Below are 230,686 nucleotides of genomic sequence, written 5' to 3' on the forward strand. Positions count from 1 at the left end.
ATAGTAAGGGTTTTTTGCTTTTTGTATATAATAATATAATGAGTTTTTTATTTGAATGTGGCTTTCATAACTCTGCCTCCCGTCTTATTTAATTGAAGATGCAATTGTTGGAGGCTATCAATACGCATTACGCCTTTCATGCTTTCATCATCACTATACACTGAATAAGTTTTATCTACTTTTCTTTTCCAATTTAGCTTGTGTATATGATAGCTTGGAATTGAATCTAATTTTGAATACTCACAATGATAGGATAATGCAATATGATCTTTTCTAATGTCTAGATAATCTTCACTTGTACACTTGTCTAATGTGATTGGTGGATCGTCATTGAATTGCAAATGAGTAATAGACCAAAATTTTATTATTGGATCTTCAGCAGGATAGTCACTACTTTTTTTACAACTCTGAAAACAGCAAATGCATAAAAGTAGTAACATCAACCTCATAACTAAAATCTAAAATAGTGTGATTTGCCCTTCATCATCAATTTCCAAATCTATATCATTTGGAGGGTCAGATTCAGTTGTTGGCTTTTCTTGAGCATCAGTTGTTTCTTCAGGCTTTTCTGCAGATAATTCTTGCTCATCTACAACTTCTATTTCTTCAGCAGGGACTTCTTTGGGAGCCTCATAAGGTATTGGATCCAATAAGTTTATTTGATTAACCTTATGTTTTGACAACTGATTCCCTAAAGCACTGATTCCTTTTATTGAAATAAACTCTTCAAGGTTTACTGTTGCATTATCTCTTCGATCTTTCCCTCTCTCCTTAGCATAAACAATTTCGGCTACAGGTTTCCAGTCTGTTGATACTATTTCTAGCTGACTTTCTGGGTGGTCTGATATAAATGATTCTTCTTTGCTTTCATTTTCAATAAGAAAGCGCTTCACATAATAGCGTTCTTTTTCGCCTTCAAAATAAACGGCAGAAATTGGCTTTTTTGGTACCCATTTTTCAAGAACAATCATATCATTGTCAAAATGTGTTGTTAATTCAGGAATAATAGTCTTAACGATACCAGATTGTTTGATTATAAGCAGTCTGTCTTCTCCTCTAAACTCACCTATTAATTCTCCTCTACCATCAACATTGAGGCGCTGAACTGTATCATCGAACCATATTTTGCGAGGTTTGAGAGTTGAAACGCCTTTTTCTTTGAGTTCTACACGTTTTATGGAATATTTTGTAACTAGATTTCCTTTAGAGCTTCGTCCCTTTATAAGGATATCTGCGAAATCTAAATCCCATTTTAATTTTTTAATACTTCCTACTTGACGTAATAGTATAGTCACTACTTCAGCTTCGCCATTAGGGTTTGCAGAAAAATGCCAGACGACAGAGCCTTTGTTGCCGTTGGTAAGATCATATTCTTTGTCCCTTGTAATTGCGGTTACTGCAAAACGTTTGATATAAGATGGTCCACCTTTTCCATCTCTATAAATCATATTGTAAATAGTACGTTTGTCTTTTTTCTTGAAGACTGCGACATGAATAATATTTTTGCCTACAAAAGTTTTTGAACCAACTTTTGTGATCATCATTTTTCCTTCTTTGGTGAATACAATGATATCATCGATATCACTACAGTCGCATACATATTCGTCTCTTCTTAAGGAAGTTCCAATAAATCCTTCTTCTCGATTGACATAAAGTTTAGTATTTCTAATAACTACTTTTGTTGCATCTACATCATCAAAAATTCTAATTTCTGTTTTGCGTTCTTTTCCTTGACCGTAATCTTTCTTCAGCCTTTGAAAGTATGCAATTGCATATTCAATAAGGTTAGCCAAATGATGCTTAATCTCAGCGATTTGCTCTTCTAGGGCTTCGATCTTTTGTTGAGCCTTGTCTATATCGAACTTAGAAATACGCTTAATTCTTATCTCAGTTAACCTTACAATATCCTCTTCGGTTACGGCTCGTTTAAGGTGCTTTGTGTGTGGTTTTAGGCCTTTGTCTATAGCTGAAATTACACCTTCCCAGGTTTCCTCTTCTTCTATATCGCGATAGATTCTATTCTCAATAAATATTCTTTCAAGGGAAGCGAAATGCCATTGTTCTTCTAGCTCACTCAGCTTTATTTCTAATTCACTTTTTAATAGTTGAACTGTGTTATCCGTAGAGCGTCTTAAGATTTCGGATACTCCAATAAATATTGGTTTATTATCTTCTATGACACAGGCTAAGGGCGAAATGGAACTCTCGCAATTAGTGAATGCATAGAGTGCATCTATAGTTTTATCTGGAGAAATTCCAGAAGGGAGGTGTACTAATATTTCTACTTCTGCAGCAGTATTGTCTTCAATCTTCTTAATCTTTATTTTGCCTTTATCATTGGCTTTTAGAATTGAATCGATTAAAGATGATGTTGTGGTTGCAAAAGGGATTTCGGTAATTACTAAAGTATTCTTATTGAGTTGCGAAATCTTAGCCCTAACTCTAACTTTTCCGCCTCTGTTACCATCATTATAGTTAGTGAAATCAGCAATACCAGCAGTAGGAAAATCGGGAACTAACTTGAATCTTTTACCTTGTAAATGTTTTATAGAAGCATCTATAAGTTCAATAAAATTGTGCGGTAGTATTTTCGTTGACAGTCCGACAGCAATACCTTCAGCACCTTGCGCTAATAATAACGGAAACATTACTGGAAGGTTGATTGGCTCTTTTCGACGTCCATCATAGGATGCTTGCCACTCCGTAATTTTTGGGTTATAGACTACATCTAGAGCAAACTTAGATAATCGCGCTTCAATGTACCTAGATGCAGCAGCACTATCGCCTGTGAGTATATTTCCCCAGTTACCTTGGGTGTCTATCAATATATCTTTTTGACCAATTTGTACCATAGCATCAGCAATACTTGCATCTCCATGAGGATGGTATTGCATGGTATGCCCAACAATATTGGCTACTTTATTATATCTACCATCATCTAAATCTTTCATGGAATGCATGATACGACGTTGAACAGGTTTAAAACCGTCTTCAATCGCAGGTACTGCACGCTCTAAGATTACGTAGGATGCATAATCCAAGAACCAATCCTTATACATCCCAGTGACCTTGGTTATGGTTTCTTGATTTTCGTTATTGTTATTGATGTCGTCCGATTCTTCAATCATTGATTTCTAACTTTAATTTTCGGTTGTACTTTATCATTTTGCTTAACGACTGCTTGATGTATTTTCGTTTTTTTCTACTTACCAAAGTGACGTTGAAAACTTCTTTGATGTTTCTTCCTTTTGTAGTTTGAATGTAAAGTACTAGTGTTTTATAAATTATATAATTATTGAACTTAAAGGCTCTAAGATCTTCTTTTGCAAATTCTATCTGATGTTCTCTATAATTGAAATGATCCGCCAATAATAATCCTCTGTTTAGTATCACAACTTTTACGCCATCACTATCATACTCAAAATATCTAGAGATCCAATGTACCACAGCAAATACAACTATAAAGCCCAATAGAATAATTAAAAAGGTAAGAACTGGGTTAGTGGTTAATTTACTAAAAGCACTAAACACTGTCGCTAACAAAATGGCTAAGACAATCAGTATGAAGTATACCGATATAATTACATTTTTTGCCTTACCATTATTGGTTCTCATTATTTTTCCTCCTCAACTATATCTAATTCAACTTTCAAGTTATTGATAATGAATTCTTGTCTATCTGGTGTGTTTTTTCCCATGTAGAATTTCAATAACTCTTCTACCGTCATTTCTTTATCCATCATTACTGGGTCTAGACGAATATCGTCACCAATGAAATGTTTAAATTCATCTGGTGAAATTTCACCAAGACCTTTAAATCGTGTTATTTCTGGTTTTGGTTTCAGTTTTTCAATAGCATTAATTCGTTCTTGCTCTGAATAGCAATAGATTGTTTCTTTTTTATTTCTAACTCTAAACAATGGTGTTTGTAAAATGTATAGGTGTCCTTCTTTTATTAATTCTGGAAAGAATTGTAAAAAGAATGTAATTAACAGCAAACGAATATGCATTCCATCTACATCGGCATCCGTTGCAATCACAATATTATTATAGCGTAAGTCTTCTAAGGACTCTTCGATATTTAATGCTGCTTGGAGCAGATTGAATTCTTCATTTTCATAAACAATCTTCTTACTCATTCCATAGGAGTTGAGCGGTTTACCACGAAGGCTAAATACCGCTTGAGTATTCACATCTCTAGATTTTGTGATACTTCCAGAAGCCGAATCTCCCTCAGTAATAAATAGGGTAGATTCTAAACGTCTGTCTTTCTTTAGATCACCTAAATGTACACGGCAATCTCTTAGTTTCTTATTATGAAGACTTGCCTTTTTGGCACGTTCTCTTGCTAGTTTTCGAATTCCAGAAAGTTCTTTACGCTCACGTTCTGCCTGAAGTATTTTTCGCTGAATTTTTTCTGCATGTTCTGGATTTTTATGCAAGAAATTATCAAGATATGTTTTTACAAAGTCATTGACATAAGTCCTCACAGTAGGCAAACCTCCACCCATTTCTGTAGAACCTAATTTAGTTTTGGTCTGACTTTCAAAAACAGGTTCCATAACTTTTATTGAAATGGCGGCAACTACTGATTTTCTTATATCTGAAGCATCATAGTTTTTGCCATAGTACTCTCGTATAGTTTTCACTAAAGCCTCTCTAAAAGCAGCTAAGTGTGTACCACCTTGTGTAGTGTTCTGACCATTTACGAACGAATGATACTCTTCGGAATATTGTGTTTTGTGATGTGTAAGGGCTAACTCAATATCGTCACCTTTGAGATGAATAATAGGGTAGAGCTTATCATTATCGTTGATATTTTCTTCTAATAGATCTTTAAGCCCATTTTCACTAAAATACTTTTCACCATTAAAGACTATGGTTAAACCAGGATTTAGGTATACATAGTTTTTGAGCATTTTAGAGACATACTCGTTTCTATACTTATACTTTTTAAAGATAGTATCATCTGGCACAAAAGACACTTTGGTTCCTTTTCTACGAGATGTATCATCAAGTAATTCTTGGTTTTTCAGTTCTCCAAGTTCAAACTCTGCAGAGGCGGATTTTCCATCTCTGGTAGATTCTACCCTAAAATATGTCGATAATGCGTTTACAGCTTTAGTACCAACTCCATTAAGCCCTACAGATTTCTTAAAGGCTCTAGAATCGTACTTTCCACCTGTATTCATCTTTGACACTACATCGACAACCTTACCCAATGGAATACCACGACCATAATCGCGAACTATGACCTTATTACCTTGGATAGAGATTTCTATGGTTTTACCAGCTCCCATGACATATTCGTCGATGGAATTGTCGAGAACTTCTTTGAGTAAGATATAGATACCATCATCGGGAGATGAACCATCTCCGAGCTTTCCAATGTACATTCCTGGACGCATTCTAATATGCTCTTTCCAGTCTAGTGAGCGTATGTTATCTTCAGTATAATTAGATTGTTGAGACATAGGATACAAAAAATTGCATAAGTAGCTAATATAGTATTTAGAGGCAAAAAATGAAACCTAGAAACACTAAGGTTATTAACAATGTTTTAAAGGGTTTTCTGTCTAAAAAGACTAGAGAATACAAGGTAAAAACTTCAAATGCTAAAATCTAATTTTTAGTAAGTTTTTCTGCTTCTTTTTTTAGAAATTCATTTCTTGTTTTTAGCAGATTTATCATGTAGCGTTTTAAGAAAATTTTGTTTGCTATTTTACCTAGAAGCCCTAGAGGAGACTCGAAGGAAAATTTATCCCTTATTATAGTATAATCACCTTCCTTTTGAAAGTGATGTTCATGTCTGAAGGACTTGAATACACCAGAAACCATTTCATCTACAAAATAATTTGGTGCGTCGTATTCGGTTATCTTTGAAGTTAATCGTTGTTTTATTCCGAAGTGGATAGCTTCCCATGTAACCGTTTCTCCAAGTTCTATTAATCCTGAAGTTTTACCTGAAACTGCTTTTTCTTTAGAGTGTTGAAGGGATTGGGTATGGAAGTCAATATTTCTAGCTAAATCAAAACAAATTTTGATATCAGCCATGACTTTCATTTCTAGATGAATTTCCTCCATCGTTTATTTACACATTAAAAAGGAAGTGCATTACATCGCCGTCTTTAACAATGTAATTTTTTCCTTCAACGCGCATTTTTCCTGCTTCTTTTACTTTGGCTTCGCTACCATAAGACGTATAATCATCGTAGCTAATTACTTCGGCTCTAATAAAGCCTTTTTCAAAATCTGTGTGAATTACACCAGCTGCTTGAGGCGCAGTAGCACCTACATTTACTGTCCAAGCTCTTACTTCTTTTTTACCGGCTGTGAAATAAGTTTGTTGATTAAGGAGCTTATATGCTGAACGGATTAGCTTGGCAGAGCCTGGTTCATCCAATCCTATATCTTGTAAGAACATTTGGCGCTCTTCATAATCATCTAGTTCATTGATGTCAGCTTCTGTACCTACAGCTAAAACAAGAACTTCTGCATTCTCAGTAGAAACGGCTTCGCGAACTTGTTCAACATAAGCATTGCCAGAAACAGCAGAGCCTTCATCAACATTACAAACATACATTACAGGTTTGTCCGTGATAAGTTGAAGTGGCTTTATGTAGTCGATATAATCATTTTCGTCAAACTCTAAAGCTCTCACAGATGTACCAGCTTCTAAAGCGACTTTAATTTTAGTTAAGACATCAAACTCTTTTTGTGCTTCTTTGTTTCCAGTCTTGGCAGCTCTACCAATCTTATCTGCTTTTTTCTCTACAGATTCCAGGTCTTTTAATTGAAGTTCAATATCTATGGTTTCTTTATCTCTAATTGGGTCTACACTACCATCGACATGAACAATATTATCATTGTCAAAACAGCGTAAAACGTGTAGTATAGCATCCGTTTCTCTAATGTTAGCTAAAAACTGATTACCTAAGCCTTCACCTTTACTAGCACCTTTCACTAGACCAGCTATATCAACAATTTCTACAGTTGCTGGAATAACACGTTCTGGATCAACAAGTTCTTCTAGTTTTTCTAATCGTTGATCGGGTACATTGATGACACCAATGTTTGGCTCAATAGTACAAAATGGAAAGTTAGCACTTTGCGCTTTTGCATTAGAGAGACAATTAAATAAGGTCGATTTTCCAACGTTTGGTAATCCTACAATTCCAGCTTTCATAAGTTATGATTTTGCGACTGCAAATGTAGGGAATTAGTTATTTAGATAGTACTCCTTATTTATAATATCTTAAGATATTTCTTGTAACTTTTTTAGGTTAGCTGAAGACCTTTCCAAACCACGTTCCCAACTTGGCCACCAAATGGGTTGAGAGAAGGCAATAGTTTCAATTATAATATCAAATCCTAAGGTTCCGATAGAGTAGTCATCAATTAAATCAATAATCTTTATTGAGGCAATCATTTTATCAGAGCCAAATTCATCTGTTCGAAGCATTCTTATAAACTCTACTTCAAACTCATAATCATTGTACTTGACTTTATACCTCGTATCAGTTTGAATACAGTCCCATTTTAGAATACCTTCTTTAGTAAGTCGTTTTACTTCTTCTAGTTTTTTGATTTTTAGTTCGTGTATAGAATAGTCTACCATGTTAATTCAAGGGTTAGTTAGTAGTAAGGATTAATTGATGACTAAATTAAGAGTTAATGGTTTATAAATCAATACGTAGGTTTACGTATATGCCTAAACAAAAAAATCCCAAGCTTCTTGCTTGGGATTTTGTATTGTAAATTATAATGTCAATTAATCTTCAGGATGCATAAAGCGTTGTTTGCCAAGTAAAACTTCTTCAGTTTCAACATTGTCTTCATCTGGTACACAACAATCTACAGGACAGACAGCAGCACATTGAGGTTCTTCATGAAATCCTTTACACTCTGTACACTTGTCTGGAACTATATAATAGATTTCGTCACTCACAGGTTCTTGTGTGTCGTCAGCATTTACAGCCTTACCATTGGGTAATACGATATCACCAATAAGACTTGTGCCATCCGAGTAGCGCCAATCATCTGCGCCTTCATAAATTGCTGTATTTGGGCATTCTGGCTCACATGCTCCACAGTTAATACATTCATCAGTTATTATGATAGCCATAGCAATTTTGTTTTTTATCTTTGCGACTGCAAAAATAACGCCAAAACCAGTTATACGCAAGCCAAGCATGGAATTACAACAACGAATTAACGCTTTTGTAAAATTAGGACAGTTTTTAGAGCAGTTTTCAACAGATTCTCCAAAAAGAAATGATAATGTTGAACATAATGATGTTTTTTTTGATGGATTTAAGCATCAATTAAAATTAGCACAGGAACATAATGGTTGGTTTACAAAGTCAAATCTTGAGTTTGCAATAAGAGGTTGGGTGAATTTGCTAACAGAAGAAAAACTTTCTGAATGGTTAGATTCTTACAAGTTCACTAACAAAGAAAAAAAGCTAGTTGCCATAATCATGGCTGGGAATATCCCAATGGTTGGTTTTCATGATTTTCTGTCAGTACTAATATCTGGTCATAATGTTCTAGTTAAGCAATCTTCAAACGACAAGCATATAGTTCCGTTTTTAGCTAAGTACTTGGAATATGTTGAACCAGAGTTTAAAGGATGCATTCAATTTACAGAAGAAAAATTAGAAGGGTTTGATGCTGTGATTGCTACTGGAAGTAATAACACTGCTCGTTATTTTGAATATTATTTTAAAGATAAGCCTTCAATAATTCGAAAGAATAGAAATTCTGTGGCAGTGCTCACGGGAAATGAAAGTGAAGATGATTTAAAACAATTGTCTGAAGATGTCTTTAGATATTATGGATTGGGTTGTCGTAGTGTTTCAAAATTATTTGTTCCAAAGGACTATGATTTTGATGCATTTTTTAAAGCTCTGTATCATTGGCATCCAGTAATTGAAGAGGCTAAATACGCAAATAATTACGATTATAATAAAGCTGTGTATTTAATGAGTGAATTTGATATGCTAGAAAACGGGTTTTTGATGATTAAAGAAGATAGTAGTTATGCTTCACCAATAGCAACAGTATTTTACGAATACTATAATGACTTAGATAGCTTGAAGTTGAAGTTGCAACAAGATTCAGATCAGATTCAATGTATTGTTGCTAATAATTTGGTGGATAGCGAAATCCCTTTCGGAAAAACCCAAACCCCAGAACTTACAGACTATGCAGATGGTGTTGATACAATTGAATTTTTGTTAAAAATATAGTTGAAAAATTATAGTTTTCATAACACCTAATCTACTAGAAATTATCACCTTTGCATTTGAAAAAAATATAGTTAATCATGGTTAAGAAACACAACTTTAGCGCAGGTCCATGCATTTTGCCAAAAGAAGTCATGCAAAAAGCTTCAGAGGCAGTTATCGATTTTGATAATGGATTATCGTTGCTAGAGATTTCCCACAGAAGTAAGCCCTTTGTTGATGTCATGGAGAAGGCTAGAAGTCTAGCGTTAGAATTGCTTGGATTAGAAGGTAAAGGATACAAAGCATTGTTCTTACAAGGCGGTGCAAGTACTCAATTTTTAATGGTTGCATTGAACCTATTAGAAAAGCGAGCAGGATATTTGAATACAGGTACATGGAGCTCTAAAGCGATCAAAGAAGCAAAAATATATGATGACATATATGAAGTAGCTACTTCTGAAAATGCAGGCTTTAATTATATCCCAAAAGGATATGACATCCCTGAAGATTACGATTATTTCCACTGTACGTCCAATAACACCATATTTGGAACTCAGATGAAATCTTTTCCAGATTCACCGATTCCTATGGTGTGTGACATGAGTAGCGATATTTTTTCGAGAAGTTTAGACTTTTCAAAATTTGATATCATATATGCAGGAGCACAAAAAAACATGGGGCCGGCAGGAACAACTTTAGTAGTAGTTAAAGAAGATGTTCTTGGAAAAGTATCTCGTAAGATTCCATCGATGATGGACTATAAAGTACACATTAGTAAAAGTAGTATGTTCAATACACCTCCAGTATTTGCTGTTTATACATCTATGCTTACGATGGAATGGCTTAAGAAGCTAGGAGGAATAAAGGCTATTGAGGAAATCAATGAAAAGAAAGCTCGACTTATATATTCTGAAATAGATTTAAATCCACTATTCAAAGGGTATTCAGTAAAAGAAGACCGATCCAATATGAATGCAACATTTACCTTAGCTAACGGAGATCTAAAAGAAACTTTTGACGCTATGTGGAAGGAAGCTGGAATAAATGGACTTAATGGGCACAGAAGTGTAGGTGGTTATAGAGCGTCAATGTATAATGCGTTATCACTAGATAGCGTAAAAGCATTGGTAGAAGTAATGAGTGAATTAGAAAGAAAAGCATAACAAGAATTAATGAAAGTATTAGCAAACGACGGTGTATCTCAAAGTGGTATTAATGCTTTAGAACAAGCAGGGTTTGAGGTATTAACAACAACTGTAGCACAAGAGCAGTTAGAAAACTATATCAATGAAAACAACATTGATGTATTATTGGTGAGAAGTGCTACAAAAGTGAGAAAAGATATTATTGATGGATGCCCAGACCTTAAAATCATTGGACGTGGTGGCGTAGGTATGGATAATATCGATGTAGACTATGCAAGAGATAAAGGGAAACATGTTATTAATACACCTGCGGCTTCATCGAGCTCTGTTGCAGAGTTGGTATTTGCGCACTTATATGGCGGTGTTCGTTTCTTGCATGATGCCAATAGAAATATGCCTCTAGACGGAGACACAAAATTCAAAGCGTTAAAAAAGAACTACGCTAAAGGTGTAGAGCTTAGAGGAAAAACGTTAGGAGTTATTGGTTTTGGTCGTATTGGTCAGGAAGTAGCTAAAATTGCCTTAGGTATTGGTATGAAAGTTATTGCTAGCGATATGTTTGTAGAAAAAGCAGATATAAAACTAGAGTTTTTTGATGGACAAAGTGTAGACTTTGGTATCGAAACACAACCAATGGATGCTATTTTAAAAGAATCAGATTTCATAACACTACATGTACCAGCACAGAAAGATTATGTGATAGGAAAGAAAGAGATGGAAACTATGAAAGAAGGTGTAGGTCTAATTAATGCTGCTCGTGGTGGTGTTATAGATGAGGTTGCGCTGATTGACGCTTTAGATTCTGGAAAGATTGCTTTTGCAGGTCTAGATGTTTTTGAAAACGAACCAGCTCCAGCGATTAAAGTCTTAATGAATGGTAGAGTATCATTGACACCTCATATTGGAGCTGCAACGAATGAAGCACAGGATAGAATTGGAACTGAATTGGCATCCCAAATCATAAGTATTCTTAAATCGTAATTCAATTTTTGGTCTTAAATGTGACCAAAATGATAATATAGAGTCCTAATATATGTTAGGACTTTTTTTGTACCTTGAAAACACTAAACTTATAACCCTTTTTATTCAAACTATTATGTCAGGAATTTTAGACTTATTAAACAGCGATTTAGGAAAGACAATTATCAGTGGAGTAGCTGGATCCACTGGACAAGACACTAATAAAACTAGTGGATTGTTGACTATGGCTATGCCAGTACTCATGAAAGCTATGGAGAGAAATGCTTCAACACCAGAAGGTGCAGAAGGATTGTATGGTGCATTAAACAAGCACGATGGAAGTATTTTAGATAACCTTGGAGATCTTTTCAATGGAGGTGTAAACAAAGAAGTTGTGGATGATGGGGGGAAAATTCTTGGACACGTATTGGGAAGTAGACAACTAGGCGTAGAGAAAGTATTGAGTGAAAAATCTGGAATGGATCTAGGATCAGTTGCTAATATTCTAAAAGTAGCCGCACCGATCCTAATGGGAGTTCTTGGAAAACAAAGCAGACAACAAAATGTTAGTCAAGCTTCAGATATGTCTAGCGTTTTAGGTGGTTTGCTTGGCGGTAACTCAACACAAAGAGAACAAGGATTTTTAGAGAAAATCTTAGACGCAGATGGAGATGGTAGCGTTATTGATGATGTTGCAGGAATGGTGCTTGGAGGAGGCAAGAAGAAGAGTGGTGGACTTGGAGGATTACTCGGAGGACTATTTGGAGGTAATAGATAATAGAAAATCTCAATAGATGAAGGCCAGGTAGAACCTGGCCTTTTTTGTTAAATCCAATTTAAAACCCTCAATTTACGGTCCAATTTTTGTAACTTTAAATCAAAATGATTGGTTATGAGAGCGTTATTGGTAATAATGATAATTGGCTGTTTTGCATTTAGTTGCAAAGCAAACTATAATGGAAAAAGTAATGCTGATGAGATTGCTAATGCTGAAAAGTTTAGCGATACAGTAAAAATTGCTGGAGAAGAAACAGAATACGAAATTATAATTGTAGAGCCTGGGTTTAATGCTTGGTTGCGATCTACAGCAAGGCAAGAAGGATATTATTCTCAAAATTTTTTAGAAACCAGGAACAGACAATATGTACTCTTTTGGAACCAGCGTGTTCTACAACCCAATAGGTTTGATCCAAACTTGTACTGCTTGCAAATAGATTATGACTCAACTATAGATTATGGCTATGATGTCAACTATAAGCTGTATAACTATTTCGTCTATTTTCAGCTAAAATATAAACAGCAGCTTGGAACTTGGATTCCTAGAATTTAGCGTATCTTTGCATCGCTAAATCTTACTATGGAAAAATTAAAAGAGCGCTGGGGAATATCTTCCAACTTTCAAATCATCATGATTCTTATTGTTTTTGCTGTTACAGGATCATCTTCGGTGTATGTAACCAAACCAGTTTTAGGTTTTTTTGGAATAGTAAAAGAGAACTTTGATTATACTTTTTTTTATTACGTTCTTAAAATTTTGTTAGTATTCCCAATTTACCAAGTATTATTGGTTTTCTTTGGCTGGATTTTTGGCCAATTCCAATTTTTTTGGAATTTTGAAAAAAAGATGCTCAGCAGAATGGGCTTTAAAAGATTTTTTAAATAAGTGAAGACAATCTTTTTGAACATATTCAAAAACTTTATAGCACTATCTTTAACGATAGCTGTTGCATTGCCTTCATTTGTTAAATTGTCCCATACTTTCAATCATCACACGCACGAAGTTTGTGAAGGCGATAGTTCACTTCATTTTCATAAACTAGATGTAGATTGTGAATTCTATAAATTCAAACTCAATAATAATTATGAGGTTATTGATTTAGATATTGAAATTTTCACCATAGAAATTTTTGATACTAATTTAATTTCGCACAAATCTTTCCTAAAAAATAAAATTCGGCTAAATCGCTTTCAGAGAGGACCTCCTTTCTCTTTTGCTTGATTAAGTAATTGACAAATACACGAACTTTATTTAGAATTATATGGGCAAACGAATTTGCCTAATTGTAATGTTGCATTCATGTATCATGTTTGCTCAAGACTGCAATTATAGACTTACCGGAACTATTGAAGATTTTCACGATGGTACACCAATCGTTGGAGCTACTATCTATATGAAAAATCTTGATACCTATACAACATCAAATATTGATGGTTATTTCTCTATTGATGATTTGTGTAAAGGAAAACTAATTCTTGAAATCTCTCACATAGGTTGTGAAACTAAATTGTTAGAGATTGATGTTACTGGTGATATGGTGCGTATTATAAAGCTAGAACATCATATTGAAGAATTAGGTGAAGTGAAGGTAAATGGCAAAGGACAACTTAAGCAAACTGCAACAGGGCAGGAGTCTAAAATAAAGAGTGAAGTTCTAAGTAATTACAGTGCATTAACATTGGGTGATGTGGTTAAGGAGATTTCAGGAGTGCAATCTCTTAACACGGGTAATGTTATTACGAAACCTATCATCAATGGTTTGCACAGTAGTAGAGTTGCCATTATCAATAATGGTGTACGATTACAAGATCAAGATTGGGGAATAGAGCATGCTCCAAATTTAGATATAAATGCATCTAGTTCTATCTCGGTAATAAAAGGGTCGAGTGCACTAGCACTCTCAGGAGATGCTATTGGTGGTGTTGTAGTTCTTAACCCAAAGCGTGCAATAAGAAAAGATAGCTTATATGGTCAAACCACTTTGAATGGACAAAGTAATGGTAGAGGCGGTTCGGTTTCTACTAAGTTAGGTAAGTCTTTCAAGTCTGGTTGGTATGTCGACGGTATAGCTACATATAAACGCCTTGGTGATTTTGAAGCACCAGATTATGTACTGTCCAATAGTGGTACCGAATTTAGATCTTTTAGTATAAATGGTGGATTCTCGAGTTTTGAAAAGGGATTTAATGCTTTTTATAGTGTTGTAGATAATACTATAGGCATATTATCAGCTTCTCACCTGGGAAGTATTCAAGACTTGGTAAATGCCATCAATAGCGATCGCCCTTTAATCATAAGAGATTTTACTTATGATATTTTGGCGCCAAGGCAAGAAATTACACATCATATGGCAAAGGCTGAATTCTATAAACGATTTTCATCCTTTGGTAAAATTACACTCAACTATAACTATCAAAATAATCAAAGATTTGAGTTTGATAGACGTAGAGGAGATGATAGAGATAAAGCGGCTGTGGATTTAAAGTTGCAAACTCATAATTTAAGACTAGATGTGCAATTAGATAAAACCATTAAGTGGATATCAAATTTTGGAGTCAGTTTAGGTTACCAGGACAATTTTGCTAACCCCGAAACAGGAGTTAGACGATTAATACCAGATTATGAAAGGTATGATTTTGGTATTTACGGATTGTTAAAACACCAATTAAATGATAATTGGCTTTTAGATGCTGGAGTGCGCTATGATTTCAATAGAATAGATGCTAAGAAATTTTACTTAACCAGTAGATGGGAAGAACGCGGCTATGATGAAGATTTTAGTGATATAATTATTGAAGATTTTGGAACACAATTGTTGACCAATCCTCAATTTAATTATCATAATATATCGGCTTCTTTAGGAGCAAAGTATGATTGGAATGAGTCAAACAGTGTGTTATTTAATGCTTCTATTTCGAGTAGAGCACCAAATCCATCCGAATTATTCAGTGATGGATTACATCACTCTGCTGCTCGATTTGAGCTAGGTGACCTCAGGTTTGACCAAGAAAGATCATACAGATTGGGTGTTTCATACAAATATGATGTTGAAGCAACTCAGCTTTTAATAGAAGGATTTATTAATAGGATTAATGGTTTTCTATACCTAGAGCCAATTGGAACCAATGAGACTACTAGGGGACCTTTCCCTGAGTGGGCTTATATGCAAACCAATGCTCTAATGTATGGTGTGGACTTCACGTTTAGCCATACTTTTAATGAATCGTTCTCATATACTAATAAATCAAGCATCCTTTTTGGTAGAGATACACAATTAGAGCGACCATTAATCGATATACCACCAGCAAGAACAGAAAATAGCATTAGGTTTTCTAAAGTATCTTGGAATGATTTTAGCGCAGGTATTACTAGTGAACTTGTGGCTAAACAAAATAATTTTCCGAACAATGACTTTGAAGCCTTTTTACCTTTAGAGGGAGAAAATGTTCTTGTTGAAATTAGTGAAACCCCAGATGCATACCACCTTCTTCATTTTGATGCGCAAATGAAATTTAGTTTCAGTAAACGTTTAGGGATGAAGGTTAGGCTAGGAATCGATAATATATTAGATACTAGTTATAGAAATTTATTAAACAGACAGCGATTTTTTGCTGATGAATTAGGAAGAAATGTGAATTTACAAATACAGTTAAACTATTAAACTCAAAAAAAGATGAAAACTTTTAAATTAATTTTTGGATTATTTTTAATTATCGGATTACACTCATGTTCAAATGATGATGACAATCCACCACCAGTAAACGAAGAAGAAGTAATTACAACGATGACAATTACTTTAACACCTCAAGGAGGTGGTACTGCTATTACCATGAGAACTCAAGACCTTGATGGTGATGGACCTAATGCTCCTGTAGTAACAGTATCTGGTGCATTAGCAACCAATACAGTTTACAATGGAAGTATTGAGTTGTTAAACGAATTAGAAAACCCTGCTGAAGATATTACTGAAGAAGTAGAGGAAGAAGATGATGAGCACCAATTTTTCTTTAGCTTAACAGGAACCAATGCAACAACTATGTATGCAGACATGGATGGAGATGGTAACCCAGTTGGTTTGGCATTTACTTTAACAACTACTGATGCAGGAGCTAACTCAATTACAGTTACTCTAAGACATGAGCCTGCTAAAGATGCAGCTGGTGTAAGTGACGGAGATATTACCAATGCAGGAGGAGAAACGGATATTGAAGAGACATTTAACTTTGTTGTTGGTGTTTAATTCATAGATATCTTAAAGAAATAAAAAGGAGCGATAGTAATCGCTCCTTTTTATTTATAAGTAAATCATATTCGTTAATTTTGAACAATGGATTTTATAAAGACAACCGAATCAGAATCTCACTATTCCAACTTGGAACAAATGAGCATTTCTGAGTTACTTCAAAATATTAATACTGAAGATAAAACAGTTCCAAATGCAGTTGAAAATGCTTTACCTCAAATACATGGTTTGGTTGAACAAGTAGTTGCCAAATTAAAACAAGGAGGGCGACTGTTTTATATCGGAGCAGGAACTAGCGGAAGATTGGGTATTGTTGATGCTAGTGAATGTCCACCTACCTTTGGAGTGTCACACGATTTGGTTATTGGCTTAATAGCAGGGGGTGATTCTGCGATTAGAAAAGCAGTAGAATTTGCTGAAGATTCAAAAGAGCAAGGTTGGAGCGATCTTCAAGAGTATAAAATTTCTGAAGAAGATGTAGTTGTCGGTATTGCTGCTTCTGGTACAACGCCTTATGTTATTGGTGCATTGGAACAATGTAATGCCAACAACATTGTTACGGGATGTATTACCTGTAATCAAAATAGTCCATTAGCGCTGACTGCTAAGTTTCCTATTGAAGTTGTTGTTGGTCCGGAGTTTGTCACCGGAAGTTCTCGCATGAAAGCAGGAACTGCTCAAAAGTTAGTACTCAATATGATTACTACAGCCACGATGATACAGCTTGGCAGAGTGAAAGGAAATAAGATGGTCGATATGCAATTGAGTAATAATAAACTTGTAGAAAGAGGTATTAAGATGATTATGGATGAAATTAATATAGGAAGTGAGGAAGCAAAGCAACTCTTAGATACTCATAAAAGTGTACGATCTGCAATACAAGCATACAATGGAAACAAATAGGACAGACAAAGAAATATTGGTTAAAGGAATAAAACTTATGGCTTTAACCGCATTACTAATGTTTCTTGGCCCTACATTACTTTACATAGGTTTAGGAAATGAAGAATCTTCACTTTATATGGTTACTGTAATTGTCGGAGGACTTCTGTGTGTAGGAGCTATTTATTGTGGTTTTAAAGGCATTAAAACCGTAATGAAAAGCATGTTTAAGTAAGCTTATCTTCTTAATGTAAAATTACTATTAAACTGCCTACCATCTTCTAAGGTTACAGAGAACCAGTAGTCATCACTCGGCATGGCCCTGCCATTGTAAGTTCCATCCCAACCAGCACCCAGAGGGTCTAGTTTGGCCAATATTTTTCCATACCGTGTAAAGATGAGTATCAATGAGTTTGGCTGAAACTGCTCAGAGATGCCTTTGACCTGCCAGAAATCGTTGACATCGTCATCATTTGGCGTAAAGAACTTCGGGAACCCAATTACCGAAACGATCTGGCTAACGATGCCACAATCGTTCTTGTCCCTTACGAAGACCTCATGGAAGCCAATGGAGACATTCTCAAAGATGTTACTATCCTGGTAAGGTCCAAAGCTGTTGTCGAGCGCATACTCATAATCACCCTCGCCACTGACCAGTGCGGTAATGGTATTGTTCTCTGAGGCATCGGTGACCTGTATCTCTTCAATGGTCGCAATGTTAGAAGGCACTACATTGATGACACGCTGCTTGGAACACCCATCGGTATTGGTAACTGTAACCGAATAACTACCAGCCTGATTGACCTGTATCTCAGAGGTGGTTGCACCAGTGGACCACTGATAGAAATAATTGTTGGGCAGGTCATCTATGACACCACCAGTCAGGGTTATGGTCTGTGGGAAGTCATTGAGACAGTACAGGATGTCTTCCTGGGTTTCAATATTGGGCAGCTCGTGCACAACCAGGTCAATGGCACTGATGCCATAACAAGACCCAAGGAACTCGGCACGAACATAGATCGTTTGGTTGTAAGGTATGGTATTCTCAAACCCATTGACATCGATAGGATTGACCTCGAGGAGCGCATCTAGGTACTCAAAATAGAAGGCAAGCTCCAGGTTGGTCGGTAGTCCATCGATAATAGGATCGAAGGCCTGCGTAAGGTCAAAGGCATAGATACCATCCTCATTGCCATCATCATCACAGGCTTCCATGGATGTATCTGGCAGGGAAGTGGTACTGATGTCTAGAGTAATGACCGCCATGTCGGAACACCCAGAGGCATTGTCCGTGACAAGGGCATAGACGGTCTGTGGGTTTTCGAAGTTTGCAAAATTGCTACCATCGATGGCGTCCACGTTGTTGCTGGCATCATCGAGGGAGAGGAAATAGGTTACAGTGACCGCAGAAGGGTCATCAGTGATATCGGCAAGATTGTTATCGATGTTGAATCGTGTGAATCCATCTGCAATACCATCATCATCGCATTGGAAAATAGTAATGTCGTTGGTAAGCGGAGGAGGGTTGGCATTCAACTCAAACGAAGCTAAACTAATACAACCAGGATCATTGACATCTTCAACTCTTACAAAAACCTCTAAAGGCGTCGGAATAGTGTTGTAATACATTAATGGTAAAGCAGCCACATTATTTAATGCATCATCTTGACTCAAATGATATGATATATCATAGTTAGGTGCATTTATAATTCCGTTAGTAATTTCACCTGTTTTTATGTCTAAATCAAAAGTAGTTTGTGCATTAAAGGCATCTCCATCTATAGAATCATCACATAATTCAAAAGAAGAAGGTAGGTTTATTTCTGGTCCAGGAGTGATATTTAGTGTAAGTTCTTCAACAATAAAACAACCGCTATTAAAATTAAAAATTCGTGTATATACTACCTGAGGACTTGCTGTATTATCAAAAATATAACCAAGAGGATTAAGATTCAAATTGGCATCACTTTCAGTAGAATGATAAGTAACAAGTATATCAGTTTGTGTTCCTATAATATCTTGTGTAATTGGATTAAGATCAAATTCGGTGATACCATCATCAAACGGGAATTCTGTATCACATTCTTCAACACTTAGATCTAAAGTAGGTACTTGACTTTCTGGGCTTTCAGGAAAACTAGCAGTACCAACCCATTCAAGAGAAAAAGGACTATTACCTATAGGTCTATCTATAACAATAAAATAGCTTTCTCCAGCAAGTACATCCAAATACCTTACAAAACTATTTCCATCAGGTCCTGGGCCTTCAAAGAAATCAGTTTCGGCTAAGCTCATACCAGTTAAATTATTACCTTGGTTAGCAGCCTGTGGATTGGTAGTTGAGCAGCGTATAGATTGCCCTAAATTATCACAAGTTACATTTGGACCAAAAACGAAAAAATCATAATCTTCAGTAATAGCATTACTATCGGGAGTTAGAGTAAAACCTAGCGTCCCTGGATTCTCAATAATTACTTGTAGCCATATACTATTATTTTCTTGGCTACCGCAATTAGCTCCTTGAGGTAACTCTGCAGTACCAACTCCAGAAACATCTACGTTAATTTCCGAGTTTCCACAAACAAGAACTGCAAAATCACAATCATTGGGTTGTTGCGAATAAACAATTGCATTCGCAAAAAGGATTATACAAAAAAGGTTAAAGATTGATAGCTTCATAATGTATTATCGTCTTAGGGCAAAATGGCTATTAAACTGCCTACCATCTTCTAGAGTTACAGAGAACCAGTAGTCATCACTCGGCATGGCCCTGCCATTGTAAGTTCCATCCCAACCAGCACCCAGAGGGTCTAGTTTGGCCAATATTTTTCCATACCGTGTAAAGATGAGTATCAATGAGTTTGGCTGAAACTGCTCAGAGATGCCTTTGACCTGCCAGAAATCGTTGACATCGTCATCATTTGGCGTAAAGAACTTCGGGAACCCAATTACCGAAACGATCTGGCTAACGATGCCACAATCGTTCTTGTCCCTTACGAAGACCTCATGGAAGCCAATGGAGACATTCTCAAAGATGTTACTATCCTGGTAAGGTCCAAAGCTGTTGTCGAGCGCATACTCATAATCACCCTCGCCACTGACCAGTGCGGTAATGGTATTGTTCTCTGAGGCATCGGTGACCTGTATCTCTTCAATGGTCGCAATGTTAGAAGGCACTACATTGATGACACGCTGCTTGGAACACCCATCGGTATTGGTAACTGTAACCGAATAACTACCAGCCTGATTGACCTGTATCTCAGAGGTGGTTGCACCAGTGGACCACTGATAGAAATAATTGTTGGGCAGGTCATCTATGACACCACCAGTCAGGGTTATGGTCTGTGGGAAGTCATTGAGACAGTACAGGATGTCTTCCTGGGTTTCAATATTGGGCAGCTCGTGCACAACCAGGTCAATGGCACTGATGCCATAACAAGACCCAAGGAACTCGGCACGAACATAGATCGTTTGGTTGTAAGGTATGGTATTCTCAAACCCATTGACATCGATAGGATTGACCTCGAGGAGCGCATCTAGGTACTCAAAATAGAAGGCAAGCTCCAGGTTGGTCGGTAGTCCATCGATAATAGGATCGAAGGCCTGCGTAAGGTCAAAGGCATAGATACCATCCTCATTGCCATCATCATCACAGGCTTCCATGGATGTATCTGGCAGGGAAGTGGTACTGATGTCTAGAGTAATGACCGCCATGTCGGAACACCCAGAGGCATTGTCCGTGACAAGGGCATAGACGGTCTGTGGGTTTTCGAAGTTTGCAAAATTGCTACCATCGATGGCGTCCACGTTGTTGCTGGCATCATCGAGGGAGAGGAAATAGGTTACAGTGACCGCAGAAGGGTCATCAGTGATATCGGCAAGATTGTTATCGATGTTGAATCGTGTGAATCCATCTGCAATACCATCATCATCACATTGGAAAATAGTAATGTCGTTGGTAGATGGAGCAGGATTTATTGTAATGATAAATGATGCCGTTGAATAGCATATGGTACGAACATTATTTTCAATTCTCACAAAGATCTCTTCAGTAATAGGAGTGGTATTGGTATAATTTTCAGGTAAGGGATTATCATTATTATCTGCATCTTCCTGGCTTAAATGAAATGTAATGGTATATAAATCACCATCCTGATTTCCTAATATGTCTGAATAGAATTGCAAGAAATCTATTTCAGTAATACCATCTGTATTGTTTGATATATCTTCATCACAAACGATGACATCATTTAGGTTAACGATGTTTGGTGTTTTGAAGATTTCAATATTAAATGAGGTCATATCAAAACAATCACTATTACCCATATTATTGACTCTTACAAAAATTTCGACACTGAGGTTGGTAGTAAAAGGCCCTATGATTTCATTTTCATTATTATTAGCATCAGCAATGGAAGTGAAATAATGAACATCATAAACCAAAGGGTTCAAAGCACCTAAAATCTCTGCATCTTTTAGCGTAAGATCAAATGTTGTGGTAGTATTACATTCAATAATATCTACAGGCTCATTAGCAATAATAGGAACTTCAAAATATTCTACCAAAGCTTCTCCTTCTATAGGACATTCACCATTATTGGGTTCAATAAACACTTCATAGAATCCTGGTTCGTCTACGAATAATTGAAAAGTCGTTTCTGTAGTTAGTTCTTCTCCGTCTTTAGTCCAAATATAAGTAGCACCATTAATTTCTGTAGCTGTGAGTGTATAGTTTCCACCATTGCAAAGAAGTAATTCAGTGGTACTAATCCCATTTTGAATAATATCTATCTGCGTATTAAAAAGTGATTGAATAAAAGGAGGTAATCCTATACGGCTTAGATTTTGAAAATTGTTATTGACATCAACCAAGATACCATCATCAACATAATTTACTGCAGCACCGACTTCCTCTGGATTATTAATAACACCGAGGTGTGTTCCAGTCATCGTTGGGTTAGAAAAGTTCATTAACGCCCTGTAAATGCGTTTGTCTAATCCGAGTTGAAGCGCCCCTGCTGTAGTGCCACTAGAACCACTTATTATTTGTTGGCTAGCTGGAATATCGGCTGCTAACAAATCCCATTGTATTAATTGACCAGCTCCAGCTCCAGACTGACCTGAACCTGTAGTAGCATATACCTTTGTGTTTCCAGAAGAAAATTCCACACCATAAGGACTCGTATTTTGTTCTGGACCCAAAAGTTCTAATGAATTACTTACAACTCCAGTATCATTATTGAAATCGAAAAGATACACACCTCCTGAAGCATTTTCACCCAGAACTGTAGCAAATCCAAAATGAGCAGCAACTAGCTTGGTACCATCTGGTGAAGCTTTTAAGTAACCAAGTGCATTTCTTCTGTAACCTTCAACTGGTACTTCTGGTCCAACAGTAGAAACTACAGGATTTAGATCCACACCATTTTCGGTTACTTTGAAGGCGTAAAAACTATCTGTAAAGTGCGTAATCACCCAGAACGAATAACAGTCGTCTGCTTTTACAGCAGTAATTTTTTCTGAACATTTGAATTCAGATTCTAATTCATTATTCTCATCGTAAGTTATTAGAGGTACATTTTTTTCTATGGCATCCACATCACCTAAACCTCCTTCTAAATCAAGATCTACTAAAGAATACATCAAACCATTGTTGACTCCATCGCCATCAGATTCATTTGGAAAAGCAGAAGAATTACTATGATGGGGTTCGTCAACCGTAAAAAGATAATATTTAGTTGGATCTTGCGGTTTTGGTACAATTAATCCTGAAGAGGTACTACTATCATCACCTTTCAACTCTGTTCCAAAAGCCTCACTGGCATTTGGCATAGGTTGGTGGTTACTGTTCCAAATTGTACGCCCATCTGAATAAAATAAGAGATTGCCATCTACGTCTGAAATTGAAGTACAGCCTTCTAATGTGCTAAGTTGTCCATCAATAACGGCTGTAACTGTTCCGGCAGATACGTCGAATTGTAAGCCTGCATTTTGGCCAAAATACCAAAAAGAAGCTTCGTTTTGAGCAAACGAAGCTATGCCAATGAATAGCAGAAAAATTAACAATATCTTTTTCATAGACGATAGCCGAAAGCTATCAAAGATATTATAAATCTCGCTTTTTTAATAATCTATACGATAAAAAGACGAATAGTGCTGTCCAACCCAGAACGATAACTATTTCATGAAAATGCACTGCATAATCATATGCGATCTCTGCTTTATCAGGAAATTTGGTCATTACTATTCTCTGAAACGGCTGATCTATAAGCTTATACATAGATTCTAATGGCAAGTAGTTTTTTACTTGAAAGCCAATAGATGCACTATCTGTTTGCCATGCAACTAGACCAAATATGATCCATTCTACGATATATAAAATGAATAAAAATGCCAGTGCAAATGCAGAACGTTTCAACAACATACCAAAGAATAAACACAAACTGAAGAAACCAACTAGCTTTACAAAATAGGCTAATAAAAACTCTATCTCTCTAAAAATAATAGTTGCTTCTGTATAACTAGAATAATACAAACCTATCAAGAATGTGGCTAATCCTATGAGCACTGTTGCTGCTAAGGAGAAGAATATTATGGTATAAAACTTAGATAGTATAAACTCTTTTTTACTGAGACCATCAATGAGGTTTTGCTTTATAGTTTTATTACTGTACTCATTACCAATCATACTCACAACAACGATAGCAAAGAAGAACTTGAATTGTGATGCAAAGAATGTGGTAATGTGCCATATAATTGGGAAGTTGAAAATTCCTAATTCTCCCAATTCTAATGTGAAAAATCCAAAGAAATTAATCTTAATCGAGGATAACACAAGAACAGTGAATGGTAAAATAAACGAAACAAATATGAGTATTTTACTGGTTCTATTTTGAATAAGCTTTTGAAGCTCTATGTTTAATAAACGTAACATGTGATTGATTTTTTGATTGATTAGTTCTTGTCGGTTAATTGAAGGAATTGCTCTTCTAAACTTTCTTTACGTTTCACCAAATGAGAAAGCACAATGCCTTTTTCGAACATAAGCTTATTGAAAGCTGTAGCATCCATTGGTTCGTTAAGAAAGGCAGTAATAAGGTCTTCTTCTTCAGTAATATTACCAAACTTAGAGTTGGACTCTAAAAAGGCCTTTAACTGACTCGATTTTTCAGCTTTCAGTTCAAAGAATCCATGACTGCTAATCATTTCATCAACACGACCAGAATACAATTTCTCTCCTTTTCTAAGGACAACAACATGTGAACATACTTTTTCTACTTCATCCAATAGGTGAGAAGCTAAAAGTATTGTCGTTCCATCACTCGCTATTTGTTTAATCAATGATCTTATTTGGTGAATCCCTTGAGGATCGAGACCATTTGTTGGCTCATCAAGAATTAAGATTTCCGGATCATTCAAAAGAGCAGAAGCTATTGCTAAGCGTTGCTTCATACCTAGAGAGTAAGTCTTAAACTTACTGTCTTTTCTATCTAAAAGCCCAACAACTTCCAGCTTTTCATCAATCTTACTATAGTCTACACCTTTGATTTTACAAACTAGTTTTAAGTTTTGATATGCAGACATGTAAGGGTAGAAGTTTGGACGTTCTATAATCGCACCTACTTTTTTAAGAGCATCGTGTGTAGAAGTTTGTCCATCGAACCAGTGAAAATCGCCATGAGTTTTGTTGACAACATTTAGTACGACTCCTAGTGTGGTAGATTTACCACTACCATTTGGTCCGAGAATGCCATAGACGTTGCCTTTGTTAATAGTAAAAGAAAGATCCTTTACCGCTGTGAGATAACCAAACTTTTTAGTGAGGTTATTAATCGTGAGAATTGTCTCCAAAATGTATGTTTTTGATCGGTTATAAAGGTAAGACGAGGTGAAATAATTTTTGTTACAGACTGAATAAAAAAAAGCGTCTTTTGTATAGACGCTTTATGTTGAAGTGTATAATTTAATTCCAGTTTTCATCAAAGCCAAGCTCATCATAGGTGTCAATGTCCATATCTTCATCCATATCGTCGAAGCCTTCAGGGTCATCCGATTCAAATAGTTTTTCTGGAGCTTGCTCTGGTAATTGACCATGTACGAACATTAGGTTTGGATAATCAGCACCTTTGGCTTCATCAACAATTTCAGCCAACTCAACAAAGAAGGTCCACATATTTAAGAAATCGTAGACGTAGATTAGCTTTGTCTGCGCTTCGTGGACGATATCATTGATTTTGGTTTCGTTCATTAATCGCGTGGTGTCCGTTCCTTCACCAAGACCAAACATTGATATTTCTTCACCCTGATTCCATTCTTCATCACTTACATAGAAGGATGCCATTTCCATACCATCAAAACCAAAGGATTGTGTAATGATGTTGTGTAAGTCTTCCATTGTGTCTGTTTCTCTTATTTCGAGATCACGAAACACGTCGTCTTCTGTATCATTATCTAATATGACTCTAAATCTATATATCATTATTTGTGTTATTAAGCATCAATAGATTGTGGCTGCTTTCTAGATTCAAGATACAAATAAAATTGCACTCCAAAAAGCAATGCAGCAATCACTAAATGTAAAGGTTGAGATAAGAATGGGAAATCAAAATAATACATAGCAATCCCAGTAATAACCTCTAAACCAATGAATATTAATACCCAGTTTATTTTTTGATAACCAAGTTCTAACTTTTTATTTCTAAAGAATAAGAACAAATTCAAGACCAGTACGATGACTGAAAATGTTCTGTGTATATAAAATGAAAATGGTGGTGAACTAAGCCACTCAAGCTTTTCATAGCCCAATAGTTTTACCTGTTCATCTACAAATTGTCTTACTTGTGTTCCAAGTGCTACTTGTACCAGAGTAAGTAGAATTGTAACGATGAGAATACTATGAAACAACTTGTCATATGTTTTTGAGTTAGATTTTTCTCTAGAGGCATAGATGAGGTATAGCAGTAAGGCGACTATTATCAAAGCCATTACCATATGAATGGTTATTTTGTATGGTGCAAGATTAGAGTCCACAACAGTTTTCCCTAACCATGCCTGGAAGCCCATTCCTACTAGTGTGAATATAGACACAATGGTAAGCCATTTATTTTTTCGCCATAACCAAAAAGAAAGTATGGTAAAGATTAAAATTGGAATTCCAGATAATGCTCCAGTAAGCCTATTGATATATTCTATCCACGTATGTGTTGGATTGTATTTTGCATAATCGTGTTTAGAATAATGTGTCCAATCACTTTTACTGAATGCACTTGATGATTTAAAGTCTTCATCGGCTTTCCACAGAGAATCATTTTGTATAATGATGATACCCTTTTCGTAAGCTTTGTTTGGCTTGAATTTTATTTCTGATTCTTCAGAAGGAGGGATGTAATACCCAAAACATTTTGGCCAATCTGGACAACCCATTCCAGAACCAGTCATTCTTACGACTGCACCAGCTATGATAACCAGATACACTAGTATCAATGCTGTTTTTGATATGTTATGAAAGGTCTTCAAGTATTGATATTTAGTTGTTTCTTAAAGCAAAGGCTATTGGCGACACCAATATATTGCCCATAGTTTTCAATCTGAGTGTATCCATTTTTCTGATAAAAATTTACAGCTTCAAATTGACGTTTACCAGTTTCGAGAATACAAGCTCCATAACCAAGTTCTTTAGCCCATTGTTCTAATTCTATGATCACATTACGAGCAAATCCTTGTCCTCGATACTGAGGTAATGTATACATTCTTTTGATTTCTACTGAACCTTCATCAAAGGGTCGAAATGCACCACAAGCTACAGCCTCACTATTGCTGTAAATAACGATTACGTTTTGTAGCGTTTCAATAGAATTGTATTGGTTATAAAAATCGTGTTCGTCACCATCAGTAACTCTTAGGTAGGCATCTAGTTGCGCCACCAGATTTATGAAATCTTCATTTTTAGAGTTGGTACGAACTGTTTTCACTGTGTTATTCTTCAATAGTCAATCCTAAGGCCAATCCTTTTTTTCTCATAAGCTCTAAAGCTGCTTCGCGTTCGTTTGGGATTTCGCCTTCAAGAATCGCTTCTTTAATTGTTTCCTTAATAATGCCTATCTCTTTTGAAGGTTTTATGCTGAAGGTTTTCATGATGTCTTCACCACTAACTGGTGGTTGAAAATTGCGAATATGATCGCGCTCTTCAACTTCAACAATTTTTTGACGAACAACCTTGAAGTTATTATGGTACTTCTTAAAACGCTTAGGGTTCTTGGTTGTAATATCTGCTTCGCACAAGGTCATTAAATCTTCAACATAGTCACCAGCATCAAAAACCAATCGCCTTACAGCTGAGTCTGTAACAATATCTTGCGAAAGGACTATTGGTCTAGAACTCATCAGTACCATCTTCTGCACAAACTTCATCTTGTCATTCAAAGGCATTTTTAAACGCTTGAAGAGTCTATACACCATTTTTGAGCCTTCAAATTCATGACCATGGAATGTCCAGCCGACTTTTTTACTGAACTTTTTAGTTGGTGCTTTTCCAATATCATGCAGCAAAGCTGCCCAACGTAACCATAGATTGTCTGTGGTCTTAGCAATATTGTCCACAACTTCTAGCGTGTGATAAAAGTTGTCTTTATGCTTTTGACCTTCTACCTCTTCAACACCTTTGAGTGCAAGAAGCTCTGGCATTATATGATCTAACAATCCTGTTTTTTCAAGTAATAAGAAACCTATTGATGGTACATCGCTCGATAGGATTTTATTGAGCTCGGTAACGATACGTTCCTTGGTAATAATCTTTATACGATCCTTATTCTTCGCAATAGCATTTAGAGATTGTGTTTCGATGTTAAAGTTTAATTGCGTTGCAAACCGAATGGCGCGCATCATACGCAATGGATCATCAGAATACGTAATATCTGGATCTAAAGGTGTTCTAATTATTTTTTGATCCAAATCCTTTATGCCATCAAATGGATCTAGTAAATTGCCATAATGTGCTTTAGAAAGGTTTAGTGCCAGTGCATTAATGGTAAAGTCTCTTCTATTTTGATCATCTTCTAAAGTACCATTTTCTACAACTGGGTTTCTGCTATCTTCATTATAACTTTCTTTACGAGCACCAACAAATTCTATTTCAATATCGTCATGGCGAAGCATTGCTGTACCATAGGTTTTGAAGATTTGAACCTTTGGGTTTTCGGGTAGTAGTTCTGCAACTTTTTTGGCTAACTCAATACCACTTCCTACTGCAACGACATCAATATCTTTTGCAGCACCACGCTGTAAAATATGATCTCTAACAAAACCACCAATAACGTAGCTGTCTACATTGAGTTCTTGTGCAGCTTCAGAAATGACATTAAATATATTATGTTGTAATGCGTCTTTGTAATTCATTAAATACCAAATTGAAATTTGGGATTATGTTTCAGGGCTTATTGGCGAATCACTTTTACCATACCATCTCCACTCAACTTAATAATAGCGGACGGTTTGGTATTCTTTTTTTCGCTTTGCAAATTTACGACATAGTCTACGCCTTTTAAAATATCATCGCTTATTTCTTTGAACGATTTTGGAGTGGGTTCATTGGAGATATTTGCTGATGTTGATACTAGAGGGCGTCTGAGTCTTTTAATGAGATTATGGGCAAATCCAGACCGAACAACTCTTATTGCTAAGGTATTATCATTGGCGATGAGGTTTTCTGCAACGCCTTTGGGTCTATCGTAGATAATCGTAGTGGGTTTATTGGCGTATTTCAAGATGTCATAGGCGACCTCAGGAACATCTTCGACATAGTGTTGCAGCATTTTAAAATCGGAAACTAAACATATCATAGTCTTACTTTCCTCACGCTTTTTTAGCTCAAAGATGTTTTGGATACCTTCATAGTTTGTAGCATCACATCCAATTCCCCAAACAGTATCTGTAGGGTAGAGGATAGTGCCTCCTTTTTTGAGTATTGCTAATGCGTCTTGAATCTCCTTCTCCACAGGTTATGATTTTTTTCTTAGATAGAAAATTGCCTGATCACCTCTTCCTTCTTTATTTAGAGCTTTGGCTTTACTAGTATATTGACGCTTTAAAGATTTCCAGAGCTTCTTAACTTCTGGCTTACTTCGTTCACTTAGCGAGATATCTTGCTTGTATAATTCGCTTCCTGCAAATTGAAAATATGTTGAATCGTAGTCTACTTTGAAGAGTTCCAAATTGGTTTGACCTGCTAAGATATCTATGCTTTCTTTGGAATGTAAAAAGAAATGTCTCGGTGCATCAAGTTGTACCCAGAGTTCTCTGTAATGCTCCCAAGCATAAGATGAAACTGTAGGGATTCGCAGTATGCAAACACCATCTTCAGTTAATAAATCATAAATTTTTTCTAGATTTTCTTTAGGATCACTTAAATGCTCAAAGGCATGATGATACGTAATGAAATCCCATTTCCCTTCCATGGAAAAAACGTCTGCTGCTTTTATTTCCAGACCATTGTCGTATTGAATATCCTCAGCAAGGTAAGGATCACAACCTAATATATTTTTGAAGCCACTCATAGCTAAAGGATACAAGAAATGTTCTCCATTACCGCAACCTACATCCAGAATCTTACTTTCAGTATTAATGTTGAGTCCAGAAAAAATATCATACCCTTTAGTTCCGAATAAGCTTAAAAATAATTTTTGTAATCCGTTTTGCCTAAGTGCAGTATACTTATATCGCTTTAATGCTAAATTACCTTTTAGGCTTCTGAAAATTTTGCCATCGTATTTTGAAAAGCTATAGTAGTCATTAGGATAATAGTCGCCAATATTATTAGGGAATTCAACAATTTGAAGGCACTTGCAATTTGAGCATTGAAAATACTCAAACGTTTCTCTTTTACCATACATCATTTCTTTAGCTATGATGTTCCTAGTGTTTCCTTCAGAATTATTGCAAACTCTACAGTGTAACGAATTGTCAATTGTTTCTTTATGAGTCATTTGTACTATTGCTTATTTTTTAAGGATTGAGCTCTCATATTTGGATTCAAAAATAATGGAATTAGTTTCCATTTTTTGGGTTTAAAAAGCATTGAAACGATTAGATATAGCCTAATTATCAACGCATTAAAAAAACCATAATTCTTTCTAATTACATACAGATACGAGATAAAACTTTCTCTTACAATGGCCATAGATTTTTTTGTACTCGCTCCAACGATATGTTCAATTTTAGCCTCAGAAACCAACATGGTTTTGTAACCTGCATTGAGAAGCCTTTGGCATATATCCATTTCTTCAAAATAAAGAAAAATATTTGTGTCAAAGCCACCAACCAGATTAAACGCATCACTTCTAAAAAACATAAGCGCACCATTAACCCAATTTACTTCGAGAGGTGTCTCGTATTCTAGTTTGCGATTAGGATATTTCTTTGGATCACGCTTTTCAAGATGTCGTCTTCCGAATAGTAGTCGTCTAAGCCTTTTATTGTGATCGAACGAAGGAACAAACTTGCCATCTTCATCATAGTTTTGGGCTGTAATTACACCAACTTTAGGATTGGATTCCATAAAATTGAACAGCAAGCTCATGCAGTCATTCAAAAAGAAAGCATCACTATTGAGAAATAGCAAATATTTAGAAGATGCATAGGCAGCTCCAAACATATTGCCGCCACCAAATCCTGTATTGACTTTGCTTCTGTATAGCGACACATTTTCTCGCTTTGGTAATTGAGATTTTAAATCATTGTAATCATCGAGTTCAGAGGCATTGTCTACAACGATGATTTCATAAGAAACCGACGAAGCAGTTTTATTGATAACAGTCTCAATACACTTTAATGTATATGAAGCTGTGTTGTAGTTGATGATTATTACGGAAACGTCTTTCATTTAGTTTTTTACTTGTAAGACAGACTTATATACGTTTAAATACTCTCTCGCAGCATTTTCCCAATTATATGATTTTGCTCTTTGTATGTACCAATCTGTGTAAAACTCAATATTCGATTTTACTTTGCTCATGCCATCTTTAACAATGTTAGCCATATATTCTGGATCATAGTGATCCCAATAAAATGAATGCTCGCCTCCAATTTCGGGCAAAGAGGTATTATTAGACAAGAAAGCTGGCTTACCAAATGTCATGGCTTCAATTGGAGGAAAGCCAAAACCTTCACGTAATGATGGAAATACCAAAGCATCGCAATGCTTATATAAATATTGCTTTTCTAGATTATCTATTTTTCCAGTTAACATAACTCTATCATTCATCTGATATTCCACTACTGTATCTCTCAGTTTTTGAGCGTAAGCTGAAGTATTGTTTCCAGCGAGGACAAGATTATAATCTGGTAAATACCTAAGCATTTCAACAAGGCTCAAAAAGTTTTTTCGTTCAGTAAAGTCTCCTATGCTAAATAGATAGGGTTTAGTAATATTTATTTTTGAAGAGAAATCTTCTGTAATTGTAATTTCGTCTAAAGGGTTTCCATTATAGATGACATATTCGGGGACATCAGGAACGTCGAAATGTTTGTGCGTATCCTGTTTAGCGAATTCGGAAATATAGACAATAGCATCACTTCGGTTTAGTTTCTTTTGAAACCTTTGCTTTTCTTCTGCTTGTTTTTTGCTAGTGTTTTCTGTAGTAAAATGAACATCATGAACGGTGAGCACATAAGGAATATCATAGAATGGTTCTACTTTGATATTTTGGTTCATGCTATGCCATAGATCATATTTTTTCCTAATCCTAAAAGGCTTATGTCTTGTTATGGATTTGTACTTATTATATTGAAATGAATCACCAAACTCTTGCTTCGCCTCATCTATGCTTTTCACATTCAAAACGATATTAAGCTCATCTTCAGATATATTCTGCAGCGCTTTAATAAGCTTGTAATTAAACTGCCCAAAGCCTGAGAATCTGTTTTTTAAATTATGACTTTCAAGAAATACAGTTGGTTTCATTTAGTCAATGTTTCTGTATGTAATATTTAGTGTAGAGATTAATCGTGGGTAAAAGTAATCATTTTAAAGGAGTAAATGCGCCAGTTTTATTCTGAAGAAGAACAGATGTAATTCTTTAAACTGTATAATGTTGAATAGTTTTATTACTGATTGTATATTTGATTTTTCATAAGTAGTTTCCAACTAATAAAATTATAAGTGCCTTTAACTAAGCAAATACATAATGAGTTTAAGCAACAAGAAACTCAACTAGATAATATTATCACAAATTTTGATGTTGAAGGTGAACCATTTGGAAATCAGGATAGGAATTCTTTAAAACTTTTTAATCTTGAAGGATTAACGCTAAATGTGAAGTCGTTCAGGGTTCCAAATATATTCAATCAAATTGCTTATAGATTCCTTCGGAAAAGCAAAGCCCAACGCTCTTTCGAATATGCGGTAAGACTCACAGAATTAAGTATAGGAACACCTCAACCCATCGCATTTTATGAGTTTACTACTGCGTTTCTTTTTAAAAAGAGTTACTACATCAGTGAACAGCAAGATTGCGATATTACCTATAGAGAACTCACCTTTGATTTTGATTACCCAAATCATGAAGAAATCCTAAGAGCTTTCACGAGATTCACTTACAATCTTCATGAGAATAATGTCCTTTTTTTGGACCATTCACCAGGAAACACATTAATACAAAAAGTAGGCGACGCGTATCAGTTTTATTTAGTTGATCTTAATAGAATGGCTTTTAAAGAGCTAGATTTTGAAACTAGAATCAAGAATTTTTCACGATTAACGATACACAAGTCCATGGTTGAGATCATGAGTGATGAATATGCCAAATGCATTAACGTAGACTATAAAAAGGTTTTCAACTTAATGTGGCAAGAAACTGAAGCGTTTCAAGAGCGATTTCATAGAAAGAGGAGGTTGAAGAAGAAATTAAAGTTCTGGAAATCTAGCTAAGTATTCTTCTTTATTAGTTCTCTGAGTTTAGCATATTTGAGAAAGGTTAAGTTTCCTGTTTGATAACAAATCATAAATCCATTAAAACCGTCCAAAAACCCTAGTCTTAGAAAGTATGCTTTGAAAAAAGCCCAGAAAGGATTCCACAATATTTTCCACATAGGTGCTTTTTTACCCAACTCAAAATAAGATTGTGCGGAAATAGAAGAGAACAGCTCCATTTTGTTATTAAACTCCGAATAGGTCTGATATGGCCAATGCAAAATATCTCCATTCAAAAATCCAATAGGAGCTTTTGGATCATTGAGTTTTACGGTTTCATGTATTTTATGACCTCCCCATTGAGCTTTTTGTCGATTAAAAACTCTAAGCTTTTTGTTAGGGTACCAATCGGAATGTTTTATCCATTGACCGCATAAATTATTGAAACGGTTTGCAAAATACCCATCATGAGTCCAGTTGGACTTTAAGTCGAGTATTGATTTTTGAAGTGGTTCAGAAAGAGATTCATCACCATCTAATGAGACAATATAATCATGACTAGCATGTTTAAGGGCAAAGTTTTTTTGCTCTACATAACCAAGAAATTCCTGCTCAATGAATGTTACATTATAAGCTTCACAAATAGATTTTGTCTTATCTGTAGAGAATGAATCTACGACAACAATCTCGTCAACAACCTTAGATAGTGATTGCAAACAGGTTTCAATATACCTTTCTTCGTTAAAGGTGATTATCACACCAGACAGTTTGATCATTGTTAATTAAATGTAGATTTGGTAAAAATACTATTTTTGCGGTAATGAAAGCACCCGAAATTTCAGTAGTAATCAGTACTTATAATAGTCCTGAATGGTTGAAGAAAGTACTTTACAGTTACCAATTTCAAACATTTGCAGACTTTGAAGTTGTTATTGCGGATGATGGCTCTAACGAAGAAACGAAACAGCTAATCGACAAGTTTACTGCTCAAGTTGATTTCCCAGTAAAGCATGTGTGGCATGAAGATAATGGGTTTCAAAAGACTATTATTTTAAATAAAGCATTGGTTGAATGTGATGCTGACTACGTACTTTTTACTGATGGGGATTGTGTTGCTAGATATGATTTTTTACAAACTCATATCGATCATCGGGCTAAAGGGATCTTTTTGTCAGGAGGCTATTTTAAATTACCAATGTCTATTTCAAAGTTAATTACGAAGGAGGATATTGAAAAAAGACATTGTTTTGATATAGATTGGCTAAAAGCGAATGGCTTTAAATCATCTTTCAAGAATAATAAAATCACAGCTTCTGGTACGAAAGCAAAGTTGCTTAACTTTTTTACACCAACAAGAGCTTCTTGGAATGGGCATAATTCTTCTGGGTGGAAGGCAGATATCTTGGCAGTTAATGGCTTTGATGAGCGCATGCAGTATGGAGGAGAAGATAGAGAGTTGGGAGAACGTTTATTCAATCTTGGTATTAAGTCGAAGCAAATACGCTACAGTGCAATTTGTGTGCATTTAGACCATGCGAGAGGGTATGTGAAACCTGAAATGATACAGAAGAACCTTGCTATAAGGGCTACTACTAAAAAAGAGAAACGTGTTTGGACTGATTATGGCATAAAAAAAAGTGCCAAAAGTTAACTCAGAAAAGCAGACAATTTATCTTCAAATAGCTCTGGATTAAATTCCTTGTACAATGCTTCTGAGTTTTTCTTTAATTCTTTAAGGTGTGATACTGAGTTGTAATGTTCAGGTTTAAAATCATTTAAGTGTACAGAGATATGGTTACTACCATCATCAAACATATTCCACGCTTCTTTAATAATCCATGGTGAGAATATGGTAAATGTAGGAATGTTGAGCGCTTTAGCCATATTCACCGCACCACCTTCATTGCCAATTAAGGCATCACAATGAGATGTAATTGCCAAGAAATCTCTGAGATTTTTGCCAAAAACATCAAAGAATATGTGATCTTGAACATGCTTATCACACAATTCATAAATCGCTCTAGCATCTTCAGCTTGTTTAGGAATATAATTAAACAAAATTTGAGAATCTGGTTTAGTATCGACAGTAGTTTTCAATACGCTAGCCATGTACTCAAAAGGGTATGTTTTTGATGCGCCACTTCCTAAAACGCTAATCATATAAAGAGGCTTGCTCAAATTAATACCGTTGGTCGTTAGAAATGCTTTGGCATTATTCTTTTCCGAATCTGTTAAATAGATTTTTGGTTTGATAATCGTATCGTTCGATAAGCCCAAAGGTTCTAATAATTGTAGCCTGTTTTCTACAGCTAATCCTGCGTTTGTTTTGGGTTGCTTTGCTTCACGAAATGTATTTGTATATAGAAAGGCGGTATAGCTTTTATGTTTTGAAATTCTTTTTTTTGCTTTTGAAAAGAATGTCATCAAATTGCTCGAGGTTTTAGAATATACATCTATAACGACATCATACTTTTCTTTTTTGATATGCTTTAAAAAACTATAAAACTTCGATTTGCTTTTTTCAATATCTGGAGAAACAAAAAGGAATTGATCAATAAATGGGTTATTCTCTACAACAGGATAAGTGTGACTATTAATAACATAATGTAATTCAGCATTGTTGTACTTACTTTTTATAGCTTCAAAAAGAATACTACTAGTAAGCACATCGCCAATCATTTTTTGTTGTATGATCAATACCTTCATACTATACTGCTAAATCGTACTCGCGTAGAGCATCATTCAGCGAGGTCTTTTTATTTGTGCTTTCTTTTCGTTTACCAATAATAAGAGCACACGGGACATTATAGTCGCCAGCTGCAAAAGTTTTAGTATAACTACCCGGAATTACAACAGATCTTGCTGGTACGATTCCTTTCATTTCTACTGGTTTGTCTCCTGTAACATCAATAATTTTGGTTGAAGCAGTTAAGACTACGTTGGCACCAAGTACGGCTTCTTTCTCTACTCTAACGCCTTCCACAACAATACAACGCGACCCAATAAAGGCATTGTCTTCGATAATTACAGGAGCAGCTTGTAATGGTTCTAAAACACCGCCAATACCTACGCCACCAGATAAATGCACATCTTTACCAATTTGCGCACAACTACCTACTGTTGCCCAAGTATCTACCATAGTACCTTCGTCGACATAAGCACCAATATTAACATAGCTAGGCATCATAATAACACCTTTAGAAACATAAGAGCCATGTCTTGCGATGGCATGAGGTACTACTCTAATGCCTTTCTCGGCATAGCCTCTTTTTAACGGAATCTTGTCGTGGTATTCAAAGATGCCTACTTCCATACTTTCCATTTTCTGAATAGGAAAATACAAGACTACTGCTTTTTTAACCCATTCATTAACTTGCCAACCATTTTCAGTTGGTTCGGCAACTCTCAATTCTCCAGAGTCTAAACGATCTATGACTTGTCTTATACTATCTATGGTATTTTTATCCTGTAAAAGACTCCTATCGTCCCAGGCACGTTCTATGGTTTCTCTTAATTGCTCCATTAATATGACTTAATTTTTGACAAAGATAATTTTATTGAAGCTAATTTCAGATACTTTTTAAAGAAAGGATTTTACCAATATGTGACCTGTTAAAAAAACATGTGTCTTAATATACGATGAGATGATTTTACTATGCAAGAGAGTATAGATCATTGATTTATAGCTAATTTTTTTAACTCTTCTTTTATCCCCACAAAAGGAGAGTTTTTTTATGCAATTTTTAATCTATATGTGACCTATTAAAAAAAGGTGTGTCATAAGAGTAATTGATGATATGATTTTTTTTATTGAGGGTAAAATCATGGATTCTAATTAATAGCTAATTATTTTTTAAAACTCTTCTTGCTTGTCGAGAAGAGTTTTTTTTAGTGTTACATTTGCAATTAGTATGGCGAGATTACTAGCAATAGATTATGGAACAAAGCGTACAGGGATTGCAATTACTGATGAATTGCAAATCATTGCCTCTGGACTAAAGACTGTTGAAACAAAAGAGCTTATTGCTTTTCTAAAGGAATATACCAGTACGGAAGACGTTGAGGCTTTTGTATTAGGAGAGCCAAAACAATTGAATAACGAACCTTCGGAGAGTGAATTAGCAATAAAAGCTTTCCTAAAAGCTTTGGAGTATAACTTTCCCAAGATTCCAGTAATACGAGTAGACGAGCGATTTACTTCCAAAATGGCATTTCAAACTATGATCGATAGTGGGTTGTCTAAAAAACAACGCAGAAACAAAGCCCTGATTGATGAGATCAGTGCGACTATAATTTTACAAAGCTATCTCTATTCTAAATCCTCATAAGATTGTATTTTTGCACCCGAAAATGATTAATGTATGATTTTACCAATTGTTGCTTATGGCGATCCGGTTTTAAGAAAAAAAGCAAAGGATATTTCTGAAGATTATCCAAAGCTTTCGGACTTAATTGATAACATGTACGAAACCATGTATGGAGCTTATGGCGTTGGACTGGCTGCACCTCAAATAGGTTTGCCAATTCGTTTGTTCCTTGTAGATACATCTCCTTTTTCTGAAGATGAATCGTTGACAGATGAGGAGCAAGCTCAGTTGAAAGACTTTAAAAAGACCTTTATAAATGCTAAGATTCTGGAAGAAGATGGAGACGAATGGGCTTTTAATGAAGGTTGCTTAAGTATTCCTGATGTTAGGGAAGATGTCTTTAGAAAACCACATATAAAGATTCAATACCAAGATGAAAATTTTGAAACTCATGTTGAGGAATATGATGGTTTAATAGCGAGAGTTATTCAGCATGAATACGATCATATCGAAGGTGTTTTATTTACTGACAAACTATCTTCTTTCAAAAAGCGTTTGATAAAAAGTAAATTGGCTAATATTTCTAAAGGGAAAATTAATATCGATTATAGAATGCGTTTCCCTGCAATGAAAAAGAAACGTTAATATATCTCAATTTAATTTGTCAAAATTTTATATTTGCCCACTCTAAAAAACAACTATGAGTTTAGATAAAATTCTTTCAGTATCAGGTAAACCAGGACTTTTTAAGATTGTTGCTCAAACACGCACAGGTGCTGTTGTGGAGTCTCTAATCGATAAAAAGAGAATCACTGTTGGTGTTCACAGTAATGTGAGTATTCTGAGCGAAATTGCTATTTATACATTGACTGAAGAGGTGCCTTTACGAGAAGTATTAGGAAAAATAAAAACAAAGGAGAATGCTGAAAAAACTTCAATCAGCCATAAAGATGGTAAAGATGCATTAGAAGAATATTTCTTTGATGTTTTACCAGATTATGATGAAGATAGAGTTTATGCTTCTGATATAAAGAAGATTATTCAGTGGTATAATTTGCTTCACACTAATAACTTATTAGATATACTAGAAGAAGAAACTGTAAGTGCTGAAGAGGAAGAATAATAAGCATTAAAATGATAAAATATATAAAGCACTTCAATAGTTTTTTGAGGTGCTTTTTTAGTTGTAAATTAAACGACGAAACACGGTTACACAATGAGCGATAAAACAGATCAACTAAAAGCATTTGAGCGTTTACTAATCATTATGGATGAGTTGAGAGCGCAATGTCCATGGGATAAAAAGCAGACTATGGAATCCTTGAGACATCTTACTATTGAAGAAGTTTATGAGCTCGGCGATGCTATTTTGGATAGTGACTTAGATGAGGTCAAAAAAGAGCTGGGAGATGTTCTATTGCATATTGTATTCTACGCAAAGATTGGTAGTGAAACTAATGCTTTTGATATTGCTGATGTATGCCACAGTATTTGTGATAAGTTAGTGGAGCGGCATCCACACATTTATGGTGATGTGAAGGTAAATGACGAAGAAGATGTAAAACGAAATTGGGAACAATTAAAACTAAAAGAAGGTAAGAAGAGTGTGCTAGAAGGTGTTCCAAAGAGTTTGCCAGCCATGGTGAAAGCCAATAGAATACAAGACAAAGTTGCTGGTGTAGGTTTTGATTGGGAAGAACCAAATCAAGTATTTGAAAAGCTTCAGGAGGAACTCAGTGAATTGCAGGAAGAGGTCAATAAAAATGATAAGGATAGGATAGAGGCTGAGTTTGGTGATGTACTATTCTCTATGATTAATTATGCTCGCTTTTTGGATATAAATCCCGAGAATGCTTTAGAGCGTACCAATAAAAAGTTTATCAAAAGATTTCAATATTTAGAACAAAAATCTAAAGAAATTAATAAGACACTCAAAGACATGAGTCTTGCCGAAATGGATGTGTATTGGGATGAAGCCAAGAAACAATAATTTTTCTATTTCGACATCCAAATTAACACCTTCTATCGTATATAGAATAGTTAGAAACTTTTCTTAATAGTTTCATAATCATAAGTAGGTAATCTTAATTATATTTTAAGCGGTTATGATTAAGGTTAAAATTTAGTTTAGTTAGGAACAAACCCTATCAATTTGTTGATAGGGTTTGTTTGTTTTTAGTAGAGTTCTTTTATCTTTTTTAGCTTTTCTCGCCAAACCGATAAGTTGTCTCTGTGTTTTTTTATGTTGTTATGGACTTCCTTAACCAAAGGATTGTCATCATCTACATTAGAGAAAAACTGTAAGTTGTTTTCTAGCTGATTTATTTCAGAAGAAATTTCATCGATCTTTTTTCTAATGAAGTTTCGCTCGTTATCCAATGAGGCTGTATTGTCTGGATTACTGAGTGTTTCAAGCTTATTTTCAAACTTAATCATTTCAACCTTAGACTTATCCATCTTCAATTTATCAAACAAGCCATCTATGGTTTTGTAGAATTTGCCATCGATAAATCGCTTTTGGTAAGGTACTTTACCAATAGTCTTCCAATTAATAAGAGCTTCTTTTAATGCAGCAATATCGTCTTCTGGTTTTTTAGAAAATTTGAAATCCTTTAACTCAGTAAGCATGGCTTGCTTCTTATCGAAGTTATCATAGAATTCTTTATCAGCAGCTTTTCGTTCTGCATGAAGCCTGTCGAAATAGTGATTACAAGCATCTTTAAAACGTTTCCATATTTTGTCACTATCGCGTCGAGGTACATGTCCTATCTTTTTCCAGTCGCTTTGGATTTTCTTCATTAAAGGCGTTACAGTATCATAGTCTTCACTATTCTTGTTGTCTTCAGCGACTTTGATAAGATCCATTTTTTTCTGAAGGTTTTCGTACTGCTCTTTCTTTAACCCTTTGTAGAATGCATTCTTTTTTCTATTGAATCCTCTAACGGCTTCTTTGAACTTAGCCCAAGTGGCTTCATTAACTTTTAATGGTACTTTCCCTGCATTAAAGAAATCTTCTCTAAGAGACTCAACAGTTTTTATCTTCTTTTGCCAGCTTTGGTGAGAATTTCCATTGTCTCCAGTTACTGCATCTATAGACGCAATGATTTCTTCTTTTTTTACAAGATTCCCTTCATATGCTTTGTCAAGATCTGCATAATACGTTTGTCTCTTATCATGAATTATTTTTGTAGCAGCACTAAAGCGTTGCCAAATCTCTTCACGATGCTCCTTAGCTACAGGACCAAGTTCTTCTTTCCACATCTTATGAAGCACTTGCAGTTCTCTGAAGGATCTGTTTATGTTATCATCTTTAGCCAACTCTTCAGCACGGTCAATAATCTTAATCTTGTTTTCTAAGTTGTGCTTAAAGTCCATATCGCGGAGGTCGCGATTAAGGTGTAAGAAGTCGTAAAAACGTTCTACATGATGATGATAGCTATTCCAAGCATTATTGTATTTATCCCTAGGAATCGGACCTGCATTTCGCCATTTTTCCTGTAATTCTTTAAAATGCTTATAGGTCGTATTTATATTTTCTTCAACATTGAGTAAGCCTTTAATCTCTTCAATAATCTCTATACGATTTTGAAGATTGGCTTTCAACGTATTCTCTAAATCCTTGTAGTAAGACGAAATACTGTTGCGATAGTCTTTGTAAGCACTATTGAATCGCTTCTTCACGTCGCTAGAGTAGTAAAAATCTATTGGATTACCGCCTTTGCTAACAAACTCTTCTTTCTTTTCGTCAACTAAGGCACTGTATTTAGAATTGAATTCAGATTTAATTTGATTGACATGCGACTTTATAGTTTGAATTTTTTGGTGCTTGAGTAAGCTTTCAAATTCACTTGCCAATTGATCTAAGGACATGGCGTGGTAGTCCTTTTCTTCTAAGAGATGACGTTCAGCGTTAGATTCGTCTTCAGCATCTTCGGCATTAGAAGCATCAATTTCTTCTACATGATCTTCTATCGCTTCTTCTTTTACGTCTTCTTGTTCGGTTTCTGTACTCTCTTCAGGAGCTTCTTCTTTTACGTCTTCGATTTGCTCAGTAGCTTCAGATTCTATTGTAGCATCTAGAGTCTCATCATTTGGTGTGTTAGAATTTGCTTCTGTTACTTGAGTATCTTTTTCTTGTTTTCCATCTGCGTCTTGCAGGTTATCATTCTCGGACATAGTCAATCTATTTACTATCAGAAGCTAATATACTAACTCAATGTTTAAATACAAAAGGACTAAGCGTTAAAGGTAAAATTTATACCAAGTTCCAGATTTTCCAAGATTTTTCTGCCTGTAGTTCTAACATTCTCAAGCCATTCACTGTGGTTGCTCCTTTTATTTCTCCACAAAGCAAGAACTTAGTTTGGGATGGATTGTAAATTAAGTCATACAAAAGATGCTTCTCAGTGATACCATCGTAAGGAATATCTGGACAAGAATTTACATTTGGATGCGTCCCCAGAGGTGTACAATTAATGATAATTGAATATTCTGAAATGATGTCTATAGTAAGTTCATCATAGGTGTAGGTTACTGTTTCGTTAGCAGATCTTGAAACGTAATCGTAAGGAATTCTAAGTTTGTCCAATGCATAAGCTATCGCTTTAGACGCACCTCCAGTACCAAGTATCAAGGCTTTATCGTGATGTGATTCCAAGTAAGGTTTTATAGAATTCCTGAAACCATACCAATCCGTATTGTAGCCTTTTAATTTTCCCTTTTTTGAAATCACCACAGTATTAACAGCACCAATTTTTTTAGCTTTTTTACTAAGTGTATTGAGATAGGGAATAATAGCTTCTTTGTAGGGTATTGTTACATTTAGTCCTCTCAACCTGGGATTGGATTTAATTAACTTTGGAAACGCTTCAATAGAATCTATATCAAAGTTTTTATATGAAAACGGAAGATTTTCATTTTCAAACTTTGCCTTGAAATAAGTTTTTGAAAATGAATAAGAAATATTTTTACCTAGTAGTCCTAATTTAGACTTTTTGTGCTCTGGTGCGTTGCCCATACCATTCTAATCCAAGAACAATTAAAATTCCAATAATAATATACAAAATTGCCCAATATGTTTCTGGTTTCAATTCTGGCACATAGCGAACATAATTTTCAATGATTTCTTTACCTGTAGAATCCAGTAGAACCGAACCATCTTCAGCAACTTTGTATACTGTATTTTTCCATGGCCAAACAACTCCTAGAGAACCAATAATGAATCCTATTATTGTAGCCATGGTTATGCTTTTGTAATGTTTTAGTATGTAATTAAGAACATGAGAAAAGGTCACTAATCCGGTAACAGATCCTAAAGTGAAAACCCCAAGTACCTTAAGCATTCTCACACGCTCGCTATTATTTATAAAATCAAAATTTCCTTTAAAAATATCTGAAAATGTATCGTAGAGCGCATTTACTGAATCTACGAGTAGGAGTACATAGTTGCCTAGAAGTATTAATATAAATGATCCTGAAAATCCTGGTAAAGTCATTCCGGATACACTAATGATTCCACATATGAAAACAAACCAGAGATTATCGTTTTCCATTGCTGGGTCTAGGAAGCTAATGCTTACACCGATAACAACACCAACTAAAAGAGAAATTACAGTTCTATAGTTCCAATCTTTAAAGTCTTTATTGATGTAATAGATAGATCCTATAATCATTCCAAAAAACAAACTCCAGACATAAAGCTGATAATGCTCTAGAAGATAGTCTAGTATTTTTGAAACGCTGAAGTAGCTGACAATCATTCCGAAGAATAAAAGTCCTAAAAACCTACCGTTGATGTATCTAAAGAAACTTCGAAACCTCCAGTTGAAAAGTAATTTAAAGGCTTTGCCATTTACCCGTTGTAAGGAATAGATGAACTCTTCATAAAAACCTGCAACAAATGCGACTACACCACCTGAAACACCTGGAACTTTATTGGCAGCTCCCATTGCCAGACCTTTAATGACTAGGAAAAGTTTGTCTTTAAATGATCTTGTGGATTCCATTATGCACTTTCCTTTCCTTTTCCAAGATATTCTAGGATAAGAATACTAGCGATACCTAAAATCATTAAAACAATGGCAATAACTAATTGATTATCTCCTTCAAAAGAAAAAGGAGAGATGCTCTCTTCTACAAGTGGTACTTTTTCACCATGTGAATTGGTTCTCCAGCTCAACACATTTTTCCAAGGCCAAATTTTGTTCAAGGATCCAATCATAAATCCTGTAAGTGCTGCAAGCGTTAGGTTTTTATGATTCTTGAACATCCAATTAAGAATCTTTGAAAAAACTTTAATACCCACGATAGCACCAATAGCCAACATTGCGAATTTTAAAAGTGCGTCTTTCAGTAATTCAAAATTCATTGTAGAAACGCCTTCTCTCAGATTATTTACAGTATCAATCGCGGTACCGTAAGCACCTAAAATCAGGAGAATAAATGCTCCTGAAACACCTGGTAGAATCATGGCTATGATGGCAATAAAACCACAAAATAGCAAGTATAAAGAACTGTCTGGTGATGCAAATGGTTCGGCAGTTGTTATGAAATATGAGACTACTGATGTTAGGATAATAGCAATGCAGAGCTTAAAATCCCATTTTTTTATTTGCTTTCCTATAAACCAAATACTCGCCAAAACTAAACCAAAGAAGAAGGCCCAGAGTAAGATAGGTTCATTTGTCAATAGCCATTTTATAGCCTTAGCTAAGGACAATATACTTATCGCTACACCAGTGAAGAGGGCTAGTAGAAAAGTACCGTTTATAGATTTCCAGGCAGCTTTAAAACCTTCTTTACGCCAAGTTTTAAATACACCAAAATTTACACGGTCTATACTTTCTATAAGTTCTTCGTAAATACCTGAAATAAAAGCGATAGTACCACCAGAAACGCCTGGTACCACATCCGCAGCTCCCATGGCTAATCCTTTGAGGCTGATAATAAAATAGTCTAAAAAACGTCTTTGCATTGTCTATTTTGAGAAATAGAATGTAAAGGTATGCAAATTAGTTGGACGGATTTTTAGATTTAATTATAATATCTGTTAATGTTGTCCTATTTTTTAGCTTCGGAAATAACTCGTCGATGATAAAGCTGTATTCAGCATTCAAACAAAGTGCATTTTTTAAATGATATCGACCTTTATCTGTTTGTAATGTAGTGTAATACAATCCTGCTAATCGATATTCTATTTCAGCATTTTCTGGATAAAACTCCGCCGCTTGTAACAGACTATAGATTGCAGCTTCATATTCACCAAGTTTTATTAAGATGTCTGCTCTAGATAACCAAGTGTCTACTTCGTAGTTGCCTAATTCCAAAGAACGCTTATAACCATGTTCTGCTTCTTCGTAGAACATTAATCTGTGATTTATCTGCGCGTATAATTTCCAGTATACCACATTTTCACTATCAATATTTATGGCTTTGTTTATATAGAATAGAGCCTTTTGGTAGTTTTTCTTTTTGGTGTAAAACTTGGTAATTGCAATCCATGCCTTATCCAATAAAGGGTCTTCATGTACGGTCTTTGTAAAATATTGAAGTGCTAAATCAGATTGTCCAAGTTTTTCATGGCAGTGCCCTATACGCAACAGTGCAAAAGAAGTTGGCTCCTCGAGAGCTAATGTGATTTTATAATTCTCAATGGCTTCAGGATAGCGTTTTTGTTTTTCAAGAACCTTTCCTTTTTCTAAATATGCGCCAACGAATGTATCGTCAGAGATTATAGCAAAATCGAATGCTGCTAATGCTTTTTTGTAAGATTTAATAGCAAAGTACTGCTTGCCGAGTTGATGCCACGCAACTTCACAGTATGGATTCGAATCTAGATACCTGTTTAAGAAATTAATTGCATCCTCATTCTTATCCATAAAGTCGAAACAATAGATGATGTTATAAAGTGCAGAATAATCTGTAAGGTCTAACTCTAAACACTTAGTAAAATACGTTCTAGCATTATCAAATTCGTCTAAGAACAGGTGTTCCATGCCTATAAGCGAATATAGATCGGCATCATCTTCTGGAGTCCCACTAATTTCTAAAGCAATTTTCAAAGTTTGAATCGCTTGCTCGTGCTTATCCTGTTTAGACAAAACATTAGCCTTCTGAATATAGATTTCCTCATTAGAAGGTTCTAATTCATAAAGCTTGTCCAATAGTTGATCAGCATCATCAAACTTGCTTTCCAAAACATAGATCTCCACTAAAAACAGCTGTAGATTTACTGAACTAGGATGTTGCTCTAAAGCCATTTTTATAGCTTTTTTTGCTAATGCAATTTTTGCGTTTTCTAAGTAATGGTGGATGATGTTTTCAAATTCATTTGAATCGAAGAATAAGACATTGTTGGTCTTTAGCATGGATTCAAATCGGGTCAAAGAATAATTGTTGTGGTCGTCGTGTTGACTGTACTCCATAAGCGGTTATTAGGGTTTGCTAGAATAAATTTACAGTTCAAATAAAGACTTTGCAGAAATGAGGGTTATTGTTTTTAACAAAGTAATTAACAGGGAATTGATTTAAGGAATACTTTCGATTTAATAATTGATTTACAATAGTTTGGTGTGAATTATTTACACTGTTAATTCACATTTATTTTATTTAAAACTTTCAATATTTTATTACAACCTTCTATGATTTCTTCTTCAGAAATTGTAAGTGGAGGTGTAATTCGTACTGCTTTTGGTTCGAATAAGAGCCAAAATAGAATCAATCCTTCATCTTGGCAATCCAAAATAATTTGGTTGGTAACTTCTGCAGAAGGAGTCATCAAAGCGAGCATTAATCCACGACCTCTAATATCTTCGATTAAAGGATGAACGAGTGTTTCTCTAATTAATTGTTCTTTCTTTAAAGTACTTTCAATAAGATTTGATTCTGTTATTTCTTGTAGGGTTGCTAGTGCAGCAGAAGCAATCACTGGATGGCCTCCAAAAGTAGTAATATGTCCAAGCTTTGGATTATCTTTTAATGTAGACATCATTTCGTTTGAAGCTGTAAATGCACCAATTGGCATTCCTCCTCCCAGACCTTTACCAGTAACTAATATATCTGGTACACAATTGTAATGTTCAAAACCAAAAAGCTTACCAGTTCGTCCAAATCCAGGCTGAATTTCATCTAAAACTAGTAGTGCTCCAACCGTGTTGCAACGTTGTCTTACCTTTTCGAGATAACCATTTGTTGGTTCAATAAATCCTGCGCCACCTTGAATAGTTTCTAAAACTACGGCAGCGGTTTTAGAAGTAATGAGGTCAAGATTAGCTTCATTATTGAATTCAATAAATTTTACATCTGGAAGTAATGGTCTGAAAGGTTGTTTGCGCTCTTCATATCCCATAATACTCAAAGCGCCCATGGTGTTACCATGGTATGCGTGGTTGGCTGCAATGATTTCACTTCTGCCAGTAAAACGTCGTGCTAACTTTATTGCGCCATCAATAGCTTCAGTGCCAGAATTGGTGAGGTATGTTGTATCTAGTGGATCAGGTAAATGTGATGCCAGTAGCTTAGATAATTTTATAGCGTTTTCTTGTGCATACTCACCATAAACCATAACATGCAAATACTTATCTAACTGATCTTTTATGGCTTTAGTAACTCTGGGGTGTTTGTGCCCTAGACTGCAAGCAGAAACTCCAGCAACAAAATCTAAGTATGCTTTTCCTTTGGTGTCAAAAATGTATGACCCTTCGGCATGAGAAACTTCCATAGCCAATGGGTGAGGAGTGGTCTGAGCTTGATATTTTAAAAAATCGCCGAGCATAGTTTAGTTGTCAGAAGTTGAAGAAATAACAGGTTTCTTCTTGGTCTTTGCAGGCTTTAATGTTTGAGACTTCTTTTTAGCGTCTTTGGTCTTCTTTGGAATATTTCGAGCAGCTTTATTTTCTTTTTTAGAATCTTTGTCGGCAGCAGCATCGACACGTTTTATAAGATCATCATCGAAGAAATCTTCTTGCGGAACGTAATCTTCAAGACCTTTTATTACTGGTAGTTCTAGAGGTGGATCATCTTTAAATAAATCCTCCACACTCTTTGGACGTTCTTCATCTCGCCAATCAAATCCTCTGAATAGCCGTGCATTCTTAGGAAATTCTTCTTCAGGATATATATCGCCATCAATTTGTTGTAGTAAACGAATTTCTTCTATTTCGCTATTTACAATTTTTATGTTGATACTTCCAGATTTAGATTTATCGATGCCAACAAGTTCATTATTCTCATTTCTGGAGTAATATATCTTCTCAGCATTTTTGATGATATCTACATTGTAGAGCTCATTGTCTTTGAATAAACCAATAAGACGTTGGCCTTTAATTTGATTGAACCCATCGGAATCTCCTATTGTGTCTTTACTGATAAGGAAAGCATTTTGGAATACTTTGAGAGAATCTAGCTCTTCAGTTTTGACATCTGAGATGAGATGAATAGAGTCTCCAGTCATTTGATTGCCTAAATTCCAGAGTACTGGTTTTCGCTTGGCGCTAAAGGGATCACTAGTACCGAAGCGCTCAAGGTTTATTAATTGAGTAAGCCCTGTTTTATGATCTGCATGAATAGAATCGCACTTTCCGGCCAGATCACTTTTATACAATTTTACATTATAATATGCTCTAGTGATACGGTGTTCTGGTTTTCCTGTAACCATAAGGCGATCACCATGGATGTATACAGAATCATTCTCTTGTACTGTGATAGCAACTGCACGTTTGGTAATGAAAGCAGAGTCTTTTTCTCTAAAGATTTCTGCATAATGGCCTTTAATGACACTATTATTTATAGTGTCTGTAATCGTAATATTATTGGTGCCCGAAGCAAAGCCTCTGTTATTATCCACAAACATACTGTCACCTTCAAAAATGCGGCTATCGTACTCTATTCTGGAGTTTTTTACGGCATAGCCAACTTTGGTTTCCGTATCATAAAATCCTTTTTCGCAATAGGTTTTACTTTCTTCAGTCGTTATTGTTGAAGGGCCAAAAAGATAGGCATGACCAGTTTCAGAATAAAAATCTAAATAATTAGTATCTATAGTGTAATCTGGGTTTACAAGCTTAACATCATTTACAAACTGATATTTTGAAGCGCTCATGTAATACCGTCCAATTTGGCTGGTAATAGTGCCAGAACTATCTCTCACCACACGTCCACCACTTTTGTAATAGGCTTCCTGTCTGGTTCTATCAAAGTGGAGTGTATCTGTCGTAAGCGTAGATTTAGGTTCTTTCAAGATCACATCGCCACTTGCAAAAGCCAGTTGGGTTTTGCCACTATATTCTACATACTCAGCGGTCATGTTAATGCTGTCGCCTTGTTTCATATTCACATTGCTAAAGGCTTCTATAAAATCGTCTTTTTCATAATAGATAGCCTTGTCGCAGAACATATCTATGCCTTCGTGTATGAAATGAATTTGCTGTGAATTATCTCTAATAAATTCTCTAACACCATCTTTATTGGATACTGCAAAACCAGAATATTTAATAAAAATACGTTTAGGTTGCTGCGCAAAACCACTAAATTGGGTTAACACTAGGAAGGTGCCAAGAATGAGTATTTTGAATAACTTCAAATGACTTGAATTTTGTTCAAAAGTAACGATATTAATTAGTTTTAATTATTAATGAAAACAAAAAACGCACCAAATTTAGGTACGTTTTAAGAAACATTTGTCAATAAGTGATGTTAGTTGTTAAGCTATGCGATTTCTAACAACTTTTATTAATTACATAATCTAGATCTGCCAAAGCCTCCTTCGATACAAGATTTTGTAGGAAACCCATAGCTTTTGGCCCAATAGTCATAGCTTTCAGTTTCTTTTGAGTCAATTTTTTTTTGACTCTCAGTAAGATTATCTTTTTTGATGTCGCTTTTTGGGAAGGTAACAAATGAGGTTAAACATATAAAGGTTGAGTACATTAATAGCTTAGGGGCAAGCTTTGTCATAAATATTATCTATTCTTGTTTTATCATAAATTGTTTTTTTTTGATGGTTAGTCATTCTATGACAAAAAAGAATTACTTAGAAAAAGTAATGACAAGAATTGTAATAATAGCAAGATGTGTAAGCAAATTTATAGAAAAAATCTTACAAATAATAATGGTATATGTTAAATTTATACGAGAAAACTATTTTCTAACTATCGTTTGTTTTCTATCTGGACCAACAGATACAACAGTGATAGGAATCTCTAGTTCTTTCTCTAAAAATGCAATATAATCATTGAGTTCTTTTGGCATTTGAGATGCTTCAGTCATAGACGTTAAATCTTCTTTCCAACCTTTTAACTCTGTATATATTGGTGTTACATTTTCAGATTCAATATTGTAAGGTAAATGCGAAATGGTTTCACCTTTATAATTATAAGATGTACATACTTTCAAAGTATTAAAACCAGAAAGTACATCGCCTTTCATCATAATTAATTGTGTAACGCCATTAACAGCACATGCATACTTAAGTGCGACAAGATCTAGCCAACCACAACGACGTGCACGACCTGTCGTAGCACCAAATTCGTGACCAACTCGACCCATAGTTTCACCTACTTCGTCAAATAATTCTGTTGGGAATGGTCCGGAACCAACTCTAGTCGTGTAGGCTTTAAAGATGCCATATACTTCTCCAATTTTATTTGGAGCAATGCCTAAGCCTGTACAGGCTCCAGCAGCAGTGGTATTGGAAGAGGTTACAAACGGATAGGTTCCAAAATCAATATCGAGTAAAGAGCCTTGAGCACCTTCAGCAAGAATAGATTTTTCAGATTTTTGAGCTTTATGCAAATAATCTTCAGAATCAATAAATGTTAATGATTTCAAAGTTTCTATAGCTTCGAAAAACTCAGTTTCTAATTCTTCTAAATCATACTGAACATCTACATTATAGAATGCAATCATAGCTTCGTGCTTTTTAGCTAAAGCTCTATATTTTTTCTCCCAACCATCTAGTTCTATATCACCAACTCTTATACCGTTACGCCCAGTTTTGTCCATATATGTTGGACCAATACCTTTTAGTGTAGATCCTATTTTGGCCTTACCTTTAGAAGCTTCACTTGCAGCATCTAGCAGACGATGTGTTGGTAGAATAATGTGCGCTTTTCTAGAAATCAATAAAGATGATTTATAGTCCACGTTTTGTTCATCTAACTTATCTAACTCCTTTTTGAAGATCACAGGATCGATAACAACGCCATTACCCACAAGGTTTACGGTTTCATCATGAAAAATACCTGAAGGAATTGTATGTAATACGTGTTTTTTTCCGTTGAAAACAAGGGTGTGTCCTGCATTTGGACCTCCTTGAAAACGTGCAATAATGTCGTATTTGGAGGTGAGTACATCAACAATTTTTCCTTTGCCTTCGTCACCCCATTGTAAGCCGAGTAGTAAATCTACTGCCATAAGTTAGTTGGTTGATTTTTTGTTTCCGTAAAAGTAGAGCGAATGATTGTGGATCTCGATATCGAAAACTTCTTCAATAGTTTTTTTGATAGACTGTATTCTTGGATCGCAGAACTCGATAACTTCTCCCGTATCCGTTAGGATAACATGGTCGTGTTGTTTATCGAAAAATGATTTTTCATAGTGAGCCTGGTTTTGACCGAATTGATGTTTTCTAACCAATGCACAATCTAACAAGAGCTCTATGGTGTTGTACAATGTTGCACGACTTACACGATAGTTCTTGTTTTTCATTTTAATGTAGAGCGATTCAATGTCGAAATGGTCATCGTTTTCGTAAATCTCCTGAAGAATTGCATAACGCTCAGGAGTTTTTCTGTGACCATTTTCTTCTAAGAATTGTGTAAATACATTCTTTACAATTTCCTGATCTGTATCCTTATTTTTTTTGCTCATGATTCCGCCTGCAAATTTACACAATTTTTATACTCTAGTGACCTTATCGATACCATTAATTTTTTTGAGGTTATCCATAAGCTTTTTGAGCATGTTTTTATTCTTTACAACTACTGAAATTTTACCTGTGAACACACCATCATCACTCTGGAAACTTATGCTCTTCATATTCACGTGCATATTTGATGAAATGAGTTGTGTAATGTCATTTACCAAGCCCAAGTTATCGATTCCAGATAAGGTAATTTGTGATGTATATTCTTGTTGTGATGAATCGATCCATTTAGCTTGCATAATTCGATACGCATAGTTGGATTGTAGGCTCAATGCGTTGGGGCAATTCTTTTTATGAACTTTAATCCCCTCATTAATGGTTAAAAAACCAAATACCTCATCTCCTGGGATAGGATTGCAACAAGCCGATAATTTATAATCCAAACGCTCTTCCTCTTTGCCAAATACGAGCATATCGTACTTGGAAGTGATTTCATCCTTATCAACATCTTTAGGCGTTTCTGGCTTGCGAATTCTATTTTTTATAAAGCTTACAATAGCATTGCTTCTCGATGCAGCAAACTCTTTGAGCATAGTGTTATCGATAGTTCCAATACCAACTCTATAGAACAGGTCTAATGATGTACTGAGCTTAAAATAACTAACTAACTCATTAACCGTTTTTTCGTTTAGAGTAAGCTTAAGCTGTTTTAGTTTACGTCTGAGAATTTCCTTGCCATCTTCTGCAATGGCTTTATTTTCTTCTTTGAGAGAAGATTTAATCTTACTCCTTGCTCTGGCCGTTTTTGCATAATCTAACCAATTGGCATTTGGCTTAGCGTTTTCGGATGTTAAGATTTCCACACGGTCACCACTTTGTAATTCGTGACTTAGTGGCATTAATTTTCCATTGACCTTCGCACCTCTAGTATGCATACCAACTTCTGTGTGTATGCTAAAGGCAAAGTCTAGTGGTGTAGCACCTTTGGGTAGTTTTTTTAAGTCTCCTTTTGGGGAGAATACAAATATTTCTTTTGAATAGAGGTTTAGTTTGAATTGCTCTACGAAATCAACGGCATTAGTTTCATTGCTTTCTAATGCTTCTTGGAGCTTATCAACCCAAGTATCTAATGCATCATCTTCTTTTCCAGTAGTACCTTGCTTGTATTTGTAATGTGCTGCATATCCTTTTTCGGCGATTTCATTCATACGTTCACTACGAATCTGGACTTCTACCCATTTTCCTTGAGGACCAACTACAGTAATATGTAAAGCTTCATAACCTGTAGATTTTGGTGAAGATATCCAATCTCTAAGTCTTACAGGGTTTGGCGTAAAGTGATCTGTAACTATAGAATAGATTTTCCACGCCAGAAACTTTTCATTCTCTAAATCGGATTTGTAAATGATTCGTACAGCAAACTTATCATAGACTTCATCAAAGGACACACCTTGCTTTATCATCTTTCTACGGATAGAGAAAATGGATTTTGGTCTTCCTTTGATTTCATAGTTAAGACCTTCTTTATCCAAAGAGTCTTTGATAACTTTAGAAAAGTCTTTGATATACTTATCTTGCTCTTCTTTGCTATCCTTCATTTTTAGTAGGATATCAGTGTAGACTTCGGGTTCTGTATATTTTAATCCAAGGTCTTCAAGCTCTGTTTTTATATTATACAGACCGATTCTATGAGCAAGAGGTGCATAGATATATAGCGTCTCAGAAGCAATTTTTACTTGCTTATCTGGTCGCATAGAATCCATGGTTTGCATATTGTGCAAACGATCGGCAATTTTAATGATGATTACACGTACATCATCATTGAGTGTCAATAACATTTTGCGGAAATTCTCTGCTTGTATAGAGACATCTGCTTCTTTCTTTAAGGATGAAATTTTTGTGAGTCCATCTACAATTCTAGCCACAGTTTCACCAAACATTTGTTCTATATCGGAGATGGAATAGTCCTCATTATCTTCAACCACATCATGAAGCAGTGCCGCAGCAATAGAGGTTGCATCCAAGCCGATCTCTTGGGCTACAATTTTAGCCACAGCAATAGGGTGGAAGATGTAAGCTTCCCCAGATTTGCGGCGTTGATCTTTATGCGCATCTACGGCTACATCAAAGGCTTGACGAATCATTTTCTTGTCTTTTGCAGACAAGGTTTGATAACTTACTTTGAGTAGTTCTTTGTAGGCTTTTGCAATCGCAGCATTCTCTTTTTCAATATCCACTTCAGTCATATAACTAAAGTAGCAATAAGAATTTTAATAGGCAATAGAATTGCCCTAAATGCCAGAAAAGTATTTTGGTAAGGATTTTTCAGTAGTTTCTAGCTTGTTTTTTAAAGCTTGCTTATGATCTTCATCTGTTAAATAATACATATAGTTATGAATTAGATAAAAAATCATAATTCTATTTAAATCATCCAACTCGGAATCCATAATCATGTTAAGCGCTTTTTTTTCAAATTCTGCCTTGTTTTCAGTTTCAGACAGAGCTCTTCCAAGTCTTCCGATACTACTAAAATAGTGATTAGGATTATGGTTTTTAAACCTAAGAACAGTTCCTAATAATAAATCAATGACATTAATATTTAAAACTTCCAATTCTTTAATATAGGTCTTACGACCAGCCCATGCATAGCTTCCATCACTTACCCTATCAAATCTATCGTTCATGACATCCAAATGCGCTTTTAAAAATACTTCCCAATTAGTGGTTTCTGCTGATAGTAGTGCAATATCTAAGGCATGTAATCTAGGACTGGAATCTTGACTACACATCCCTATAACTTTTGTCCTTCGGAGTTTATCGAGTAACTTTTCTTTATCTGATAATGACATACTTTTATGATTTTTAGAGAGTTCAAAATAGTCATAGCCTTTATTTTCTAAGAGTTTTGTAGAAGTCGTATCTATCATGCAATCTGCATATTGGATCATTTCAGCATAAACATCCTTGAAAAGAGAGGATTTGAAATCTTCTAAAAGGTAAAACGCTTCTATTCTGTTCTTAGATTTTTCAATAATCCAATCTCCTTTTTTATAAGTTGTCGGAATATCAACATGGTCATCTAAATACAAGCTCCATTCATAATCATCTGTGACCGTTATTGATTGTACAACTGTCTGCTTCTCATCCTTGTAATTTGTCCTCTTGTGACTAGAAACCAGCACAGGTTTGCTAATTATAAGCTCAGGATATAATTTCTTTAACTCATCAGGGGAAGTACCATCCTTTAGGGCTTTGTAAACAACTCCGCTTCTCTTTTCTGATAATAGATGAATGGCTTTTGATTGAGGTTTTGAATAATAGGATTCAGTAAGCTCACAAGCTTTAAATTGTAAATTCAATGAATCTACTATAGATTGAAGTTTGCTTATAGTATGGCTATCATAAATTAAACCATTAGAGTATGTCTGGAATTCGCCTTGCTGCGCCTTGCTAAATAATGAAAAAGCTAAAAAAAATAGGAGGATGTTGATGGACTTCATAACTGTTCGTTTTAAAGAATAACTGTAACTGCCAGTAATCTATTGTGTTATGAAATTATAACCATCAAGTTTTATTCCAAAACCTTAATGAGTAAACTCATTCTCATTTGAAGTAAAAGCGCTAGTAGAATTAGTCAAATAGTCTGTAGAAGAGTACTATTAATTTTTCCATTTTATATTACAGCCAATACTAGGTTTTTGAAGCGCATCAATTGGGTTGCCTTTAAGCAAATTATCTATTGATGATCTGAGGTCTTTACCAGAAACTGGAATGCCATTACCAGGACGAGAATCATCGAGTTGACCTCGGTAAACTAGTTTTAATTCACTGTCAAAAAGATATAGGTCAGGAGTGCAAGCAGCATCATAAGCTTTGGCTACATTTTGCGTTTCGTCATATAAATATGGAAAAGGATAATTATTTTCCAAAGCATGTTTGGTCATGAGTTCAGGACCATCTTGAGGATAGTTAACGACATCGTTGCTAGAAATGGCAATAAATCCAATGCCTCTTTCTGAATACTGATTGGCAACATTTACTAACTCAGGATTTACATGAACCACGAAAGGGCAGTGGTTACAAATAAACATAACTACTGTACCGTTTTCGCCTTTGAGAGTATCTAGGGTTTTATGTGAATTTGAAGTCGTATCAAAGAGGTTGAAATCTGGTGCTTTTGTGCTTAGAGGAAGCATATTGGAAGGTGTTCTTGCCATTTTTTTTAGTGCTATGGTTTATTTGAGTTCCAAAAATAAAAAAACCTTCACAGACATGAAGGTTTAATAAAGGAACATTTATACTCATCTACTCCACTAGTTTAGGCTTAGGCTCCTTTTCTTTAATGCTCAGGTTTCACTAAATCGTCAAATCCATCGAGAAGATCATCTATTTTCTGCTGGATTTCGCTCAACAATTCTTGTAATTCGCGAGGTGATGTAAAACCGTGACTTCGGATTGACATAGTAGCATTTGGCGAATTAAACCATCCAGGGTAATCTTTTCTAATGCTTTCTAGTTCTTTTTTAATGGCATTTTTACATTTTTTGGAATCATTCAGTAATGCCTTAACCTCATTATATTGTGCTAAGGTATATGCCGAAGCATTTTCCTCCATATAATTTATGCGTTCTTCGAGTTCATTAATATTAGATTTGCACTCATTTATTTGATCAATGAGCTGCGACACACGTTCTTGAGAAGGTGGAGTATAGGTTTGAGCGAAATTTTGAAATGCAAATAAGAGGCATGCTAATAGTAATTGGTATTTAAATTTAAAAAGCTTTGTTGTCATAATTAAAAATGTTTAAAAACGAAAGGGGTGTTTGTAAAACCCCTTTCGTGCTAATTCTTAAAACTTTACAATCTCTACACGTCGATTTTTTGCCCAAGCCGCTTCATTGTCTGAGGTGTCAATAGGTCGTTCTTCTCCATAACCCACAATTCGTAGTCTTTTCTTATTGACTCCTTTGTTAATTATGTAGTGCATTACAGATTTTGCACGATTTTCCGACAATATCTGATTAGATTCTTTTGATCCATTAGAATCGGTATGCCCTTCAATTTGAATAGACACACCTGGATTGTCGTTCATCATACTTACGATTCTGTCTATTGCACTATATGAGGATGGTTTTATAAAATAAGAGTCGTTATCAAAAAGAATATCATAGAAAATAATTCGACCATCCGTCATTAATTTTTTATAGAGTGGTAAACCTTCATTGCCAATCGTTAAATAATCAATCATGGCTTTATTATTCATTGAAGCTAGTGCACTAACTTCGAGATGTGTAAACTCAGTTATCACTCTACCATTTGTTTTCTTTAAGCTTGGATTATTTATGAGCTGAACACCATCGTAAAACACTTTAAGTGTGCCACTATTAAACGATACCTGAACGGTTCTCCATCCAGGATAGGTCATTTTATTTGGCATTCTTGAGTATTCGGAGCTCGATCCGGCAGGTACTATACCATCACCACGAATGGTTATTTGGTAGGCACGATAAGGGTCATTAGAATTCATAAGATTAAGGGTGTAAGATTCATTGCCTTTACCATCGAAATGAAACAACCCTTCAATTTTAAAAGATTTACCTAAGTAGCTATCATAGGATATAGAAGGTTTCACTGAGCCACTCGTGTAAAACTGCATTACACCATGTTTTTTTCCATTAGTAACCATTTGCGTGTTCTGTATGGTTCCACTAATGTGAGTCCATTTGCTAGGAAATTCTCCTTCCTTCTCTAAATTAAAATCATCTGCAAAAATGATGTTGCCAGCTATGAAATTTTTCACAGGCTTTGCAACCACCTCTTCATTCGAGGACTTCTTTTTCTTTTTCTTTTTTTTCTTGCCGTCTATTTTTTCAGCAACTTTTTCAGCTTCTTTTTTAATGACATCACCAAGAGATTGACTGTAGGTCATTGAAGAAAAAAGTAACATGATAACCATGGAGCATAATTGGATGAGTTTCATTGTTTTCATTTGCTAATTATTTTAGATTAATATATCGCAAATGTCTGGTATAAAGGAATTTAAGTCAATCGCTCAAATGGGGTAAATGTGAAGTGAAATTTGTTTAAACTAGATGAGTTTTTGCTTTAGCGCTTTATGGATGGCTTCAGCTCTTGTATTAACATGAAGTTTGGAATAGATGTTTTTAATATGTGTTTTAACGGTATGTGGACTCAAAATCATCTCACTGGCCACTTCCTTGTAGTTAAGTCCTTTACTTAACATTTTTAAGACTTCCGTTTCTCTGTCAGAAAGCGGATTTTTTAGTGCTCTGAAAGAATTAATAATTCGTCTTGCAATATGACTACTCATTGGCGAACCTCCATTAAAAACTTCTTTGATATGGACCAATAAATCTGCTGGATTGGTGTCTTTAAGTAAATAACCAGAAGCACCAGCACACAGGGACTCAAATATGGAATCATCGTCAGATTGTACAGTCAGCATAATAATATCCAGGTCAGGACATTTTAGTTTTAGATAACGCGTTATATCGATTCCTGATTTACCTGGAAGATCTATGTCCATGAGCACAACATCAATACGCGAGTCGGCACTAATGGCGTTGATTGCTGCTTCACCATCTGGGAAGGAATGTTTACACGAAAAACCTTGTGAACCATCTATGATGAGCGTAAGTGTCTGACGAATTTCATTATCATCTTCTACAATAGCTATATGTATGGTTTCTTGGCTCATATAGTGTAAAGTTAAGCTTCTTTTTCTTTAAAATTATCCCTCATATGGGGTATTCTGTTTAATGTAATAGAAGTGCCATCCGAATTAGAGCTAATCTCTAATTCTGCACTGATTTTTTGAGCTCTGTTGTACATATTCTTTAAACCTCTACCTTGCGATACTTTGGACACATCAAATCCAATACCATCATCTTCGAGACTAAAATTTGAAAATGCTTTAGTGTAGGTAATTTTAAATTGCACAGTGCTACATTCAGAATATTTTGAGCAATTATTCATGGCCTCTTTAAAAATCATTAAGACCTGCTTTTTTGTTTGTGCATCCAAGAAGCTGTGAATACCTTCATCGAAATTTCCGTGAATACTAAAGTCTTTTTGCCCATTGTTAAATAGTTCTTCACCATAATCTTTTAGTCGTAGTACAATATCATACAGACTGTCTTTCTTAGGATCAATAATCCATAATAGATCTCTGAAACCGCCGGACAAATCCTTAATATTTTCTCTAATTTTTAGTAGCCACTCTTTCGGATCTTTTTGTTGGGCAATGTTGCGTTCAGCCAGAGTTAAGAATAAAGATATTTTAGTGACTTTAGAGCCTAGCTCGTCATGAAAGTCTGCTGTATTTTCCTGACGTAACAGCTCCCTTTCGTTTAAGAGTGCTTTTTCGAGTTTTAGTTGTTGTTTTAATTCGCTCATATGCTTACGGATGCGATACAAATAGATGAATCTAATCAAGCCAAGCATCATAAGCACATAGAGTATTTTCGCTAGTGTAGAATAGTAAAATGGTGGTTTTATTATAATGTCTATAGCTATTGGTTTATTGGACCATTGCCCAGAATGATTACTTCCATCTAGTAATATATGGTATGTTCCAGGATTTAGGTTATAATAAATTAATTCTGATCGATTACCGGTTTCTACCCAATCTGTAACTAATGGTGAAATCTTATGACGGTATTGATTTTCAGACGCATCACTAAGGTCTAATGCAGCGTATTCAATTTTAATTGAATTTTCTTTGTGAGATAAGGTGATGTCTTCATTGTAGTTGTTTACGAATATTGATTTAAAATCTGAGGTATTTTTATCTATAACTTCTATAGTATTAATAGCTAGGTTAAATGGTTGTTCAGTCTTTAAAGTATTATTTGTATTGTCATTAATAATACTAAGACCATTCCTACTACCTGCAAAAACAGTATTATCTTCATCTATGTACAGTGCATTTCTGTAGGTGATATTATCTGCTAAGCCGTTTCTTTTGGTATAATGTGTTATATCTTTTAGGCGCTCATTGTGTTGGTCGTATTTAGCCTTAATAATACCATTTGTCGTTGCAACCCAGAGATAGCCATTAGAATCCTCATCAATACCTAGGATATATTCTGAAGGCAAACCTTGATGTCTCCCTAACTGAACAAAACAATCCTTTGTAGGGTCATATAAATTCAATCCAGTTTGTGTGCCAATCCATAATCTTTGAGACCTATCTCTGAATACTCTTTTTATAGCATCATTACTCAAACTTTTGAAGTCCTTTTTATTACTCAAATAATTGGCAAATTTACCTTCATTCTCTTCAGAAATTATTTTACTCAAACCAAAAAAAGTTCCAATCCACTTATTGTTATCCTTGTCATTGGCTATTTCCATTGTGTAAGAGTTAACCAAGGTTGTATTATCCTTGGGATTCGATGCATACACTTTTATTGTGCTATTTTCTATGTCATTTTCGTCTAAAGTTAGCTTTACAAGACCAGCATAGTTCCCAATCCAAAATATGTTATCCTCCTCCTCATATATATCCTGACACCAATTATGTGGTAACCCATGCTTTGTAGTAAACCGTATAAATTTTCCTGGATTGGAATTTTGGTCAAGTTGAGTGACATTTAATCCATTTTCAGATCCTAACCATAATCTATTTTTACTATCAATGAGCATATACCGACTTAAATGAATGTCATCATTTTGTATTCTTAAATAGTTTTCTGGGCAGCTATTTTTAAGAAGATCGGATTTTTTAAATCGATACAAATCAAATGGTGTTGTTATCCAGAGATAACCTAGCTTATCTTCTTTAATCGCATAAATGCTAAAACCTTCTTCGAGACACTTAGGCAAATAACTTGGTGGAAATGTTTTTATATTATTATCTCTTCGTGTGAGCTTATACAAACCATTGGTGTTTGGTATCCAGATATTTTGCTGACTATCTTCGTAAACAGACATGGCATTGCCCGACATGTTCATAAAATGCCCTTCAGAGCCGATAACCTCTTCTTCTTTTAAAAACCCATTAGTTATACTGAATTTTTTAAACCTGTTTTTCCATGTAGCGATCCAGATATTACTTTCATGATCTACCATGGCGCTGTATATGTATTCTCTACCTAATGGAGAGCCATTTTCAGAATCGAAATAGCTAAAATGAATGTTATGATTTGCTTTTAATTCTGTCTTTAGTAAACCCAAGTTAGATTCTGCAATCATAAAGTCCTCATTATAATCTAAGATTCTAAATATGATGATATCATCTTTGTTTAAACGTGGCTCATAGGTGACTTTTAGTTCTGTATATTTAAAAAGATTTTCATCATTATTTATAAAAACTCTACCATTGTTGGTTGTAATCCAAATTTGGTTATTCTTGTGTTTTGATATACCACTAATAGGCTCTTCTGGAATATCTCCCAGTTCTACGTCTGTAATAAGAAAGGCTTGTTCATCATCGATAGCAAATAAGCCTTCATAAGTGGCTACCCAAATATGTCCATTGTCATCTTCTACAATACTTCGAATATAATCTTGACCTATTTTTTCTCCACTTTTGAGTTTAAAGTAATGTATGCTGTCTCCTTCTAAAACATGGAGTCCCTTCGGTGTACCAATCCATAGTTTCTTGTCCTGTGCAGAAAGTAATGCTGTTATTTTGTTATCTCTAAGTCCAGTAGTATCCTTTAAGCTTGAATAATAAGGTTGAAAGTGTTTTCCATCGAACTTAAAAAGACCATTGTTGCCCGCAACCCATAAATAACCATCATGGTCTTGAATTACATCTCTAACTATTCTCGATGGGAGGCCATTGTCATCAGCATATCTTGAAATGTTATAAACTTGGGCGTAGTTCGGTGTTATGACACCAATTGATAGAAGTAAGATAAATACAATGATCCAATTTTTCACCTTAAAAAATTTAATGTGTTATAAGTGGAGCAATGAATTCTTCATAAAAATAATCATTTAAATACGAAGTGCAAATACTGATTAATTCTTAAATTTAAAGCATGGAAGAAATGATATCATTTGAGGATTTTACTAAAGTAGATATAAGAGTAGGAACCATTATTGAGGTCAATGATTTTCCAAAAGCTCGAAATCCAGCCTACCAACTCACTATAGATTTTGGAGATTTAGGTATTAAGAAATCTTCTGCACAAATTACGACGCTTTATACCAAAGAACAATTACAGGATAGACAGATACTCGCCATCGTTAACTTTCCTAAAAAACAGATTGCCACCTTTATGAGTGAATGCTTGGTGCTTGGCGCTGTTAATGGTAAAGATGTTATTCTCCTCAACCCAGAACAAAGGGTGAAGAATGGTTCTCAGGTGAATTAATTACAACTGATTCCTAAAGAAAATCGCATTCATCAATAACTTATTGGTGCCATACCAAAAGGCTCTAAAATTAGTGTTATCAGTAAACACAACAACCTTACCTTTCTTCAAACGCTTGGCTTTATAAGGCACAGTCCCAGAAAGGCTATCGAGGTTTGGTTTAGAAATATAACCACTCAATAACGGTTTTTTCGTGTATTGAATCGGGTTATTATAACTCTGCTCGTCTGGCTCCATAAACAGGGTGTTGTTTCTAAAGAGCGAAATTGTATTGTTCTTATAACCAAAGTTTATGGGATGTGAGCGATCGATATTGGCTTCAAATATGGCACCTCCTATGACTTGAGCACCAGAAAAATCACCACGCTGTTCAAAGGTGATGTCTTTAGCAACGCGCTTATTTTTTTTCAATTCAAACTTTATAAATTCTTTTGATTTTAACCAATTTAGTGTGCTGCGGTAACCGATTAAAGTTCCTCCATCTTCCGTCCAAGTTTTAAGTGCTTTAATAACCTCCACGCTTAAGTTGCTAGAAGATGGCGCAATGATAACATTATAGCGACTCAAATCTATTCTAGAAACACGACTTACATCTAGCTTACTTACTGTAATATCGTAGCGTTGATCGAACAAGTGCCAAATTTCGCCAGCATCGTAACTTCTAACGCCACTACCAACCAAAACACCAATCTTTGGTAAGGTTAATGATCTAAATTGGTTACTACCCAAATCAATACCTTGTGTAAGTCCAGTGCTTACTCCATTAATATCTATAGCATTCTCTGTGGCTATATTATTTAAAAACTGATAAAGCTGATTAGTATCTAGCTTTTGGTTCTGAACAGGAATCAAGATTGTTCCGTAGTCATAATCTTTTCCTCCGAGGCTAAATTGACGCATTGCTACTTTAGCACGTAATCCTCTTTTTAGAATAGTATTCAACGCTCTAGGAGAATAATATTCGTGCCACTCCATAAGGTAAGCATAATTGCTTTTTGAACTTACTGAACCAGTCTTCATGTCTAGGTTGTCTATTTGGTTTCCAGCAATCGACGTAGAAACGCTTTCATCATAATCTAGACCGAATGCTAGAGGGAAAGTCCAAGCAGACACATCGTAAAACAGACTATCTTGAAACTTAGTGCGCTTTTCAAACATGGCGTTGATAAGCCTTGTGTTCTTTTGGTTTTTTGGTACGACATAGCTGTAGCCTTTTTTGTAACGTTTCCCTTTTAAGGAGACATCAGACTTTAACTCATGAATATTTATCTTGTGACGTTTTAGGATTTCAGCTAAATGATAAGCTTTAGCAGCATCTTTTTCGTCACCAAAAACTAATGCATTATTACCTTCTCTAGCAGCTTCTTGTCTAGCATTTTTAAAGAAATTGTGTTGGTACTCCAAAAGCTCTGTTCGCATGCCTTGTGCAGCTTCAAGAGTTGATAGTGCGGCAGTGAATTGGTTTCTAATGGTAAACGGGAAGGTGAGGATACCATTACTACTTTCTTGAATATGACCTCTAGAACTGGCTTGTTCAAACAAAATACCAATACTACCATTAATATCTGGGAATGTTGAACCTTTACCATAATAGAAATCATCAAAGCTTTCTTCAGTATAATACAGAGAACCAATCTTGTCAAAAGCCTTGGCGTGATATTGCGCAATGTCTTTGGTAAGTTTTTGATTGAGTTTCGGAGTCAAAGGATGTGTACGAGATGGAATACCTGGCTGAAAGAAAAACGTTGCATTGGTTCCCATTTCGTGATGATCGGTAAGTATGTTTGGTAACCAATCATGAAATGTCGCAACTCTAGCTCTAGACTCAGGCAATTGTACAGGTAACCAATCTCTGTTCATATCAAACCAATAGTGATTGGTTCTACCTCCTGGCCATACCTCGCTATATTCTCTATCGTTAGGGTCTGGATTAAGATTTTCATTTTTGTTTGTATTTGCCCAGTACGCAAAGCGTTGCAGACCATCTGGGTTCATACATGGGTCTAAAAGTATAACGGTATTATTTAGTAAGTTATTAATGTCGTTTCCTTCAGCTGCAGCTAAGTGATAAAGCAATACCAAAGCAGCATTAGTACCACTCGATTCATTACCATGAATTGAAAAGCCTTGATAGACAACAATAGGCCTATTAGTATCTAGCCCATCTGATTCTGTAGCATCGATATGTGCAGACTTTATAGTTTGAAGTTTTTGATGATTTGCAGGTGCGGTAATAGTTAATAATAATAGCAGTCTATCTTCGAAGGTTTCTCCTCTGTCTTCGATTGTAACTCTATCTGAAGCATTTGCAACAGCATACATATACTGAACAAGTTTGTCGTGTGTGATGTGCCACTCGCCAACATCGTGACCAATTACTGATTGAGGTGTTGGAATATTGCTGTTATAAGTTGTGTTTTTCGGCAGGAAATAATTGAGGTCATTCTGTGTATTGCCATATAGTGTTATAGAAATACAAAGAAGTATAAGTATGGTTCTCATAGAAATGTTAGTTAGTTTATAAAAATAAAAAAAACCGCTACTTAAGTAACGGTTTCTGCAAGCTTTTAACAATTTCTGACTTATATGTCTTCGAAATTGATATCAGTAAAGTTTTCTGTATTTGTTTCTTCAGTCAATTCACCATTGTTACTGAAGTCGTCTTTTTTGAAATCTTTTTGGTGACGTTCACTAATAACTTCATCTCCTTTTTCATCAAAAATGAAATCAGTTACTTCACCTAAAATAGATCTGAACTCATTGAAATCTTCTTTATATAAATAGATCTTGTGTTTCTTGTAGTGGAAAGAGCCATCATCGTTAGTGAATTTCTTGCTTTCAGTGATTGTTAGGTAATAATCACCAGCTTTAGTAGCTCTTACATCAAAAAAATAGGTGCGTCTTCCTGCTCTTAAAACCTTAGAGAAAATTTCTTCTTTGTCCATCATTCCGTTATCGCTCATTGATTTATTTTTTAATTTTTTCCTCACCAAAAATCTAAAAAAAAAGTATAGGAACCAACAATTTATGATATTTCTTTTTCGCTTAGCTGTTTTAGATATAGGTCTTTGTAGTAACCGTCTGTGTTGATGAGAGTTGTGTGAGTACCTTCTTGAATTATTTTTCCTTCGTCTAGGACAATTATCTTATCAGCATTCTTAGCTGATGAAATTCGGTGGCTCACAATAATCGTAGTTTTACCGGCTGAAACGCTTTCTAGGTTGTTTAATATCTTTTCCTCAGTTTCCGTATCAACCGCAGAAAGACAATCGTCAAACAGTAATATATCTGGTGATTTTATAATAGCTCGCGCTATAGAGATACGCTGTTTTTGCCCACCAGAAAGTGTGATGCCACGCTCGCCTAAAACGGTTTCATAACCTTCTTTGAAACCAATAATGTTGTCGTGGACATTGGCATTTTTAGCAGCGTCAATCACTTCTTCTTCAGTGGCATCTTCTTTTCCAAACTTAATATTATTTTTTATAGAATCTGAAAACAGAAAAGCATCCTGGGGCACATAGCCAATAGAGTCTCTTAATGTTTTTAGTTTTAGTTGTTCTATAACGAGGCCGTCTACAGTAATAAGACCATCGGTGACATCATACAGTCGCCCTATAAGTTCTAGTATAGTTGATTTTCCTGATCCTGTTTTTCCTAAAATCGCCACTGTTTTCCCTGCAGGAATATCAAAACTTACATTTTTTAAAGCTTCAATATTGGTGTCTGGATATGTGAAGGACACTTCATCAAAATTGATATGTCCCTTAATATTAAAATCAGTAGAAATTTCAGTGTCTTTTATCTCTGGCTCTTGTTTGAGGAAAGCATTAATACGTTTCTGCGAAGCTTCCGCTTCCTGTACCAATGAAGTTACCCAGCCTATGGCAGCAACTGGCCAAGTAAGCATATTTACGTAAATGATAAATTCTGCAATGGTACCAATATCTTCTATTTGCCCATTGATATACTGCATACCTCCAATATAAATCACCAATAGATTACTTGCTCCAATGAGTAAAATCATCAGAGGAAAGAAGAAGGCTTGAATCTTAGTTAGGTTAATATACTTTTGTCTCTGATCTCCAGATATTACTTGGAAAGAAGCATTAATATTTGGCTCTAGAGTGTATGCTTTTATTACCGAAATACCACTAAAAGCTTCTTGAGTATAAGCAGATAATTTTGATAGGTTTTCTTGTACTAAGGTACTTCGCCTGTGAATCGCTTTGCTCAAAAAGTATATCGATACTGATAATATTGGTAATGGCAGTATAGTATATAGTGTAAGTGTTGGCGCTTTGCTAACCATGTAGATCAATGCAACCACAAACAAAGTAATCATGTTTAGGGAATACATTATTGCAGGACCAAAATACATGCGGACTTTACTAACATCTTCAGTAATGCGGTTCATTAAGTCTCCTGTTCTGTTGGACTTGTAAAAGTTTAACGATAATCTTTGATATTGTTGATAGATTTCGTTTTTGAGATCGAACTCTACATATCTAGATACATTGATGATGGTTTGGCGCATTAAAAATGTAAAGAAACCAGCAACAATTGCAGCTCCAATGAGATATAGAATATTAAGTCCCAAATCAGCTTTGAAAGTGGAATAAGCTTCACCTTCTTCAATGCGTTTTGCAACAACATTTATGGAGCTTCCTATGAGTCTAGGTGTAAAGAGTGCAAATATCTTTGCAAGAATAGTAATCGTTATTCCTAAGAGCAGGCGATAACGATATTTAAAAAAATATTTATCGAGGTGACGTAATGCTTTCATTTAAAGATTTAGAACGGTAGAGTTATTAACAATATCTCATTTTAACAGCTATTTTTTTGAAATAACTCTATATATCACTTATTTTTGCACGCTGTTTTTAAGTATTTTTTAAAAACATCTCAATACGTAAATGTCATGATTTCAGATATAATGAACCCAAATGACCTTGTAAAAGTTGACCCTGTGTTTGGCCAAAATTCCTTCGATAACCACGAGCAAATCGTATTTTGCAACGACAAAGATACTGGTTTAAAAGCAATAATTGGTATCCACAATACAGTTTTAGGTCCAGCTCTTGGAGGTACAAGAATGTGGAACTATAATAGCGAGTGGGATGCTCTAAATGATGTCCTTAGATTGTCTAGAGGAATGACTTTCAAATCTGCTATTACAGGTCTAAACCTAGGAGGTGGTAAAGCCGTAATTATTGGCGATGCCAAAGCTCAAAAAACACCAGAATTGATGAAACGCTTTGGAGAATTTGTACATTCTCTAAGTGGTAAGTATATCACAGCGGAAGATGTGGGCATGGAGACTGCGGATATGGATCTGGTAAGAGAGGTTACGCCTTATGTCACAGGAATATCTGAAAGCAAAGGTGGGGCAGGAAATCCATCACCTATAACGGCTTATGGAGTCTTTATGGGGATGAAAGCTGCTGCGAAGCACAAATATGGATCGGATGTCTTAGAAGGTAAACGTGTATTAGTGCAAGGTATAGGTCATGTTGGTGAATCATTAGTAGAACATTTAACGCACGAAGGTGCCAATGTGATTATTGCAGATATCAACGAAGAACGTTTGTATGAAGTAAGCAAAAAGTATGATGCTACTATTTATACAGGAAATGATATTTACAGCGAAGATATGGATATCTACGCACCATGTGCTCTGGGAGCAACTATCAACGATGATACCATCTACAAGATAAAAGCAGACATCATTGCTGGAGCCGCCAATAACCAACTTGCTAAAGAAGATAAGCATGGAAGGTTGTTACAAGAAAGAGGCATTTTATATGCGCCAGATTTTTTAATTAATGCTGGAGGAATTATTAATGTTTATGCTGAGTTAGAAAATTACGGAAAGCAAGAGATTATCAGAAAAACTGAAAATATTTATAATACAACTTTAGAAATTTTTGAACGTGCTTATGGCAATGGCATTACTACAAATGATGCAGCTTTGGCAATTGCAAAGGAGCGAATAGAGACTCGCAAGCAAGAAAATTCGAAATAAGTTTACACGTATTTAATATTCAAAACATATTCTATTATCACAATAATAGTATTTTTGTAAGCGATTGTTAAAAGACAATCGCTTAATTTTTAATTAAAAACATAAAGTTCTTATACATGCTAAACAGAAGACATATTCGTATTAAAGTTATGCAAACTTTATATGCATTTAATGGAGGAGAAGGAGATAATTTCAAAGTTGAAGAAAAGTTCTTAATGAATAGTCTAGATAGTATGTATGATCTTTATTTATTGCTTCTTTCACTATTTATTGAGATTCACAAAAAAGCTGAAGATCGCCTAGATAAATCTCAGAAAAAACATTTAGCCACTGCAGAAGATAAAAACCCTAACAGGAAGTTTGTTAACAATCAATTATTGCTAGACATAAGGTCAAACGAGCCTCTCAGCAATGAGATTGAATCAAAAAAACTCAATTATTGGGATTTAGATTTTGAATATGTAGACATCCTGTTTAAAGCGATTACTGAAAGTGAAGTTTATTCAGATTATATGTCTGAAAGGGAATCTACTTTTGAAGAAGACAAGCACTTTCTTATAGATATCTTTAAGGAGGTTATAGCGCCGCATGAAAAGCTTTACGAATACTTTGAAGATAAAAAACTTACTTGGTTAGACGACTTGCCAATTGTTAACACAAGTATTCTGAAGTTATTCAGGAAGCTTAAACCCAACCCACCAGCATATTATTTCTTGCCAAAATTGTATAAAGATATAGAGGATAAAGACTTTGCTTCAGAGCTTTTCAGTAAAACCATTCTCAACCAAACAAAGTTTGATGAAGAAATCGCAGCAAAAACTACAAACTGGGACACTGAGCGTATCGCTAATCTAGATGCGGTAATGTTAAGAATGGCACTTTGTGAGTTTCAAAAATTCCCTTCAATCCCAGTTAAAGTTACAATTAACGAATATTTGGAGATCGCTAAAGAATACTCAACTCCAAAGAGTAGTATTTTTATAAATGGTGTTTTAGATAAAACTGTAAAAGAGTATAAAGAGAAGGGAAATTTGAATAAAATTGGAAGAGGTTTAATGTAGTAAACAAGCGTGTTTAGTAAACGTTAAGGGCTTAAATAAAATTTTTAAAGCTCAAAAATATTAGTACATTTACCACCTTAATGCAACAAATCAAAATATTTTAATTAAAAATCATAGCAATGAAAAAAGTAATTTTAGGATTATGTGCTTTATGTATGGTAGCATTTACATCTTGTAAAGATGATGCAGCTGCAAAAGTAAAAAGTGAAAATGTAGCAGAAGCTGCTAAGAGAGATGCGACTGCTGGTGACTTACCATCAATTCAGTTTGATAAAGTTGAGCACGACTTCGGAACTATTGAAAATGGTACTCCTGTAGAAACAGTATTTAAGTATACAAATACTGGTAAATCTATGTTAGTTGTTAGTAACATTAAGAGTACTTGTGGATGTACAGTACCTTCAAACTGGACTAAAGAAGTAGCTCCTGGTGAAACAGGTGAGTTCTCTGTGAAGTTCAATGGTAAAGGTAATGGTAACCAAGTTTCAAAAACAGTTACTTTAACTACAAATACTGAAAAAGGAACTGAGACTGTAAAAATTAAAGCGTTTGTAGAAAAAGATCCTAATGCTCCAGCTAAAAAAGCTAAGCCAGGAGCAGCTACAATTAAGCAAACAAACACAAAAACTGGCCACGAAGGTCATAACCACTAATCAGTCTTATTAATGGAAGGATTTGGGTCGTTATTACCATTTGTAGCAATGTTTGCTGTGGTGTACTTTTTTATGATAGCACCACAAATGAAACGTGCAAAGCAAGAAAAAAAGTTTGCTAGCGAGTTAAAACGAGGCGATAAAGTCATTACAAAAAGTGGAATGCATGGTAAAGTCGTTGATCTTAATGATAAAGACAATAGCTGTGTAATAGAAACTTTAGCAGGAAAGATAAAATTTGATCGCTCGGCAATTTCAATGGAAATGAGTCGTAAACTCAACGCTCCGGCAAAATAGTTTTCTAAACAGATAAAAAAGAAAAGCCTCGCAATTGCGAGGCTTTTTTTATTAACGTTGTTTACTTCTTCTCATTTGGCGATTACCTCCATAATGCTGATTAGGTATAGAAGTACGCTTCATTTGCTGTTTCATCATTTTTATTTGCTCTCCCATTATACCACGTTTATCTAGCTTTTCAGCTTCAGAGATTAACTTTTTAGCTTCCTGTGGTCTTCTCTTACTGAATGCAATTCCAGCTAAATTAAGTTTAGCCATAGCTAAATCATGATCCATAGAAAGTCCAAGACCTATTGCTTTCTTGAAAAACTTTTCAGCCTCATTCATATTAGTCTGAGACACCATGATACCATGAAGGTAATTGTAATACCCTTGTTGTTTTCTTACTAAAGCATTAGTAGGGTTTTTGATCTTATCTAGCCATTTTTTAGCACCATCAAAATCTTGCTTTCGTAGTCTTAAAAAAGCCAGTAAAATAAACTCGTTCTTGAAATATAAAAAAACGAATACTAACGATAAGAATATATACATAATACCATTACCTACATATCCTTCGGTAAATTGGTAAACCGCATAGGCAATGATAAGCCCAGCTATAACTAACTTTATATTTTTATTGAACATTTCTCTCTACTTTATATGTTACATCCGAAACTATAGTCGTTGGAACTTCCACACCACTCATTTGTTTTAATATTGAAATACCTTTTGCTGTAGATAAATTGTGCATCGATTTAATGAAACCAGTAGAAGGGTCAACCTTTACTTCTGTATCCATAGTTCCACTCAAATCCATAGTCACTGAATCCTCTTCACTTTTAAAAATAATATCGCTTTTAGCGTTGAGCTCAATGAGTTCTTTGCTAACACCAATCAAAGTCCAAACGTTAGAAGCGTTTAGGTCGCCTTTAAAGCTATTTTCCCAAGTGTCATTTACATTAACTGGTTTGTTAGGGTAAATGTATGTCATTTGCTCAAAACTTTCACCTAAGCTAGAGTCTCCAAACTCTTTTTCCATAGCGGCTTTCATCATTTCTTTAGTAAAGTCATCAAAATCACCAGCGCTAGAGACCATATTATCGATCAAAGATTTAGATCCTGTAACTTCCTTTACCTTACCATTCTTGTACATTTTCATAGTTAGAAAGGTCTTGGTAAGACCAGAAAATAGTTTTGCTTCGATATCATCTTCAGCTATAGAATCTTTAGTATTAATTGAGATAAGTTCTCCCATTATGCTAGAAGTAGATACCATTTTAAAGGAATCGAACTTAAAATCTATAGTGTATAAGCTATCTAAGTCCTCTTCAACCTTAAACGTATATGTGGCTTCAAGGATATTTGTGATATCGTGCTCCGTGCCGTTCATGTTTTGGGAGATATCTTGCTTCGCCTTCTGAAACACTTTAAATTGGTCGCCTTTTTGTAAATTATAGCCTAAATTTACTTGTGCATTTAGCATAAAAAAACCGCTCAATAAAAAGACGCAGAAGTATATTATTCTTTGAGAATTCATTCAATTTTATTTTGGGCTACAAAGAAACTAAAATTTTTAATAGAAATAATTTCAAAATTAGATTTGTCAAAGTAAAAACTTGTCGTATATTTGCACGCAGTTTTTGAGAGCCCAACTTTTAGAAACTCAAGTTTTCAAAATAAATCAAAAGAACAGATTAAAGAAGATATAAGACGATGAGCAAAAGAACATTTCAACCGTCAAAACGTAAGAGAAGAAATAAACACGGTTTCAGAGAGCGTATGGCTTCTGTAAACGGTAGAAAAGTACTTGCTCGTAGACGAGCTAAAGGAAGAAAGAAATTGTCTGTATCTTCTGAATCAAGACATAAAAAATAATGATTAACAATTGTTAATATTTTAAAGGTGTTACTTAGGTGTAACACCTTTTTTTGTATCTAATTCATACCTATTTTTGAACGCAAAATAATTACCAACAAATGCCAAAGAACAAAGACTTAAAATCTATCTTAATAATAGGCTCTGGACCTATTATCATCGGACAAGCATGCGAATTTGACTATTCTGGATCTCAAGCCCTTAGATCGTTGAGAGAAGATGGAATTGAAACGATATTGATCAATTCCAATCCTGCCACGATTATGACTGATCCAAAAATGGCAGACCATGTTTATTTGTTACCATTAACTACCAAGTCTATTATAAAAATTCTTAAGGATCATCCTCAAATAGATGCTGTATTACCAACAATGGGAGGTCAAACAGCTTTAAACTTATGTATCGAAGCCGATGAAAAAGGAATTTGGGATGATTTTGATGTCGAAATTATTGGTGTAGATATCGATGCAATCAATATCACTGAAGATAGAGAGCAATTTAGAAATCTTATGGATAAGATAGGCGTGCCAATGGCACCTCAAGCTACGGCAACATCTTATCTAAAAGGAAAAGAAATTGCACAAGAATTTGGTTTCCCATTATGTATTAGAGCATCATTTACGCTTGGAGGCGCAGGAGCTTCGATTGTTTATAATGAAGAAGAGTTTGAAGAATCTTTAACCAGAGGTCTAGAAATTTCTCCTATCCATGAAGTGATGATCGATAAAGCGATGATGGGTTGGAAGGAGTATGAGTTAGAGCTTTTACGAGATGCAAATGATAATGTGGTTATTATTTGTACTATCGAGAATATGGATCCAATGGGAATTCATACCGGAGATTCCATAACGATAGCTCCAGCAATGACACTATCCGATACGACACTTCAGCGTATGAGAGATATGGCAATACATATGATGCGAAGTATAGGAGATTTTGCAGGAGGTTGTAACGTGCAGTTTGCGGTTAGTCCAGATGAAGAAGAAGAAATCATTGCAATTGAAATTAATCCAAGGGTTTCAAGGTCATCAGCTTTAGCAAGTAAGGCTACAGGATATCCTATCGCAAAAATAGCAGCAAAGTTAGCAATAGGGTACACTCTAGATGAGTTGGATAACCAGATTACGAAGTCAACTTCAGCGTTATTTGAGCCAACATTAGATTATGTGGTTGTTAAAATACCACGTTGGAATTTTGATAAATTCGAAGGGTCAGATAGAACGCTTGGACTTCAAATGAAAGCTGTAGGTGAAGTGATGGCAATCGGAAGATCATTCCAAGAAGCACTTCACAAAGCAACCCAATCTCTTGAAATAAAGCGTAATGGCCTAGGTGCAGATGGAAAAGGCTATAAGGATTACGACCAAATCATTGAAAAGTTAACTAAAGCAAGTTGGGATCGGGTTTTTGTAATCTATGATGCGATTCAGATGGGAATTCCTTTGAGTAGAATCCATGAGATTACTAAGATAGATATGTGGTTCTTGAGACAGTATGAGGAATTATATCAATTAGAAAAAGAAATTTCAACATATACAATAGATTCAATAGACCGAGAATTACTATTGGAAGCTAAGCAAAAAGGTTATGGAGATCGACAGATTGCACATATGCTCGGATGTTTGGAGAGTCAGGTGTATAACAAACGCGATGAATTAAAGATCAATCGAGTTTACAAACTTGTAGACACTTGTGCAGCAGAGTTTAAAGCACAAACACCATATTACTATTCAACTTTCGAGAGCGAGATAGAAACTCCAGAAGGAGAACACTATGTAGATAATGAAAGTGTAGTTACTGATAAGAAAAAGATCATCGTATTAGGCTCAGGTCCAAACCGAATTGGACAAGGAATTGAGTTTGATTATTGCTGTGTACATGGTGTTTTAGCGGCATCTGAATGTGGTTATGAAACCATTATGATCAATTGTAATCCTGAAACTGTATCCACTGATTTTGATATTGCAGATAAACTATACTTTGAGCCAGTATTCTGGGAGCATATCTATGATATAATTAGGCATGAAAAACCAGAAGGTGTTATTGTGCAATTAGGAGGGCAAACAGCACTCAAATTGGCTGAGAAGTTAGATCGTTATGGTGTTAAGATTATAGGAACCACTTATCAGTCACTAGATTTAGCTGAAGATAGAGGTGCATTTTCTACACTTCTTAAAGATAATAACATCCCTTATCCTGAATTTGACACTGCCGAAACAGCAGATGAAGCATTAGCTGTAGCTGATAAATTAAATTTCCCAATCCTTGTAAGACCATCGTATGTACTTGGTGGTCAAGGAATGAAGATTGTGATCAATAAGCAAGAGTTAGAGGAGCATGTCGTTGACTTGCTGAGAAAAATACCTAATAATAAACTATTGTTAGACCATTATTTAGATGGAGCCATAGAAGCTGAAGCAGATGCTATTTGCGATGGGGAGAATGTTTATATCATAGGGATTATGGAGCACATAGAACCATGTGGTATTCACTCAGGAGATAGTAATGCAACATTGCCACCTTTCAATTTGGGGCCATTGGTGATGCAGCAAATAGAAGATCATACTAAGAAAATTGCTCTAGCTTTAAATACGGTTGGACTTATCAATATTCAGTTTGCAATTAAGGATGATAAAGTATATATCATTGAAGCGAATCCAAGAGCTTCGAGAACTGTGCCTTTTATAGCTAAGGCTTATGGTGAACCTTACGTAAACTACGCAACTAAGGTCATGTTAGGACATAAAACGCTTTCTGACTTTGATTTTAAACCACATTTAGATGGTTATGCGATTAAGCAACCAGTGTTCTCGTTTAATAAATTCCCTAATGTGAATAAGAAACTTGGACCAGAAATGAAGAGTACAGGTGAAAGTATCTTATTTATTGATAGTTTGAAGGAGGATGAGTTCTACGATTTGTACTCTAGACGTAAGATGTATTTGAGCAAATAGGCCATTTTTTCGACGTATGGTTCGATTTTTGTACATAAAAATTGTAATTTCGTTAATAGAACTAAATTTACTATGAAGAAAAAACTACCCCTTTTACTTATATCTTGCTTAATATCAGCGATTTCTTTTGCACAGATTTCTGTTGGGCAAACTAGTGATTTTGAAGATGGTACTACCCAAGGTTGGAGACATCAAAACTCTAATCCCAATGATCCCGTAAACATTACAACAGATGGCCCTGCAGGTACAGATGACAATTATGTTCAAAATACTAGTAGCGGAGCTAATGGAGCTGGTTCTAGATTTGCTATTATAAATACTGAAGCGGATTGGCTTGGTGATTATATAGCTGCTGGAGTTGTAGCCATCTCTTTCGATGTAAGAAACCCAGGTTCTTCCGATCTCTATTTAAGAGTTGCTGCAAATGGGGTATCTTTTGGACAATGGATTAGTACAAGCAACGCTGTCGTAATTCCTGCTGGTTCTGATTGGACATCGGTTACAATTAATATTCAAGCATCTGATATGGAAAAATCTCCTGGTGGTAATCCTGCATTAACTGTTGCCGATATTCTGAGTGATGTAGATCAAATTAGAATTGTTAGTAATGATGGTAGTGACCCAACAGCTTTTAGCTCGTATTTGCACAAAGGAGATCAGGTGGCATTGGAAGGGGATTTTGATAATATTACTGCTGATGATACTTTATCTGATGAAGATTTCTTTGTACAGGATGAAGGCTTTACTATTTCGCCGAATCCAGGAAAAAATGACTTAAACATTAGTTTGCCACAGTCATTAGAAAGTGCAATGATTAACGTGTATGACGTTTTAGGTAAAAGAGTATATACAGGGCAGATCAATAGCCTTAAGCCATCTATAGATGTTTCAAACTGGAATAGTGGTGTATACTTAGTTAGAGTTTCTAATGATAATGTAACGCATACCAAACGTTTTGTGAAGCAATAAGTTTAGATAAAAATATAAAACAAGAAGCGCCTTAATTAAGGCGCTTTTTTTATTGGTCTAAAGCTTTAAAGATTTGTTCATAAGGAGATTTCGTTTCAACTTAGCTCTTGGAGCTTTTGTTCTTGAAGCCAATTCAAGATACCAATCAAATCGTCTATCGACTTGTTTCTGTAGTTGATTTAGCATTGGTTTTAAATCAGCTTCATATGTGTCTAAAAGATTAGAGAATCTACCTTCGAGTTTTAAATATTCTTGAATTTTAATGGAAGGGATTTCAGAATCTAGTTGAAAAGACCTCACTTTTCTTGGGTCATTTCTGTAAAGAATCCATTGGCCAGAGTTTACAGCAGCTTCATGATATTGTTTAGGGTTTTTCATGTCAATACCGTGAGATTTACTGTGCGTATATGCAATAATAATCGAAGGGCCATCAAAGCTCTCAGCTTCAATAAAAGCTTTTAAGGTTTGCTCTTGATTTGCACCAATAGATACAGAAGCAACATATACATTGTCATAAGTCATGGCCAATCTACCTAGATCCTTTTTTTGCTTACGCTTTTTATTGAATGCGAATTTTGCGGAAGCTCCATATGGTGTTGCTTTAGAAGCTTGCCCACCAGTATTATCATATACTTCATTGTCTAGCACTAGGATGTTTATATTTTCCCCAGAAGCTATTGCGTGATCCAAGCCTCCATAACCAATATCATAAGCCCAACCATCTCCACCAATTATCCATACGCTCTTTTTAATTAAAGCATCAACGCAGTTATATAATTGCTGGGCTTCAATACTATTTAAGGTTTTTAGCTCATTTTTTAATAGCTCAACTCGTTTGGATTGTTGTTTAATCTCTAATTCAGTAGTTTGCTTAGTATTCAAAATGTCGTGAACTAAATCAAAATCTAATTGAGATAATAATTTCTCAAGGAGCAGTCTAGCCTGCTGTTCTTGTTGATTGAGAGATAACCTATAACCAAGACCAAATTCAGCATTATCCTCAAATAGAGAATTAGACCAAGCAGGACCTTTGCCTTCGCTGTTTTTTGACCAAGGCGTTGTAGGCAAAGCACCTCCAAAAATAGAACTTGCTCCTGTAGCATTTGCTACTAATAATCGATCACCATATAATTGTGAAACAAGTTTAAGGTAAGGTGCTTCACCACAACCTTCAACACCAATTGAATATTTAAATAAAGATTCTTGCAGCTGTTGTTGGCTTACTTTTGAAACATCTATAAGTTCTCTATCTAGCTCAGGGATTATGTCAAAATAATTCCAATTATCTTTTTCTTTTTGCGCTGCTTTTGCATTAGAGACCATTACCAAAGCTTTAGCAGGGCAAGCATCTACACAATTATTGCAGCCATTGCATTGATCTGGATTGTTTTGAATCGTATAGTTTAATAAGTCAAATTCTTCAGATTCAATATGCATAAAAGTATCTGGAGCCTCTGTTATATAATCGTCTTCGTAAGCTTTTATTCTTAAAGAGCCTTGTGGACAAGCCATACTACATGCGCCACATTGCGTGCATAAATCTGGATTCCATACAGGTAGCTCTTCAGCTTTCATATTATCGTTAAAACGAGAGGTATCCGTATTATATGTGCCATCCACAGGAAATAAACTCACAGGAGTTTCATTGCCTTTATTAGTAAGTAGTTGCCACAGTAGAGAATTGTCTTTCTCTAGTAAGGTCATCGAAGTAACTTGTTCTTTATTATAACCAACTGATGTGTCTACATGATAGATATAATCTCTCAAGTCTGAAATGATATCAGAAAACACTAGATTTTTAACTATTGCGAAAAAACTAGCATATAGTTTTGGAATGTTGAGTGTGCCAACTTGATATGCTTTCTGTAACTCATCAAAATTAATAATATAGAGTTCTATTTCTTTTTCAATGATCTCATATTGTGTATTTGCAGACAATGCTTGCCAAAATGCTTTGGATGTAAGTGAAGAATTAATTAAGACTTTGCCCTTAGTCTTTATGTTTTTTAAGAAGTCATCCGTTTTAATGAAGTCTGCATTTTCGCAAGCAATTAAGTCGGCATTATTGATAAGGTAAGGTGCTTGTATTGGTTGATTGTCGATGCGTAAATGTGTAATGCTCGATGTGTTCGATTTTTTATAGTTTATTTCGGTGTAGCCTTGTACAAAGGTGTTTTCATTCGTTCCGATAAGCTGCAATGTGTTGGCAAATCCTTTTGTATTGGTATTCGATTTTTTTTGATAAAATATAGCTTGAAATGCTTTCGATTCTAAAGAAATATCGGTTTCGATGACTAGACTCAAATTAGTAACATCATCCTTAATGCCAACAGTAAAGTTATGTTTTTGTGTTTCTGACTGAAGATTATCGAATATAGCTTTAACCATAGAAGGTGTAAATTCCTTAGAAGATAAACCGTAGCGACCACCAACAATTATTGGAGTTTTTTTGAAGTTTGAACTAACAGAATTTAACGATTGCAATACATCCAAGTATAAAGGCTCACCAGTAGAACCAGGCTCTTTAGTCCTGTCTAATACTGCTATTGATTTTACTGTATTTGGTAATGCTTCTAGTAAATGTTTAGTGCTGAATGGCCTGAATAAACGAACTTTTACTAAGCCTAATTTTTCGCCTTGACCGTTTAATTGATTGATTGTTGTTTCAATAGTTTCTGTGGACGAAGCCATAGAAATAATGATGTGTTCTGCTTCTGGGTGACCTATATATTCGAAAACTTTGTATTGACGACCTGTGAGTGCTGCAAAAGCATTCATTTTGTCTTGAACAATATCTACACAAGAATTGTAAAATGTGTTTTGCGCCTCTCTGCTTTGGAAAAACACATCAGGACCTTGTGAAGTACCTCTAATTACTGGTGCGTTTGGGTTTAAAGCGCGATTCCTGTGTGCTGTAATATCTTCCTCTGAAAGTAATGATTTAATAGTTGAATCCGAAATAGTTTCAATTTTGGCAGTTTCGTGAGAGGTTCTAAAACCATCAAAAAAATGCAAAAAAGGAATTCTTGATGATAATGTAGCTGCTTGAGCTATTAGAGCAAAATCATGAGCTTCCTGTACTGATGCGCTTCCAAACATTGCATAACCCGATTGACGTACAGCCATAATATCACTATGGTCTCCAAAAACAGATAAGGCATGTGTAGCGATACTTCTTGTGGCAACATGGATAACATTTGGAGTTAATTCTCCAGCGATCTTATACATATTAGGAAGCATTAAAAGCAAACCTTGAGATGCGGTGAATGTAGATGATAGGCTTCCAGTCTGTAGGGCGCCATGCATAGTGCCTGCAACTCCAGCTTCGCTTTGCATTTCATAAGCTGTAGGAACGGTGCCAAATATATTTACTTGTTGTTTAGCACTCCATTCTTCAACCAATTCGCTCATTTCAGAAGCTGGTGTAATGGGATATATTGGAAAGACCTCGTTGGTCTTGTATGCTATTTGAGCTACAGCTTGGTTAGCAGTAAGTATGTCGTATTTTGTTTTCATTGGTGGTGTTGAATAGAAAAAGAAAATGGCCGCTCCTTGGAGCAGCCACTTTTTTGACTGGCTTACTCCTTGATTATTTCAATTGAAATAGGAGTAGGGTTAGAAATCATGTCGAATACTGGAGAGAATCTCGCAAGATTTTCTAATTGCTCTGCAGTAGCATCTGATTTTACTTTTAGCTTGAAAGTGATACCATCAAATCCTTTGCGAACTTCTGGATCTAAGCCAAGGAAGCCTTGTAGGTCACAAGACCCTTCTAGATTGGAAGACGCACTTTCTATGTCAATTCCATTAGCAGCTGCATGATATGCCATGGCACCTGTTAAGCAAGATCCTAAAGCGTGTAAAACTACTTCGGCTGGTGTAGGTGCTAAATCTTCTCCTAGTAATACATTAGGATGGTCGCATTCCATTGTGAAGGTTTCTTCACGTGTTGTGTCTTCTTGGCATACACCATAAAAACTCTTAGCGCTAGAAACACAATGTCCTCCAGTAATCCAGTTGTTCTTAGTTCTAAATTTGAACTTTCCTAATTCTGGTTGTGCTTTTACATGCTCAATAGTTTCAACTAATTGATCTACGTTTACTCCGTTTTTTACATTTGCTGTTGTAATCATTGTTTTTAAAATTTAAAAGATTGATAATTTATTTTTTTGTTTGACTTGTATAATGCTATTGCCGTGCCAAAACATATAAAATATTGATAATCAATAATTTAAATATTAATCTTATTATTTTTAGAGCAACGTAAAATCGTTTATTAACGATATTTCGTATGGTAAGTAACGATATTTCGTTGAATTTAAACAGGTCTTTCGATACCAAGTGCCTTAATACGAGAAGCTAATGTTGTGGGAGGGAGTTGAAGTAATTCGGCAGCACCATTCTTACCAGAAATTTTCCAACGGGTTTGTTTCAGAGCTTTGAGAATATTATCTCGTTCTAGCTTGGTTAACTCTTTTGAAGTTAGAATTTTTGAATTAACTTTTTCAACTAGATCCGCTGAAGTAGAATTATCGGGTATGATACTACGCCAGTTGATTTTTCCCTTTTCAGAAATAATTATGGCGCGTTCAATTAGGTTTTGTAATTCACGGACATTCCCGGGCCAAGAGTAAGACATAAGTAAACTTTTATCCGAATCTGAAAGTGAAGCAACAGGTTTATTGAATTTTTTAGAGAACTGATCAATCATTTGCTCAGCAATTAATATAACGTCTAAGCCTCTATCTTTTAAGGGAGGGACACTAATCGGAAAAACATTCAAGCGGTAATATAAATCTTCTCTAAATTTATTTTCTTGAGAATGTTTCAGAAGATCCCTATGCGTAGCAGCTATGATACGTACATCAACCTTTATGGTTTCCGAACTACCAACAGGATCAAACTCTCCTTCTTGTATAACTCGTAGTAACTTTGGTTGTAACTCTAACGGCAATTCTCCAATTTCATCTAAGAAAATTGTGCCTTTATCTGCTATTAAGAATCTACCTTTTCTATCTGCAGTAGCACCAGTAAAGGCACCCTTCTTATGCCCAAATAACTCACTCTCTATCAAATTTGCAGGTATTGCACCACAATTGATACGTATAAGAGGTTTATCACTACGGTTGCTAGCTTTATGTATAGCTCTTGAAACCAATTCTTTTCCTGTGCCAGTTTCACCAGTTATCAGCACTGTAGCATCTGTTTCGGCAACTAGGTTTATTTGCTGTAAAACTAGTTTCATGCTCTCATTTTCTGCTACAATACCGTGATCGTTAGTAAGTTCTTTTATTTCTTCAGTAAGGTATTCGGTTTGCTTTGTTAGTAAGTTAATCTTATCCAAAGCCTCGAGCCGTTCTTCGATATTTCTAAGAATTAAAGTGTAGAATATATCTTCATCAGTGCCATATCTGCTTATGGTACCCTCATTTAAAGTCTCAGCTTCATTAGAGCCAATCACTTTCACGATTTCTGGCAAGTGGTTGTTGATTTGGCTATTGTCATCAGACATTACAATACCTTCAATGATTGAAGCGCTTGCGTCATCAAAAAAGAATAAAACATTTCGTTGAGCCACATCATCATTCTCCAGTAAAGCATTTGCAGAAGGATTGGTAAGAACAATCCTGAAGTTACTATCAAACATTATAATCGCATCCATAGCGCCTTCAATAAGACCTTTCATTTTAGAACTAGCCAATTCTAATGCCTTTTTAGAAGAAGTTAAACGCTCTTGAATATCATCTAATTCACGATGTCGCTTAATTAATAATGATAAGATACCTTGTGCTAAGCCTTGATCTTTGAACATTAAATCCATGAAATGCTTATGCTCAATTTTCAGCAATTCTAAAGGCTTTGTAGCTGTAATCGAAGCAGATCTTACATCATTATCTATTAAAGCATACTCGCCAAAACAATCTCCTTCACTAAGGTGGGTATAGATATGATCCTTATCATGGACCTTTACTTCGCCTTTTACAATGGCATACATAGCATCACCAGTATCACCTTTATGAAATACAACCTCATTTCTTCTATAAGACTTCTCTTGTGCAAACTGGCTGAGATGACTTAAGGATACTTTCGATACTTCAGAAAAAAAAGTAGAATTGGATAATATTGAGATAATTTTTTCTGAAGAAATTTTTGTCATTACTCTGAATATAGTCAACCTTATCAGTGTTAAAGATAATTAATATTACCATTTTTTGAGTAGTAAGAAAGTTTTATTCAAAGACATATTGGCTATAAATCACTAAATTAGTAGACATAAAGCTATTAATCAATAATGACCAGGGAACGTCAACTTGCAGCAATTATGTTTACAGACATAGAAGGCTATACAGCCTTGATGCAGCAAGATGAAGCTAAAGCTGTAGCGATTAGAACCCGGCTTAGAACTTCTTTTGAAGCTACCACAGAAGCCTTTAACGGTAGGATTATTCAATATTTTGGTGATGGAACTTTAAGTACATTCAGGAGTGCTGTTGATGCTGTTGAGTGCGCTATTGAGCTTCAAAAAGTATTCTTAACTGAACCCAAAATTCCCGTAAGAATAGGCATTCATGTTGGTGATATTATTTATTCTGAGGAAGATATTATTGGAGATGCGGTAAATGTTGCTGCAAGAATTGAATCTTGTGCTGTGCCAGGAAGTATTCTTATTTCTGATAAAGTACATGATCAAATTAGAAACCACACTCAGATAGATGTAAAATTCCTGGATGCTTATGAATTGAAAAATGTAGAAGGCGCAATGCCTCTGTTTGCAATTTCAAATGAAGGATTAGTGATTCCTAACCCTGAGGATATAAAAGGAAAGCTTAAAACAGTTCAAACGAATAATGATAAGATAAAATCATCGAAGCGCACGATTGCCATACTAAGTATTATAACATCTGTACTACTCATAGCTCTAGTGTATTTTCAGTTTATTAATAAACCCATTGAGATTGATGATTACTCAATAGCTGTACTACCATTCGATAATTTGAGCACCGATAATGACGCAGAGATTTTTAGGGATGGCATGACGGAAGATATCTTGACTCATTTGGCTAAGATTAAAGAATTGCATGTGATTTCTAGAACTTCAGTAATGCGTTATAAGGAGACAGAAAAGTCTATCAAGGAGATTGCGAAGGAACTGGGTGTGTCCTTAATTTTAGAAGGAAGTATTAGAAAGTATGGTGATAAGGTTAGAGTGACAGCTCAGCTTATTGATGCAAAATCCGATCAACATATTTGGGCAGAAAATTATGATAGAACACTCACAGACATTTTTAATATTCAATCTGAAGTATCCAAGAAAATTGTATCGGCTTTAGAGCTTAATTTAACATCTGTAGAGGAACAAGGCTTGGCAAATATTCCTACGCAGAATGTAGAAGCCTATAAGCTGTTTCTTGAAGGTAAAAGAGAAACAGATAAGCGAACTTCTGAAAGTATAACTAAAAGCATTGACTTGTATACCAAAGCTATTGAACTAGATTCAGCATATGCTGAAGCCTATGCAGAAATTGCCCATTCAATCTATTTAGAAACCTACTATTCAGGTAGAGATTATGTTGAAGCCGCTAAAACAGCCAATACGTATTTGGATAAAGCGGAAGAGATCGATCCTAATATTTCTCGGGTTTATTCAGTTAGAGGGTTGATATATAATATTGAAGGTAAATACGATGAGGCCTTAGCTGCTTTCGAAAAAGCAATTAGTTTGTCTCCAAATGATGTCACTGCAAGAAGTCAATTTGCGACATTCTATTTCTATTCTAGGCAATATGAAAAGCAACTAGAACAGGCAGAAATTGCATACAAGTTAGACCCGCTCTCATTCCCAGTAGTCAATGGCTATTCCACAGCGCTAGCTTTTAATCATAAATATGATGAAGCTGAAAAGGTGCTAGATATTGCCGCAGGATTGAGTGATGAGAATAGCAAGTTTGTATTAAATCGATCTTATTTCAGACTGTATATGGATCAACAAAAGTACAAGGAAGCTATAGAGCCATTAGAGCAAATTGTAAATAAGCAGAATGTTTTTAATCGCTTTTTAGGGTATTGCTATGTAAAGACAGGTGATACTCTTAAAGCGCTACAAACACTCGAGGTGATTAGAAAAAACGTTAATGAGTTTGAAAGGAATCACAATCTGGCAGTAGTACATTCTGCTCTAAAAAATACGGACAGTGTGCTTTTTTATCTAGATACGATAAGAAATAAGCATACAAGAGGGTTGCAACGAGAGCACACAGAATTCTTCACATACCTAAAAGACGATCCCAGATTTATTAAATTACTAGAAGATCATAACATAAAACAAAAAAAATAAAAACTGAATTTTGTTTTAAGCTTTTTATTTGGGTTATTATCGATTATTTATTGTAAATCAGTGAGATATGGTTAAGTTTAGTTGGCTATTAATCTCAATATACTTGCAATGCTTAGAGTTGTTTCCAGTCTAAAACTTAAGGCTATAATTCGACTAACTTTATACATTCTTACTTTTCTATTTATTAATTTAAGCTTCAGTCAATCTCCAATTTTTGAGCCTTCAATGACTATTACAGCGTTAGGAGATGTATCATCACCAAGCAATGAGGAGGTCGATTTAATTATAGATGGTTCAGTGTCTACAAAATTTTTGGATTTTGAATATAATGATGGAATGGGATTTACAGTAGACTTAGGAGGATCTAAACGAATCGCTTCGTCTATTACTATTACTACTGCCAATGATGTGCCAAATAGAGATCCACAAAACTTTACGATTTATGGTTCTAATAATGGAATTGATTTTGCAGAAATAGTCACTGACGCTATTCCTTGTGTTTCAGCAAGATTTAATGAGAGAACCTTTGATTTTACAAATACTGTGGCGTATGCATATTATCGAATTAACTTTGAGACTCAGTGTGGTTCAGCAAACAGTATTCAACTTTCGGAGGTACAGTTGTATTCTACTTTGCCAACTGGTTACAGTGCTGGTCTGGTGCAATCTGGATATACAGACATTATGGGAGTCATTTTTAATGATACAGGTACTAAGATGTTTGTATGGGAAAAAAGAGGACATATATATGTATCTAACTGGGATGGTAGTGAATATGTAAAACAAGCACAGCCCATATTGGATATTTCAGATGAAGTAGGAGACTGGAGAGATTTTGGTTTTTCAAGCTTTTGTTTAGACCCTGACTTTGATACTAATGGATTGATTTACATGTTCTATATGGTAGACCGAGAACATCTGATGGATTATGGGACTCCAGATTATGATCCAAATGATAATGATTATTTCGAAGCATCAATATCGAGGGTCACTAGATACCAAGTTGATTTAGCAAGTAATCCACTTACTGTAGATTACAATTCTAGATTTGTACTTCTAGGTGAATCTGTATCTACAGGCATTCCCTTACTTCATGAATCTCATGCTGGGGGAACCATACTTTTTGGAACAGATGGAACTTTATTAATTTCAACAGGAGATAACGCTAGTTATTTAACCGAAGACACGGGTGGTGTAGGTCATACATATTATGATCAAGCTATTGATGATGGTATTCTAAGAGATGAGGAAAATGTAGGGGCTTTTAGAAGTCAAATGATTACATCCATGTGTGGAAAAGTGTTAAGAATAGATCCTATTACTGGTGATGGATTGCCTTCAAATCCACATTATAATTCCGATAATCCCAGATCCGCTGAATCTAGAATGTGGGCTATGGGACTCCGTAACCCTTTTAGAATGTCAATAGAGCCAAATAGCGGTAGTACAAATCCAGATGATGGAAACCCTGGGATTTTGCACGTATCTGATGTAGGTTGGAATGTATGGGAAGACTTACACATTTTTGATAAAGCCGGATTGAATGGAGGTTGGCCTCTATTTGAAGGCCTTACAGTAAATAATGGATACTATGATAGTAATACAACAAACCCAGACGAAGGGAATGTACTTTTTAAAGATAATTGTTTACAACCAACATCCTTTACTGATAATGCAGATCCTTCGCTAAGACGATTTGTACACGATCGTCCCGAAATTGCGTGGAGGCATGGTGGTGCGAATCATACTAGAGTGCCATGGTTCAATGGTTCAGCTCCAACCGACCCTAGAGTTGGCAGTGCTGGCGCTCCAACTACGGGAATAGAATTTAATGGTAATGCTGCTGCAGGAGGTGTTTTTATTACTGGAAATGCTCTGGGAAGTAGTATGACTGGGAAGTATTTCTTTACAGACTATACTAGGAGCTGGATTCAGGTGGCAACCTTAACAGACGGGACTCAAAACTGGGTAAGCCACATTTCTAATTTAGCACCTACGGGATTTGGATCTGGTATAGTGCATATTAATCAAAATCCACTAGATGGATTTGTGTATTATGTCAACATATTTGATGGTACAGTACACAAAATTTCCTTTGTAGGACCAGAATGGATTGAAGAACCAATGGATTTGATTGTTGAATGTGACGGTTCTTCAAATCTGGAGGCATTACTTGCAGACTGGTTGTCATTACCTGATGGTACAGTTACTTGTGGAATGCCAACAATTACTAATAACAGTGATGGAAATATCGAATGTGGTGAGACAAAAATAGTAACCTTTACATTACTTGACGAATGTGGGAATCATATCGAGAAAACGGTAAGCTTTACTGCTGATGAAACCCTTAGTACATCTAATAATACTTTAGAAGCCATTAAAATATACCCGAACCCAACTAGAGATTCATTTATGCTCTCCGGAATACAAGATAAATTAGAGCTTCGCTTATTTTCTCTTAAGGGAGAATTATTACTTATGAAGCAGGTTGAAAATAATACTAAAATACCATTACAGTTATCTTCAGGTATATACATCATTCAAATTAACAGTGACCGTGAAGTTGAAACGCGTCGAATAATTATTAAATAAAGTTGTAACATTTTTATTCAGTTGACGTCCTATAAGCATGAAACAAGTTTATAGTACATCAATGCGTGAGGATAGACAACTTTTGTTGGTAACGCATCTTTGTCAATTATTAACCTTTATAACAGGTTTTGGAGGTCTTATAGTGCCATTGGTAATATGGGCTACTCAAAAAGATAAAGTGTTAGAAATGCACGAGCATGGTAAGGCCATTATTAATTTTCAGCTTAGCTTAATTATATATACAATTATTTGCATTCCACTAATACTAGCTTTTGGTTTAGGTATTTTAGGATTAATCGTATTGGGAGTTATCTCCTTAGTATTTCCTATTGTAAATGCTGTAAAAGCAAGTCAAGGTGAATTGCCATCGTATCCCTTATCTCTTAATTTTATTAGTTAGTTAGTTTTATTCCATGTTAATGGAGGTCTTAAAAAGAGATAATACAAAAACGCTCACGTTACTACGGTGAGCGTTTTTAATTTATATGGTATTGGAAGTTTTAGTTATTAAGCATCACAGGCATTACAAGCATTGTAACTTGTTCACCTTCATCCAGACTATCTACAGGAGTAAGAATTCCTGCTCTATTTGGTAAACTCATTTCTAATTGTACATCGTCAGCATTTAAGTTACTAAGCATTTCTGTCAAGAAACGAGAGTTGAATCCTATTTGGATATCGTCACCTTGGTAGTCACAACTTAGACGTTCTTCAGCCTTATTGCTGTAATCGATATCTTCAGCAGAAATATTTAACTCAGCACCAGCAATTTTCAGTCTGATTTGATGCGTGGTTTTATTTGAGAAAATAGATACACGACGCACAGAATTAAGGAACTGTGTACGTTGTATCGTTAGCTTGTTTGGATTCTCTTTTGGAATTACAGCTTCATAGTTAGGATATTTTCCATCTATCAAACGGCAAACGAGTTCAGAATTATCAAAAGTGAACTTCGCATTAGAATCATTGTATTCAATAGTAACATTATCTTCGCTTCCAGCAAGAATACCTTTCAACAAGTTTAAAGGCTTCTTAGGCATGATAAACTCTGCTACTTGGTCAGCTTTAACATCCTCTCTAGTATACTTCACAAGTTTGTGAGCATCTGTAGCCACAAAAGTTAGGCTTTCTGTTGAAAACTGAAAGAACACACCACTCATCACTGGTCGAAGATCATCATTACCAGCAGCAAAAATAGTTTTGCTAATCGCTGTTGCTAAGATGTCTCCCATTATTGTAGTTGTACTTGGATTTTCAAGCGCTACGGCTTTAGGGAATTCATTTGAGTCAGCGTACGCAAGAGCATACTTACCATGATTAGAGCTAATCTCTACAGTATTATTATCTTCAACAACGAAAGTCAATGGTTGCTCAGGAAATGTTTTTAAAGTGTCTAGCAATAATCTAGCAGGAAGCGCAATACTTCCGTTTTCATCACTTTCTACATCAATAGAACTAGACATTGTGGTTTCTAGATCGCTTGCCGAAATGGTTAATTTTGAATTATCCAATTCAAACAAGAAATTATCTAGAATTGGTAACGTATTAGAATTATTGATAACGCCTCCCAAAACTTGTAGCTGCTTTAAAAGTTGCGTGCTCGATACAATGAATTTCATCTATTATTCTGTCTTAAAATTGTCCTACAAATATATCTTAATAGTGTTGTTTAATAAAACAAACTTATTAACAACTTTTAAGCGTATTTTCTTTTTCTTAAATAGTTGAAAAGAATACCAAAAATAACCAAAATCAAAATAGGAAGTAAGGTGTTGATAAGCTGCCATGTTCCTTTCTCTTCTTGTGCCTTTTCATTGTTTAAGTAGGCTATAGCAACTTCTTTTGATCTTATGGACATAAGCCCAGTGTCATCCAGTAGATAGTTAATAGCGTTGATCAAAAATTCTTTATTGCCCAGAGTGTTTCCGGTCCAGCGATCAAAACCGAGTTCTTGAGGTTGGTTTCTAACAACATCATTTTTTATAATGTCACCATCTGCAATAACTATCAGCTTACAATCTGTGCATTCCTCGATGTAGTTTTCTGCTTCAAAAGGTCTGATTCTATTTTTATATGCTGAAGAAATTTCACCTTCAATTAAAACAGCCAAATTTTGAGGGCCAGAAGTATACGTATTTGGGTCTGGTTCTTCGGTTACGATATCTAAGCTTATGCTTTTAGGAACTCCTTGTAGTTTGGTTAATCTTGAACTTTGCAAAAGGATGGTCTTCTTAGCCTTATTCTTTAGAGTATCAATCTGACTAGCAAAATCGAACTTTACGAGTTCTATATTATTTGTAATCGAATGATTTGGATTACTTCCTGCTAATGGAGAATATGGCCATCTTAATGGTTGAAATTGTGCCTGACTACCTTCACCCATTGCCAACCAGATAGGCGCAGAATACATATCGTTTACAATAACAGGGTTGATACGTACACCATATTTAAAAAAGAAATCATTAAGATTTAAATCCCTTAGAATTGCAACTGAAGAATTCGAAGAATTTTGTAGGCTGTCTCTATCTATAACTACCGATTCTGTAAGCCATATGCTTTTTCCGCCGCTCATGGTATACTGATCTAATACTAGTTTTTCCTCTTCAGTAAAAGCTTCAGTAGGTTTTGCCGCAATGACAAGATCGTAAGTCTTTAAGAGTTTTAGTGTGCCATTAGGATTATTTGCAACACTATCTAATGTAAATGGTGCAATGTTATAATAAGGTCTTACTGATGTAATAAGATCGGCAATCTGTAAATCTTCTAGCTCGCCATTGCCTTTGAGTATGGCTATTTTCTTCTCTTTTGCCGCAGAAATTTTTCTAAACCCGTCTACAAAAGTGTATTCCAGATGTTGAATAGAATTAGTAATCTGCTCCTGCAATGTTGTGTTTAGACTTTTCTTTAGAAGTGGAATCTTAGTAATATTTCCTTGATAACTTGCAAAAGCCCACGGAAAGACCATCTCTTTAGAAACAGAATTATTAGTGGTTTCACTGCTGATGTAAGGTGTTAACCCGCTTTTGGTTAATTCTTCTACATTGCGATTTCGCGTATCTTCATCTTCTAAAGGATCGATATAGTTGATTTTGATAAGCTTATTTTGAAGTACAAACTCTTCAAGAAGTTGCTTGGTTTCTGAGCGTAAACGTCTAAAATCTGAAGATAAATTGCCTTCTAAGAATACATCAATAATTAGTGGAGACTCTAAGCTTTGTATAGTTTGCTTTGCAGATTCCGAAAGCGTGTATCGTTTATCCTGAGTAAGGTCGAATCGTTTGTAGACGTATTGTGATGCAATATTGATAAGGACCAATACAGCTATTGAAATGACGATATGTTTTATCAACGTATTTCTATTCATCTTCAAACACAATTTCTTCTTGATATTGTTCCAGCGCTACAGCCTTATTGTCTTCAAAAATTACAGTTAGGCATTCTTTATTTTCATTAAAAGCACCTGGAAGTAGTCCTAAACCATAATTCCACTTGTTATCATCATGGGCTTTAGCAGCTTCGTCCCAGCTCAGCCATTCAGCTTTGCCCAACAAACTGTCAATCTCTGTTTTAGATTTCCCAATAAGAAAATCGGTTTCCTTCATGTTTTTTATCATTTCATAGCGCAAACCAGGTTTAGCTTCCCATGCTTCGGCATTAAAACGCTTCTGATGATGAAAAGGCGTGATGATATTCAAAAATGGATAAAACATATAAAAATACACCAAAGGTGTAAGCACCAAGCTAATGAGAAACGTAAGCCATCTACGCTTGTCAATAGTTCTCACAAATAGGAATACCAAAACAAACACTAATATTAAAAAGACAACAAGAAGAGGCGTAATAATCATGTTATTGTTTTTGAATATTAAGTTTGGTTAGTATTATGAAAAAAGCAGAAATACTCAAGAAGTAAATTACATCTCTAGTATCCAAAACCCCTCTGCTCATACTGTTATAATGCGCATCCATTCCAAGTTGCTCTAAGTAAAGTGTATCTCCAAAGAGATTATAATTTGCAATGCCTTCAAACCCAAAATAGAAAAAGAAACAAATAAAAACGGCAATGATAAAAGCTACGATTTGGTTTTCAGAAAGTGTGGATGCAAATATCCCAATGGCAGTATAAGCCGTAATTAAAAATAATAAACCTAAGTACGACCCAATTGTGCTTCCTACATCTAAATTACCCACAGGATTACCAAGCTGCCAAATAGAATAGACATATAATAGTGTTGGAATTAAAGCCAACAACACTAAAACCAAAGCTCCAAAATACTTGCCTAGTACAATTTGTAAGTGAGAAACAGGCTGAGTTAATAATAGCTCTAAGGTACCTTGTTTCTTTTCATCCGAAAAACTACGCATCGTCACAGCCGGAACTAAGAATATTAATATCCATGGTGCAAGGAGGAAAAAGGCTGATAAGTCAGCAAACCCGTTATCCAAAATATTAAAGTTCCCTTTAAACACCCATAAGAATAAGCCATTCAAGACCAAAAACACTGCAATCACCAAATATCCTATTGGTGAGGCAAAGAAGGTGTTTATTTCTTTTTTTAGTATGGCTAGCATTGTTTAGGTGTTAGGGTAAAGGTCAAAGGTATTGGTTTTGTTCGTTTTTTAGTTAGTCATTATTGATCATTAATTCAGTGTAGTGATTTTATCTACACTCCAAGCTTCAGGTTTGGCATTAAACAAGGGTTTGGTTTTTGCCCAAACGGCCTTAAATAAATCCGAATGCCTATAGTTTTCTAAATCGTCTTCAGACCTCCAATAGCTGTATGTGAAAAAGATGTTGTCTTGTTGCTTAGCTCTATAGAGTTCTAAAAACTCACATCCTTCAAACGCTCTAATATTGTTTTTATTGGCCTCAAAGTTTTCAAGAAACGCATCTACATTGCTTGGCTCAAAGCTCATTTTTACGATTCTTACAAACATATTTAGGGTTTAAAGAAGTTAACGGTTATTGTATCTCTCATTTTCAACCCCATGAGACTAGACGCACTACCGACCGTCTCCATGTTACTTTTATACAAGGCAATCTCGAGATAATCAGATGAGTTAAACACTACCAAGCCTCGACCTTCATCATGGCGTTTATCTTCAGGAATATCAAAATTTATAATATCACTGTATTTGTTATGTATCGTTCTAAACTTATAATTCCTGGCAGAGATTTCATAAGGCCTAGTTTTCTGTATAGATTCAAAAAACTTACGCTTTATGTTCGTCACCACATTACCATAGTTGTCTATGTAAATAATATTCCCAATAATCTGGTTCTGCTCATCATTAACAAACGGGATGAGGTTTTTTATCGGTTTAATTTCTGTAATCACCTTGCCAATAACCTCAAGCGTTCCACCGCGAGCAATATGACAAGCTACCTTAACAAATACATCCAACACAGGAAAACTTGTTTCAATCTTATCATGGATATTAATCTCCACAATCTTTTCAGGAACAATCTCAGAACAAATCATGCTCATAATGCCATTATTGGCACAGACAAAATAATGATCGTCTAGCTTTACAGCGATGTGCTTGTTTTCCGGGCTTATTTCAGAATCGATTCCAATGATATGAATTGTCCCTTTCGGAAAGCTGCTGTATGCATTTTGGATGATATAAGCTGCTTCAGGAATACTAAAGGGAGATACCGAATGTGAAATATCAACAATTCTCACTTCGGGTAGTTCGCTGTAGATGGCGCCTTTTGTTGCGCCAGCAAAGTGATCTTTCTCTCCAAAATCAGTCGTTAGAGTAATGATTGCCATTAGCCGATTGTTGATATTTTTTGTTCTAAGCGGTTGTTATTTTCCGTAGATTTGTCTTGCACAAAACTAATAAAACGAAATCGATAATTTTAATAAATCAATCTAGCTTTTGAACGAACTTATCATAGAGCTTGAAGAAATTACTCCAAAAGAATTTTTCGGCGCACAAAACGTTAATATCGAACTCCTAAAAACCTATTTTCCTAAACTAAAAATTGTAGCCAGAGGCAATAAGATAAAAGCTTATGGTGATGAAGATCTCCTTGAAGAATTCGATACGAGGATGATGATGCTCATGAAGCATTTTGCCAAATACAATAAATTAGACGAAAATGTTATAGAGCGTGTGCTTACTAGCGCAAGTAGCGAGGACTATGCGACATCCGACAAAAGTGGAGAAGTCATTGTGCATGGCGTAGGAGGTAAGCTTATTAAAGCGCAAACAGCTAATCAACGCAAGTTGGTAGATGCTGTGAAGAAGAACGACATGGTATTTGCGATAGGTCCTGCAGGTACAGGAAAAACCTATACAGGAGTCGCCTTGGCAGTGCAAGCATTAAAACGCAAAGAAGTAAAACGTATCATCCTTACCCGTCCTGCTGTAGAAGCAGGTGAGAATCTAGGATTTTTACCAGGTGACCTGAAGGAAAAGTTAGATCCTTATATGCAACCACTTTACGATGCACTTCGTGATATGATTCCACATGAAAAACTGGAAACCTTTATCGAAAACGGAACTGTGCAAATTGCACCTTTAGCATTTATGCGTGGACGTACTTTGGATAATGCCTTTGTTATTTTGGACGAAGGGCAGAATACCACACATGCGCAGATGAAGATGTTCTTAACCAGAATGGGTAAAAACGCAAAGTTCCTACTTACAGGAGACCCTGGACAGATTGATCTTCCGCGACGCACTATTTCTGGGCTTAAGGAAGCATTACTTATTCTTAAAAACATTGAAGGTGTTGGTATTGTATTCTTGGATGATAAAGATGTGATTCGTCACAAACTTGTCAAGAAAGTTATTGCAGCATATAAGAGTATAGAGAATAGAGATTAGCAGAAAAGGCATTAGGAATTAGTATAATCTTATACGATCTGTTAACAAACTAATAAATCCTCGATTAAAAAAACGATTCAACAATAAATGAATACCATCACAGATACCAACTTTCAGTTTCCAAACCAAAAAAGTGTATACAAGGGCAAGGTAAGAGAGGTGTACAACATTAATGATGACCTATTGGTAATGATCGCCACAGACCGTCTAAGTGCATTCGATGTGGTAATGCCAAAGGGAATTCCTTATAAGGGACAGATTCTCAATCAAATTGCTACGAAAATGATGAAGGATACTGAAGATTTAGTGCCAAATTGGTTAATGGCTACGCCAGATCCAAACGTAGCGGTTGGTCATCAGTGCGAGCCTTTTAAAGTAGAGATGGTTATCCGCGGATATATGTCTGGACATGCTGCACGAGAATACAAAGCAGGTAAACGATTGCTTTGTGGTGTGTCAATGCCAGAAGGCATGAAAGAAAATGACAAGTTCCCAGAACCTATTATAACACCAGCAACTAAAGCCGAAAAAGGTGACCACGATGAAGACATCTCTAGGGAAGAAATTCTTAGCCGAGGTATAGTGTCCGAAGAAGATTATGTCGTGTTAGAAGATTATACGCGTAAGTTGTTTCAACGAGGTACAGAGATTGCTGCTAAGCGTGGATTAATCTTAGTAGATACCAAATATGAGTTTGGAAAAACCAAGGATGGTAGGATTGTGTTAATAGACGAAATCCATACGCCAGACTCTTCGCGTTATTTTTATGCAGAAGGCTATCAAGAACGACAAAATAGAGGAGAAGCACAGAAACAACTATCTAAAGAGTTTGTGCGTCAATGGTTAATAAGCAATGGTTTTCAAGGATTAGAAGGGCAAACAGTCCCGGAAATGTCCGAAGACTATATTACCTCTGTTAGCGACCGCTATATAGAACTCTACGAAAATATTACTGGAGAGTCTTTTGAAAAAGCAGATTTATCAAATATTCAACAGCGTATTGAGCAAAATGTTTTGGAGTATTTGAGTTAAGTGATTTAATTACTAACGATTGTTACTTACTTTACAGAGTTCTCTTCTATTTATGCGCTTTATTTTTTAGGTATAATATTAGAGAGAAGAGATTATTTACATACCACTAGTTTTTATTTTGTAATATTATTTTTATTTCCTTCATTTGGGCTTAACAATATAATGTCAGTATATGCTCAATAACCAAATTACTCATCTTAAAAGAATCATTTTTTTTACCCTGTTTTTTAGTGGGTTATTTTCTGTTTATGCCCAAAAAAATTCTCAAGTTTGGGAGTTATTACTCAATAATGAAAGAGAGAAGGCTCTGATGTTAGTAAATAAACTAAACACCACTGATGATATTGAAAATTTAATGTTGAAGAAGCTCATCCAAATGGATAATGGAATTATGCAGAGTGATTCAGATTTTATAAATGAGATTTCTAATTACCCTGATTATGAGAACTATTTATTTTCAAATTGGATGATGCCTTACTTTTTTAATGATTATATAGAGAACGGGTTCGATGAAAAAGGGTATTCATTGCCTCATTTAATTAATGCACCAAATGTAGCCAACACAACAGTTAAAAATGGGCTTTATTACTTGCAAGCCATAACCAAGAGACATCAAAGAAAGTGGAAAGATTATTTTCAAATTATAATGAATATTAATGCTATAAGAGATTGGGAATTTTGTGGTGTTTTTGAAAACTTAAATTCAAGTGGTATTGATATGCCCTATGCTCCTGAGAAGGAGGTAAGCAATAATGTTATATTTGATGCTCAAAGTAAAGGAGATGTAAAATGGTATAAGCATAATTCTAGCAAAGAAGCTTATAATTTTTATAGCAACCACTCTGAGTTCGGTTCAGGAGTGCATTATGCACAAACATTTATAGAGTCTCCAAAGGATCAGAGAATTCTATTAAGATTAGGGAAAAATGGGCTCATTAAAGTTTGGTTGAATGATGTGTTAGTAGTTGACCAAGATAATAAGTACATAACAGAATTAGATGCATATACTTATATGGTTAATCTTCGAAAAGGTGTTAATAGAATCCTTGTGAAATCTGCCACAGGAGGAGAAACACCTTATTTTATTATTCGTTTGGAAGATATGAATGGAAATCCACTTACCAACTACAAAACTTCTTTTGCAAATAGAAACTACTTAAAATGTAATGAGGAAGAAATCGATCCAGTATACATGCCTCATAGTGTAGAGGCTTTTTTTGAAAGTAAGTATAATGATGCAAGTAGCGATGTTAACCTTACTAAGTTTTGTTTATTTCTTGCCTACAAAAGAAATGGACGCTTAGACAAAGCTTTTGAGCTTTTGAATAATTGGGCTGATGAGTATCCAAAAAGCTCATTCATTAAATCTTGTTTAATTCAATGTTATACAGTATCAGGCGATGAAGATTCACTCAATAAACTTCAAGATAATATTATTCGATTAGATCCAGATTACTATATATCCTCTCTGTTAAAGTTTGAAAATTTTGATGATTTGCTAAGTCTCGATATTCAGAGTTATGAAAATGAACTTAATAAAATAGGTAATTCTATAGATTATAGTTATATAAAGACAGCGGCTGAGTTGATGATTTTATTACGTAAAAATGATAGACTGAAAATGAGGGAAAAACTAGATGAACTTATGGCGGACAAAACCATGCCAAGTAGTGTCAAGCCAATCTTTGCAGAGTTTTATTCAGATATGTTTAACGATGATAATGCGGCAATCAATGTGTTAGAGGCGATAAATAGTGCAGAATATGATTGGCAAGTCATTCAGTATTTAGTGCATTATTATAAGAAGCAAAATAGGATAGAAGAAGCAATAAATTTATATGTAAACGCATTGCAGCATATTGATAATGAAAACAATCTACATTATCAATTAATCAATCTTCTTCATGATGTAGGGCAGTTTGAGCGATCTCTACCATACATAAATATGGCATTAGAAAATTACCCCAATTCTTATTCGTTTACTAAATTCAAAGCTGAGGCTTATGTGCAATTAAACAAAAAACAAGAGGCTATAAAATTGTATGAAACTGCTCTAAAGAGGTCACCCTCAGATAAAAGCTTAAGATTTAAAATAAATGATTTAAAAGGAGCCAAAAATCCACTTAATGATTTTCATTTAGATAATGGCTATGATTATATTAACAAACATAGGAAGACTATTGGGCAGAATAATTATGGGATAAATATACTTCTAAATCAAACCGATATTTTGGCATACAAAGAAGGAGGGGGAGAATATAAGAAGACTTTAATTTATGAGATTACGTCTCAAAATGGCATTGATATATTTAAAGAATACAATTTAGGACTTTATGGAGATTATGTTATACATAAGTCTGAAATTGTAAAACCCAATGGAGATACTGTCCCTGCTGATCGCAAGGGAGCTAATTTGGTATTCGATGGTTTGGAGTTTGGCGATGTTATATATGTAGATTATGAAGCTAAGTATACAAAAGGAGGTAGATTTTATAATGATTATGTTCTCAATCATGGCTTTACGAGCTACCATCCATCAGTTAAGAATATTTATAGGCTCTTAACTCATGATAAACATGTTAATCAAACTGTTACTAATGGTAAGGTAGAATACAATAGTTATAAAAAAGGGGAAATATATGTTCATGAATGGTTTTTGAATAATACACCTTCAATACCTTTGTCAGAGGATTATATGCCACCTTTTACAGATGTGACTACAAAACTGCACGTAAGTTCGATTGAATCATGGGATCAAATAGCGGTTTGGTACTCAGATATAGTACGATATCAATTAAAAGAGGACCAAATTGTTAAAGAAGCATTTAAAACGATATTTCCTGATGGTTATAAACATCTGTCTGAAACTGAAAGGGCAAAAAAAATATATTATTATATCACAAATAATTTTAATTATAGCCATGTTAGTTTTAGGCAAAGTGGATTTGTCCCTCAAAAACCTTCAAAAACAATAAAAACCTTTTTAGGTGATTGTAAAGACTTTTCCTCTTTATATCTTGTCTTGGCAAGAAAAGCTGAATTAAAGACTAATTTGGTATTGATATTAACCTCTGAATATGGTAAGAATGATCTCGTGCTCCCAAGCTCAGACTTTAATCACTGCATAGTCAAAGTTAATATGGATAATGTAGAACAGTATTTGGAATTGACAGATAAATATCTACCGTTCAAATCCTTACCTATGAGCCTAAGAGAAGCTGTCGCTCTGGAAATCCCTTATGATAGTAAGGACAAAATTTCCACTGATTTGATCACACTCTATAATGAAGAAAGAAAAAAAGCAGAATTTGATAGCGAGTGTATTATAAATATGGGTGAGAATGTTGCAAACTTAGAATTGAACAGTAAAGTTTCGGGTCATTTAGCCTCTTATTATATAGAGATATTCAAAAATGAAAAAGAGAAATTACTTGAAGAAACTGTGCAGCAAGAGATTTCTAATAGGTCAAATCATAATATAAAGTTAGAAAGTATTTTAAGTTTTAATCATGATGAAGATAAAGGTGAGATTGATTTTAGAACAAGACTTACTGTTGATTTAAAAATTAATGAAGTAGGTGACATTTTTACTTTTATCGCTCCGTTGTTTCTTAATCCTTATAATGAGTCTATTATTCAGGATGAAGAGAGATCTTACCCAATCGATTATAAACAATATGAGAATTCTGATGCGTATAATGAAAGTGTAATTATTAAACTTGAGGAGGGCCAGAAATTTATTGACATACCCAACAATTTAGATTTTAATTTTAAGAATCATACCTTTTCGATAAAATATGAATTGAGGAAATTAAACGAATTAAAAATCTATATATATTCTACTGTGAATTCAGAATCTATATCTCCTAAAGAGTATTTAGAGTTCAAGGAATATGTGAGGAATGTGCTAAATACAAGAGAAGCATTAATTAAATTTAAAACCATATAGAGTAATCAAACAGTAACTTAATGTTAAGCTACTGTTTGATTTGGAAAAAGATTTTTTAGAGAATCTATAATCAGCGTATAATTAGATACTACCTCAAAATCACTTTTTGGGTTTTACGTTTAGTAGTGCTTGTCAACTCTACAATATAGATACCATCATCAAGTGTACTTACATTAATACTCTGTGTCATCGTTTGTGTTCTCAAATCACTTTCGACAACCATGCGTCCTTGAAGATCATATAGTTTGAAGCTTGTAGCTTCGGAAAGCAATCCATTTACCACAATCGTATTTTCAATATGATTTGTGTAGATGTTTAATGTTTCCAGCTCACCTTCAACTAGACTTAAAGCATCTTCTTCAAATCTTAAGAAGAAACGTCCTGTGCCATTCAAAGCCTCACTAGGTATTACTTGGTAAGCTTCTTCAGTTAGCAATGTAAAAGTATTGGTTTGAGTGTCTTCAAGATAAACATTTACAGTATTAGGTAATGTGGATTCAAGAATGTCAAAAGTCAATGTTTCATTTGCGTTTGCATTTACACCTAATGGTATAACAATGTTTGATAAATCATCACTGTGCAAAGCTTGTAACGCCAATGCAGAACCAGTATTGTTTTCTACTAAATGAGAATATAGAGCAAACGAAGGAGGTGTTTCATTCCAAATCGTTGCATCATAACCAGGATCGAGGCTTAATGACGCATTTTCATTAAAATAGAAATCAGTGCTATAGTTACTATTGTTGCTGCTAGCATTCAACTTTAAATATACTGGTGCTCCAGATCTGCCGACAATAAAGTCATCATCTGTTCCAGTAGTTCTCATGCTTGGCGTAAACGTTATGTTTCCGGAGTTTTCAGCCTGAATAAAGAATCCTTGACCAGGAGTAATTATAGTTGAAGCACTTATAGTGGCTAGATTATAGATTGTCCAGCCATCTGCAAATGTACCATCATAGCCGTAAATTCCGATAGCACTTTCATTGATTAAGCCTGAATTGATAAGATCGTTTAAGAAGTCTTGAACTTTGAGGTAGCTAGGGTATGGATTCCCAATAAGGTACCAGTCATTATTTGCAGAAGCGTCAACAGGAACACTAACAGTTCCAGTTTCTACAGTTCCTGTAAATGTATAAGTACTATTGTTAGTAGAACCAGTACGATATCCAACACCAGCAGTTAATGTACTAGCATCATTTGAAGGTGTGTAGTTTACAAATTCTTCTGAGTTGTTGTCGAAAGGCCCAAACAAGAATGCTTGATTGCCTCCAATTGTACCAGATAAGATATTTGGATTAGCTGCTCGGAAACTTCCAAAGTTTTGCCCAGTTAAAGGAGGGCTTAAAAGATCGTTATTTGCAGTTCCTGTGCCAGACCCTGCAGCAATATTTACATGGCGTTTGTACTCAACATCACCGACAATGGTTCCATCTAAGATTAAGCTAGAGTAACTTGTAGAGGTAGATTCTAGTATCATTCTAGAGCCAGTATTTAGAGTCACTCCGCTATTTACGGTCAGTCCAGCACCAGCATTTACAGTAATGGAGTTACAATCTGTGTTAGCGGTAATCGTCGCGTTACCAGCTTCGATAACAATATCATTTGCTAGCGTAGAAACACCATTTGGATCACTAGGTAGCCAGCCATTATTATAAGTATATGCAGTAGAAGGTAAGATGGTTATCGTATAATCTTCTATTTCTCCATCACCTGAACCTTCACATGGGCCTGCAACTTGTTCAAATCCAGGAGCAAAATACTCGCTATGTACTCGCATACGGGTATCTCCTAAATCAGCATCATTTGGAACAGTAATTGTTAATGGGCTATTTGAGGATGGTCCATCATCATCAAAAGTACTACCTAGATTATAGGCTTCATTAGCATCGTCGAAATCACCATCTCTATTCCAGTCTATCCAAACAAAACAAAACGTCTCAAAAGCACCATCCGTGTTGAGGTTGACAGTCAAATCTTCTGAAGCACCTCTTGTCATGCTCGTCGATTGTGCTGTAAAATCATCGTATCCAGAACCTTGACCAGTCGCATTGTTAATACTTCCAAAGTTTACAAGTGTAATGGAGGTTTCAAATGTTGTATCTCCTGTAACGCTACAGTAATCTGTATTAATGCTAATGGAAGTTCCAGAACTCCAGTTTGTACCTTTTCGTGTAAAAATGGTGAAGTGATATGTGCTTCCAATTCCAATGTTGGTAACAGTAGTGTTATTGTCTATTCCTTTGAATACAACATATTCATCGGTTACAATTTCTGTTCCGAAGCCAAATGAAGCATTGCCAATATAAGAAACACCATCTCCTGTAGGGACAACAGTAACTGCACTTCCATCTTTAGCTACGATAAGTACTTCATCATAACAAGTACCTAAAGCCCATTGTAAATCAACTGATCCATCGATGTAATTAGCTGTAAGATTGGTGACGTTATCTGGAGTAGAACAATTTGGTAATTCTGCAATAGAAACATCATCAATGTACCAGTTATCACCATCATTTTGTTCCATTACAAATGCTATGTAGACTACACCAGAATACGCAGATAAATCGATTACTTTTTCATTAAAAACGATTCCCATTTGAGTTTCGTCATAAGTCTCTAGCACTGTAAAACTTGAAATATCTGTGGCAGATGTTTGAGAAATTCTAACAGTATACTCAGTGCCATAGTCAAAAGAGAATTGCTCTCGTCCAAAGAAGCGTAATTGAGTAGGGTTAGTGCCTAAGTCTATGGCAGGTGTCACTAACCAATCTTCGGCATTACCTCCTGTAACAGCTTCAAACTCTACGAATGCAGATGTGGTTCCACTGTTTGCAAACGTTGTTGAAGATGTCCAATCATTAGTTGAGCCTAAATCGTTAGTACCTCTAAAACTTGTCCAGCAGTTAGGAGGGAAGAAGCCACTTTCAAAATCTTCTGAGAAAGGTAATGAGAATGTTGTACAGGGTGCAAAGCCTACAACTTCAATATTATCTAATCGTTGACGTTCGTTACCAGAACCATTTTCCATTCTTACCCTTAGCTCGAGGGTAGAACCGCTTAGTCCAGTTTGAGAAGCTACAAAGGGGTCGTAGTCATTAGAAACACTGCCATTAGTGGATGCTTCTGTCCAAGCTCCACCATCAATTCTGTATTCTATAGTCACTGTGTCTCCATTTTCGAGAGTATCGTTACCGAGTCCACCATTTTCAGAAATGTCCATTGAAAAATCAACACTTGTATAGGTTGAGATATCTATAGATGGTGAAAACCAAATGGCTTCACCATCTAAATCTCTACCTTCTAAGCGTTCACTACCAGCGACATTTACAACTTGGAACCAATCGTTGGTGTTTTGTAGATTGACATCATCGACATTAACAGACCAAGTGACGTCAGTAAGATCAATAGTAGGGCTGCTGCCTCCAGGGCCAATTGCGCCTTTACCGGCTTGTCCAGTAAAATCTTCAGAATAGATAGTAGTTTGGGAAAAAGAAAGAAATTGAAATAATAGCATTAGTGCTATCGAAAAGGTTTGTTTCATAGCATAGGTTTTTCTTTGTTAAAAATATCTTGGATATTTCCCTCACACCATAAGCAGAAGCACGTATTTAATCAGTGCTAGTACTTAGAGGAAAACATCACAACTTAGCAATCAATTAATAGTAATTTCTTGGTTCGAATAATTGTAAAAAACTTACAGAGTATCCTTACTTTGATTATATTACTTGAGACACAAATAAAAGAAAAAGTCACAGTATACTTAGAGTCAATCGATTAACTGTGGTTTTTTTCTTTAAAATTTAATCCGTAGTAATTTTCCTAACGCTATTAGACTGAATTTTGGAAAGAATGCCTTAATATTTATGTTCTGATTTTCAATTTTATTTTCCTTTCTATCTAGTTTTAGCTACTTCTTAAAGAACCGTTAATTAACATTAACTATCATTCCTTTAACATCATCCTAACAACTGATGCTTTCATTTGTCTCTAACTTTAAGACATAACCGATTAAATACTTTCAAACATGAAAACCATTACCAAAATGTTTTTAGGCTTGTCACTTCTACTATGTGTCAATGCCTATGCACAACTCAACACGCCTCGTGGTAGCCAAATGGCAACCGTATCACAGCGTGTAGGAACCACAGACATTAGCATTACGTATTCCAGGCCAAGCGTCAATGGACGAGCAATTTGGGGTAGTCTGGTGCCTTATGGATTAAACAATCTAGGCTTTGGAACCTCTACAGCAGCGCCTTGGAGAGCAGGTGCTAATGAGAACACGACAATTACTTTTACTGATGATGTTAAGGTAGAAGGGAAACCATTAAAGGCTGGAACTTATGGATTACACTTCGAAGTGAAAGCAGATAATACAGCTACATTAATTTTATCGAATGACAGTGATTCGTGGGGAAGTTATTTTTATGAGCCAGCTAACGATGCCTTAAAAGCTAATGTTGCCATGAAGGATGTTCCTCATAAAGAGCTCTTAACTTACGAGTTTAATACTGTTAATGCTAATTCTGCAGTAGCTTCACTTGTATGGGAAAAGAAAGAGATTCCATTCAATATTGAAGTAGATGTAGCTAACGTAGTGCTTACTGATATTAGAGCTAAATTAAAAGGACAACAGGGCTTTAACCGACAAAATTGGGAGCAAGCAGCAACTTTTGCTTTAAATAATGGAGGCGATCTTAATGAAGCCTTAGGCTGGGTAGATAGTGCAATAGCAGGGCAATTCTTTAGCCAGAAGACATTCAATAATTTAGCAATTAAAGCTCAAATTCTAAGTCAGTTAGGTAAAACAGATGAAGCTACAGCTGTTATGGATGAAGCTTTACCAATGGCTACGATTCTTCAAGTACATCAATATGGAAGAACTTTAATAGCTAACGGACAAGTGGATAAAGCTTTTGAAGTTTTTGAAATGAATGCTGAAAAGAATAAAGGACAATGGCCAGTACATTATGGAATGGCTAGAGCATATTCTGCAAAAGGAGATTACAAGGTTGCGTTAAAACATTTAGAGAAAGCTTTAGCTAATGCGCCAAATGATGCAAGTAGAGGTAGAGTGCAGGCAAACATTGATAAGCTTAAAAAAGGAGAGGATATAAATTAATCTAAAATATTCATCAGCAAAACACGTTCAGTTGTGTTTCGAAAGGTCTGGTTGTAGTTGGTGCCAGACCTTTTTTTATTGTAATTCGTTTAAGAAGTTGAGAACAACATTCCATTGTTTGGATGTGCTTCCTTCGACTCTGTCTTTTACTAGCATAGAAGAACCGTGTACTCCATTTTCGGCAACATAAGTCTTATGTCCAGAATCTTTAGCTAAACTGATTTGCTGAACGGAACGATCGCGTTGCATTTCACTTTTAGGTCTTAGTAATAAAAGCGGAAGCTTCAGTGTTTTAAAATAATTATCGGCTCTGCATTCTGCTAATTGATCTCCAGAAGCTGGCGAAAAGGCAAGTACACCATCTAATTTATTTGGATTGTTATTTGCAAGCTTCACAGCTAAAGATGCACTATAACTGCTTCCCCAGGCAATTCGTTTACCATTATAACCATTTTCAACAAGGTAATCTAACGTGGCTTCCATGTCTGGATATGCATCACAATAGTTATAACCTCGTTTTTCCAGACGCGCTACAGTTCTGTTGTGTCCACCATAGAAATAAGAACCGCCAACTCTTTGGTCTATTGAGAGTACATTATAACCTTCATTGTTTAATTTTGGAATGATGGTTTTGTACTCAGCTCTTGAGTTAGAACCACCTTGATGAAAGAGTAGTATTGTTGGAGATTTTTTGTCAATGGTATATAAATCTCCAAACACCTTGATGCTATCTTTTGTAACGATAGTGACTTCTTCATGCTTTATTTTATGATAAATCCTTTGATGTGTTAATGCCCAATTTTCACCATAGTCTGTAGATAGAAATGAAGAAAATTCAAATGTGCTTTCATCTTTGAACTCAAGCTTGTATTTAGATTGTAATCGTTTCTTTTGAATATCTCGATACCAATATAATGTCATTTTAGAGTCTTCAACTGTTCCATTTAATATTGAAAAACTACCATGTTCAGAATCTAATGCAGACATTTGAACACGACTAGAATCTGATCCCGTAATCACAACTTCGCGCGCATAGACTTTATTTCTATAAGTTCCTCTATATGATTCTTTAATGCCACAGCCTTCAATAGATTGAGTAATTGTTGAAGTACCGTAATTAGATTCGTAAACACCTGGAGAAGTCCTGTCTTTAGTAATTACACGCCAGTTACCCAGAGTTTTTTCTAGAAACGTATTAGCAGAATTTTCACAAGTATACTTTTCGTTGTTGCTTTGTGCAATGAGAGAAGTAGCAAACAAAATCATTATACAAGTAACCAATGGTTTTAGCGAAGATGAATGAGAAGATTTCATGATGGTTAATTTAGTTAGTACACTAAAGTTATAGGCAATATCTTTTCAAGGCACATGCTTTTAGAGAAGTTTAACAGAGAATGATGTTAAATATAACGGGTTAACTAATGTAGTTCCACATATTCTTGTACTTACTTAGTTGTTTGTAAGTATTGAGTATGGTTCTATTTTCGGGATAGGATAGGGAAGGATCTTTTTTTAGTAGCTGCTGCGCACAGTAACGAGCATGTTGTAAGATATCTTTATCTTTAACAATGTTGGCGATCTTAAGATTTAGAACACCGCTTTGTTGAGTGCCCATGATATCTCCAGGCCCTCTGAGTTTTAAATCAACTTCAGCGATTTCGAAACCATCATTAGATGACACCATAGTTTGCAAGCGGGTTTTACTATCGTTAGAGAGTTTATGGCTAGTCATAAGGATACAGTAACTCTGTTCTGCACCACGACCAACGCGACCACGTAACTGATGCAGCTGTGATAAACCAAAACGTTCAGCACTTTCAATAATCATTACGGAAGCATTTGGAACATTGACACCAACTTCTATAACTGTAGTAGCAACCATAATCTGTGTTTCGCCTTTTATGAAACGTTGCATTTCATAATCTTTGTCTTCGGATTTCATTTTTCCGTGAACAATGGAGATTTGGTATTCTGGTTGAGGAAAATCTCTAGAGATGCTTTCATAACCATCCATCAAATCTTTATAATCCATTTTTTCACTTTCCTGGATTAAAGGATAGACAATATAGATTTGTCTTCCTTTAGAAATTTCGTCCTTAATAAACCTAAAAACCTTGAGTCGATTATTGTCAAATCTATGGACCGTTTTTATCGGTTTTCTACCTGCTGGTAATTCATCAATTATAGAGATATCTAGGTCGCCATAAACAGACATTGCTAAGGTTCTTGGAATTGGTGTTGCGGTCATCACCAAGATGTGCGGAGGAGAGGTATTTTTTTTCCAAAGTTTGCTTCTTTGTGCTACTCCAAATCGATGTTGCTCATCAATAATTGCGAGCCCTAAATTTTTAAATTTTACCTTATCTTCGAGCAGGGCGTGAGTGCCAATTAGTATCTGAATTGCTCCATTTTCGAGATTTTCATGGATTTCTTTACGTTTTGAAGCTTTAGTTGAACCCGTAAGTAATTCTATTCTGATATTCAATAAATTAGATAACTCTAATAATCCATTATAGTGTTGAACTGACAAAATTTCAGTTGGGGCCATTAGACAGCATTGAAAATCGTTGTCAATCCCTATGAGCATTGACATGAAGGCAACTATGGTTTTTCCAGAGCCTACATCACCTTGCAAAAGTCGATTCATTTGAGCGTTGCTTCCAAAGTCGTGTCGAATTTCTTTCAAGACACGTTTCTGTGCATTGGTTAATTCGAATGGTAAATGGTGTTTGTAAAACGTATTGAAGTAGTCGCTTACTTTTTCAAAAACGAAACCTTTAATTTTAGATTTATGAATGATATTTTTCAGAATTAATTGCAATTGAATGTAAAATAATTCTTCAAATTTTAGTCGAAATTGTGCCTTAGAAAGTAGCTCGGAATTCTTAGGAAAATGAACATTAAAAAGTGCCTCAGATTTGGGGATTAATTTTTCAGAATTCAACAAATCTTCAGAAAGTGTTTCAGCAAATTTTCCTTTGGTTTCTAAAAAGAGATTTTGCATTATTTTGCTGATGACTCTATTGGTAATTCCTTTATTAGATAATTTTTCGGTGGAAGGATAAATGGCTTGCATAGCCGAACGCAAGTTTTTTTTATGTTCTTCTAGCAATTCTAACTCAGGATGCGGCATATTAAAAAGTCCGTTGTAGAGATTCACTCTACCAAAAATGACATAAGGCGTATTGAATTTCAAGCTGTCTTTGATCCACTTTTGACCACGAAACCAAACGAGTTCCATAAAACCACTTTCATCTTTAAATGTTGCCACTAGACGCTTTCCGCGCTTTTGAGCCACTACTTTTAGTGCAGTTATTTCGCCAACAATCTGTACTTCAGCATTTGTTTGCTGTAGCTGATTGATTTTATAGTACTGTGTTCTGTCGATATATCTATTGGGAAATAAATTGATGAGATCTTGATAAGTATGAATACCTAACTCCTTTCGCAACAGGTCTGCACGATTGGGACCAACGCCTTTGAGGTAGTCTATTGGTGTCTGAAGGTTAGTACTCATATTGTTAAATTGACAGAAGCTTAATAGTTTCTTTTGAAAATCACTAAATTGCGGATTGCTAATTTAAAACCAATTTATGAAACCGCTTATCAAAAATAGAATTGCTATTCTATTTGCCCTTTTTTCTTTCATTGTTTTTATCAACTGTAGTAGTGACAGTAATCCTGGACCAAGCCCAACACCATCTATTGCCATTACTGGATCTATAGCTCCTTTTGGAGAAGTAGATGCTCTAAGTCATTCGAGTTCTCAAAGCTTTCAGGTTTCTGGGAGTGACTTAACAGGAACCGTTACTGTAACTGCTAGTGATAACTTTCAAGTATCTCTAAATGATACGAGTTTTAGTGGAAATGTGTCAATATCTTCAAGTGATGTTAACTCTGGGAATACTACTGTTTATGTTAGGTTTTCACCTACTGCCGAAGCATTAGGATTTATAACAGGAACAGTTAGTATACAAAGTTCTGGAGCTACAACAGCAACATTAAATGTGAACGGTGTGGCATTGAGCATTGAGCCTGCAATACTTGTTAATAATAACAGTCTTAGTTTTGAAGATACTCAAGTTTCGAATACTTCAGCGTCTACAGCGATAACTGTTGACGGAAATAACCTCGAGTCTGGAATACAGATTGATGTTAGTGAAGGCTTTGAAATCTCTAGCGATGATATGGCTTTTAGTAATTCAATGAGTATTACTGCAGAAAACGCCAATGATGTCAATACAATTTATGTGAGATTCGCACCTACAACAGCAGCAGAAACTAATGGAACCATTACAATTCAAAGTAACGGAGCAGAGACTGTAGAGGTAGCCTTAAGTGGACTTGGTTTACCAATTATACATAATTACCAAACGTATGTTGATCAACCATTAGGCTTTGGTGGAGGATTTAACCAGTCTGCTGAGCAGACATTTACATTGCATTCCGATGTATCCAATATTGAGCAAATTAAGATGTACCTTCAAATAGATTGTCCTGGTACAGGTTGTGATGATTGGGATAGATATGCCAACATAATGATAAAAGATCCTGACTCTAATACTTGGTACGAGATTGGAAGATACATTACGCCTTACTGGGTTGGTACGCAACTCTTAGAGAGAGGTTTAGAGTTTGATGTTACTGATTTTAAATCATTACTCACAGGCAGTGTTGAAATCAGGATTTTTATTGAAAACTGGACAGCTAAAGCGGATTTAGTTTCTATAGATTTTGATTATATAGAAGGTGAGCCAGATTATCCATACTATGCAATTGCTGATGTAATGCAGTACAATGGTAACTCTCTGCAAGGAGTTCCTTATGGGGTTTCTCATGCTTTCGATTTGGATAGAACTGTTTCTATCCCTGCTAATGCTGAAAGCACTCATTTGAGAACTGTTATTTCTGGATGGGGACATGCAACACCGACAGATGCTGATGGAAGACCTTGCGCTGAATGGTGCTTTAGAACACACGATGTCATTATTAATGGTGGAAATATGTTTCAGCACAATATGGGGCCAATAGGTTGTGCTGCTAATCCGATAAGCAATCAAAACCCGGGTAACTGGCAACCTAATAGAGCTGGTTGGTGTCCTGGAATGGTGGTTCCTTATCGTATCGATGAGTTCTCTACATCTATGGCAGGAGGTAATTTTACCTTTGAATATGATTTTGAAGATTGGACTTCAGATGGTGGTAATGGCGATGCATACTATGCCATTTCTACATTTGTTGTCGTGAAGAGTAGCACACCAATTGATAAACCTACGGTGATGAATTAATTAAAATTTTTAGACTAACATACTATCTTGGCATCATTCTAGTTATCTTTAAACTATGATTCGATGCCTTTTTTTATGCCTGCTTTTTTGTGGCTTTCTTTCACAAGCTCAACAAGCTGAACACGTTGACTTTTTATCTGTTGATGCTGATCTTTTTTTTGGTCCAAATAAAGGCATGTTGAGTGGAAATGCGAAATACAAGCTGAAGATTTTAAAAGATATTGATTCGGTTTATATTGATAACAGAAATGACATAGAGCATTATGAGATTCATAATAGCAATATGGGATTTGGTCGTAGTAAAGGTGACCATATAATCTTTAAGAAACATGGTGGCTTTAAAAAAGATTCCATTTATAAGTTTAGTCTGGTTTACTTCTCTCATCCTAAAAAAGCAATCTATTTTGTTGATGACCAAATCTGGACTCAAGGACAAGGAAAATATACGAGTAATTGGTTGCCTAGTATAGATGATACGAATGACAAGATTGAATTTGATCTGAATATTACTTACGATAAAGATTATCAAGTTTTAGCGAATGGGAAGCTTGTTGATAAACAAGTAAATGATTCAACCGTAACTTGGCGTTATGATATGAAACACCCAATGCCGAGCTATTTAGTAGCTCTAGCAATTGGAAAATATGATAAGCAAGTTGAATATTCCGAAAGCGGCATTCCTTTAGAATATTACTACTATCCTGAAGATTCCCTAAAGGTTGAACCGACCTATCGTTATACAAAGCGTATGTTCGATTTTATGGAAAAGGAGATAGGCGTTCCATATCCTTGGCAAAATTATAAGCAAGTTCCAGTGAAAGACTTCTTGTATTCTGGGATGGAGAATACAAGTCTTACTATTTTTTCTGATGCTTATGTAGTAGACGATATTGGTTTTAATGATAAAAACTATGTCAATGTTAATGCACACGAATTGGCACATCAGTGGTTTGGAGATTTTGTCACGGCAAAGTCTGGCGAGCATCATTGGTTGCAAGAAGGCTTTGCAACCTACTATGCATTATTAGCCGAGCGCGATATTTTTGGAAACAAGCATTACATCTGGGAATTATATAAGACCGCCCAAGATTTGATGTTACAAGATCAAGCTGGTCAAGGGACTTCGTTGTTGAATCCAAAAGCCAGTAGCCTTACATTTTACCAAAGAGGTGCTTGGGTGCTACACATGCTCCGACAAATGATCGGTGACGATTACTTTAGAATTTCGGTTAAAAACTATTTAGAGGCTTACGCATTTGGTAATGCTACCACAGAAGATTTTATTAATGAAGTAGAAGCAGTCAGTGGTTACGACCTCTCAGCTTTTGTGAATACCTGGATTAAAGCTGAAACATTTCCTTATGATGAAGCTATGGAGCATTTGAAAGCCAAATCAACTTTTATACAAGAGTATTTGATGGTAGATTGCGAATTGAAGACTTCTAAGTGTGAGTATTATTTGAATTCTTGGGCTTCAGATGAAGCTAAAGCTAAAATTGTCAATCAGGTTCCTGAATTAGTTACAGAGGAAGTGTTCAAGAATAACCTGAAGGTAAGGCAAGCTATAGCTAAAAGCCTGAGAACAATTCCGGCTAAATTAAAAACGCCTTACGAAAACCTCTTGAATGATAATTCATACATGACGAAAGAAGCTGCACTAGCAAACCTTTGGGTGAATTTTCCAGAAGAGCGTTCCAAATATCTAGATCAAACCAAATCTGTAATTGGTTTTAATGATAGAAATGTAAGACAGTTGTGGTTGGTTTTAGCTTTAAATACAGAAGCATATCATGACGATTTGAAGCAATCTTACTATGATGAATTGGTGAGTTACACATCTTCAGATTTTGGTTTCGAAACGCGGCAATTAGCGTTTAGTTACCTCAATAGCATGAATGCCTTTAGTGCTGTGTCGCTTCAAAATTTAAAAGATGCCAGTACGCATCATAATTGGCGTTTCAAGAAGTTTGCTAAAGAGTTAATCGAAGTCCTTTCTCAAAATCCTGAGTATAAGAAAATATTAGAAACCAATTGATTTTAAAGGGTTTATTAGCGGATTGGCTAAGAAAGTTGTGCGTTTCTTTAACATTTACCATCTTTGAGTAATCCAAACACTATAAATAACCAACTATGCGTGCTTTAGTCATTTCGGGCGGAGGAAGCAAAGGTGCTTTTGCAGGAGGTGTGGCACAATACCTCATGGAAGACCTGGGAAGAGAGTACGATATGTTTTTGGGTACTTCAACAGGTAGTTTACTGATTCCGCATTTGGCTTGCAACGATATTCCTAAGTTGTATGAGATTTTTACTAATGTTCAACAGCACGATATTTTTAGTATTAGTCCATTTGTACAACGCAAAAAAGGAGATCGTGAGTTTGTGTCTATTGACTTTCTTAATTCGCTTTGGCAATTCATTCGTTTCAAGCGAACATTTGGAGAGAGTAAAGCCTTACGACGAAATATAAAACGTCAGTTTCTAAGAGAAGAATACGAAAAAATCAAGGCGACCAAAACCGAAGTGGTGGTCACGGTGTCCAATCTGTCTAAAAATAGTGTCGAGTATAAGTCGATAAATGATTGCACTTATGAAGAGTTTTGCGATTGGATATGGATTTCGTGTAATTATATTCCATTTATGTCTTTAGCTACGGTTGATGGTTACGAGTATGCTGATGGAGGTCTCGGTTGTGTGGTGCCTATTAGAGAAGCGATACAGCGAGGTGCCACAGAAATCGATGCAATTGTTCTGGAAGCTGAGAATCTCGAAAAACAAAAAGTATTGGGTAAGAACCCATTCTCATTAATGATTAATCTCTTTGGACATCTATTGAACCAGGTTGAACGTGGCGATATTACTATTGGGAAGTTGGCGGCAAAAACCAAAAATGCCAACCTCAATTTGTACTATACGCCAACCAGTCTTACTGAGAATTCATTGATATTCAGTAAACGATTAATGGTAAAATGGTGGCAACAAGGTTACGATCATGCTAAGCAAAAGCATAAGAGTGCTACTGAAGCCGATGAATAAATCAATTAACTTTCAATAAGATTCAACTTATTCATCTTCTCAATTAAATCACCTGTAATAGCAACAACGGCAGGCTTTGGAATATTATCACCATCAAAAGGCCATTTGCTTGTTGGGTTATTCAAATCAGTGGTACGTTCTCCAGGATGTTGAACACTTAAGAATAATGTTTTTCCGTCTGGTGAAAACCAAGGGCCTGTTAGTTCGGCATCTCTTGGTGCTGAGGCTACTCTAATGACTTTTCCGGCATCTTCTCCATATCTTGGGATCACAAACAGGCTATTGTTTTTAAATGGCATATAATACGGTTTATCTGGTCTATTCATAGAACTTCCAGATATGTCTGAGGTCATCCAGAGGTTTCCAGCTAAATCAAACGCTAAATTATCTGGGCAAGAGAATCCGTTTTCTTCGCCACCTGCTATGTAGGTTGAAGCTTTGAAAGTTAGTGCATCAAAGGCGCCATTGGTTTCTTCAATCTTTAGAATAGAACCGTGGTAATCGCCTTTTGGCTTGTTATTGGTCAATGTAACTAATATGTGACCAGTTATGGGGTCAATTTCAATATCTTCTGGACGGTTTAATTCTGTAGCACCTAGTAGTTCTGCAGCTTCTCTGACTCTAATAAGTACTTCAGTCTGGTCTTTAAATTTCTGTTTTAAAATAGGTTGCGTTTCCCAATCTAAAGAAAGCCATTTCCCATTGATGGTATCTGCAACATAAAGTGTCCCATCCTTCAGAGAGCCTGGTTTAGAAGAGATGAATTTATATAAGTATTCGTCGTTTTTATCATCTCCAGAGTAGGCGACAACGCGTTTATCATCTAGTTCGTATAAGGTACAGCATTCATGCGCAAACCTTCCAAGAGCTACATGTTTTTGAGCTTTGCCGCTTTTTGGATCTATTTCAACAACCCATCCATAATGCTCTGTAGGATAGTTATTAAAATGTTCCCAGCCGTGCCAACTTTTCTTATGTGTAGCTACGTTATTGCCATCATATTCTGTTTCACCGTAATAATCGTGGTAGTTCTCTTCGCAGGTCAAAAAAGTATTCCATGGTGTAATACCACCAGAACAATTGCTATGAGTTCCAATTACAGTGGTTTTACCTTTTATAGGACTATCCCAATTAAGTTCAATTGGTGTTTTTGCAGTTATACGCCTATTGTATGGATCATTTTCAACAACCTTCCATCTGCCATTTACTTCTTTAATTCTAACAATACTTCCACCAACATCATACATTTCTTTGTCGACCTGCTCTTTGGTTTTATTCAGCTCTGGGTTTTTGTATTTTCTATGATTGTAACCAGAAACATAAAGCGGATTAATAGATTCATGATTTACCCATAACAATCCATCTTTTGGATTGTTTTTATCTAATGGAATAAAGCAGGTAAAATCATTATTGAACCCAAAGGTATCTTTATCACTAATAGGATCTTGCCATTTTATGATAGTATGGTAATCTAAGCCTTTTGTGAGAAGTAAATCATCTTTATCGGATGCTGGTAGCGCTTCTAGAGTCAGTCTTCTTAATCTTTCTAGAACTTCCTTTGAAGTATTTTTGGTATCTATTGGTGTGGTTGTGCTGCCACAACTAATTAAAAAAGGAGGCATAACCATTGCACCCAAGCTAGCCTTCCCTAAAAAGGAAATGAATTTCCGACGACTGTACTCCATATTATTTTTAGTTCAAGTAATGTTTTTCAATGCAAATTAAATCAGAATAAATATTACTGAAAATATTTTTTTGCCTAAAATAAATTTTACCACTTATTCTAGGTAAATGGATTGGTAAATTATCTAATTCAAGTTGCAACTCTTTTATCTTATTGTTAAGATAATAAGAAAGAATGGAGAATTGACGATTGTCGGTTTGCCACAAGACTTCTGAGCGTTCTTTTTGTCTTGTAACTTCAGTATAAAATTTTTGTAAACCTCGGATATCAGAAAAAGATTGTCCTCCCAATGCATCCAAAATAATTTTGTTATCATCGGAAAGGACAAAATAAATTTTTCTGATGTTATGTTGAATAATCAGCTCTTTTATGTTCTCAATTGTCTCCGTGTCTGATATAAAAGAATTACCAAGAGACGTGTAAAAATAATTTTCATGCTTGAAAGTATCGTTAATAATGGACTCCAAGCAATCAGTTGGACATAAAAGAAAAAGAGCTTTATGCATTATACCACATCTTCTGGATTTGGAAATGGAAATGAAGAGTGGTGTACGTCGATTTTTAATTCACCCTCAATTAACTTGTAACCAAATGTATATTCAACTTTAGCCTCATCACCATTTAAATCTGTGAAATAATAATTGCCCATAGCAATGGCACGGTTTTCCTCTAAAATAAAGCCAGCATTCTCAAATCTAACTTTTGTCCAAGGCTGAATAGCGAAGCCTTTATCTTCTTTACAAGCTCTGTCGTCACCAGCAATAAAGTAAGATAATGCTTCAGGTTTAGTAGGTCTAAATTGTTCTATTGCACACTTGGTAGGTTTAAATAAAACTGGACCTGCTTCAAAGGCATAGCGTTGGCCAAGAAATTCACTTGCATAAGCTTCACATTCTGATCTTTGATCTTTTAACGAACCGATTTTTACTACGCCATTACCCCATTTGGTTTGTGCTTCTAATACGTTTTCTTTAGTAATCATTTTATTATAATTTAAAGTTAATCTTGTTGTTAATGCATATACGCTTTTTGAACTGGCCAGTTGTCTTCGTAGCCCTTTTCCCATTCTTGAGTTTCCAATTCCTTATCAGTAACTAAGCAATTATCTAACTCTTCTTTAATGAGTTGAACATCCATATCCTGACCAATAAAAACAATTTCATTTTTTCGGTCGCCAAAAGTGATATCCCAATCGTGTTCTATTACGTTTTGATTATTGATGAATGAGGGATACTGAAACCGTTCTTGAAATGGCATGCTTGCCCACCAAACGCCAGCGCTATCTGCGCGTAAGGATCCACCAGCCTGCCCCCAAATCAATGCTTGTTCTGGGCGTGATGCTATCCAGAATAAGCCTTTGCTGCGTATTACATTAATTGGGAATTTTTGCTGGATATAGTCTAGGAAACGAACAGGGTCAAACGGTCTCTTGTTTCGATACACAAACGAACTAATTCCATATTCTTCCGTTTCGGGTGTGTGTTCATCTTTATTGAGTTCTTCTATCCAGCCAGCACTTTGTTCGGCCTCTTCAAAATTGAACAAGCCAGTATGCAATATTTCTTTAGGACTGATTTTACTGAATGTCGATTCAATGATTTTTGCAGATGGATTTAATTTTTGAATAGTAGCGCGTAAAACTGCTAGATTTTCTTTTGTTACTAAATCCACCTTGTTTAAAATAATGACATTGGCAAACTCAATTTGATCGGTAAGTAGATTAACAATAGTACGATAGTCACCTTCCATGTCCGTTAAGTTTCTATCCATTAAAGTTTGCGGACTTCCAAAATCTTTAAAAAAGTTAAAGGCATCTACAACCGTAACCATAGTATCTACATAGCTAAATCGAGATAAATCAATACCATTTTCTTCATCTATAAATGAAAAGGTTTGTGCTACAGGAATAGGTTCGCTAATCCCTGTACTCTCAATTAGCAGATAGTCGAATCTGTTTTCTTTTGCCAGTCGTTCCACTTCTACCATTAAATCCTCACGCAGCGTACAGCAGATACAGCCATTGCTCATTTCTACTAATTTTTCTTCGGTACGAGAAAGCGTGTTTTCATTCTTAACCAATTCGGCATCTACGTTTACCTCACTCATATCATTGACAATAACAGCTACTTTTAAACCTTCTTTATTATGCAAAATATGATTAAGCAGGGTCGTTTTTCCTGCACCTAAGAAACCGCTTAGCACGGTTACAGGAAGTTTTTTATCAATCATTCTTCTACGTTTTGACTGTTAATAATGTTTAGAAATTCTCCTCTAGTTGTTTTATTTTCAAAGCTACCTCCATACTCTAAAGTTGTAGTGAAGCTGCTTTTATCTTTTATACCTCTTGAAGACACACAGAGGTGTTTTGCACTGATCATAACTATGACGTCTTCGGTTTCCAAGACATTTTGAAGGTCTTTGAGTATTTGTAGAGCAAGCCTTTCCTGTACTTGTGGTCGGTGCGCATAATAATGGACTAATCGATTTATCTTTGAAAGACCAATCACTTTGTTTTTAGGGATATAGGCAACATGCGCATATCCTATTATTGGTAAAAAATGGTGCTCACAAGCCGAATCTATAGTGATGTTTTGCTCCACAAGCATTTTTCTGTAACCATACTTGTTTTCAAAGGTTGAAAGTTTTGGCTTGTTGGATGGATTGAGGCCATAGAATAACTCTTTTACATACATTTTTGCCACTCGATATGGTGTTCCTGATAGGCTGTCATCAGATAGGTCCAATCCAAGTTCTATCATTATCTTTTCGAAATAGTGCTCAATATTTTTTATTTTCTCACTATCTGATTTATCAAAAGCATCAGGACGTAAAGGTGTCTCTACACTAGTGGCAACATGATTATCGCCTATTATTTCTATTTGTTCTTTATTCATGATTTGTACAGCAGTTATCAGTTTTGCATTGACAGAACTTTAAGTTGTAAAGGTGCAAGGCTACCAGTATTAAAGCTGCTACATATATTGTAGCTCCAGGTAGAGGAAGCCACTGTAGTTTTTCGTTTAGGATCACAACAAAAAGGAATGACCAACTAACCCATAATGCTACTTTCATTATCTCACTAGAAGTTGTTCTTGCTGAGTGATAAACCGCAAAAAATGAAATAGATAAGAATATATAATCTATCCATTGCCACCATATAGGAGCAGCTTCACTACAACTTGCAGAGCATGTTTGGGCTATAAATAGGAGTGGAGTGGCAATACAATGTAGTAAACACAAACCACTAGCCATTGCTCCTAAAGAGTCGGACCTTATAGCTAGTCTATTGGTCATAATTAATTTGATTGATGTAATCTAGATATTTCTCTTTATCAACTTTTATGTCATTGTAGATATCTGGAACCATAATTTGGATTTGGCGATCTACTGTAGTTTGGATTCTATCTCTATACTGTTGATAATTTTCATAATGTGTTTCAGCTTTCTTGTTCAGTTGATTCTGAAAATATGCAACAGGGTTGTACCAGTAAGTACTTTGAATAATAGCATTCTTGGCTTCACTCTCTTTTTGGATAAATCCTAAACTCTCTTTCATCAACTCATTAGTCAACGCCGAAATAGAACGGTTCATCGCCTTGGTATTTCGTAATGTGTCTTTTGCTAAAACAGTATTCTCGATTTTAGGAAACAAAGCATTTAGCTTTGATTGTACGATACTATCTGGCTCATCATACAAGTCTTGGGTTTTGTCTCTTTTTACATCAATATAGTCTACCATTAGATTGGTAGGTTTCTCGATGCTTACCCATTGATGTACCGTTGCAGGAATTATAAACGTGAATATGAGATAAACACCCACCATTTGGAGTGTATTGCTGAGTATGCTTTTTCCTCTTAGTAAAATGATGAAGTAAAAAATACCCCAAAACAATTGATAGAGAAATACAAGAATAACAATATTACCAAAGACGTTACTTTCATTTGCAAATACTCCTGTAAGTGTAGCTCCATAAACCAACAGTAGAATGATAGTAAGAAAGATGAGTATGAAATAAAATAAGACTCTATATAGTAACCAACTGTTTTTAGAGGCGCTCTGTACCAATATCAATTGTAAAAACCCCTGTTCACTTTCATAACTTTTTAGATTATAAATCAAAATCAGTAGAACGAGAGGTAATAAAAACAATATGACAAATGAAAAGTCTAATGTGCCAGTTTGTAAACGTTCTGGATTGGCAATTTCTTCAGCCATATCGGCATCATAAGGACTGCTGTTAAAAGTCACCTTTTTATAAAAACCATATTGCTCAGCTTGACCAATACTGTAGACCATTGCTGGCGATGGCTTTTTAAATTCATAGGTTGATGAGTACCAGACCGCCCAATAAGGTTCCCTCACATTAACCCATGGGCGATCTTTTGGTCCTACATTATTACTCTCGTAATATTCTATAACTTTTTGTTGATCAGTTTCAATCTTCTGATTGATCTTTTCTATTTCTAATTGTTGTTTTTTATACAAGCTTGCGCCATTATGCAAGCCATAGATACCTGCTAATACAAAGAGTAATAGCGCAATTACTTTGAATGGATTTCGTACGAAATGCTTGCCTTCATATAGAAATGTGTTTAACCCTTTCATACAATCCGTATTTTTTTTGCTGCTTGAGATAACAGAACTATGATTAATAATAACCAGAGTGTTATAATTACCAGGTCTAAGATGTAACTCGAGAAAACAGATTTCAATGCAATAGGTCGATAATTAAAATCAGCAACTGATTTAAAAAAAGCATTATCGGCTTTCCAGCTCCAGTCACCAGATTTGGAACCTCCGAAAGCATGCTTGTCATTGAGTATCTTCACCAAATCTCTCCTATAGTGCTCTACTTGCACCAAGAACTCTTGGTGGTGTAGATTATCATTTCCGGCGAAGCCCATGCTCGTATTTTGTAGAGCGATAAATGGATTGATTATTCCTCCAAGTTGAAAGTTTTTCTTTTGTTTGGTCTGTACTTTGCGAAGGTTTCCAAAATGCTTATCCCATACGATATTTCCATATTCTTCATCAGCTTGCATTCTAATGCCATCAAAGTTGATAGGAAGTTGAGAGACCGAATCGACACCGTATTCTCGCAAGACTTTTTCTTTTAACTCTTTCCCTCTTTCATCAGAAGGATTATGACCGTCAATTCCTTTTGAACGGTCTTCAGTCATAGCAGCTTTGAATTCTGCACGGCTTGGAAGTGGATGCCAGCTTTCTACTGAGCTCATTAATATATTGGGGATAAATATGGTCCAAAGAATCCATATAGCTAACATAGAAGTCAATGCTACTGTGGCATTTTGCCAGCGTACAGAAAAGAATATCGTTAAGCCACTTATAATGAAATAATATGCAGCATAGGACAAGAAGAACAAACTTGTTCTTAACAGTGTTTCAGAGTTTAAGCCTTCAAGATTGAGTAGGGCATAGGTTAAGATGACCAAAATAAGAAGGGCTAATCCATACAACCATACTGTTATGGTTTTTGCAATGATCAACGTATATGGTTTTGCTCCTTGGAGCACTAATAATTTTAATCGACCACTTTGTTTTTCGCTGCTAATGGAGTGAAATGCTAAAAAAATGAGCAATAATGGTACAATGAATTGTAGTAATAGTGAACTTTTTAGCTTACCAAACTTAGATATCATTAACATTTGTGAAGCTTCGGAATGCACAATTTCGTTTTGAACATGACCTTCAACACGCAGTACATTACCAGTGACACTATTCACACCCTCATCTAAACTACTCAATAAGTTACTGGGTTTAAATACATAAGTTCCGTAATGAGCTGCACTATGAGGATTCATCTTTTTGATGCCTTCCCATTGCGCTCTCACGTGGTCCTTTGCTGTGTTGTAGGCTTCTGTCTGTTGTTGCGTCTGCTTGTTCCCTAAGAAAAGGGAAGCCAACAATACCAGAGAAAAGCTCAAGCTAATCAAAAGCAAAGCTCTACTGCGGCGTAAATAATGGATTTCGTTTTTAATGATTGTCCACATAACTACATTTAGTTTTTCATAAACTCTAGATATAGTTGTTCAAGCTCATTGGCAGTGACTTCTTTAGATAGAAGTTCTTTCACCAAAACACCTTTTTTCAGAATTCCGATGCGATGGCAAACTTCTCTTACTCGGAAGATATCGTGAGATGCCATTAAGATTGCTGCACCTTCTTCAGCTAATTTTTTGAGTAACTCGGATAATTCGTTACTGGCAAGAGGGTCTAAACCACTGGCAGGTTCGTCCAAAAGAAACACTTCGGCTTTTTTTGCGTAGGCTATTGCGATTCCTACCTTTTGTCGCATACCTTTAGAATAATCAGATACTTTTTGATGATGAGCATTAGCTTGCAACCCGCATTTAGATAGAAAATCAGTAAGTTCACTCTTACTGTAGCTTAGACCAGACAACCGACTGAAATAATCTAAGTTTTCTAACCCTGTTAAGTAAGGATATAAGTTTACATTTTCTGGAATGAAGCCAATGAGTTTCCTAACTTCAGTTGTTTTAGAAGTAGCATTCATTCTATTAATACTAATTGTTCCAGAATCTGGGTTGATAAAGCCCAAAAGCATGTTAATCGTAGTAGATTTCCCTGCTCCATTGGCTCCTAGTAAACCTAAAATTTCTCCTTTTTCGACTTGCAAGCTTAGCTCTTGTATAGCAATGTTTCCCTTGAATGATTTGCTAACGTTTTCAATACTAATCATCAAAATTTAATTAATGCAACTGAGTTGCAAATATAATAAAGAATTTGCTAATGCAATAGAGTTGCGCTAATTTTGCACTTATGGGAATATCTAGAAAAACGAAATCCGTTAAGATTATACTTGACATATTTGAAAATAGCCCAAGCGCTTTATCAGTAGTACAATTGGTAGAAAATCTTAGTGAACATATGAATAAAACTACTGTTTACAGAATTCTTGACCGACTAGAGCAAGACGGTATTGTTCACTCTTTTTTAGGGAATAATGGATTAAAATGGTATGCAAAATGTTCGGATTGTACTTCTCATCATCATTCGGATATACACCCTCATTTTCAATGTAATGATTGTGGAAAGGTTGAATGCCTAACTATAGAGGTTAGTATTCCTAAAATACCAAATCGCGAGATTGAGGTATCCCAAATTTTGATTCAAGGGAAATGCGAAAACTGTTATAGTTAATTCGCTATATAAAATAAGCTATTAACACAGCGGCTATGATCGTTAGTAGTTTTGCGAAGTTGAATTTGTGCCCTTCACTACTTTCAAACAAAATAATCGTAGAAATATGTAAGAAGATACCAATGACTAATGCATTGATATACAATGTATAGTCAGAAAGTTGAGGGACTTCATTAGAAATCCAGGTGCCCAAAGGTGTCATTAAAGCAAAGACCAATAAGAAGGCTACCATTTGTGGCTTACTGAATTTAGATTCTAATAAATACCCTGCAATCAACATTGCTATCGGAACTTTATGAATAATTACACCGTAGACCATATCGTTATGCTGATGAATAGGAAAGCCTTCTAGTAAGCTATGGATACAAAGACTGATAAATAGTAGCCAGGGAAAGCGTCGATTTTCTTCATGGCCATGTAGGTGTCCATGCTCTGCGCCTTTAGATAAAGACTCAAGGAAAATCTGTAATACAATACCGCACATTATCAAAACACCTGTCCATTTGGTATTGAGATGGCCATACACTTCTGGTAATAATTCAAACAATGTGATAGCCAATAAAAATGCACCACTAAACGACAATAGTAGTTTGAAGTGCCTTGGGTTTTTATTCTTATTGAGCACTACAAGAAGTACACCTAAGGCTACGGCATATATAGGAAACAGAAACTTATTCAAAGATGTTTGTTATTTAAAAATTAAAATAAGACGCTCCGAAGTCTTGGCATCAAACTTACGCAATTTATAATCACCAAACACATCGATAAGTTCTACATTGGCTAGTTTGAATAATTTTTTGAAATCTTGAAGAGTGAAAGCTCGCACACGTTCCTGAAACTGATAGAATTCTCCTTCATGATGAAACGTAATGTCCTTTATGATGTAGCCATTTTCCAATCGACGTTTCTGCAGGAAGTCAATCCCATTAACAGTTTTTGTGTTTTCTGGAACGAGATTATCAATGACATATTCAGAATTCATAAAATCAATCACTCCAAAACCAGAAGGGTTCAAATCTTCTTTTATGGCTTTAATGGTGTTGAGATTGCTTTCATCCTTATCAAAATACCCAAAGCTGGTAAAGAGATTAAACACGGCATCAAACTGTCTATTGAAAGGCTTGCACATATCATGCACTTCAAAATGGAGCGTGTCATTTTCAAACTGCTTAGCGTGAGCAATACTATTTTCGGACAAATCGACTCCAGTGACATCAAACCCTAGAGTATTTAAGAACACGGAATGACGTCCTTTACCACAAGCTAAATCCAGAATAGTTGCTTTATTTGGTAGCTTTAGGTAGGCTGTAAGGTTGGACATAAATAGTTCGGCTTCGCTATGATCTCTATCCTTATACAGAATATGATAAAACGGTGTATCAAACCACGAAGCATACCAAGTCGATTGTTCTTTGAGCATAACCTATTTGTTACTGCAAAAATAACGCTATTTTTGCAACCGATTAGACGAGAGGAATGGACAATAATTTCAAGATGGTCGCTAAGACCTTGTATGGATTCGAAGATCTTTTAGCTAAAGAGCTACTGCAACTAGGTGCGCAAGACGTAAAAAAAGGCGTGCGTAATGTGAGCTTTGTTGGCGACAAAGGCTTTATGTATAAGGCTAATTTGGGATTGCGTACAGCTATTAAAATCTTGAAACCGATAAAAACCTTTCGTATATTCAATGAAAAGGACCTCTACAATAAAGTCTACAAGATCAATTGGGAAGAATATCTTAAGCCTGAGGGCTCTTTAGCAGTTGATGCTACAGTGCATTCGCAAATCTTTAAGCACTCTAAGTTTATCGCACTTAAGACCAAGGATGCTGTTGTAGATCGTTTTAGAGATAATACAGGAAACAGACCGAATGTAGATTTGCGCTTTCCAGACCTTAAGATCAATGTACATATCGATAAGCAGTTGTGTACGATTTCTTTGGATACGTCTGGTGAGTCCTTACATAGACGTGGCTATAAAACGGCTACGAACATTGCACCAATAAGTGAAGTGTTAGCCGCAGGTATGATTATGCTTACAGGTTGGGATGGACAAAGCGATTTTATTGACCCTATGTGTGGTAGTGGAACTATTTTGGCTGAAGCGGCTATGATAGCGTGTAACATTCCGCCGAACTTAATGCGTAAGGAGTTTGCTTTTGAGCGTTGGCAAGATTGGGATGTGGATCTGTTTGAAAAAATAGAGGAAAGTCTCCTTAAGAAAACCAGAGATTTCCATCATAAGATACTAGGTTACGATAAGTCGCCTTCTGCGGTTAGAAAAGCTAAGGAGAATGTAAAGAATGCACACTTGGATGAATTTATCTCAGTGAAGCATGAAGACTTCTTTAAAACCCAACGTGCAGGCACCGAGAAATTGCATATGGTCTTTAATCCACCGTATGGTGAACGCTTAGAACGCTTGAACGTCCCAGAGTTTTATGGACAAATAGGAACAACTTTAAAACATGGTTACCCAAATACCAATGCCTGGCTGATTACTTCTAATCTTGAAGCCTTAAAGCATGTTGGCTTACGACCTTCTCGAAAAATAAAACTCTTTAATGCTAAGCTGGAAAGTCGCTTGGTTAAGTACGAAATGTACGAAGGCAGTAAGAAGGCGAAGAAGCAATAAAGGGTTTGTCATTCAGCACTACTATGCGGAATCCATAAAAGAGTCAAAAGGATCCTGAATCAAGTTCAGGATGACAAAAGTTCTCGTTAAATACGAAATGTACGAAGGCAGTAAAAAGGCGAAGAAACAGTAGGTCTAAGAAGTAAGTGAAAATAAGCAATTGCTTATGCCCATTGCTATGTGAAGCTTATTTTTTGGTTTCAAATTTATTTAAGGTTTTTATAATTTTTTTCAATTTTTTATTTCTCAAGCTCAAACTGGGTTGTATGCCTAATAACTTTTCGAAAAAACTCACCTTAGTTTGAGAGCTATATTTAAATGCTTCAAAAACAGAATTTTCCCCACAATGAATAAAAGCAAATACATCTGCTAAATGTTCGGAATTAATTCTGATTTTTCTTATCCAAAAAACTGTTATGAATATAGATAATAGTGTAAACGAGTTCTGCATAATGCTTAATATCATTAAGGCCTTGGATTTTGAAAGATAGGATGACGTATTTGAATAATAAGAAAAATCTGAATTACCAGTAAATAAAGCACTTTTATGCACAGAAAGTTCGTTAGAAATAGATATAAGGTTAAATATTGATATTACTATAATAGCACAAAGTAAAATAAAAGTGATAGGAACCATTTTTTTTAAATAACCTGCCTGGTATGCCGCGATAAGTTTTAGGTGAGTAGTATCTTTTTGAAGAATATGCCCAAATTCATGTATAAGAATTGATTTTGCAATATCTTGATTTTTTCTATAGAATTTAACAAAACCTATGGGTATAATAAGAGTATTTTTATTTTTTCCTTTAAACACGCTCGGACCAATTGAAAAGTCCTTGGTGTTAATATAAATATTAATTGAATCAAGATTAAATCGAATACTTCTACGTATGCTCATGAATAGAAGGTCTAGAGAAAATGACTCCTTTTTGTTATACGGAATATTTGACTTTTTGTTTTCAATTTTGATTATAGATTTCCTAATCTCTGCTCGAACTAAAATAAAGAGAAGGGTAAGTCCAATAAGAAATGATATTAGGTAAATAACGCCTTCATCATTGTTTAAAAGCCCGTTAACTATTCCTATCAAGAACGCTATTACAGCGATTATAATATTAAGAATAAAAACTCCCTTAAAAATATTACTGCTTGCCTCATTCCGTGAGGCTTTCAATTCCCAATATTTAATAGCCTTTTTATTACTTTTTTTTAGATTTATCACTTGTAACAATTTCTAAAATTTCTTTCGAATATTTTGATGACATCTCTGAGGCTATTTCTTTTGAGACACCAATCTTTATTAAATCTTTTTTCCAAATATCTTCAATTTCCGTAATGTCTGGTTTTCTATCCTTTTTTATCTTCAAAAATTGAGCTAATAAATTCAAGAATTTAATTAGTAGCTCAGCGGACTTGAACATATTGTCTAAATCATCACCCCATTGAAATTGTCCTTTTTTTGAGTCTGTATTTAAATTGATTGTACCAGAACTATAAAATTCATCTAGATATGAATCTTGAATTAAAGAAAATTCAGGGAATTCATCTGGAAATAGTTCGAGCGCTATTTCGCTTGTTAGATTTCTAATTTGATTTTTATTCATTATCGATAGTATAAATATTTCATAATCTTTAATTAGCTCAACATCTCCAGCCAGCATAGTAGATTCAATGCCACACTACGATCTCGAATATGAGTAGTTGCGCGAGTTAGCACTTATCTTTACAAGTACACACCAAACTGAAAATCCGCAGAAATTTTCAGAAGTGATGGATTGAGCCTGTCGAAGGCTAGGCGAGAACAAGCAATTACTTATAGCCATTGTTATAAGGAGTTATTTTTCAGGTATTCTTTCTCTCAACTTAATAGCTCTTTCCTTAGTTTTTTCTCCATTAACTTCAGCCTTTTTGCTAAATTCAGTTATTAAGCTAGAATATTTTAATAATGTTGCTTTGTTAAGATGTGAAAGAGTTACCAAAGCATTATATATTCCATCTTTGTTTGATAAATTCTGTTCGCCAAAATCAATTATTGAAATTACTATTTCTTGGTCATTTTTCCATCCAGTCATTATTTCTTGGTAAGATGATAGCCGAATAGACTTATCTTCACTAAATAGTCCTTCTGCAAGCTTGTTTCTTTTATCTTTTAGAGTTTTATTGGCAAATTCCTTTAATTCTTGCTCTTCATCTGATTCAGATACTACTTTGACTAATTGAGGTCCTTCTTCAGGTAAAGCGATTAGTATCGATTGTATTGCTAGCTTTTTTCTTTTTGGACTATCACTTAAAAGAGCTTCAAAAAATGATGATACTAAATTAACCTGACCTACTTTCGAATTTGTGATTGAAACTTGTCTTTGGTGGTCAAATTGATTATTCTGTATTTCCATTTCTGCTTTATGTTGCATTACTGCAAAAATGTGTCCAGCATAGGCGATGGCAATAGGAATTAATATCCCAGAAAGTATTTTTAATTTATCCCAAATATCTTTTTTTTCCGTTCCCATTCCTTTATGTTTTAATTGCACCTAACGGTCTGTGTATGGTACGTATCCCGAAGAGTATACACTATATACCTTGTTGTATACTGTTATTGTTTTTGTTTTAATAGAGTAAATAGCCCTTTACTGTCAAATTCATAGTTAGACATCACTTTTCTGGTTTCTTCATTAGTATCAAATTCAGGGTCAGATAGAAGCATTACCACGTCCATCATACTTAAAGTCTCTAATTTCTCTAATTTTTCACCTATCAACATTAGTTTTCTACATAAGGGGCCGATTGAGGTACCCTCAGGAAAGAGAGGATCAATAGTAACTTTTGTGGTTGTCCCTGGCATTGTAGCAAATACAACCGGATTATTTGTCCGATATTCATTCATAAATCTTAATACAGAGGCTATATCTTTAAAGTTTTGTGTAGCTGTAGTGCTCAAATAATTTTCTAATACCGAAAACTTTTCTTCTTTGCCTTCATAACAAGCGTCAATTAAGCACATATATTGAATTCCAGATTCAGAAAACAAATCTGTAATTTCTCCCAAGTAAAGAAGTTCGCTACTCAACTTATCCAAGTCCAAAGCAAGTGGATCATTTGAAAGGTTTTTTGGTTTTTTGTTAAAATCCCCTGGAACAAGAAATTGATTCCAAGCGATTCCTTCAGAAATACCATGGCCACAATAGTAAAACAGCAACAAAGGATTTTTGGCTTTTGATTTTTTGGCTAATTTGATCATAGCTTTTATTTCTCGAACTATCATTGTTTTAGTCACAGGCTTACCTGCCTCAGACCGAAGCATACTTCCTTTTCCATTAGATTTATTTGAAAATAGTTCGTGAACATATCTGGAACTTCGTCTTGCACCATTAATATCATCAAATGACTCATATCCATCAGGTATGTTTTCTTTCTCATAATGTGCAGAAGCAACTGATAAATAATAGACATCAAATTCTTGAGCTCTTGTTATAAATGTTATTTGAATAAATAAAAGAAGAAGTATTATCTGTTTCATTCTTTTGGTTTTAACTCTTGCCATGTTTTATCTGAACTAATTCGACATGCCTTAGCAAGTTCATTTGCTTTATATTTTAGTTTTCTTTGACTGTTAGGATCCTCAGGAACAAAATCAATGATAGCATAATAAAAGTCTTTCATTGCTCTAGATACCGTTGAGTCTTCAACCATAATCATTTCTCCCCAATACAAGCCTCCAAACTTTTTAACATTTTCTTCAAACTCTTTATCATACGGATTCATAGCAATTAGTCCTGCATATCTACAGGCTTCTGTATATGTATTTAATTGTTTTTGCCAAATACTTCTCTTAAACTCCATATAATTTTCATGAGATTGACTGTGGAAATATTGAAATATGCCTATACTAATTGTTAATAGTGTTAGAAATGCACCAATTATCTTGACCCATAGGTCACCTACCTTGAGTTTAAATTCTTTTTGATTTGATTCAAGGTTGTCTTTAGGTATCTCTTCAGTACTTTCAGTCATCTATAAAATGCTTTAGTATAATATCCTCGCTTTCGTCAATTTTGTTATGCAAGGACTCCATAGTTCTTAATTTTGTTTCCAAATACTCACCTCTATTGAGCATTACAAGATAATATCGTTCATTATTGAATTTAATCCACCAATCATAAGGAGAATCTTTTTCTAATGAATATTGATATTCCTTTTCCTCCCAAGTGCCATTAACACACTCCTTAATAATTATTTTTTTTGATTTATAGAAGGTGTATGCTTTTCCCTTTTCGCAAGTGGTGTTTCCACCCATGTTGATATCATATTTAACAAAAAACCACAATTTGTAATGATTGCCTGATAAATGATTTAATACATCATTTTCACTATCAAATTGAGCAAAGCCTATGGTTGGGAGCAAACAGAGTAAAATGAAATAATTTTTCATGCTTCGGATTTTTATGTTTGTCTTCTTTTGTTTTGTTAATGACTTATAACGTTAGTACATATACACCCAATAAAAATTAGTAAGGATAACCCACAAAATAAGAAGTGATAACTTACCTTTTAAGTGGTTGTTGAATAACTTCAAATTGGAGGTTATACTGCACCTTGTTGTTAATTAGCTCAGTTTTTAAATACTCGTATTGCTAAGTTAGTGTTTAAGTGTTTAGAAATCAATACGTAAACCTACGTATTTTATGCTCCAGCAATCTGGTTAGAGTATTTAATGTCACCCAGTTGTACTACAGGTCTTCCGTCTATGCGGGAAACGATGCCAGCGACACCATAAAATTCTAATCCAGGTACTGTAGACGTATGATTTTCATCTACTTGGTTTTGGTAATACATAATTCCAAAAGACACACGGTTTAGGCCTAATGGTGTAGGAAGTAATCGAATTCGTTTACGGTTCCCCGTATCATCTTCATTGCCTGCAGAGCTTCCTTGGTTCCACCATTTGTTGTAGGTTTCATTATAGAAGTCGAGCTCTAAAAATTTCATCCAACCGTTGGTCGTCCATATTTGGGACTCTCTATGTTTTAGAGACCAATTATCGCCGATATGGTCTTGCTCTACTAGTAGTACCATAACGGTATCGAAGTGTTCAGAAACTCCAGTATAATCAAACTGAAGATTAATTTTTCCGGGGCGTTCTTTGCTAATTACAAAGTTTTGAATTGGTGATGACATGATATATGGTTTAAATATTGATAATAGCGTATTATACTGCGAGGGGATAGGTGTAAAGTTAATTTTTAAAACACTGAAAATCAATACGTAAACCTACGTAATTTTGAAGCTTTTATTTCTAAATCGTTGATTTTCAATTTGTTTTTGAGTACCTTTAGGTAATTAGCTATTTAGTAATCTAAAATCCTCTCTCATGGCACAAATCGAAGTCGGTAACGTAGAGTTTGTCGATAGACCAAACGGCGTTAAAAAATTGCAATTAAGCTTTGTGAAAATTAAGTTCATAGTCGATTGTCCCTGCGATAAAATCAGCGTGAAAGTATACACGCACGAGACCAGTACAGGCGGCTCTATTACAACGCCTTCGGGTACTGTTTCTAAAGGTGATATTACAGATCCACAAGGTGAATCCTGGACATGGCAGCCAGGTAGGGATGGTTGGCGAACTGATTCTGTAGATGCTAATCCAGAGTGGCATGGCTTTGAGTGCAAAGCTGTAGCCAACGGTAATGAAGTTACTATTATGGATAGTCCAGGTTTAGGTATTCCTCAAGGATCGCAAGCTCAGGGTTATAGTTATGCATATGAGTTCACTTGGAAGGTAGATTTACTCTGTGACGGACAAGTCATTGACCATGAATACTATCGTTTGTCATTTAAAGGCACTTCAGGACCAAATGGACTTGTTCCAGAAATGGTTGGTGGTGCCCAAGGGCAAGATGCCTTGGATGAAGTGAATGATAAAATGCGAGATGCAGGAACTTCTACATATCCTGTTGATGCTGAAGGGAAGCCTTGGTAAGATTAATACTTCTCTTTAAGTGTTTTGGTGTGATGCTCTACATGATATGCCGACCACATTACGACTTCTCGTACTGGCATTTTTCCCATGAGTGGATGTGGTAAGATGAGTGCGTCCAAATCTTTGTCTTTGTAACGCATGGTTTTAGCCTGAAGTTTCTTTTGTTCCACTTGTAAGCGTGTAAGAATATAATCTTTGTCCTTATAACGCGGTACTTTCATGTTTTGTGAGCCTTTATAAGTTTTGCCTTTGGCACCTTCTAAACGTTCCTGATAACGTTTTACCACAGCATCATAAGGTCTAACAGCTCTGTTGGCTTTACCAAATTTGTAGCGCAACAAAAACTTGGGCATGCTCATGGCAGCATTGAGCGGTTTTATGGATTGGAGTAGGTGTAGCGCGTGTTGCCCTGTAGTCCATTTACCTTTAGGACCAGATTCCCACTGGTCTACATCCTTAGATTCCAGAAGTTCTAATAAAGCCTGGTACTTTTCTTCGAGTAAGTCAGCAATAGCCTCTTTTTCCATAAGCGTTGATTTAGCTACGAAAAAGATAGGAAATTTCTATAAAACTGTAAAGTGCTATTCTTCTTTTGGTAGAGTAACCTTTTTGTCTTTCTTGTAGATAGGGATGAGGTAGGAGACATTGTACCCAAACCCAAACCCAAAACTTCCGCTGTCATAGGTCTTGTTGAACCCAGGAATGTATATGTTCTCAAAGTTATCGGGTTGGTCATCACTCACCAACATTTTGAGCTGAGCATTTACACCAACATAGAGGTTGTTGACTAACTCGGCTTTAAACCCAAAAATAACTTCGCCCCAAATTGCGGTAAGCCCACTAAATTCTTGTGGTCGATCTGGCGAGAATTGCCCAAAAACACCATTATTGACATCATAAATGGTAAAGTCGTTTAGCTCTTGCTTGAAGGTGCTGGCACCAACCCGAAGACCACCATAGATCATGTTTTCCATATTGAGCCAGTTGCGATAGAAATTGTAATCAACACCAGCTTTAAAATAACTTCCAGAAGTAGTAACATCCAAGAAGTCTGTCGTTGTGGTTTTTTCTTCTGTACCTAGTTCACCAGCCAAATACCAACGTTTCGTCAAACGGTAATCACCATTAATCTCAAATCCAGAATACTCATCATCTAAAGCAGTTCTAACAAGTTTGTATAGGTCACCGCCAATACGAAGCCCATAACTTTGTTTATAAACTATAGTATCGTTAGCCGCTGTATTATCTTGCGCAAAGCCAATGGTCGCACAACATAAAACCACTATTAGCTTAATGGAATATTGTAATGTGCGCTTCATTTTCATTGTCTATTGTGAAATTATCGATGTTAAATGATAGAATCCAGTTGTCGCCGTCGACATCTACATTAAATGCTGTTTGAGTATTAGGATCTAAATTGAATATGCTTCTAAATCCACAGGCTCTGGAAACATAAATGAATTCAGTAGTGTAGGTGATATTGATAATATCTGTATTCTCTTCGGTTTCACTTCCAGCATTCTTAATGAGTTTATAGCTTGTAGTAATTGGATCCGTTTCGGTCTCATCCTGAATTCGCAATGGTACCGAAATTGTATTCACCGTTGAACTTGTTAGAATAGAGGGAAGGTCATTTCCCATGTCATCTAGGGGAGTGACAGTAAGGGCAACTACATTTTTAGAATCTTCGGGAGAGGTTACATTATTGAAATTAATCACCAATTGTGGTGTTGTTAATGTACCTTCTGCACAAATATCATCGCGCTCGCAATTCGTAGAAGTGATAACTAGTAATAAAAGTAATATCTTATTTAGTTTGTTCATTCAGTGTATAAAATAGTTCTAATTGTTGATTTGTTTATTTGTCTTTGAGTTGATAATTACGTAACGCATTCAACATATTAGTTATTTTCTCTAATTTTTTGCGTAGCAAAATATAACTTTCTTCTGTAACAAAGTTTAGTTCTTTTGAAATTATTAGTTGATTTAACAATTCCATTGCAGAACTGAATGCTATTGTTGAAAAATGAGCTTTATCCCTTGCCGTTTTTCTTGAAGTTCCTTCAGCAAGATTAGATGCAATAGAGATGCTACTACGTCTCATTTGACTTGTTAAGCCAAATTTTTCTTCTTGCGGGAAACTATTGGTAATATTATAGATTTGTTTAACTAGTTTAGTGGATTCTTGCCAAACTTCTAATTTTTCAAAAGAAAATACTTTCATATACAACTTACAGATAAACTCACAACAAATAAACAGTGAATTACTTTTCAAAAAGTACTACAGTTTCTATATGCGCTGTATGCGGAAACTGATCGATTAAACTCATCTTTTTTAGCTTGTAACCTGCCAATGTTAGTTGCTCTGTGTCTCGTGCTTGAGTGGCTGGGTTACAAGATACATAAACCAAACGTTCTGCATTTAAGTTTATGATTTTTTTTAGCGTTTTTGGTGCAATACCAGCTCGAGCAGGATCGAGTATAATGGTTCTTATTTTGTTTTGATATTGCGGATGTTCGGTTAAGAACTTTCCAACATCGGCAGCATAAAACTCAAGACCTTCTATATTATTTCGCTTAGCATTTTCTTTAGCGTCCTCAATTGCAGAAGCTGCAATATCGACACCAATAATCTTAGTGTTATTTGCTTTTGAAGCTAGTATTTGCCCGATGGTTCCTGTGCCACAAAACAAATCCAATACGACAGTGTTGTCTACTGCGTCTTTGTTTTCTAAAGCATAATCGATGACTTTAGAATATAGTTTCTCAGCGCATTTCGGATTGGTTTGAAAGAAGCTTTTCATACTGATTTCAAAATTCAGTCCTAAGAGTTCTTCTACTATTTTATCGTCTCCATAAACAAGTTCTATAGAGCCAGTTGTGGCAATGGTTCTATCTCCAATTTCATCATTTATGGTGTGAAGGAATCCAGCAACACGATCGCCAAAAAGGTTGACTAAATAGTCCGCAAAATCCTTCAAACTAAATTTTGGTAAATCATACGATGTAGTCACCAAATTGAACAATAGTCTATTGGTTTTATAGGATTTACGTACCACAAAATAGCGAAAAAAACCTTCCTTACGTGGTGCGTGCCAAGGCGCCAAACCAGTTTGCTCACAATAGTTACGGATGTTTTTTAGATTTTGTTCAACTTCAGCATCAAATAATCCGCTATCTGTATCCAAGTTTTCAGCACACCACCAAGTACCTCGTTTTTTAAAACCTAGTGTAAAGGCATCAATGTCAGTTTTTGCAGCTCTATCATACCCAATAGCAGAAAACCCATATTCCATTTTGTTTCTATAATGGAAGGTGTTAGGTGAACTTACAAACTCATCAAAATAGTCTGAAATCGATTCTACTTTACCGATACGCTTAAAAAGTTCTAACGTACTATCAAGTTTATATTGATGCTGCTTTTCTATTGGTAGTTTTATGTAAGGTGCACCAGGAATATCCTGATAAGGCATATCTACTTCTGCTTCGGAATACTGTAATACATCTAACAACTTTGCCTCGGCATAGCGCTTACTCGATTTTTTTATTTGGGCTTTTACAGTTTGCCCCGGAATTGTATTGGGAACAAAAACCACAAACTCACCATGTTCATTTCTAATACGAGCAATACCTTTTCCACCAAAAGCATAATCTTCGATGACTAGCTCTATGATCTGTCCGCGTTTTACAAATTTGTTCCGTTCTCTACGAGGCATTTAGTATCGTGTTTTTTCACTCGTGCAAAAATAATAATAGCAGAGGATAATCAACTATCTTTAATGAGAATTCCGCTTTTATTGAAGCTGTAATTTGAACCTTTTATTTTTTTCTCGTCTTAAGAGTAAACGCTGTTTATAATGCCTGAATATGACCATTTATCTGATGCTGATCTTGTAGAGCACTACAAAGATGGAGATAAACTAGCATTGAATGTCTTGGTACAGCGCTGGCACAAAAAGCTTTGCTATAAGGCATTTTGGATTGTGAAAGACCAAGATATGGCTAAGGACATAGCACAGGATGGTTGGAATGTTATAATGAATAAGATTCACACTTTAAAAACATCACAGAATTTTGGTGCTTGGGCTGCACGCATTGTTTGCAATAAAGCTCTTGATATTGTAAGGCTAAAAAGTAAGTATCCTATGAGATCTCAAGAATTGCTTAAGGAAATTCCTGAAGCAGAGCCAGAAGATAATGATAGAACGCAATTAAAAAACGAATTATTGAAAGCCATTAAATCGTTGTCTACAGAGCATCAAGAGGTTTTGCGACTGTTTTATGTTGAAGCCTATTCGCTGAAAGAGATTAGTAAACAATTAGGTATTTCAACAGGAACTGTAAAATCGAGATTATTTCATTCGAGAGAAAAATTAAAAACACTATTAAAACATAAACATTATGAAAACTAATATGGAAGATATTGATAAGTTGATAAAAGAAACGTTGACGGAAGAGGAAACTAAATTCTACGATGAGCTAGATGAGCAAAACATGTTTCAAATGTTAGAAGGCTTATTTCAAGGAAAACTGAAATGGTTAATCATCATGATCAATGTAGTGATGGTATTTATGTTTGCATTCTTTGTGTATTGCGCTATTCAGTTTTTCAACACAGAAGATGTGAAAGAACTTATTAAATGGTCAGTTCTAGGCTTTTTTTGCTTAACATCAATAGGAATGCTAAAACTGTTCGCATGGATGCAAATGGATAAGAATGCTATTCTACGTGAAATAAAGCGTATCGAGATTCAGGTTTCGTCCTTATCGGGAAAATTGTAGTGATAACATTTTAAATCGCCATTTATATTTAGTAATTTGCAAGCCTCTAGGGATGATTTCTCTCCCACGCTGCTTTTTCGAGTGTCGCTAATGTAGTTCTACAAACGGCGCACAATCTTCGAAGGAATAAAGGTAGAGCAGGAATGGTTGTTTTATTAACTCTTTAAATTATTTTAAAATGGCTGTTTTAGACCAATTAACTTCGCAACAAGCGATCGATTTAGAAAACAAGTATGGTGCACACAACTATCATCCACTTCCAGTGGTATTGAGTAGAGGAGAAGGTGTCCATGTTTGGGATGTTGAAGGTAAGCAATATTACGATTTTCTGTCTGCTTACTCTGCTGTGAACCAAGGCCATTGTCATCCAAAAATTGTTGGAGCAATGACTACACAAGCTCAAAATTTAACCTTAACGTCAAGAGCATTTTACAACGACATGCTTGGACGCTATGAGAAATTTGCTTCAGAATATTTTGGGTTCGACAAATTATTACCAATGAATACTGGAGCAGAAGCTGTAGAAACAGCTTTAAAGCTTTGCAGAAAATGGGCCTATGAAGTCAAAGGTATTGATGAAAACGAAGCTGAAATTATAGTCTGTGAGAATAACTTTCATGGACGTACAACAACGATCATTTCGTTTTCTAACGATCCTGTAGCACGTGAGAACTTTGGGCCCTATACAAAGGGATTCATTAAGATTGAATACGATAATCTAGAAGCTTTAGAGAATACGTTAAAGAATAACGCTAACGTAGCTGGATTTATGGTCGAGCCTATTCAAGGTGAAGCCGGTGTTTATGTGCCTAGTGAAGGATATTTAACAAAAGCTAAAGCCTTGTGTGAGCAATACAATGTGTTGTTTATTGCTGATGAAGTACAAACAGGTATTGCAAGGACTGGTAAATTATTAGCAGTTGATCATGAAAATGTAAAACCAGATGTTTTAATTCTTGGTAAAGCCCTTTCTGGAGGTGCTTATCCTGTAAGTGCTGTAATGGCGAACGATAACATTATGAATGTAATCAAACCAGGAAATCATGGAAGCACTTTTGGTGGAAACCCAGTAGCTGCTGCTGTAGCTATTGCTGCATTAGAAGTTATTCGTGATGAAGAACTTGCAGATAATGCGCAAAGGCTAGGAGAACTTTTTAGAAGTGAATTAAACAAGTATATCGAGACTAGCAATATCGTGAATCTCGTAAGAGGTAAAGGATTGCTAAATGCAATTGTTATCAATGATACTGAAGATAGTGATACTGCGTGGAATATTTGTTTGAAACTTAGAGACAATGGTTTACTTGCTAAGCCAACTCACGGAAACATAATTCGTTTTGCACCACCATTGGTAATGAACGAAGAACAGATATTAGATTGTGTGTCAATAATCGTTAAGACACTTAAGGATTTTGAGTAAACCTCAATTTGCATAAAAAAGAAAAGCGACCAAATTGGTCGCTTTTTTTATTGTTAAGTAGGATATTTATAGACCTTGCATTTCTTGTGCTCTTTCCATCATTAATTCTGGATCTCCAAGTGCATCCCATCCAATCATTGAGATTACCCATAAGATATAGATCATGAATAATACACTTAGGATAAGACCAATAATTCCCATGATTCTTCCAGCTTTCACATTTTCATAACCAGAATAGTTTTCTGGAGCCTCTTTATATAGGTTAGTCGCTTTTTGTCCTAAAATAACTGCGACAATACCACAAATAAGTCCAGGAAGTCCATAACAACAGCATCCTACTATTGATAATATTCCCATGACTAAAATTAATGTTGAATTTGGTAGTGTTTGTTTTTCCATATCAGGTTGATTTAAATGTGTTTTATAATATAACTAGTTACAATAATAATAATATTTAAGATAAATAAGTTGAATAAAATTTTTGATCCGTTCTTAAACTTAAATTTTAAGTGCAAAACCAAAATAGTAAACATGATGATAATCGTGTAAATTGCTGGATACATTTTGAAGGCACCAACAAAATCACCTTGAAAGATTAAAGATAATGCTCTCTGTGTACCACAGCCCAAGCAATCAATGCCAAACATCTTTTTCCATAAACAGGGTAGCATATATTCTTCTGGTGACATCATAAGTTATCTGATGCACAAAAATAAGAAAGTAAAATACATTCTGCTACTTATGAGAAACTATGATTTTTTGAGTGAGTGTTGCATTATTCTCCAAACGAATAGAAGCTAAATATACACCCTCAGATAAATCGGAAGTAGAATAATTGTATGTATTATTGGAGCCAATATTGACTTTATTCCATAATTGTTTGCCAGCAATATCTATCAGCGAAACTGATTTTATAGATAATGCATTTGGATTGAGAATGGTAAGTTGAGCATTGGTATTGTCTTGAATAACCTTAAGCGTATCCAAAGTGCTTTCAACAATACTTAGTGTATCTTCTTGTATAAAAACAATTTCAAAACGATCTGTAAAAGTTCCTTCTTCTATATTGATATCATAATCCTGAGCTCTTAGATCTACATAAATGTCATTCTCTTTATCATGAATATAGATTGGTTGCGAATCAGCAAAATTTTGAACGTCAACTATCTTGAATCTGATAGATTGTTGTTCGTCAGCTTTGACTACTAAAGGAATTTTAAGAGCTTCATCAAATTGAAGCGCTTGTATAACAAATGGAGCATCATCCAAAATCCAATAAGCGTCAGAGTCTACACCTTCAGGGCTTCTGCCTTCAAGTCCATAATCAAAACCATCTGTAGCTGAATTGTGGAAGTTCATTAGTAACTGTCGAGATAGTGTCTCATTGAATGCTACGTTAATTCTAAAACGTCTGAAGTCTTCAGGAACTACATTAAATCCGTCTTCATCATAAGCGACAGTATTGTATTCTGCTTCACCAGAAGTTCTAAAGAAAAAACTATTACCTCCTGATTCAGTTTCATAAACACGCATGTCATTGGTAGTTCTCACTGTACCTGTAGACCCTACACTACCTTCAACCATAAATCCTTGACCAATTGGGATATAGCGCTCAGCAGTTTTTATACCTCCAGGACCAGGAAAAGCACCTACTTCCTGACCTTGATCATCATAGGTGGAAAATACTGCAGGCACAAAACTTTCAACTGTACCAGCTGCATTAATGGTATAGGTTGCATAACCTCCAATGTATGTATTTGTGTTGTGCGAAGACTGTCCTTGTTGTTGTTCCCAATATAATAGTGTGCCAGTAATGCTATTTTGATTTTGTGTATCGTGAATAAAATCTCTGGAATCTATTGCAGAAGGATAAGGATTACCAACCAAAGTCCATTGTGGGTCACCCGCAACTGGCGCAGAAACCGTATTGCTAATAGTACCATTATTTGGCTTTCCTCTAAAGTCGTATAACTGACTTCCTGTGGCGCCAGTACCAACACCTTTCATAGTAAACCCAAGCCCAGGCAATATATTACCTGTGTCACCAACATAGCTCCAATCACTATATTCATCGCTAGCTATAAAAGTCCATAACCAAGGACTCGCAATAGTTAGAGGCGATAGGCTACTGTCAAAACCACCAGCACCAGTAAAGGAAACATCGATACTAGAAATCAATCCTGTGGATTCGTCGATAAGTTCTACTCTAAAATCTTCATTACCACTAGAGGCTGAATTATTCCCTATCGGTGAACACCAATAGTTGTAAGTATATTGATTAACAGTGCCACTTTGCTGAACACTCAATTGCCCAATACCAGTGTTACCTACATTATTCTTTTGAATTAATTGCGCTTCATTCCTCAAATAGATTTTACTATCGGTATTATTTAAATTAATATCGTCTGTAACTGTAATGATCTGATCGTTTACAAACACGTAGGCAGAATTTTCCACATAGAGTTGTGCAAAGCTGGAAAGCGATAAGCTAAAGCAAATAATAAAAAGTAATCTAGTAGCCATAGGATTAATTAATCACATAAATTTAAGGATAAAACATATTAGGATTTTTTAATCGCCCAATAATCGATTAATTGTTATTTTTACCGTTTAAAAGCATGGATTTATCACGTTTACTAAATATTGTACTCATTGTAATAGGCGGACTAGTAGCGCTTTATGCTCAAGCTGAAGCAAAACAGAGTCCATATATACTGATCATAGGAATTGTATTTTTAATGATAGGCTTATATCGTATATCTCGAAACATACCGAGCAAGCAAAATGATTCTGAACCTCCAGCAGATGAACAATGAGAGCGTTCAAAGTTGGTGATAGGGTTTCGGTTATAGACGAGAATATCTCAGGTGTTGTATCTCGTATTGATGGCAATACAATTTATATTGAATCTGAAGATGGCTTTGAGTTTTCATACCAAGCGAATGATTTAGTTTTAGATAAGGCTTCAGATATATCTACTTCGATTTTTAGTCATGCTAATTCTGAACAAGTCATACAAGAAAAAGAAACTGATCGTAAACCAAAATCTAAAAAGTCCAAACCAAAAGAGCGTTCTAAGCCAAGTTTAGTGGTAGATCTTCATATTGAAAAATTAGTAGATTCTACCAGAAACATGACCAATTACGATATTATTACTTTACAGTTGGATACAGTAAGGCGACAATTGGAATTTGCGATGAGAAAACGCATCCAGAAAGTTGTATTTATTCATGGCGTAGGAGAAGGCGTCTTAAAAATGGAAATGGAAACCGTTCTTAGACGCTACGATAATCTAAAATACTACGATGCCGATTATCGAGAGTACGGTTATGGTGCTACCGAAGTTTATATTTTTCAGAATGTGAGAGACTAGTTAAAGATTGTAGCTTTCTCGATGGTCAATGATGTCCAGCCTGTTGTTCCAAAGTCAAACATATCATTCACGACAAACGCAAAGGTAACGTTAAGTAATTCAACAGAACTAGTAAAACTTCTTGTGATTTGATGAGTTCTAAATTCAGTTGCCGGAACAGATACTGAAACATTTGGGTTTAAGTAATCTGGACCAATCTCACTAGACGTAATATCGTTCGTAGGGTTATTGTCCGCCAAAATACTTTCCTCATCTCTTGTCAATACTCCATCATTATCATCATCTGTGTCTAAATAATCTGGCTGATCTTCACCATCAGTATTCAAAGGGTTAGTGAAAGGGTTGTTATCACCATCTTCATTAGTATCTTCATCTCTAGTCAATACATTGTCCCCATCATCATCTACATCCAAGTAGTTTGGTATACCATCATTATCAGTGTCTGTAGGGTTTGTAGCAGGGTTATTATCACCATCTTCATTAGCATCTTCATCTTGCCAAGGAATACCATCATTATCATCATCTGTTGCCGTTGTGGTAAACTCAACAGTACCACTAGTTACTTCTTCATCCGATATTATGGTAATATTACTTGGAATTTCATTACAGAATAAGTCGTCTCCGCTTATAGTTGTGGCATCATATCTGCGATAATTGAGAGTGTTAGTTTCGCTCAAACTTCTGATTTCAGTCATGGTTTCTGTATAATCCACTAAGTTCTCTCCGAAAGTTGTTAAGTCGGATTCAGTAAGTCCAGAAATAAAAACGGAAAGAGATTCAGAAGGGTCACTGGTGGTTTTGAATAATACCATTTCTCCACAAGTATCAAATGTATCATCAAAAGCAAACTCCACAGTAATAACATCACCATCATCACAACCAAATAGTAAAAAAGACAGGCAAAAAAGCCCAAGTAAATATCGCATCATTGCATTTTCATTTAAAGCAAAAATAAGAGAATTGTCAATTTAGAACGTGCCAAAAGCTTAATAATTTTATAGCGAATAGCTTTGAGTATAATTTGCCAACAAAATATTGCATCTTTGCACCATGAATAATGTGTATTTCGATAACGCTGCAACAACCAAAATGCGTGATGAGGTTATTGATGCCATGACAGATGTCATGAGGCTTCACTATGGTAATCCATCTTCTTCCCATAGTTTTGGACGCAGTTCTAGAGCTCTGATAGAACAATGTAGAATAAACATTGCTGCGCACTTCAATGTTTCGGCTTCCGAGATTTGCTTTACTTCTGGAGGCACAGAGGCAGATAATCTTATTCTACGAAGTGTTATCAGAGATTTGGGTTACAAGACAATCATTACATCCAAGATTGAACACCATGCGGTATTGCACACTGCTGAACTTTTGAGTAAGGAGTATGATGTGAATATCAAATTTGTTAATGTAAAACCAAATGGAGATATAGATCGCGATCATCTGGAAGTTTTACTTAAAGTAAGTGATAAGGCTATCGTTAGCTTGATGCATATCAATAATGAGATTGGAAACATCTTAGATATTGAAGATGTAGCGAAGCTTTGCAAAACCCATAACGCATTATTCCATAGTGATACGGTACAGTCCGTTGGTCATTATACTATGGATTTGCAACAAATCCCAATAGATTTTATGGTGGCTAGCGCACATAAATTTCATGGTCCAAAAGGCGTTGGATTTGCATTCATAAGAAAAGATTCAGGTATTAAGCCATCCATTATCGGAGGAGAGCAGGAGCGAGGCCTAAGAGCAGGTACAGAATCGTTGCATAATATTATTGGTCTAGATAAAGCATTGGCATTGGCTTATGGTTATCTAGATACTGAGAAAGCTTATATAAAGTCTATCAAGAGCTATTTTATTGAACAATTAAAGGAGTGTATTTCCAACGTTGGCTTCAATGGTAATTCTGGTGACATGGATAAGAGTACTTACACCTTAGTTAATGTTAGATTACCGCTTTCACCAGAGAAAGCTGCGATGTTGCAGTTTCAATTAGATTTAAAAGGCATTGCCTGTTCCAAGGGAAGTGCTTGTCAAAGCGGAAGTTCGCAAAAATCTCATGTCCTTTCTGAAATACTAAATGAGGAGGAACTCAATAAACCTTCGGTTCGCTTTTCCTTCAGTAAGTATAATACTAAAGACGATGTGGATTACGTTGTAGAGGTATTAAAATCTCTGAATTGAAAGCCAACCTCATCACTTTACTTTTTCTAGTTCTAATTTTTGGTTGTAAAAAAGACAACACAAAAGCTGAAAATACAATAATTGAAGCGCAGCAACCCGACTCCATTGTTGTTGAAAAACCCAAGCAAAAACAATTTAAAGCTGATAACGTAGGAGATACCCTAGATGTCCATAATGACGTGTATGTTATCTACAATGAGAGCGTGTCTAACACTTCTGGAAGGAATTTGTCTGCCGATGGTTATAACTTAGGCCTTAAATGGCAATGTGTAGAATTTGTAAAGCGCTATTATTACGAGCACCTAAATCATAAGATGCCTAACTCTTATGGTCATGCCAAGGACTTTTTTAATGCTAATGTTGCAGATGGGAATATAAATTCGGAGCGTAATCTGTTGCAGTTCACTAATGGCAGTTCTTCAAAACCAGAGCCAGATGACTTAATCATCTTTGGAGGTAATATTTTTAATTCCTATGGACATGTTGCAATTGTTTCTAAGGTCAATAAAGATGACATAGAAATCGTTCAACAAAATGTAGGTAATCGCTCTAGGGATGATATTGATTTAGAGTTTAAAAACGGCAAATGGTATCTCGATGATAGCGAAATACTTGGTTGGTTAAGGAAAAGATAATTCACTAAAACCTAGCTGACAATCTTACATTAAAAATTCTAGGGGATAAAAAGTTTGGTATTGCAAACTGACGCTTCGAATACACATCTCTAACCCAAGTATTAGTTATTGAGTTCTGATTGTTGAACATGTTATAGATTTCAAAGCCTAAAGAGAGTTCCTTAAAAGGTTGCTTCCATTTGGCACTATACGTCTTTTCTCTATCTACTAAAACATAAGAGATACCTAAATCGGCACGTCTATAATCGCGTAATCTAAGTTGAAAATCATAAGGGTCTGCATAACTCGGAGAACCACCTGGAACTCCTGTGTTATAAACTAGATTTAAATACATTTTTAGATCAGGAATGTTTGGTACATAATCCTGAAACAGAATACCAAACTTTAAACGCTGGTCTGTAGGTCTGGCTATGTAACCACGACCATCAATATTTTCTTCTGTTTTAAGATATCCAAAGCTAAACCAAGATTCTGTGCCAGGTACAAATTCACCATTTAGTCTTAAGTCTAAACCATAAGCATAGGCTTTGGCATTATTGCGTGCTCTATAACGAATACGAACGTTTTCTAAAGTATATGGATTAACATCCGTTTGGTTTTTGTAATACGCTTCAGAGATAAGCTTGAAAGGGCGATCCCAAATCTGGAAACTATACTCATTGCCGACTACAACATGAAACGATTGCTGAGCCTTTACATTTGGTTGTACAACACCAGATGAGTCTCTAAGCTCTCTATAGAAAGGTGGCTGATAATACAACCCACCAGCTACTCTAAACAACATATCTTGCTCCCAATCTGGTTTGATGGCAAATTGAGCTCTTGGGCTAAATACAGTTTGATTAGATGAAGTAACGCCATTTTCATTTGGTACTTCACTATCTACAGACCAATTGTGAACACGAACACCAGCATTATAGAATACTTCACTATTGCCTAGCATGCCTCTTTTGCTCCATTGCAAGTATGCTTGCAAACGATCAATAACCACGTTGTTAGTGGCTCTAACATTTTGAAATGCTGTCAGCGGACCTTCAAAAGGTTCATATGGTTGCTCATTAGGAAGTTCGAAATTTGGCGGACGTATTGAGAATCCAGCCGAATCAATAACTTCCCACTCTACGAGTCTATCTCTAATATCTTCGCGCGTGTACTTTACAGACCATTCTAGGGTGTTTTCATTGTTTTCATCATCTTCTAGTTGATAATCACCTTTGTGCTGAACTGTTGTGATTAATGCATCCAAATCGTTTCTAGCATGGGTCAATTGCGAACCAATACCTTCACTAAATTCAACTTCCCCTAAATTCTCATCACCAATGTTAGTATTGACTTCACCTAGCCTATATTGAGCAAGGATATCAAAATACTCTTCTTCTGTGGTGTGATAAGCTGAAGCGATAAGCTTTAAAGTAAGATTATCATTAACAAAATAATTTGCCTTTAGTGCACCCAACATGGTTTGGTACTGATCCTTTTCTTGGCCTTCATAAAAAACTAATAAGGCTATTGGCTCTTGAAGCGTTCCGAAGTTTGTTTGCCTATTTGTAGGTTGGAAATCGTATCTGTTAAGGGAAATATTTCCTAAGAAGTTTAAATGAAATTTATCTGAAAACTTATAGGTTAAATAGGTTTGTGCATCGGCAAATTCTGGAATTACGTTTCCTTCAGTTTCAAGATTGTTTAGTATTAAACTGTTGTTTCTATAACGTAGTCCAACAATACCTGAAAACTTAGAATCTTTTGAAACAGCTTCAGTAGCAATGCTTCCACCTAATAAACTGAGGTCAGCACGTACTCCAAAGCGAACAGGGTTCCTATATGTAATGTCTAATACAGAAGACATCTTATCGCCATACTTGGCTTGCCATCCACCAGCAGAGAAATCTACGTTTTGTACCAAATCAGTATTCACGAAACTCAAACCTTCTTGATTTCCAGACCTGATGAGGAATGGACGATAGACCTCAATTTCATTGACATAAACCAAGTTCTCATCAAAGTTTCCACCTCTTACAGAATATTGGGTACTCAATTCGTTAGAGATATTTACTCCAGGTAAAGTCTTCAGGATATTTTCTACACCAGGTTGAGCACCTTTAATGGTTCTTATGATTTCTGGAGAAATCGTCGTAACACCTTCAACAGCTTTCCTCTGATTCCCAGTAATGACTACTGTAGTAATCTGTTCAATGTTTTCATCCATTACTGGATTGAACTCATAATCCTGACCATTTTTCAAGTTTACAGTAATGACAACACGCTTATGCGATATGTGTGTGAACTCTATCGTAACATCAACATTTGCAGGGATTTTTAAAGTGTAGAATCCATTAACATTGGATGTTGTACCATCATTACCAGCCTTTATACTAACATCGGATATAGGTAGTTGATTTTGATCTAGGATAATTCCTTTTACTGTAGCCGATTGTGAATAGGCAAGGATTGGTAGTAGAAAAAAAAGAACTGATCTAAAAAAGAAGCGTTTCAAATGATTTTCGTTTTATTTTCTAAAAAAGGTTGCTTCAAATGTAGAACTATTTCCGACATTATCCGTAACAATTACTTTTAATTTGTTTTCTGTGTCCTTGAGAACATTATCACTAAAATTATGAATCAAAAGGTCTGTTTTGTAATCATACTCCATTAATATCCATTTTCCGTTTACTGTTGCTCTATAATTACTTATTCCAGAGTCTTCATCTTCAATCTTAAGTTTCAGTTGAGTATGTTTACTGATCCATTTTTTATCCTGAAAATTCACAGGCGTAATTTTCGGAGATTCCAAATCGGTTTCAAGAGTGTAAGTTCCAAGTGTTTTGGTCCGAGTGCTTAAGATGTCTCCTTTTTTGGTTGTGGACACATAACTCGGAGTTTTTCGAAACCCATAGAGTCTTGCGATATAGAGTTTGTCCTTATCGGCTACGTCATAGTTGCTTATATCATAACTAACGGTTAATCTCTTTTTGAGAGGAATAACATCTCTATGTAATATTAGCGTATCGCTACTCACAGCAAAATCAATGTGGAAATTATCATAAAAGGTTTGCTGAGGAATGTATACTGAAATATTTTCGTCTTGTAGCGTTGTTGTTTGGTCTGCATAAACATAGTGCAGACTGCGTATTTCATTTTGTATAGGTTTAGAAGGTTCTTTTTTCCCGAGTATAGGAATTGTCACCCAGCTTTCATTGCCTTTAAAATCGCGCAATCGTATCTTGTAGACCGATGAGGTGCTATCTTCTACCTTAATATATCCATTAGCTTCTACATCTTTATATAAGCTCAAAGGGTTGCCTTCTTCAACAAATAATTTTTGAATTCGAGACTTTTTCTCCTTGTAAATTTCATAATCAATTAGCCTATTGATATGCTTAGTTTCATCAAAACTGAAGCGTTTATAGTCTACTTCAAAGTTTTTATTGCCATTGAAAAAAGTCTGAATATTACTTAAGCCATTATAGTTTGGAGCCAAATCTTGTTGATCGTAGCTCACAACACCAAATCCAATATCACCATAGGCTTTAAGAGGTTCAACAGCATAACTTCCATTACTTTTTGTAATTAAGCGAAGTTCTTTCCTGTTCCTTGAATCATTTACATAAGAAGTATCATTCTTTGCATAGGCATAAATTCCAGTCACAAAGGGTTCTCGGGTATCCTTAATGTCTACACCAAAAAGCATTGGATTAATTGGACGCTCTGTATTGTCTCGTATTTCGTAATGTAAATGCGGACCTCCAGAACCTCCCGAATTACCAGAATATGCTATAATGTCTCCTTTATTGACCTTCAGTTCATTGGCTTGAGGAAACATCTCTATTTCGTAAGTCTCTTTTTGGTATTGCTGCTTTTTTACATAAGCTTCTATAGCTCCATCAAATTTTTTGAGATGGGCATATACTGTTGTGTATCCATTTGGGTGGGTAATGTATAGTGCTTTACCGTATCCATAATGTGAAATCTTTATTCTACTAACATACCCTTCTGCAGTGGCATACACCCTAAGACCTGTTTTTTGCTGAGTTTTGATATCTATCCCAGAATGAAAATGATTAGATCTCAGTTCACCAAATGTTCCAGATAAGACTAGAGTAATATCTAAGGGGTCTCCGAAGTAATCCTGAGGGTATTGCGCTTGGAGTATGCAGCATTGTAAGAGTAAGAGTAGAAGTATTAAGTTTTTCATTTGCGGCTAATAAAATACTAAAATATTAATTTGGAAATAATATACAAACGTTGAAAGAACAAACGGTCGTGTCTTTGATATTAACGGCAATATATATTTAGAAATCATCATTTTTTGAAATGCTCTTTGATATGTTTTTTTATTAATTTCTTGTAGTATCTTCTCAATTTGCGTTCAACCTTATGGTCTGGGATACTATCAGGAATATCTACACCATTTATCCAAATCGTTGTTTTATCGGAAGATATTTCTTGCAAAGCAAACCTTAAGTTTCTCAAGGTGTCTTTTTCTATAACTATGGTATCAATTTTATAGTATACGTGATCAGGGTTTTGTAGTGTTATTGTATCGCCCCAAATCATTCGTTCATTATCATTATATACTTGGTAACCATGTTTCGATAATTGGTATAGGACTTCACTTTTGTTCAGTTTGACTGTTTTTTTAATGCCATATAAGTGTAGTTTCCCACTTGAATGTGTGTAATAAAATCGATGTGGAGGAGAAGTAGCCATAAAGATTACTATCGCTGGTATTAAAACCGCAACAGGTTTAATCCATCCTAGTTGAATTCGTAATGAACCGAATTGATGAACTCTTTTAATAATAAAATAAGTCAGCGGTAACATACTGAGTGCTAACAAATCTGTATAATCTACAACTCTTGTTATCTGAATGGGTGTTATGCTATTGTATAGGTCGATGAATGACTGAGAATATTCAGATTTCCAAAAGATGAAGAAGATTCCGGTTACTATCAGATTGGTTTTTAGGGATTTTGGAAAAAAGAAGGTTATTAGCATCGGGAAGATGAGGATCCCGACAAAATCTGAAAGCTTTCCTGTGAACCAATTGTGATATTCCCATTTCAAAAAATGATCATTTATAAATAGGAGAATCAATCCAGAAACGAAGACAAAATTTAAGAGGTAATATTTTCGATTCATATCCTTTTAAACTCTAATACATTAGCGAAATTCGTTAATAGTATAATCGGGAATTTTAAAAATTATTGTAAAACAATTGCGAATTCTAGTACGGAATGTTAACTTTGTTACGTTAGTATTGAAAAGCATAAATGAGTAAGATTGAGGATATTGTTGATTCTTTAGAAAACAAAATCAGTAAAATTTTGCACAAGCAAGAGGTTTTAAGACAAACCAATGCAAAATTATCTGAAGAATTAGTGAAATATCAGCAAGAAGTACTTCAAAAACAAGAGGAGTTGTCCACTTGGATTGAAAAATACGAGTCACTCAAAGTTGCAAGTTCAATGCTTGGCAGTGATGAAAATAAACGAGATACAAAGCTCAAGATAAATACATTAATCAGAGATATCGACCATTGTATAGCACAATTGTCGGAGTAATGAAATAGATTTAATGTCCGAACAGCTAAAAATAAAGCTTTCTATAGCGAATAGAGTATATCCTTTGACGATAGCTCCAAGCCAAGAAGAAGGCTTGAGAAAAGCGGCTAAGAAGATAGAAGCAATGATTAATCAGTTTGAGCAAAACTATTCTGTGAGAGATAAGCAAGATGTATTGGCGATGTGCGCCTTACAGTTTGCTTCTCAAGTAGAACAGAAAACTATAGATACGATAAATGTCAGTGAAGATGTCCAGAACAGATTGTCTGCTTTGGATGAGCTTTTAAAAACGCATTTAAGCTCGTAACGTTCTTTAAAATAAAATTAAGGTTACTGCCTACATTAGTTATTATTTTTTGATAAACTCAACGTTAATTCTTTAAAAAGGGTGAGTTTAAGTTGTAAGAACAGGCTGCCTCAGAGCAGATCTTCGACCAGCTTGTTAGCCCTAAACTTGTTTTTAAGGAGTTTATACAGAATCCAGAACTGATGTAGGCTTTTTTTATATACTAAACTAAAAACAAACCATGGATACTAATACAATTTTAATGATTGTTGGAGGTGTAATTGCAGGAGTGATTTTAGGCTATATCATAGCAAAATCTTTAGAAAAGAGTAATGCATCCAAACTCATAAAAAATGCCCAATCTGAGGCAAAAACCATAATAAAAGAAGCTAACATAGAAGGGGAGAGTCTTAGAAAAGAGAAAGAACTCAAGGCCAAAGAAAAATTTATTGAACTTAAAGCAGAGCACGAAAAAGTAATACTCTCCAGAAATAAAAAAATAGCAGAATCTGAGAAGAGAACTAAGGACAAAGAATCTCAGGTTTCTAATGAGCTTTCTAAAGCTAAGAAAGCTAACCAAAGCTTAGAAGACAAGATAAAAGATTACGACTTCCGATTAGAGTTTCTCGATAAGAAAAAGGAAGAGCTAGACAAGGCTCACAAGAGTCAAATTCAGCAGTTAGAAGTAATATCTGGATTATCGGCTGAAGAAGCAAAAGATCAGCTTGTAGAGTCTCTAAAAGAAGAGGCTAGAACAGATGCGATGTCTTTTGTACAAGACAAAATGGAAGAGGCTAAGCTTACAGCTCAACAAGAGGCCAAGAAAGTAATCATTAATACCATTCAGAGGATTGGTACCGAAGAAGCTATTGATAACTGTGTATCAGTTTTCAATATAGAATCCGATGATATCAAAGGGCGTATTATTGGTAGAGAAGGACGAAATATTAGAGCCATCGAAGCAGCAACAGGAGTAGAGATTATTGTTGATGACACTCCAGAAGCTATCATCTTGTCGTGTTTTGATTCCGTGAGGAGAGAGGTTGCAAGATTATCACTTCATAAACTAGTTACTGACGGAAGAATACATCCTGCCAGAATTGAAGAAGTCGTTAAAAAGACCGAAAAGCAAATCAACCAAGAGATTATAGAAGTTGGTAAACGTACGGTTATAGATCTTGGCATCCATGGATTACATCCAGAGTTAATAAAACTAGTCGGTAGAATGAAATATCGTTCTTCTTATGGGCAGAATTTATTACAGCACTCAAGGGAAGTCGCTAAGCTTTGTGGCGTAATGGCAGCAGAATTAGGTTTAAACCCTAAGTTGGCTAAGCGTGCAGGATTATTACATGATATAGGGAAAGTACCAGATTCTGAAACTGATATTGAAACACCTCACGCTATACTTGGTATGAAATGGGCTGAGAAGCATGGTGAAAAAGCTGAGGTTTGTAATGCTATTGGAGCCCACCATGATGAAATAGAGATGACTACGTTACTATCTCCTATAGTCCAAGTCTGTGATGCTATTTCTGGAGCTCGACCAGGAGCACGTCGTCAAGTTTTGGACTCGTATATACAACGTCTTAAAGACCTTGAAGCTGTAGCTTTTGGATTCACAGGAGTTAAGAAGGCTTATGCGATTCAGGCGGGTAGAGAACTTAGGGTAATTGTAGAAAGTGAAAAGGTGTCTGATGATGTAGCTGCTAAATTATCTTTTGAAATTTCTCAAAAAATTCAAACAGACATGACGTATCCTGGACAGGTAAAGGTTACTGTTATTAGAGAAACCAGAGCAGTAAATATCGCTAAGTAATTATAGGCATAATTCCTTTGGAAATAGCAGCGTAAATGTTGTACCTACATTTACAGAGCTATCTACTTTAATAGAGCCGCCAAAAGCTTCAATCTGACTTTTTGTTAAATATAGTCCAATTCCTTCTGCGTTTTTGTTCTTATGGAAGGTTCTGTAAAGACCGAAAAACTCAGACCCATATTTTTCTAGGTCAATACCAATACCATTATCAGAAATAGTGACTACAAGTCCTTCATGAGTTTCAAGACTATCGATTATGATAACAGGCAATCGTTCGGGATGTCTATATTTTAGGGCATTGGTCAATAAATTCTGAATAATACTATCTAAATAGGCTTTGTTAAATTGTAGAACCTGTTTTTGGTTCATGTTATTTTTAACAATAGCCTTGGTTTCTTGTATTTCTAACTCAAGCATTCTAATAATGCTATTGATTTGTTTAAACAGATTTATAGGAGAAGTCTCGTCTGGCTTTTTAGAATCTACTGAAACGATTTCTCTTAAATCACCAATAGTATTGCTTAGAGATTTAGACACAGTTCGTATATGTTCTATAAGCGTTTCTTTCTCTTCTAATGTTTCTGCTTGATCATAGAAGTCTAGCAAGCTTTCAAAATTACCAGCGTGTTCTTTTAGATTATGGGTTACTATAAATGCAAAATTCTTAAGCTTATTATTTTGGTTGTTTATAAGATTCATTGAATCTTCCAGAGCATTTTCATTTTCTTTAGCTTCAGTAATATCTACATGTACACCAATGATTCTTTTCTCTTTGCCATCTTCGGTTCGCTCTAACACCATGCCCTTATCCATAACCCACTTATAGCTACCATCTTTGCACTTTACTCTACTAATGTTTTCGTAAATTGGAGTCTTGCCATTGAGATGATCTTGAAAATCTTTAAAGTATTTTTCTCTATCGTCTTCGTGAACTAGGTCATTCCATGCATCTGGGTTATTTCCCAATTCATCATCTTCATATCCTAATAGTTTCTTTGATTCATCAGAAAAGGTGACACGTTCCTTATCGGCATCATAATCCCAAACACCAATATTAAAAGCTCTGAGTGCAAAAATCCATTTAAAATTGTCGAATAGTAGTTGATCTAGGGATTCTTCGCTATAGATATCTTGAGTTTTATCAATAGGAGTATCCTTAGATGGCTTGCGAAATGAAATCATAGTAGGTATAGATTTGGATTAATTTTTTAACTATTTAGACTCAAAAAATTCTTACAAGTCACAAACATAAAAAATTATGAGCTTATTTCCTTGGATGGTAAGTATCTAATACATCTTTAAGGTGAGTTCTGTCAACATGCATATATATTTCTGTAGTTGTAATACTTTCATGACCTAGCATCATCTGAATTGCTCTAAGATCAGCACCATTTTCCAGTAAGTGCGTGGCAAAAGAATGTCGGAAAGTGTGTGGTGATATCTTCTTTTTTAGACCTATTTGTTTTCCTAGGCTTTTAATGATTGTAAATATCATAGCCCTAGTGAGTTGTTTTCCGCGTCTATTAAGAAACAAAATGTCTTTAGATTTTGGATCAACCAATTGATGTGATCGTATTTCGTTTTTATAGATGGTAATATATTTTTGAGTCGTTGTCCCAATAGGAACAAATCGTTGCTTGTCGCCTTTTCCAGTAACTTTAATAAACCCTTCATCAAAGAATAAATCGGATATCTTAAGATTTACAAGTTCACTAACCCTGAGACCGCAGCTGTAGAGCGTTTCTAAGATAGCTCTATTACGTTCACCTTGTGGCTTGCTAAGATCTATAGCGTTAATGAGGTTATCTATATCCTTCACGCTTAATGTGTCTGGCAGCTTTCTTCCAATTTTCGGTGATTCGATAAGGTCTAGAGGATTTGTATCTCTATAGTTTTCAAACACTAGAAACGAAAAGAAACTACGCAATCCGGAAATGAGTCTGGACTGAGACCTTGGACTTAATGATTTGGAAGATTGGTAGATATAATCCTGAATTTGTTGATGCTCGATTGAGATAGGAGATACTCTGGATTCAGTTGAGTCAAGATGTCTTATTAGACGTTCAATATCGAGACTATAACTATCGATTGAGTTGGATGAAAGCCCTCGTTCTATTCGCAGATAGTGTTGATAATCCTTTAATGCATTTTGCCATTTCATTAGGCTAAAAGTAGTGGATTTTAAGTAATTATTTTAGTTATTTTCTACGCAATTTGCCTTATTTTTCTTAAAAATTGTTAATAACTAAAATTTTAAACATCTGAAAATCAAATTGTTAAAAAAATATGTTTATAAAATTGTTGATAACCACACCTCGTTTTTTCGTTTTTAGAGAAAAAAGCCTTTAGTTTGTATTAAATCAATTTTAAAACCTTAAAAGATTATGAAAAAATTTTGTTTAGTAGCTGTGTTTGCTATTGCAGCTATGTTTAGCGTTAATGCTCAAGGACAATTTAGAGCTGGTCTAAGTGGAGGAATTCCAATTGGAGATGCTGGTGATTTAGCAACTTTTGCTATAGCAGTAGATTTAGGATACCTTTTTGAAATCTCTGATAGCTTTGATGCAGGTGTTGCCACTGGGTATTCTCATTCGTTTGGAGATTCGATAGACATTCTCGGTGTTAGTGTTGATCTAGACGATGTACAGTTTATCCCTATTGCTGCTTCTGGTCGTTTTGAAGTTGCTCCTGATTTCACGTTAGGTGCTGATGTAGGCTATGCTGTTGGTATTGGTGATGGAAGCGATGGAGGGTTCTATTATTCTCCTCGTGCCCAATATAGTGTCAGTGAAGCCATTGACATCGTTGCTGCCTACAGAGGTGTAAGCGTTGATGGTGGCTCTTGGGATATTATAACTGCTGGTGTTGAGTTTGGTATTGACTAAATTATAAAAGTGATACAAAAATAGCGGCCTATTCAGGCCGCTTTGTTTATTAAATAAAACCTTAGATATTATGAAAAAATTAGTTTTAGCTGCGTTTGCAGTATGTGCCTTTGTTAGTGTAAATGCACAAAATTTTGGTGCTGGACTTAGCGTTGGTATACCTGTTGGAGATGCAGGTGATGTTGCTACGTTTAATGTCACAGCTGATGTAAACTATTTATGGAGTGTGTCAGATGATTTCGATGCTGGTGCAACTGTTGGATTTTCTCACAACGTAAAAGACGAGGACGTTGCTCTAGATGATATTCAATTCTTACCTATTGCGGCTAGAGGAATATATAGCATTTCAGATGAGTTTTCTATAGGTGCAGATTTAGGTTATGCCGTAGGTATTAATGATGGAAACGATGGTGGCTTTCTTTGGGCACCTAGAGTAGGCTATGGAGTAAGTGATACTATTGATATAGTATTATCTTATAATAATGTTAGTATTGATGGAGGAACTTGGTCTAACATTAATCTAGGCGTTAATTTCGGATTATAAAACTTTATATATCTGTTTGTAAAAGCGGCCAATTTGGCCGCTTTTTTTATACACTAACTTTTTTAACTTGCAAGTTTTTTATTACAAAACTTTGGCATTTATTTGCCGCTCGAAAATTTTTAAACTCAAATTTATAATGAAAAAATTATTTACAATCGCTGCTGCTGCAGTTTTAGGACTTACTAGTGTTAATGCACAAGATGAAAACAAATCTTCTTCTTTGTCTGAAGGAAGTTTTGTTATTGAAGTAAATACTGGTTCATGGGCAACCGGTAACACTGCTTTTTCATTGACATCAGTAGATGGCAACACTGCTTGGTCTGCTGGTGCAGAGGCTGGTTATTTTGTTATCGATAACTTAGCTATAAAAGCTGGTTTAGGTTATGCTGATGCTGATACTATCGACGGTACTTTTGTATACAAAGTTGGAGCTAAGTATTACATTGCAGGAGAGTTTCCTGTAGGTGTAGATTTCACAGGAGCTTCTACTGACGGTAACAATGCTAACTGGGTTGGTGTACAAGGTGGTTACGCTTGGTTCGTAGCTGACAATGTAAGTATTGAGCCAACATTACGTTACAACATCACTTTAGATGAAGACAAAGCTCTAAGTGCTTTCCAAGGATTAATTGGATTCGCTTTTCATTTCTAATAAATATCAAAGCTTTAATGAAGGGGAAGTTATGCTTCCCCTTTTTTTATGCTCAAATTTTGATACCTTTACTTTATGAAAAAGCTTATTATTATCAATGGACCTAATCTTAATTTGCTTGGCAAACGCGAACCCAATATTTATGGGAGTCTTAGTTTTACTGAGTTTTTAGAGAAAGTTAGAGCAAAGTATTCTAATATATCTATTGATCATTTTCAATCTAATATTGAAGGAGAAATTATAGATAAGCTCCAAGAAGTAGGCTTTTCTTATGACGGAATTATACTCAATGCCGCTGCGTATACACACACTTCAGTTGGGATTGGTGATGCTGTAAAAGCGATTGAATCACCAGTCATAGAAGTACATATTTCAAATACATTTTCGAGAGAAGACTTTAGACATCAATCCTTTATTTCGCCTAATGCTAAAGGAGTTATCATTGGCTTCGGGTTAGAAAGTTATGAATTAGGAATACAGAGTTTAATGCATGATTAGACAGTATTTATTTGGAGTCTTATTGATTTTTACTGGATTTAATGCAATAAGCCAGACAAACACTGATGTTGGTTTAAAAGGCGGTCTGAATTTTACTTTTTTTAATGTTCAGGAATCTAATTTTGGCGAAAATGCAGAAACTGAAGTCAGTTATTTTGCTGGACTATTTCTAGATTTTGAAATTGATGAGTATTTCTCTATCCAACCAGAAGTACTTTATATTGGTCTAAGTGATTTCAAATTTATTAATGCTCCCATCTATGCGAAGTACGAAGTCGCTAGAAATTTTGACCTTATGGTTGGCCCGAGTCTAAATTATTTTTTTGATTTCTTCAACAATAAATTTAAGGTAAGAGCAGATATCTGTGCTGCGTACAACATTACGTCCAAACTAGATATTCATACTAAATATACCATAGGATTTGAAGAAATATCTCCTAATGGCATTTTTATTGGACTAGGATATCGAATATGAAAAAACGGCTATCAGATTACTGAAAGCCGCTCTTTATAGAATATGTTCTTCTTTTATAAATGGATCACTTCATCATAAGCATCAGCTGTCGCTTCCATAACCGCTTCACTCATCGTTGGATGCGGATGTACAGCTTTAAGTACTTCGTGTCCTGTAGTTTCTAATTTTCTCCCTAAGACAGCTTCAGCAATCATATCTGTAACACCAGCACCAATCATATGACAACCAAGCCATTCTCCATACTTTGCATCAAAAATTACTTTCACAAAACCATCTTTAGCTCCAGAGGCACTTGCTTTACCAGACGCTGAGAACGGGAACTTACCAACCTTGATATCGTACCCTTGTTCTTTGGCTTGCTTTTCAGTAAGACCAACACTAGCTACTTCTGGCACACAATATGTACATCCAGGAATATTTCCATAGTCTAATGCTTCCACATGGTGACCAGCAATTTTTTCAACACATAGTATACCTTCTGCTGATGCTACGTGTGCTAAAGCCTGACCTGGAGTTACATCGCCGATAGCATAGTATCCAGGAATATTAGTTTGGTAATAGTCATTGACTAAAATCTTATCCCTATCTACAGCGATACCAACATCTTCTAGTCCAATGCCTTCAATATTAGTTTTGATTCCAACAGCTGAAAGTACAACATCAGCTTCAAGGACTTCTTCACCCTTTTTAGTCTTCACAGTTGCTTTCACACCTTTACCAGAAGTATCTACAGAAGTTACTTCTGCAGAAGTCATAATTTTGATACCATTCTTCTTGAAACTTCTTTCTAACTGCTTAGAAACTTCTTCATCTTCAACAGGAACAATATTTGGCATATATTCTACGATAGTCACCTCAGTGCCCATAGAATTGTAAAAGTATGCGAACTCAACACCTATGGCACCCGAACCTACAACGATCATTTTCTTAGGTTGCTTTTTTAAGCTCATCGCTTCTCTATAACCTATTACATTTTTTCCATCTTGTGGTAAGCTAGGAAGTTCTCTAGAACGTGCTCCTGTAGCAATAATGATATGATCTGCACTATATTCTTTTCCGTCTACATCAATCTTTTTACCAGTCTTCAGTTTTCCAAAGCCTTCAATAACATCAATCTTATTTTTCTTCATTAAGAATTGTACGCCCTTGCTCATACCATCTGCAACGCCACGACTACGGTTCACTACCGCATCAAAATCGTGCTCAGCATCTTTAACTTTAAGGCCATAGTCTTCTGCATGTTTTAAATACTCAAAAACCTGGGCAGACTTTAATAACGCTTTCGTTGGGATACAACCCCAGTTTAAGCAAACGCCACCAAGATTTTCTTTTTCTACAACAGCAGTTTTAAATCCCAATTGTGATGCTCTAATAGCAGTAACGTAACCACCTGGTCCGCTACCAAGCACTATAATATCGTATTTACTCATGGATATATCTTTATCGAATTTTGAAGCACAAATTTAGGGAATTCAGCTTGTAAAATCTAAGGCTAAAGATAAATTATGATGTTTGGAGATTATTCATTTAAATTTGCTGCTACCAACTACTATATAATGAAGAATATTGCTACACTTTTTCTTTTTTTACTTTTTCAAGTTTCCACATCGCAAAACTATACCGAATACCATACAGGTAGCACAACTGATGTAAATACGAACCATGAATTTGGTATTTGTATGATGGGAGGTGCCAGTGAGAATGATAATGCCATGATATGGTTTTTAAATAGAACGAATGGCGGAGATGTTGTTGTATTGAGAGCTTCTGGGAGTAATGGTTATAACAATTATATGTATTCTGAATTGGGAGTTACTATAAATTCCGTTACGACATTTGTCATTCACAATACCTCTGGAGCAATAGATCCTTATGTCCTTGATAAAGTTGCAAAAGCTGAAGCAATATGGTTTGCTGGAGGCGATCAGTTTGATTATGTGACTTATTTTAAGGATAATGCAATGGAGGATACCTTGAACAATTTCATTAACAATAAGCAAGGTGTTATTGGTGGTACTAGTGCTGGGATGGCAATTTTGGGAAGTAGTTATTTCTCTGCTGAAAATGGGACAGTTACTAACGCACAAGCTTTATCTAACCCTTATCATAATCGTATGACTTTGGGTTATGATGATTTTTTAACGATTCCATATTTACAGGGCGTAATTACAGATACGCATTATGATGATCCAGATCGACGTGCTAGGCATGCTACTTTTTTGGCACGTTACGCGACAGATAATAATAGTTCTGCTTTTGGTATAGCCTGTAATGAATATACGTCAGTTTGTATAGATGATAATGGTATGGCAAGGGTTTATGGTGAATATCCTACATATCCTGAATATGCTTTCTTTTTGCAGTCAAACTGTACAAACGATTTTTTACCAGAGACTTGTGTTAGTAATGAACCATTGACGTGGAATAGAGCAGGGGAAGCGATCAAAGTAGCCAAAATCCCTGGTACTGAAACAGGGGAGAATTATATTGATATTGGAGGATGGAATCTTGGAGCAGGGCAAGAATGGGAAAATTGGTATGTAAATAGCGGAACATTTTCTACTGACCCTACTATAAACCCTCAGTGTGACTTACTTGGAATCAATGAGGCAAATACATTTGAGATTACAGTAAGCCCTAACCCTTTTTCTGATGAGATTGTGATTCATGCAGATGAAGAAGAAAATCTAAAATATAATCTCTATAATGCTTTAGGAAAGCAATTCGAAATTGACATAAAGAACAAACGAATCTCTACTTCAAAGCTTAGTTCAGGAGTATACTTTTTAGCCGTTTCTAAAGGACATAAAAAGCAAACCCTAAAACTAATAAAGCAATAAAATTATTGCTCAGAAGCTTTTTTATAAGCTTTATCACCACCAACAATTGGTAAAGTTAAACTTGTCTTTCCAAGATCTATAGTAAGCTCAGTACCAGCCTTTGGTAATAGTGTGAACTGACTATCGCTAGAAAAAATCATGAGCCCAATTTGCTGTCCTTTTGGAATCACTTGATCATCTGGTTGTAACTCAAAATTCACGGTGTAAAACTTGCCTGGAGCCAAAGCTTCACTCTCGGTCAATGATTTGTGATTTTGAGGATCTGCCCAACCTCTGGTGATAATATTTTCAGTAATTCTTGCTTTTTTATTATCATTCCAAGGCAGTGAGACTAACCAAACAGATAGGTTAGCTGCAGGCTTATTACTTGCCAAAGTAATACTGACTTTTGGCACTCCAGAGATATGGAGGTCTTCATTCAATATAGGAGATACATATAGCAATCTATGGTCAGAACTTTCAGCTTTAGCCAAATCTTTTCCAGAGAATGAATAATCGTCGACTAAGGTTTCTGTAGTACCTTTTTTTGACTTGGTGCTAGACAATCCACCTTTTTTATTTCCTCCTGACTTAATATAGAATGTAACATCACTTGCATCAGGATTAGGATAATCACTATATGCAGTAGGGTCTCGAGGACTATCTTGTTCTCTAACAATCCATGAACGTGGGTCTTTCTCTACGCCATTTTCTACACCATGTAAGTAACGTGTAAACCAGCGATTCATAAGTGTAATAGGAGGTGGTCCTCCATGACCAAATTGATGATAGTATGTTTGAACAGGAAGCCCCATCTCTTTGGCAGCTTTGTAGATTCTGTAACTATGCTCTGGCATTACATTCCAGTCGTTGAATCCATGAGACATCAATAAGGCAGCTTTCATGGGTTTCATCTGATTGAGATAATCGCGACCTGCCCAAAATTCATTATAGTCTCCAGTAGCTCTGTCCATACCATTAGCCATTTCAATATCTCGTACTGTGGCATTAGCATAATCTCTTTTTCTAATAAACTCTTTTGAAGTTTTACTATCCTTGATATAATTTTTGTTGGGAATTAAGTCTTCGCCGCCACTATTAATGAAATCATATAAAACATCGATATCTTCTCCTAAATAGCCACCTGGAGAACGCACTAAACCATTAGAACGATAATAATGATAGTAAGACGTATTTGGAGCTATAGGGATAATAGCCTCTAAACCTTCAACACCTGTCGTTGCAGCAGCTAGAGGAATGGTGCCATTGTATGATGTTCCAGTCATCCCGACTTTTCCAGTAGACCAATATGCTTCCACTTTTTCGTTTCCATCTGGAGTTGTATAACCATTTGCTCTACCACACAACCAGTCGACAACTGCCTTTGGAGCTAAAGATTCGTTGATACCACCAACTGTAGGAGCGCCTTGAGACAATCCTGTTCCAGGAGATGAAGAGTGCACAACAATATATCCTCTAGGTACCCATTTACTGATATGCGAATTAGAAATAATTGGGCGCTTTCCACGTCGTGTAACTTCAGGATGAACACGCTTAGTTTTTGGAGCTTCGCCCAGTTCGTGCTTTACATCCCAAAATAAGCCATCTACATCTGGTGCTACTCCAGCAAAATATGGACTAGAAACATAGATAACAGGTAGTTTTAAACCTTCAGATTCAGTTTGCGGAGGACGTGTTACTGAGACATGCATTCTATCCATTTTATCATCGCCATCTGTATTGAATGATGTTTCAACCCATAAGTCATGACGTATCCACTCATCCGGATTATTAAAAGCTTCTACAATTTGTGCTTCACCATCTTTAAAAACGGGTTTAGCTTTTTCCTGTGAAAAACTTAATGAAAATAAGCTCAGGCATAGAATTAATAAACATGAAGATTTGTAAACACGAATCATTAGTAACGGTTTTTGAGTTAAAAAAAGAAAGCCTAAATATACAACTTAAGAAAAGTGATATAAAGTATTAATCTGGCAAATATTCTTTTGGAATTGGATTCTCTTTGCTCTCCTGAGTCCAATAAATATTTACGATCCACCAGCGCTTTCCATCATTCAATAATTGAATGCTGTTGATGCCTCTCATAAAGGGCTCTGTATCTGATTTACTTCTGAAAGCTTCATATGTGCTGAATACTTGAGTAATATTGCCGAAAGTTTGGGTCGCTCTATGAATTTCTTGCTCATAGAAACCGTTATCTACTAACCATTTCCCTGAAGTATCTATATAATCTTGAGGCGACATGTAGCGTACTCTGTAGGTTCCTGTTTGATCTTTCCCAGAAGGAATTAATTTAGCATTGGGTTTGAATAGGTAATTGAACAATTCCCAGTTTCGTTCTTCTCCTTTTTCACCTGAAATAACACCATACAAGGTTTCAATAGTAATGTCAAGGTCTTTTACTTTGTCTAAGTACTTAGAATCATCTTGCGAAAAAGACACAAGTACAGAAAACAAGCATACAAGTGAGAGTAATTTTAGTTTCATGAGTTTTTTGATTTTCACTAAAGATACCTAAAAGAACTTCAACCCAAAAACAATTGCATCGTTCACGAATCCACTACCCGAATATGAGCGTATATAGTCGATTCTAAGAAACCTAAACTTGCCCCAACCAATATTATCGATACCTATGGTGTATTCTTGATACAGCTTATTGTCCGTAGTTGACAACAGATGCGCACCACCAATCAAATTGAAATTCAGTTTATTGATGAGTGGAATTTTACTCAAAATATAACCGCTGAAATCGTGCTCTGAGTGTAGTTCAAAATAGCTATCATTAGTGCTCAAAGCATAGTAAGGAAGGTTATTAAATACATTTAAGTATGATCCCTGTCCAAGCCTAGTCTGGTTACCATTAAAGTGCTGATAATCCATAAAGGCGATATCATCTGCATTGAACAATTTACCTGCTCTGGCGTTGTAGCTAAAGTTTCCTTTGTTGCCGATATCAAAAGACTGAGTCAATCGTGCTTTAACCTGACTAAAATTATAATTAGAATTAGAAGCGCCAAAACCACCTTCATAGCCTAAGTAGAGTGTTGGAAACTTACCACTTGGAATATTGAATTTACTATTGGGGTAACTCAAGTAGTTTTGATCGAAATTTATTCTAGCCGTTAGATATAACTTGAAAATATTATGAGTTTCAAAAGGTGCAACGCCAAAAGCGGTAGGATCTTGTGGATTATTGCTGCTATACTCTCTATCTGCTTTTGGATACCATACTTGATCAGTTGTATTAAACAAAGGTTTGCGTCGTTCGTAAGACAACGTAGAGTAGAAGCGAAGTCCGTTGAACAATTCTTGTGAGTATGAAGTTTGAATAAAGCTTCTGTCATAAAGCTTCATAAAGTTCTCTTCAAACATCAGTGAATACAATGTATTGTTTCCTCTAGAAATTGGATTAGAACTATTGAATTGAGCTGTAGTGACACCTCCAGATATACTCAAGAATGGTCTTGTAATGTCATTGAATTTGTATGTCGCAGATACTGTACCTCGTAATCGTTCGTCATCGAATCCATAATTAAAGTTTGCATTTATGGATAAGTAGCGTCTAAACTCATCAAAGTTTTTTCTGTAGTAACCTCCCAAGTTCAAATTAAACCCTTGTACTGTATTAAAAGCAATACTTGTAAGAGGTGAGGTAATACCTGCATTCCAATCTTTATATGAGTTACTGTAGTTGTAACCAGAAATAATATCTCCAAGTTTGAACTTGTTATTCTTGGCGTCTATGGAGTCTAGATACTTCTTCGATTTTCTAATGATTTGTATACTGTCTTTCTTTGTATAATCTGTAGTTTCTTCTAAGGTTAAAGGCACTGGTCTTATATCTTGCCAATACAAAGAGTCTTTCTTATTAGCGTTTTCTTCAAACGATACTAGGGCTCTGCCAAAGTCTTTTCTAGTAAGTTCAGGATTAAAGTCATAATTGCTGTATACTGCAGTAAATCGTCCATCACCTTTAATTCCGAAAATACCATATTTGAAATCTATATTTTGAGAGATAACTGCCCAAATGTTTTCAGATTCAGAAAACGTGAACGATTGTTTGATACGAATAAAATCAGCGGCAGGAATTTGCGCTTGCTCTCCAGTAATTTCTAGTTCTAATGCATAAATGGTCCATTGGTCTTCAACAATATATATGTCTCCAGTAAACACACGATCGTTAGAGCGTCTTGGGATTACTGAAATCTTGTTGACTAAATTCCCTCTGTCATCATAGAAGACACCTTCTAGTTTGTAGCGATAATAATTAAAGGCATACTCGGCAACAGGAGACACAATCTGATTTCCAATTTCAATATTGTTATTGTAGAAGTTATAATCGACATCTATAGCATTGTTGAAGCTAAATCCATTATCGTTACCACTTACTTTGGACGCTGTAATGTATTCTTTTAATTTATCTGGTCTAAGGAATTCTATCTTTGAAATAGTTTCCGATAAGTAAATAATACCACTACGAGTAGAGTCCAATCCACCGCCTAAGTCTCCTATCTCTTGTCCTAGAATTTTCTCAGGAGCATCCTTGATTCGTATTAGCCCTTTAGAATAAAAATCCGCTTTATACGATCGTATTTTTCTTAAGTTTTCTTTTCTTTTCTCAATTGCCTGACGCATGATGCTATTGGCAGGATTCTCATCTGCATTAATAACTACCTGATCTAAAGAAATTTTTTCTTCTTGTAGAGTAACGTTAAGTTCAAAAGGAAGTTGATCTACATTGATCTCTCTTTTTAAGGTTTTAAATCCTAAATATTGAAAAGTGATTGTGTATGCCTTGGCATCATCTACATTGAGTTCGTAAATACCATTTTCGTTTGTAGTTGTACCAATAAATGTGTTTTCAATAAAGATATTTACAAATGGAAGTGGTTCATCTTTAGAATTGGTAACTGTTCCAGTGATTTGAGAATAAGAAAGAAAGCTGAAAAATAAAGCTAAAAAGGGTAGTATTTGTTTAATCATAGATAAGGTTGATGATTCTATAGTTATAGACGCGCTTTTCTTGGAAAAGGTTGCCTAGGTATAACATAAAGTTTCAAACATAATTATATTTTATGCTGAAAAAGTTATAGTAATCCTAAAGTTATTAGAAATTTTTCTTAATCCTATCGAGCTGACGCTTATTGTCCCTGTCTTTAATAGTCTCTCGTTTATCATGAAGTTTTTTACCCTTAGCTAAAGCAATCTCTAGCTTTGCAAAGCCTTTTTCATTGATGAACAATCGCAGTGGGATAATGGTTAAGCCTTTTGTATTTATATCGCGCTCTAGTTTCTTTAGCTCACGTTTATTGAGTAATAACTTTCGCTCGGCTTTTGGTTTATGGTTATAGTAAGTGCCATAAAGGTACTCTTCGATAGTCATATTGATGACGAAAAGCTCTCCCCGGTCATTAAATTCACAAAAACTTTCAGCAATAGAAGCCTTACTAGAACGGATAGATTTTATTTCAGTTCCAGTTAAAACAATTCCAGCAGTGTACTTATCTAGTATTTCGTACTGAAACTTAGCTTTCTTATTGAGTATGTTAACCGTTTTTTGCATTGGACGCCAAAGGTAATAAATTATGAATGTCTTAAGAAGACCTTGTTAGATGATTGTTTAGTTTTACGACTTACATAGAAAACCAATCATGAAACATTTTCTCCTAGTAACGCTAACACTCTTGTTGTTTAATTGTAAAGAAGAGCCTAAAAAACTAACAGCTCAAGACATCATAGATAAATCTATTGAGGTTTCTGGAGGCGAGAAATTTACTCATTCTAAGATAGAATTTGATTTCCGAGACAAGCACTATTTAGCAAAAAGACTGAATGGGGCATTTAGTTTTGGTAGGGCTTTTAAGAGCAATGAAGACTCAGTCTATGACATTCTAAGCAATGATGGTTTTGAAAGGTTTGTAAATGATGAACTGGTAAAACTTGAAGATTCAATGAAGGTTAAGTATTCTCCTTCAGTTAATTCAGTTCATTATTTTTCTGTATTGCCTTATGGGCTCAATGATAAAGCCGTGAATAAGGAGCTATTAACCCCAGAAACAATCAAAGAAAAAGAGTACCACAAAATCAAGGTAACTTTTAACGAAGACGGTGGAGGAGAGGATTTTGATGATGTTTTTACATATTGGATCAACAAAGACACATTTAAAGTAGATTACCTAGCGTATTCTTACAATGAAAGTGATGGGATGGGTTTAAGATTTAGAGAAGCGTATAATGAACGTTATGTGAATGGATTACGTTTTGTAGACTACAAAAATTACAAACCAGAAACAAAAGATACTTCCTTGTCTGGTTTAGGTAAAGCTTTTGAAGCAGGAACATTAAAACTCCTTTCAAAAATTGAACTCAAAAATATAAGTGCAGAGATTATTAATTAATCTCTAATAACTGATCTACTTTGGTATCGCCTGCTACGGTAACTATATATAAGCTACCATTGTTATTGTCATCCATTTGCGGATACTTCTGAGCACCAAGAACACCATTAACAAACATTGGTGTTGTATTACTATGCCCAACAACTAATACTGTTTTTCCTTTAGTATCCGACATAAATGCTTTGCCATCTATATTTCGTGGGTCATAGAGCGTGATTTCTAGATTGTTCTTGTCGGCTGTAGGCTGAGCTGTTTCTTTAGTTCTATTATAGTTTGTAGAATAGACAATATCAAACTTTATATGAGATAAAATTTTACTCCAATCTTCTGCACGTTTTTTACCAGCTTCAGTCAAATGGGGATCTCTATTGGTTTTATCACTTCTGTCTTTTTCAGCATGGCGAATGAAGTAATATGTGGTTGTTTCCGTTTCGGCTGAGGTTTCCTGTCCAAAAGTAGGTAGTGCAAATAATGCACACAGGAAAAGTGTGAAGATGTATTTCATGCGATTTATTTAGTTTTTATGCGATTTTTCTAGTGGACCTTCCCAAATAACTTGTTCTATCATCCATTTGCCTTCCTCTTTGGAGAGTAACATATAGTCAATTCCCCACCAGGCCGTAACCTTGGCAGCTGCAATATGGTTCCCCATATCTAGTACTTCTACTTTTCTTATGACATCATCTGCTTGGAATTTTTTCTTTTCAAGAACGTTTTTAGCATATGCAAGCGCTTGCTCGTAAGTCATTTGGTTGGAATATTCATAAGTGTTGGTATCCTTATTCTTCCAATACCCAAATTTGTACAATCGAGGTTTTAAGGCAGCCTTTAGCTTAAGACTATCACCTTTGTAAAATCCTTCAATGTAATTCATACAGGTTTTCTCAACAGCTGAAATATCCTCTTCAGATTGGGAAAATGATAACAGGGAAAAAGAGATACAAAAAACGAAGAGTAAATATGATTTCATAAGACTAAGAGGTTGATTCGCTCAAAAATAGTCCAGAATCTTCAGTATCCTTATAAATATGTGTTAAAATGCTTAAACTGCTTTAGGCAAACTACCCAAAACTATAGCGACTCCAGCAGATGTTCCTATTCTATCTACTCCAGTTTCAATGTATTTTAAGGCAGTTTCATAATCGCTAATACCGCCAGAAGCCTTAATCTTTAAGTTATCCTTTACTGTCTTTTTAATGATCTTTACAGCAGTTAGTGTAGCACCACTTTTACTAAAACCAGTCGAAGTTTTAATAAAATCTGCTTTAGCATCTATACAAATCTCACAAGCCTTGATAATTTCATTTTTCGAAAGCTCACTTATTTCTATAATTACTTTCAGAGGAGTTCGACCAATAGCTAATTTTAAATTAGCAATATCTTTTAACACAGCAACATGATTCTTGCTTTTTAGCAATCCTATGTTCATGACCATATCGATTTCATCCGCACCATCTTCAATAGCTTGTTTTGCTTCAAAAATTTTGGATTTGGTCGTAGAAGAACCTAGGGGAAAACCAACAACAGTACAGATCTTAACATTAGATCGTTGTAGAGCCTGTTTGGCAAGAGTCACATAGCCACTCCCAACACAAACACTGTGCATACGGTACTGCTTAGCTTCGTCACAAAGATCGATGATATCACGCTCTGTAGCCGTAGATTTGAGGTTAGTGTGGTCTATATATGTATTCATTTTCATAACATGTAGGTTAATTTGGTACTATAAAAGTATACAATTGCTCTTATATTCAAAAAAAAGATACTTAATTTTTATGTACAAAGATGTTAACAGCATGTTATTAATCATTATTATATTACATGGAAATATATTCCTTGGAAAATAAATTTTTTTATCATATATTTGTACCAACAAAATGATAAACAATGAAAAAAATACTTGCATTTGCTGGAAGTAACAGCAAAACATCAATAAACAAGCAGCTCGCAATATATGCTGCAAGCTTAGTTGAAGACTCAGAGGTTACAGTTTTAGATCTCAATGATTTTGAACTACCACTTTACGGTATAGATTATGAAATGGAACATGGGATTCCTAAAGCCGCAGAAGAACTTTTAGACCATATCAAAACATCTGATGGTATTGTGCTATCCTTAGCTGAGCATAACGGAGCTTACGCTACAGTGTTCAAGAACATATTCGATTGGATGTCTAGAATTGACAACAAGCTTTGGAGTAACGTGCCGATGCTACTTATGGCAACTTCACCAGGAGGTAGAGGAGGTGCTACAGTATTAGAGATTGCAGAAGGACGTTTCAAGTATATGGGAGGTAATATAATTGCAGTTTTTTCCTTACCTTCATTTGGAGCAAATTTCTCAGAAGGAAAGATTATTAACGAAGAGCTTGATAGTGGTTTAAAACAAGCTGTTATGGAGCTTCAAAATCAATTATAAGCCATGTCATATCTCAAAACCAAAGAAAACGACGCTGATGTAACTGAATTCTTGAATAGTATCTCTGATGATACCCAAAGAGAAGACAGTATAAAATTACTCGGTATGATAGAAAAAATCACTGATTCTAAAGCGAAAATGTGGGGAAAGGCCATGGTTGGTTTTGGGAATTATACGTATAAAACGAAAGCAGGTAAAGTTGGTGAATGGTTTTATATTGGGTTTTCGCCAAGAAAACAGAACTTGTCTTTGCATCTTATGTTTGGTTTAGAAGATGAAAAAGAGCTTTTAGCACAATTGGGTAAGCATACCACAGGAAAAGGATGTTTATACATTAAACGCTTAGAAGATGTTGATACCGATGTGCTACAGAAGATAATGACAAGTACTTATAACAGTATGAAAAACATGGTATAGGTAATGGGAGATTTATCAAAAGATATCAATTCAACATTTCCAAATAATAAAGTGAAGGCTTTATTGAATATTATTTATACCGCTAACTGGATAAGCAGTCAGCAAAATGCGTTCTTTAAACCTTTTGGTATTTCACCTCAACAGTATAACATATTAAGGATTCTAAGAGGCGCCAATAAACCGCTTAAGGTGCAAACCATAAAAGAGCGAATGTTAGAGCGTTCACCAAACGCAACGCGTTTAATGGACAAGCTTTGTGATAAAAACCTTATTGGGCGATCACCAAGCCCCAATGATAGGAGAGTTGTATACATTGAGATAACTAAGAAAGGCCTTAATCTTCTTGATGACATCTCATTAGAAATGAAAGAAGATTATATCGATAATTTAACAGAAGAAGAGGCTGGGCTACTTAGTGATTTGTTAGATAGAATACGATAAAAATTTTAATCAAATATTTTCCATGGAAAATATTTAAATGAAAGGAGAATTAAACATGAAAACTAATAGTATAAAGAAAATAGGACGTAGCGATTTTGTCAACATGGGACCAGTGCGTTTAAGACAGCCGTTACCAACGCAAGATATAGAGATGATAGATCCGTTTATCTTGCTGCATCATTATGGACCGTATGAAATCAGTCCAGAAAACAACCCTTTTGATCTTGGACCACATCCGCATCGCGGTTTCGAGCCAATTACCTTTTTAGTTCAGGGAGAACAATTACATAGAGATTCGCTCGGTAATGAAAGCGTAGTTAGAGGAGGCGATGTGCAGTGGACTACAGCAGGTAGAGGTATAGTACACGCCGAAGGGCCGTCTAAAGAATTTGTGCAACGAGGTGGTACGATGGAAGGTATTCAACTATGGCTCAATTTACCAGCAGAGAAGAAGATGATTCAGCCTAATTATCAGCATGTAAAACATGAGGATTTTAATAAAATTATTTCTGAAGATGAATTAGTTTCAATCCAAGTCATTGCAGGTACTCTTGAAGGAAAGACAGGTAGAATAGCAACTCAGACATCTGTGAATGTTTACATGATTGATATTGAAGAAGGAGGTGAATATGATTTGAAGATTGAAAACAATCATCAATCTATGGTTTACCTTTTGAATGGAAGCGTAAAAATTAATGATGACTCCAGATTGATGAAAGATGAAAATCAATTGGTTGAATTCAACCAGGATGGAGATGGTTTCAAGATTTCAGCAGATTCAAAAAGTAAATTACTGTTCCTGTCTGGAGAGCCATTCAAAGAAAAGGTAGCAAGTTGGGGACCTTATGTGATGAACACCCAAACAGAGTTATTGGAAGCAATGCGAGATTATCAAATGGGTAAGATGGGATTTCTTCCAGCAAATTAAAAAAGAAAGAATATGAAAACAATAGTGCATACATCAGACAGTAGAGGTTTTGCGAACCATGGTTGGCTAAAATCTCACCATACATTTAGCTTTGCGAGTTACTACGATGCTAACAGAATGAATTTTGGAGCTCTAAGAGTGCTCAATGACGATGTGGTTCAGCCTAAAATGGGTTTTGGAACTCATCCACACGAAAACATGGAGATTATTTCTATACCTCTAAAAGGCGCATTATCTCATAAAGATAGTATGGGGAACAAACGCGCTATAGAAGTGGATGAGGTGCAAGTCATGAGTGCGGGAACAGGTCTGACACATTCAGAGTTCAATGACAGTAAAACAGATGAGGTAAATTTCTTGCAACTTTGGATTATTCCTGAAGAAAAGAACGTAATCCCAAACTATGAGCAACGAAAATTTGATACTCAAGATCAAGTTAATCAGCTTCAAACTTTAGTAGCTCCCAAAGATAAGCTGGAAGGTGAGGCTTTACCAATAAGTCAACAAGCTTATATCTATAGGTCAAAGTTAGAAGCTGGTAAAACACTAGATATTGCAACTAAGTCACCAAATAATGGACTATACGTTTTTGTGATTGAAGGAGCTCTTAAAATTGATGATTCAACGCTTGGTAACAGAGATGCGATAGGCATATATGAGTTTGATGGACTTACCGTAGAAGCCAACGAAGATTCAAGATTTATAGTTATTGAAGTACCTATGAATTAATAGATTAAGTATTACTTGAAATTGGGCATCCTGCAAAGGATGCCTTTTTTATTAAAAAATGCGATATTTGTCATTCACTACAAAAATTGATAGATGGCAATGAATAAAAATACGGTCTTAGCTTGGGCTACGACCATTATGATAATAGTTGGAATGGGATTAATAGCATTAGGAGCCTTTAGGTATGATGATGTAGCAGGATGGGGTTTTGCCGCAGTTGGCGTTGGCTTCTTCTGTATTGCATGGGTGTTTAACGCGCTTAAAGGTAGAGTATAGTTATGAGTGATGATAAAAAAATAATATTCTCAATGGCTGGAGTGACCAAGACCTTTCAAGGTGCAAATACTCCAGTATTAAAAAACATTTATTTAAGCTTCTTTTATGGAGCAAAAATTGGAATCCTAGGACTTAACGGTTCAGGTAAGTCTACATTATTAAAAATTATAGCAGGAGTCGATAAAAACTATCAAGGCGATGTTGTGTTTTCTCAAGACTATTCTGTGGGGTATTTGGAACAAGAACCACAACTAGATGATGAGAAAACAGTATTGGATGTTGTTAAGGAAGGTGTTGCGGAAACTGTTGCCATACTAGACGAATACAATAGCATAAATGATCAGTTTGGTCTTGAAGAAGTTTATAGCGATCCAGATAAGATGGAAAAGCTAATGAACAGACAAGCTGAGCTTCAAGATAAGATAGACGCTTCTAATGCTTGGGAGTTAGATACCAAGCTAGAGATAGCAATGGATGCGCTTCGTACACCTGAAGGCGATAAAAAGATAGGTGTGCTTTCTGGTGGAGAGCGTCGTCGTGTTGCATTATGTAGACTATTACTACAAGAACCAGATGTACTATTACTAGATGAGCCAACGAACCACTTAGATGCAGAATCAGTGCATTGGTTAGAACATCATTTGGCACAGTATAAAGGCACTGTTATTGCGGTAACACACGATAGATATTTCTTAGATAATGTAGCAGGTTGGATATTAGAACTCGATAGAGGAGAAGGTATCCCTTGGAAAGGGAATTATTCATCTTGGTTGGATCAAAAAGCAAAGCGTTTAGCCCAAGAGCAAAAGCAAGCCAGTAAACGTCAAAAAACCTTGGAGCGAGAGTTAGAGTGGGTTAGAATGGCACCAAAAGGTCGACAGGCTAAACAGAAAGCTCGTCTCAACAATTATGAAAAGTTGATGAGCCAAGATCAGAAGCAGCTCGATGATAAGCTAGAAATTTATATTCCTAATGGACCAAGACTTGGAACCAATGTCATTGAAGCCACAGGAGTTAGCAAGGCTTATGGAGACAAACTACTTTATGAAGACCTTAATTTTAAACTACCACAAGCAGGTATTGTAGGTATTATTGGACCAAATGGTGCTGGTAAAACTACAATCTTCAGAATGATCATGGGCGAAGAGTCTTCAGATAAGGGAGAGTTTGCAGTTGGCGAAACTGCAAAGATTGCTTATGTAGATCAGAGCCATTCAAATATAGATCCAGAAAAAACTATTTGGCAAAACTTTAGTGAAGAGCAGGAGTTGATTATGATGGGTAATCGTCAGGTGAACTCGAGAGCATATTTAAGTCGTTTCAATTTTTCTGGTAGTGAACAGAATAAAAAAGTTAAACTACTTTCTGGAGGAGAGCGAAACCGACTTCACCTTGCGATGACATTAAAAGAAGAAGGGAATGTGCTACTTCTAGATGAACCCACTAACGATCTTGATGTCAATACATTAAGAGCTTTAGAAGAAGGTTTAGAAAACTTTGCAGGATGCGCTGTAGTAATCTCTCACGATAGATGGTTCTTAGACAGAATTTGTACACATATTTTGGCTTTCGAAGGAGAAAGTCAAGTATATTTCTTTGAAGGAAGTTTCAGTGATTATGAAGAAAACAAGAAGAAGCGCCTTGGAGGAGATATAATGCCAAAACGAATTAAGTATAAGAAGTTAGTTCGGTAGTTCTTTAATCCAATTAGCTATTCTCAAACTTATTTTTGCTCCACTTTCTTTATGAAGGTGAGCGCCGTCGATATAATGATAGCCCGAGTTATCATTAGTTAGGTCTAGATACCCTTTGCTTGAGCTAATTGCTTCAGATATTTTTGAATCAAAATCGGGCATATATGTGTTTTCTATGTCCATAAGTTCTGGATGAATAGGAAGCCTAACCAAGTATACATTTCCATAAGTACTTAAAAACTCTATAGTTTTCATCAAATAGGAAAGACGAGCGCTTGAGTAATTATATTTTTTGAGATTCTTCTTGTAATCATTTATTGTGAATAGCGTTCTATTGGCAACACTGGTTGAATCATTGTCAATATTGACTTCTAGCCATCCATCATCATGCAAAAATGCAGGCGAAGATTTGGATAATATGTTATAATAATTCCCTTCAAAATGATTAATCAAATAGTTATAGTTTGCAGAGTTTGAAGGCTCTTTCACACTATTCAAAAAAGATTTGTTTTCTCTAAAAGTATCAATATCATTAGGGTTTTTAGACGTAGAAGAAATGCTCCAAGGATCTACAGTGACTATAAAAACCTGATCACTTTTTGTTGTGTCCAATTTCGATTTAATACTATTTAAATAAACATCTCCATATTTGCTAGCATAGATAGCAAAGGCATAATTAAAAGGTTCTACCTCAAGATGCTTTTTGAGAATTTCAGGTTGAATTCCTTGAGCAGCTTTAGAAGTTCCAAGTATAAGATTAGACTTTTGTGTGCCAGTTAGCTTCAGGTAGAATTGATCAGAATGACCATCCGCTCTTGAAAATACAGCTAATATTGTTACTGTTACCAACAATGAAAAAACACTAATATGTACTATAAACTTTTTCATAAATCAAAACTGAAAATACACAAAATCCTGTTGCTTTTCTCCAAATAAAAATATCATTACAACAATAACATAATACACAGTCCATCGCGCCCAAAGATTTGTATTTGGGCTAAAGCTTAAAGCATATTTTTTTCTTCTCCCAATCCATTCAATACTTAACATTATCAATACAAAAAGTAATACCAGAACAGCTTCTAGTTTGCCCACTCTAAATACATAAGGCATGCTAAATAGAGATGCATTGAGCATATTTTTTATATAATCTAGAGCAATAGTAATGGATTCCGCTCTAAAGAATATCCAACCTATTGTGGTAAGACAAAAAGTGGTTAATATGGATAAGAAGTCCCTTAAACTAAATATATACCTATCTATTGCAACAATATTGAGGTAACGCCTATTTCTATTAGCTAAATATAAAGGAATAAATAACAGTGCGTTAAATAATCCCCAAAATACAAACGTCCAATTTGCACCATGCCACAAGCCACTTATTAGAAACACGATGAAAATGTTTCTTATTGCTTTAGTTTTCCCAAGCTTACTGCCACCCAATGGTATGTAGACATAATCTTTGAACCATGATGTTAGTGATATGTGCCAACGTCTCCAAAACTCAGCTATATTCCTAGAAAAATAGGGGTAAGCAAAGTTCTGTTTTAAGTTAAACCCGAATAACTTACCTGTGCCTATAGCAATATCCGTATACCCTGAAAAGTCTCCATAAATCTGGAAAGCAAAAGCTACTGCACCCAGAGCAAGAGCGCTTCCCGAATATTGTGTATAGTTATCAAATACTTGGTTGGCGATTATTGCACAATTATCTGCGACAACTACCTTTTTGAATAAGCCCCAAATGATTTGACCTATACCATCGGTAGCTTTGTTATAATCGAAATGCCGCTTCTTAAAGAATTGCGGTAACAAGTTAGTTGCTCTTTCTATTGGACCAGCTACCAACTGGGGAAAGAAACTAACAAAGGCAAAGAAGGCTATAGCATCATTCGTAGGTTCTAACTTTCGTCGATAAACATCTATTGTATAGCTGAGTGTTTGAAACGTGTAAAAACTTATGCCAACAGGGATAATAATATTCAGACTATTAGATTCTAAGTTAACGCCCATAAACGTAAAGGCGTCTACGAAGCTTTGTACAAAGAAATCATAGTATTTAAAAACACCTAATAACCCAAGGTTAGCAATGATACTGACTAGTAATAATGTCTTACGTTTATGTTTTACTGATGTTTTAGACAAGGCTTTTCCAACGAAGAAATCAACACTGGAGCTAAAGATGATAAGTGCTAAGAACCTCCAATCCCACCAACCATAAAATATATAGCTTGTGAGTACTAATAGTGCATTCTGAATTTTTAATGCTCCTCTATTAATTGCCCAGTAAATAGCAAATACTATTGGTAGAAATATTGCAAAATCAATAGAGTTAAAGAGCATTTTCGCTTATTTTCCTTTTAGTAAATTCACGCTCACAGTAGCTAATTCACTATTTGGGAATTTTGCAAAATGATTCTCATCTGGATGCAACCCTGCCATTGAAGCAATACGATTGAAAACATCAACTTCTAAAATATACTGATCGCTATAGCCATGTGTAGCATCATAAGCAGTAGCAGCTGTTTTTCCTAAATTATTAGATGTAAGTTCAGGATTAATGGTATGAAGCTCTATAATAAGTAGCCCAAATTTTTCAACATATGGTTTCCATTTCTCTAGATGTTCCAGTAATGAAGCTTCCACCGAATTATTGCTCAATCGTTGTCCAGCAGATGCATAAGCACCAGAAGAAGTACTAATAATACTATTACCATTCTTAGGAGGATCCCATATACGATTGTGATCTAAAAAAGTTCTAACATTTAAGAGATCTTTCAGCTCAATATCATAATCCTCATCGAGATCTTTAGCTAATAAATCTGGTCTGCCAATATCTCCCCAAATCACTTTTGCCCAGATATCGGCTTTTATCAAATTGGCTCTGGTCACTTTTAGTGCTGCCTTGTTGAAATCTGCCCCAACTAAAAATAAAGGATGCTCTTCCAACATTTGCCCTCTTAAGGTACGTTGTTCTATAACATCAAAAATGTGTTCTATAAAAGCGCCATTACCACAGCCCATATCCAGAATACCTTTTGGCTGTTCGTCTATTGGTCTGTTAAAAAGTTCTATAATGATTTCATCAATGACCTTAAAATAAGTGGAGTGTGCACCACCACTTCCCCAAACATTCATTTCTCTATGGACGTGTTTTTCGGTCTCATCGGGAGAATCAGTTTTTAATACTAATGGATTACCAAAGATGAGTTCATCCAACGATACAAATGTCGGTAAGTAAGATACAGTAACACCATAAGCACTGGCACGTTTAGCGAAAAATAAACCTTCATCTGTGAATCGATAGGTTTCTTTTTTCTTTTTAAACCAGCCTAAATGAGAAAAGAAATCTAATATTTTTTTGAAACTTTCAGGGTCTTTATGATATTCCTGTGCTCTAAACGAGGCTTCCATAAAGTATTTGTGGAAGAGTCCGTTAACTCCCAAAAGCACAACTATAGGTCCAGCGATAGCACCTTCAATGTGCTTTAGTACTTGAGACTCTATGGCATCAGATTCGGTATTCTTCATACCAAATTTGTTTTCAAACTTCTTGAATATCTTTTCAAGAACAATAAATACATCTGCTCCCATGCGCTCTTCTGGGAATTTGGCAGAATACTTCAATAGATTTACTACATCTTTGTATAAAGGAGCAAGTCCAAATGCTTTTTCTGAGTTGGAGTTTATTTCGTAAGAAACACTGTTGTTTTCATTATTTAAATGTTGATTTAGCCATCCTTGTGAACATAGAATACGTAAAGCCACATTGAGATAACCTTCATTAGCATTGAATGTGCTCGATAAATCTGAAAGCTCACATTTTTTGTGCTCTAACAGGTGGCTTAATACACCCTTTTTGTGTAAAACAAAAGCGGTTGGAGCGGTTGCAATTCCATCTAAATGCCTGAAAATGGAACTTCTTAATTGGGACTTATCTTGCTTTGTTAACATCTGAAATCAATTAGATAGCTTTAAATATAAAAAAACCATCACAACTGAGATGGTCTTTATGATGAAAAGGAGATTAATTTGTTGAATATTTCCCATAGCCTAGTAATCTCTAATTGTATTCCTTTCCATTTAATCTTATGCAAGTATCTCTTTTGGGTTTTTTAGCCAAGTAAAAATGCTTTAAAATGAAGTGATTATACCTGATTTGAATAATGCAGAATTAATACGCTAGAAAAAAATACCACTTCAAGAGACCTTTACAAAGTAATTGAGAATAATATTCGATTGAGTAGCTACTATCATTTTTCGATTGCAAAAGGGGGAATCCGAAAAACCAATTTCAATAGAGTAGGAAGTAAACTTTTAATTAAAAAATTATGGCATCGTATTATTCATTTAGTGAAGAAGCAGTAGCTAATGCGCTGGAAGCAGCTAGAAAAACTCACGAAGGAACCGAACTAAGAGCAACAGAAGCAGGATTTAACATCCATAGAGGTGGAGATTTGTTGGTTGCTGCTGAGTGTATTTCAATTACGGTTGAAGATCACAAAGTATGTATCAATTTACCATTACACTTAGGGAAGCATTGTATCAGTATTCCTATTAGTGTGCCAAATGGTACAGCAGGTAAAGCATGTTTAAGTATTTGTACGACTTGGGGATTCCCAACAGGAGTTAAGGTTTCTGTAGTTATTGCAGGAATCACTGTAGTAAGTCAAACATTTGGAAAATGTTGATATCCTATAAAATTAGCGAGGTGAGATTACTCATCTCGCTGATTTTTTTGGTAACAGAATACATTTTACATGCCAAAGGCATACTTCCTCAAGACACTTACCTTAGATAACATCCTGTAGATAATCATAAAAATGATTTCTAAAACTATTACAGCTAAATAGAATAGCAATAGGTTTTCTGTTCCGATGAGATGATTACAAACAATAATAGGTATCATATGCCATAGATAAATTCCAACGGAATTGATACCAATCCATTCCAATACTTTGTTGTTAGGAGCTAAATTGTTTGTAGACATTTTCAAAATTAGATTCAGTAACAATGTATTGAACACGAAATAGTTTATAAACGCTACTATTTCATTAGGGAAATAAAACAGATAGATAACTAAGCCAAATAAGATAAGCGGTAAAAGGAATTCTAATCTATTAGGCCTCTTTAGCTTTAAATCTTTATACAGCAAACCGAGAATAAAAAAGATGTAATAATAGGGTCTGTAGGTATTTAATATCAATGCTATTGTTTTATTTTGATAAAGCTTGGGTTCCTTTATAAGAAGAATTGATATGATTGATATCAAAAGTCCGATAATCAGCAATACAACATTATTTGCTTTAGCTTTCCTTAATATCCAAGTAAGAATGACCCAACTCAAGAAAGCTGGGACAAACCATAGGTGATAGTAAGGGTCAATAAAAGCATTAACGAAACTAGATATAAAATTGATATTGGTGTCTTGATAAAGAAACAAAACATAATATCCAATAACTGCAATAATCCAGGGTAAAATTATTCGGAATAGATATTTCTTGAATAATCCTGAAATACTAAGATTGAAAGTTTTTTTTGAATTGTATAAAAATCCACAGATGCCAATAAACAGAGGCATATGAAAGCTGTATATAGTTTTTCGCCAAATGGTTTCACCGATCTCTCCTTGAAGCATATGCCCAAGAATTACAAGGATAATTAATAGTCCTTTGAATAAATCGATGTTTCTTAATCGCATTTGGGTTATTGTAATAAAAACTAGTTTTATTCTAATTTAGTAAAACAAAATATTAGATATGTATAGTATGAGGCTTTATTGATTATCAATTTTTATCAATTCAACTGGGCCGTCTGCGGAAACTCCTTTAGTATAGACTTTGACCCAATTTCCTTTAGTTTCCATTATTGTGCAGTAAATTTTTCTCCCAATGACATCACTTACATTCTCTGGCCAATTGATGATTTTTGTATATGTGAGCACATACTCACATTCAGAGACCCACTCAATGGTGGTGTGAATTTCAGCTTGATTGTCTGGATTGATTTCTATTTGCATAGAATCAGTTCTTGTAATAATTTCTTTAAGTCTTTCATCGACATATTTGAATTGCCCAGTTTTAAAATCGGAACAATTTCTTTCTTGAGCATAAGATATTATACTCATAGTTAGAAGAAAGATGATCAGGATTATTTTTTTCAAGCTATAAAGAATTACAATACACTAACCTAAAAAAAATTAAGCTAGCAAACAATCAAAAAAAGAAATTACTAAACCCTAGTTAATACAAACTCGGATAATCTTCCGGACTTGCCTCATGCATGATTTGGTAAATTTTCTCAAAAATGTCTTCCGACGAAGGCTTAGAGAAATAATCACCATCACTACCATAAGCTGGGCGATGTGCTTTACCAGTAAGTGTTTGAGGCTTACTGTCTAAATGTTCATAAGCGTTTTGAGTTTCAACAATTTCTTGTAAAATATATGCTGAAGCACCTCCTGGGACATCTTCGTCAATTACCAAAAGCCTATTCGTTTTGGCAATGCTCTTTACAATATCATGATTAAGATCGAATGGCAGTAATGATTGACAATCAATAATCTCAGCATCAATACCTACTTGTTGTAGTTCTTTTGCAGCTTCTTCCACTAAACGAAGTGTAGAACCGTAAGACACTAAAGTAATGTCCGAACCTTCTTTAATCGTTTCTACAACACCTATCGGTGTTTTAAACTCGCCAAGGTTATTCGGCATCTTTTCTTTGAGACGATATCCGTTAAGACATTCTACGATAAGCGCAGGCTCGTCACTTTCTAGCAATGTATTGTAGAATCCTGCAGCTTTGGTCATGTTTCTTGGTACTAAGATGTGAATACCTCTAAGCAGATGAACCAAACCACCCATTTGTGAACCAGAGTGCCAAATACCTTCTAGTCGGTGACCACGAGTTCTAACAATAAGTGGAGCTTTTTGTCTTCCCTTTGTACGATACTGCACGGTTGCTAAATCATCACTCATGATTTGCAAAGCATAAAGGATGTAGTCTAAATACTGAATCTCGGCAATTGGTCTAAGTCCACGCATGGCCATACCTATACCTTGACCTAAGATCGATGCTTCTCTAATACCAACGTCCGCAACTCTTAGCGCTCCATACTTTTCTTGTAAACCTTCCAAGCCTTGGTTAACATCACCAATATGACCAGCATCTTCACCAAATACTAAAGCTTCTGGATATTTGGAAAATATAGCATCAAAATTATCTCGTAACACTACACGCGCATCAACCTCTTCAGCATCATCACTATATGTTGGTACTACTTCAACATTTTGAAGCGCACTGTGTTCGGATTCACTATATAAGTATGCGCCGTAACGATCGTTATTGGCTTTAATGTTGGCATTAATCCAATTCTGTAGTGTTTGTTTTTCAGTAGATTCTTCAGAAATAACATAACGTAATGCTTTTCTTGCTGCTGACATTACATCTTTTCTGATAGGCTCTTCTATGGCAGCTAAATCATTAGCTAGCTTGGCAATAAAGTTCTTATTACTGCTAGTAGTCGCCAATGTGTTTATAAGGTTAACACAGTCTTGTTGTTCAGCTTTTATTGGATTAATAAACGCTGACCATGCAGCTTTCTTACCATCTCTGACGGCTTTCTTGATGTCCTTTTCTAATGCAGATAATTCTTCATCTGTAGACAATCCATTTGCCACAATCCATTCGCGCATTTTAGCATTACAATCATACTCAGTTTCCCAGGCTAATCGCTCTTTAGATTTGTAGCGTTCGTGAGATCCAGAAGTAGAATGTCCTTGTGGTTGTGTAACTTCTGTTACATGTATCAATACTGGGATATGTTCTACTCTTGCAATTTTAGAAGCCTCTTGATATGTTTCAATTAAATTAGCGTAATCCCAGCCTTTAACGTGTAGGATTTCATAGCCATTGGTATCTTTTTCTTTTTGAAATCCTTTTAAGATTTCAGAGATATTTTCTTTTGTAGTTTGATGTTTAGCATGTACAGAGATGCCGTATTCATCATCCCAAACACTCATCACCATTGGCACTTGTAATACACCTGCTGCATTAATGGTTTCAAAGAACAATCCTTCACTAGTACTCGCATTACCTATTGTTCCCCAAGCAACTTCATTACCATTATCTGAGAAATTGATAGTGTCGATACCATCGACATGTCTGTATATTTTTGAAGCTTGAGCCAATCCCAATAACCTTGGCATTTGACCAGCAGTAGGAGAGATGTCAGCACTTGAGTTCTTCTGCTTGGTAAGATTTTTCCAGTTGCCATTTTCATCTAAACTATGTGTAGCAAAGTGACCTCCCATTTGGCGGCCCGCAGACATTGGCTCTTCATTTAGATCGGTGTTAGCGTATAAGCCTGCAAAGAATTGCTGAATAGACAATTCTCCAATAGCCATCATAAAGGTTTGATCTCTATAATAGCCAGAACGAAAGTCTCCATCTTTAAACGCTTTTGCCCAAGCCAATTGCGGAACTTCTTTTCCATCCCCAAAGATGCCAAACTTTGCCTTACCAGTAAGCACTTCCCGACGACCCAAAAGACTACATTCTCTTGAGGTTACAGCAATTTTGTAATCGTTGAGAACTTCGGCTTTGAAATCATCGAAAGACAGACTATTTTCTAGATTAGAACTGGTTTGCATAATGTATCATGGGATTTGATGCAAATTTAGATAAAATCTAGGTGCTGCACAATTGTGTAATGTGTTAATAAATTGAAAAAAATGTTGAATTTTGTCTATTTTGATAAAAATATGACAATGAAGTTTAAAAAAAAGATTTTTCTATTGCCAAATCATCAAAGAGAAATTAGTACCATTTCCTTCTAAATAAGCCAAGTAAAGTCTGTGGATCTACTGTAAAAATGAAACGGATTTTCTCATCATAATTATCTTGAGCAATTTCCCAACCAAGATTCGAATACACAGGAAAATAAATTTCGAAGAAGTCTTGTACAAGATTTAGGCGTATACCAGAATCGTACACAAACTTTGGATTGATTGATTTATTTTTCACTAACCCTATATCTCCATACGCTTGAATATAGCGCCAAATAGACATGCTCACATTGGTAGTGGCCATCCATTGATTGGCAAATGGAGTTTCTAGCATAGATTTGAAACCACCTTCAGCTATAATAAGTTGCTGACTAAAAATCCCTGAATCTTCCGATCGGCCCAAGTAGTTATAATCGAATAAATAATCTGTAGGTCTGTCTAAAGCAAAACTGAAGTAATCCGAGTCTTCGTCAGTATTGTTGTATAAGAAAGCACCAGCAAAAAACCTAAAGCTAAACTGCTGATTGCTGTTCAATAATTTTCGATATCTATAATTGAAAGATATCTTTCCAAAATCCTTTGCAAATTGTAGGTCGTAACTTGAGTTATAGGTATTAATAAGTTCAATATTAGATTGCCTGAATCTAATGTTGAAGATATTATAATCAGGTTCTATAATATCGACAAGTGCTTCATCCCCAATATCTCTTCGTATACTCAAATAACGTACCGTCAGTCGATTGGATTTATTGGATCTAAAGTCATCCTTATCTCTGAAGTAAAAATCTACACTCGGTGTAAGTCTGGTTACAAAAGCATCCTCAGCAAATGAAGAGTATTTGGCAAGGATTCCGTAGGTAATATTGTATAAATCTTGATATCCATCTAAATACTGAATGTAAAACAAGGTTCCTGAACCTGTGAGGGATTTAGATTTAGTAGCATATTGTGGTGAGAAGCGATAATTAAAAGGTCTTCTCAATACTGTTTTGTTATATAATTTGGCGCCTAATGTAAGACCATCGTAAATGTTTTTGAACTCCGCTAAGGGCATTAAAAATACCTGATGATAATTCGGATCTTCGAAATCTTTAAATAGCCTTGCTTGTAAAGGTTTATGACCAAATATAGATTTACTCAATGAACCGTAATTGTTCTTCAAATTCAGTTCAGGTACTATACCATCGTAGTTTAGAGCTAATCGATCAGTATTCCCTTTAGGGACAGATATGGTCTCAGTATCTGAGATACCTTCAAGCCATGTTTTGTTAAGAATGGAGTCATTACCAATTTCAAAAAGCGAAATAGGCATGCTACTATTCTTTTTGTTTCTTATGGTGATATGTACTGAATCGCCATCGACTGAAACATCTTTGATCTTATAATCGATTTTCTTTCGAGAGTTGATAAAATCTTCAAAAAACCAATCAATATTCTTAGTTGTATTTCCTTTTAATAGACTTTCAAATGCTTTTGAATCGGTATAGTTTAGTTGATTCTCTTTGAGGAAATGTTTAATTGAACTTTCCAGAATATCAGCATTGACAAAATCATCCAAATATTTTAAACCAACACCAGCCTTGTATTTGCCTGCAATATTTGCATTAAACTTTATTAAAGAATCTTTTGCGGTAGTGATGGGTTGATCTCTGTTAGTACGAGCCATCTGCATGTGAAACAGATTATATTGATCATTAAAGCCTATATCTGCGGCATGAAAGGACCTAATTCCCCAAACTTTGGCAAGCGATCCTAGTAGCTTCATGTCAGGATAGTTCAGCTCCACATACTTCATTAAGAAATAGATTTGCAAACCTTCTTTGAGCCAATGATCTTTACGTGGATTGGTCATTAAGGTGTTGTCCAGATATTTCTTCAGACTGGTTTTTAGCAGTTGAATTTCGTACTGAAAATAATCTGGGAAAGGTCTTATAAAATCTGGTAACTGGTTAAGACCATAAAGCGGGTCTTTTTTGTATTCTAACTCAGAAACCAAAAGCTTTTCATGAGGATAAGTACCTAAATTATCACTGATAAATCTTGTTATTTTGTCCGTAATGATTGCCTTTTCTTCTGCACTAACGTTTTTGGATTTGAGGTTAGAAACAATTGAAAAGTCATCAGTTTGTACAAATTCAAAATCTGAAAACTTAGTAATTACTAACTCAGTATTAACCCGGTTCTTCCCATGAAGTGTTGTGGTTTGAGTAGTGCCTCCACTAGATTCTGTCCCAGCAGAATCGAGTTCAGAAACAAGGACATAGTTGTTTGGGTAGGTTAATTGTAATGTGATATCCGAAACTGGAACATAGAGATCGTCCAGATTCTTGTTACTATAGTATTGCCAGTCACCATCATAGATTGCAGGTGTGATATACCAATATTTTAGGTTGAAGTTTTCTTCTTTAGAATATCCATTGCCAGTAAACTTATCATCTGGTAAGACAATGGTATAGTTTAAGTTTATTGAATAAGATTCTCCAGAGGGTAGAGGTTTTTGTAGGCTAACTTTAATAACATCTGGATGATCTTTAATATTAGAAAAAGTCAAATCAGCCTGATCATTATCTTTTATAGATGTGACAACCGTAAACCCACGTTCTTTGTTTTTTGCGAAATGAAATTTGTTGTTGAATTCTTCTGCAAACCTTACAGCTAATGGTGATGTCTTGGTAGAATAACTATTGTTCCAGTCGTGTAAATAGATTTCACTTACAGCAGAATTGGAAGTGTTTTTGTACACGATTTGTTGTTCTATTTTAATGCTCTTTGTAGGAACGTCTAGTTCAGCAGCAATATACATGCTATTCTGACCAAACAAAGCGGTGCAAATACAACAAAAGAAGATGGTTAAGTATGTTATTCTCAATTCGATTTGATAAACTTTAAGACATTAATATTGTTGCTCGATATGGTCAAATAATATACACCATTTGCAAGCTGACTTATATCCTGTTCAATATAGTTAGAACCATTTGCATTGATGCTTTCAACTACTTGACCTAAGGCATTATAAACAGTTATAGGACTGTCTAATGATAACAAAGGATTAATTTTCAAGCGCAAATAATTATCAATAACATTACCACCAACAAATTCAATGCCATTATTAGCAATAAATTCGTCAGTGCTCAACGATGCGTTAGTCTGAAGTTCTAATGTAACGGGAAGATGGTCACTAAAATTGTATAGCGCATCTCTAATTGCAAAAGAATAATCCGAGCCAGAACAATCAGAACTGTTTATTTCCCTGTTATAACAACTAGGATTGTTATTGTTTCCATAAGCTTTATAGGTATTCGCAACATAAGAAAGTTCTGGGTCTGCTGCTAGCAGATTATTTGTTGTTAAGATAAAATCGAAACGATCATCAAAACCTCCAGTAGCCCCTCCAAGACCAGATTGTGTCCTGGTTGATTGCGTAAAGACATCCAAATAACTAGAATTATTACTCCAGCTACCAATACGGTTTACAGGATCGTAAAACACAATATTATTATTGAAGTCTGTTAATTCTTGAAAACCATCTTCTGAACTTGTGTAGAAGTTGAAGTCACCACCTATTATTACTTTAGAATCCGCAGGAAAGGTATCTAAATAGTCAACTAAATCTTCTACCATTTGAAATCTTAAAGCTTCGTTTTCTAACCCGCTTGAAGCTTTTAAATGACACACGATAGCATCAAACTCTATAGGATTTGTAGCTTGATCTGCTGTATTTAATCGTAATTTATAATGGTTGAAATCTCTAAAAATAGTAGTGACAATGGCTTGACTCTGCAATATAAACTTGCTACTATTATAGAAGATCAAATTCTGAAGATCGTTTTGGTCGCTACCACTATCGTCTGAAGTATTGAATTGAAAAGTAGCCATTTCGAAATCAGCAGACACATTGGCTTGTAGCACAGCTAGAATATCATCGGCACCAGACTCATTATTCAGTTCACAAACCATAAACAAGTCTGGCTGATAATCACTAAGAATGACTCCGAGATCGTTTATTCTATTCGGAATGGCATCTTCATTAGGAAAATTAAGCAGGTTATAAAACATCACTTTTAGATTTTCTTGCGCTGTTACCGAATTGATTGTTAATAGGCATGCTAACAACCAAAATGTTGTCTTCTTTATCATAGGTTTATGTGATTAATAGCTGGTTTCTTCTTACATCATCAGAAATTCGGGCTTAATCCATATTCTTTGTAGAAGCTGTCAAGGATATCAATCACTTCATCAGCAGTATCTACTATGTGTATAAGGTCTAAGTCTGTAGGACTTATGTTATTATTTGCTTCTAATAGGGTTTGCTTTACCCAATCCATCAATCCGCTCCAGAATTCTCTTCCAACCAAGATGATTGGGAATTTTTCTATTTTATTGGTTTGGATAAGTGTAATCGCTTCAAAAAGTTCATCTAATGTTCCAAAACCTCCAGGCATTACCACAAAGCCCTGTGAATATTTTACAAACATTACTTTTCTCACGAAGAAGTAATCAAAATCCAAACTCTTGTCATGGTCTATGTATGGGTTGTCGTGCTGCTCAAAAGGTAGCTCTATATTTAGTCCTACAGATGTTCCTCCGGCGATATGGGCACCTTTATTACCAGCTTCCATTATACCGGGGCCACCTCCAGTAATGACACCATAACCATGCTCAACGATTTTCTGCGCAACATCTTCGGCCAATTTATAATACTTGTGATCTGGTTTGGTTCTTGCTGAACCAAATATAGATACACATGGGCCGATACGACTTAGTTTTTCATAACCATTTACAAACTCTCCCATGATCTTGAAGATTGCCCAAGAATCATTAGTTTTTATTTCGTTCCAGCCTTTGTGTTTGTGTTCTTTTCTCATGTTCGTTAGGTTTAAACTTCTTGTTTAACTAATTCCTTTTTCAAGAATTTAGCAGTATAACTTTTTTTGTCTTTTATTAATTGTTCAGGTGACCCTTTAGCAACGATTTCGCCACCACCTTTTCCGCCTTCATAGCCAATATCGATAATATGGTCGACCATTTTTATGACATCTAAATTATGTTCAATAATCAAAACCGTATTGCCTTTGTCTACTAGTTTATTCAATACTTGCATCAATACTCTAATATCTTCAAAATGAAGCCCAGTAGTTGGTTCATCTAATATATAAAATGTATTTCCTGTGTCGCGTTTACTCAACTCAGTTGCAAGTTTTATACGTTGTGCTTCTCCACCAGATAGCGTAGTGCTCTGTTGTCCTAATGTGATATAACCCAGACCAACTTCCTTGATGGTTTTTAGTTTTTTATGAATTTTTGGAATATGCTCAAAGAAATCTACAGCTTCATTTATGGTCATATTCAGTACGTCACTAATGGATTTTCCTTTATAGCGAATCTCTAGTGTTTCTCTATTAAAGCGCTTGCCCTGACAAGTTTCACATTCAACATAAACATCTGGTAAGAAATTCATTTCTATAACTCGTAATCCACCACCTTGGCAAGTTTCGCAACGTCCTCCAGCAACATTAAAGCTAAAACGCCCTGGTTTGTAACCGCGAATCATGGCTTCCGGAATTTTAGCAAACAGACTGCGGATTTCACTAAAAACGCCAGTATATGTTGCAGGATTACTTCGAGGCGTTCTTCCTATAGGTGATTGATTGATATCTATCACTTTGTCGACATGCTCAAGACCTATAATGTTTTTGTATGGCATTGGGCGTTTTACAGCATTATAGAAATGTGCATTAAGGATAGGATAGAGGGTTTCATTGATTAAAGTGGATTTTCCACTACCAGAAACTCCAGTAACACCAATCATTTTACCTAAAGGAAATTCTACAGACACATCTTTCAAGTTGTTTCCTGTACAACCTGTAAGCTTTATAGATTTGCCGTTGCCTTTTCTTCTTTTGTTAGGAATAGCAATTTCCTTAGTGCCGTTGAGATAATCAGCAGTAAGGGTGTGATGCATTTTTAATTCATCTCGATTTCCTTCAGAAATAATTTCACCACCATGTTTTCCTGCTTTTGGCCCAATATCAATCACGTGATCTGCACGTTCTATCATGTCTTTATCATGTTCAACCACAATAACAGAATTTCCAACATCTCTCAAGGATTCGAGAGAATTGATGAGTTTCTCATTATCGCGCTGATGCAGGCCTATACTAGGTTCATCCAAAATATATAAAACGCCTACAAGCTGAGATCCAATTTGTGTTGCCAATCGAATACGTTGTGCTTCACCACCAGATAAAGATTTTGAACTTCTGTTCAATGACAAATAATTCAAACCTACATCCAATAAAAATTGAAGCCTGGCTCTAATTTCTTTTATGATTTCTTCTGCAATTTTGAATTGCTTTTCAGAAAGATGGTTATGAAGGTCATTGAACCAATCGGCTAATTCGGACACATCCATGTGAGCCAATTCAGAAATGTTTTTCCCATTGACTTTGAAGTAAAGTGATTCCTTCTTTAAACGGGAACCACCACAAGTTTCGCATGAAATCTTGTCCATGTAATCCTTAGCCCAACGTTTTAAAGACTTGGAATCGGTACTCTTGTATTGACTTTCTATAAAATTGGCTACACCTTCAAACTCTATATTATAATCTCGGGTTACACCTAGACTTTTGCTTTCTATTGAAAACTTTTCGTTGCCACCATATAGGATCATTTGCTTAGCTTCCTCGGGAATGGATTTGTAAGGATCCATCAATGAAAATTTAAAACGTTGCGCGATGGTTGCAAACTGTTTGAAGATCCAACTGTTTTTTTGAGGACCATGAGGCGCTAAGGCACCACCATGAATTGAAAGATTTTCGTCTGGAACAATCTTTTTTTCATTGACTTTGTACAATTCTCCTATACCATTGCATACATCACAAGCACCTTTTGGTGAATTGAATGAAAAGTTATTTGGTTCTGGATTTGGATATGAAATTCCAGAGGAAGGACACATAAGATTACGACTGAAATAACGCACTTTTCCAGAATCTTGATCAATTACCATAAGCACGTCATCACCATGATACATTGCTGTATTGATGGTTTCCGATAGACGCTTATCATTATCTGCAGAGTCATCAACCTTTAGGCGATCAATTACAATCTCTATATCGTGTGTCTTGTAGCGATCGAGTTTCATGCCTTTTTCCAGATCTCTTATCTCTCCATCTGTTCTAACCTTTACAAACCCTTGCTTGGCAATTTGTTCAAACAACTCACGATAATGACCTTTACGCGATCGTATCACTGGAGCCAAGACATTGATTCGCTTTCCGTTGAAGCTCTTTACAATAAGCTCTTTAATTTGCTCATCGCTGTAGCTTACCATTTTCTCACCAGTGTTGTAACTGTAGGCATCACTGGCTCTCGCAAAAAGCAGACGTAAGAAATCATAAATTTCCGTAATAGTACCTACAGTAGAACGAGGTGATTTGCTAGTCGTTTTCTGTTCAATGGCAATGACTGGAGAAAGACCATCTATTTTATCGACATCTGGGCGTTCTAAACCTCCTAAAAATTGACGTGCGTAAGCAGAGAATGTTTCAATGTAGCGGCGCTGTCCTTCGGCATATATAGTATCAAATGCTAAAGATGACTTTCCGCTGCCAGATAATCCTGTAATTACAACTAGCTTTTCTCTAGGGATTGTAACATCGATGTTCTTGAGATTATGAACTCGTGCTCCCTTTACTTCGATATGTTCTTCAAAATGGGTCATAAATGGTCAATGATGACTCTTAGGCAAAGTTGCAAAGGTACTCATTTACCATGTAAAAATGAAGTGCTTAACACTTTGTTATAAACAATATAGGATGTCTAAAATTGGTCTAGTTAAATCGAATTGGATCAGAATTTTTAGTGCACGACACGTCTACTTTTTCTTTAGGACTGTTAAGGAAACTATTAGCCATGTTAAAGAAGCAAGCATTTATTGGGCAATGACCATCCCAAGGAAAGATGGCATGGCTTGCATTAGTCAGAGATTCTGCAGTTTTATTACCGTTTGATGGTGGCGTTATTGGATCCCATTCGCCACTTACTAATAGCGTAGGTATATCAGATTTTACTGCTGTCATTGGTGTCGTTTCTCCTTTATTTGAAGGCCAATGCTTAAGGACTTCTGGATCTGAAGAAAACAGGCTTATTCCTGAACTTAGTAACGGATTATGTTTACCATCTTGCTTTAATTTTTTACGATTATTAAAACTTCCTTCATCTGGAACGCTTACAGACCAATATGTGGCTACATTGACGACCCCAAGTCTTGCCGCAAAATTTTGTATCGATTGTATTATTGCAGAACTATTATCGTCTTTGAATGCCAAGATAAAAGATGGCGTCTGCGAAATCGTAAAACGATTATAAAGCAGTTGTTGAAGTAAGAGCAAAAAGTCTTGCTTGTTCACGAAAACTTCATTTTCATCAATGATAACTGATTTAGGAGCTTTATCGAGACTTTTACAAACAGCTTCAAAATCTGCTCTTAGACTAGGATACTTCGCACTACAATCCGCATCATTTTCACAGGTGTTGAAGAGCAATTCTAGGGATCTATTGAGATTAGAAAGTAAGTTATCATACAATCGTATTTCAGGAGGAAACAAACCAGATAAAATTGCAGAACGAACACTGTTAGGATACAGCTCCATATATTTCATGGACAATCGTGTACCATAGGATCCACCAAATAGGTTCAATTGCTTGTAACCAAGATGTTTTCTAAGCGCTTCTAAATCTCTGGCGCTTTCAGTAGTACCAAAGGCGGTTTTAAAGTTTTTGTCTTTCAAAAGTTTCACACATTCAGAACTGGTTTCCAGTAGGACTTCATCTTCATTATCCATAGCAATATCTCTAGCCATTACATCCAAGAATGATGCGCTCAAGTCTGGGCATATTGCATCTGAATAACCAATACCGCGTTGATCGTACAAAATAAAATCTCGGTCTGTATCTAAATTTAGATTGGCATATAGATTGGCTGAAGGTAGCACATTTCCTCCGGGACCACCTTGAATAAAAATCACAGGATCTTCTTTTCTGTTTTCGGATTTAGATTTTATGACGATGTAGGCAATCTTTGTAGTACCATTGTTTTTGTTCGCCCAGCTATTAGGAACTTCTACATATCCGCATTCATCATAGGGTATTGTAATAGATTCAGCAAAATCACATGGATTAGCTTCTTGAGATTTACAGGAATACATACTTAGTATACAATAGAAAACGAGAAGGTGCTTTAATTTCATAAGTGTGAGTTTAGAGATAAAAGATACATCAATTAGCATAAAAACAAGAATTGTTATGGTCTCATTTTGAATAATTGTTATACTTGCTATAGGATTTTAAAAAATAGAAAAGCATATGAAATTACTAGGTATAGGTTCTCGTATAAATCATCCAGAATATGGAAAAGGTGTAGTTACTAATGTGACGTCAATTCATTATTGGGTAACTTTTATTGAGGGCGGATTGGAAACTATAGATATTGATTCTGAGTTTGACGTGATCGATGCAGCTGAGGATGAAGTCGATACGGTTAGTTTCTATGAGGTTGAAAAAAGTTTGCGCCAAATTTTAAAGAAGTGGAGTGATGTTTCCGAAGTAATTAGCATTGCCGATAAGTGGAAAGGTGGAAAACTAATTATGGAGCCAGGTGATCCTAATTTACAGAGTAAGGAATTGCCAATTGATACATTTTTTCATAAGATTACTATGGTACGTGATAGATTGAGAGTGATGGAGCAGAAAATCAATAGCAGTAATAACCTTGATGAACAAGAGAAGATTGATTTACAGCAATATATTACTAGAAGCTACGGAAGCCTAACAACCTTCAATGTATTGTTTAAACTGAAGAGTCAGCAGTTTGTAGGGCAGAGGAGTAAGTAGGTCACTTATTAATCCTTTACCAGCAAGTGAAATCTTTTTTGATGAAATCAATTACATTCCGATTTCTTTCTCGACTTGCTTCTGAAAAGAATTTATGCCTGAATAAGAAAATGGATTTACTAGACATTTTATAGCCTCTGAAGGATTTTTGAAACATAGTTCTTTCAGGGGTTTTACTAATACATAATTTATCCAATTTTTTTTGAGCATAACTTATTCCGAACGAGTCCTTAAAATCTATTCGCCATATTTCTATACTATCATTATTTCTTTTCCATTTTTCATAATGAAGATTGATCGGTTCTTGCTCCTTAAAGGAAACTAATCTAAGTTTATTGTTGATTCTGAGAGGAGAATCCAAAGAATCTAATTCTTTGCGTTCCATAAGAGCATAATTGCTTTTGGATAATACATCTAACAATTCTTCTTTTGCATCTGGGAAAGATTTGAGCTCAATGGTCCCTTTAACTTCACCCATTTCCAATCCTAGAACCAGCAGTTTATGAAACGTTGGTAATTGTGCACCACTTTCTGTCGCGATCCAGTCTGACCATGAAGCTTCCAAACCATCAATGGGTAAGATTGATGTCCACATTTGGTAACTGATAGGTTTTCCGGTGTCATCAAAATGCCATAGGTAAGAATCTCCAGGTGTTGATCCTCCTGAGGTATACGTTACCAATAACGCATCTTTGCCTTCTTCAGTTTTAACCAATCTTCGTTCTACACCTGAATCAAAAACTTTATAAGGTGCCACTAACCAAAAAGTATCATTATTAAAATAATCCCATGCTTTCTTTATGAGTTTAGCTTTATCCTCACCTTCATATTCAGTTTCACCAATAAATACTTTAGAATCACCATAATTATTGAGGTCTAAATCAACCTTATAGTGTTTCCAATAAACTTCACAACTGTTTTCAGCTTTATTCCACTTGTAGTGATGCCTGTTTTTAAAGGTGAATTCAATATGGTCAGTAGCCTCATAAGCATCATGGTTGAGAGCATCGAGCATTCTGGTGGCAAGTACATCAGCTTCGGAACCCATTATTCCTTCAGGTAAGGGTTCGTTATACTTTAAGTAAAGAAACCCAAAGAATAGGAGTGAAGGCAGGGTAAGGAAAATGATTACTCCTAAAATGATTTTTAATATTTTTTTTGGCTTCATTTTGAATTGATATTATATACTTTCTGTCATGCTGAACTTGATTCAGCATCTCATCGATGCTTCACGAGATCCTGAATTTAATTCAGGATGACAATAGGTAATCTTTAACGCCTTTAGCTAAAATGTCTGCAGCTTCAGGATGGTTTCTAAACCATAATTCGGGTTCTACGAGTTCCAATTCGGCTAAGGCAAGTTTACCATCATTATCTATAAAGGCATCGACCCTAGCGTACAACGGTGGTTCTGCACATGCTTCTACAGTTTGTTCGGCAAATTCTATTTCTTCTTTAGAAGCGTTGTGGTTGTGTACAGTACCTCCAAAATCATCTTGTACTCTAAAATCTCCAGCTTTAGCTTTCTTTAGAATGGCGTGCGTAAACTGACCATTGAAAACCATCAGAGATAACTCTCCCTGCGATACGATATTGTGCTGAAAAGGTTGCAGCATCATGGATTGATTGTCTATTAGGGTCTTGAATATTGTTTCGTGCGCATCAATATTTTCTGAATTTAGTTTATAAGTATGCCAGCCACCGCCAGACACACAAGGTTTCAAAACTGTTTCCTGCCAACCCAATTCTTTATGTAGTTCCTTAAGCGTTTTGCTGGAACCTTGTTCAATGAAATGTGTTTCAGCAATGTGTACACCATTTTGCTGTAAATCCTTAAGGTAATGCTTGTCGATATTCCAGCGAATAATCGCTTCAGAATTGATTAACCGTGTTTTTGTAGAGACCTTATCCAGCCAAACAGAAAACTCATCGAAACGGTCGAAATAATCCCAAGTCGTCCTGAATAAAACAGATTTCGTATTCGACCAATCAAAGTCTTCATCATCCCAAGACAATCTAGCAGCTCTTAGGCCTAGTCTACCCAAAGCATTTTGTATAATCGCATCTTCTGTAATGACATTTTTAGTGTAGTCATCTATACGCTTGGGATAAGCATGTTTTCGATCTGTGAGTATTACAACGTCGTATATCATTGCAGTCGTTTTAGGGCTTCGCGTGTACTAAGCGCTTTAAGCTCAGTATTATTTACAAATTCGATTACAGCATCTGGATTGGTTTTGCCATATTCACGAAGAGCCCACCCAATTGCTTTCTGAATAAAAAACTCTTTAGAGTCACTATGTGCGATACATTGCTCAAATAGAATGGCTTCATCAGTTCTGGTTTTGTAGCCTAGCTGAAAGAGTATAGCGGAACGATTTAACCACATATTATCGGACTTGGATAGTTTATCCACACAGGCTCTTCTTTGCTCCCAAAATTGTTGCAAATAGCTTCCCAGAACATGCTTTGCAACAAAGTCAACAGTATCCCAATGAGAATGTGTATAGATTAACGCGCATATAAAATCGAAGTCTTCTTCTTTGTATTTTTTCTTCAGGAATTTTGCAATAATCTCCATAGCACAGTAATGGTATTCGCGTTCTGTCAATGCGTAAAGTGATTCTGCAATCGAACGTGCATTTTTACTGACTTCCTCTTTGTGTTCGTTTATCGTCTCCTTGAGTATCTGCTTTCTATCTGGAGCTTTCACACCTAAAAAGTGAAACCCTCTTTTCATATATTCGTGCATTTGCAAAGCAAACTCATCGTTGCTCTGGGCTTGTAGCCGATGCTTTAATTGTGAAATAAAATCCATACGTATTAATATCCTATTGCTGTATCATCACCACGACTGTCTGCTCCTGCTTCATACCGTCCATCGTCCCTAACCAAAATGGCATCTACCTTACTGGTGATAACACTATTTTTTTCTACTGTTTTATAACCTAGTTTTTGTAATTGCTCTAGTAGTTTTTGGTCAAACTTATTCGGTTCAAATGTAATATGATCTGGTAGCCACTGATGGTGAAATCTAGGTTGATCTACAGCTTCTTGCATGTTCATATTAAATTCTTCAACATTCAGAATTATTTGAGCTATTGTAGTGATGATCGTTGAACCTCCTGGTGAACCAAGGATCATTCTAAGCTCCCCATCTTTTTCAATGATGGTTGGTGTCATGGAACTTAGCATGCGTTTTTCTGGAGCGATGCTATTGGCTTCAGAACCTACTAAACCGTAATAGTTTGGTGTGCCAGGTTTACTACTGAAATCGTCCATTTCGTTATTCAGAAAAAACCCGAGTTCATCTACATATAATTTTGATCCATAAGCGCCATTTAATGTTGTGGTTACGGAAACGGCATTACCAAATGGATCTATTATTGAGTAATGTGTGGTTTCATTACTTTCCTTTGGAAGTGTTTCAGAAAAAATATTATAGCCTTCTATTTGCCCAGGCTTTATAGAATCTGTAGGTCTATTAAAGTTGAAATCACTCATGCGTTGTTCTAAATAGACATCACTAAGCAGGTAGCGGCTTGGCACATCAACAAAGTCAGGATCACCAAGGAAGTAGCTTCTATCGGCGTAAGATCGTTTTGCGGCTTCAGCGAATGTTTGTACAGACTTTATTGAATTATGACCATAAGATGAAAGGTCGTAAGGTTCTAGCATTTTAAGGATTTGCCCTAAGCAGATACCACCACTAGAGGGTGGCGCCATAGAAATGACTCTTAAATCTTTATAATCGAAGGTCAATGGTTTTCGCCATTTGGATTCGTAACGTTCGAGATCTTCATGGGTTACAATACCTCCTTTTTCTTCTATAAAATTCACCAAGATATCGGCAGTTTTACCAGAATAAAATTCTTCAAAACCACGATTCATTATTCTACGTAATGTTTCTGCTAGATTAGGGTTTTTGATTACATCGCCTTCCTTTACACTAGCATTAAAAGGGAGCGTTTTATTATTTACTGCTTTAAAAATACTGTCGTACTTTTTGAAACGTTCTGCTTGTTTTTTAGTGACTACAAAACCGTTTTCCGCTAGTTCTATTACAGGTTGAAGTATCTTGTCTAGCGGTAAATTTCCAAATTCTTCATGGGCAGTTAAAATACCTTCAACACTACCTGGGACTCCAACTGCCATAGCACCAACAGTGCTAAGGTTTTCTATAACATTACCATCTTCATCCAAATACATATCTCTGGTTGAAGCCAAAGGTGCTTTTTCCCTGAAGTCTAAGGTTTCTGTAATACTATTTTCCAATCGATATACCAAGAACCCTCCACCGCCAAGATTACCTGCATATGGATATGTCACTGCTAAGGCAAAATGTGTTGCGACCATGGCATCAAAGGCATTTCCACCTTGTCTCATAATATCAGTGCCTATTTGCGAAGCTTCTGCTCGCGCTGAAACTACCATAGCATTTTCAACTATTTGGGTTTCCTTTACGGCGATTTGCTGCTCAGGTTTTTTGTCTTTTTTACAGGAAAAGATTACTAATGTAAGAAGTAGTAAGAATGAAATCTTTTTAATCATCTATATGGTTAGCGTTTAATTCTGTTAGTTTTTGATCAGTATAGTTTCTTAATTCTTCAAAAAAGCTTGTGAACTCATTTTCAAATTCAGTGTAGTAGGTTTTCAGCTCTACAATTGCTTCATTCATGTGTGATCTATTCTTCGTTCTTCTGTTCATACCTTCAAGTACTCGCTGAATGCCTTCAATCTTTGCATAACTCAATAACCAATTATCAGAAATCATGTATGGCATTAAACGCTGAATTCTTGCTGGCAATATTTCAAAATGCTTTTCTAGAGAATCGTAAAACGATTCAACAAAAATATCCAAAGGTACAGAAGAATAATTTTCCCAGTTTTTTGCCAAAAAATGATCATACAAAATGTCTACAATAACACCGCTATAATGGCTATAGTTTTTGTGCAGTCGCTTTGTACTTTGTCTTACTATAGGATGAGAGTCCGTAAATGTGTCGATTGCTCGGTGTAGTAGAATACCAATTTGGATGTCTTTTTCATAGACCTTGTAGGTTTTTCCACGAATACCATCTGCTATAAAATTACCGATGGTTATTAATTCGTTGTCTCCTGAAAGATAAATATGGGCTAGGAAATTCATTTGTGTAATTTACAAATTCATAATTTATAAAAGCTATTGTAATTGTATATTTGCTGAAAATCTAAAACCCACATGACATTAATCAAATCTATTTCTGGAATTAGAGGTACAATTGGAGGAAATGTAGGAGATAATCTTACACCGATTGATGCTGTAAAATTTGCTTCTGCCTACGGAGTATGGCTAAAAGAACAGCGTAATAAAGACAACTACAGGGTAGTGGTTGGACGAGATGCGCGAATCTCGGGAGAGATGATACAAAATTTAGTGATGAATACTCTTGTTGGTCTTGGTATTCATGTTATTGATTTGGGTCTGTCTACAACGCCAACTGTAGAAGTGGCGGTGCCTATGGAGCATGCTGATGGTGGAATAATACTCACTGCTAGTCATAATCCTAAGCAATGGAATGCATTAAAATTACTGAACGCAAAGGGTGAGTTTCTTGATGCAGCTGCTGGTGCAAAAATCTTAGAGATTGCTGAAAGTGAAGCTATAGAATTTTCGGATGTAGATACACTTGGTAAAATTACCAAGAATCAAGCTTATATAGATTTGCATATCGATGAAGTTTTGAACTTGCCTTTAGTGAACAAAAAGGCTATAGAAGATGCCAATTTTAAGGTTGTTGTTGATGGTGTGAATTCTACAGGAGGTATTGCAATTCCATTGTTACTAGAACGCCTTGGTGTTCATCCAGTTAAATTGTACTGTGAGCCTAATGGGCATTTTCCTCATAACCCTGAACCTTTAAAAGAACACTTAACGGATTTAGCTGAAGCTGTTGTTAAGGAGCATGCAGATTTGGGTATTGTTGTAGACCCAGATGTTGATCGTCTGGCGTTTATGGATGAGCAAGGCGAGATGTTTGGAGAGGAATATACTTTAGTGGCGTGTGCAGATTATGTACTTGGTAAAACTCCAGGGAATACTGTGAGTAATATGAGTTCTACGAGAGCATTGAGCGATGTGACTAAATCTCATGGAGGCTCTTATGAAGCTAGTGCTGTCGGTGAAGTGAATGTAGTAGAGTTAATGAAGAAGAACAACGCGATTATTGGAGGTGAAGGCAATGGTGGTATTATTTATCCTGAATTACATTATGGTAGAGATGCATTAGTTGGTGTAGCGTTATTTTTGAGTTTATTGGCTGAAAGAAAAATGAAGACCAGCGAGCTTAGAGCGACATATCCAAGTTACTTTATGAGCAAAAAGAAAATTCAGTTGACGCCTCAAATCAATGTTGATGAAATACTCAGTACGATGGAGTCTAGATATAGTCATGAAAATCTTACGACAATTGATGGTGTAAAAATAGATTTTGCCGAGAAATGGGTACATCTTAGAAAGAGTAATACAGAACCAATTATAAGAATTTATACTGAAGCCAAATCACAGCAAGAAGCCGATACTTTGGCGGATGCCATTATTGCTGAAATTAAAGAAGTGGCTAATATTTAGTATTTTTAATGCGCTAATCTATATTCATGATTACTCCAGATTCAAATACAGTTCAAAAAACAGAACTAGAGCATTATTTTGACCAATTTAGGAAACAGATAATAGGTATAGATCAAGAGTTTGTCTCTCCTTATGGAAAGCAAAAGATTGTCTACACGGATTGGACGGCTTCAGGGCGTTTGTATCGTCCGATTGAAGAAAAAATCATGAATGATTTTGGTCCTTATGTGGCCAATACACATACTGAAACTACAGAGTCTGGAACTGCAATGACACTGGCATATCATAAAGCAAAAGATATTATCAAAGCTCATGTTAATAGTAGTGAAGACGATGTGTTGATTGCTTCTGGAAATGGGATGACTGGTGTCGTCAATAAGTTTCAGAGAATCCTTGGGCTTAAAGTCCCAGAGAATTTAAGAGAATACACAGATATTCCCGATGATATACGTCCAGTAGTTTTTGTTACGCATATGGAGCACCACTCTAATCAAACATCTTGGTTAGAGACAATGGCTATTGTTGAGGTAATTCCTGCATGCTCAAAAGGATTAGTTTGCATGGATAGCTTTAAGGCTCTGCTCGAAAAGTATAAAGATAAACCGCTCAAAATAGCTTCTGTTACAGGAGGTTCTAACGTTACTGGAATTCAGGCACCAGTACATACTATTGCAAAATTAATGCATCAGAATGGTGGTGTGTGTTTTGTGGATTATGCCTGTGCTGGTCCTTATATAGACATTGATATGCATCCTGAAGATAAGGAAGCTTATTTGGATGCTATTTTCTTTTCACCACACAAATTTCTTGGAGGTCCTGGTACTTGCGGAATTTTGGTCTTCAACAAGAAACTGTATAACAATATGATTCCTGATTGTCCTGGAGGAGGCACAGTAAGCTGGACAAATCCTTGGGGTGAACATAAGTATTTTGATGATATTGAAGATAGAGAAGATGGGGGTACACCTGGGTTTTTGCAAACCATTAGAACGGCTTTATCTATAAAGCTGAAAGAGCAGATGGGTGTTGATAAAATGCTAAAGCGTGAGCATGAAATTGTTGAACAATTATTTGATGCTTTTGAAGCAATACCAAACCTGAACATTCTAGCACCACAACATAGAGATCGTTTGGGAGTAATTTCTTTTTACATAGACGATTTGCATTATAATTTGGGCGTAAAATTATTGAACGACCGTTTTGGAATTCAAACTAGAGGAGGTTGTAGCTGTGCAGGAACCTATGGACATTATCTATTGCATGTAGATTATGAAACGTCGCACGAGTTAACCAATGAAATTTCAATTGGAGATCTTGCCAGGAAACCAGGTTGGATACGATTATCAATTCATCCTACAACCACATCGGAAGAGGTAGATTTTATCTGCAAGTCTGTAAAGGCTCTAGCAGAACATCACGAAGAATGGTCTAAAGCCTACGATTACGATCGTTATACAAACGAGTTTGTACACAAAGAATTTAGTAACAAGGTTAAAGAAAACCGTTTAAAAGATTGGTTTACGCTTTAGGCGCTTTGTCATAATGCTTCCAGCGTTTGTGCGTCCATAAGTAATATTCGGGAGCGTCTTTGATTTGGTCTTCTAACTGACGTAGGAATAAGTCGGTGACTTCAAAGTTTTCAAAGTTCTTGGGGTTTTCAGCAAGTGTTACTAATTCAGCTTCATAATAACCGCGTTTCACCTTTTTTATTTTCAAGTAACTCACTGCCATGTCCAGTTTTTTGGCAATCACTTCAGCACCAACAAACGTAGGAACCTTAATATTCATGAACTCAGCCCAATGATTTTTATCATTTAGTTTTGGAGACTGATCACTCAAAAAGCCAATCATGAAAGGAACATCTTGCTTGGTTAACTCCACCATCTTTGGATAGGTATCTCTTGTGCTGATAAGTGTGGTGTTGTATTTTGATCTAATACGTCTTACTAAGGCATCAAAATATTTGTTCTTTATCTTTTTATAAACTCCAAATCCTTTAAAATTGAAATAATTCTCCGTTACCATAGACCATTCGTAACTGGCATAATGACCATACATTACGATGACATTTTTTTGCAAGCCTTCCAGTCTGGTGAATTCTTCAGGATTGATCATTGCAAATCGCTTCAAAAGTGATTTTTTTGAAGCTGACATTGATTTGATCATTTCCAAAAACATATCGCACATGTGGCGATAAAACTTTTTGGTTATTGCTTTAATTTCCTGTTCGGACTTTTCAGGAAAAACTAAATTGAGATTACTTTTTACAGTTTTTCGTCTATAACCAATAACATAAAATATAAGCACATACACCAAATCTGAAACCATATATAGTAACCTAAATGGTAAAATTGATACTAATAGTAAAAAAGGATATGCTATAATGTATACAATGAGATGCATTAATGTATTAGTTTTGTGGCACAAATATAATGTTATATTTATCGATACGTTTTAGATTATTATGGGAATAAGTATAGTAACAATAGTCATCATTGTAGCCAATGTTTTGATAACACAAAAAGGGTTCAATGATTACGGATTTTTTGACCGTTATAAGTTCAATGTCGGCAGTGTTAGAAGAGGTGAGCAAATAAGAATGTTTAGTTCTGGCTTCTTGCATGTAGATAACAAGCATCTAGCGTTCAACATGATTACGTTGTTCTTCTTTGCAGATGTTGTTGTTAAGCATTTAGGACAGTTTGAATTTATCGTCATTTATATCTCCAGCCTTATTCTAGGGAGCTTGTTTTCGCTTTATTTTCATAAGGACAATTATTACTATAGTGCTGTAGGAGCTAGTGGTGCTGTTACGGGGATTCTTTACTCAGCTATATTATTGAGACCAGATATGAACCTATATATGTTTTTCATTCCTGTACCAATACCAGCATATATTTTTGGAATAGGATACTTATTGTTTTCCATATATGGAATGAAAAATAAGCTTGGCAATATTGGGCATGATGCACACTTTGGAGGTGCAGTAGGAGGTTACATAGTAACTTTAATGTTAGCTCCTTATTTATTTAAGGCTAACTTATTAATGGTAGGATTGTTAGCAGTCCCCATTCTTATACTTTTTGTAATGCACAAAACAGGAAAGTTATAAATTAAAAAGAGAGGTTTTAAAACCTCTCTTTTTAATTAGTTGTTAAGTAGTTCTGCTACCTTCAATCCTAAAGCAGGGCCTCGAAGATTCTTTGCTACTATTGTTCCATTTTCATCTAAGATATAGGTTGCAGGGATGGAAGATATATTATATAGTCTGGCTACAGGATCATTGAAGTAGCTCAAATTAGACACATGATGCCAATTAAGTTTGTCATCTTCTATGGCTTTTAACCAACGGTCTTTTTGATTAGCTCTATCTAGCGATACACCAATAATTTCCAAACCTTTATCGTGATATTGTTCGTATACTCTAACCACATTAGGGTTTTCTCGTCTACATGGACCACACCAAGATGCCCAGAAGTCTACGATAGTTACTTTTCCTTTAATATCATTTAGAGCGATTTTATTTCCGTCTTTATCAGGCGCAGTAAATAAAGGTGCTTTTTTTCCTATTTGTAAAGCTTCAGACTTTTTTTGCTTTTCAATATGAGCAAGCATTTTGGTTTTTACAACTGTACCTTTTTTAGAGTTCTTAAGGTCGTCATCTAGTTCTTCGAAACTATTCATGAATCGTTCTGTATCGACATCTTTAGATTTAGACTGTTGTTCCAATAGAATCAAAGAAACCACACTCTCTGGATTTTGTGAAACAAAATCGTACCCAAAATTTTTCAACTCCTCATTTTTAGCACTTATTTTTTCTTGTAAAGTTTTCAGTAACTCTTCATCTTTAGCATAATTAGCTTGTCTTTGCTCTCCTAAGAGTTGTTGCACATCTTTACGTTTAGCCATGAGGTTATCATTAAACGTCGTGAATAAATCCGTGGCTTCAGAACCTGTGATTTTAGATTTCGCGATAACGTCTTTATCGATATCGACCACAATATCATCATTCTCTAAAACCAATTGTACACTTCCACGTACGTTATCAATAGTGATAAAATACATTCCTGGAGACTCGGCTTTTCCTTCAAATGTAAATGCTTCATTCATTACAATAGCAGTGTCTACAGGGATTTGTCTGCCCTTGTCACCAGAAACTTTTAGGTAAGCTCTAATACCATTGTATACTCCAGGTGCATTCGCCGTAATGATATAAGAATCTCTTTTTGGTTCATCTTTACATGAACTAAACAATAAGGTTAAAACTAATAGAATACTTAAGTTTTTCATGATCGTTTTTTTGTATTGCTACAAATATAAAAAGTTATCCCACTTTGAGAATAGCTTTAATAGTAATATTAACAGTTTTATAGTGTACTTTTGTATCAAATTTGAAGACCATTTAAATGACTCAAAACGATACTATTGTTGCTCTAGCAACACCTTCTGGCTCTGGAGCTATTGCAGTTATACGATTGTCTGGTACAAGTGCCATAGTCATTGCCGATAAGCAATTTAAATCTGTATCTGGAAAAGCTTTGGCCAACCAAAAAACACATACGATCCATTTAGGACATATAGTTGATGGTGATAAAGAGCTAGATGAAGTTTTGGTTTCGGTGTTTAAGAATCCAAACTCCTATACAGGTGAAGATGTCGTAGAAATTAGCTGTCATGGGTCTACATATATTCAACAAGAAATCATTCAATTGTTTTTGAGAAGTGGCTGTAGAATGGCAAATGCTGGAGAATTCACACTACGTGCGTTTTTGAATGGTAAATTAGATTTGAGTCAGGCAGAAGCTGTTGCCGATGTTATTGCGAGTGATAATGAAGCCTCTCACAAGATAGCCATGCAACAAATGCGTGGTGGGTTTTCATCTGAAATTGCAAAGCTACGCGAGGAACTCATGAACTTTGCCTCATTGATTGAGTTGGAACTCGACTTTGCAGAAGAAGATGTTGAATTTGCAGACCGTTCTGCTTTCAAAGAGCTTATCGATAGAATTAGTTTTGTATTGAAACGTTTGATTGATTCTTTTGCTGTAGGTAATGTGATTAAGAATGGAATTCCAGTCGCGATTGTTGGTGAACCCAATGTAGGTAAGTCCACACTGTTGAACGCACTGCTCAATGAGGAACGTGCTATCGTTAGTGATATCGCTGGAACAACTAGAGATACTATTGAAGATGAGATCGTTATAGATGGTGTTGGCTTCAGGTTTATCGATACAGCTGGGATCAGAGATACTGAGGATGTGGTCGAAAGTATTGGAATTCAAAAAACTTTTGAAAAAATAGCTCAAGCTCAAGTTGTCATTTACTTATTTGAAGCAAGTGAGAAAGAGTTATCTAAGCTTCAATTGGAAATCGAAAAAATCAAAAACAAGTATCCCCAAAAACCTTTAGTGGTTATCGCTAATAAAGTTGATCAATTGAATGAGGTTGAATTAAGCAAACTAGATGTCATTTCGAGCGCAGTTGAGAAATCTCATTTTTTGAAAATCTCTGCTAAGCATGGAGAAGGTGTAGACAGTCTAAAAGAAACATTATCAAATTTTGTCAATACGGGAGCCTTACGAAATGATGAAACCATCGTCACCAATACACGCCATTATGATGCCTTGTTAAAAGCTTTTGAAGAAATTCAAAAAGTAAAGTATGGTTTAGACTCAGGCTTATCGGGAGACCTTATGGCCATCGACATCCGTCAAGCCTTATTCCACTTTGGAGAAATTACAGGAGAAATCACTACTGACGATCTCCTTGGAAACATCTTCGCTAATTTTTGTATCGGGAAGTAATTCGTACCAAGTACTACAACAAGTTCAAAATAAAAATAACCTTTTTATTTACGTACCAACACTTATATAATAAGTGCCGCTTCGTATTTCCTACATCTACGAATTAATGGAATTTTGTTTAAAAATGCCATGATGAAAACTATTAGCTTAACAGAGTTCTTTAAAAGATATGGATATAGGTTAGTTATCAACACTTTTATTCTAACACTTTTTCTTTGTTTCCTATCAAATTCCGCATGGGGACAGCAAGTTTTCGATTATACTGGAGGTTTACAGAGCTATACTGTAGATGCCAATGCCCAAGAAGGCTCACAACTTACATTTAAAATAAAAGGAGGTGACGGTGGTCGTGCAGAAGTATGTGACTGTAAAGCAGGAGGAGGAAATGGAGCTATTACAGAAGCTACGATAACCATTGGATCTAATACGAGTGCTGGTCAAATACCACCGGGTACTGAACTTCGATTTATTGTTGGTGGAAAAGGAACGGATGAAATTAGATCTGGTTGCTTTGCAGGTTCTACTGGAAGTGGTGGTGGAGGTACCGCAGTGTTGGCAAATATAAATGCTGCTTGGCAAATTATTGCAGTAGCTGGTGGCGGTGGCGGTGCCTATCAAGGTCATTTCATTAGTTGTGTTGATAGACAACACGGACAAGGAGGACGCGCCACAACTTTTGGCGGAAATGGTGGTGGTTCTGGTGCAGGAACTGCTGGTTCTAATGGCACTGGAGGTGCTGGGTCTGGTAGTGGTGTTGCCGATTGGGTGGATATTTCAGGCGGAGGCGGCGGTGCCTTTTCAAATGGTACAGGTGATAATAGTACAAGTCCATCTGCTCATCCGATGGGAGGCAAGTTAGGATTTCCATCAGGAGGTGCTGGAGGTACCGAAGACGACTATGCTGGCGGATGGGGTTTTGGTGGAGGTGGCTCATCAGATGAGGGAGCTGGCGGCGGTGGTGGCTATTCTGGTGGCGGCGGCGGAAGTGAATTTGATAATGGCGGCGGCGGCGGTAGCTTTGCCAACCCATTATATACTTCAAATGTGAACATTACGGCAGGCAGCTATGATAATAACACTGAGCATGGATATGTCGAAGTACAACACGAATGTACTATAAACGTAACTGGTTTTGAATATATCAACCCTTTATGCTCCGATGACGATCAGGGGCGTATTCAATTCAACTATACACTTTCTGATACGGGATATTGTGATATGGCATTAGACTGGAACCTTTCTCCATCTAATGGATGGAATTATTTAGGGGATGGTATTTTCCGCTCCATGAGAGCTGGGGATTACACATTGACCGTTACTAATTTAGGTACTGGAGATATCTTTGAATACGATTTCACCGTGAGCGCTACAAATGTGCCTCCTGTAGCCGTGTGCGAAGAAAATATTACCGTTACTTTGGGTCCTGATGGCCTCTATATCGATCCGGACTTTGCACAGGTCATGGACGCTGGGTCTTATCACCCAACTTGCGATTATGTCTTGGATTTGGATGCTCAACGGACTATTTTTCATTGTGGTGATGTAGGGAGAGAGACACCTGTTATTTTAACTGTAACTGCAGAGAATGGTGCTTGGGACTATTGTACGACCTATGTTACGGTCTTGCCTTATGAAGGCCCTACAGCCAATTGTGTGCCTGATTTTGAATTAGATTTAGAAGGACAATCGTACAAGGTGCTTTCAATAGATGATATTAATGATAATTCTTCCTTCTTTTGTGAAGATGGCACGATACTTTTTGCAGCTGGTACAGACATCCATTATAATTGTGACGATTTGGGGCAGACCATACCCATTACAATCATCATGACTGACCTTGTTGGAAATACATCAGAGTGTACCACTATGATGACTGTTATTGATAGTAGCATACCCGTGGCCATTTGTAAAGACACCTACACTTTGGCCCTTCAAAATGGTACGGCTATCCTCGATCCAGCTGAATTAGATAATGGTAGTTATAGTAATGATCAATGTGGTGATCTTACATTTTCTGCAGATGTTGAAACGTTAACTTGTGATGATGTGGGTGAGCAACAGGTGACCTTCACGGTCACCAGTGCCAATGGGAATTCTGATTCGTGTGAAGTCACGCTTATTGTTACGGAAAATGGAGAATTTACAGCACAATGCCAAAACATTACCGTGGCACTCGATGACAATGGAACGTATACACTAGATCCAAGTGAAATAGAAAATGAAAGTATAGCCATTGGTTGCGCACCTCCTACATTTACCATTTCACAGGATACCTTTACATGTGACAACTTAGGAGATAACTTGGTAACCTTAACCATGACATCTTCAGATGGTCTTCAAACCAGTTCTTGTGAAGCTACCGTTACGGTCATTGATGACATAGCCCCTACGTTTGATACGGATCTTTATGACGAAATGACTATAGATCTCCGTTATGGTGGAACGATTACTTCATTGATCTCGGTGTTCAACTCTAATTCTTCTGATAATTGTAGTGTGCAGAGTGCAGGATTTACAGGCCCAACTTCTTTTACGTGTGATCAATTAGGAACATCGGTCCCTTCTTCCTGGACCATTGAAGATCAAAGTGGGAATACCTATGTGCATAATTTTGTTGTACACGTCATTAATACCCGCGAAGTCAGTATTGCATGTGCCCCTATTGATATTGATGTGACCAATGTACAAGGACAATATACCTTAACCGATGGTGATATCTACAATATATTATTTAACGCAGATGAATTTACTGAACTTGCTTGTTATGATATAATGGATCTTACATTGAGTCAAACGACTTTTGATTGGGCAGAAGATCCCTATTCGGTAGATGTTACGATATCCCTAACTGATGAAAATGGAACCGAACATAGTTGTACTTCAGCAGTCAATGTAAATCCTATTGATACTGCTTTTGTGATGACTTTTGAGACCTCTGGCACATTTGAAACGATCACTATTCCTACAACTGGAGACGGTTATAATTATAGTATAAATTGGGGTGACGGAACTGTAGAAACAGGTCTTACAGGAGATGCTACCCATGAATATAGTTACCCGGCGGTCTATACGGTTTTAATTACAGGAGATTTTCCGCGTATTTACTTTAATAATTCAGGTGATAAAGAAAAAATACGCTCAGTAATGGAATGGGGAGATATTTCATGGAGTTCTATGGAATCTGCATTTAGGGGGTGTTCAAATATGGATGTCACTGCCATTGATTCACCAGATCTTACCAATGTAACCTCAATGCGAGGAATGTTTAGAGAGTGCACCTCGTTAATCGGAACTACAGCCTTTAATGATTGGAACGTTGCCAATGTAGAAGATATGATACTACTCTTTGCTTCAGCTTCACAATTCAATATAAACATTAGCAATTGGAATGTTTCCAACGTTCAATTTATGACAGGTATGTTTGATTCTGCTTCTATATTTAATCAGCCTATTGGGAATTGGAACACGGGAAACGTAACCCATATGGGTGGAATGTTTTCAGGTGCTGAAGATTTCGATCAAGATTTAAATAATTGGGATGTCTCTTCAGTTGAAATAATGGCTGCGTTGTTCGCTAACGCTACAAATTTTAACGGGGATATTACAAGTTGGAACACCAATACCGTCACCGACATGCTCAGTATGTTTTCAGGTGCACAAGCTTTTAACCAGGATATCAGTGGATGGAATACCAGTAACGTATATAGGATGTTCAACATGTTTAGAGGAGCAGAAGACTTTAATCAGCCTATTGGTATCTGGAATGTAAGTGGCGTATCATCAATGCGCAATATGTTTAGTGATGCCTTAGCTTTTAATCAGGATTTGAGTAATTGGGATGTATCATCTGTAACCCATATGGGGAGCATGTTCAATGGCGCTGAAGATTTTGATCAAGATCTAAGTAATTGGAATATAGAAAGCTTAAGCACTGCTTCTTCTATGTTTACAGATTCTGGATTATCTAATGCCAATTATGATAACCTCTTAATCGGTTGGGCCACCTTAGACACAATGGCTGGAGAAACACTTATACCTTCAAATATTAATTTCGGTGGAGGAGACAGCCAATATTGTCTAGGTGAAACGGCAAGAAACACCTTAACCAATCCTACTGGATTGAATTGGACCATTACCGACGGAGGGCTTAATTGTGCTATAGATATTGTAGTAGCCCCTAAAGTCTATCTCCAAGGAGCTGCTTTAAACCCAAATGTAAGTGAAGAGACATTAATGCGTGATGATTTGCGTGTAGCAGGACTATTGCCAACGGTTAGCCCTTACGGTGATGATGCCAGTGTTGATGTTTCGGTTTTTGATGCTACAGGTAATGATGCCATTGTAGATTGGGTATTTGTAGAGCTAAGAGATAAAGGCGAAAACACTTTAGTTATCGATTCACAATCGGCTTTATTACAGCGCGATGGAGATGTTGTTGGTATAGACGGAGTTTCGGCATTATCATTTAATCAGGGCATCGACAATTATTTTATAGCGATCAAACACCGTAATCATTTGGGTATTATGAGTAATAGTGCGATTGGTCTAAGCAATGCGGTAACCATAGTAGATTTCGCTAATGGCAGCACAGCTACATATGGTATCAACGCTCAGACTATTCTTGGTATGCCAGTGGGTATTCAGGGGATGTGGGCTGGTGATGATAATGGCGATGGCAAAGTAAACATCATTGGCGCACCAAATGATACGAACACTATCCGTGACGCCGTACTCAACGATCCGATCAACTTGATCATTCAGTTCTACGGCTTTACAGTTTCGGGTTATACCTATGAGGACATCAATCTCACTGGAGGCGCAAACATTATCGGTGCGGAGAATGATGCGAACGTGTTGAGGGATAATGTACTGAATCATCCCATTAACATCATTTTACAATTCTATGGCTATAACATTTTGGAGCAGTTACCAGCAGTAGTACCTTCGGCACGGATGGCCTTTGATATAGAGATGACCGACAAGAACAATCAGAAACTAAACAATAATTAGATCTTATGACCCCTTTATTAATAACAAAGCATGTTCGTGGGAATTTAAAAGGGTGAAGATAACTATAACGATGTGGCCTCCTTATCTTTGGGTATAAGGAGGTTTTATATATAGTTAATTTGATCATTTTTGATTTTTAATGTTCCATTTTGTACTTATGACATCTTAAGCCTTATGAATATATAATGTTATTTTTTTGTATCGGTAAATAGGCTGAAGTAATTGTTAGATTGTTTTATTTTCTTCAAAGTCTGGGATGTAAAAATTACTGTTTTTAATATTTAGAATCAGATTTAAAGCCTACTTCCAAATATGAAATGTAGAATAGAATATTAAAATATTTTTTTTATCTTTAGAATTCAATACTCCCTTAGAACATTATTGGTTATTGGTTTACTCAAACCTAATGGAAATCCTTAATTTATTAATTAATGATAATTTCGACTGTCACTCAGTTTCTATGATGTTGTAATTGATCAAGTTATTTTAAGAATAATTACAAGAATCAAGACTTTGCGATTGTGTAGATTTTATTTTTAAACATTTCACAATTATGGATACGCCGTCGCACAGGACTTTAAGGGGATATGCTTTTGACCCTTCACTCTCTCAAAGATTAGATACCCATAGAATAAATCAAGTTTATTATAAGGTTCCTTGGGAGACCATCGATTATTCCGATGGTACTATACGGGGTGAATATGTCGAAATTATTGATTATGATCCGTCTATCTCAAAATTCTATGAGTCCATCAACTTTGATGAAAAAGCAATTCTTGCAAATGACGGTTTAGATCCAAGTGAAAGCAACCCTAAGTTTCACCAACAGATGGTGTATGCTGTTGTAATGACTACTATTAAAAACTTTGAACGTGCTTTAGGTCGAAAAATAATGTGGTCCACTCGAAAATTAGATTATAATCCTGAAAAAGGAAAGAAAAAATATGAAGATTATGTTGATAGATTACGAATTTATCCTCATGCATTAAGGGAAGCAAATGCTTATTATAGTCCATTAAAAAAGGCGCTGCTTTTTGGATATTTTCATTCCAATCCTGTAGATCAAAAGGATCAAATGCCCGGTACTTTAGTTTTTACCTGTCTTAGCCATGATATTATTGCGCATGAAACTACACATGCTATACTTGATGGATTACATCGTTATTATAATGAACCCACTAACCCAGATGTACTAGCTTTTCACGAGGCATTTGCAGATATAGTAGCGCTATTCCAACATTTCTCATTTCCAGATGTGTTAAAACATCAAATAGCAAGTACCAGAGGAGATTTAACACAGCAAAACTTGTTAGGTGAGTTGGCTCAACAATTTGGTGTGGCTATTGGAGGACATGGGAGTCTGCGCAATGCTATTGGTTCTATAAATGAAAATACAGGAGTCTGGGAGCGTAAACAACCAGACCCAAGTGAATATCAAAATACGTTACAGCCTCATGATAGAGGGAGTATTTTAGTTGCAGCAGTGTTTGATGCTTTTCTATCAATATATGAACGTAGAGTAGCTGACCTTAACCGTATCGCATCCAATGGGACAGGCATTTTACCGTTGGGTGAACTTCATCCAGATTTGGTCAACCGACTTTCTACTGAAGCTTCTAAAACATCCCAACATATTTTGTACATGTGTATTAGAGCTCTGGATTACTGTCCTCCAGTAGATATTACCTTTGGGGATTATTTAAGAGCTATAATAACAGCTGATACTGATCTAATAGCTGAAGATGTTTATGCATATCGATTAGCTTTTATAGAAGCATTCAAAAAAAGAGGGATTTATCCATCTGGTGTAAGATCATTAAGTTCTGAGAGCCTCAAATATCCAACAATAAAAATAAAAGAAGAAAACAATGGTTTAATAAAAATAGTTGCTGATTTTCTAAGAATGTATGCAAATATAGTTGCATATCATCCAAAAAGAGAGGCTATATATGAGATTACCTATGGAGCTATATCTGGGAGCATAAACACTCATATGAAACAGTTAATAGGCTATGAGTTTTCGAAAAGAATAACGGGCTTACACCAAAGAATTAATGTAAAGTTCACTCAATCAAGAGAATTCAAGGAACTTACAGGCTTAATATTTGGAGAAGATGGGGCTGAATTTGGCATTAGAAATTCGCGCACTTATCCTCGTTGGGCTTCTTTTTCAATTCAGAATTTAAGAGTTGTCTCAAGAGTTGGACCTAATGGCAACAAATTGAATCAGGTGGTGTTTTCTATCATACAAAAATCAGGAGTGATTATTGAAAACGACAAAGTAAAGCGTGTAGAAATTCCAGATCGTGATAAACCCCCTAAATTAAATCCTGGGGAGACCTATTACATTTATAAAGGAGGATGTACTTTGATACTAGATTTAGATTCCCGTAAACTAAAATATGCTATCAAGAAGCCGTTAATTGTTTTCCCTAAAAATAGAAGACCTTCTAGAATACCTGAGTTAAATACCGAAGACATTGAAAAGCAGTTTAAATACATTTATGAAACTAATGTTATGACCATGAGTGAATTTCAAAGATATTTTAGTGCTGCAGTAGATTATAATGCTTTAGAGCCTTTTGCAATGCTTCATCAACATTAATAGACTATGGAAGAAATAAAAGATGTCGAAATAAGAATGTACCGAGCAGGAACAGGAGATTGCTTTGTATTAAAATTTTTCTCTGATACCTCTGAGATATTTACCATGATGATTGATGGTGGTACTTGGTCAGGTACGAAGAAAGAATTACAGGTTATTGTAAAAGACCTTAAAAATTATGTGGGTAATAAAATCGATTTGTTGGTTATTACACATGAGCACAAAGACCATGTCTATCTGTTTAGTGCTTGTGAGGAGTTATTTACGAACGATTTTGACGTAGATGAGGTTTGGATGGCTTGGTCTGAGGATGATCAAGACGAAACTGTGAAAGAGTGGAAAGAAAAATATGGGCAAAAGAAAAGAGCCTTGGCCTTAGCTTCTGAAAGAATAGATAAAGGAATTAAAAATCAAAATGTTATTAGTCAACTTAAAAATGGATTCCAAGGCGAAAAAGTGGTGAATCGTTTTAAAAACTTTGCTAGTTCCTTAAATGATTTTAAGGCCCTTCATTTTTCTGTTGATAAGAAGAAAAAATATAAAGGTGGACTCAAAGGGATGGAAGTAGTTAAAAATCAAATTTCCAAGGACAATATACGCTATTGTAAGCCAGGTAATATTGAAAAAATTTCTAAACTAGAAGGAGTTAATTTTTACATCCTAGGCCCACCATTATCCATCGATGCCATAAAAGATCATGGCAGGACAGCAGAAGAAGGAGATCTTTATGATCATAATGAAATTTTAAGAAGAAGTGATTCATTTTCTGCAGCAATCACAAATACAAATTCTAGTGACAATATTTCACCCTTTGACCCAAGTTATTATAGTAATAGAACTAGTATAAAGAAATATTACAATGACGAAACTGAAGCCTGGCGCACAATCGATCTCGATTGGTTGGTAAGTGGAGCAGGGAACTTAGCCTTAAGAGTAAATTCAGGTATAAATAATTTAAGCTTGGCAATGGCAATCGAGTTTGAAGATTCAAAGAAGGTAATGTTATTTCCAGGCGATGCAGAGTTTGGTAGTTGGAAAAGTTGGCACCAAATAGATTGGGAGGAAACAGGTGCGAAAAAGAAGCATCTTACCGAGGATCTTTTAAACCGTACTGTTTTTTATAAAGTAGCGCATCATCTTAGTCATAATGGAACAGCTAAAGAAAAAGGACTAAAAATGATGAAATCATCGGACTTGGTAGCTATGGCAACTTTAGATTTTAAAAAAATCAGTTCTAATTGGAAAAGTACAATGCCAAATAGAGGGATTTTAAAGGATTTGATTAATCAAACGAGAGGTAGATTAATAATTATGAACGAAGAAGATTTGTTTTATGATTTTGATGAAAAAGTGCCAATAAGTGAGCGTATTAAAGATGAAAGAAAACGCCTCACGGATAAAGAGAAAAGTAAATTTAATGCTTCATATAAGGAGCATAAGTTATACAAACAATATAAGCTTGATGTAACAAAAAATTAAAATATGTAAGTATGAAACTTTTTGAATTTAAAGAAAATGAAGTCATAACACCAGAGTTGTTATTAGATGATTTGAAATCTATAGAATCCATCATAAATAGCCCAGATTTTGCCACCTATGCTCTTTCACAAGACAGAGGCGCTGTAAATTTTGCTATGAGTGGTGATAGGAGCTTAAACGAAAATGATTTGAGTAATCAGTTCATAGCGTTTCAATTATCCAATAAAAAAGATGGACCTGCAATACTTGAATCATCAGAAGTAACATCTTCAATAAAAGGTTCGACTGAAGAACCAGATGTTCTTATGAATTTAGAAATGCAATCATTTCATATTGGTAAAGATGTCGATGTTGATAAGAATACAAGAGCTACCATGCGAATCAATATCGGAAAAGATGAAAATTCAACAGATAAATATTTTGATACAGCATTTTGGAGCATAGCAGCTGGATTAGATTTATATAATAAAGCAAAACAAAAACCAGCAGATCCAAAAGATTTAAAAGCTGATTTCAAACAAGCATTTGGTAATAGACCAATCGAAATACCAGGAGGGTTGTCTAAAATGACGTTTGAAGTTGTGAAACATCGTGAGCCAAAATGGTGGCAAAGAATTTTCAAGTTTTTGCAGTCTGATACTGGTAAGAGCTTAACATCTACTTTAGGTTTTCCTGCCATTACAAATAATGCAATTAGTTTGCTTGATGAATTGTTAAATAAGTTAGACAGGTCGGAGCCAGACATTTTATTCAAAAGTAGACCACTTAGGCTTGCGTTGTCTGAGAAAGCTAAATTGGATTACACAGGAGGAAGTGAAAGAATAAAAATAGGTTCATTAACCCCTGGATTTTGTGTTTTGGCAAGAGGTAAGGACTTCAATACATTTATAAATTCCGATGCTTACTATTATCCAACTTATGGGAAATTGGTTCCTTCAAATGTGAGTAATGCCGATTTGGTAAGAGGGAATTATGATGATCCTTTTGAGAATGTAACTTATTCAATATTCCGTATAGGTATGAAATCACACAAGCTAGATCCTGCTTTCAATTTTGGATAAAATATAGTTCAATAAAATGAACATATAATTATTGAAATTACTTAAGTAGTGAGATTCCCTAAAGACTTATTTGCAAAATTGATAATGACCATATTTGTATTGTAGGCATTTAAGACCTCACAGGTTATATAATACTACTTCCTGTATCGGAAAATAAATCTCTTCACCCTAGCAAGTAGTAATACTTGATTTTAGTTTTAGTTATATATACGATATCATACAGTGTTGATTATCAGTAGTTTTGGTTAATGTCATTTGTAGTCTATCGTTAGAGCTGCATGATTTAAAAACTGTAAATAATAAATACACTTGTATTTTAAAATGAAACTACTATGGAAACAATAAATTTTCAACTGTTTAATTTGATAAGAACAAATAATCTAAAGCTAGGGAGTTCAGATAGCAGAGATGGAGCTCAGTGGGTGGTAAGTCCACCACAATTGGTTACTCCACTCAATGCTGGTGAATGTCAAGGTACTATAACAGCAAATCAAGGAGCAAAATTATATTTTGAGTATAAAATTGAAGGCTCAAGAAACCCTGTAGATTTTTTATATGTTAATTGTAGGTTAGTCAATGGAGAACCTAGAATTGATGCAGGAACAGGGACTACAGATTATAAAGTAAGTTCCAACTATATTAATGCAGGTCCTAATCGATGGATTGTTAATATAGATTTTAGAAAGGCTTAGTAGTATAGTTATATGACTAAACCTTTCAATATAATAGTTTTACGAAAAGTTAATAAACCTCTAAAACTATTTGATATGTAGTTTACTCTCATTATTTTGATTGCTTTAAGGAAACACAAATCCACTTTCTTGATAATAGAATAACACATTGAAATGAAATTAAAATTTTCCTTCTACTTAATAGTCTTATTAATAATAAGTTGTAGCTGTAAAGTAGAAAGAAAACGCTCTATAAATACTCAAGCTCTTGATGAAGTAGTTAAATCTGTTATGGATGATAATAATATCCATGGGTTATCAGTAGCTGTGGTCAAAGGCAATGACACTAAGTTTTTGGAAAGCTATGGTGTTCTCCATAATGGAACAGAAACAAAAGTAGATTCAGAAACACTTTTTAGTGCACAATCTTTAAGTAAAACATTTACTGCATTGGCAGTTATTGTAGCAGAACAAGAACAGTTATTGAAGTTAGACTCACCAATTATTGAGTACTTGCCTGAGTTCAAAGTTGGCAGCGTACATGAAAAGAATGCGTCAGCAAGAATCACACTACGGCATTTATTAAGCCATACTTCTGGTTTACCTGCAGATGCTCCTGTAGGAAATATATTTTCTCCTAGCTTTAATAATTATGATTCTTTTCCTTTATCTGAAAGGGTTTTGAGTGTAAATAACGTTTGGTTAAAAGATTCAGTAGGAGTCAATTACAATTATTCAAATATTGGATTTGATATTGCTGCCCACATTATTGAGAAAGTAAGTGGTCAATCTTTTTCTGAATATCTGCGTGAACATATTCTCATTCCTCTGAAAATGAAGAATAGTACGTTTGAGCTGAATACCATACCGTCACATTCAAATCGAGCTAGAGGACATTGTTTTGGAGTAAATGAAGAACTTCCAGTTTTATTTTCTTCCGTTGGTGCAGGAGGGCTGTATACAACAGTAGCAGACATGAGTAATTTCCTGAAATCAGCAATCAATCAATTTCAAGAAATTCTTAATCAAAAAAGCCACGATGAATTCATAAGAATCCCGTTTTCAAAAAGAAATAATGGGTATGCTCTTGGTATTCAAGTTAATGAGGTGAATTATTGTGTGCCTTATTACAGTCATACAGGGAACGGTTTTGGGTTCACAGCTACGATGGCTTGGTTTCCCACAGAATCTTTAGGCATGGTAATTCTTAGTAATAGAGAATCGGTATATTCTGGTTTAACTTCAATTCAGCAGACCATACTAGAACATTATGCAAAGCCAGACTTCTTAAAATCAAACTGTACTGATATCGATGAATATCCTAAAGAGATCAAAAAAGAAGAGATTTCATATTATCAATCGATATCTGGTGGATACTCTAACGGAAATGTGCTATTAGAGTTTGAATTAAGAGGAAATAAATTTGGAGTATTGTCGCCTAGTAATGGTGATTTTAATGCGTTTCATTTTGTATCTAAAAATCACTGGGTTTTTAGAGATGGAACAGAAACTATACATTTTAAACTCAAAAATGACAGGCTTACTAACCTAAATAATGGAATGACTTTTTCTAAAATTGCTAACCACACAAATGCTAATGCGAAAAGTAATCCTCTATGGGAGAATTATGAAGGCAGGTATCGCGCTTACGCTTATGGAGTTTTAGAGTCTGTAGAAAATATTGAACTAATCAATGGTCATCTGCACTTGAATGGTAATATGCTATATGAGAAGTTTCCGAATATTTTCTTTGATCAGTTTGGGCAAGTGGTAGATTTCAGTCAGGGAAATGCAAAGATTGAGTATGCCTCGTACCACAAAATAGACTAAGCGATGATTGTTTAGGGTTTTTTAATTTATATTCCTGACGTTGTTTGCATTAATGGTAAATTCTGAATAGCTTTAGTGTATCCTATTTATAATCAAATATTTAGTATGATACAAGAATCTATAGAGTTCTCTGCCGAACTTCTTAATCAATTCCTAAAAAATAAGTTTTCCTCTCCTGAAGGCAAAGTAATTATAAATAACATTATTCAAAGTGACGGTTCTTTATCTTCAAAGAATCGGAATAAAGTCGTCATCTCCTTAATTAATGTGAGCAAAGAAACCCAAAAGAATTTTTACAACAAACCTGATAACCCAGTTGGAGATCAACCTACAATTGCTCCAATAGAAAGATATAACGTTGACATACTAGTGACTTCGAGTTTTGATAGATATAGAGAATCATTAAAGTTTCTGAATGCTTCTATTCTTTTTTTTCAGATAAATCCAGTCATTAGTGTTTCTTCCAATTCAGACATTCCTGAAGGAATTGATAGATTAGATTTTCAACTAGAGCATATATCTTATTTTGAAATGCATAGTCTCTGGAGTGCTATGGGAGCTAAGTACCAACCTTCAGTAATTTATAAAGTAAGGTTACTAACAAGTAATCGCGATAATACAGAACAGTCTATACCGTCTATATGAGCTCAACCAATTTTAAACTAGTTTTTAGAGTGGATTTCTTCCATTCCTATTACCAAGATGATCATTTTAGAGGCTTAAACTTTAAGGCTTCTGGAGGCACAAACCAACTCATGAGTCGCTATAACTTTAAAATAATTGTTACAGCAACTGGATTTGATTTTTATGCCAATACACAACAGTCATTAAAAGACTTCCTCAATTATATTAATCAAGCTACTGAAGTAGACCATTTTCATTTTACAGTGACTACTATCGATACTGTATTTTACTCATTTACCGACTTACCCATAGATTGGAATGGGCAAATACAATACGAAAGTAATTCTATAATGAATGACAATGAACTAAAAGGGACTATGGGAGACGATGTAACAACTGAAGGGTTTGCTAGTTTGAAGATATACTTTGATGACATAGTAGCTGCTACTGGAGAAAATAATATAGGACCAAAATACAAGGTGGTTTTTAATGCTAGAAAGACGCAATGGAGATATTATGTAATCAACAGAAGTAATATAAATCTTGAAAATGTAAAAGTAGTTGATCAAAATTCAGAAATAAAGTTTGAAGCTATTGGAGAATCTACTATCCCAAATGGAGAGAAAGCCTTAATGTTTTCTTCAGGTAATACGTTTCTCCCTTTAAGCGAAGTCTCAAAGTATAAGTTTGATTTAGTTTTGCCCAAAGGTGATAGAATATTAAGTAAGCAGATTATCTTTTCAGGATTACCTAGCCCCAATGCTTCTAACCTTATGGTCGACAAAGTAAATAATGAAAATATAGTAATCTCTCCAATGTATGTTTATGCATAATACGTTTTTTAGCTAATGAACATTTCAAATATTAAATCACCAGGAGTTTATATAGACGAGATCAATGCATTTCCAAATTCCGTAGTTGCAGTAGGAACAGCCATCCCCGCATTCATAGGATATACGCCTCAAGCTACTTTTGAAGGTAAGTCCTATACAAATGTGGCAATGAAAATTAATTCATTTGCTCAGTTTGAAGCAATTTATTGTTATCCAGACCCTGAACCTCCTGCTGCTCCAGCCAAGCAGTATAACCCACAATATTATTTGGTTGAGCAAGATACCCAACCAGTAAAAGGAGATTTTGTAAACATAAATGGAAAATTCTATTCCATAGTTCCAGACCCAAATACAATTTACTATTTGTACAATAGCATAAAACTATTTTATGATAATGGTGGAGGAGAAGCTTACATAGTATCGGTAGGAAGTTATGGTGAACCTTCTAAAAAACCAATGGAGGTAGGAGCTCAAATAATTAACCAAAATGTTAGCTTAAATGATTTGCAAGGTGGCTTAGAACTTTTAGAGAACGAAACAGAACCTACCATGTATATCTGTCCTGAAGCGACACTGCTCACAGTCGAAAACAATGGAACCTTAATGAAAACGATGCTACAACAAGCATCAACAATGCAAACCGCAATATGCATTTTTGATATTATCAGAGGAAACGATCCAGATCCGGTGACTTATGAAAATGATATTGAAGCATTCAGAAATAATACAGGTTCAGAAGGATTGAGTTTTGGAGCAGCGTACTATCCGTTCATTGGAACCACAATAATGCAATCATCTGATTTGGACTATACCAATTTATTTGGAGGAGATATACAACGTCTAAAATCCTTATTGAATCCTATAGATGTGCCAAATGAAACCGTTGCTACTATTTTATCAAATATTGAAAACAGTATAGGAGATCTAACCGTTGCTCAGTATAATAATGCTTTAATCAATGCTAGTACCGATTATGCAGCTATTATTAAAAGTGTTTTGAGCGTCGCAAATATATTACCTACAAGTGGAGCCATGGCAGGGATTTTTACTAAAATAGATAATGAAAGAGGCGTCTGGAATGCACCAGCAAACATATCGATCACTGGAGCAGCATTTCTGCCAATTAATTTAACAGACACCCAACAACAACCTCTCAATGTAGATGCTGTTTCAGGAAAATCTATTAATGCAATTCGGCTTTTCTCTGGAGGCCTTGGAATCCTTGTTTGGGGAGCACGAACGTTAGATGGCAATAGTTTAGATTGGAAGTATATTCCTGTAAGAAGAACAATAATTATGATAGAACAGTCTTGTAAACTTGCAGCACGAGCTTATGTTTTTGCACCAAATGTTAAGAATACTTGGGAAGCGGTAAAATCTATGATAAGTAGTTTTTTGACTACCATATGGAAACAAGGAGGACTTATGGGAGCAACACCTTCCGAAGCCTTTTCTGTGCAATGTGGCTTAGGAACTACAATGACTGGACAAGACATACTAGAGGGTTTTATGAATGTGACTATAAGTGTTGCATTAATTAGACCCGCAGAGTTTATTGTTATTCGCTTTCATCAGCTTATGCCTAATTCATCTTAGTTCACTTTGTACGCAGTCCCTTTTTCGACTCGGATTTTTTGATTGGTTTTTTTTACTGCACGCTTGTATTCAAAAGTATAAGAAGAGTCAGTAGTGGTTAAAATTTTAAAATGAATAGCTTCTTGCTCAGCCATTGATTTTGGATTGATTTTCTTTTGAATGAATTCACAATCGTTGATCCAACGAATGGAGGCCGAATCTACCTTGCCATCAAAATAATCAATATTGAATTTTTCAGTACGGAGAAAAGTTCCTGTCTTTTTTACGCCATCAATCGTATAGCTAAATTCAAAAGTACCAGTCTTATAATCCTTGCAGTTGCGTTCAGTTTCAAAACAGCTTGTTAGTAGAAAAAGTACCAATAATACTTTGACAATCTTCATAAAACTAGTTTTTATCCACGATTTTACCATCTACCATTACTAACTTTCGATCTGCCATATTTGCTAACTCTTCATTATGAGTTACGATAACAAAAGTTTGTCCAAATTCATCCCTTAGTTTGAAGAACAATTGATGTAATTGATCAGCAGATTCGCTATCCAAATTACCTGAAGGTTCATCAGCAAAGATTAGATCAGGTTTATTCATTAACGCTCTAGCCACAGCAACACGCTGTTGCTCTCCACCAGAAAGCTCGTTTGGCTTGTGATTGTATCGTTCTTGTAAGCCAAGATACTCTAACAATTCTTTGCCTTTAGTCTCCGCTTCAGATTTTGAAGCATTGTTTATAAAAGCTGGAATGCAAACATTTTCTAATGCTGTAAACTCTGGTAAAAGTTGATGAAACTGAAAGATGAAGCCGATATGCTCATTTCTAAACTTGGCGAGAGACTTTCCATCTATAGCGTTGACATTAGTACCGTTAATAATGAGTTCGCTACTGGTTGTATTATCACTTTTATCTAGTGTTCCAAGTATTTGCAGTAGCGTTGTTTTACCAGCGCCAGATGCTCCAACTATGGCAACGATTTCACCTTTGTTAATGTTTATGTCTACACCCTTAAGCACATGAAGATCTTTGTAGTGCTTTTGGATATTTTTAGCGTTAATCATCAATTAATTTTGAACGATGAAATTACTACATAAAATGCTATGGGCAAAACGGTTTAAGTTTTCTTTTTTGTATATTAAAATTTGAAACAAAAATCTTAAAGCGTATTAGATATGGATACTGTTTATGAGAAGTTCTACAAGGGAATGTACTTAAAAACTGGAGGATATATTCCGTCAGAACCTATCAACCAGAATATTTATCCTGGAGACTTTTTTCAAATTAGAGATGGGGAGATGATTCTTCTAGGAAATATTTATAAAAATTCAGTCATTAGTGTTGAAAATACCAAATTTAATTATGAAATAGCTTTAAACCCTGTCAATTGGACATTCAGCAAGGGTGTCACAAAACCCTATTCAGGAAGAGGAACAGGAAACAATCCTATTGAAGGTGAAATTGAATTTAGTAAGCAAATTTTGGCTTTTGATAGTCCTGGGAGCTATTTTTTTAAAGGAAAAGACCCAAAAGCTTGTAAGATTACTAATTGGTCAGATATTAAACAAGAGCTCATTATTAAACTTACTCAAACCTTGTATTCTTTTAGGGATGTTTATGTAGTTACTGAGTGTGTGACTATGAATAACTGGACTTTGGCCATATCCAATTCAAAGAAAGGAGAGTTAGAAATCGCAGCAGACAATGAGAATTTTGGTTTGGTTGATATTTTTGGACATGTTTCATCTAAAACCATTCAATCCAAGGATATTGAATACTATCACAGAGAAACTAAGCGAAAGCCTAGCTTCTTTAAAGCAAAAAAGTTAGCTATTCAAAATGATAAGTTAGAAACTTTTATTAGTGAACAAATTGCAGACAAAATGGAAAAAAACCAATGGGCTAATGATTTTTATGAATGCGATTTTGGTATAGAACTTATGAGTCCTAATTCTTCTATATCTAGTAATCACAGTATCTCAGTATTGGACATGTTACAAGCCAATGAGTTAAATCCTAATACTGCATTGCTATACTTTAAATGGGAAGATGCGAATTTGGATGATTTAGAACGACTCTTCTCCCGCGTCTAGCATTTCGTAAACGATATTGAGCAGTTCTGTTACTAGTATTTTGAGGTTTCTTCCTGAAAATATTTTTAACATTGTTGTAATCAATAAAATATTGAAGTCTTACTGAAAGTGTATGCTCGAAGTCTTGTTCAAAAAGTGTATTTAAGCTGTCAAAATAACTATCTCCAGATGCGTTACTAAAGTTGAACAACTGATTTCTGTATAGTGCCGTTAAAAAGCTACCAGGCGCAACTTGCCATGTATAACTAAGGTCTAAGTTCCATGTGTTGAAGTTAACATCTGGGTCATCAATATCATCTGTAGTATAACCATCATCAGTAGACAAACTACCGTTTTCTTGCAGTGCATACAATCCGTAATCATATTCCACCGTAGACCAGAAATTCCTAAATGATAATGACAACGTATGGAATGGATTAAAGCTATAGCTACTAGAAATACTGTTCTCAATAGACACAATGTCACGCTCTCCAAAAATGATATCATCATCTATATTGGCAACAAAACCACGACTCCCTTTATTGTTTCTGTAGGAGAGCCCATAATTAATAATGAACTTATCACTAAATCGATATGTTGGGTCTACGCCAAAATTATAACCAAATAGATCTCTTTCGCTATCAAAAGCATGGAAGGTCCCAGCATTAAGCCCAATAGAAAATGGTTTGGCAGAATTGGTGTCTAACCAACCACCAATAAACCCAATATTTTTGAATACGAAGAAACGCTTGTTCTCAAAATCCCTTGGCTCAAAAAAATCGAACTGCTTACCAGGCTCAAAGTTGATGTTGCCACCAAACCACATAAGCTTCTTAGTTTGAGCATTCATATTGAATCCAAAATTGGTTCCTGTAAACGTACTTGGTTTGTATAATCGTCTATAGTTTACCCAAGTATTAATTCTGAAATTATTAAGCTTCTCTGTAGGCTCAAATATTTGATAAGAGGCATCTATACCAAAATTGTTGAAGTTATTTCTGAAGTTTAAACCAAGGTCATTAATATCGTAACCTTCGTTAGAAAATCTGTGATCGAAACTATACCTGAAATTACCATGAGATTTTCTAACCAAAATGAAAGAGCTCAAACCAGTTTTGGTACCATCGGCTTGGTTGACATTACTCATTTTAACGTCCCCGCGAATGTTATACGTATTACGTTTGTTGGAGATATCTGCCACCAGTCCAGTAACATTTCCATCTCTAAAGTGGCCATCTCTGGTAACGTTTGTGTTAATCAAACTTACCGAGGAGTTACCGTTAAACTGTTGGTCTATGACTAAGATGTTGTAATTGGCAAGGGGTTCCACAACTTCAGATCTATCGGTGACTACAGTTTCAAACTCCATAGTCACATCATTAAAGACTTCTTCAGTTCTTCTTACCACAGTCTCTGTCTTTTCTGTAATAGCATTAAAGAAACCAATACCTAATCCTTTCTTTGTTCTTCCAGATACTTTTACAGCATTCAATACTTTTACTTCATCAGGGAAATCCACATATTCTTCATTATCGGCAAGATCAATCCCTGTTGGTGCATTTCCAATACGTCTAGAGAAGAACAGGTTTCCTTTATTGAAGAGATCGATACCTTCCTTAAAAAATTGACGTTGTTCCCCAAAAGTTTGTTCAAAAGGTCCAAGGTTGAGTCTTAAGTTATCAAATCCAGCCTGACTGAAATCTGGAATTAAAGTTGCATCTAGCGTGAAATTTTCTGTAATACCATACTTTACATCAGCTCCGATACTGTAATTAGGACTTTCGAGCGTATTATAGACCGTAGATAAGAAAGGGTAAAAGGCTAATCGAGTAGGAGGCTCTATATTCTCTATGCCTTTGAGTTCTCCATGATAAAGCCCAATATTACCTTTAGTTCTATCTAATGGATTCCATGTATACTGAGTATTATCTATTCTAAAACGACGGTGAAATTGTAACCCCCAAGTTTGAACTTCTTGATTTGAGAATCTAAGTGTTCTATATGGAAGTTTCATTTCAACAATCCATCCATCATCAACTATCTTTACAGCACTATCCCAAACAGCATTCCATCCAAAATCCTCACCAATACTTGGGTTAGCAATGGCATCGGCTTGTGTACCCGAACTAAATACAAAGAACTCAGTATCATTTTGCGCATCATTGTTTGGATTCAAAACGACAAGAAAAAAATCTGAATTACCGAAGTTGTCTCTACTCGTAAATTGGGTCTGTATATCTTCCGGATTGTCCTTTAGGTAAGCAGCAACATAGATTGCATTATCATCATAAGCCATTTTTACAATGGTCTTCTTATGCTCTGGAAGTCTGACGCCCATTTCTGGTCTAAACTGAATAAAATCTGTAGCGATTTCAGCAGTTTTCCATACGTCATCATCTAGTACACCATCAATTTTTGGTGCATTAGCTGTACGCTGTATGTTTAACGTCTTTTTTTCTTCCTGTGCATTGATACTCAATAGATGAGAGAACGTAATCAATGCAATGAGTAAGCGGATTTTCATTATTTTGATTGATGATTAGCGATTGGTTTACTTATAGATTTAAGAAATAGCTCCATGTTACACTTCACACACAAAACTATAAGTTTGTCAATGCTATTTTCCTAAATTAACGTTAAAAACTAGTATACATTGTTAATCTTGCAATGTGCTCAGGTAAATTCAATCTTGAAATATTTTATGTACATTTAGCAAAAACCCCACTATGCCTTATCAAAAATTCGAAGAATACAACATTAAAGTTACTGACGACGTAAAGGCCAGATATAAGAGTATTATTGAAGATCTGGGAGAAGATGTAAATAGAGATGGTTTGTTGAAAACACCAGAACGTGCTTCTAAAGCCATGCAATTTCTAACCCAAGGTTATCATCAGGATGCAGCCGATATTCTCAAAAGCGCAATGTTCAAAGAGTCGTATAATGAAATGGTCATCGTGAAGGATATTGAGTTATATTCGCTTTGCGAACATCATATTTTACCATTCTTCGGAAAAGCACATATCGCCTATATTCCTAATGGTTATATCGTCGGATTAAGTAAAATACCCAGAATTGTGGATGTGTTTGCTAGACGTCTGCAAGTACAAGAACGACTCACAGAACAAATTTTGGAGTGTATTAATAACACATTAAAACCTCAAGGTGTAGCTGTTGTCATAGAAGCTTCGCACATGTGTATGATGATGCGTGGTGTGCAGAAACAAAACTCTGTAACAACCACTTCTGGTTTTAGAGGAGCATTCCAAAACCTAGAAACGCGAAACGAATTCTTGAAACTCATTAGCGAGAAGTTGTCTTAGTTTCTATTATACTTCAGATGGATAAAAGAGTGTTAGATGACTAAGGCAAAAAGGTTTGAGGGATGCATATTAGGAGGAGCAATTGGAGATGCTTGGGGTAGCGGTTTCGAGAATCAATTTGAACAAGAAGACGATACATTTTATTTGATTGGAAACCCAAAGGTAAAGTTGCCAACCTGGGGAATTACTGACGACACGCAATTGACTTTAGCCACAATTGAAGTAATAATTGATAATGGAAAAATCACCCCTGAACTAATAGCAAATCAATTTTTACATTATTATCAAAAGAGAAAACTTAGAGGTGTTGGCTCAAGTACCTATAAAGCATTAAAGGAACTAAGTTTTGGAGGTCATTGGAGTCAAGTAGGAAGAAGAGGGGAATATGCAGCAGGAAATGGAGCTGCAATGCGAATAGCTCCACTTGCTTTTGTACAAGAAATCAAAAATTCAGAAATACGAGACATTTGCCTAATTACCCATAATAATGATGAAGCCTATATAGGTGCTATGTGCATAGTCATTGCAATCAGAGAAATCTTAAATGGTAATTGGACAGGAAAATCAAACCTCATAGATCTCATAATAAAACAAATTCCGGATACAAGAGTTCGAGATAGACTAATCGAAATTAAGGATATTGAAAATCTCGAAGAGATAGGAGAAAAGGGCAACGATGGATATGTTGTGAATTCAGTACCATTGGCAATTGCAGCTGCTAATAAAGTACAAGAAATAGGGATTGAACAAATGTTCACCCAATTGATTGATATAGGAGGAGATACAGATACTAATTGTTCAATTGCTGGACAGATTGCAGGAACGTTAATAGGAAAAACAGGTATACCATTAGATTTAATAAACAAATTAGAAGCATTGGATGATTATAATTGGATTGAATCCACTATCAATAGATATAGAGAAAAGAAGGGAGTGTAACATTCTCAGAATTCAGTATACATATAAGGTGCAAGAGATTGGCACCTTTTTTGTTTCCTCAATGTTAAAAATCCAAATACGATGAACTTAAAACATAAATATAGAAACCTAATCCTGAGTATTATTTTAGACCTTATTGGTTTTATCCCATTTATCGATTTGATTTGGGCTCCAATTTCAGGATATATAATGACTAAACTTTACAAAGGTGAATCAGGTAAAATTGCAGGGGTCTTCACATTCATTGAAGAAATATTACCAATGACCGACTTCGTGCCTTCATTTACCATAATGTGGTTTTACACCTACGTGTTCAAGAAAGTCGATAAGAATACAATTATTGAAGTATAGATTATTCTACAACGTAGATAAATTCATCGACTTCAGAAAGCCTGAAATATCCAAACGGAAAATCATCTGGACTAGTTGTGTTGATACAATTCCCTCTAACCGTAGCAGGTTGTGTTTCAAAAGGACCACCACCTTCTTCACTGTTTTGCTGTAGTAAGATGAACATGAATTCATAGAAACGACGAGATACACCGTAATTTCTTATGGTTACAACATCGCCTGTATCTAATTCTTCTTCAGTATAGAAACCAAAGATTTGATTTCCGTTAGTAAATTCATCATCGTAAACTTCTAGAGTAGGTATCGCAGGAATATCACTTATGAACTCAAAGAAATAATAGTTTTCTTCATCAGCAGGATCAGTATAAAATGCTTTAAGCTCTGTTTCTTCTCCTGTAAAACCGCCTTCGTCGTTTTGTTCGACAAACTCAATCGAGGCAACAGATTTTAAGGTTTCTGTTGCAGTGTAGGTGTCACCTTCATAGATTACCGTAAGATTATAAACGCCATCAATCACTGGAATAAATGTAGAGTTTTGATATATGCCTGTAACGCCGTTCTCAATAAAATTGAATGTGTTATTGTTCTCGTCTGTAATAAAGATAGTAGCGCCATTAGCAGGCGGAACTTCGTCATCAAAGTAAGGAGCAGAGAGTGTAAGTTTAATTTGTTGCTCATTCCCAGCAGTACCTTTGAACCAATTAATTGATGCTTCAATCACTAATCTAGGTTCAGCATTATTGAGGTCTACAGAGATTTCATCCTCACACGAAGTGAAGACGAATAGAATACTTAATACTAATAATAACTTCTTCATAATCAAAACTTAAAGTTATATGAAATTGACGGTACAATGCCAAAAATAGCTAGCCTAATGGCTTCGTTCCGAGCAGTCATTCTATTCTCTCTAAAGGTTATAGAAGCTGCATTTCTACGATTGTAAATATTGTAAATGCCCAATACCCATTCACCTTTCCAACGTTTAGTTGAATTTGGTTTTGGTGTATAAATTGCTGAAACATCTAAGCGATGGTATGATGGTAAACGGCTTGAGTTCCTTAAATCAAAACTTGGAATACTAATCCCATTATACTCATACTGACCATTTGGAAACGTAGTTGGCTGTCCAGTCTGGAATAGTAAATTTCCACCAAACGACCATTTTTCATTGAGTTTATAACTTGCGGTTACTGACAGGTCGTGAGTCTTGTCGTAAGGCGTGTTATACCAATCACCATTATTAATACCAGTTTCTGCTGGAGTTCTTCCTTCAGTTTGTTGTTCTGCTTTGGAAAGGGTATAGGCTATCCAACCTTTTAGATCACCTTTATTTTTTCGGAACAATACCTCTAAACCATAAGCGCGAGCACGTCCATTTAAGATCACTTGCTCAATAGCATCATTAGCAATAAGATCAGCACCATCGATGTAATCGATTCTGTTTTTTATAGTCTTATAAAAACTTTCTACTTCTAGTGAATAGGCATTATCATTGATGGTTCTAAAGTAACCAACAGCAAACTGATCTAGTAACTGAGGCTCAACATACTTTCCACTAGGTGTCCAAACATCTAAAGGTGTAGGAGAGCTTGTATTCGATAACAAATGTAAATACTGAGCCATCCTGTTGTAACTAGCTTTTACCGAACTTTCATCATTGAGCTGATAAGCTAAAGCCAGTCTAGGTTCAACATTAAAAAATGATTCTATAACATCACTTCTGCTAAAGGTGTCTGTACCAATTGGATCTGCCTTTTCATAGATTTGTATGTCTTCATTGAATACAACAGGATTGTCATTTTCATAAATATTCAATTCATCCTGACCTAATCTCAAGAACGAGCTAAACCGTACACCGTAAGATAATGCAAGGTTCTTTGTTACTTGATGTTCAGCATCAACGTACAAGGCATTTTCAAAGGCATACTTATCAATAAGTTTGAAAGGATTAACACCAGAAGTTGGTGTGGTAGGATTGATTTCACCTGGATTGAATTTGTAGTAAATACTGTTCAAACCATATTCCATTTTGAAGGTGTCACTAATGTAGTGTTTCAAGTCATATTTGACATTAAAATTCTGTATTCCTGACGTCCAGTCGAACTCTACAAAATTCAGTTTTAAGTCATAATCATAATCAGAATAAATGAGCGAAAGATTAGAAAACAGCTTGTCTGAAAATAAATGATTCCATCTAAAATTAAGAACCGTGTTACCATATTCGTTTTCAAAACTGTCTGCTATTTCAAAGACATCTCTACCAAAGTATCCAGACAAATAGATGCTGTTATTGTTATTGAGGCGATAACTTAGCTTAGTATTTAAGTCATAGAAATAGGCTTTGCTGTCAATATCGAATAGAGGTAAAAAGATATGCGCATAACTACTGCGACCTCCAAATAGAAACGACCCTTTTTCTTTTTTTATGGGACCTTCAGCTAAAAAACGACTGGCTACAAGACCAATACCACCATTCATGTGAAACTCTTTACTATTTCCTTCTTTTTGATAAATGTCTAATACGGAAGACACTCGGCCACCATATTTGGCAGGAATGCCTCCTTTATAGAGTTTGATGTCCTTTATAGCATCTGGATTAAATACCGAAAAGAAACCAAATAGGTGAGAGGAATTAAAGATGGTGGCTTCATCAAGCAAAATTAGGTTTTGATCTGCGGCACCACCACGAACATTAAAGCCAGAAGAACCTTCTCCAGCATTTGTAACTCCAGGTAATAATGTAATGGATTTGATAATGTCTACCTCTCCCAACACCACAGGCATTTGCTTAATGGTATTAATAGTAAGTGTATTAACACTCATCTGTGGCTTGCGTATGTTGAGTTTCTCTACATCTTTGGTGATTATGACTTCTTCGAGGCTTTCGGTAGATTCTGCTAATTGAAAGTTTAGTGTTTTATCAGAATCTAGAACAATACTTTGAGATATGCTGCCATAGCCTAAATAGCTTAGTTGTACTATATAAGTGCCTTCATCTAAAGTAATGGAGTAGAAGCCATATTCATTGGTTGTAGTCCCAGTTTGCAATTCGGGAAACAATATGGTAACTCCAATAAGTGTCTCATTACTTTTTTGATCTGAGACGATACCGCTAAGTGTATATTTTTCTTGGGAAAACCCAAAGCTTAGAACAAGGAGGAGTAAAGGGAGTATTCCTTTTCTTTTGCAATTCATTTTGTAAAAATAAGGATTAGGCGTCAGAAGATTTTAAGTTTAACAGTTTGTTAAAATGGTAAGGCGCTAAGGTCTACATTTCCACCAGAGATTATCACGCCAATCTGTTTTCCTTCAAACTTGTTTGAACTTTTTAAAACTGCGGCAACGGCAACAGCACTAGACGGTTCAATAATAATTTTCATGCGTTCCCAAACTAATCGCATAGCATTGATAATTTCATCTTCGGTAACTCTGATAATTTCAGAAACATGCTCTTTGATAATAGGAAAGTTTTTGTCACCTAGATGTGTTCTAAGACCATCTGCAATGGTATGTGTTGTGGTGTTCGTTTCTATCTTACCACTTAGTAAAGAACGATACGCATCATCTACTTCAAAAGGTTCTGCACCGATAATTTTACAATTTGGATTTAGCTCTTGAACAGCTAAACAGGCTCCAGCGATAAGGCCACCACCACCAATTGGAGTGATAATGATATCGAGTTCTGGATAATCTGATAGCAACTCGAAGGTAGCAGTACCTTGTCCAATAATGACGTTTGTATTATTGGAAGGATGGATAAACGTTGCTCCAGTGTTATCTTCTACTTTTTTAGCCGTTTGTTCTCTGGCCTCAATAGTGGATTCACATTCTATTACTTCTCCATTATAACCGTAAACAGCTTCACGTTTTACGCTTGGTGCATTATCTGGCATTACGATGTATGCTTTAGCACCAACACTTTTGCCTGCCAAAGACAATGCTTGTGCAAAATTTCCGGAGGAATGTGTTACGACACCTTTGAATTTTTGCTCGTCAGCAAGCTGTAATATAGCATTAGTAGCACCACGAATTTTGTACGAGCCAGCACGTTGAAAATTTTCACACTTAAAAAATACTTCAGCCTTAGCTATATTATTTATAGCTGATGAAGTTAGGACAGGTGTTTTATGTATATATTTTGAAATACGGTCACTGCAATTTTTTATGATGTCTTTCTTCATGCAATAAATATACTAAAGGTAAAGTAGATTAAACGAGTAAGGTTTAATCATTCTTTATGGACATTGATCGGAGTCGAAATGTAATCTAGAATCCGATAATTCATTTTGTCTTGATACAAAACGAATCAAAAAATCAAGAAGAGCTTAAGGAAATTTTTGTAATCAAGATTACAAAATCACTAATAAATCTAATCGTTTCATGCTCTTTTTCGCTAAAGCGAAACGCAATTACACTTGATTTATAGTTATTTCTGAAAACTCTTCACTAAAGTGTTTTCAAAAAAAAAGGCTACCCGATGGATAGCCTTTGTTTTCGATACGATTTTTGTCAAAATCACTCAAATCGACGTGAGTTTTATATCTCAGATAAGATTTTATTAAGCGTTACATTTGGTCGCATTGCAGCATTACCCAATGCATCGTTTGGCTCGTAATAACCACCGATATCCATCGCTTGTCCTTGAATATCATTTAATTCTGAAACAATCTTAGCTTCATTTGTTGTCATAGCTTCTGCTACAGGAGCAAATCTAGTTTTCAACTCAGCATCTTTATCTTGATTTGCCAATTCTTGAGCCCAATACATAGCTAAATAGAAGTGACTTCCTCTGTTGTCCAATTCATTTACTTTACGTGATGGACCTTTTTTGTTTTCTAAAAGTTTTTCTGTGGCTTCGTCTAATGCTTCACCAATAACTCTAGCTTTTTCATTATTGTTTGCATCTGCATAATGGTCTAGTGAAACCGCTAATGCTAAGAATTCACCTAAAGAATCCCAACGCAAGTGATTTTCTTTTTCAAACTGTTGTACATGCTTAGGTGCAGAACCACCAGCGCCAGTTTCAAACAATCCACCACCATTCATAAGTGGTACAATAGATAACATCTTTGCAGAAGTTCCAAGTTCTAGAATAGGGAAGAGGTCAGTAAGGTAATCTCTTAATACATTTCCGGTAACCGAAATTGTATTCTCACCAGCTTTAACACGTTCTAGTGTAAACTTGGTTGCTTCAATAGGAGACAAAATTCTAATGTCTAATCCTGAAGTATCGTGATTTGGTAAGTATGCTTCGACTTTTTTGATCAATTCGGCATCATGAGCTCTTTCTTTATTCAACCAGAATACAGCTGGCCAACCAGATGCTTTAGCTCTTGTTACGGCTAACTTTACCCAATCTTGTACTGGTGCATCTTTTACCTGACACATACGCCAGATATCACCAGTTTCAACATTGTGAGAGGTAAGCGTAGTTCCGTTAGCATCAACAACTTCGACTTTACCATTGCTGGTAATTTCGAACGTTTTATCATGCGATCCATATTCTTCAGCCTTTTGAGCCATAAGCCCTACATTAGGCACTGTTCCCATTGTAGTTGGATCAAAAGCGCCATGTTCTTTACAGAAATCGAAAGTTGCTGTGTAGATTCCTGCATAGCTACTATCTGGAATTACTGCTTTTGTTTCTTGAAGTTTCCCTTCTTTATTCCACATCATTCCCGATGTACGAATCATTGCTGGCATTGAGGCATCAATAATCACATCACTTGGAACATGAAGGTTGGTAATACCTCTGTCACTATCTACCATGGCCAAATCTGGACCATTTTCTAAAGCTTTTAATAAGGCAACTTGTATCTCTTCGCGTTTTGCTTGTGGTAATTCATTCAAGTTACTTAATAGGTTTCCAAAACCATTGTTTACATCTACACCAATCTCTTCAAATACATCACCATAAGTTTCAAAAACATCCTTGAAATAGGTTCTTACTGCATGTCCAAAAATAATTGGGTCACTAACCTTCATCATGGTTGCTTTCATGTGTAATGAGAATAAAATGCCTTGATCTTTAGCGTCGTTTACTTGTGCTTCTAAGAACGCAAGGAGTTCTTTTTTCTGCATTACTGTAGCGTCAATAATCTCTCCTTTCTGAAGTGCAATACCTTCTTTAAGGATAGTTACATTACCATTAGCATCTGTATGTTGAATGTTTACAGAAGTAGCTTCATTAAGTGTTACAGATTTTTCATTGTGAGCAAAATCACCATGAGTCATGGTTGACACGTGCGATTTAGAATCACTAGACCATGCTCCCATAGAATGTGGGTTTTTTTTAGCGTAATTCTTTACAGCTTTTGGAGCGCGGCGGTCAGAGTTTCCTTCTCTAAGTACTGGATTTACTGCACTTCCTTTGATTTTATCGTAACGCGCTTTTATAGATTTCTCATCGGCATTTTCTGGCTCGTCTGGATAATCCGGTAGCGCATAACCTTTTGCTTGAAGCTCTTTGATTGCACCTTTGAGCTGAGGAATTGACGCACTAATATTTGGTAATTTTATGATGTTTGCTTCTGGCTTTTTTACTAATTCACCAAGTTGTCCTAAAGCATCTTCTACTTTTTGATCATCGGTTAGATAATCTGAAAAATTTGCTAGAATACGACCAGCTAATGAGATGTCTTTAGTTTCGACTTCAATTCCCGATGAGGCTACAAACGCTCTAATGATTGGTAAGAATGAACGTGTTGCTAATGCTGGAGCTTCATCAGTAATAGTGTATATAATTTTTGACATAGAATTGAGTTAAAAATTTATGGAGAAAAATAGCGGAATAGCTCTATTTTTTTG

The 230,686-nt window shown here is 35.5% G+C and carries 202 protein-coding genes and 1 other RNA gene; 82 read left to right on the forward strand and 121 right to left on the reverse strand.

Annotated elements, in window-relative coordinates:
- Positions 1-47: 47 nt before the first annotated feature.
- From NCE97_RS06995 to NCE97_RS07030, 8 genes are all read right to left on the reverse strand, one after another.
- Positions 48-440 (reverse strand): hypothetical protein, encoded by a 393-nt coding sequence (locus NCE97_RS06995; protein WP_353778273.1) that lies wholly within the window; start codon positions 438-440, stop codon positions 48-50.
- A gap of 18 nt (positions 441-458) precedes the next feature.
- Positions 459-3,128, reverse strand: a complete 2,670-nt coding sequence (locus NCE97_RS07000) for a DNA gyrase/topoisomerase IV subunit A (RefSeq protein ID WP_353778274.1) — start codon at positions 3,126-3,128, stop codon at positions 459-461.
- Complete coding sequence (locus tag NCE97_RS07005) at positions 3,121-3,615, reverse strand: hypothetical protein (RefSeq protein ID WP_353778275.1); 495 nt, start codon at positions 3,613-3,615, stop codon at positions 3,121-3,123. The genes NCE97_RS07000 and NCE97_RS07005 overlap by 8 nt, the downstream gene beginning before the upstream one ends.
- Positions 3,615-5,474: a DNA topoisomerase IV subunit B gene (locus tag NCE97_RS07010; protein WP_353778276.1), complete on the reverse strand. Its 1,860-nt coding sequence runs from the start codon at positions 5,472-5,474 to the stop codon at positions 3,615-3,617. The genes NCE97_RS07005 and NCE97_RS07010 overlap by 1 nt, the downstream gene beginning before the upstream one ends.
- A 148-nt stretch (positions 5,475-5,622) precedes the next feature.
- Positions 5,623-6,054 (reverse strand): SRPBCC family protein, encoded by a 432-nt coding sequence (locus NCE97_RS07015; protein ID WP_353778277.1) that lies wholly within the window; start codon positions 6,052-6,054, stop codon positions 5,623-5,625.
- A 37-nt stretch (positions 6,055-6,091) separates the two neighbouring features.
- The gene (ychF, locus tag NCE97_RS07020; RefSeq protein WP_353778279.1) at positions 6,092-7,186 is read right to left on the reverse strand and encodes a redox-regulated ATPase YchF; all 1,095 of its coding nucleotides are present in this window, start codon (positions 7,184-7,186) and stop codon (positions 6,092-6,094) included.
- A gap of 69 nt (positions 7,187-7,255) precedes the next feature.
- Positions 7,256-7,618 carry a hypothetical protein gene (locus tag NCE97_RS07025; protein ID WP_353778280.1) on the reverse strand — a complete coding sequence of 121 codons (363 nt, stop codon included), beginning with the start codon at positions 7,616-7,618 and terminating at the stop codon, positions 7,256-7,258.
- A 153-nt stretch (positions 7,619-7,771) separates the two neighbouring features.
- Positions 7,772-8,125: a 4Fe-4S dicluster domain-containing protein gene (locus NCE97_RS07030; protein WP_353778281.1), complete on the reverse strand. Its 354-nt coding sequence runs from the start codon at positions 8,123-8,125 to the stop codon at positions 7,772-7,774.
- A 67-nt stretch (positions 8,126-8,192) separates the two neighbouring features.
- On the opposite strand from NCE97_RS07030, the gene NCE97_RS07035 reads away from it, so the two are divergent.
- From NCE97_RS07035 to NCE97_RS07085, 11 genes are all read left to right on the forward strand, one after another.
- Positions 8,193-9,251, forward strand: coding sequence for an acyl-CoA reductase (locus NCE97_RS07035; protein ID WP_353778739.1), 1,059 nt, complete (start codon positions 8,193-8,195; stop codon positions 9,249-9,251).
- A gap of 77 nt (positions 9,252-9,328) precedes the next feature.
- Positions 9,329-10,393 carry a 3-phosphoserine/phosphohydroxythreonine transaminase gene (gene serC, locus NCE97_RS07040; RefSeq protein ID WP_353778282.1) on the forward strand — a complete coding sequence of 355 codons (1,065 nt, stop codon included), beginning with the start codon at positions 9,329-9,331 and terminating at the stop codon, positions 10,391-10,393.
- A 9-nt stretch (positions 10,394-10,402) separates the two neighbouring features.
- A complete protein-coding gene (locus NCE97_RS07045; RefSeq protein ID WP_353778283.1) occupies positions 10,403-11,356 on the forward strand; it encodes a D-2-hydroxyacid dehydrogenase in 954 nt (317 codons plus the stop codon).
- A 115-nt stretch (positions 11,357-11,471) separates the two neighbouring features.
- Positions 11,472-12,113: a DUF937 domain-containing protein gene (locus NCE97_RS07050; protein WP_353778284.1), complete on the forward strand. Its 642-nt coding sequence runs from the start codon at positions 11,472-11,474 to the stop codon at positions 12,111-12,113.
- A gap of 114 nt (positions 12,114-12,227) precedes the next feature.
- Positions 12,228-12,665 (forward strand): DUF6146 family protein, encoded by a 438-nt coding sequence (locus tag NCE97_RS07055; protein WP_353778285.1) that lies wholly within the window; start codon positions 12,228-12,230, stop codon positions 12,663-12,665.
- A gap of 27 nt (positions 12,666-12,692) precedes the next feature.
- Entirely contained in the window at positions 12,693-12,998 is a 306-nt protein-coding gene (locus NCE97_RS07060) for a DUF6787 family protein (protein WP_353778286.1), read from the forward strand.
- Positions 12,999-13,334, forward strand: a complete 336-nt coding sequence (locus NCE97_RS07065; RefSeq protein WP_353778288.1) for a hypothetical protein — start codon at positions 12,999-13,001, stop codon at positions 13,332-13,334.
- A gap of 40 nt (positions 13,335-13,374) precedes the next feature.
- Positions 13,375-15,774 (forward strand): TonB-dependent receptor, encoded by a 2,400-nt coding sequence (locus NCE97_RS07070; protein ID WP_353778289.1) that lies wholly within the window; start codon positions 13,375-13,377, stop codon positions 15,772-15,774.
- A gap of 12 nt (positions 15,775-15,786) precedes the next feature.
- Entirely contained in the window at positions 15,787-16,353 is a 567-nt protein-coding gene (locus NCE97_RS07075) for a type 1 periplasmic binding fold superfamily protein (protein ID WP_353778290.1), read from the forward strand.
- 87 nt (positions 16,354-16,440) lie between these two features.
- Positions 16,441-17,259 carry an N-acetylmuramic acid 6-phosphate etherase gene (gene murQ / locus NCE97_RS07080; RefSeq protein ID WP_353778291.1) on the forward strand — a complete coding sequence of 273 codons (819 nt, stop codon included), beginning with the start codon at positions 16,441-16,443 and terminating at the stop codon, positions 17,257-17,259.
- Positions 17,246-17,473 carry a DUF6095 family protein gene (locus NCE97_RS07085; protein WP_353778292.1) on the forward strand — a complete coding sequence of 76 codons (228 nt, stop codon included), beginning with the start codon at positions 17,246-17,248 and terminating at the stop codon, positions 17,471-17,473. The genes murQ and NCE97_RS07085 overlap by 14 nt, the downstream gene beginning before the upstream one ends.
- A gap of 2 nt (positions 17,474-17,475) precedes the next feature.
- Here NCE97_RS07085 and NCE97_RS07090 read toward each other — a convergent pair whose 3' ends face one another.
- From NCE97_RS07090 to NCE97_RS07145, 12 genes are all read right to left on the reverse strand, one after another.
- Positions 17,476-19,917: a T9SS type B sorting domain-containing protein gene (locus tag NCE97_RS07090; protein ID WP_353778293.1), complete on the reverse strand. Its 2,442-nt coding sequence runs from the start codon at positions 19,915-19,917 to the stop codon at positions 17,476-17,478.
- Positions 19,918-19,923: 6 nt separating this feature from the next.
- Positions 19,924-23,316: a T9SS type B sorting domain-containing protein gene (locus NCE97_RS07095; protein WP_353778294.1), complete on the reverse strand. Its 3,393-nt coding sequence runs from the start codon at positions 23,314-23,316 to the stop codon at positions 19,924-19,926.
- A 28-nt stretch (positions 23,317-23,344) separates the two neighbouring features.
- Positions 23,345-24,172, reverse strand: a complete 828-nt coding sequence (locus NCE97_RS07100) for an ABC transporter permease (RefSeq protein ID WP_353778296.1) — start codon at positions 24,170-24,172, stop codon at positions 23,345-23,347.
- 20 nt (positions 24,173-24,192) lie between these two features.
- Positions 24,193-25,089, reverse strand: coding sequence for an ABC transporter ATP-binding protein (locus NCE97_RS07105; RefSeq protein ID WP_353778297.1), 897 nt, complete (start codon positions 25,087-25,089; stop codon positions 24,193-24,195).
- A 112-nt stretch (positions 25,090-25,201) separates the two neighbouring features.
- Complete coding sequence (locus tag NCE97_RS07110) at positions 25,202-25,717, reverse strand: IS1096 element passenger TnpR family protein (RefSeq protein ID WP_353778299.1); 516 nt, start codon at positions 25,715-25,717, stop codon at positions 25,202-25,204.
- Between the two features lie 11 nt (positions 25,718-25,728).
- Complete coding sequence (locus NCE97_RS07115) at positions 25,729-26,754, reverse strand: COX15/CtaA family protein (protein WP_353778300.1); 1,026 nt, start codon at positions 26,752-26,754, stop codon at positions 25,729-25,731.
- Positions 26,751-27,209 carry a GNAT family N-acetyltransferase gene (locus tag NCE97_RS07120; RefSeq protein ID WP_353778301.1) on the reverse strand — a complete coding sequence of 153 codons (459 nt, stop codon included), beginning with the start codon at positions 27,207-27,209 and terminating at the stop codon, positions 26,751-26,753. The genes NCE97_RS07115 and NCE97_RS07120 overlap by 4 nt, the downstream gene beginning before the upstream one ends.
- A gap of 4 nt (positions 27,210-27,213) precedes the next feature.
- Entirely contained in the window at positions 27,214-28,632 is a 1,419-nt protein-coding gene (locus tag NCE97_RS07125) for a CCA tRNA nucleotidyltransferase (protein ID WP_353778302.1), read from the reverse strand.
- Between the two features lie 38 nt (positions 28,633-28,670).
- Positions 28,671-29,231 carry an L-threonylcarbamoyladenylate synthase gene (locus tag NCE97_RS07130; RefSeq protein ID WP_353778304.1) on the reverse strand — a complete coding sequence of 187 codons (561 nt, stop codon included), beginning with the start codon at positions 29,229-29,231 and terminating at the stop codon, positions 28,671-28,673.
- A 3-nt stretch (positions 29,232-29,234) separates the two neighbouring features.
- Positions 29,235-30,218, reverse strand: coding sequence for a class I SAM-dependent methyltransferase (locus NCE97_RS07135; protein WP_353778305.1), 984 nt, complete (start codon positions 30,216-30,218; stop codon positions 29,235-29,237).
- A gap of 5 nt (positions 30,219-30,223) precedes the next feature.
- On the reverse strand, positions 30,224-31,114 hold the full coding sequence (locus NCE97_RS07140; RefSeq protein ID WP_353778306.1) for a glycosyltransferase family 2 protein: 891 nt from the start codon (positions 31,112-31,114) through the stop codon (positions 30,224-30,226).
- Positions 31,115-32,194, reverse strand: coding sequence for a glycosyltransferase family 4 protein (locus NCE97_RS07145; RefSeq protein WP_353778307.1), 1,080 nt, complete (start codon positions 32,192-32,194; stop codon positions 31,115-31,117). It abuts the gene before it with no gap.
- A 198-nt stretch (positions 32,195-32,392) separates the two neighbouring features.
- On the opposite strand from NCE97_RS07145, the gene NCE97_RS07150 reads away from it, so the two are divergent.
- Positions 32,393-33,160, forward strand: coding sequence for a lipopolysaccharide kinase InaA family protein (locus NCE97_RS07150; protein ID WP_353778308.1), 768 nt, complete (start codon positions 32,393-32,395; stop codon positions 33,158-33,160).
- Here the strand turns inward: NCE97_RS07150 and NCE97_RS07155 are convergent.
- Positions 33,157-33,918, reverse strand: coding sequence for a glycosyltransferase family 2 protein (locus NCE97_RS07155; protein WP_353778309.1), 762 nt, complete (start codon positions 33,916-33,918; stop codon positions 33,157-33,159). The two genes, NCE97_RS07150 and NCE97_RS07155, sit on opposite strands and share 4 nt — an antisense overlap.
- A 44-nt stretch (positions 33,919-33,962) precedes the next feature.
- Between NCE97_RS07155 and NCE97_RS07160 the strand changes: the two genes are divergently transcribed.
- On the forward strand, positions 33,963-34,793 hold the full coding sequence (locus NCE97_RS07160) for a glycosyltransferase family 2 protein (RefSeq protein WP_353778310.1): 831 nt from the start codon (positions 33,963-33,965) through the stop codon (positions 34,791-34,793).
- On the opposite strand, the gene NCE97_RS07165 is transcribed toward NCE97_RS07160, so the two are convergent.
- Both NCE97_RS07165 and NCE97_RS07170 read right to left on the reverse strand, forming a co-directional pair.
- A complete protein-coding gene (locus NCE97_RS07165) occupies positions 34,790-35,848 on the reverse strand; it encodes a glycosyltransferase family 9 protein (protein ID WP_353778311.1) in 1,059 nt (352 codons plus the stop codon). The two genes, NCE97_RS07160 and NCE97_RS07165, sit on opposite strands and share 4 nt — an antisense overlap.
- 1 nt (position 35,849) lies before the next feature.
- Positions 35,850-36,665 (reverse strand): 2,3,4,5-tetrahydropyridine-2,6-dicarboxylate N-succinyltransferase, encoded by an 816-nt coding sequence (locus tag NCE97_RS07170; RefSeq protein WP_353778312.1) that lies wholly within the window; start codon positions 36,663-36,665, stop codon positions 35,850-35,852.
- A 388-nt stretch (positions 36,666-37,053) separates the two neighbouring features.
- On the opposite strand from NCE97_RS07170, the gene ruvX reads away from it, so the two are divergent.
- The 4 genes from ruvX (at position 37,054) to mazG (ending at position 39,439) form a co-directional block, all read left to right on the forward strand.
- Positions 37,054-37,470 carry a Holliday junction resolvase RuvX gene (gene ruvX, locus NCE97_RS07175; protein ID WP_353778741.1) on the forward strand — a complete coding sequence of 139 codons (417 nt, stop codon included), beginning with the start codon at positions 37,054-37,056 and terminating at the stop codon, positions 37,468-37,470.
- Positions 37,471-37,503: 33 nt separating this feature from the next.
- Positions 37,504-38,094: a peptide deformylase gene (gene def, locus NCE97_RS07180; protein ID WP_353778313.1), complete on the forward strand. Its 591-nt coding sequence runs from the start codon at positions 37,504-37,506 to the stop codon at positions 38,092-38,094.
- A 55-nt stretch (positions 38,095-38,149) separates the two neighbouring features.
- Positions 38,150-38,572 carry a DUF5606 family protein gene (locus NCE97_RS07185; protein ID WP_353778314.1) on the forward strand — a complete coding sequence of 141 codons (423 nt, stop codon included), beginning with the start codon at positions 38,150-38,152 and terminating at the stop codon, positions 38,570-38,572.
- Between the two features lie 93 nt (positions 38,573-38,665).
- Positions 38,666-39,439 (forward strand): nucleoside triphosphate pyrophosphohydrolase, encoded by a 774-nt coding sequence (gene mazG / locus NCE97_RS07190; protein ID WP_353778315.1) that lies wholly within the window; start codon positions 38,666-38,668, stop codon positions 39,437-39,439.
- A gap of 185 nt (positions 39,440-39,624) precedes the next feature.
- Here mazG and NCE97_RS07195 read toward each other — a convergent pair whose 3' ends face one another.
- The 16 genes from NCE97_RS07195 to NCE97_RS07270 form a co-directional block, all read right to left on the reverse strand.
- Positions 39,625-41,625 (reverse strand): DUF349 domain-containing protein, encoded by a 2,001-nt coding sequence (locus tag NCE97_RS07195; protein ID WP_353778317.1) that lies wholly within the window; start codon positions 41,623-41,625, stop codon positions 39,625-39,627.
- A 79-nt stretch (positions 41,626-41,704) separates the two neighbouring features.
- Entirely contained in the window at positions 41,705-42,466 is a 762-nt protein-coding gene (locus NCE97_RS07200) for a shikimate dehydrogenase family protein (RefSeq protein ID WP_353778318.1), read from the reverse strand.
- Entirely contained in the window at positions 42,435-43,454 is a 1,020-nt protein-coding gene (locus NCE97_RS07205) for a DUF368 domain-containing protein (RefSeq protein ID WP_353778320.1), read from the reverse strand. The genes NCE97_RS07200 and NCE97_RS07205 overlap by 32 nt, the downstream gene beginning before the upstream one ends.
- Positions 43,454-44,422, reverse strand: a complete 969-nt coding sequence (locus NCE97_RS07210; protein WP_353778321.1) for a DUF368 domain-containing protein — start codon at positions 44,420-44,422, stop codon at positions 43,454-43,456. Before NCE97_RS07210 ends, NCE97_RS07205 begins: the two co-directional genes overlap by 1 nt.
- Positions 44,423-44,459: 37 nt before the next feature.
- Positions 44,460-45,872 (reverse strand): tetratricopeptide repeat protein, encoded by a 1,413-nt coding sequence (locus NCE97_RS07215; RefSeq protein ID WP_353778322.1) that lies wholly within the window; start codon positions 45,870-45,872, stop codon positions 44,460-44,462.
- Between the two features lie 164 nt (positions 45,873-46,036).
- Positions 46,037-47,221 (reverse strand): aspartate aminotransferase family protein, encoded by a 1,185-nt coding sequence (locus NCE97_RS07220; protein WP_353778323.1) that lies wholly within the window; start codon positions 47,219-47,221, stop codon positions 46,037-46,039.
- Positions 47,222-47,224: 3 nt separating this feature from the next.
- Complete coding sequence (locus tag NCE97_RS07225; protein WP_353778324.1) at positions 47,225-49,027, reverse strand: OstA-like protein; 1,803 nt, start codon at positions 49,025-49,027, stop codon at positions 47,225-47,227.
- A 557-nt stretch (positions 49,028-49,584) separates the two neighbouring features.
- Complete coding sequence (locus tag NCE97_RS07230; protein ID WP_353778325.1) at positions 49,585-50,859, reverse strand: adenylosuccinate synthase; 1,275 nt, start codon at positions 50,857-50,859, stop codon at positions 49,585-49,587.
- Between the two features lie 3 nt (positions 50,860-50,862).
- Positions 50,863-51,315, reverse strand: a complete 453-nt coding sequence (locus NCE97_RS07235; protein ID WP_353778326.1) for a Fur family transcriptional regulator — start codon at positions 51,313-51,315, stop codon at positions 50,863-50,865.
- A 27-nt stretch (positions 51,316-51,342) separates the two neighbouring features.
- Positions 51,343-53,556 carry a RelA/SpoT family protein gene (locus NCE97_RS07240; protein WP_353778327.1) on the reverse strand — a complete coding sequence of 738 codons (2,214 nt, stop codon included), beginning with the start codon at positions 53,554-53,556 and terminating at the stop codon, positions 51,343-51,345.
- Between the two features lie 45 nt (positions 53,557-53,601).
- Entirely contained in the window at positions 53,602-54,810 is a 1,209-nt protein-coding gene (locus NCE97_RS07245) for a hypothetical protein (RefSeq protein ID WP_353778328.1), read from the reverse strand.
- Between the two features lie 159 nt (positions 54,811-54,969).
- On the reverse strand, positions 54,970-55,527 hold the full coding sequence (locus tag NCE97_RS07250; protein ID WP_353778330.1) for a thioredoxin family protein: 558 nt from the start codon (positions 55,525-55,527) through the stop codon (positions 54,970-54,972).
- A gap of 122 nt (positions 55,528-55,649) precedes the next feature.
- On the reverse strand, positions 55,650-56,102 hold the full coding sequence (locus NCE97_RS07255; RefSeq protein ID WP_353778331.1) for a hypothetical protein: 453 nt from the start codon (positions 56,100-56,102) through the stop codon (positions 55,650-55,652).
- 57 nt (positions 56,103-56,159) lie between these two features.
- Complete coding sequence (locus NCE97_RS07260; RefSeq protein WP_353778332.1) at positions 56,160-57,299, reverse strand: OmpA family protein; 1,140 nt, start codon at positions 57,297-57,299, stop codon at positions 56,160-56,162.
- 99 nt (positions 57,300-57,398) lie between these two features.
- Positions 57,399-58,028 carry a response regulator transcription factor gene (locus tag NCE97_RS07265; RefSeq protein WP_353778334.1) on the reverse strand — a complete coding sequence of 210 codons (630 nt, stop codon included), beginning with the start codon at positions 58,026-58,028 and terminating at the stop codon, positions 57,399-57,401.
- An 11-nt stretch (positions 58,029-58,039) separates the two neighbouring features.
- Positions 58,040-61,219: a ligand-binding sensor domain-containing protein gene (locus tag NCE97_RS07270; protein WP_353778335.1), complete on the reverse strand. Its 3,180-nt coding sequence runs from the start codon at positions 61,217-61,219 to the stop codon at positions 58,040-58,042.
- A gap of 101 nt (positions 61,220-61,320) precedes the next feature.
- Between NCE97_RS07270 and NCE97_RS07275 the strand changes: the two genes are divergently transcribed.
- Entirely contained in the window at positions 61,321-61,656 is a 336-nt protein-coding gene (locus NCE97_RS07275; protein WP_353778336.1) for a tRNA-binding protein, read from the forward strand.
- Here NCE97_RS07275 and NCE97_RS07280 read toward each other — a convergent pair whose 3' ends face one another.
- From NCE97_RS07280 to NCE97_RS07290, 3 genes are all read right to left on the reverse strand, one after another.
- A complete protein-coding gene (locus NCE97_RS07280; RefSeq protein WP_353778338.1) occupies positions 61,657-64,158 on the reverse strand; it encodes a M14 family metallopeptidase in 2,502 nt (833 codons plus the stop codon).
- An 80-nt stretch (positions 64,159-64,238) separates the two neighbouring features.
- Entirely contained in the window at positions 64,239-64,619 is a 381-nt protein-coding gene (locus NCE97_RS07285; RefSeq protein ID WP_353778339.1) for a PUR family DNA/RNA-binding protein, read from the reverse strand.
- A gap of 62 nt (positions 64,620-64,681) precedes the next feature.
- Positions 64,682-66,442, reverse strand: coding sequence for an ABC transporter ATP-binding protein (locus NCE97_RS07290; RefSeq protein WP_353778340.1), 1,761 nt, complete (start codon positions 66,440-66,442; stop codon positions 64,682-64,684).
- A gap of 135 nt (positions 66,443-66,577) precedes the next feature.
- Here NCE97_RS07290 and NCE97_RS07295 point away from each other — a divergent pair, with 135 nt between their 5' ends.
- The 4 genes from NCE97_RS07295 (at position 66,578) to yajC (ending at position 69,692) form a co-directional block, all read left to right on the forward strand.
- A complete protein-coding gene (locus tag NCE97_RS07295; RefSeq protein WP_353778341.1) occupies positions 66,578-67,681 on the forward strand; it encodes a Glu/Leu/Phe/Val family dehydrogenase in 1,104 nt (367 codons plus the stop codon).
- Positions 67,682-67,797: 116 nt separating this feature from the next.
- Positions 67,798-68,742: a transcription antitermination factor NusB gene (gene nusB / locus NCE97_RS07300; protein ID WP_353778342.1), complete on the forward strand. Its 945-nt coding sequence runs from the start codon at positions 67,798-67,800 to the stop codon at positions 68,740-68,742.
- 119 nt (positions 68,743-68,861) lie between these two features.
- Positions 68,862-69,395: a DUF1573 domain-containing protein gene (locus tag NCE97_RS07305; RefSeq protein WP_353778343.1), complete on the forward strand. Its 534-nt coding sequence runs from the start codon at positions 68,862-68,864 to the stop codon at positions 69,393-69,395.
- Positions 69,396-69,407: 12 nt separating this feature from the next.
- Positions 69,408-69,692, forward strand: a complete 285-nt coding sequence (gene yajC, locus NCE97_RS07310) for a preprotein translocase subunit YajC (protein WP_353778344.1) — start codon at positions 69,408-69,410, stop codon at positions 69,690-69,692.
- 51 nt (positions 69,693-69,743) lie between these two features.
- Here yajC and NCE97_RS07315 read toward each other — a convergent pair whose 3' ends face one another.
- Positions 69,744-70,316: a tetratricopeptide repeat protein gene (locus tag NCE97_RS07315; RefSeq protein ID WP_353778345.1), complete on the reverse strand. Its 573-nt coding sequence runs from the start codon at positions 70,314-70,316 to the stop codon at positions 69,744-69,746.
- Positions 70,306-71,208 carry a DUF6263 family protein gene (locus NCE97_RS07320; RefSeq protein WP_353778346.1) on the reverse strand — a complete coding sequence of 301 codons (903 nt, stop codon included), beginning with the start codon at positions 71,206-71,208 and terminating at the stop codon, positions 70,306-70,308. The genes NCE97_RS07315 and NCE97_RS07320 overlap by 11 nt, the downstream gene beginning before the upstream one ends.
- Positions 71,209-71,384: 176 nt before the next feature.
- Here NCE97_RS07320 and rpmH point away from each other — a divergent pair, with 176 nt between their 5' ends.
- The 3 genes from rpmH to NCE97_RS07335 all read left to right on the forward strand — a co-directional run bounded on the left by rpmH (position 71,385) and on the right by NCE97_RS07335 (position 75,469).
- Positions 71,385-71,546: a 50S ribosomal protein L34 gene (rpmH, locus tag NCE97_RS07325; protein WP_296348856.1), complete on the forward strand. Its 162-nt coding sequence runs from the start codon at positions 71,385-71,387 to the stop codon at positions 71,544-71,546.
- Between the two features lie 101 nt (positions 71,547-71,647).
- Positions 71,648-74,500: a carbamoyl-phosphate synthase large subunit gene (gene carB / locus NCE97_RS07330; protein WP_353778347.1), complete on the forward strand. Its 2,853-nt coding sequence runs from the start codon at positions 71,648-71,650 to the stop codon at positions 74,498-74,500.
- A gap of 72 nt (positions 74,501-74,572) precedes the next feature.
- Positions 74,573-75,469: a T9SS type A sorting domain-containing protein gene (locus NCE97_RS07335; RefSeq protein WP_353778348.1), complete on the forward strand. Its 897-nt coding sequence runs from the start codon at positions 74,573-74,575 to the stop codon at positions 75,467-75,469.
- Between the two features lie 57 nt (positions 75,470-75,526).
- Here the strand turns inward: NCE97_RS07335 and NCE97_RS07340 are convergent, their stop codons facing one another.
- From NCE97_RS07340 to NCE97_RS07350, 3 genes are all read right to left on the reverse strand, one after another.
- Positions 75,527-78,985, reverse strand: coding sequence for a 4Fe-4S binding protein (locus NCE97_RS07340; RefSeq protein WP_353778349.1), 3,459 nt, complete (start codon positions 78,983-78,985; stop codon positions 75,527-75,529).
- A 62-nt stretch (positions 78,986-79,047) separates the two neighbouring features.
- Entirely contained in the window at positions 79,048-79,602 is a 555-nt protein-coding gene (locus NCE97_RS07345) for an OsmC family protein (RefSeq protein WP_353778351.1), read from the reverse strand.
- A 185-nt stretch (positions 79,603-79,787) separates the two neighbouring features.
- Entirely contained in the window at positions 79,788-81,626 is a 1,839-nt protein-coding gene (locus tag NCE97_RS07350) for a sigma 54-interacting transcriptional regulator (RefSeq protein WP_353778352.1), read from the reverse strand.
- A 135-nt stretch (positions 81,627-81,761) separates the two neighbouring features.
- On the opposite strand from NCE97_RS07350, the gene NCE97_RS07355 reads away from it, so the two are divergent.
- The 3 genes from NCE97_RS07355 (at position 81,762) to NCE97_RS07365 (ending at position 86,796) form a co-directional block, all read left to right on the forward strand.
- The gene (locus NCE97_RS07355) at positions 81,762-83,804 is read left to right on the forward strand and encodes a tetratricopeptide repeat protein (protein WP_353778354.1); all 2,043 of its coding nucleotides are present in this window, start codon (positions 81,762-81,764) and stop codon (positions 83,802-83,804) included.
- 225 nt (positions 83,805-84,029) lie between these two features.
- Positions 84,030-86,396 (forward strand): PQQ-dependent sugar dehydrogenase, encoded by a 2,367-nt coding sequence (locus NCE97_RS07360; protein ID WP_353778355.1) that lies wholly within the window; start codon positions 84,030-84,032, stop codon positions 86,394-86,396.
- 61 nt (positions 86,397-86,457) lie between these two features.
- Positions 86,458-86,796, forward strand: coding sequence for a DUF4870 domain-containing protein (locus NCE97_RS07365; protein ID WP_353778742.1), 339 nt, complete (start codon positions 86,458-86,460; stop codon positions 86,794-86,796).
- Between the two features lie 100 nt (positions 86,797-86,896).
- Here NCE97_RS07365 and dnaN read toward each other — a convergent pair whose 3' ends face one another.
- The 6 genes from dnaN to NCE97_RS07395 all read right to left on the reverse strand — a co-directional run bounded on the left by dnaN (position 86,897) and on the right by NCE97_RS07395 (position 92,173).
- Positions 86,897-88,015 (reverse strand): DNA polymerase III subunit beta, encoded by a 1,119-nt coding sequence (gene dnaN, locus NCE97_RS07370; protein WP_353778356.1) that lies wholly within the window; start codon positions 88,013-88,015, stop codon positions 86,897-86,899.
- Positions 88,016-88,092: 77 nt separating this feature from the next.
- A complete protein-coding gene (gene gldG, locus NCE97_RS07375; RefSeq protein ID WP_353778357.1) occupies positions 88,093-89,760 on the reverse strand; it encodes a gliding motility-associated ABC transporter substrate-binding protein GldG in 1,668 nt (555 codons plus the stop codon).
- The gene (locus NCE97_RS07380) at positions 89,753-90,244 is read right to left on the reverse strand and encodes a hypothetical protein (protein ID WP_353778358.1); all 492 of its coding nucleotides are present in this window, start codon (positions 90,242-90,244) and stop codon (positions 89,753-89,755) included. Before NCE97_RS07380 ends, gldG begins: the two co-directional genes overlap by 8 nt.
- Position 90,245: 1 nt before the next feature.
- Positions 90,246-90,968, reverse strand: coding sequence for a gliding motility-associated ABC transporter permease subunit GldF (gldF, locus tag NCE97_RS07385; RefSeq protein WP_353778359.1), 723 nt, complete (start codon positions 90,966-90,968; stop codon positions 90,246-90,248).
- Positions 90,969-91,037: 69 nt separating this feature from the next.
- Complete coding sequence (locus NCE97_RS07390) at positions 91,038-91,334, reverse strand: putative quinol monooxygenase (RefSeq protein WP_353778360.1); 297 nt, start codon at positions 91,332-91,334, stop codon at positions 91,038-91,040.
- A 2-nt stretch (positions 91,335-91,336) separates the two neighbouring features.
- Positions 91,337-92,173: an SAM hydrolase/SAM-dependent halogenase family protein gene (locus tag NCE97_RS07395; protein WP_353778361.1), complete on the reverse strand. Its 837-nt coding sequence runs from the start codon at positions 92,171-92,173 to the stop codon at positions 91,337-91,339.
- A gap of 109 nt (positions 92,174-92,282) precedes the next feature.
- On the opposite strand from NCE97_RS07395, the gene NCE97_RS07400 reads away from it, so the two are divergent.
- From NCE97_RS07400 to NCE97_RS07410, 3 genes are all read left to right on the forward strand, one after another.
- Positions 92,283-93,236: a PhoH family protein gene (locus tag NCE97_RS07400; protein WP_353778362.1), complete on the forward strand. Its 954-nt coding sequence runs from the start codon at positions 92,283-92,285 to the stop codon at positions 93,234-93,236.
- 87 nt (positions 93,237-93,323) lie between these two features.
- Positions 93,324-94,268 carry a phosphoribosylaminoimidazolesuccinocarboxamide synthase gene (locus tag NCE97_RS07405; protein ID WP_353778363.1) on the forward strand — a complete coding sequence of 315 codons (945 nt, stop codon included), beginning with the start codon at positions 93,324-93,326 and terminating at the stop codon, positions 94,266-94,268.
- A gap of 310 nt (positions 94,269-94,578) precedes the next feature.
- Positions 94,579-98,217 carry a transglutaminase domain-containing protein gene (locus NCE97_RS07410; RefSeq protein ID WP_353778364.1) on the forward strand — a complete coding sequence of 1,213 codons (3,639 nt, stop codon included), beginning with the start codon at positions 94,579-94,581 and terminating at the stop codon, positions 98,215-98,217.
- A gap of 88 nt (positions 98,218-98,305) precedes the next feature.
- Here the strand turns inward: NCE97_RS07410 and NCE97_RS07415 are convergent, their stop codons facing one another.
- Complete coding sequence (locus tag NCE97_RS07415; protein WP_353778365.1) at positions 98,306-101,758, reverse strand: T9SS-dependent choice-of-anchor J family protein; 3,453 nt, start codon at positions 101,756-101,758, stop codon at positions 98,306-98,308.
- 483 nt (positions 101,759-102,241) lie between these two features.
- Between NCE97_RS07415 and NCE97_RS07420 the strand changes: the two genes are divergently transcribed.
- Positions 102,242-103,339 (forward strand): DUF2911 domain-containing protein, encoded by a 1,098-nt coding sequence (locus NCE97_RS07420; protein ID WP_353778366.1) that lies wholly within the window; start codon positions 102,242-102,244, stop codon positions 103,337-103,339.
- A gap of 75 nt (positions 103,340-103,414) precedes the next feature.
- Here the strand turns inward: NCE97_RS07420 and NCE97_RS07425 are convergent, their stop codons facing one another.
- Positions 103,415-104,653, reverse strand: a complete 1,239-nt coding sequence (locus NCE97_RS07425; protein ID WP_353778367.1) for an alpha/beta hydrolase — start codon at positions 104,651-104,653, stop codon at positions 103,415-103,417.
- Positions 104,654-104,753: 100 nt separating this feature from the next.
- Complete coding sequence (recG, locus tag NCE97_RS07430) at positions 104,754-106,856, reverse strand: ATP-dependent DNA helicase RecG (RefSeq protein WP_353778368.1); 2,103 nt, start codon at positions 106,854-106,856, stop codon at positions 104,754-104,756.
- Positions 106,857-106,932: 76 nt separating this feature from the next.
- Between recG and NCE97_RS07435 the strand changes: the two genes are divergently transcribed.
- From NCE97_RS07435 to NCE97_RS07445, 3 genes are all read left to right on the forward strand, one after another.
- Positions 106,933-108,627 carry a peptide-N-glycosidase F-related protein gene (locus tag NCE97_RS07435; RefSeq protein ID WP_353778369.1) on the forward strand — a complete coding sequence of 565 codons (1,695 nt, stop codon included), beginning with the start codon at positions 106,933-106,935 and terminating at the stop codon, positions 108,625-108,627.
- A gap of 55 nt (positions 108,628-108,682) precedes the next feature.
- Positions 108,683-110,662, forward strand: a complete 1,980-nt coding sequence (locus NCE97_RS07440) for a M1 family metallopeptidase (protein WP_353778370.1) — start codon at positions 108,683-108,685, stop codon at positions 110,660-110,662.
- 95 nt (positions 110,663-110,757) lie between these two features.
- Entirely contained in the window at positions 110,758-111,660 is a 903-nt protein-coding gene (locus NCE97_RS07445; RefSeq protein WP_353778371.1) for a patatin-like phospholipase family protein, read from the forward strand.
- 5 nt (positions 111,661-111,665) lie between these two features.
- On the opposite strand, the gene NCE97_RS07450 is transcribed toward NCE97_RS07445, so the two are convergent.
- Genes NCE97_RS07450 through NCE97_RS07490 form a run of 9 tightly spaced genes read right to left on the reverse strand, consistent with a single transcriptional unit; the run spans position 111,666 to position 120,066 of the window.
- A complete protein-coding gene (locus tag NCE97_RS07450) occupies positions 111,666-113,345 on the reverse strand; it encodes a PhoX family protein (RefSeq protein ID WP_353778373.1) in 1,680 nt (559 codons plus the stop codon).
- Positions 113,346-113,352: 7 nt separating this feature from the next.
- Positions 113,353-113,850, reverse strand: a complete 498-nt coding sequence (locus tag NCE97_RS07455; protein ID WP_353778374.1) for a hypothetical protein — start codon at positions 113,848-113,850, stop codon at positions 113,353-113,355.
- Complete coding sequence (locus NCE97_RS07460; protein ID WP_353778375.1) at positions 113,850-114,326, reverse strand: metal-independent carbonic anhydrase family protein; 477 nt, start codon at positions 114,324-114,326, stop codon at positions 113,850-113,852. The genes NCE97_RS07455 and NCE97_RS07460 overlap by 1 nt, the downstream gene beginning before the upstream one ends.
- A 29-nt stretch (positions 114,327-114,355) precedes the next feature.
- Positions 114,356-115,573: a GTP-binding protein gene (locus NCE97_RS07465; protein WP_353778377.1), complete on the reverse strand. Its 1,218-nt coding sequence runs from the start codon at positions 115,571-115,573 to the stop codon at positions 114,356-114,358.
- Entirely contained in the window at positions 115,570-116,238 is a 669-nt protein-coding gene (gene folE / locus NCE97_RS07470; protein ID WP_353778378.1) for a GTP cyclohydrolase I FolE, read from the reverse strand. The genes NCE97_RS07465 and folE (NCE97_RS07470) overlap by 4 nt, the downstream gene beginning before the upstream one ends.
- The gene (locus NCE97_RS07475) at positions 116,231-116,638 is read right to left on the reverse strand and encodes a MerC domain-containing protein (protein ID WP_353778379.1); all 408 of its coding nucleotides are present in this window, start codon (positions 116,636-116,638) and stop codon (positions 116,231-116,233) included. The genes folE (NCE97_RS07470) and NCE97_RS07475 overlap by 8 nt, the downstream gene beginning before the upstream one ends.
- A complete protein-coding gene (locus NCE97_RS07480) occupies positions 116,628-117,950 on the reverse strand; it encodes a hypothetical protein (protein ID WP_353778380.1) in 1,323 nt (440 codons plus the stop codon). The genes NCE97_RS07475 and NCE97_RS07480 overlap by 11 nt, the downstream gene beginning before the upstream one ends.
- Positions 117,947-119,356 (reverse strand): ABC transporter permease, encoded by a 1,410-nt coding sequence (locus NCE97_RS07485; RefSeq protein ID WP_353778381.1) that lies wholly within the window; start codon positions 119,354-119,356, stop codon positions 117,947-117,949. The genes NCE97_RS07480 and NCE97_RS07485 overlap by 4 nt, the downstream gene beginning before the upstream one ends.
- 8 nt (positions 119,357-119,364) lie before the next feature.
- Positions 119,365-120,066, reverse strand: a complete 702-nt coding sequence (locus tag NCE97_RS07490) for an ABC transporter ATP-binding protein (protein WP_353778382.1) — start codon at positions 120,064-120,066, stop codon at positions 119,365-119,367.
- An 80-nt stretch (positions 120,067-120,146) separates the two neighbouring features.
- Between NCE97_RS07490 and NCE97_RS07495 the strand changes: the two genes are divergently transcribed.
- On the forward strand, positions 120,147-120,527 hold the full coding sequence (locus NCE97_RS07495; protein ID WP_353778383.1) for a Fur family transcriptional regulator: 381 nt from the start codon (positions 120,147-120,149) through the stop codon (positions 120,525-120,527).
- Positions 120,528-120,531: 4 nt separating this feature from the next.
- Here the strand turns inward: NCE97_RS07495 and NCE97_RS07500 are convergent, their stop codons facing one another.
- Both NCE97_RS07500 and NCE97_RS07505 read right to left on the reverse strand, forming a co-directional pair.
- Positions 120,532-121,206 (reverse strand): ZIP family metal transporter, encoded by a 675-nt coding sequence (locus tag NCE97_RS07500; protein WP_353778384.1) that lies wholly within the window; start codon positions 121,204-121,206, stop codon positions 120,532-120,534.
- Positions 121,207-121,215: 9 nt separating this feature from the next.
- A complete protein-coding gene (locus NCE97_RS07505; protein WP_353778385.1) occupies positions 121,216-121,947 on the reverse strand; it encodes a class I SAM-dependent methyltransferase in 732 nt (243 codons plus the stop codon).
- Positions 121,948-122,003: 56 nt separating this feature from the next.
- Here NCE97_RS07505 and NCE97_RS07510 point away from each other — a divergent pair, with 56 nt between their 5' ends.
- On the forward strand, positions 122,004-123,161 hold the full coding sequence (locus tag NCE97_RS07510) for a THUMP domain-containing class I SAM-dependent RNA methyltransferase (protein WP_353778387.1): 1,158 nt from the start codon (positions 122,004-122,006) through the stop codon (positions 123,159-123,161).
- 187 nt (positions 123,162-123,348) lie between these two features.
- On the opposite strand, the gene NCE97_RS07515 is transcribed toward NCE97_RS07510, so the two are convergent.
- The 7 genes from NCE97_RS07515 to NCE97_RS07545 all read right to left on the reverse strand — a co-directional run bounded on the left by NCE97_RS07515 (position 123,349) and on the right by NCE97_RS07545 (position 128,336).
- Entirely contained in the window at positions 123,349-124,383 is a 1,035-nt protein-coding gene (locus tag NCE97_RS07515) for a M48 family metalloprotease (RefSeq protein WP_353778388.1), read from the reverse strand.
- Positions 124,361-124,765, reverse strand: a complete 405-nt coding sequence (locus NCE97_RS07520) for a hypothetical protein (RefSeq protein WP_353778389.1) — start codon at positions 124,763-124,765, stop codon at positions 124,361-124,363. Before NCE97_RS07520 ends, NCE97_RS07515 begins: the two co-directional genes overlap by 23 nt.
- A 231-nt stretch (positions 124,766-124,996) precedes the next feature.
- On the reverse strand, positions 124,997-125,671 hold the full coding sequence (locus NCE97_RS07525; RefSeq protein WP_353778391.1) for a hypothetical protein: 675 nt from the start codon (positions 125,669-125,671) through the stop codon (positions 124,997-124,999).
- An 83-nt stretch (positions 125,672-125,754) separates the two neighbouring features.
- Positions 125,755-126,678 carry a hypothetical protein gene (locus NCE97_RS07530; protein ID WP_353778392.1) on the reverse strand — a complete coding sequence of 308 codons (924 nt, stop codon included), beginning with the start codon at positions 126,676-126,678 and terminating at the stop codon, positions 125,755-125,757.
- A complete protein-coding gene (locus tag NCE97_RS07535) occupies positions 126,675-127,172 on the reverse strand; it encodes a hypothetical protein (protein WP_353778393.1) in 498 nt (165 codons plus the stop codon). Before NCE97_RS07535 ends, NCE97_RS07530 begins: the two co-directional genes overlap by 4 nt.
- Complete coding sequence (locus NCE97_RS07540; protein WP_353778395.1) at positions 127,165-127,590, reverse strand: hypothetical protein; 426 nt, start codon at positions 127,588-127,590, stop codon at positions 127,165-127,167. The genes NCE97_RS07535 and NCE97_RS07540 overlap by 8 nt, the downstream gene beginning before the upstream one ends.
- Before the next feature lie 251 nt (positions 127,591-127,841).
- Entirely contained in the window at positions 127,842-128,336 is a 495-nt protein-coding gene (locus tag NCE97_RS07545) for a hypothetical protein (protein ID WP_353778396.1), read from the reverse strand.
- Positions 128,337-128,529: 193 nt separating this feature from the next.
- On the opposite strand from NCE97_RS07545, the gene NCE97_RS07550 reads away from it, so the two are divergent.
- Complete coding sequence (locus NCE97_RS07550; protein ID WP_353778397.1) at positions 128,530-129,138, forward strand: hypothetical protein; 609 nt, start codon at positions 128,530-128,532, stop codon at positions 129,136-129,138.
- Between the two features lie 2 nt (positions 129,139-129,140).
- On the opposite strand, the gene NCE97_RS07555 is transcribed toward NCE97_RS07550, so the two are convergent.
- Genes NCE97_RS07555 through rlmD form a run of 5 tightly spaced genes read right to left on the reverse strand, consistent with a single transcriptional unit; the run spans position 129,141 to position 132,854 of the window.
- A complete protein-coding gene (locus NCE97_RS07555) occupies positions 129,141-129,665 on the reverse strand; it encodes a DinB family protein (RefSeq protein ID WP_353778399.1) in 525 nt (174 codons plus the stop codon).
- Between the two features lie 54 nt (positions 129,666-129,719).
- Entirely contained in the window at positions 129,720-130,457 is a 738-nt protein-coding gene (locus NCE97_RS07560; RefSeq protein WP_353778400.1) for a DUF6048 family protein, read from the reverse strand.
- Entirely contained in the window at positions 130,429-130,962 is a 534-nt protein-coding gene (locus tag NCE97_RS07565; RefSeq protein ID WP_353778401.1) for a DUF6452 family protein, read from the reverse strand. The genes NCE97_RS07560 and NCE97_RS07565 overlap by 29 nt, the downstream gene beginning before the upstream one ends.
- 34 nt (positions 130,963-130,996) lie before the next feature.
- A complete protein-coding gene (locus tag NCE97_RS07570; protein ID WP_353778403.1) occupies positions 130,997-131,362 on the reverse strand; it encodes a four helix bundle protein in 366 nt (121 codons plus the stop codon).
- A gap of 40 nt (positions 131,363-131,402) precedes the next feature.
- Positions 131,403-132,854 (reverse strand): 23S rRNA (uracil(1939)-C(5))-methyltransferase RlmD, encoded by a 1,452-nt coding sequence (rlmD, locus tag NCE97_RS07575; protein WP_353778404.1) that lies wholly within the window; start codon positions 132,852-132,854, stop codon positions 131,403-131,405.
- Between the two features lie 141 nt (positions 132,855-132,995).
- Between rlmD and NCE97_RS07580 the strand changes: the two genes are divergently transcribed.
- From NCE97_RS07580 to rocD, 3 genes are all read left to right on the forward strand, one after another.
- The gene (locus NCE97_RS07580; RefSeq protein WP_353778406.1) at positions 132,996-133,550 is read left to right on the forward strand and encodes an RNA polymerase sigma factor; all 555 of its coding nucleotides are present in this window, start codon (positions 132,996-132,998) and stop codon (positions 133,548-133,550) included.
- Positions 133,540-133,920 carry a DUF6768 family protein gene (locus NCE97_RS07585; protein WP_353778407.1) on the forward strand — a complete coding sequence of 127 codons (381 nt, stop codon included), beginning with the start codon at positions 133,540-133,542 and terminating at the stop codon, positions 133,918-133,920. The genes NCE97_RS07580 and NCE97_RS07585 overlap by 11 nt, the downstream gene beginning before the upstream one ends.
- Positions 133,921-134,098: 178 nt before the next feature.
- Complete coding sequence (rocD, locus tag NCE97_RS07590) at positions 134,099-135,340, forward strand: ornithine--oxo-acid transaminase (RefSeq protein ID WP_353778408.1); 1,242 nt, start codon at positions 134,099-134,101, stop codon at positions 135,338-135,340.
- 66 nt (positions 135,341-135,406) lie between these two features.
- Here the strand turns inward: rocD and NCE97_RS07595 are convergent, their stop codons facing one another.
- The 3 genes from NCE97_RS07595 to NCE97_RS07605 are packed head-to-tail and all read right to left on the reverse strand — an operon-like array spanning position 135,407 to position 137,863.
- A complete protein-coding gene (locus NCE97_RS07595; RefSeq protein ID WP_353778409.1) occupies positions 135,407-135,739 on the reverse strand; it encodes a CCC motif membrane protein in 333 nt (110 codons plus the stop codon).
- Positions 135,740-135,750: 11 nt separating this feature from the next.
- Positions 135,751-136,032: a DUF2752 domain-containing protein gene (locus NCE97_RS07600; RefSeq protein ID WP_353778410.1), complete on the reverse strand. Its 282-nt coding sequence runs from the start codon at positions 136,030-136,032 to the stop codon at positions 135,751-135,753.
- Between the two features lie 43 nt (positions 136,033-136,075).
- Complete coding sequence (locus NCE97_RS07605) at positions 136,076-137,863, reverse strand: DUF8693 domain-containing protein (protein ID WP_353778411.1); 1,788 nt, start codon at positions 137,861-137,863, stop codon at positions 136,076-136,078.
- A 95-nt stretch (positions 137,864-137,958) separates the two neighbouring features.
- On the opposite strand from NCE97_RS07605, the gene NCE97_RS07610 reads away from it, so the two are divergent.
- Together NCE97_RS07610 and NCE97_RS07615 are read left to right on the forward strand one after the other, a co-directional pair.
- A complete protein-coding gene (locus tag NCE97_RS07610) occupies positions 137,959-138,156 on the forward strand; it encodes a hypothetical protein (RefSeq protein WP_353778413.1) in 198 nt (65 codons plus the stop codon).
- On the forward strand, positions 138,153-138,713 hold the full coding sequence (locus tag NCE97_RS07615; RefSeq protein WP_353778414.1) for a DUF8465 domain-containing protein: 561 nt from the start codon (positions 138,153-138,155) through the stop codon (positions 138,711-138,713). Before NCE97_RS07610 ends, NCE97_RS07615 begins: the two co-directional genes overlap by 4 nt.
- Here NCE97_RS07615 and NCE97_RS07620 read toward each other — a convergent pair.
- Positions 138,710-139,642, reverse strand: a complete 933-nt coding sequence (locus NCE97_RS07620) for a metallophosphoesterase family protein (RefSeq protein WP_353778415.1) — start codon at positions 139,640-139,642, stop codon at positions 138,710-138,712. The genes NCE97_RS07615 and NCE97_RS07620 overlap by 4 nt on opposite strands.
- 121 nt (positions 139,643-139,763) lie before the next feature.
- Between NCE97_RS07620 and NCE97_RS07625 the strand changes: the two genes are divergently transcribed.
- Together NCE97_RS07625 and NCE97_RS07630 are read left to right on the forward strand one after the other, a co-directional pair.
- The gene (locus tag NCE97_RS07625) at positions 139,764-140,903 is read left to right on the forward strand and encodes a cysteine desulfurase family protein (RefSeq protein WP_353778416.1); all 1,140 of its coding nucleotides are present in this window, start codon (positions 139,764-139,766) and stop codon (positions 140,901-140,903) included.
- Positions 140,900-141,538, forward strand: a complete 639-nt coding sequence (locus tag NCE97_RS07630; RefSeq protein WP_353778417.1) for a CHAP domain-containing protein — start codon at positions 140,900-140,902, stop codon at positions 141,536-141,538. The genes NCE97_RS07625 and NCE97_RS07630 overlap by 4 nt, the downstream gene beginning before the upstream one ends.
- 4 nt (positions 141,539-141,542) lie before the next feature.
- Here the strand turns inward: NCE97_RS07630 and NCE97_RS07635 are convergent, their stop codons facing one another.
- From NCE97_RS07635 to NCE97_RS07645, 3 genes are all read right to left on the reverse strand, one after another.
- Positions 141,543-144,032 (reverse strand): carboxypeptidase-like regulatory domain-containing protein, encoded by a 2,490-nt coding sequence (locus NCE97_RS07635; protein WP_353778418.1) that lies wholly within the window; start codon positions 144,030-144,032, stop codon positions 141,543-141,545.
- Between the two features lie 12 nt (positions 144,033-144,044).
- Positions 144,045-145,730 carry a M23 family metallopeptidase gene (locus NCE97_RS07640; protein ID WP_353778419.1) on the reverse strand — a complete coding sequence of 562 codons (1,686 nt, stop codon included), beginning with the start codon at positions 145,728-145,730 and terminating at the stop codon, positions 144,045-144,047.
- 107 nt (positions 145,731-145,837) lie between these two features.
- Complete coding sequence (locus NCE97_RS07645; RefSeq protein ID WP_353778421.1) at positions 145,838-146,677, reverse strand: hypothetical protein; 840 nt, start codon at positions 146,675-146,677, stop codon at positions 145,838-145,840.
- 131 nt (positions 146,678-146,808) lie between these two features.
- On the opposite strand from NCE97_RS07645, the gene NCE97_RS07650 reads away from it, so the two are divergent.
- The 4 genes from NCE97_RS07650 to rny all read left to right on the forward strand — a co-directional run bounded on the left by NCE97_RS07650 (position 146,809) and on the right by rny (position 149,204).
- Complete coding sequence (locus NCE97_RS07650) at positions 146,809-147,099, forward strand: coiled-coil domain-containing protein (RefSeq protein WP_353778422.1); 291 nt, start codon at positions 146,809-146,811, stop codon at positions 147,097-147,099.
- 13 nt (positions 147,100-147,112) lie between these two features.
- Positions 147,113-147,406 (forward strand): cell division protein ZapA, encoded by a 294-nt coding sequence (locus NCE97_RS07655; protein ID WP_353778423.1) that lies wholly within the window; start codon positions 147,113-147,115, stop codon positions 147,404-147,406.
- Between the two features lie 56 nt (positions 147,407-147,462).
- Positions 147,463-147,570, forward strand: a non-coding RNA gene (gene ssrS / locus NCE97_RS07660) — 6S RNA.
- 56 nt (positions 147,571-147,626) lie between these two features.
- A complete protein-coding gene (gene rny / locus NCE97_RS07665) occupies positions 147,627-149,204 on the forward strand; it encodes a ribonuclease Y (protein WP_353778424.1) in 1,578 nt (525 codons plus the stop codon).
- Here rny and NCE97_RS07670 read toward each other — a convergent pair whose 3' ends face one another.
- A complete protein-coding gene (locus tag NCE97_RS07670) occupies positions 149,205-150,386 on the reverse strand; it encodes a sensor histidine kinase (protein WP_353778425.1) in 1,182 nt (393 codons plus the stop codon).
- Between the two features lie 82 nt (positions 150,387-150,468).
- A complete protein-coding gene (xerD, locus tag NCE97_RS07675) occupies positions 150,469-151,365 on the reverse strand; it encodes a site-specific tyrosine recombinase XerD (RefSeq protein ID WP_353778426.1) in 897 nt (298 codons plus the stop codon).
- 223 nt (positions 151,366-151,588) lie between these two features.
- Between xerD and NCE97_RS07680 the strand changes: the two genes are divergently transcribed.
- The 5 genes from NCE97_RS07680 to NCE97_RS07700 all read left to right on the forward strand — a co-directional run bounded on the left by NCE97_RS07680 (position 151,589) and on the right by NCE97_RS07700 (position 154,258).
- Positions 151,589-152,089 (forward strand): outer membrane beta-barrel protein, encoded by a 501-nt coding sequence (locus NCE97_RS07680; protein ID WP_353778427.1) that lies wholly within the window; start codon positions 151,589-151,591, stop codon positions 152,087-152,089.
- Positions 152,090-152,159: 70 nt separating this feature from the next.
- A complete protein-coding gene (locus tag NCE97_RS07685; protein ID WP_353778428.1) occupies positions 152,160-152,633 on the forward strand; it encodes an outer membrane beta-barrel protein in 474 nt (157 codons plus the stop codon).
- 136 nt (positions 152,634-152,769) lie between these two features.
- Positions 152,770-153,285 carry a hypothetical protein gene (locus NCE97_RS07690; protein ID WP_353778429.1) on the forward strand — a complete coding sequence of 172 codons (516 nt, stop codon included), beginning with the start codon at positions 152,770-152,772 and terminating at the stop codon, positions 153,283-153,285.
- Between the two features lie 75 nt (positions 153,286-153,360).
- Positions 153,361-153,783: a type II 3-dehydroquinate dehydratase gene (aroQ, locus tag NCE97_RS07695; RefSeq protein WP_353778430.1), complete on the forward strand. Its 423-nt coding sequence runs from the start codon at positions 153,361-153,363 to the stop codon at positions 153,781-153,783.
- Complete coding sequence (locus NCE97_RS07700) at positions 153,776-154,258, forward strand: porin family protein (RefSeq protein WP_353778431.1); 483 nt, start codon at positions 153,776-153,778, stop codon at positions 154,256-154,258. The genes aroQ and NCE97_RS07700 overlap by 8 nt, the downstream gene beginning before the upstream one ends.
- Before the next feature lie 53 nt (positions 154,259-154,311).
- On the opposite strand, the gene lpdA is transcribed toward NCE97_RS07700, so the two are convergent.
- Positions 154,312-155,688 carry a dihydrolipoyl dehydrogenase gene (gene lpdA, locus NCE97_RS07705; RefSeq protein WP_353778433.1) on the reverse strand — a complete coding sequence of 459 codons (1,377 nt, stop codon included), beginning with the start codon at positions 155,686-155,688 and terminating at the stop codon, positions 154,312-154,314.
- Between the two features lie 126 nt (positions 155,689-155,814).
- Here lpdA and NCE97_RS07710 point away from each other — a divergent pair, with 126 nt between their 5' ends.
- Entirely contained in the window at positions 155,815-157,098 is a 1,284-nt protein-coding gene (locus NCE97_RS07710; protein WP_353778435.1) for a T9SS type A sorting domain-containing protein, read from the forward strand.
- Between the two features lie 2 nt (positions 157,099-157,100).
- Here NCE97_RS07710 and NCE97_RS07715 read toward each other — a convergent pair whose 3' ends face one another.
- The 4 genes from NCE97_RS07715 to smpB form a co-directional block, all read right to left on the reverse strand.
- Positions 157,101-158,996 carry a Xaa-Pro dipeptidyl-peptidase gene (locus tag NCE97_RS07715; protein ID WP_353778436.1) on the reverse strand — a complete coding sequence of 632 codons (1,896 nt, stop codon included), beginning with the start codon at positions 158,994-158,996 and terminating at the stop codon, positions 157,101-157,103.
- A 67-nt stretch (positions 158,997-159,063) separates the two neighbouring features.
- Positions 159,064-159,585: a hypothetical protein gene (locus tag NCE97_RS07720; RefSeq protein WP_353778437.1), complete on the reverse strand. Its 522-nt coding sequence runs from the start codon at positions 159,583-159,585 to the stop codon at positions 159,064-159,066.
- 27 nt (positions 159,586-159,612) lie between these two features.
- Positions 159,613-162,081, reverse strand: coding sequence for a DUF5686 and carboxypeptidase regulatory-like domain-containing protein (locus NCE97_RS07725; RefSeq protein ID WP_353778438.1), 2,469 nt, complete (start codon positions 162,079-162,081; stop codon positions 159,613-159,615).
- A gap of 124 nt (positions 162,082-162,205) precedes the next feature.
- Positions 162,206-162,661, reverse strand: a complete 456-nt coding sequence (smpB, locus tag NCE97_RS07730) for an SsrA-binding protein SmpB (protein ID WP_353778439.1) — start codon at positions 162,659-162,661, stop codon at positions 162,206-162,208.
- A gap of 88 nt (positions 162,662-162,749) precedes the next feature.
- Between smpB and NCE97_RS07735 the strand changes: the two genes are divergently transcribed.
- Entirely contained in the window at positions 162,750-163,496 is a 747-nt protein-coding gene (locus NCE97_RS07735) for a DUF6503 family protein (protein WP_353778441.1), read from the forward strand.
- Here the strand turns inward: NCE97_RS07735 and NCE97_RS07740 are convergent.
- From NCE97_RS07740 to deoC, 3 genes are all read right to left on the reverse strand, one after another.
- Positions 163,489-164,001 carry a SixA phosphatase family protein gene (locus NCE97_RS07740; protein WP_353778442.1) on the reverse strand — a complete coding sequence of 171 codons (513 nt, stop codon included), beginning with the start codon at positions 163,999-164,001 and terminating at the stop codon, positions 163,489-163,491. The genes NCE97_RS07735 and NCE97_RS07740 overlap by 8 nt on opposite strands.
- Positions 164,002-164,010: 9 nt before the next feature.
- A complete protein-coding gene (locus NCE97_RS07745) occupies positions 164,011-164,466 on the reverse strand; it encodes a nuclear transport factor 2 family protein (protein ID WP_353778443.1) in 456 nt (151 codons plus the stop codon).
- A 72-nt stretch (positions 164,467-164,538) separates the two neighbouring features.
- Positions 164,539-165,198 carry a deoxyribose-phosphate aldolase gene (gene deoC, locus NCE97_RS07750; protein WP_353778444.1) on the reverse strand — a complete coding sequence of 220 codons (660 nt, stop codon included), beginning with the start codon at positions 165,196-165,198 and terminating at the stop codon, positions 164,539-164,541.
- Between the two features lie 185 nt (positions 165,199-165,383).
- Between deoC and NCE97_RS07755 the strand changes: the two genes are divergently transcribed.
- The 7 genes from NCE97_RS07755 (at position 165,384) to ettA (ending at position 170,399) form a co-directional block, all read left to right on the forward strand.
- A complete protein-coding gene (locus NCE97_RS07755; protein WP_353778445.1) occupies positions 165,384-165,914 on the forward strand; it encodes an NADPH-dependent FMN reductase in 531 nt (176 codons plus the stop codon).
- 3 nt (positions 165,915-165,917) lie between these two features.
- Positions 165,918-166,331, forward strand: coding sequence for a DUF1801 domain-containing protein (locus NCE97_RS07760; protein WP_353778446.1), 414 nt, complete (start codon positions 165,918-165,920; stop codon positions 166,329-166,331).
- A 3-nt stretch (positions 166,332-166,334) separates the two neighbouring features.
- Positions 166,335-166,772: a MarR family winged helix-turn-helix transcriptional regulator gene (locus NCE97_RS07765; RefSeq protein ID WP_353778448.1), complete on the forward strand. Its 438-nt coding sequence runs from the start codon at positions 166,335-166,337 to the stop codon at positions 166,770-166,772.
- A 37-nt stretch (positions 166,773-166,809) separates the two neighbouring features.
- Positions 166,810-167,700 carry a pirin family protein gene (locus tag NCE97_RS07770; protein ID WP_353778449.1) on the forward strand — a complete coding sequence of 297 codons (891 nt, stop codon included), beginning with the start codon at positions 166,810-166,812 and terminating at the stop codon, positions 167,698-167,700.
- A 12-nt stretch (positions 167,701-167,712) separates the two neighbouring features.
- Complete coding sequence (locus NCE97_RS07775) at positions 167,713-168,429, forward strand: pirin family protein (RefSeq protein ID WP_353778450.1); 717 nt, start codon at positions 167,713-167,715, stop codon at positions 168,427-168,429.
- 93 nt (positions 168,430-168,522) lie between these two features.
- Positions 168,523-168,705, forward strand: coding sequence for a CAL67264 family membrane protein (locus NCE97_RS07780; RefSeq protein ID WP_353778451.1), 183 nt, complete (start codon positions 168,523-168,525; stop codon positions 168,703-168,705).
- Between the two features lie 2 nt (positions 168,706-168,707).
- A complete protein-coding gene (gene ettA / locus NCE97_RS07785) occupies positions 168,708-170,399 on the forward strand; it encodes an energy-dependent translational throttle protein EttA (RefSeq protein ID WP_353778452.1) in 1,692 nt (563 codons plus the stop codon).
- Here ettA and NCE97_RS07790 read toward each other — a convergent pair.
- Genes NCE97_RS07790 through NCE97_RS07800 form a run of 3 tightly spaced genes read right to left on the reverse strand, consistent with a single transcriptional unit; the run spans position 170,388 to position 174,353 of the window.
- Entirely contained in the window at positions 170,388-171,287 is a 900-nt protein-coding gene (locus NCE97_RS07790) for a hypothetical protein (RefSeq protein ID WP_353778453.1), read from the reverse strand. The two genes, ettA and NCE97_RS07790, sit on opposite strands and share 12 nt — an antisense overlap.
- 3 nt (positions 171,288-171,290) lie before the next feature.
- Positions 171,291-172,742 carry an MBOAT family O-acyltransferase gene (locus NCE97_RS07795; protein WP_353778454.1) on the reverse strand — a complete coding sequence of 484 codons (1,452 nt, stop codon included), beginning with the start codon at positions 172,740-172,742 and terminating at the stop codon, positions 171,291-171,293.
- Between the two features lie 6 nt (positions 172,743-172,748).
- The gene (locus tag NCE97_RS07800; RefSeq protein WP_353778455.1) at positions 172,749-174,353 is read right to left on the reverse strand and encodes a class I SAM-dependent methyltransferase; all 1,605 of its coding nucleotides are present in this window, start codon (positions 174,351-174,353) and stop codon (positions 172,749-172,751) included.
- 377 nt (positions 174,354-174,730) lie between these two features.
- On the opposite strand from NCE97_RS07800, the gene NCE97_RS07805 reads away from it, so the two are divergent.
- Complete coding sequence (locus NCE97_RS07805) at positions 174,731-175,090, forward strand: hypothetical protein (protein ID WP_353778456.1); 360 nt, start codon at positions 174,731-174,733, stop codon at positions 175,088-175,090.
- Between the two features lie 65 nt (positions 175,091-175,155).
- Here NCE97_RS07805 and NCE97_RS07810 read toward each other — a convergent pair whose 3' ends face one another.
- The 8 genes from NCE97_RS07810 to NCE97_RS07845 all read right to left on the reverse strand — a co-directional run bounded on the left by NCE97_RS07810 (position 175,156) and on the right by NCE97_RS07845 (position 188,436).
- Positions 175,156-176,100 carry an acyltransferase family protein gene (locus NCE97_RS07810; RefSeq protein WP_353778457.1) on the reverse strand — a complete coding sequence of 315 codons (945 nt, stop codon included), beginning with the start codon at positions 176,098-176,100 and terminating at the stop codon, positions 175,156-175,158.
- Between the two features lie 75 nt (positions 176,101-176,175).
- On the reverse strand, positions 176,176-176,526 hold the full coding sequence (locus tag NCE97_RS07815) for a hypothetical protein (RefSeq protein ID WP_353778458.1): 351 nt from the start codon (positions 176,524-176,526) through the stop codon (positions 176,176-176,178).
- 115 nt (positions 176,527-176,641) lie between these two features.
- Positions 176,642-179,053 carry an alpha-ketoacid dehydrogenase subunit alpha/beta gene (locus NCE97_RS07820; RefSeq protein ID WP_353778459.1) on the reverse strand — a complete coding sequence of 804 codons (2,412 nt, stop codon included), beginning with the start codon at positions 179,051-179,053 and terminating at the stop codon, positions 176,642-176,644.
- A gap of 166 nt (positions 179,054-179,219) precedes the next feature.
- On the reverse strand, positions 179,220-181,991 hold the full coding sequence (locus NCE97_RS07825) for a gluzincin family metallopeptidase (protein WP_353778460.1): 2,772 nt from the start codon (positions 181,989-181,991) through the stop codon (positions 179,220-179,222).
- Positions 181,992-182,053: 62 nt separating this feature from the next.
- Complete coding sequence (locus NCE97_RS07830; protein WP_353778461.1) at positions 182,054-183,325, reverse strand: endonuclease/exonuclease/phosphatase family protein; 1,272 nt, start codon at positions 183,323-183,325, stop codon at positions 182,054-182,056.
- Between the two features lie 38 nt (positions 183,326-183,363).
- The gene (locus NCE97_RS07835; RefSeq protein ID WP_353778463.1) at positions 183,364-184,053 is read right to left on the reverse strand and encodes an LOG family protein; all 690 of its coding nucleotides are present in this window, start codon (positions 184,051-184,053) and stop codon (positions 183,364-183,366) included.
- Positions 184,054-184,064: 11 nt separating this feature from the next.
- The gene (uvrA, locus tag NCE97_RS07840; RefSeq protein WP_353778464.1) at positions 184,065-186,908 is read right to left on the reverse strand and encodes an excinuclease ABC subunit UvrA; all 2,844 of its coding nucleotides are present in this window, start codon (positions 186,906-186,908) and stop codon (positions 184,065-184,067) included.
- A gap of 109 nt (positions 186,909-187,017) precedes the next feature.
- Positions 187,018-188,436 carry an alpha/beta fold hydrolase gene (locus tag NCE97_RS07845; protein ID WP_353778465.1) on the reverse strand — a complete coding sequence of 473 codons (1,419 nt, stop codon included), beginning with the start codon at positions 188,434-188,436 and terminating at the stop codon, positions 187,018-187,020.
- Positions 188,437-188,551: 115 nt separating this feature from the next.
- On the opposite strand from NCE97_RS07845, the gene NCE97_RS07850 reads away from it, so the two are divergent.
- The gene (locus NCE97_RS07850; RefSeq protein WP_353778466.1) at positions 188,552-189,079 is read left to right on the forward strand and encodes a DUF8685 domain-containing protein; all 528 of its coding nucleotides are present in this window, start codon (positions 188,552-188,554) and stop codon (positions 189,077-189,079) included.
- 16 nt (positions 189,080-189,095) lie between these two features.
- On the opposite strand, the gene NCE97_RS07855 is transcribed toward NCE97_RS07850, so the two are convergent.
- The 5 genes from NCE97_RS07855 to NCE97_RS07875 all read right to left on the reverse strand — a co-directional run bounded on the left by NCE97_RS07855 (position 189,096) and on the right by NCE97_RS07875 (position 194,228).
- Entirely contained in the window at positions 189,096-190,247 is a 1,152-nt protein-coding gene (locus tag NCE97_RS07855; RefSeq protein WP_353778467.1) for a hypothetical protein, read from the reverse strand.
- Between the two features lie 82 nt (positions 190,248-190,329).
- Positions 190,330-191,232 (reverse strand): ATP-grasp domain-containing protein, encoded by a 903-nt coding sequence (locus tag NCE97_RS07860; RefSeq protein WP_353778468.1) that lies wholly within the window; start codon positions 191,230-191,232, stop codon positions 190,330-190,332.
- Entirely contained in the window at positions 191,229-191,897 is a 669-nt protein-coding gene (locus NCE97_RS07865) for a DNA alkylation repair protein (RefSeq protein ID WP_353778470.1), read from the reverse strand. The genes NCE97_RS07860 and NCE97_RS07865 overlap by 4 nt, the downstream gene beginning before the upstream one ends.
- 5 nt (positions 191,898-191,902) lie before the next feature.
- On the reverse strand, positions 191,903-193,630 hold the full coding sequence (gene ggt, locus NCE97_RS07870) for a gamma-glutamyltransferase (protein ID WP_353778471.1): 1,728 nt from the start codon (positions 193,628-193,630) through the stop codon (positions 191,903-191,905).
- Positions 193,623-194,228 (reverse strand): acyl carrier protein phosphodiesterase, encoded by a 606-nt coding sequence (locus tag NCE97_RS07875; RefSeq protein WP_353778472.1) that lies wholly within the window; start codon positions 194,226-194,228, stop codon positions 193,623-193,625. The genes ggt and NCE97_RS07875 overlap by 8 nt, the downstream gene beginning before the upstream one ends.
- Before the next feature lie 72 nt (positions 194,229-194,300).
- On the opposite strand from NCE97_RS07875, the gene glmM reads away from it, so the two are divergent.
- Together glmM and NCE97_RS07885 are read left to right on the forward strand one after the other, a co-directional pair.
- Entirely contained in the window at positions 194,301-195,689 is a 1,389-nt protein-coding gene (gene glmM / locus NCE97_RS07880; RefSeq protein ID WP_353778473.1) for a phosphoglucosamine mutase, read from the forward strand.
- Positions 195,690-195,715: 26 nt separating this feature from the next.
- Entirely contained in the window at positions 195,716-197,218 is a 1,503-nt protein-coding gene (locus tag NCE97_RS07885; protein WP_353778474.1) for an aminotransferase class V-fold PLP-dependent enzyme, read from the forward strand.
- On the opposite strand, the gene NCE97_RS07890 is transcribed toward NCE97_RS07885, so the two are convergent.
- The gene (locus NCE97_RS07890) at positions 197,208-198,092 is read right to left on the reverse strand and encodes a lysophospholipid acyltransferase family protein (protein ID WP_353778475.1); all 885 of its coding nucleotides are present in this window, start codon (positions 198,090-198,092) and stop codon (positions 197,208-197,210) included. The genes NCE97_RS07885 and NCE97_RS07890 overlap by 11 nt on opposite strands.
- Before the next feature lie 61 nt (positions 198,093-198,153).
- Between NCE97_RS07890 and NCE97_RS07895 the strand changes: the two genes are divergently transcribed.
- A complete protein-coding gene (locus tag NCE97_RS07895) occupies positions 198,154-198,801 on the forward strand; it encodes a rhomboid family intramembrane serine protease (RefSeq protein ID WP_353778476.1) in 648 nt (215 codons plus the stop codon).
- Positions 198,802-198,836: 35 nt separating this feature from the next.
- Here NCE97_RS07895 and NCE97_RS07900 read toward each other — a convergent pair whose 3' ends face one another.
- The gene (locus NCE97_RS07900; RefSeq protein ID WP_353778477.1) at positions 198,837-199,979 is read right to left on the reverse strand and encodes a redoxin domain-containing protein; all 1,143 of its coding nucleotides are present in this window, start codon (positions 199,977-199,979) and stop codon (positions 198,837-198,839) included.
- 116 nt (positions 199,980-200,095) lie between these two features.
- Here NCE97_RS07900 and mnmE point away from each other — a divergent pair, with 116 nt between their 5' ends.
- The 10 genes from mnmE to NCE97_RS07950 all read left to right on the forward strand — a co-directional run bounded on the left by mnmE (position 200,096) and on the right by NCE97_RS07950 (position 217,202).
- Positions 200,096-201,493, forward strand: a complete 1,398-nt coding sequence (gene mnmE / locus NCE97_RS07905) for a tRNA uridine-5-carboxymethylaminomethyl(34) synthesis GTPase MnmE (protein WP_353778479.1) — start codon at positions 200,096-200,098, stop codon at positions 201,491-201,493.
- Between the two features lie 132 nt (positions 201,494-201,625).
- Positions 201,626-206,503 carry a BspA family leucine-rich repeat surface protein gene (locus NCE97_RS07910; protein ID WP_353778480.1) on the forward strand — a complete coding sequence of 1,626 codons (4,878 nt, stop codon included), beginning with the start codon at positions 201,626-201,628 and terminating at the stop codon, positions 206,501-206,503.
- Between the two features lie 553 nt (positions 206,504-207,056).
- On the forward strand, positions 207,057-209,108 hold the full coding sequence (locus NCE97_RS07915) for a gluzincin family metallopeptidase (RefSeq protein ID WP_353778481.1): 2,052 nt from the start codon (positions 207,057-207,059) through the stop codon (positions 209,106-209,108).
- Positions 209,109-209,114: 6 nt separating this feature from the next.
- A complete protein-coding gene (locus NCE97_RS07920; protein WP_353778483.1) occupies positions 209,115-210,587 on the forward strand; it encodes a ComEC/Rec2 family competence protein in 1,473 nt (490 codons plus the stop codon).
- A gap of 11 nt (positions 210,588-210,598) precedes the next feature.
- Positions 210,599-211,648 carry a hypothetical protein gene (locus NCE97_RS07925; protein ID WP_353778484.1) on the forward strand — a complete coding sequence of 350 codons (1,050 nt, stop codon included), beginning with the start codon at positions 210,599-210,601 and terminating at the stop codon, positions 211,646-211,648.
- Positions 211,649-211,980: 332 nt separating this feature from the next.
- Complete coding sequence (locus tag NCE97_RS07930) at positions 211,981-212,340, forward strand: hypothetical protein (RefSeq protein WP_353778485.1); 360 nt, start codon at positions 211,981-211,983, stop codon at positions 212,338-212,340.
- 153 nt (positions 212,341-212,493) lie between these two features.
- Positions 212,494-214,149 (forward strand): serine hydrolase domain-containing protein, encoded by a 1,656-nt coding sequence (locus NCE97_RS07935; RefSeq protein ID WP_353778486.1) that lies wholly within the window; start codon positions 212,494-212,496, stop codon positions 214,147-214,149.
- 105 nt (positions 214,150-214,254) lie between these two features.
- Positions 214,255-214,794 carry a Pvc16 family protein gene (locus NCE97_RS07940; protein ID WP_353778487.1) on the forward strand — a complete coding sequence of 180 codons (540 nt, stop codon included), beginning with the start codon at positions 214,255-214,257 and terminating at the stop codon, positions 214,792-214,794.
- Positions 214,791-215,606 carry a hypothetical protein gene (locus NCE97_RS07945; protein WP_353778488.1) on the forward strand — a complete coding sequence of 272 codons (816 nt, stop codon included), beginning with the start codon at positions 214,791-214,793 and terminating at the stop codon, positions 215,604-215,606. The genes NCE97_RS07940 and NCE97_RS07945 overlap by 4 nt, the downstream gene beginning before the upstream one ends.
- Before the next feature lie 15 nt (positions 215,607-215,621).
- Entirely contained in the window at positions 215,622-217,202 is a 1,581-nt protein-coding gene (locus tag NCE97_RS07950) for a phage tail sheath family protein (protein ID WP_353778489.1), read from the forward strand.
- On the opposite strand, the gene NCE97_RS07955 is transcribed toward NCE97_RS07950, so the two are convergent.
- Both NCE97_RS07955 and NCE97_RS07960 read right to left on the reverse strand, forming a co-directional pair.
- Complete coding sequence (locus NCE97_RS07955) at positions 217,199-217,585, reverse strand: hypothetical protein (RefSeq protein WP_353778490.1); 387 nt, start codon at positions 217,583-217,585, stop codon at positions 217,199-217,201. The two genes, NCE97_RS07950 and NCE97_RS07955, sit on opposite strands and share 4 nt — an antisense overlap.
- Before the next feature lie 4 nt (positions 217,586-217,589).
- Positions 217,590-218,258, reverse strand: coding sequence for an ABC transporter ATP-binding protein (locus tag NCE97_RS07960; RefSeq protein ID WP_353778491.1), 669 nt, complete (start codon positions 218,256-218,258; stop codon positions 217,590-217,592).
- Between the two features lie 111 nt (positions 218,259-218,369).
- Between NCE97_RS07960 and NCE97_RS07965 the strand changes: the two genes are divergently transcribed.
- Positions 218,370-219,287: a hypothetical protein gene (locus tag NCE97_RS07965; RefSeq protein ID WP_353778492.1), complete on the forward strand. Its 918-nt coding sequence runs from the start codon at positions 218,370-218,372 to the stop codon at positions 219,285-219,287.
- On the opposite strand, the gene NCE97_RS07970 is transcribed toward NCE97_RS07965, so the two are convergent.
- Positions 219,232-221,790: a DUF5916 domain-containing protein gene (locus NCE97_RS07970; protein WP_353778493.1), complete on the reverse strand. Its 2,559-nt coding sequence runs from the start codon at positions 221,788-221,790 to the stop codon at positions 219,232-219,234. The genes NCE97_RS07965 and NCE97_RS07970 overlap by 56 nt on opposite strands.
- A gap of 202 nt (positions 221,791-221,992) precedes the next feature.
- On the opposite strand from NCE97_RS07970, the gene folE (NCE97_RS07975) reads away from it, so the two are divergent.
- The 3 genes from folE (NCE97_RS07975) (at position 221,993) to NCE97_RS07985 (ending at position 223,879) form a co-directional block, all read left to right on the forward strand.
- Positions 221,993-222,589 (forward strand): GTP cyclohydrolase I FolE, encoded by a 597-nt coding sequence (gene folE / locus NCE97_RS07975; RefSeq protein ID WP_353778494.1) that lies wholly within the window; start codon positions 221,993-221,995, stop codon positions 222,587-222,589.
- 36 nt (positions 222,590-222,625) lie between these two features.
- A complete protein-coding gene (locus tag NCE97_RS07980) occupies positions 222,626-223,528 on the forward strand; it encodes an ADP-ribosylglycohydrolase family protein (RefSeq protein WP_353778495.1) in 903 nt (300 codons plus the stop codon).
- Positions 223,529-223,609: 81 nt separating this feature from the next.
- The gene (locus tag NCE97_RS07985; RefSeq protein WP_353778496.1) at positions 223,610-223,879 is read left to right on the forward strand and encodes a hypothetical protein; all 270 of its coding nucleotides are present in this window, start codon (positions 223,610-223,612) and stop codon (positions 223,877-223,879) included.
- Position 223,880: 1 nt separating this feature from the next.
- Here NCE97_RS07985 and NCE97_RS07990 read toward each other — a convergent pair whose 3' ends face one another.
- The 4 genes from NCE97_RS07990 to NCE97_RS08005 all read right to left on the reverse strand — a co-directional run bounded on the left by NCE97_RS07990 (position 223,881) and on the right by NCE97_RS08005 (position 230,632).
- Positions 223,881-224,696, reverse strand: coding sequence for a DUF4249 family protein (locus NCE97_RS07990; RefSeq protein ID WP_353778498.1), 816 nt, complete (start codon positions 224,694-224,696; stop codon positions 223,881-223,883).
- A 2-nt stretch (positions 224,697-224,698) separates the two neighbouring features.
- Positions 224,699-227,074: a TonB-dependent receptor gene (locus NCE97_RS07995; RefSeq protein ID WP_353778499.1), complete on the reverse strand. Its 2,376-nt coding sequence runs from the start codon at positions 227,072-227,074 to the stop codon at positions 224,699-224,701.
- 50 nt (positions 227,075-227,124) lie between these two features.
- The gene (locus NCE97_RS08000) at positions 227,125-228,060 is read right to left on the reverse strand and encodes a pyridoxal-phosphate dependent enzyme (protein ID WP_353778500.1); all 936 of its coding nucleotides are present in this window, start codon (positions 228,058-228,060) and stop codon (positions 227,125-227,127) included.
- A 355-nt stretch (positions 228,061-228,415) separates the two neighbouring features.
- Positions 228,416-230,632, reverse strand: a complete 2,217-nt coding sequence (locus NCE97_RS08005; protein ID WP_353778501.1) for an NADP-dependent isocitrate dehydrogenase — start codon at positions 230,630-230,632, stop codon at positions 228,416-228,418.
- Positions 230,633-230,686: the final 54 nt, after the last annotated feature.

Source organism: Winogradskyella sp. 3972H.M.0a.05, from assembly GCF_040493455.1.
Taxonomy (GTDB): Bacteria; Bacteroidota; Bacteroidia; order Flavobacteriales; family Flavobacteriaceae; genus Microcosmobacter.

What these genes read in the sequence shown, in the direction of transcription:
- NCE97_RS06995 (WP_353778273.1), bottom strand. Translation starts at nt 440, where the DNA reads ATGTTACTACTTTTATGCATTTGCTGTTTTCAGAGTTGTAAAAAAAGT.
- NCE97_RS07000 (WP_353778274.1), bottom strand. Translation starts at nt 3,128, where the DNA reads ATGATTGAAGAATCGGACGACATCAATAACAATAACGAAAATCAAGAA.
- NCE97_RS07005 (WP_353778275.1), bottom strand. Translation starts at nt 3,615, where the DNA reads ATGAGAACCAATAATGGTAAGGCAAAAAATGTAATTATATCGGTATAC.
- NCE97_RS07010 (WP_353778276.1), bottom strand. Translation starts at nt 5,474, where the DNA reads ATGTCTCAACAATCTAATTATACTGAAGATAACATACGCTCACTAGAC.
- NCE97_RS07015 (WP_353778277.1), bottom strand. Translation starts at nt 6,054, where the DNA reads ATGGCTGATATCAAAATTTGTTTTGATTTAGCTAGAAATATTGACTTC.
- ychF (WP_353778279.1), bottom strand. Translation starts at nt 7,186, where the DNA reads ATGAAAGCTGGAATTGTAGGATTACCAAACGTTGGAAAATCGACCTTA.
- NCE97_RS07025 (WP_353778280.1), bottom strand. Translation starts at nt 7,618, where the DNA reads ATGGTAGACTATTCTATACACGAACTAAAAATCAAAAAACTAGAAGAA.
- NCE97_RS07030 (WP_353778281.1), bottom strand. Translation starts at nt 8,125, where the DNA reads ATGGCTATCATAATAACTGATGAATGTATTAACTGTGGAGCATGTGAG.
- NCE97_RS07035 (WP_353778739.1), top strand. Translation starts at nt 8,193, where the DNA reads ATGGAATTACAACAACGAATTAACGCTTTTGTAAAATTAGGACAGTTT.
- serC (WP_353778282.1), top strand. Translation starts at nt 9,329, where the DNA reads ATGGTTAAGAAACACAACTTTAGCGCAGGTCCATGCATTTTGCCAAAA.
- NCE97_RS07045 (WP_353778283.1), top strand. Translation starts at nt 10,403, where the DNA reads ATGAAAGTATTAGCAAACGACGGTGTATCTCAAAGTGGTATTAATGCT.
- NCE97_RS07050 (WP_353778284.1), top strand. Translation starts at nt 11,472, where the DNA reads ATGTCAGGAATTTTAGACTTATTAAACAGCGATTTAGGAAAGACAATT.
- NCE97_RS07055 (WP_353778285.1), top strand. Translation starts at nt 12,228, where the DNA reads ATGAGAGCGTTATTGGTAATAATGATAATTGGCTGTTTTGCATTTAGT.
- NCE97_RS07060 (WP_353778286.1), top strand. Translation starts at nt 12,693, where the DNA reads ATGGAAAAATTAAAAGAGCGCTGGGGAATATCTTCCAACTTTCAAATC.
- NCE97_RS07070 (WP_353778289.1), top strand. Translation starts at nt 13,375, where the DNA reads ATGGGCAAACGAATTTGCCTAATTGTAATGTTGCATTCATGTATCATG.
- NCE97_RS07075 (WP_353778290.1), top strand. Translation starts at nt 15,787, where the DNA reads ATGAAAACTTTTAAATTAATTTTTGGATTATTTTTAATTATCGGATTA.
- murQ (WP_353778291.1), top strand. Translation starts at nt 16,441, where the DNA reads ATGGATTTTATAAAGACAACCGAATCAGAATCTCACTATTCCAACTTG.
- NCE97_RS07085 (WP_353778292.1), top strand. Translation starts at nt 17,246, where the DNA reads ATGGAAACAAATAGGACAGACAAAGAAATATTGGTTAAAGGAATAAAA.
- NCE97_RS07090 (WP_353778293.1), bottom strand. Translation starts at nt 19,917, where the DNA reads ATGAAGCTATCAATCTTTAACCTTTTTTGTATAATCCTTTTTGCGAAT.
- NCE97_RS07095 (WP_353778294.1), bottom strand. Translation starts at nt 23,316, where the DNA reads ATGAAAAAGATATTGTTAATTTTTCTGCTATTCATTGGCATAGCTTCG.
- NCE97_RS07100 (WP_353778296.1), bottom strand. Translation starts at nt 24,172, where the DNA reads ATGTTACGTTTATTAAACATAGAGCTTCAAAAGCTTATTCAAAATAGA.
- NCE97_RS07110 (WP_353778299.1), bottom strand. Translation starts at nt 25,717, where the DNA reads ATGATATATAGATTTAGAGTCATATTAGATAATGATACAGAAGACGAC.
- NCE97_RS07125 (WP_353778302.1), bottom strand. Translation starts at nt 28,632, where the DNA reads ATGAATTACAAAGACGCATTACAACATAATATATTTAATGTCATTTCT.
- NCE97_RS07135 (WP_353778305.1), bottom strand. Translation starts at nt 30,218, where the DNA reads ATGACTCATAAAGAAACAATTGACAATTCGTTACACTGTAGAGTTTGC.
- NCE97_RS07140 (WP_353778306.1), bottom strand. Translation starts at nt 31,114, where the DNA reads ATGAAAGACGTTTCCGTAATAATCATCAACTACAACACAGCTTCATAT.
- NCE97_RS07145 (WP_353778307.1), bottom strand. Translation starts at nt 32,194, where the DNA reads ATGAAACCAACTGTATTTCTTGAAAGTCATAATTTAAAAAACAGATTC.
- NCE97_RS07155 (WP_353778309.1), bottom strand. Translation starts at nt 33,918, where the DNA reads ATGATCAAACTGTCTGGTGTGATAATCACCTTTAACGAAGAAAGGTAT.
- NCE97_RS07160 (WP_353778310.1), top strand. Translation starts at nt 33,963, where the DNA reads ATGAAAGCACCCGAAATTTCAGTAGTAATCAGTACTTATAATAGTCCT.
- NCE97_RS07165 (WP_353778311.1), bottom strand. Translation starts at nt 35,848, where the DNA reads ATGAAGGTATTGATCATACAACAAAAAATGATTGGCGATGTGCTTACT.
- NCE97_RS07170 (WP_353778312.1), bottom strand. Translation starts at nt 36,665, where the DNA reads ATGGAGCAATTAAGAGAAACCATAGAACGTGCCTGGGACGATAGGAGT.
- ruvX (WP_353778741.1), top strand. Translation starts at nt 37,054, where the DNA reads ATGGCGAGATTACTAGCAATAGATTATGGAACAAAGCGTACAGGGATT.
- def (WP_353778313.1), top strand. Translation starts at nt 37,504, where the DNA reads ATGATTTTACCAATTGTTGCTTATGGCGATCCGGTTTTAAGAAAAAAA.
- NCE97_RS07185 (WP_353778314.1), top strand. Translation starts at nt 38,150, where the DNA reads ATGAGTTTAGATAAAATTCTTTCAGTATCAGGTAAACCAGGACTTTTT.
- mazG (WP_353778315.1), top strand. Translation starts at nt 38,666, where the DNA reads ATGAGCGATAAAACAGATCAACTAAAAGCATTTGAGCGTTTACTAATC.
- NCE97_RS07195 (WP_353778317.1), bottom strand. Translation starts at nt 41,625, where the DNA reads ATGTCCGAGAATGATAACCTGCAAGACGCAGATGGAAAACAAGAAAAA.
- NCE97_RS07200 (WP_353778318.1), bottom strand. Translation starts at nt 42,466, where the DNA reads ATGGGCAACGCACCAGAGCACAAAAAGTCTAAATTAGGACTACTAGGT.
- NCE97_RS07205 (WP_353778320.1), bottom strand. Translation starts at nt 43,454, where the DNA reads ATGGAATCCACAAGATCATTTAAAGACAAACTTTTCCTAGTCATTAAA.
- NCE97_RS07210 (WP_353778321.1), bottom strand. Translation starts at nt 44,422, where the DNA reads ATGCAAAGACGTTTTTTAGACTATTTTATTATCAGCCTCAAAGGATTA.
- NCE97_RS07215 (WP_353778322.1), bottom strand. Translation starts at nt 45,872, where the DNA reads ATGGAGTACAGTCAACACGACGACCACAACAATTATTCTTTGACCCGA.
- NCE97_RS07220 (WP_353778323.1), bottom strand. Translation starts at nt 47,221, where the DNA reads ATGCTCGGCGATTTTTTAAAATATCAAGCTCAGACCACTCCTCACCCA.
- NCE97_RS07230 (WP_353778325.1), bottom strand. Translation starts at nt 50,859, where the DNA reads ATGGCAGTAGATTTACTACTCGGCTTACAATGGGGTGACGAAGGCAAA.
- NCE97_RS07235 (WP_353778326.1), bottom strand. Translation starts at nt 51,315, where the DNA reads ATGAGCAAAAAAAATAAGGATACAGATCAGGAAATTGTAAAGAATGTA.
- NCE97_RS07240 (WP_353778327.1), bottom strand. Translation starts at nt 53,556, where the DNA reads ATGACTGAAGTGGATATTGAAAAAGAGAATGCTGCGATTGCAAAAGCC.
- NCE97_RS07245 (WP_353778328.1), bottom strand. Translation starts at nt 54,810, where the DNA reads ATGAAGTCCATCAACATCCTCCTATTTTTTTTAGCTTTTTCATTATTT.
- NCE97_RS07250 (WP_353778330.1), bottom strand. Translation starts at nt 55,527, where the DNA reads ATGGCAAGAACACCTTCCAATATGCTTCCTCTAAGCACAAAAGCACCA.
- NCE97_RS07255 (WP_353778331.1), bottom strand. Translation starts at nt 56,102, where the DNA reads ATGACAACAAAGCTTTTTAAATTTAAATACCAATTACTATTAGCATGC.
- NCE97_RS07260 (WP_353778332.1), bottom strand. Translation starts at nt 57,299, where the DNA reads ATGAAAACAATGAAACTCATCCAATTATGCTCCATGGTTATCATGTTA.
- NCE97_RS07265 (WP_353778334.1), bottom strand. Translation starts at nt 58,028, where the DNA reads ATGAGCCAAGAAACCATACATATAGCTATTGTAGAAGATGATAATGAA.
- NCE97_RS07275 (WP_353778336.1), top strand. Translation starts at nt 61,321, where the DNA reads ATGGAAGAAATGATATCATTTGAGGATTTTACTAAAGTAGATATAAGA.
- NCE97_RS07280 (WP_353778338.1), bottom strand. Translation starts at nt 64,158, where the DNA reads ATGAGAACCATACTTATACTTCTTTGTATTTCTATAACACTATATGGC.
- NCE97_RS07285 (WP_353778339.1), bottom strand. Translation starts at nt 64,619, where the DNA reads ATGAGCGATAACGGAATGATGGACAAAGAAGAAATTTTCTCTAAGGTT.
- NCE97_RS07290 (WP_353778340.1), bottom strand. Translation starts at nt 66,442, where the DNA reads ATGAAAGCATTACGTCACCTCGATAAATATTTTTTTAAATATCGTTAT.
- NCE97_RS07295 (WP_353778341.1), top strand. Translation starts at nt 66,578, where the DNA reads ATGATTTCAGATATAATGAACCCAAATGACCTTGTAAAAGTTGACCCT.
- nusB (WP_353778342.1), top strand. Translation starts at nt 67,798, where the DNA reads ATGCTAAACAGAAGACATATTCGTATTAAAGTTATGCAAACTTTATAT.
- NCE97_RS07305 (WP_353778343.1), top strand. Translation starts at nt 68,862, where the DNA reads ATGAAAAAAGTAATTTTAGGATTATGTGCTTTATGTATGGTAGCATTT.
- yajC (WP_353778344.1), top strand. Translation starts at nt 69,408, where the DNA reads ATGGAAGGATTTGGGTCGTTATTACCATTTGTAGCAATGTTTGCTGTG.
- NCE97_RS07315 (WP_353778345.1), bottom strand. Translation starts at nt 70,316, where the DNA reads ATGTTCAATAAAAATATAAAGTTAGTTATAGCTGGGCTTATCATTGCC.
- NCE97_RS07320 (WP_353778346.1), bottom strand. Translation starts at nt 71,208, where the DNA reads ATGAATTCTCAAAGAATAATATACTTCTGCGTCTTTTTATTGAGCGGT.
- rpmH (WP_296348856.1), top strand. Translation starts at nt 71,385, where the DNA reads ATGAGCAAAAGAACATTTCAACCGTCAAAACGTAAGAGAAGAAATAAA.
- carB (WP_353778347.1), top strand. Translation starts at nt 71,648, where the DNA reads ATGCCAAAGAACAAAGACTTAAAATCTATCTTAATAATAGGCTCTGGA.
- NCE97_RS07335 (WP_353778348.1), top strand. Translation starts at nt 74,573, where the DNA reads ATGAAGAAAAAACTACCCCTTTTACTTATATCTTGCTTAATATCAGCG.
- NCE97_RS07340 (WP_353778349.1), bottom strand. Translation starts at nt 78,985, where the DNA reads ATGAAAACAAAATACGACATACTTACTGCTAACCAAGCTGTAGCTCAA.
- NCE97_RS07345 (WP_353778351.1), bottom strand. Translation starts at nt 79,602, where the DNA reads ATGATTACAACAGCAAATGTAAAAAACGGAGTAAACGTAGATCAATTA.
- NCE97_RS07350 (WP_353778352.1), bottom strand. Translation starts at nt 81,626, where the DNA reads ATGACAAAAATTTCTTCAGAAAAAATTATCTCAATATTATCCAATTCT.
- NCE97_RS07355 (WP_353778354.1), top strand. Translation starts at nt 81,762, where the DNA reads ATGACCAGGGAACGTCAACTTGCAGCAATTATGTTTACAGACATAGAA.
- NCE97_RS07360 (WP_353778355.1), top strand. Translation starts at nt 84,030, where the DNA reads ATGACTATTACAGCGTTAGGAGATGTATCATCACCAAGCAATGAGGAG.
- NCE97_RS07365 (WP_353778742.1), top strand. Translation starts at nt 86,458, where the DNA reads ATGCGTGAGGATAGACAACTTTTGTTGGTAACGCATCTTTGTCAATTA.
- dnaN (WP_353778356.1), bottom strand. Translation starts at nt 88,015, where the DNA reads ATGAAATTCATTGTATCGAGCACGCAACTTTTAAAGCAGCTACAAGTT.
- gldG (WP_353778357.1), bottom strand. Translation starts at nt 89,760, where the DNA reads ATGAATAGAAATACGTTGATAAAACATATCGTCATTTCAATAGCTGTA.
- NCE97_RS07380 (WP_353778358.1), bottom strand. Translation starts at nt 90,244, where the DNA reads ATGATTATTACGCCTCTTCTTGTTGTCTTTTTAATATTAGTGTTTGTT.
- gldF (WP_353778359.1), bottom strand. Translation starts at nt 90,968, where the DNA reads ATGCTAGCCATACTAAAAAAAGAAATAAACACCTTCTTTGCCTCACCA.
- NCE97_RS07390 (WP_353778360.1), bottom strand. Translation starts at nt 91,334, where the DNA reads ATGTTTGTAAGAATCGTAAAAATGAGCTTTGAGCCAAGCAATGTAGAT.
- NCE97_RS07395 (WP_353778361.1), bottom strand. Translation starts at nt 92,173, where the DNA reads ATGGCAATCATTACTCTAACGACTGATTTTGGAGAGAAAGATCACTTT.
- NCE97_RS07405 (WP_353778363.1), top strand. Translation starts at nt 93,324, where the DNA reads ATGAATACCATCACAGATACCAACTTTCAGTTTCCAAACCAAAAAAGT.
- NCE97_RS07410 (WP_353778364.1), top strand. Translation starts at nt 94,579, where the DNA reads ATGTTAGTAAATAAACTAAACACCACTGATGATATTGAAAATTTAATG.
- NCE97_RS07415 (WP_353778365.1), bottom strand. Translation starts at nt 101,758, where the DNA reads ATGAAACAAACCTTTTCGATAGCACTAATGCTATTATTTCAATTTCTT.
- NCE97_RS07420 (WP_353778366.1), top strand. Translation starts at nt 102,242, where the DNA reads ATGAAAACCATTACCAAAATGTTTTTAGGCTTGTCACTTCTACTATGT.
- NCE97_RS07425 (WP_353778367.1), bottom strand. Translation starts at nt 104,653, where the DNA reads ATGAAATCTTCTCATTCATCTTCGCTAAAACCATTGGTTACTTGTATA.
- recG (WP_353778368.1), bottom strand. Translation starts at nt 106,856, where the DNA reads ATGAGTACTAACCTTCAGACACCAATAGACTACCTCAAAGGCGTTGGT.
- NCE97_RS07435 (WP_353778369.1), top strand. Translation starts at nt 106,933, where the DNA reads ATGAAACCGCTTATCAAAAATAGAATTGCTATTCTATTTGCCCTTTTT.
- NCE97_RS07440 (WP_353778370.1), top strand. Translation starts at nt 108,683, where the DNA reads ATGATTCGATGCCTTTTTTTATGCCTGCTTTTTTGTGGCTTTCTTTCA.
- NCE97_RS07445 (WP_353778371.1), top strand. Translation starts at nt 110,758, where the DNA reads ATGCGTGCTTTAGTCATTTCGGGCGGAGGAAGCAAAGGTGCTTTTGCA.
- NCE97_RS07450 (WP_353778373.1), bottom strand. Translation starts at nt 113,345, where the DNA reads ATGGAGTACAGTCGTCGGAAATTCATTTCCTTTTTAGGGAAGGCTAGC.
- NCE97_RS07455 (WP_353778374.1), bottom strand. Translation starts at nt 113,850, where the DNA reads ATGCATAAAGCTCTTTTTCTTTTATGTCCAACTGATTGCTTGGAGTCC.
- NCE97_RS07460 (WP_353778375.1), bottom strand. Translation starts at nt 114,326, where the DNA reads ATGATTACTAAAGAAAACGTATTAGAAGCACAAACCAAATGGGGTAAT.
- NCE97_RS07465 (WP_353778377.1), bottom strand. Translation starts at nt 115,573, where the DNA reads ATGATTGATAAAAAACTTCCTGTAACCGTGCTAAGCGGTTTCTTAGGT.
- folE (WP_353778378.1), bottom strand. Translation starts at nt 116,238, where the DNA reads ATGAATAAAGAACAAATAGAAATAATAGGCGATAATCATGTTGCCACT.
- NCE97_RS07475 (WP_353778379.1), bottom strand. Translation starts at nt 116,638, where the DNA reads ATGACCAATAGACTAGCTATAAGGTCCGACTCTTTAGGAGCAATGGCT.
- NCE97_RS07480 (WP_353778380.1), bottom strand. Translation starts at nt 117,950, where the DNA reads ATGAAAGGGTTAAACACATTTCTATATGAAGGCAAGCATTTCGTACGA.
- NCE97_RS07485 (WP_353778381.1), bottom strand. Translation starts at nt 119,356, where the DNA reads ATGTGGACAATCATTAAAAACGAAATCCATTATTTACGCCGCAGTAGA.
- NCE97_RS07490 (WP_353778382.1), bottom strand. Translation starts at nt 120,066, where the DNA reads ATGATTAGTATTGAAAACGTTAGCAAATCATTCAAGGGAAACATTGCT.
- NCE97_RS07495 (WP_353778383.1), top strand. Translation starts at nt 120,147, where the DNA reads ATGGGAATATCTAGAAAAACGAAATCCGTTAAGATTATACTTGACATA.
- NCE97_RS07505 (WP_353778385.1), bottom strand. Translation starts at nt 121,947, where the DNA reads ATGCTCAAAGAACAATCGACTTGGTATGCTTCGTGGTTTGATACACCG.
- NCE97_RS07510 (WP_353778387.1), top strand. Translation starts at nt 122,004, where the DNA reads ATGGACAATAATTTCAAGATGGTCGCTAAGACCTTGTATGGATTCGAA.
- NCE97_RS07520 (WP_353778389.1), bottom strand. Translation starts at nt 124,765, where the DNA reads ATGAATAAAAATCAAATTAGAAATCTAACAAGCGAAATAGCGCTCGAA.
- NCE97_RS07525 (WP_353778391.1), bottom strand. Translation starts at nt 125,671, where the DNA reads ATGGGAACGGAAAAAAAAGATATTTGGGATAAATTAAAAATACTTTCT.
- NCE97_RS07530 (WP_353778392.1), bottom strand. Translation starts at nt 126,678, where the DNA reads ATGAAACAGATAATACTTCTTCTTTTATTTATTCAAATAACATTTATA.
- NCE97_RS07535 (WP_353778393.1), bottom strand. Translation starts at nt 127,172, where the DNA reads ATGACTGAAAGTACTGAAGAGATACCTAAAGACAACCTTGAATCAAAT.
- NCE97_RS07540 (WP_353778395.1), bottom strand. Translation starts at nt 127,590, where the DNA reads ATGAAAAATTATTTCATTTTACTCTGTTTGCTCCCAACCATAGGCTTT.
- NCE97_RS07545 (WP_353778396.1), bottom strand. Translation starts at nt 128,336, where the DNA reads ATGTCATCACCAATTCAAAACTTTGTAATTAGCAAAGAACGCCCCGGA.
- NCE97_RS07550 (WP_353778397.1), top strand. Translation starts at nt 128,530, where the DNA reads ATGGCACAAATCGAAGTCGGTAACGTAGAGTTTGTCGATAGACCAAAC.
- NCE97_RS07555 (WP_353778399.1), bottom strand. Translation starts at nt 129,665, where the DNA reads ATGGAAAAAGAGGCTATTGCTGACTTACTCGAAGAAAAGTACCAGGCT.
- NCE97_RS07560 (WP_353778400.1), bottom strand. Translation starts at nt 130,457, where the DNA reads ATGAAGCGCACATTACAATATTCCATTAAGCTAATAGTGGTTTTATGT.
- NCE97_RS07565 (WP_353778401.1), bottom strand. Translation starts at nt 130,962, where the DNA reads ATGAACAAACTAAATAAGATATTACTTTTATTACTAGTTATCACTTCT.
- NCE97_RS07570 (WP_353778403.1), bottom strand. Translation starts at nt 131,362, where the DNA reads ATGAAAGTATTTTCTTTTGAAAAATTAGAAGTTTGGCAAGAATCCACT.
- rlmD (WP_353778404.1), bottom strand. Translation starts at nt 132,854, where the DNA reads ATGCCTCGTAGAGAACGGAACAAATTTGTAAAACGCGGACAGATCATA.
- NCE97_RS07580 (WP_353778406.1), top strand. Translation starts at nt 132,996, where the DNA reads ATGCCTGAATATGACCATTTATCTGATGCTGATCTTGTAGAGCACTAC.
- NCE97_RS07585 (WP_353778407.1), top strand. Translation starts at nt 133,540, where the DNA reads ATGAAAACTAATATGGAAGATATTGATAAGTTGATAAAAGAAACGTTG.
- rocD (WP_353778408.1), top strand. Translation starts at nt 134,099, where the DNA reads ATGGCTGTTTTAGACCAATTAACTTCGCAACAAGCGATCGATTTAGAA.
- NCE97_RS07595 (WP_353778409.1), bottom strand. Translation starts at nt 135,739, where the DNA reads ATGGAAAAACAAACACTACCAAATTCAACATTAATTTTAGTCATGGGA.
- NCE97_RS07600 (WP_353778410.1), bottom strand. Translation starts at nt 136,032, where the DNA reads ATGATGTCACCAGAAGAATATATGCTACCCTGTTTATGGAAAAAGATG.
- NCE97_RS07605 (WP_353778411.1), bottom strand. Translation starts at nt 137,863, where the DNA reads ATGGCTACTAGATTACTTTTTATTATTTGCTTTAGCTTATCGCTTTCC.
- NCE97_RS07610 (WP_353778413.1), top strand. Translation starts at nt 137,959, where the DNA reads ATGGATTTATCACGTTTACTAAATATTGTACTCATTGTAATAGGCGGA.
- NCE97_RS07615 (WP_353778414.1), top strand. Translation starts at nt 138,153, where the DNA reads ATGAGAGCGTTCAAAGTTGGTGATAGGGTTTCGGTTATAGACGAGAAT.
- NCE97_RS07620 (WP_353778415.1), bottom strand. Translation starts at nt 139,642, where the DNA reads ATGATGCGATATTTACTTGGGCTTTTTTGCCTGTCTTTTTTACTATTT.
- NCE97_RS07625 (WP_353778416.1), top strand. Translation starts at nt 139,764, where the DNA reads ATGAATAATGTGTATTTCGATAACGCTGCAACAACCAAAATGCGTGAT.
- NCE97_RS07640 (WP_353778419.1), bottom strand. Translation starts at nt 145,730, where the DNA reads ATGAAAAACTTAATACTTCTACTCTTACTCTTACAATGCTGCATACTC.
- NCE97_RS07645 (WP_353778421.1), bottom strand. Translation starts at nt 146,677, where the DNA reads ATGAATCGAAAATATTACCTCTTAAATTTTGTCTTCGTTTCTGGATTG.
- NCE97_RS07650 (WP_353778422.1), top strand. Translation starts at nt 146,809, where the DNA reads ATGAGTAAGATTGAGGATATTGTTGATTCTTTAGAAAACAAAATCAGT.
- NCE97_RS07655 (WP_353778423.1), top strand. Translation starts at nt 147,113, where the DNA reads ATGTCCGAACAGCTAAAAATAAAGCTTTCTATAGCGAATAGAGTATAT.
- rny (WP_353778424.1), top strand. Translation starts at nt 147,627, where the DNA reads ATGGATACTAATACAATTTTAATGATTGTTGGAGGTGTAATTGCAGGA.
- NCE97_RS07670 (WP_353778425.1), bottom strand. Translation starts at nt 150,386, where the DNA reads ATGATTTCATTTCGCAAGCCATCTAAGGATACTCCTATTGATAAAACT.
- xerD (WP_353778426.1), bottom strand. Translation starts at nt 151,365, where the DNA reads ATGAAATGGCAAAATGCATTAAAGGATTATCAACACTATCTGCGAATA.
- NCE97_RS07680 (WP_353778427.1), top strand. Translation starts at nt 151,589, where the DNA reads ATGAAAAAATTTTGTTTAGTAGCTGTGTTTGCTATTGCAGCTATGTTT.
- NCE97_RS07685 (WP_353778428.1), top strand. Translation starts at nt 152,160, where the DNA reads ATGAAAAAATTAGTTTTAGCTGCGTTTGCAGTATGTGCCTTTGTTAGT.
- NCE97_RS07690 (WP_353778429.1), top strand. Translation starts at nt 152,770, where the DNA reads ATGAAAAAATTATTTACAATCGCTGCTGCTGCAGTTTTAGGACTTACT.
- aroQ (WP_353778430.1), top strand. Translation starts at nt 153,361, where the DNA reads ATGAAAAAGCTTATTATTATCAATGGACCTAATCTTAATTTGCTTGGC.
- NCE97_RS07700 (WP_353778431.1), top strand. Translation starts at nt 153,776, where the DNA reads ATGATTAGACAGTATTTATTTGGAGTCTTATTGATTTTTACTGGATTT.
- lpdA (WP_353778433.1), bottom strand. Translation starts at nt 155,688, where the DNA reads ATGAGTAAATACGATATTATAGTGCTTGGTAGCGGACCAGGTGGTTAC.
- NCE97_RS07710 (WP_353778435.1), top strand. Translation starts at nt 155,815, where the DNA reads ATGAAGAATATTGCTACACTTTTTCTTTTTTTACTTTTTCAAGTTTCC.
- NCE97_RS07715 (WP_353778436.1), bottom strand. Translation starts at nt 158,996, where the DNA reads ATGATTCGTGTTTACAAATCTTCATGTTTATTAATTCTATGCCTGAGC.
- NCE97_RS07720 (WP_353778437.1), bottom strand. Translation starts at nt 159,585, where the DNA reads ATGAAACTAAAATTACTCTCACTTGTATGCTTGTTTTCTGTACTTGTG.
- NCE97_RS07725 (WP_353778438.1), bottom strand. Translation starts at nt 162,081, where the DNA reads ATGATTAAACAAATACTACCCTTTTTAGCTTTATTTTTCAGCTTTCTT.
- smpB (WP_353778439.1), bottom strand. Translation starts at nt 162,661, where the DNA reads ATGCAAAAAACGGTTAACATACTCAATAAGAAAGCTAAGTTTCAGTAC.
- NCE97_RS07735 (WP_353778441.1), top strand. Translation starts at nt 162,750, where the DNA reads ATGAAACATTTTCTCCTAGTAACGCTAACACTCTTGTTGTTTAATTGT.
- NCE97_RS07740 (WP_353778442.1), bottom strand. Translation starts at nt 164,001, where the DNA reads ATGAAATACATCTTCACACTTTTCCTGTGTGCATTATTTGCACTACCT.
- NCE97_RS07745 (WP_353778443.1), bottom strand. Translation starts at nt 164,466, where the DNA reads ATGAAATCATATTTACTCTTCGTTTTTTGTATCTCTTTTTCCCTGTTA.
- deoC (WP_353778444.1), bottom strand. Translation starts at nt 165,198, where the DNA reads ATGAAAATGAATACATATATAGACCACACTAACCTCAAATCTACGGCT.
- NCE97_RS07755 (WP_353778445.1), top strand. Translation starts at nt 165,384, where the DNA reads ATGAAAAAAATACTTGCATTTGCTGGAAGTAACAGCAAAACATCAATA.
- NCE97_RS07760 (WP_353778446.1), top strand. Translation starts at nt 165,918, where the DNA reads ATGTCATATCTCAAAACCAAAGAAAACGACGCTGATGTAACTGAATTC.
- NCE97_RS07765 (WP_353778448.1), top strand. Translation starts at nt 166,335, where the DNA reads ATGGGAGATTTATCAAAAGATATCAATTCAACATTTCCAAATAATAAA.
- NCE97_RS07770 (WP_353778449.1), top strand. Translation starts at nt 166,810, where the DNA reads ATGAAAGGAGAATTAAACATGAAAACTAATAGTATAAAGAAAATAGGA.
- NCE97_RS07775 (WP_353778450.1), top strand. Translation starts at nt 167,713, where the DNA reads ATGAAAACAATAGTGCATACATCAGACAGTAGAGGTTTTGCGAACCAT.
- NCE97_RS07780 (WP_353778451.1), top strand. Translation starts at nt 168,523, where the DNA reads ATGGCAATGAATAAAAATACGGTCTTAGCTTGGGCTACGACCATTATG.
- ettA (WP_353778452.1), top strand. Translation starts at nt 168,708, where the DNA reads ATGAGTGATGATAAAAAAATAATATTCTCAATGGCTGGAGTGACCAAG.
- NCE97_RS07790 (WP_353778453.1), bottom strand. Translation starts at nt 171,287, where the DNA reads ATGAAAAAGTTTATAGTACATATTAGTGTTTTTTCATTGTTGGTAACA.
- NCE97_RS07795 (WP_353778454.1), bottom strand. Translation starts at nt 172,742, where the DNA reads ATGCTCTTTAACTCTATTGATTTTGCAATATTTCTACCAATAGTATTT.
- NCE97_RS07800 (WP_353778455.1), bottom strand. Translation starts at nt 174,353, where the DNA reads ATGTTAACAAAGCAAGATAAGTCCCAATTAAGAAGTTCCATTTTCAGG.
- NCE97_RS07805 (WP_353778456.1), top strand. Translation starts at nt 174,731, where the DNA reads ATGGCATCGTATTATTCATTTAGTGAAGAAGCAGTAGCTAATGCGCTG.
- NCE97_RS07810 (WP_353778457.1), bottom strand. Translation starts at nt 176,100, where the DNA reads ATGCGATTAAGAAACATCGATTTATTCAAAGGACTATTAATTATCCTT.
- NCE97_RS07815 (WP_353778458.1), bottom strand. Translation starts at nt 176,526, where the DNA reads ATGAGTATAATATCTTATGCTCAAGAAAGAAATTGTTCCGATTTTAAA.
- NCE97_RS07820 (WP_353778459.1), bottom strand. Translation starts at nt 179,053, where the DNA reads ATGCAAACCAGTTCTAATCTAGAAAATAGTCTGTCTTTCGATGATTTC.
- NCE97_RS07825 (WP_353778460.1), bottom strand. Translation starts at nt 181,991, where the DNA reads ATGTATATTGCTGCTGAACTAGACGTTCCTACAAAGAGCATTAAAATA.
- NCE97_RS07830 (WP_353778461.1), bottom strand. Translation starts at nt 183,325, where the DNA reads ATGATAAAGAAGACAACATTTTGGTTGTTAGCATGCCTATTAACAATC.
- NCE97_RS07835 (WP_353778463.1), bottom strand. Translation starts at nt 184,053, where the DNA reads ATGAGAAAAGAACACAAACACAAAGGCTGGAACGAAATAAAAACTAAT.
- uvrA (WP_353778464.1), bottom strand. Translation starts at nt 186,908, where the DNA reads ATGACCCATTTTGAAGAACATATCGAAGTAAAGGGAGCACGAGTTCAT.
- NCE97_RS07845 (WP_353778465.1), bottom strand. Translation starts at nt 188,436, where the DNA reads ATGAAATTAAAGCACCTTCTCGTTTTCTATTGTATACTAAGTATGTAT.
- NCE97_RS07850 (WP_353778466.1), top strand. Translation starts at nt 188,552, where the DNA reads ATGAAATTACTAGGTATAGGTTCTCGTATAAATCATCCAGAATATGGA.
- NCE97_RS07855 (WP_353778467.1), bottom strand. Translation starts at nt 190,247, where the DNA reads ATGAAGCCAAAAAAAATATTAAAAATCATTTTAGGAGTAATCATTTTC.
- NCE97_RS07860 (WP_353778468.1), bottom strand. Translation starts at nt 191,232, where the DNA reads ATGATATACGACGTTGTAATACTCACAGATCGAAAACATGCTTATCCC.
- NCE97_RS07865 (WP_353778470.1), bottom strand. Translation starts at nt 191,897, where the DNA reads ATGGATTTTATTTCACAATTAAAGCATCGGCTACAAGCCCAGAGCAAC.
- ggt (WP_353778471.1), bottom strand. Translation starts at nt 193,630, where the DNA reads ATGATTAAAAAGATTTCATTCTTACTACTTCTTACATTAGTAATCTTT.
- NCE97_RS07875 (WP_353778472.1), bottom strand. Translation starts at nt 194,228, where the DNA reads ATGAATTTCCTAGCCCATATTTATCTTTCAGGAGACAACGAATTAATA.
- glmM (WP_353778473.1), top strand. Translation starts at nt 194,301, where the DNA reads ATGACATTAATCAAATCTATTTCTGGAATTAGAGGTACAATTGGAGGA.
- NCE97_RS07885 (WP_353778474.1), top strand. Translation starts at nt 195,716, where the DNA reads ATGATTACTCCAGATTCAAATACAGTTCAAAAAACAGAACTAGAGCAT.
- NCE97_RS07890 (WP_353778475.1), bottom strand. Translation starts at nt 198,092, where the DNA reads ATGCATCTCATTGTATACATTATAGCATATCCTTTTTTACTATTAGTA.
- NCE97_RS07895 (WP_353778476.1), top strand. Translation starts at nt 198,154, where the DNA reads ATGGGAATAAGTATAGTAACAATAGTCATCATTGTAGCCAATGTTTTG.
- NCE97_RS07900 (WP_353778477.1), bottom strand. Translation starts at nt 199,979, where the DNA reads ATGAAAAACTTAAGTATTCTATTAGTTTTAACCTTATTGTTTAGTTCA.
- mnmE (WP_353778479.1), top strand. Translation starts at nt 200,096, where the DNA reads ATGACTCAAAACGATACTATTGTTGCTCTAGCAACACCTTCTGGCTCT.
- NCE97_RS07910 (WP_353778480.1), top strand. Translation starts at nt 201,626, where the DNA reads ATGAAAACTATTAGCTTAACAGAGTTCTTTAAAAGATATGGATATAGG.
- NCE97_RS07915 (WP_353778481.1), top strand. Translation starts at nt 207,057, where the DNA reads ATGGATACGCCGTCGCACAGGACTTTAAGGGGATATGCTTTTGACCCT.
- NCE97_RS07920 (WP_353778483.1), top strand. Translation starts at nt 209,115, where the DNA reads ATGGAAGAAATAAAAGATGTCGAAATAAGAATGTACCGAGCAGGAACA.
- NCE97_RS07925 (WP_353778484.1), top strand. Translation starts at nt 210,599, where the DNA reads ATGAAACTTTTTGAATTTAAAGAAAATGAAGTCATAACACCAGAGTTG.
- NCE97_RS07930 (WP_353778485.1), top strand. Translation starts at nt 211,981, where the DNA reads ATGGAAACAATAAATTTTCAACTGTTTAATTTGATAAGAACAAATAAT.
- NCE97_RS07935 (WP_353778486.1), top strand. Translation starts at nt 212,494, where the DNA reads ATGAAATTAAAATTTTCCTTCTACTTAATAGTCTTATTAATAATAAGT.
- NCE97_RS07940 (WP_353778487.1), top strand. Translation starts at nt 214,255, where the DNA reads ATGATACAAGAATCTATAGAGTTCTCTGCCGAACTTCTTAATCAATTC.
- NCE97_RS07945 (WP_353778488.1), top strand. Translation starts at nt 214,791, where the DNA reads ATGAGCTCAACCAATTTTAAACTAGTTTTTAGAGTGGATTTCTTCCAT.
- NCE97_RS07950 (WP_353778489.1), top strand. Translation starts at nt 215,622, where the DNA reads ATGAACATTTCAAATATTAAATCACCAGGAGTTTATATAGACGAGATC.
- NCE97_RS07955 (WP_353778490.1), bottom strand. Translation starts at nt 217,585, where the DNA reads ATGAAGATTGTCAAAGTATTATTGGTACTTTTTCTACTAACAAGCTGT.
- NCE97_RS07960 (WP_353778491.1), bottom strand. Translation starts at nt 218,258, where the DNA reads ATGATTAACGCTAAAAATATCCAAAAGCACTACAAAGATCTTCATGTG.
- NCE97_RS07965 (WP_353778492.1), top strand. Translation starts at nt 218,370, where the DNA reads ATGGATACTGTTTATGAGAAGTTCTACAAGGGAATGTACTTAAAAACT.
- NCE97_RS07970 (WP_353778493.1), bottom strand. Translation starts at nt 221,790, where the DNA reads ATGAAAATCCGCTTACTCATTGCATTGATTACGTTCTCTCATCTATTG.
- folE (WP_353778494.1), top strand. Translation starts at nt 221,993, where the DNA reads ATGCCTTATCAAAAATTCGAAGAATACAACATTAAAGTTACTGACGAC.
- NCE97_RS07980 (WP_353778495.1), top strand. Translation starts at nt 222,626, where the DNA reads ATGACTAAGGCAAAAAGGTTTGAGGGATGCATATTAGGAGGAGCAATT.
- NCE97_RS07985 (WP_353778496.1), top strand. Translation starts at nt 223,610, where the DNA reads ATGAACTTAAAACATAAATATAGAAACCTAATCCTGAGTATTATTTTA.
- NCE97_RS07990 (WP_353778498.1), bottom strand. Translation starts at nt 224,696, where the DNA reads ATGAAGAAGTTATTATTAGTATTAAGTATTCTATTCGTCTTCACTTCG.
- NCE97_RS07995 (WP_353778499.1), bottom strand. Translation starts at nt 227,074, where the DNA reads ATGAATTGCAAAAGAAAAGGAATACTCCCTTTACTCCTCCTTGTTCTA.
- NCE97_RS08000 (WP_353778500.1), bottom strand. Translation starts at nt 228,060, where the DNA reads ATGAAGAAAGACATCATAAAAAATTGCAGTGACCGTATTTCAAAATAT.
- NCE97_RS08005 (WP_353778501.1), bottom strand. Translation starts at nt 230,632, where the DNA reads ATGTCAAAAATTATATACACTATTACTGATGAAGCTCCAGCATTAGCA.